183 protein-coding genes, 2 tRNA genes, 6 pseudogenes and 2 riboswitches are annotated in these 209071 nt (G+C 71.6%); of the genes and pseudogenes, 97 read left to right on the forward strand and 94 right to left on the reverse strand.

Features of this window, described 5'->3' with window-relative positions; genetic code table 11:
- The first annotated feature begins 178 nt into the window (after positions 1-178).
- The 3 genes from MTF69_RS27760 to MTF69_RS27770 all read left to right on the forward strand — a co-directional run bounded on the left by MTF69_RS27760 (position 179) and on the right by MTF69_RS27770 (position 3640).
- The gene (locus MTF69_RS27760; protein WP_243338896.1) at positions 179-628 is read left to right on the forward strand and encodes an SRPBCC family protein; all 450 of its coding nucleotides are present in this window, start codon (positions 179-181) and stop codon (positions 626-628) included.
- 121 nt (positions 629-749) lie between these two features.
- On the forward strand, positions 750-1811 hold the full coding sequence (locus MTF69_RS27765) for an ATP-binding protein (protein ID WP_243338897.1): 1062 nt from the start codon (positions 750-752) through the stop codon (positions 1809-1811).
- Complete coding sequence (locus MTF69_RS27770; protein WP_243338898.1) at positions 1808-3640, forward strand: hypothetical protein; 1833 nt, start codon at positions 1808-1810, stop codon at positions 3638-3640. The genes MTF69_RS27765 and MTF69_RS27770 overlap by 4 nt, the downstream gene beginning before the upstream one ends.
- Positions 3641-3644: 4 nt before the next feature.
- Here the strand turns inward: MTF69_RS27770 and MTF69_RS27775 are convergent, their stop codons facing one another.
- Positions 3645-5216: an RNA polymerase sigma factor gene (locus MTF69_RS27775; RefSeq protein WP_243338899.1), complete on the reverse strand. Its 1572-nt coding sequence runs from the start codon at positions 5214-5216 to the stop codon at positions 3645-3647.
- A gap of 213 nt (positions 5217-5429) precedes the next feature.
- A complete protein-coding gene (locus tag MTF69_RS27780) occupies positions 5430-6191 on the reverse strand; it encodes a methyltransferase domain-containing protein (RefSeq protein WP_243338900.1) in 762 nt (253 codons plus the stop codon).
- Between the two features lie 90 nt (positions 6192-6281).
- Positions 6282-6382: riboswitch (ZMP/ZTP riboswitch) on the forward strand.
- A gap of 136 nt (positions 6383-6518) precedes the next feature.
- Between MTF69_RS27780 and MTF69_RS27785 the strand changes: the two genes are divergently transcribed.
- A complete protein-coding gene (locus MTF69_RS27785; protein ID WP_243339051.1) occupies positions 6519-7364 on the forward strand; it encodes a bifunctional 5,10-methylenetetrahydrofolate dehydrogenase/5,10-methenyltetrahydrofolate cyclohydrolase in 846 nt (281 codons plus the stop codon).
- Positions 7365-7524: 160 nt separating this feature from the next.
- The gene (locus tag MTF69_RS27790) at positions 7525-9027 is read left to right on the forward strand and encodes a peptide MFS transporter (protein ID WP_243338901.1); all 1503 of its coding nucleotides are present in this window, start codon (positions 7525-7527) and stop codon (positions 9025-9027) included.
- A 67-nt stretch (positions 9028-9094) separates the two neighbouring features.
- Here MTF69_RS27790 and MTF69_RS27795 read toward each other — a convergent pair whose 3' ends face one another.
- The 4 genes from MTF69_RS27795 to MTF69_RS27810 all read right to left on the reverse strand — a co-directional run bounded on the left by MTF69_RS27795 (position 9095) and on the right by MTF69_RS27810 (position 13409).
- Positions 9095-10273 (reverse strand): MAB_1171c family putative transporter, encoded by a 1179-nt coding sequence (locus MTF69_RS27795; RefSeq protein WP_243338902.1) that lies wholly within the window; start codon positions 10271-10273, stop codon positions 9095-9097.
- A gap of 7 nt (positions 10274-10280) precedes the next feature.
- Complete coding sequence (locus tag MTF69_RS27800) at positions 10281-11702, reverse strand: NAD(P)/FAD-dependent oxidoreductase (RefSeq protein ID WP_243338903.1); 1422 nt, start codon at positions 11700-11702, stop codon at positions 10281-10283.
- Positions 11703-11805: 103 nt separating this feature from the next.
- Positions 11806-12366, reverse strand: coding sequence for a toxin-antitoxin system, toxin component (locus MTF69_RS27805; RefSeq protein WP_243338904.1), 561 nt, complete (start codon positions 12364-12366; stop codon positions 11806-11808).
- Positions 12363-13409: a hypothetical protein gene (locus MTF69_RS27810; protein ID WP_243338905.1), complete on the reverse strand. Its 1047-nt coding sequence runs from the start codon at positions 13407-13409 to the stop codon at positions 12363-12365. Before MTF69_RS27810 ends, MTF69_RS27805 begins: the two co-directional genes overlap by 4 nt.
- Before the next feature lie 319 nt (positions 13410-13728).
- Between MTF69_RS27810 and MTF69_RS27815 the strand changes: the two genes are divergently transcribed.
- Positions 13729-14151, forward strand: coding sequence for a hypothetical protein (locus MTF69_RS27815; RefSeq protein ID WP_243338906.1), 423 nt, complete (start codon positions 13729-13731; stop codon positions 14149-14151).
- Here MTF69_RS27815 and MTF69_RS27820 read toward each other — a convergent pair.
- Positions 14137-14961, reverse strand: coding sequence for a helix-turn-helix domain-containing protein (locus MTF69_RS27820; protein WP_243338907.1), 825 nt, complete (start codon positions 14959-14961; stop codon positions 14137-14139). The genes MTF69_RS27815 and MTF69_RS27820 overlap by 15 nt on opposite strands.
- A 37-nt stretch (positions 14962-14998) precedes the next feature.
- Positions 14999-16681, reverse strand: a complete 1683-nt coding sequence (locus MTF69_RS27825; protein ID WP_279346368.1) for an FAD-dependent oxidoreductase — start codon at positions 16679-16681, stop codon at positions 14999-15001.
- Between the two features lie 390 nt (positions 16682-17071).
- On the opposite strand from MTF69_RS27825, the gene MTF69_RS27830 reads away from it, so the two are divergent.
- The gene (locus tag MTF69_RS27830) at positions 17072-17377 is read left to right on the forward strand and encodes a 4a-hydroxytetrahydrobiopterin dehydratase (RefSeq protein ID WP_243338909.1); all 306 of its coding nucleotides are present in this window, start codon (positions 17072-17074) and stop codon (positions 17375-17377) included.
- 17 nt (positions 17378-17394) lie between these two features.
- Positions 17395-18159, forward strand: coding sequence for a class I SAM-dependent methyltransferase (locus MTF69_RS27835; protein ID WP_243338910.1), 765 nt, complete (start codon positions 17395-17397; stop codon positions 18157-18159).
- A gap of 63 nt (positions 18160-18222) precedes the next feature.
- On the opposite strand, the gene MTF69_RS27840 is transcribed toward MTF69_RS27835, so the two are convergent.
- From MTF69_RS27840 to MTF69_RS27870, 7 genes are all read right to left on the reverse strand, one after another.
- Positions 18223-18651: an RICIN domain-containing protein gene (locus MTF69_RS27840; protein WP_243338911.1), complete on the reverse strand. Its 429-nt coding sequence runs from the start codon at positions 18649-18651 to the stop codon at positions 18223-18225.
- A gap of 8 nt (positions 18652-18659) precedes the next feature.
- Positions 18660-19508: an aldo/keto reductase gene (locus MTF69_RS27845; protein ID WP_308401463.1), complete on the reverse strand. Its 849-nt coding sequence runs from the start codon at positions 19506-19508 to the stop codon at positions 18660-18662.
- A 182-nt stretch (positions 19509-19690) separates the two neighbouring features.
- Positions 19691-20464: an ABC transporter ATP-binding protein gene (locus MTF69_RS27850; RefSeq protein WP_243338912.1), complete on the reverse strand. Its 774-nt coding sequence runs from the start codon at positions 20462-20464 to the stop codon at positions 19691-19693.
- A complete protein-coding gene (locus MTF69_RS27855; RefSeq protein ID WP_243338913.1) occupies positions 20461-23457 on the reverse strand; it encodes an ATP-binding cassette domain-containing protein in 2997 nt (998 codons plus the stop codon). The genes MTF69_RS27850 and MTF69_RS27855 overlap by 4 nt, the downstream gene beginning before the upstream one ends.
- A 16-nt stretch (positions 23458-23473) precedes the next feature.
- Positions 23474-24739: an ABC transporter substrate-binding protein gene (locus MTF69_RS27860; RefSeq protein ID WP_243338914.1), complete on the reverse strand. Its 1266-nt coding sequence runs from the start codon at positions 24737-24739 to the stop codon at positions 23474-23476.
- Between the two features lie 131 nt (positions 24740-24870).
- Positions 24871-26697, reverse strand: a complete 1827-nt coding sequence (locus tag MTF69_RS27865; RefSeq protein WP_243338915.1) for a long-chain fatty acid--CoA ligase — start codon at positions 26695-26697, stop codon at positions 24871-24873.
- A 195-nt stretch (positions 26698-26892) separates the two neighbouring features.
- Positions 26893-27744, reverse strand: coding sequence for a LysR substrate-binding domain-containing protein (locus MTF69_RS27870; RefSeq protein WP_243338916.1), 852 nt, complete (start codon positions 27742-27744; stop codon positions 26893-26895).
- A gap of 200 nt (positions 27745-27944) precedes the next feature.
- Between MTF69_RS27870 and MTF69_RS27875 the strand changes: the two genes are divergently transcribed.
- From MTF69_RS27875 to MTF69_RS27885, 3 genes are all read left to right on the forward strand, one after another.
- Entirely contained in the window at positions 27945-29039 is a 1095-nt protein-coding gene (locus tag MTF69_RS27875; protein WP_243339053.1) for a bile acid:sodium symporter family protein, read from the forward strand.
- Positions 29040-29123: 84 nt separating this feature from the next.
- A complete protein-coding gene (locus tag MTF69_RS27880) occupies positions 29124-29555 on the forward strand; it encodes a (2Fe-2S) ferredoxin domain-containing protein (protein ID WP_243338917.1) in 432 nt (143 codons plus the stop codon).
- Between the two features lie 119 nt (positions 29556-29674).
- Positions 29675-29950: a hypothetical protein gene (locus tag MTF69_RS27885; protein WP_243338918.1), complete on the forward strand. Its 276-nt coding sequence runs from the start codon at positions 29675-29677 to the stop codon at positions 29948-29950.
- 88 nt (positions 29951-30038) lie between these two features.
- Here the strand turns inward: MTF69_RS27885 and fdhD are convergent, their stop codons facing one another.
- Positions 30039-30872: a formate dehydrogenase accessory sulfurtransferase FdhD gene (fdhD, locus tag MTF69_RS27890; protein WP_243338919.1), complete on the reverse strand. Its 834-nt coding sequence runs from the start codon at positions 30870-30872 to the stop codon at positions 30039-30041.
- Positions 30873-31076: 204 nt separating this feature from the next.
- On the opposite strand from fdhD, the gene MTF69_RS27895 reads away from it, so the two are divergent.
- Positions 31077-32018, forward strand: coding sequence for a beta-ketoacyl-ACP synthase III (locus MTF69_RS27895; protein ID WP_243338920.1), 942 nt, complete (start codon positions 31077-31079; stop codon positions 32016-32018).
- Here MTF69_RS27895 and MTF69_RS27900 read toward each other — a convergent pair.
- Both MTF69_RS27900 and MTF69_RS43050 read right to left on the reverse strand, forming a co-directional pair.
- A complete protein-coding gene (locus tag MTF69_RS27900) occupies positions 32005-32178 on the reverse strand; it encodes a hypothetical protein (RefSeq protein WP_243338921.1) in 174 nt (57 codons plus the stop codon). The two genes, MTF69_RS27895 and MTF69_RS27900, sit on opposite strands and share 14 nt — an antisense overlap.
- Positions 32151-32285 (reverse strand): hypothetical protein, encoded by a 135-nt coding sequence (locus MTF69_RS43050; RefSeq protein ID WP_279346358.1) that lies wholly within the window; start codon positions 32283-32285, stop codon positions 32151-32153. Before MTF69_RS43050 ends, MTF69_RS27900 begins: the two co-directional genes overlap by 28 nt.
- A 131-nt stretch (positions 32286-32416) precedes the next feature.
- Between MTF69_RS43050 and MTF69_RS27905 the strand changes: the two genes are divergently transcribed.
- Both MTF69_RS27905 and MTF69_RS27910 read left to right on the forward strand, forming a co-directional pair.
- Positions 32417-32878 (forward strand): hypothetical protein, encoded by a 462-nt coding sequence (locus tag MTF69_RS27905; RefSeq protein ID WP_243338922.1) that lies wholly within the window; start codon positions 32417-32419, stop codon positions 32876-32878.
- Positions 32879-33044: 166 nt separating this feature from the next.
- A tRNA-Leu gene (locus tag MTF69_RS27910) sits at positions 33045-33129 on the forward strand.
- Between the two features lie 184 nt (positions 33130-33313).
- On the opposite strand, the gene MTF69_RS27915 is transcribed toward MTF69_RS27910, so the two are convergent.
- A complete protein-coding gene (locus MTF69_RS27915; RefSeq protein ID WP_243339074.1) occupies positions 33314-33661 on the reverse strand; it encodes a hypothetical protein in 348 nt (115 codons plus the stop codon).
- A gap of 70 nt (positions 33662-33731) precedes the next feature.
- A pseudogene (locus tag MTF69_RS27920) lies at positions 33732-33947 on the reverse strand (transposase); the annotation flags it as partial.
- Positions 33948-34124: 177 nt separating this feature from the next.
- On the opposite strand from MTF69_RS27920, the gene MTF69_RS27925 reads away from it, so the two are divergent.
- On the forward strand, positions 34125-34565 hold the full coding sequence (locus tag MTF69_RS27925) for a hypothetical protein (protein WP_243338923.1): 441 nt from the start codon (positions 34125-34127) through the stop codon (positions 34563-34565).
- 233 nt (positions 34566-34798) lie between these two features.
- Here the strand turns inward: MTF69_RS27925 and MTF69_RS27930 are convergent.
- The 6 genes and pseudogenes from MTF69_RS27930 to MTF69_RS27955 all read right to left on the reverse strand — a co-directional run.
- A pseudogene (locus MTF69_RS27930) lies at positions 34799-35263 on the reverse strand (YbaK/EbsC family protein); the annotation flags it as partial.
- 67 nt (positions 35264-35330) lie between these two features.
- On the reverse strand, positions 35331-35531 hold the full coding sequence (locus tag MTF69_RS27935; RefSeq protein ID WP_243339054.1) for a type II toxin-antitoxin system VapB family antitoxin: 201 nt from the start codon (positions 35529-35531) through the stop codon (positions 35331-35333).
- Positions 35532-35665: 134 nt separating this feature from the next.
- Positions 35666-37312 (reverse strand): penicillin-binding transpeptidase domain-containing protein, encoded by a 1647-nt coding sequence (locus tag MTF69_RS27940; RefSeq protein ID WP_243338924.1) that lies wholly within the window; start codon positions 37310-37312, stop codon positions 35666-35668.
- Between the two features lie 166 nt (positions 37313-37478).
- Positions 37479-37718 (reverse strand): annotated as a pseudogene (locus MTF69_RS27945) (transcriptional regulator); the annotation flags it as partial.
- A 353-nt stretch (positions 37719-38071) separates the two neighbouring features.
- Positions 38072-38320 carry a hypothetical protein gene (locus MTF69_RS27950; RefSeq protein ID WP_243338925.1) on the reverse strand — a complete coding sequence of 83 codons (249 nt, stop codon included), beginning with the start codon at positions 38318-38320 and terminating at the stop codon, positions 38072-38074.
- A gap of 250 nt (positions 38321-38570) precedes the next feature.
- Positions 38571-39415 (reverse strand): IS5 family transposase gene (locus MTF69_RS27955; RefSeq protein WP_374324050.1). Its coding sequence is split into 2 segments (ribosomal slippage): positions 38571-39085 and positions 39085-39415, totalling 846 coding nucleotides; the frame shifts between segments, so codons are not numbered across the junction.
- Positions 39416-40407: 992 nt separating this feature from the next.
- Between MTF69_RS27955 and MTF69_RS27960 the strand changes: the two genes are divergently transcribed.
- Positions 40408-40785, forward strand: a complete 378-nt coding sequence (locus MTF69_RS27960; protein WP_279346371.1) for a DUF4440 domain-containing protein — start codon at positions 40408-40410, stop codon at positions 40783-40785.
- A 27-nt stretch (positions 40786-40812) separates the two neighbouring features.
- Here the strand turns inward: MTF69_RS27960 and MTF69_RS27965 are convergent, their stop codons facing one another.
- From MTF69_RS27965 to MTF69_RS27995, 7 genes are all read right to left on the reverse strand, one after another.
- Complete coding sequence (locus MTF69_RS27965) at positions 40813-41955, reverse strand: agmatine/peptidylarginine deiminase (protein ID WP_243338927.1); 1143 nt, start codon at positions 41953-41955, stop codon at positions 40813-40815.
- A 76-nt stretch (positions 41956-42031) separates the two neighbouring features.
- A complete protein-coding gene (locus tag MTF69_RS27970) occupies positions 42032-42880 on the reverse strand; it encodes an ABC transporter ATP-binding protein (RefSeq protein WP_243338928.1) in 849 nt (282 codons plus the stop codon).
- Entirely contained in the window at positions 42877-43914 is a 1038-nt protein-coding gene (locus tag MTF69_RS27975; protein WP_243338929.1) for an ABC transporter ATP-binding protein, read from the reverse strand. Before MTF69_RS27975 ends, MTF69_RS27970 begins: the two co-directional genes overlap by 4 nt.
- Positions 43911-44765 carry an ABC transporter permease gene (locus MTF69_RS27980; protein WP_243338930.1) on the reverse strand — a complete coding sequence of 285 codons (855 nt, stop codon included), beginning with the start codon at positions 44763-44765 and terminating at the stop codon, positions 43911-43913. The genes MTF69_RS27975 and MTF69_RS27980 overlap by 4 nt, the downstream gene beginning before the upstream one ends.
- The gene (locus MTF69_RS27985) at positions 44762-45721 is read right to left on the reverse strand and encodes an ABC transporter permease (RefSeq protein WP_243338931.1); all 960 of its coding nucleotides are present in this window, start codon (positions 45719-45721) and stop codon (positions 44762-44764) included. The genes MTF69_RS27980 and MTF69_RS27985 overlap by 4 nt, the downstream gene beginning before the upstream one ends.
- Positions 45718-47442 carry an ABC transporter substrate-binding protein gene (locus tag MTF69_RS27990; RefSeq protein ID WP_279346359.1) on the reverse strand — a complete coding sequence of 575 codons (1725 nt, stop codon included), beginning with the start codon at positions 47440-47442 and terminating at the stop codon, positions 45718-45720. Before MTF69_RS27990 ends, MTF69_RS27985 begins: the two co-directional genes overlap by 4 nt.
- Before the next feature lie 114 nt (positions 47443-47556).
- Positions 47557-48585: an agmatine/peptidylarginine deiminase gene (locus MTF69_RS27995; RefSeq protein WP_243338932.1), complete on the reverse strand. Its 1029-nt coding sequence runs from the start codon at positions 48583-48585 to the stop codon at positions 47557-47559.
- A 243-nt stretch (positions 48586-48828) separates the two neighbouring features.
- Between MTF69_RS27995 and MTF69_RS28000 the strand changes: the two genes are divergently transcribed.
- Positions 48829-49401 (forward strand): TetR/AcrR family transcriptional regulator, encoded by a 573-nt coding sequence (locus tag MTF69_RS28000; protein ID WP_243338933.1) that lies wholly within the window; start codon positions 48829-48831, stop codon positions 49399-49401.
- A gap of 73 nt (positions 49402-49474) precedes the next feature.
- Entirely contained in the window at positions 49475-50062 is a 588-nt protein-coding gene (locus tag MTF69_RS28005) for a GNAT family N-acetyltransferase (RefSeq protein ID WP_243338934.1), read from the forward strand.
- A 47-nt stretch (positions 50063-50109) separates the two neighbouring features.
- On the opposite strand, the gene MTF69_RS28010 is transcribed toward MTF69_RS28005, so the two are convergent.
- The 5 genes from MTF69_RS28010 to MTF69_RS28030 all read right to left on the reverse strand — a co-directional run bounded on the left by MTF69_RS28010 (position 50110) and on the right by MTF69_RS28030 (position 57881).
- Positions 50110-51873 carry an urease subunit alpha gene (locus tag MTF69_RS28010; RefSeq protein ID WP_279346360.1) on the reverse strand — a complete coding sequence of 588 codons (1764 nt, stop codon included), beginning with the start codon at positions 51871-51873 and terminating at the stop codon, positions 50110-50112.
- The gene (locus MTF69_RS28015) at positions 51870-52637 is read right to left on the reverse strand and encodes an urease subunit gamma (protein WP_243338935.1); all 768 of its coding nucleotides are present in this window, start codon (positions 52635-52637) and stop codon (positions 51870-51872) included. Before MTF69_RS28015 ends, MTF69_RS28010 begins: the two co-directional genes overlap by 4 nt.
- 51 nt (positions 52638-52688) lie before the next feature.
- Complete coding sequence (locus MTF69_RS28020) at positions 52689-53864, reverse strand: agmatine/peptidylarginine deiminase (RefSeq protein WP_243338936.1); 1176 nt, start codon at positions 53862-53864, stop codon at positions 52689-52691.
- A gap of 152 nt (positions 53865-54016) precedes the next feature.
- Positions 54017-54601, reverse strand: coding sequence for a TetR/AcrR family transcriptional regulator (locus MTF69_RS28025; protein ID WP_243338937.1), 585 nt, complete (start codon positions 54599-54601; stop codon positions 54017-54019).
- Positions 54602-54662: 61 nt separating this feature from the next.
- The gene (locus MTF69_RS28030; protein ID WP_243338938.1) at positions 54663-57881 is read right to left on the reverse strand and encodes an NACHT domain-containing NTPase; all 3219 of its coding nucleotides are present in this window, start codon (positions 57879-57881) and stop codon (positions 54663-54665) included.
- Between the two features lie 121 nt (positions 57882-58002).
- Here MTF69_RS28030 and MTF69_RS28035 point away from each other — a divergent pair, with 121 nt between their 5' ends.
- Positions 58003-59784, forward strand: a complete 1782-nt coding sequence (locus MTF69_RS28035) for a serine/threonine-protein kinase (protein WP_374324060.1) — start codon at positions 58003-58005, stop codon at positions 59782-59784.
- Between the two features lie 459 nt (positions 59785-60243).
- Here MTF69_RS28035 and MTF69_RS43815 read toward each other — a convergent pair.
- Both MTF69_RS43815 and MTF69_RS28045 read right to left on the reverse strand, forming a co-directional pair.
- Positions 60244-60963 (reverse strand): annotated as a pseudogene (locus MTF69_RS43815) (IclR family transcriptional regulator C-terminal domain-containing protein); the annotation flags it as partial.
- A gap of 848 nt (positions 60964-61811) precedes the next feature.
- Positions 61812-62339, reverse strand: coding sequence for an RNA polymerase sigma factor (locus tag MTF69_RS28045; RefSeq protein ID WP_243338939.1), 528 nt, complete (start codon positions 62337-62339; stop codon positions 61812-61814).
- Positions 62340-62641: 302 nt separating this feature from the next.
- Between MTF69_RS28045 and MTF69_RS28050 the strand changes: the two genes are divergently transcribed.
- The 3 genes from MTF69_RS28050 (at position 62642) to metG (ending at position 66190) form a co-directional block, all read left to right on the forward strand.
- Positions 62642-63535, forward strand: coding sequence for a hypothetical protein (locus MTF69_RS28050; RefSeq protein ID WP_243338940.1), 894 nt, complete (start codon positions 62642-62644; stop codon positions 63533-63535).
- A gap of 427 nt (positions 63536-63962) precedes the next feature.
- Entirely contained in the window at positions 63963-64172 is a 210-nt protein-coding gene (locus MTF69_RS43500; RefSeq protein WP_308401464.1) for a hypothetical protein, read from the forward strand.
- Positions 64173-64474: 302 nt separating this feature from the next.
- Positions 64475-66190, forward strand: a complete 1716-nt coding sequence (gene metG, locus MTF69_RS28060; RefSeq protein ID WP_243338941.1) for a methionine--tRNA ligase — start codon at positions 64475-64477, stop codon at positions 66188-66190.
- Between the two features lie 111 nt (positions 66191-66301).
- On the opposite strand, the gene MTF69_RS28065 is transcribed toward metG, so the two are convergent.
- Both MTF69_RS28065 and MTF69_RS28070 read right to left on the reverse strand, forming a co-directional pair.
- Positions 66302-67756 carry a YfcC family protein gene (locus MTF69_RS28065; RefSeq protein WP_243339058.1) on the reverse strand — a complete coding sequence of 485 codons (1455 nt, stop codon included), beginning with the start codon at positions 67754-67756 and terminating at the stop codon, positions 66302-66304.
- Positions 67757-67857: 101 nt separating this feature from the next.
- Positions 67858-69270 (reverse strand): M20/M25/M40 family metallo-hydrolase, encoded by a 1413-nt coding sequence (locus MTF69_RS28070; RefSeq protein ID WP_308401465.1) that lies wholly within the window; start codon positions 69268-69270, stop codon positions 67858-67860.
- Between the two features lie 436 nt (positions 69271-69706).
- Here MTF69_RS28070 and MTF69_RS28075 point away from each other — a divergent pair, with 436 nt between their 5' ends.
- Together MTF69_RS28075 and MTF69_RS28080 are read left to right on the forward strand one after the other, a co-directional pair.
- Entirely contained in the window at positions 69707-70291 is a 585-nt protein-coding gene (locus MTF69_RS28075) for a hypothetical protein (protein WP_243338942.1), read from the forward strand.
- 57 nt (positions 70292-70348) lie between these two features.
- Positions 70349-71125, forward strand: coding sequence for a DUF4239 domain-containing protein (locus MTF69_RS28080; RefSeq protein ID WP_243338943.1), 777 nt, complete (start codon positions 70349-70351; stop codon positions 71123-71125).
- Between the two features lie 28 nt (positions 71126-71153).
- On the opposite strand, the gene MTF69_RS28085 is transcribed toward MTF69_RS28080, so the two are convergent.
- The 3 genes from MTF69_RS28085 to MTF69_RS28095 all read right to left on the reverse strand — a co-directional run bounded on the left by MTF69_RS28085 (position 71154) and on the right by MTF69_RS28095 (position 73625).
- Positions 71154-72338, reverse strand: a complete 1185-nt coding sequence (locus MTF69_RS28085; RefSeq protein ID WP_243338944.1) for an MAB_1171c family putative transporter — start codon at positions 72336-72338, stop codon at positions 71154-71156.
- Positions 72335-72892: a toxin-antitoxin system, toxin component gene (locus MTF69_RS28090; RefSeq protein WP_243338945.1), complete on the reverse strand. Its 558-nt coding sequence runs from the start codon at positions 72890-72892 to the stop codon at positions 72335-72337. The genes MTF69_RS28085 and MTF69_RS28090 overlap by 4 nt, the downstream gene beginning before the upstream one ends.
- Positions 72893-72956: 64 nt before the next feature.
- Positions 72957-73625, reverse strand: coding sequence for a helix-turn-helix transcriptional regulator (locus MTF69_RS28095; protein WP_243338946.1), 669 nt, complete (start codon positions 73623-73625; stop codon positions 72957-72959).
- 226 nt (positions 73626-73851) lie between these two features.
- On the opposite strand from MTF69_RS28095, the gene MTF69_RS28100 reads away from it, so the two are divergent.
- The 4 genes from MTF69_RS28100 (at position 73852) to MTF69_RS28115 (ending at position 79168) form a co-directional block, all read left to right on the forward strand.
- Positions 73852-74841 (forward strand): helix-turn-helix domain-containing protein, encoded by a 990-nt coding sequence (locus MTF69_RS28100; RefSeq protein ID WP_243338947.1) that lies wholly within the window; start codon positions 73852-73854, stop codon positions 74839-74841.
- A 55-nt stretch (positions 74842-74896) separates the two neighbouring features.
- Complete coding sequence (locus MTF69_RS28105; protein WP_243338948.1) at positions 74897-76246, forward strand: 6-phospho-beta-glucosidase; 1350 nt, start codon at positions 74897-74899, stop codon at positions 76244-76246.
- A gap of 100 nt (positions 76247-76346) precedes the next feature.
- Positions 76347-78425 carry an MDR family MFS transporter gene (locus MTF69_RS28110; RefSeq protein WP_243338949.1) on the forward strand — a complete coding sequence of 693 codons (2079 nt, stop codon included), beginning with the start codon at positions 76347-76349 and terminating at the stop codon, positions 78423-78425.
- Positions 78426-78508: 83 nt separating this feature from the next.
- Positions 78509-79168 carry a GPP34 family phosphoprotein gene (locus tag MTF69_RS28115; protein ID WP_243338950.1) on the forward strand — a complete coding sequence of 220 codons (660 nt, stop codon included), beginning with the start codon at positions 78509-78511 and terminating at the stop codon, positions 79166-79168.
- 387 nt (positions 79169-79555) lie between these two features.
- Here the strand turns inward: MTF69_RS28115 and MTF69_RS43820 are convergent.
- Positions 79556-79645, reverse strand: a pseudogene (locus MTF69_RS43820) (NUDIX domain-containing protein); the annotation flags it as partial.
- A gap of 222 nt (positions 79646-79867) precedes the next feature.
- Here MTF69_RS43820 and MTF69_RS28125 point away from each other — a divergent pair.
- On the forward strand, positions 79868-80602 hold the full coding sequence (locus MTF69_RS28125) for a dienelactone hydrolase family protein (protein WP_243338951.1): 735 nt from the start codon (positions 79868-79870) through the stop codon (positions 80600-80602).
- Between the two features lie 130 nt (positions 80603-80732).
- Here MTF69_RS28125 and MTF69_RS28130 read toward each other — a convergent pair whose 3' ends face one another.
- Both MTF69_RS28130 and MTF69_RS28135 read right to left on the reverse strand, forming a co-directional pair.
- Entirely contained in the window at positions 80733-80999 is a 267-nt protein-coding gene (locus MTF69_RS28130) for a hypothetical protein (protein ID WP_243338952.1), read from the reverse strand.
- A 569-nt stretch (positions 81000-81568) separates the two neighbouring features.
- Positions 81569-82639 carry an ATP-dependent DNA ligase gene (locus MTF69_RS28135; RefSeq protein ID WP_243338953.1) on the reverse strand — a complete coding sequence of 357 codons (1071 nt, stop codon included), beginning with the start codon at positions 82637-82639 and terminating at the stop codon, positions 81569-81571.
- A gap of 75 nt (positions 82640-82714) precedes the next feature.
- Here MTF69_RS28135 and ligD point away from each other — a divergent pair, with 75 nt between their 5' ends.
- Both ligD and MTF69_RS28145 read left to right on the forward strand, forming a co-directional pair.
- A complete protein-coding gene (ligD, locus tag MTF69_RS28140) occupies positions 82715-83734 on the forward strand; it encodes a non-homologous end-joining DNA ligase (RefSeq protein ID WP_243338954.1) in 1020 nt (339 codons plus the stop codon).
- 106 nt (positions 83735-83840) lie between these two features.
- Entirely contained in the window at positions 83841-85547 is a 1707-nt protein-coding gene (locus tag MTF69_RS28145; protein WP_243338955.1) for a hypothetical protein, read from the forward strand.
- On the opposite strand, the gene MTF69_RS28150 is transcribed toward MTF69_RS28145, so the two are convergent.
- Both MTF69_RS28150 and MTF69_RS28155 read right to left on the reverse strand, forming a co-directional pair.
- Positions 85544-85897: a S41 family peptidase gene (locus MTF69_RS28150; protein ID WP_374324072.1), complete on the reverse strand. Its 354-nt coding sequence runs from the start codon at positions 85895-85897 to the stop codon at positions 85544-85546. The genes MTF69_RS28145 and MTF69_RS28150 overlap by 4 nt on opposite strands.
- Positions 85882-86109 carry a hypothetical protein gene (locus MTF69_RS28155; protein WP_243338956.1) on the reverse strand — a complete coding sequence of 76 codons (228 nt, stop codon included), beginning with the start codon at positions 86107-86109 and terminating at the stop codon, positions 85882-85884. The genes MTF69_RS28150 and MTF69_RS28155 overlap by 16 nt, the downstream gene beginning before the upstream one ends.
- Before the next feature lie 321 nt (positions 86110-86430).
- Here MTF69_RS28155 and MTF69_RS28160 point away from each other — a divergent pair, with 321 nt between their 5' ends.
- Positions 86431-87321, forward strand: coding sequence for an alpha/beta hydrolase (locus MTF69_RS28160; RefSeq protein WP_243338957.1), 891 nt, complete (start codon positions 86431-86433; stop codon positions 87319-87321).
- On the forward strand, positions 87318-88769 hold the full coding sequence (locus MTF69_RS28165) for a DHA2 family efflux MFS transporter permease subunit (RefSeq protein WP_243338958.1): 1452 nt from the start codon (positions 87318-87320) through the stop codon (positions 88767-88769). The genes MTF69_RS28160 and MTF69_RS28165 overlap by 4 nt, the downstream gene beginning before the upstream one ends.
- On the opposite strand, the gene MTF69_RS28170 is transcribed toward MTF69_RS28165, so the two are convergent.
- The gene (locus tag MTF69_RS28170) at positions 88732-89460 is read right to left on the reverse strand and encodes a TetR/AcrR family transcriptional regulator (RefSeq protein ID WP_243338959.1); all 729 of its coding nucleotides are present in this window, start codon (positions 89458-89460) and stop codon (positions 88732-88734) included. The genes MTF69_RS28165 and MTF69_RS28170 overlap by 38 nt on opposite strands.
- A 100-nt stretch (positions 89461-89560) precedes the next feature.
- Between MTF69_RS28170 and MTF69_RS28175 the strand changes: the two genes are divergently transcribed.
- Positions 89561-89827 carry a WhiB family transcriptional regulator gene (locus MTF69_RS28175; protein WP_243338960.1) on the forward strand — a complete coding sequence of 89 codons (267 nt, stop codon included), beginning with the start codon at positions 89561-89563 and terminating at the stop codon, positions 89825-89827.
- Positions 89828-89885: 58 nt separating this feature from the next.
- Here MTF69_RS28175 and MTF69_RS28180 read toward each other — a convergent pair whose 3' ends face one another.
- The 6 genes from MTF69_RS28180 to MTF69_RS28205 all read right to left on the reverse strand — a co-directional run bounded on the left by MTF69_RS28180 (position 89886) and on the right by MTF69_RS28205 (position 94446).
- Positions 89886-90608 carry a hypothetical protein gene (locus tag MTF69_RS28180; RefSeq protein ID WP_243338961.1) on the reverse strand — a complete coding sequence of 241 codons (723 nt, stop codon included), beginning with the start codon at positions 90606-90608 and terminating at the stop codon, positions 89886-89888.
- Entirely contained in the window at positions 90605-91750 is a 1146-nt protein-coding gene (locus MTF69_RS28185; RefSeq protein WP_243338962.1) for a hypothetical protein, read from the reverse strand. The genes MTF69_RS28180 and MTF69_RS28185 overlap by 4 nt, the downstream gene beginning before the upstream one ends.
- Positions 91743-92054, reverse strand: a complete 312-nt coding sequence (locus MTF69_RS28190; protein WP_243338963.1) for a hypothetical protein — start codon at positions 92052-92054, stop codon at positions 91743-91745. The genes MTF69_RS28185 and MTF69_RS28190 overlap by 8 nt, the downstream gene beginning before the upstream one ends.
- A gap of 95 nt (positions 92055-92149) precedes the next feature.
- A complete protein-coding gene (locus MTF69_RS28195) occupies positions 92150-93121 on the reverse strand; it encodes an acyl-ACP desaturase (RefSeq protein ID WP_243338964.1) in 972 nt (323 codons plus the stop codon).
- Between the two features lie 166 nt (positions 93122-93287).
- Entirely contained in the window at positions 93288-93527 is a 240-nt protein-coding gene (locus tag MTF69_RS28200; RefSeq protein WP_308401466.1) for a hypothetical protein, read from the reverse strand.
- A gap of 67 nt (positions 93528-93594) precedes the next feature.
- On the reverse strand, positions 93595-94446 hold the full coding sequence (locus MTF69_RS28205) for a helix-turn-helix transcriptional regulator (protein WP_243338965.1): 852 nt from the start codon (positions 94444-94446) through the stop codon (positions 93595-93597).
- Positions 94447-94659: 213 nt separating this feature from the next.
- On the opposite strand from MTF69_RS28205, the gene MTF69_RS28210 reads away from it, so the two are divergent.
- On the forward strand, positions 94660-95127 hold the full coding sequence (locus MTF69_RS28210) for an ATP-binding protein (protein ID WP_243338966.1): 468 nt from the start codon (positions 94660-94662) through the stop codon (positions 95125-95127).
- A gap of 130 nt (positions 95128-95257) precedes the next feature.
- Here MTF69_RS28210 and MTF69_RS28215 read toward each other — a convergent pair whose 3' ends face one another.
- The 3 genes from MTF69_RS28215 to MTF69_RS28225 all read right to left on the reverse strand — a co-directional run bounded on the left by MTF69_RS28215 (position 95258) and on the right by MTF69_RS28225 (position 98086).
- The gene (locus MTF69_RS28215) at positions 95258-96910 is read right to left on the reverse strand and encodes an ABC-F family ATP-binding cassette domain-containing protein (protein ID WP_243338967.1); all 1653 of its coding nucleotides are present in this window, start codon (positions 96908-96910) and stop codon (positions 95258-95260) included.
- A gap of 181 nt (positions 96911-97091) precedes the next feature.
- A complete protein-coding gene (locus MTF69_RS28220; RefSeq protein ID WP_243338968.1) occupies positions 97092-97508 on the reverse strand; it encodes an SsgA family sporulation/cell division regulator in 417 nt (138 codons plus the stop codon).
- Between the two features lie 278 nt (positions 97509-97786).
- Entirely contained in the window at positions 97787-98086 is a 300-nt protein-coding gene (locus tag MTF69_RS28225) for a YciI family protein (RefSeq protein WP_243338969.1), read from the reverse strand.
- 26 nt (positions 98087-98112) lie between these two features.
- Between MTF69_RS28225 and MTF69_RS28230 the strand changes: the two genes are divergently transcribed.
- Positions 98113-98793, forward strand: a complete 681-nt coding sequence (locus MTF69_RS28230) for an endonuclease V (RefSeq protein ID WP_243338970.1) — start codon at positions 98113-98115, stop codon at positions 98791-98793.
- A gap of 58 nt (positions 98794-98851) precedes the next feature.
- Here MTF69_RS28230 and MTF69_RS28235 read toward each other — a convergent pair whose 3' ends face one another.
- On the reverse strand, positions 98852-100057 hold the full coding sequence (locus tag MTF69_RS28235) for a trans-acting enoyl reductase family protein (protein ID WP_243338971.1): 1206 nt from the start codon (positions 100055-100057) through the stop codon (positions 98852-98854).
- A 191-nt stretch (positions 100058-100248) separates the two neighbouring features.
- On the opposite strand from MTF69_RS28235, the gene MTF69_RS28240 reads away from it, so the two are divergent.
- The 5 genes from MTF69_RS28240 to MTF69_RS28260 all read left to right on the forward strand — a co-directional run bounded on the left by MTF69_RS28240 (position 100249) and on the right by MTF69_RS28260 (position 106717).
- Positions 100249-100653 (forward strand): MmcQ/YjbR family DNA-binding protein, encoded by a 405-nt coding sequence (locus MTF69_RS28240; protein WP_243338972.1) that lies wholly within the window; start codon positions 100249-100251, stop codon positions 100651-100653.
- 104 nt (positions 100654-100757) lie between these two features.
- Entirely contained in the window at positions 100758-101924 is a 1167-nt protein-coding gene (locus MTF69_RS28245) for a CaiB/BaiF CoA-transferase family protein (RefSeq protein WP_243338973.1), read from the forward strand.
- Positions 101925-102063: 139 nt separating this feature from the next.
- Positions 102064-103206, forward strand: coding sequence for an acyl-CoA dehydrogenase family protein (locus MTF69_RS28250; protein ID WP_243338974.1), 1143 nt, complete (start codon positions 102064-102066; stop codon positions 103204-103206).
- A 47-nt stretch (positions 103207-103253) separates the two neighbouring features.
- Positions 103254-104468 carry an acetyl-CoA C-acetyltransferase gene (locus MTF69_RS28255; protein ID WP_243338975.1) on the forward strand — a complete coding sequence of 405 codons (1215 nt, stop codon included), beginning with the start codon at positions 103254-103256 and terminating at the stop codon, positions 104466-104468.
- A gap of 62 nt (positions 104469-104530) precedes the next feature.
- Positions 104531-106717 (forward strand): 3-hydroxyacyl-CoA dehydrogenase NAD-binding domain-containing protein, encoded by a 2187-nt coding sequence (locus MTF69_RS28260; protein WP_243338976.1) that lies wholly within the window; start codon positions 104531-104533, stop codon positions 106715-106717.
- Here MTF69_RS28260 and MTF69_RS28265 read toward each other — a convergent pair.
- From MTF69_RS28265 to MTF69_RS28285, 5 genes are all read right to left on the reverse strand, one after another.
- Entirely contained in the window at positions 106714-107433 is a 720-nt protein-coding gene (locus tag MTF69_RS28265) for a 1,4-alpha-glucan branching protein (RefSeq protein ID WP_243338977.1), read from the reverse strand. The genes MTF69_RS28260 and MTF69_RS28265 overlap by 4 nt on opposite strands.
- Before the next feature lie 19 nt (positions 107434-107452).
- The gene (locus MTF69_RS28270; protein ID WP_243338978.1) at positions 107453-108424 is read right to left on the reverse strand and encodes an antibiotic biosynthesis monooxygenase; all 972 of its coding nucleotides are present in this window, start codon (positions 108422-108424) and stop codon (positions 107453-107455) included.
- Positions 108421-111147, reverse strand: a complete 2727-nt coding sequence (locus MTF69_RS28275) for a molybdopterin-dependent oxidoreductase (RefSeq protein WP_243338979.1) — start codon at positions 111145-111147, stop codon at positions 108421-108423. Before MTF69_RS28275 ends, MTF69_RS28270 begins: the two co-directional genes overlap by 4 nt.
- Positions 111144-111971, reverse strand: a complete 828-nt coding sequence (locus MTF69_RS28280; protein ID WP_243338980.1) for an FAD binding domain-containing protein — start codon at positions 111969-111971, stop codon at positions 111144-111146. The genes MTF69_RS28275 and MTF69_RS28280 overlap by 4 nt, the downstream gene beginning before the upstream one ends.
- Before the next feature lie 193 nt (positions 111972-112164).
- Positions 112165-112920 (reverse strand): MerR family transcriptional regulator, encoded by a 756-nt coding sequence (locus MTF69_RS28285; protein ID WP_243338981.1) that lies wholly within the window; start codon positions 112918-112920, stop codon positions 112165-112167.
- Positions 112921-113039: 119 nt separating this feature from the next.
- On the opposite strand from MTF69_RS28285, the gene MTF69_RS28290 reads away from it, so the two are divergent.
- The 4 genes from MTF69_RS28290 to MTF69_RS28305 all read left to right on the forward strand — a co-directional run bounded on the left by MTF69_RS28290 (position 113040) and on the right by MTF69_RS28305 (position 120240).
- Positions 113040-114953, forward strand: a complete 1914-nt coding sequence (locus MTF69_RS28290; protein ID WP_243338982.1) for a long-chain fatty acid--CoA ligase — start codon at positions 113040-113042, stop codon at positions 114951-114953.
- A gap of 121 nt (positions 114954-115074) precedes the next feature.
- The gene (gene aspT / locus MTF69_RS28295) at positions 115075-116757 is read left to right on the forward strand and encodes an aspartate-alanine antiporter (protein ID WP_243338983.1); all 1683 of its coding nucleotides are present in this window, start codon (positions 115075-115077) and stop codon (positions 116755-116757) included.
- A 48-nt stretch (positions 116758-116805) separates the two neighbouring features.
- Positions 116806-118509 (forward strand): aspartate-alanine antiporter, encoded by a 1704-nt coding sequence (aspT, locus tag MTF69_RS28300; RefSeq protein WP_243338984.1) that lies wholly within the window; start codon positions 116806-116808, stop codon positions 118507-118509.
- A 72-nt stretch (positions 118510-118581) separates the two neighbouring features.
- Positions 118582-120240, forward strand: coding sequence for a bifunctional aspartate transaminase/aspartate 4-decarboxylase (locus MTF69_RS28305; RefSeq protein WP_243338985.1), 1659 nt, complete (start codon positions 118582-118584; stop codon positions 120238-120240).
- Between the two features lie 84 nt (positions 120241-120324).
- Here MTF69_RS28305 and sph read toward each other — a convergent pair whose 3' ends face one another.
- Positions 120325-121320 carry a sphingomyelin phosphodiesterase gene (gene sph, locus MTF69_RS28310; RefSeq protein WP_243338986.1) on the reverse strand — a complete coding sequence of 332 codons (996 nt, stop codon included), beginning with the start codon at positions 121318-121320 and terminating at the stop codon, positions 120325-120327.
- A 130-nt stretch (positions 121321-121450) separates the two neighbouring features.
- A complete protein-coding gene (locus MTF69_RS28315; RefSeq protein WP_243338987.1) occupies positions 121451-121699 on the reverse strand; it encodes a hypothetical protein in 249 nt (82 codons plus the stop codon).
- Between the two features lie 94 nt (positions 121700-121793).
- Between MTF69_RS28315 and MTF69_RS28320 the strand changes: the two genes are divergently transcribed.
- A complete protein-coding gene (locus MTF69_RS28320) occupies positions 121794-122732 on the forward strand; it encodes an oxygenase MpaB family protein (protein ID WP_243338988.1) in 939 nt (312 codons plus the stop codon).
- A 34-nt stretch (positions 122733-122766) separates the two neighbouring features.
- Here the strand turns inward: MTF69_RS28320 and MTF69_RS28325 are convergent, their stop codons facing one another.
- Positions 122767-124290, reverse strand: a complete 1524-nt coding sequence (locus MTF69_RS28325) for a M1 family metallopeptidase (RefSeq protein ID WP_243338989.1) — start codon at positions 124288-124290, stop codon at positions 122767-122769.
- A gap of 294 nt (positions 124291-124584) precedes the next feature.
- Between MTF69_RS28325 and MTF69_RS28330 the strand changes: the two genes are divergently transcribed.
- The 7 genes from MTF69_RS28330 (at position 124585) to MTF69_RS28360 (ending at position 131997) form a co-directional block, all read left to right on the forward strand.
- Positions 124585-125160 carry a cysteine hydrolase family protein gene (locus MTF69_RS28330; RefSeq protein ID WP_243338990.1) on the forward strand — a complete coding sequence of 192 codons (576 nt, stop codon included), beginning with the start codon at positions 124585-124587 and terminating at the stop codon, positions 125158-125160.
- Positions 125161-125265: 105 nt separating this feature from the next.
- Complete coding sequence (locus MTF69_RS28335) at positions 125266-125601, forward strand: hypothetical protein (protein WP_243338991.1); 336 nt, start codon at positions 125266-125268, stop codon at positions 125599-125601.
- A gap of 84 nt (positions 125602-125685) precedes the next feature.
- The gene (locus MTF69_RS28340) at positions 125686-126549 is read left to right on the forward strand and encodes a hypothetical protein (protein ID WP_243338992.1); all 864 of its coding nucleotides are present in this window, start codon (positions 125686-125688) and stop codon (positions 126547-126549) included.
- 151 nt (positions 126550-126700) lie between these two features.
- On the forward strand, positions 126701-129217 hold the full coding sequence (locus MTF69_RS28345; protein WP_308401467.1) for a Tex family protein: 2517 nt from the start codon (positions 126701-126703) through the stop codon (positions 129215-129217).
- Between the two features lie 241 nt (positions 129218-129458).
- Positions 129459-130007 carry a hypothetical protein gene (locus MTF69_RS28350; protein ID WP_243338993.1) on the forward strand — a complete coding sequence of 183 codons (549 nt, stop codon included), beginning with the start codon at positions 129459-129461 and terminating at the stop codon, positions 130005-130007.
- Positions 129997-131178 carry an MAB_1171c family putative transporter gene (locus MTF69_RS28355; protein ID WP_243338994.1) on the forward strand — a complete coding sequence of 394 codons (1182 nt, stop codon included), beginning with the start codon at positions 129997-129999 and terminating at the stop codon, positions 131176-131178. Before MTF69_RS28350 ends, MTF69_RS28355 begins: the two co-directional genes overlap by 11 nt.
- 39 nt (positions 131179-131217) lie before the next feature.
- A complete protein-coding gene (locus MTF69_RS28360; protein WP_243338995.1) occupies positions 131218-131997 on the forward strand; it encodes an SDR family oxidoreductase in 780 nt (259 codons plus the stop codon).
- 36 nt (positions 131998-132033) lie between these two features.
- On the opposite strand, the gene MTF69_RS28365 is transcribed toward MTF69_RS28360, so the two are convergent.
- Both MTF69_RS28365 and MTF69_RS28370 read right to left on the reverse strand, forming a co-directional pair.
- The gene (locus tag MTF69_RS28365) at positions 132034-133929 is read right to left on the reverse strand and encodes a hypothetical protein (RefSeq protein WP_243338996.1); all 1896 of its coding nucleotides are present in this window, start codon (positions 133927-133929) and stop codon (positions 132034-132036) included.
- Positions 133930-133962: 33 nt separating this feature from the next.
- Complete coding sequence (locus MTF69_RS28370; protein ID WP_243338997.1) at positions 133963-135600, reverse strand: ABC-F family ATP-binding cassette domain-containing protein; 1638 nt, start codon at positions 135598-135600, stop codon at positions 133963-133965.
- A gap of 192 nt (positions 135601-135792) precedes the next feature.
- Here MTF69_RS28370 and MTF69_RS28375 point away from each other — a divergent pair, with 192 nt between their 5' ends.
- Together MTF69_RS28375 and MTF69_RS28380 are read left to right on the forward strand one after the other, a co-directional pair.
- Positions 135793-136773 (forward strand): GlxA family transcriptional regulator, encoded by a 981-nt coding sequence (locus MTF69_RS28375; RefSeq protein ID WP_243338998.1) that lies wholly within the window; start codon positions 135793-135795, stop codon positions 136771-136773.
- Positions 136774-136886: 113 nt separating this feature from the next.
- Complete coding sequence (locus MTF69_RS28380; RefSeq protein WP_243338999.1) at positions 136887-137525, forward strand: DJ-1/PfpI family protein; 639 nt, start codon at positions 136887-136889, stop codon at positions 137523-137525.
- On the opposite strand, the gene MTF69_RS28385 is transcribed toward MTF69_RS28380, so the two are convergent.
- Entirely contained in the window at positions 137500-138249 is a 750-nt protein-coding gene (locus MTF69_RS28385) for an enoyl-CoA hydratase/isomerase family protein (protein ID WP_243339000.1), read from the reverse strand. The genes MTF69_RS28380 and MTF69_RS28385 overlap by 26 nt on opposite strands.
- A gap of 228 nt (positions 138250-138477) precedes the next feature.
- On the opposite strand from MTF69_RS28385, the gene MTF69_RS28390 reads away from it, so the two are divergent.
- Together MTF69_RS28390 and MTF69_RS28395 are read left to right on the forward strand one after the other, a co-directional pair.
- Positions 138478-139089 (forward strand): HdeD family acid-resistance protein, encoded by a 612-nt coding sequence (locus tag MTF69_RS28390; protein WP_243339062.1) that lies wholly within the window; start codon positions 138478-138480, stop codon positions 139087-139089.
- Between the two features lie 94 nt (positions 139090-139183).
- On the forward strand, positions 139184-139738 hold the full coding sequence (locus tag MTF69_RS28395) for an ATP-binding protein (RefSeq protein ID WP_374324099.1): 555 nt from the start codon (positions 139184-139186) through the stop codon (positions 139736-139738).
- An 82-nt stretch (positions 139739-139820) separates the two neighbouring features.
- Here the strand turns inward: MTF69_RS28395 and idi are convergent, their stop codons facing one another.
- Both idi and MTF69_RS28405 read right to left on the reverse strand, forming a co-directional pair.
- Positions 139821-140420: an isopentenyl-diphosphate Delta-isomerase gene (gene idi, locus MTF69_RS28400; RefSeq protein ID WP_243339001.1), complete on the reverse strand. Its 600-nt coding sequence runs from the start codon at positions 140418-140420 to the stop codon at positions 139821-139823.
- A gap of 161 nt (positions 140421-140581) precedes the next feature.
- Complete coding sequence (locus MTF69_RS28405) at positions 140582-141910, reverse strand: GNAT family N-acetyltransferase (RefSeq protein ID WP_374324102.1); 1329 nt, start codon at positions 141908-141910, stop codon at positions 140582-140584.
- 430 nt (positions 141911-142340) lie between these two features.
- Here MTF69_RS28405 and MTF69_RS28410 point away from each other — a divergent pair, with 430 nt between their 5' ends.
- From MTF69_RS28410 to MTF69_RS28480, 15 genes are all read left to right on the forward strand, one after another.
- Positions 142341-144128: a DUF5941 domain-containing protein gene (locus MTF69_RS28410; protein WP_243339065.1), complete on the forward strand. Its 1788-nt coding sequence runs from the start codon at positions 142341-142343 to the stop codon at positions 144126-144128.
- Complete coding sequence (locus MTF69_RS28415) at positions 144125-144877, forward strand: sugar phosphate nucleotidyltransferase (protein ID WP_243339002.1); 753 nt, start codon at positions 144125-144127, stop codon at positions 144875-144877. The genes MTF69_RS28410 and MTF69_RS28415 overlap by 4 nt, the downstream gene beginning before the upstream one ends.
- A complete protein-coding gene (locus MTF69_RS28420) occupies positions 144865-145926 on the forward strand; it encodes an iron-containing alcohol dehydrogenase family protein (RefSeq protein WP_243339003.1) in 1062 nt (353 codons plus the stop codon). Before MTF69_RS28415 ends, MTF69_RS28420 begins: the two co-directional genes overlap by 13 nt.
- Positions 145904-146683 carry a CDP-alcohol phosphatidyltransferase family protein gene (locus tag MTF69_RS28425; RefSeq protein ID WP_243339004.1) on the forward strand — a complete coding sequence of 260 codons (780 nt, stop codon included), beginning with the start codon at positions 145904-145906 and terminating at the stop codon, positions 146681-146683. The genes MTF69_RS28420 and MTF69_RS28425 overlap by 23 nt, the downstream gene beginning before the upstream one ends.
- Positions 146684-146718: 35 nt before the next feature.
- Positions 146719-147597, forward strand: coding sequence for a glycosyltransferase family 2 protein (locus tag MTF69_RS28430; protein WP_374324152.1), 879 nt, complete (start codon positions 146719-146721; stop codon positions 147595-147597).
- A 96-nt stretch (positions 147598-147693) separates the two neighbouring features.
- Positions 147694-148623 (forward strand): ABC transporter permease, encoded by a 930-nt coding sequence (locus MTF69_RS28435; RefSeq protein ID WP_243339006.1) that lies wholly within the window; start codon positions 147694-147696, stop codon positions 148621-148623.
- On the forward strand, positions 148616-149392 hold the full coding sequence (locus MTF69_RS28440; protein ID WP_243339007.1) for an ABC transporter ATP-binding protein: 777 nt from the start codon (positions 148616-148618) through the stop codon (positions 149390-149392). Before MTF69_RS28435 ends, MTF69_RS28440 begins: the two co-directional genes overlap by 8 nt.
- Positions 149393-149798: 406 nt before the next feature.
- On the forward strand, positions 149799-150719 hold the full coding sequence (hpnC, locus tag MTF69_RS28445; protein ID WP_243339066.1) for a squalene synthase HpnC: 921 nt from the start codon (positions 149799-149801) through the stop codon (positions 150717-150719).
- Positions 150716-151714 carry a presqualene diphosphate synthase HpnD gene (hpnD, locus tag MTF69_RS28450; protein WP_374324108.1) on the forward strand — a complete coding sequence of 333 codons (999 nt, stop codon included), beginning with the start codon at positions 150716-150718 and terminating at the stop codon, positions 151712-151714. The genes hpnC and hpnD overlap by 4 nt, the downstream gene beginning before the upstream one ends.
- Before the next feature lie 103 nt (positions 151715-151817).
- Positions 151818-153191 carry a hydroxysqualene dehydroxylase HpnE gene (gene hpnE / locus MTF69_RS28455; RefSeq protein ID WP_243339008.1) on the forward strand — a complete coding sequence of 458 codons (1374 nt, stop codon included), beginning with the start codon at positions 151818-151820 and terminating at the stop codon, positions 153189-153191.
- A gap of 80 nt (positions 153192-153271) precedes the next feature.
- Positions 153272-154366 (forward strand): polyprenyl synthetase family protein, encoded by a 1095-nt coding sequence (locus MTF69_RS28460; protein ID WP_243339009.1) that lies wholly within the window; start codon positions 153272-153274, stop codon positions 154364-154366.
- Positions 154367-154491: 125 nt separating this feature from the next.
- On the forward strand, positions 154492-156558 hold the full coding sequence (gene shc, locus MTF69_RS28465; RefSeq protein ID WP_243339010.1) for a squalene--hopene cyclase: 2067 nt from the start codon (positions 154492-154494) through the stop codon (positions 156556-156558).
- Positions 156558-157241, forward strand: coding sequence for a 1-hydroxy-2-methyl-2-butenyl 4-diphosphate reductase (locus tag MTF69_RS28470; RefSeq protein WP_243339011.1), 684 nt, complete (start codon positions 156558-156560; stop codon positions 157239-157241). The genes shc and MTF69_RS28470 overlap by 1 nt, the downstream gene beginning before the upstream one ends.
- Before the next feature lie 5 nt (positions 157242-157246).
- Positions 157247-158281 (forward strand): adenosyl-hopene transferase HpnH, encoded by a 1035-nt coding sequence (hpnH, locus tag MTF69_RS28475; protein WP_243339012.1) that lies wholly within the window; start codon positions 157247-157249, stop codon positions 158279-158281.
- Positions 158278-159660 (forward strand): aspartate aminotransferase family protein, encoded by a 1383-nt coding sequence (locus MTF69_RS28480; protein WP_243339013.1) that lies wholly within the window; start codon positions 158278-158280, stop codon positions 159658-159660. The genes hpnH and MTF69_RS28480 overlap by 4 nt, the downstream gene beginning before the upstream one ends.
- Before the next feature lie 51 nt (positions 159661-159711).
- On the opposite strand, the gene MTF69_RS28485 is transcribed toward MTF69_RS28480, so the two are convergent.
- Complete coding sequence (locus MTF69_RS28485) at positions 159712-160542, reverse strand: tyrosine-protein phosphatase (protein ID WP_374324115.1); 831 nt, start codon at positions 160540-160542, stop codon at positions 159712-159714.
- A 324-nt stretch (positions 160543-160866) separates the two neighbouring features.
- Positions 160867-161062, forward strand: a riboswitch (cyclic di-AMP (ydaO/yuaA leader).
- A gap of 4 nt (positions 161063-161066) precedes the next feature.
- On the opposite strand from MTF69_RS28485, the gene MTF69_RS28490 reads away from it, so the two are divergent.
- Both MTF69_RS28490 and MTF69_RS28495 read left to right on the forward strand, forming a co-directional pair.
- Positions 161067-162098: a LysM peptidoglycan-binding domain-containing M23 family metallopeptidase gene (locus MTF69_RS28490; RefSeq protein ID WP_243339014.1), complete on the forward strand. Its 1032-nt coding sequence runs from the start codon at positions 161067-161069 to the stop codon at positions 162096-162098.
- Positions 162099-162164: 66 nt separating this feature from the next.
- The gene (locus MTF69_RS28495) at positions 162165-163319 is read left to right on the forward strand and encodes a winged helix DNA-binding domain-containing protein (RefSeq protein ID WP_243339015.1); all 1155 of its coding nucleotides are present in this window, start codon (positions 162165-162167) and stop codon (positions 163317-163319) included.
- Positions 163320-163470: 151 nt separating this feature from the next.
- On the opposite strand, the gene MTF69_RS28500 is transcribed toward MTF69_RS28495, so the two are convergent.
- The 3 genes from MTF69_RS28500 to MTF69_RS28510 all read right to left on the reverse strand — a co-directional run bounded on the left by MTF69_RS28500 (position 163471) and on the right by MTF69_RS28510 (position 165616).
- Entirely contained in the window at positions 163471-163962 is a 492-nt protein-coding gene (locus tag MTF69_RS28500) for a hypothetical protein (protein WP_243339016.1), read from the reverse strand.
- Positions 163963-164096: 134 nt separating this feature from the next.
- Positions 164097-164234 carry a hypothetical protein gene (locus MTF69_RS28505; RefSeq protein WP_243339017.1) on the reverse strand — a complete coding sequence of 46 codons (138 nt, stop codon included), beginning with the start codon at positions 164232-164234 and terminating at the stop codon, positions 164097-164099.
- Between the two features lie 47 nt (positions 164235-164281).
- Entirely contained in the window at positions 164282-165616 is a 1335-nt protein-coding gene (locus MTF69_RS28510; protein ID WP_243339018.1) for a M20/M25/M40 family metallo-hydrolase, read from the reverse strand.
- A gap of 426 nt (positions 165617-166042) precedes the next feature.
- On the opposite strand from MTF69_RS28510, the gene MTF69_RS28515 reads away from it, so the two are divergent.
- Together MTF69_RS28515 and MTF69_RS28520 are read left to right on the forward strand one after the other, a co-directional pair.
- Positions 166043-166555: an MBL fold metallo-hydrolase gene (locus tag MTF69_RS28515; RefSeq protein ID WP_243339019.1), complete on the forward strand. Its 513-nt coding sequence runs from the start codon at positions 166043-166045 to the stop codon at positions 166553-166555.
- Between the two features lie 41 nt (positions 166556-166596).
- The gene (locus MTF69_RS28520) at positions 166597-167343 is read left to right on the forward strand and encodes a class I SAM-dependent methyltransferase (protein WP_243339020.1); all 747 of its coding nucleotides are present in this window, start codon (positions 166597-166599) and stop codon (positions 167341-167343) included.
- Positions 167344-167346: 3 nt separating this feature from the next.
- On the opposite strand, the gene MTF69_RS28525 is transcribed toward MTF69_RS28520, so the two are convergent.
- Complete coding sequence (locus tag MTF69_RS28525; RefSeq protein ID WP_243339021.1) at positions 167347-168471, reverse strand: PP2C family protein-serine/threonine phosphatase; 1125 nt, start codon at positions 168469-168471, stop codon at positions 167347-167349.
- Between the two features lie 247 nt (positions 168472-168718).
- On the opposite strand from MTF69_RS28525, the gene MTF69_RS28530 reads away from it, so the two are divergent.
- Both MTF69_RS28530 and MTF69_RS28535 read left to right on the forward strand, forming a co-directional pair.
- The gene (locus MTF69_RS28530) at positions 168719-169603 is read left to right on the forward strand and encodes an SGNH/GDSL hydrolase family protein (protein WP_243339022.1); all 885 of its coding nucleotides are present in this window, start codon (positions 168719-168721) and stop codon (positions 169601-169603) included.
- Positions 169604-169737: 134 nt separating this feature from the next.
- Positions 169738-170937 (forward strand): MBL fold metallo-hydrolase, encoded by a 1200-nt coding sequence (locus tag MTF69_RS28535; RefSeq protein ID WP_243339023.1) that lies wholly within the window; start codon positions 169738-169740, stop codon positions 170935-170937.
- A 79-nt stretch (positions 170938-171016) separates the two neighbouring features.
- On the opposite strand, the gene MTF69_RS28540 is transcribed toward MTF69_RS28535, so the two are convergent.
- Both MTF69_RS28540 and MTF69_RS28545 read right to left on the reverse strand, forming a co-directional pair.
- Entirely contained in the window at positions 171017-172156 is a 1140-nt protein-coding gene (locus MTF69_RS28540) for a hypothetical protein (RefSeq protein WP_243339024.1), read from the reverse strand.
- A 105-nt stretch (positions 172157-172261) separates the two neighbouring features.
- A complete protein-coding gene (locus MTF69_RS28545) occupies positions 172262-173335 on the reverse strand; it encodes a hypothetical protein (RefSeq protein WP_243339025.1) in 1074 nt (357 codons plus the stop codon).
- Positions 173336-173864: 529 nt separating this feature from the next.
- Between MTF69_RS28545 and MTF69_RS28550 the strand changes: the two genes are divergently transcribed.
- The 6 genes from MTF69_RS28550 (at position 173865) to MTF69_RS28575 (ending at position 178113) form a co-directional block, all read left to right on the forward strand.
- Complete coding sequence (locus tag MTF69_RS28550; protein ID WP_243339026.1) at positions 173865-175580, forward strand: ATP-binding protein; 1716 nt, start codon at positions 173865-173867, stop codon at positions 175578-175580.
- Positions 175581-175618: 38 nt separating this feature from the next.
- The gene (locus MTF69_RS28555) at positions 175619-176062 is read left to right on the forward strand and encodes a roadblock/LC7 domain-containing protein (RefSeq protein WP_243339027.1); all 444 of its coding nucleotides are present in this window, start codon (positions 175619-175621) and stop codon (positions 176060-176062) included.
- The gene (locus MTF69_RS28560; RefSeq protein ID WP_243339028.1) at positions 176059-176478 is read left to right on the forward strand and encodes a DUF742 domain-containing protein; all 420 of its coding nucleotides are present in this window, start codon (positions 176059-176061) and stop codon (positions 176476-176478) included. The genes MTF69_RS28555 and MTF69_RS28560 overlap by 4 nt, the downstream gene beginning before the upstream one ends.
- Complete coding sequence (locus MTF69_RS28565) at positions 176456-177157, forward strand: ATP/GTP-binding protein (RefSeq protein WP_243339029.1); 702 nt, start codon at positions 176456-176458, stop codon at positions 177155-177157. The genes MTF69_RS28560 and MTF69_RS28565 overlap by 23 nt, the downstream gene beginning before the upstream one ends.
- Positions 177075-177626, forward strand: coding sequence for a GAF domain-containing protein (locus MTF69_RS28570; RefSeq protein ID WP_243339030.1), 552 nt, complete (start codon positions 177075-177077; stop codon positions 177624-177626). Before MTF69_RS28565 ends, MTF69_RS28570 begins: the two co-directional genes overlap by 83 nt.
- A gap of 64 nt (positions 177627-177690) precedes the next feature.
- Positions 177691-178113 (forward strand): MmcQ/YjbR family DNA-binding protein, encoded by a 423-nt coding sequence (locus MTF69_RS28575; RefSeq protein WP_243339031.1) that lies wholly within the window; start codon positions 177691-177693, stop codon positions 178111-178113.
- Positions 178114-178122: 9 nt separating this feature from the next.
- Here the strand turns inward: MTF69_RS28575 and MTF69_RS28580 are convergent, their stop codons facing one another.
- Positions 178123-179022 (reverse strand): transketolase family protein, encoded by a 900-nt coding sequence (locus MTF69_RS28580; RefSeq protein ID WP_243339032.1) that lies wholly within the window; start codon positions 179020-179022, stop codon positions 178123-178125.
- A 19-nt stretch (positions 179023-179041) separates the two neighbouring features.
- On the reverse strand, positions 179042-179755 hold the full coding sequence (locus tag MTF69_RS28585; protein ID WP_374324128.1) for a transketolase: 714 nt from the start codon (positions 179753-179755) through the stop codon (positions 179042-179044).
- Positions 179756-179910: 155 nt separating this feature from the next.
- Between MTF69_RS28585 and MTF69_RS28590 the strand changes: the two genes are divergently transcribed.
- Positions 179911-179984: transfer RNA gene (locus tag MTF69_RS28590), tRNA-Pro, on the forward strand.
- Here MTF69_RS28590 and MTF69_RS28595 read toward each other — a convergent pair.
- Positions 179950-181416: a site-specific integrase gene (locus MTF69_RS28595; protein WP_243339033.1), complete on the reverse strand. Its 1467-nt coding sequence runs from the start codon at positions 181414-181416 to the stop codon at positions 179950-179952. The two genes, MTF69_RS28590 and MTF69_RS28595, sit on opposite strands and share 35 nt — an antisense overlap.
- A 556-nt stretch (positions 181417-181972) precedes the next feature.
- On the opposite strand from MTF69_RS28595, the gene MTF69_RS28600 reads away from it, so the two are divergent.
- The 5 genes from MTF69_RS28600 to MTF69_RS28620 all read left to right on the forward strand — a co-directional run bounded on the left by MTF69_RS28600 (position 181973) and on the right by MTF69_RS28620 (position 187326).
- Positions 181973-183064 carry a polyprenyl synthetase family protein gene (locus MTF69_RS28600; protein ID WP_243339034.1) on the forward strand — a complete coding sequence of 364 codons (1092 nt, stop codon included), beginning with the start codon at positions 181973-181975 and terminating at the stop codon, positions 183062-183064.
- A gap of 182 nt (positions 183065-183246) precedes the next feature.
- Positions 183247-184410, forward strand: a complete 1164-nt coding sequence (locus MTF69_RS28605; protein ID WP_243339035.1) for a hypothetical protein — start codon at positions 183247-183249, stop codon at positions 184408-184410.
- Between the two features lie 5 nt (positions 184411-184415).
- Positions 184416-185177 carry a hypothetical protein gene (locus MTF69_RS28610; RefSeq protein WP_243339036.1) on the forward strand — a complete coding sequence of 254 codons (762 nt, stop codon included), beginning with the start codon at positions 184416-184418 and terminating at the stop codon, positions 185175-185177.
- A complete protein-coding gene (locus MTF69_RS28615) occupies positions 185174-186493 on the forward strand; it encodes an NAD(P)/FAD-dependent oxidoreductase (protein ID WP_243339037.1) in 1320 nt (439 codons plus the stop codon). The genes MTF69_RS28610 and MTF69_RS28615 overlap by 4 nt, the downstream gene beginning before the upstream one ends.
- Entirely contained in the window at positions 186490-187326 is an 837-nt protein-coding gene (locus MTF69_RS28620) for an SDR family NAD(P)-dependent oxidoreductase (protein ID WP_374324135.1), read from the forward strand. The genes MTF69_RS28615 and MTF69_RS28620 overlap by 4 nt, the downstream gene beginning before the upstream one ends.
- 26 nt (positions 187327-187352) lie before the next feature.
- Here the strand turns inward: MTF69_RS28620 and MTF69_RS28625 are convergent, their stop codons facing one another.
- The 4 genes and pseudogenes from MTF69_RS28625 to MTF69_RS28640 form a co-directional block, all read right to left on the reverse strand.
- A complete protein-coding gene (locus MTF69_RS28625; RefSeq protein ID WP_243339038.1) occupies positions 187353-188681 on the reverse strand; it encodes a cytochrome P450 in 1329 nt (442 codons plus the stop codon).
- A gap of 420 nt (positions 188682-189101) precedes the next feature.
- Positions 189102-189662, reverse strand: coding sequence for a hypothetical protein (locus MTF69_RS28630; RefSeq protein WP_243339071.1), 561 nt, complete (start codon positions 189660-189662; stop codon positions 189102-189104).
- A 603-nt stretch (positions 189663-190265) separates the two neighbouring features.
- Positions 190266-190481 (reverse strand): annotated as a pseudogene (locus tag MTF69_RS28635) (site-specific integrase); the annotation flags it as partial.
- Positions 190445-190702 (reverse strand): hypothetical protein, encoded by a 258-nt coding sequence (locus MTF69_RS28640; protein ID WP_243339039.1) that lies wholly within the window; start codon positions 190700-190702, stop codon positions 190445-190447. The gene MTF69_RS28640 and the pseudogene MTF69_RS28635, both read right to left, overlap by 37 nt.
- 280 nt (positions 190703-190982) lie before the next feature.
- Here MTF69_RS28640 and MTF69_RS28645 point away from each other — a divergent pair, with 280 nt between their 5' ends.
- Positions 190983-192476, forward strand: coding sequence for a hypothetical protein (locus tag MTF69_RS28645; RefSeq protein WP_243339040.1), 1494 nt, complete (start codon positions 190983-190985; stop codon positions 192474-192476).
- A complete protein-coding gene (locus MTF69_RS28650; RefSeq protein WP_243339041.1) occupies positions 192469-195096 on the forward strand; it encodes a hypothetical protein in 2628 nt (875 codons plus the stop codon). The genes MTF69_RS28645 and MTF69_RS28650 overlap by 8 nt, the downstream gene beginning before the upstream one ends.
- 214 nt (positions 195097-195310) lie before the next feature.
- Here MTF69_RS28650 and MTF69_RS28655 read toward each other — a convergent pair whose 3' ends face one another.
- Entirely contained in the window at positions 195311-197023 is a 1713-nt protein-coding gene (locus MTF69_RS28655) for a serine/threonine-protein kinase (RefSeq protein WP_243339072.1), read from the reverse strand.
- Positions 197024-197198: 175 nt separating this feature from the next.
- Here MTF69_RS28655 and MTF69_RS28660 point away from each other — a divergent pair, with 175 nt between their 5' ends.
- Together MTF69_RS28660 and MTF69_RS28665 are read left to right on the forward strand one after the other, a co-directional pair.
- Complete coding sequence (locus MTF69_RS28660; RefSeq protein ID WP_243339042.1) at positions 197199-197411, forward strand: hypothetical protein; 213 nt, start codon at positions 197199-197201, stop codon at positions 197409-197411.
- A 142-nt stretch (positions 197412-197553) separates the two neighbouring features.
- Positions 197554-198027 (forward strand): EF-hand domain-containing protein, encoded by a 474-nt coding sequence (locus tag MTF69_RS28665; protein ID WP_243339043.1) that lies wholly within the window; start codon positions 197554-197556, stop codon positions 198025-198027.
- Between the two features lie 498 nt (positions 198028-198525).
- On the opposite strand, the gene MTF69_RS28670 is transcribed toward MTF69_RS28665, so the two are convergent.
- From MTF69_RS28670 to MTF69_RS28680, 3 genes are all read right to left on the reverse strand, one after another.
- On the reverse strand, positions 198526-198927 hold the full coding sequence (locus MTF69_RS28670) for a cupredoxin domain-containing protein (protein WP_243339044.1): 402 nt from the start codon (positions 198925-198927) through the stop codon (positions 198526-198528).
- Positions 198928-199437: 510 nt separating this feature from the next.
- Positions 199438-200568 (reverse strand): site-2 protease family protein, encoded by a 1131-nt coding sequence (locus MTF69_RS28675; protein WP_243339045.1) that lies wholly within the window; start codon positions 200566-200568, stop codon positions 199438-199440.
- A gap of 416 nt (positions 200569-200984) precedes the next feature.
- Positions 200985-201545 carry a nucleoside-triphosphatase gene (locus MTF69_RS28680; RefSeq protein ID WP_243339046.1) on the reverse strand — a complete coding sequence of 187 codons (561 nt, stop codon included), beginning with the start codon at positions 201543-201545 and terminating at the stop codon, positions 200985-200987.
- Between the two features lie 110 nt (positions 201546-201655).
- Between MTF69_RS28680 and MTF69_RS28685 the strand changes: the two genes are divergently transcribed.
- On the forward strand, positions 201656-202108 hold the full coding sequence (locus MTF69_RS28685; protein ID WP_243339047.1) for a YbhB/YbcL family Raf kinase inhibitor-like protein: 453 nt from the start codon (positions 201656-201658) through the stop codon (positions 202106-202108).
- Between the two features lie 439 nt (positions 202109-202547).
- Positions 202548-202916, forward strand: coding sequence for a VOC family protein (locus MTF69_RS28690; RefSeq protein ID WP_243339048.1), 369 nt, complete (start codon positions 202548-202550; stop codon positions 202914-202916).
- Between the two features lie 1612 nt (positions 202917-204528).
- Here the strand turns inward: MTF69_RS28690 and MTF69_RS28700 are convergent.
- Together MTF69_RS28700 and MTF69_RS28705 are read right to left on the reverse strand one after the other, a co-directional pair.
- Positions 204529-207075: an ABC transporter permease gene (locus MTF69_RS28700; RefSeq protein ID WP_243339049.1), complete on the reverse strand. Its 2547-nt coding sequence runs from the start codon at positions 207073-207075 to the stop codon at positions 204529-204531.
- 75 nt (positions 207076-207150) lie between these two features.
- A complete protein-coding gene (locus tag MTF69_RS28705) occupies positions 207151-207915 on the reverse strand; it encodes an ABC transporter ATP-binding protein (RefSeq protein ID WP_243339073.1) in 765 nt (254 codons plus the stop codon).
- Between the two features lie 365 nt (positions 207916-208280).
- On the opposite strand from MTF69_RS28705, the gene MTF69_RS28710 reads away from it, so the two are divergent.
- Positions 208281-208994: a hypothetical protein gene (locus MTF69_RS28710; RefSeq protein WP_243339050.1), complete on the forward strand. Its 714-nt coding sequence runs from the start codon at positions 208281-208283 to the stop codon at positions 208992-208994.
- Positions 208995-209071 lie beyond the last annotated feature (77 nt).

Here is a 209071-nt window from a genome sequence, read left to right on the forward strand (position 1 = left end):
CCGATCAACCAGTCAAGCGGTCACTAACCGCCTACGATCACTGACCGCAACGACACCCCTTGGACTCATTCATCTAGGACACCACGCGGATCCGCCCCCGTCCGGAGGCATCGCGCGGCCGCCTGCCCCGGGCGTACGTTGGAAGCAGAGTCCATCAGGGGGGCTCCAAGGGGTCGCCATGTCCGCGATCAGCAACAGCATCGACATAGACCGCAGTCCCGAGGACGTCTACTCGTACATCACGGACCCCACGCACCTGCCGGAGTGGCAGGACAGTGCCGTGTCGGCCGTGCCGATCGGCGATCTTCCCGTCCACGTCGGTTCGAAAGTTCTTGTCACCCGGCAGATCGGCCGTCGTGCGATCCCCACGACCATGGAGGTCGTGGAAATGGATCCGCCGAGGAGCTGGCACTTCCACGGCGTCGACGGGCCGGTCCGGCCGGACGTGCGGGGCCGCATCGAACCCCTCGACGGCGGCACCCGCTCGCGCGTGACCATCGCCGTGGACTTCGAGGGCCACGGCCTGGGCAGGGCGCTCGTCCCGCTCGCGGTCAAGCCCATGATCCGCAAGGAGATGCCGCGGAGCGAGGAGAAGCTCAAGCACCTGCTGGAGCACTCCGCGGCCTGAGTTCCGCGGGGACGCCCCGGGAAAAACCGGATGCTCCGGGACATGCGGTGCGCCCACACTGGGCGCACCGCGCACCGCGTATCCGTACCCGGACCCGTACTCCCTAAGGACATCCCCACCCGTGCAGGCTGCCGTCACCGTCACCCCCGCCCAGCTTCCCGAACTGCTCCTCGGGCTCGCCACCGTGCGGCCCGTGTTCCTCTGGGGGGCGCCCGGCATCGGCAAGTCCTCGCTCGTGCGGAAGTTCGCCGACTCGCTGGGACTGGAGTGCGTGAGCCTGCTCGGTACGCAGCTCGCGCCCGAGGACCTGATCGGGGTACCGCAGATCCGTGACGGGCGTTCCGTGTTCTGCCCGCCCGAGGCCATCGCCCGCGACGAGCCGTACTGCCTGTTCCTCGACGAGCTCAACGCCGCGAGCCCGGACGTGCAGAAGGCCTTCTACTCCCTGATCCTCGACCGGCGGATCGGCTCCTACGAGCTGCCCGCGGGCTCCATCGTCATCGGCGCGGGCAACCGGGCCACCGACAACGCCCTGGCCCGCCCCATCGCCTCCGCGCTCGTCAACCGGCTCACCCACGTCCACCTGAACGCCTCCGCCGGGGACTGGCTGGTCTGGGCCGGCGAGCACGGTGTCCACCCGTGGGTCACCGACTACCTCACCGACCGGCCCGACCACCTGTGGTCGCAGCCGCCCAAGACGGAGGAGCCCTTCTCCACGCCGCGCTCCTGGCACATGCTCTCGGACGCCCTGCACTCCTTCGGCGCCGGGCTGGACGAGACGACCCTCAAGGTGATCGCGCACGGCACCCTCACCCCGGCGCATGCCGTCTCCTTCTGCGGCTACGCGAAGATCGTCCGCCACTCCTTCGGCATCGAGGCGATCATGAAGGGCGACGCGAACTGGCCCACCCGCCTCGCCGACCGCGACCTGCTCTACTACCTGGCCGACGCCTTCCGGGGCCGACTGGTCAAGGAGCTGCCCGAACGGCGCGAACACGTCTCGCCCGCCGTCCGGCAGACCGCGTACCGGGCCAAGTCCCTCCTCGTCCAGCTCGCCGAGATCTCCGTCGAGGTCGCCCAGACCGTCATCGCCGACGACGCCGACGGCCTGCCCGTGCTGCCCGCCTGGTTCCTCGTCGAGGCGGCCCGCGACATGCCGCGCCTGGTCGAGGCCCGCCGGTGACCCGCACCGCCCGCACCACCCGCACCGCCCGCAAGAAGAGCGGCAACGCCAAGCCCGACCCGGCCGACCAGGCCTTCGCCGAGGGCCTCGCCCTGGTCAAGCGGAACCCCGCCCTCGCCGCCGTCTCCGCCGGCATCTGCCGCCAGGCCAAGTGCGCGGACACCCCCGCCGGGGGACTGGCCGCCGTGGACTCGAACGGCACCGTCCACGTCCACCCCACCCGGCGCGCCACGCCCGAGGCATGGGCCTGGACCCTCTCCCATGCCCTGCTCCACCTCGGCTTCGGACACGTCCCCGCGGCCAAGGACGAGCACCGGCCCCAGCCGGACCGCTTCGACCTGGCCGCCCGCTGCGCCGTCGTCAACCGCTTCCTGGCGAGCTTCGCGCCGGGCTGGATCCCGGACCACCTGCCCGCCGAACACCCCGGCGGCGACGAGGACCTGCTCGCCGCCCGCTGGCGCCGCGACGGCGTCCCCGCCACCCACGAGCACTGCGGCACCGCCGGGGAACACCCCGACCAGGTCCTGGTGCCCTGGCGGGCGTGGACCACCGCCGTCCCCGACTGGGAGACCGCCTTCGCGCACGCCCTGACCCGCAGCGTCTCGGCGGCCATGGACGTGGCCGGCGGTCGCCGCGACCGGGTCACCGGGGAGCACGTGCGGCTCCACCCGTGGGACCGGGCCCTGAACTGGTTCGTCTCCTCCTACCCGCTGCTCGGCGGCCTCGCCGCGGGCCTGAGGATCGTCGCCGACGCCGAACTGGCCCGTGCCCAGGGCATCGACATCGCCGCCGTCAGCGCGAGCGCCGGGGAGATCTACATCAACCCGCTGCGCAGCTTCGCCGACGGGGAATGGCGGTTCATCCTGGCCCACGAGATGCTGCACGCCGCCCTGCGCCACGGGGAGCGCCGCGGCGCCCGCGACCCGTACCTGCACAACGTGGCCGCCGACTACGTGGTCAACGGCTGGCTCGTGGAGATGGACGTCGGCGAGATGCCCGAGGGACTGCTCTACGACCCGGCGCTGGGTGACCTCTCCGTCGAGGAGGTCTACGACCGGATCACCACCGACCTGCGCCGCATGCGCCGCCTCGCCACCCTGCGCGGCAAGGGCCGCGGGGACATCCTGGGCGAGCCGCTGCCCCACCCGGCGAGCTGCCCGTACACGGACCTGGACGACTTCTACCGGCGCGGCCTCGTCCAGGGCTTCGACCTGCACGCGTACGGGGAACGCGGCCTGCTGCCCGCCGGGCTGATCCAGGAGATCCGGGCGCTGGCTCACCCTCCCGTGCCCTGGGACGCGGCGCTCGCCCGCTGGTTCGACGCGTACGTGCCGCGGCCCGTCGCCGTACGGTCCTACGCCCGCCCGGCCCGCCGCCAGGCCTCCACCCCGGACATCCCGCGCGCGGGCCGGCACTTCCCGCCCGAGGAGGTGGCCCGCTGCACCTTCGGGGTGGTGCTGGACACCTCGGGGTCGATGAACGCCGCCCTGCTCGGCAAGGCGCTCGGCGCCATCGCCTCGTACGCGGAAGCCCGCGACGTACCGGCGGCCCGCGTCGTGTTCTGCGACGCGGCGCCGCACGACGCGGGCTATCTGCCACCGACCGAGATCGCCGGGAGGGTGCGGGTGCGCGGCCGGGGCGGCACGGTCCTGCAACCGGGCATCGACCTGCTGCACCGGGCGGAGGACTTCCCGCCCGGCGCCCCGGTCCTCGTGATCACGGACGGCGGGTGCGACACCCTGCGGATCCGGCGCGAGCACGCCTATCTGATCCCGCAGGGTGCCTCCCTGCCGTTCACGCCCCGAGGGCCGGTCTTCCGACTGACCTGACGGTTTAGTCGAGGTAGTCGCGCAGCACCTGCGAGCGCGACGGGTGGCGGAGCTTCGACATGGTCTTCGACTCGATCTGGCGGATGCGCTCACGGGTGACCCCGTACACGCGGCCGATCTCGTCGAGGGTCTTCGGCTGGCCGTCGTTGAGGCCGTAGCGCATGGAGACCACGCCCGCCTCGCGCTCCGAGAGCGTGCCCAGGATGGACTGGAGCTGCTCCTGGAGGAAGGTGAAGGAGACCGCGTCGGCCGGCACGACCGCCTCGGAGTCCTCGATGAGGTCACCGAACTCGCTGTCGCCCTCCTCACCCAGCGGGGTGTGCAGGGAGATCGGCTCGCGGCCGTACTTCTGGACCTCGATGACCTTCTCGGGGGTCATGTCGAGTTCCTTGCCCAGCTCCTCCGGAGTGGGCTCCCGGCCGAGGTCCTGGAGCATCTGGCGCTGGACGCGGGCCAGCTTGTTGATGATCTCGACCATGTGGACGGGGATGCGGATGGTGCGCGACTGGTCGGCCATGGCACGCGTGATCGCCTGCCGGATCCACCAGGTCGCGTACGTGGAGAACTTGAAGCCCTTGGTGTAGTCGAACTTCTCCACGGCGCGGATCAGACCGACGTTGCCCTCCTGGATCAGGTCCAGGAAGAGCATGCCGCGGCCGGTGTAGCGCTTGGCGAGGGAGACCACGAGGCGGAGGTTGGCCTCCAGCAGGTGGTTCTTGGCCCGGCGGCCGTCCTCGACGAGGATCTCCAGCTCGCGCTTGAACGCGGGCTTGTGGTCCTCCTCCTCTTCGAGCTTGTACTCGGAGAAGAGGCCGGCCTCGATGCGCTTGGCGAGCTCCACCTCCTGCTCGGCGTTGAGCAGCGGCACCTTGCCGATGAGCTTGAGGTAGTCCTTGACGGGGTCGGCGGTGGCGCCGGCGACCATGACGGTCTGGGCCGGGGCGTCGTCCTCGTCGTCGTCGGACAGGACGAAGCCGGCGCTGCCGCCCGTCTTGGGCGTCTCCTTCTCGTCGCCCTCGTCCAGGTCCTCGGCCGCCCAGTCCTCGCCCTCGGCCACGGGGGCGTCGCCCTCGTCGCCGTCCTTGGCGGTCTTCTTCGTGGCGGCCGTCTTCTTCACGGCGGTCTTCTTCACGGCGGTCTTCTTGACCGTCCGCTTCTTCGGCGCGGCGGCGGCCTCGGCCGCCACCTCCTCCTCGGTGCCGGAGGCCGACGGGTCGGATATCGCCGCGGCGGGGGTGGTGGCAGCCGTCTTGCGCGCACCGATGAGGCGCGGCGGGGCGGCGGCCTTCTTGGCGACGCGCGCCGGGGCGGCGGCCGCCTTGCGCGGCTTCTTGGCGGCAGCCTTCGTGGCGGGTGCGGCGCTGACGTGCAGCGCGACACCCTCCTCGTCCAGGACCTGGTTCAGGCTGCGCAGGACCCGCTTCCACTGGTCCACCGGGATGCGGCCGGCCTCGAAGGCCTGGCGCACGTCATCACCGTTGATGTGACCCTGCTCGCGGCCACGCTCGACAAGCGCGACCAGGGCCTCGGATTCGGCGATCTCCGTGGGGAACGTACGGGACGGGCTGAGCGACACAAGGAGCCTCTCGTTGCGAACAGATAAGGGGTGGCGGGACATCATCGCGCGAACTCGGGAAACAGACCCGAGGGGGGTCTGTATTCCGGGCCGCACGAGGACACCTGTCGGTTCATCGCATGCCCGAGTAGATTCGTTACGCGCTGAATTGAGTGACCTGCGCCACGCTGTGACCGGGGAACCGGTCGCGGGTGGTCGCGTCCGCCCGTTTTGTCAGCCCGTTTTGCGGGCCTCGATGAGAAAACGGGCGGTGTGTGCGACGAACGGGCCTTCGTGCTCGATCTGTTCGTGCAGCTCGCGCAACCGGTCCCGATGCTGCCCGACCGTGAAGCCCGGCACCATCCAGATCACCTTCCGTAGAAAGTAGATCACGGCTCCGATGTCGTGGAACTCCGTCCGCAGTCGCTCGGAGCGCAGATCGACCACCTCCAGCCCCGCCTTCGTGGCCTCGGCGACCGCGTCGTCGGGGTGCCGGGCCCGCCGGACCTCCTGCGGCTGCGGTCCCAGGAAGTACTCCACGAGCTCGAAAACGCTCGCCGGGCCGACCTGCTGGGAGAGGTACGTGCCACCGGGCTTCAGCACCCGCGCGATCTCCTCCCACCAGATCGTGACCGGATGCCGGCTGGCGACGAACTCGAAGGACTCGTCGCCGAACGGCAGCGGCGGCTCGTCGGAGTCCACGACCACCACCGCGCCGAGCGGGTTCAGGAGCCTTGTCGCCCTGTCGACGTTCGGCGGCCACGACTCGGTGGCCACCGTCAGCCGGGGCAGGGGCCCGGCTCCGGCGAGCACCTCCCCGCCGCCGGTCTGGATGTCCAGGGCGGAGCCGGCCTGCGCCAGGCGTCGCGCCAGGAGGCCCTGGTAGCCCCAGGAGGGGCGTTGTTCGGTGGCGCGGCCGTCGAGCCAGGAGAAGTCCCAGCCGTCCACGGAGACGGACTCCGCTTCCGCGACGAGATGGTCGAAAGTGCGCGTCATGTCTCGATCGTCCCAGGTCCGGCCCCGGTCATCCACCGGATTGCGGGGCCGGGGCCCACGCCGGGCCTCCCCGGCGTTCGCCTACACTGGGCGGCGGGCCGTGACTGGCGTTCGGGTGGATCACCACCGGGGAGCGGCCCGGCGTACTCCCGTGTCCCGTACGCCGACTGCCGCGCGCCTGGGCGAACCGCGATCCCGCAGCGACGCTCAGGAGCCCCGATGACAACTCAGACGACTGCACCGACCGTTTCCGCCACCCCGGCCGTCCCCGCCGCCCAGGCCGCCCCCGGAGCCCCCGGCGACCAGCCGGAGCGGACCGCCGTGCTGATGGACGGCACCGCCCTCGCCCGCCGCATCTCGGAGCGGACCGCCGAGTACGCCGCGAAGATCACCGAGCGCACCGGCACCGCGCCCTGTCTGGCGACCGTGCTCGTCGGCGAGGACCCTGCTTCCGTCACCTACGTCCGCATGAAGCAGAACCGCTGCGCCAAGGCCGGGATCACCTCCCGCCACGTGGAGCTGCCGGCCAGGGCGACCACCGAGGAGCTCGTCGCCACCCTGACCGCGCTCTCCGAGGACCCGGAGATCAGCGGCATCCTGCTCCAGCACCCCGTCCCGCACCACATCGACGAGCGCGCCGCCTTTGAGGCGATCGCCCCGGGCAAGGACGTCGACGGGGTCACCATGCACTCCTTCGCCGCCATGGGCTTCGGACTGCCGGGCTTCGTCTCCTGCACCCCCGGCGGCATCATGCGCCTGCTGGAGGCCTACGACGTGGACCTGACCGGCAAGCACACCGTGGTCGTCGGCCGCAGCGCGATCCTGGGCAAGCCCGCCGGGATGCTGCTGCTGGAGCAGAACGCCACCGTCACCTACTGCCACTCCCGCACCGTGGACCTGCCGTCCATCGTCCGCCAGGCGGACGTCCTGGTCGCCGCCGTCGGCAAGGCCGAGTTCATCCGCGGCGAGGACATCAAGCCGGGCGCCGTGGTCCTGGACGCCGGCTACAACGAGGGCAACGTCGGCGACGTCCACTTCGAGTCGGCCGCCGCCCGCGCCTCGCTGATCACCCCGGTACCGGGCGGCGTCGGCCCGATGACCATCGCCGTGCTGCTGGAGCAGACCGTCCAGGCCGCCGCCGCGCAGGCCGGCCTGGCCCTCGCGGACCTCTGACCCGCGCCGGCACCGATCCCGTACGACGAACGCCCCGGGCCCTTCGGTCCGGGGCGTTCCGTTTCCCCCGGTAACGGGCCGAAAGGACGATCCGGGGCCGGCGCGGGAGGGCTCCACTGAATATGTGAAGCCTTCGATGGATATGCAGGAGCCCCCGGCGTTGGACGCAGCACCGGACGCGTCGGCGGCGGGCGGGAAGCGCCACCCGCGCGGGCTCGCCACCCTCGTCCTCGCCGAGCTGTGGGAGCGCTTCAGCCTCTACGGCATGGTCGCCATCCTCGTGCACTTCCTCGCCGCCTCCCGGGGCCAGGGGGGCATGGGCCTCCACGAGGGCACCGCGGAGGCCGTGGAAGGCGTTTACATGGCCATGATCTCGCTGCTGGCGCTGCCCGGCGGCTGGATCGCCGACCGGTTCCTCGGCGCCCGGCGGGCCGTCCTGTGGGGCGGTGTGGTCATCATGGCCGGCCACGTCCTGATGGCCGTCCCGAACCCGGTCTTCGTCTGGCCCGGCCTGGTCCTCATCGTCATCGGCACCGGCCTGCTCAAGCCGAACATCTCCGCGCTGGTCGGCCGGCTGTACGCCGCCGACGACGACCAGCGGCGCGACGCCGGGTACTCGATCTTCTACATGGGCATCAACCTCGGCGCCGTCATCGCCCCGCTCGTCGTCGGCTACCTCGGCGAGGAGGTCAACTGGCACCTCGGCTTCGGCGCCGCCGCCGTCGGCATGGCCCTCGGCCTGGTCCAGTACGTCCTCGGCGGCCGCCGCCTGTCGGAGCAGCTGCGCGCGGAGCCCGTGGTCCGGCTCACCCCCGCCGAGCGGGCCAAGGTGCGCAAGTCCTCCTCGTACGGCCTGGTCTTCACCGCCGTACTGATCACCCTGCTGGCCGCCTCGCACGCGCTGAGCATCGACAACATCACCTTCGTGCTGACGGTGGTCGCCGTGGTGGTCCCCGCGGGCGTGCTGCTCTCGATGTACCGCAGCCCCAAGATCGACCGCGTCGAGAAGACCCGGCTGCGGGCCTACGTCTGGCTCTTCCTGGCCGCCACGCTGTTCTGGCTGGTCTACGACCAGATGGGCAACGAGCTGAACCTGTTCGCCGCCCAGAAGACCGACCTGTCCCTGCTCGGCTGGCACATCCCGGCGAGCTGGACCCAGTCGCTGCCCTCGCTGTTCGTGATCATCCTGGCCCCCGTCTTCGCCGCCTTCTGGGTGCGCCGGGGCAAGCACATGAGCACCCCCTTCAAGTTCGGCCTGGCGCTGCTGCTGACCGGCGCCTCGTTCGTGGTCATGTCGGGCGCCGCGGCCATCGCCTCCAGCGGGGTCAAGGTCTCGCTGATGTGGCTGGTGGGCGTGTACGTGATCCAGGTGATGGGCGAGATGTGCCTGAGCCCGGTGGGCCTCTCGGTCACCACGAAGCTCGCCCCGCGGGCCTTCACCAACCAGATGATGGGCGTCTGGTTCCTCGCCGCCGCCACCGGAGACGCGATCGGCGCGCAGCTGCCCCGGCTCGACGCGGTCATCGGCCAGAGCTGGAACTTCCTGTGGCAGGGCGCCATGGTGATCGCGGCGGGTGCGGTGATGGTCTTCTTCACCAAGCGGCTCAAGGTCCTGACGGGCGAGGCGGCCGCCGCTCGCGAGACGGTGGCGGTGGCGGCCTGACGTGTCGGCCTGACGTGGCGGCCCGACCGTCTCCTCCCGCTCCTCCCGCTCGTCCCGGCGTCCGGTCTCAGACGAGGGCCGTGGCCCGGCGGCGGGCTTCCGCCACGATGGGCGAGGTGTGGAACTCCCGGGCCAGCTCCGTCAGCGGCTGGCCGCCGAGGCGGCAGGGCTCGGCGGGACCGGCCCCGGGGCCTGGTTCCACCCGGCCGGCGGCGGCCCGCCGCCGGCACGCGGCCGCGAGTACGGCCGCGTCCGCCACCAGGGCGGCGCCCCGCTCGCACCGGCCCTGGGCCAGCGCGGCCTCGTAGGCCTCGCTCCGCACGGCGGGGTCGAACCAGGAGGCGAGCGCCAGCAGCCCGTCATCGATCACCGATTCGCGGTGGATCAGCCGGATCCCGACGGGGGACCACCACGTCAGCGGCACCGTCGTCACACTGGATGCGGCGAATCCGTGCAGGGCCTTCCACAGCGGACGCAGCCGGCGGTACTGGCTGAGCTCCCGCCAGGCCGCCGATCCGCCGACCAGGGGCACGATGAACCCGGTTCCGACGAGCAACGCCGCCGCGGAGGCGAGCGGCGGCGCCAGGTGGGTGGACAGGCCGTCCCAGTTCCGGCCGGACCAGCAGGCGCCGACCGCCGCCCACTTCGCGACGAGATAGCCCACGTCCATCACCATGCCGGACATGAGCAGCGCCAGCCCGGTGCGCAGCGCTCGCAGCGCCGGGTCCACACGACGCAGCCACTTCCAGCACAGCAGGGTCAGCGCCGTGCTGCCGACGGTGTGCGCGGCCAGGTAGAGGGCGATCATCTCGCGCATCCACGGGGTGTTGGCGTAGTACGTGTCCAGGTCGCGCAGCCGCTCGACCGGGGCGTCCCCCTTCGCGAACAGGAAGACGATCGTCACGACGACGGCGCCGTACGCGATCACCGTGATCCGGGTGGCCCGGCGGACCCCCGGGGTCGGGCCGCCGCCCCAGTGCAGGATCAGCACGATGCACGACGCGGAGAACGCGGTGAGCGTGCTGTAGACCAGGGGGGCGGAGAAGTTGACGACGCCGGTGAGACGGTTGACCGCGGCGATCGTCGGCGGACCGGACAGGAACATGGCGAGGGAACCGACGACGAGCAGCGTGCACACGGCACGCATCAGCGGCTGGTCCCAGCCACGGCGCAGCGTCGGAGCCTTGATGACCAGTGCCAGGACGATCACGAACCCCGGAACGTAGAGGATGAGCCCGTCCGCCATCGGGCGCCTAGCGGGCTTCGACGGGGTCGGCCTCTTGGTCGAGCCCCGCGACGGCGCGCTCGGCGGCGGTCAGCGGCGGGGCCTGGAGCGCGCCCCGCTCCGAGGCGCGCAGGACCTGCCAGACCACCGACGGCTTGACCCAGTGGGTGGGCGGGCTGCTCATGGTGATGACCTCCAGGAAGGCGGCGGTCAGCTCCTCCTTGGTGGTGGCACCGGTCATCAGCCGGGAGACGTAGGAATTGAGCAGGCCGGCGCCGGCGCGCGGCTCCATACCGGTGGCGCCCGGGTACAGGATGTCCTGGGAGGTGGCGAGTTCCCAGGCGGTGGCCACCTGCGGCGCGAGGGCGCGCTGCGCCTCCATGCCGATGGGGGGGTGGGCCAGGCTCTTGGCGCGCAGCAGGGCGCGGACGGCCAGCAGGCCCTTGGCCGCGACCGTCATGCCCTGGCCGTAGAGCGGGTTGAAGGTGGCGACCGAGTCGCCGACGGCGAAGAAGCCGCCGGGGAGGTCGGCCTTCTCGAAGAAGATCCGGCGATTGGCGGTGCCCTGGGTGACCGCGACGTCGGTGAGCGGCTTCCTGCCCTCCAGGAGCTCGCCGACGATCGGGTCGCGGATGCCCTTGGCGAACGGGATGAACTCGTCGGGGTCGGCGGTGGGCTGGCCGCCCCGGGTCCCGGAGAGGGTGGCCTGCCACTGGCCGTTCTCGATGGGGACGATCGTCGCGGTCTGACCGGGGACCGCGACCCGGGGGTCGGACTGCACGTTGACGATGGGGAAGCCCAGCTCGTGGGCTCCGGCGGGGGCCTCGAAGATCCTGGTCGCGTAGACCAGGCCGGAGTCGACCTCCGCCTGCCGGATGCCGTCCACGCCGAGCGCCTGGAGCCAGGCGCGGGCCCGGGAGCCGCGGCCGCTCGCGTCGACCACCAGGTCGGCGGTGATCAGCCGGCCCTCCTCCTCAGGGGTGTCGACGCGGACGCCGGTGACCCGGGCGGCGGTGCCCTCCAGGGAGCGGACCCGGCTGCGCTGGAGGGTGGAGACCCCTTCCAGGGCGATCACCCGGGCGCGGACCACCGAGTCGAGGAGGTCGCGGCTGCAGGAGACGTTGAACTGCTTCTCCCCGTAGCGCGGGATCCAGCCCTGGGCGGTCTTGGTGACCAGGTCGCTGGGCAGGCTGCGGCGGATCGCGCCCGCTGCCGTCCAGTCCTCCATGATGCCCGGCAGGATGTCCTCGATGGCGCGGGCGCCACCCGACCACATGACGTGGACGTGGCGGGCCTGCGGCAGTCCGCGCCGGGGCTCCGGGAGCTCCGGCAGGGTGTCGGCGTCGATGATGGTGACCGTCGCGTGCTCGGCGAGGACGGCGGCCGCCAGGAGGCCGGCCATGCTGCCCCCGATGACGACGGCGTGGCGGGGCGGGGAAGACTGGGTCATCGTGTGGTGCTCTCTGTCAGGGCCGTGCGCGTGCGCATCGGCGGAGTAGGTGCGTCGGCGGGAAGGCGGTGGTCAGCCGCCGGGGGCGTGGGCCGGGGCCCGCTCAACGTCCACAGCCGAACGAGGTCTTGATGCGCTCGATCGCCTCGGGTACCTGCTCTTCCCGGGGCGGCGGCAGGAAGGTCTTGAGGATCTTTCCGAGGTGCAGGCCGAAGGTCTCCGCCCGGATCTCCGCGGGATCGCTGCGGTCGGCCCGGGCGGCCGCCTGCCGCAGCACGGTGCTCAGCCCGTCCTCGGAGTGCAGCAGCTCCGTCAGGCGGCCGCCCCGGCCGGTCAGCCGGGCGGCCACCGCCATGCCCTGGCCGTGCTGGTCGCAGGTTCCCTCGTCCAGGTGCCACAGCTCGTGGCAGGCGATGACGAGTTGGTGCTCGGGCCGGGTGCGCTCCTCGATGACGAGGAGGTCGCGGTCCTCCATCTCCAGCCACAGCCCGCTGGCCGTGTCGGGCGGGAAGACGGCGAACCGGAACTGCACCGGCCGGTCGCGGCCGCTCCCGTAGGCGGCGCACAGGCTCCCGATGATGCCGGGGGCGTCCGTGCTCGGAGTCAGGCGCGCCGCCGCCAACAGATCGTTTCCGAGCTTGCGCATGGCTCGTGTCGTCCTCATCGCGTTCCCCCTTCGGCACTGCGGTCGATGTCGTCGGCGGCGCCCGGCGGGCGGGGGACGGCCGGGTGGCCCCATTGCCCTTCCCGCGCCAGCAGATCGTCCAGGTGGTTCGCCAGCGACTTCCAGCCGGCCGGGGAGAGCCGGCCCGCCCGGGTCACGATGCTGCGCACGTCGTGCGCCCGCATCACGGCGAGCATCGGGTTCTCGGCGGGCCGCTCCGCGGATTCCAGCTCGCGCTCGATCCCGGCGAGGGCGCAGGCCAGCGCCTCGGTGTCGTCGGCCAGCAGGAAGCCGCTCTCGACCCCGTAGAAGCGCTGGATCCCGGCGGCCGCCGCGAGGTTGGGGAGCCCCTCGCCCTGGGTGAGGCGGGTCAGCGACTGGCCCGAGGCGTCGAAGGAGCCGGCGATGGCGGAGAGGGAGTGGGCCTGCCCGTCCTCCCGGGGCCGGGTGTGGCGCAGGTGCTCGAAGCGGCGGCGCACCTGTTCCTTCAGCGGGAGCCGGGGCGGTCTGCCGTCGAGCGTGAGCCGGATGTCCTGCGGAGTGATGCCGGTGAGGTACGAGAGGCGCTCGAGGTCGTCCGCGGCGCCTTCCGGCCGGCCCCCGGGCCCGGACCCGGCCGTGGCCAGGGCGCGTTCGACCGCGCTCTTGCTGTCGGCGAGCAGGAAGCCGGCGTACACCCCGAAGAACCGCTGCACGCCCGCCGCGTGGCCGAGCCGGGGCAGTCCGGTGCCCGCGTTGAGCGGGCCGAGGGAGGCGCCGGGGGCGTCGAAGTCCTCGGCTATGGCGGCGAGCGACCACTCCCGGCCGTGCTTGTCGCGGCGGGTGGCGCGCAGCCGCAGGAAACGCCGGTGCACCCGCTCGCACAGCGGCAGCTCGTCGGCGGTGCCGTCCAGGATCCGGGGCACTCGAGCCGGTTCGACCCCGGACAGCCGGCTGAGCCGCTCCACTGCGAGCACGTGCGCCGGGTCCTGGCCGCACCGCTCGGCGAGTGCCACGACACGGGCCCGGACCACACGGAGGTCGGGTCGGTCGGCGGCTCGCACCGGGTATTTCTCCGTCAGTAGAGAGAAGGTTCAAACTGGTTGCTCTGCGTGAAGCCTAACCCCCGGTTCCGTGGCAGGACAGGGCGGACCCCAACCTTTCTTTCCGTCCAGCTCAAAAAACGTGGGGACGGCGCCCCGCGGCGAACTCCCGTACGGCCGTGGCCGCGGCCGTACGCCCATGACCTCGGAGGTAATCGACCCGGCAGGGGCTCGGGCGGCACAGTGGAGGCATCGGGTTCCGGGGCCGCGCACTCGGCTCCGGGGCCCGGGCATCCGTACTCCACCAGCGCATTCGACCCTCGACGGAGGCTGATCCGCCATGTCCGCAACCCTGCTCACCGCCGTAGCCCGCACCGCCGTTCCCCAGACCGCGCTGCGCCGGTTCCTCGCCCTCGACTCCGTCGTCACCACCGGCAACGGGCTCGCCTACGTGGCCTTCTCCGCACCCCTCGGTCGGCTGCTCGGCGTCGGGCAGGGGCTGCTGCTGGGGCTCGGGGTGTTCCTGGTGCTCTACGGGGCGGGCGTCGGCCTGCTGGCCTCGCGCCGGCGGCCCCCGGTCTTCCCCGTCAGGCTCGTCATCGAAGGCAACTACGCCTGGGCCGCGCTCAGCCTCGTCGCCCTCGTCGTCTGGTTCACGCCCACCACCGCCGGGGCGGTGTGGATCCCGGCGCAGGCGCTCACCGTCGCCTCCTTCGCCGTCCTCCAGCAGCTCGCGCTGCGCGCGGGTTCAGGGCGACAGTGACCGCAGGTACTTCACCGTCGCCGGGTCGGCCGGCAGGAGGGTCTCGATGGCCAGCTCGGCGACCGTCACGTCCATGGGGGTGTTGAAGGTCGAGATGGAGGACACGAAGGAGAGCAGGTGCCCGTCGTGCTCGATCCGCAGGGGGAGCGCGAGGTACGCGACGATCCCGTCCGCCCCGCCCGCCCCGTCCGGCCCGTTTTCGCCGGGGCCCTCCGCCCCCGGGGGCACCGGATAGGCCGCTACCTCCTCGTAGAGCGCGCGCAGCGGCGCCGAACGGGCCAGTGCGATCTGCCGCTCCATCTGGGCCAGCAGGTGTCCGCGCCACTCGCGGAAGTTGTGGATCCGCGGAGCGAGGCCCTCCGGGTGCAGGGTCAGCCGCATCGCGTTGAGGGGGCCGGACAGCAGGTGCTCCGGCAGTCCCTCCATCAGCATCAGGATGCCCCGGTTGGCGGCCACCACGTCGTACGTGGCGTCCACCACCAGCGCCGGATACGGTTCGTAGCCGGTCAGCAGCCGCTCCAGCCCCTCGCGCAGCACGGCCATCGAGGGGTCGTCCAGCGGGGTGTGGGCGTACCTGGGTGCGTAACCCGCCGCCACCAGAAGGGCGTTGCGGTCCCGTACCGGGACGTCCAGGTGGTCGGCGAGGCGCAGCACCATCTCCTCGCTCGGCCGGGACCGGCCCGTCTCCACGAAGCTGATGTGCCGGGAGGAGGAGTCGGCGCGGCCCGCCAGTTCCAACTGGCTGAGCCCGCGCCGCTCCCGCCAGGTGCGCAGCAGGGCGCCTACCGTCAACGGCGCAGCAGTCGTCATACCGCGACGGTAGCCCAGCCGGGAGATCGCAGCCCGTTCACCCCACGTCGAAGACGTTCCGCAGACCGAGACGGTAGCGCCACAGGTCGTGCCGCTTGGCGGACTCCACCTCGGGGGCCCGGTACAGCGGCCGGACGGTGCACCGGGGGGCCTGTGAACCATCCTTGTCCAGCAGGGAGTTGACGGCCGCGCGGGCCGAGGCGTTGGCCCCCTCCATCGTCGCCAGGTCGATGTCGACGGACACGTAGTCCCCGCTGAGGAAGAAGTTCGGGATCCGGGTGCCCGCGCTCGGCCGGTTGTGGAGGGTCCCGGTCGGGTGGATCAGCAGCTGGTCCTCATTGGTCGGACGGGGGGTGCCGATCCCGTCCACCCCCGGGTCCAGGAACCACGAGTGCAGCTTGCCGTCCGACAGCAGGGTCTTCCCGGTGTCGTTGAGCGAGGCCTTCAGCTGCGCCCACACCTCGCGGGCGACCTCCTCGCGGGTGCACTGCTTGGCCGTCTTCCCGTAGAGGATCCCGGGCTTGTCCCACTCGGAGATGTCCACCGACAGGCAGTCCACGGCCGCGCCGTCCCCGTAGTCGGCGGGGAAGTCCCGCGACGGCCAGTGTTCGGCCTGCTGGATCGCCGTCAACGACCAGGGGGAGTCGATGCAGTTGAGGTGACCGTGTACGAGGGGTGCGCGCTCGGTGAGGTAGAACTGGATGCCGGTCATCCAGTCCGTCTGCAGCAGGTCGCACCGTCCGAGCATCGGGTCGGCCGCGCGCAGCGCCGGGCTCCAGGTGCGGCGGGCGTGTTCGACGGGCAGTGCGCTGACGTAGTGGTCGGCGGTGACGGTCCGCACGGCTCCGGCCGGGTCCTCGATGAGGACCCCGCTCACCCGGCCGTCTCCGTACCGGACCTCGCGCACCGTCCACCCGATCTTGAACTCCACGCCCAGCGTGCGCAGATGGGCCTCCCACGGGTCGATCCACGCCTCGTTGGTGGGCAGGTTCAGGATCCGGTCCGGCGGGCCGTCGGCGCCGCGGCCCAGCAGGTTGAAGACGAAGGCCTCGCCGAGCGTGCCGACGGTACGGGTCGATGCCTCCTCGGCCTTGGTGGCCACGATGTTGCGGGTGACGCCGATGGCGAGGATCCGCTGGTACTCGCTCGACATCCGCGCGGCCCGGGTGAACTCCCACCACGGGGTGCGCTCCCACTGCCCGTCGCGCCGCTCGTCGCAGCTGGTGAGGAAGACCAGGGCGCGGTCGACGAAGTACGCCGTCTCGTGGAGCGGGAGGCGGACCAGCGTCTGGAGGATGCCGGTCAGGGCACGGCGCAGCTCGTCGGGGGTCAGCTCGGCGGGGGAGTGCTCCGGCCAGGGGATGGGCGCCCGCAGGTCCTCGCGGCCGGCCGCCCGGGCGAACATCATCTCGCGCGGGGCGACCAGGTTGTCCCAGACGCCGTTCGCGTTGCCGGGGAAGGGGATGCGCCGCATGGTGTCCGGCAGGTTGTGGTAGATCCCGGGGATGAAGCGGAAGCCGTGCTCGGCGGGGAGCGGCCGGCGGCCGCCCCGGGCGCTGCCGGGCACGTCCATGCTGCGGGCCTTGCCGCCGAGCGCCCGCCGCTCGTACACGGTGACGGCGTAGCCGCGTTCGGCCAGTTCGTGCGCGGCGGTGAGGCCGGCGACCCCGCCGCCGAGGACGGCCACGCGGCGCGCGTCCGCTGCCGCGGTGGTGGACATGGCCGTGGCCGCTGCAGCGGGGGCGGCCAGGCCCCCGGCGGCGGATAAGGCGCCCGCGGTGGCGGCGGCCCCCGCGATGAAGGTGCGCCTGGATTTCCCTGTGCGCGTCACGATGATGCTCCCTCGGTACCCGGCGACACCCATCGGCATTACCGGCGGTAACAGTCACGTCCGGCGCAGGAGCTTAGGCGTGGCGCGGTGGTCACGGAAGGCACGGAAGCACCCGCACGCACTATGGCGCGAAACCTTCCCTACGGCCCGGGCTGTGGGAACCTTGACTCCACGTCAGGTCAATCGGGCAGTCGCGTACGTCGCGCACGTTGCGCACATCGCGTACGTCGCGCACATCGCGTACGTCACATACGTCGTGTACGGGGAAGGAGTCTGCGGATGTCGAGAGAGCCGCTTTCGCAGAAGGAGATCGAGGACCGGCTGCGGGAACTCCCCGGCTGGGCCTTCGAAGACGACCGGATCGTCCGCACCTACCGGCTGGCCAGCCACTTCGCGGCGAGCGCACTGGTCAGCCATATCGCCGCAGTACAGGAGGAGTTGAACCATCACTCCGACCTCACCCTCGGCTACAACACCGTCCGCCTCTCCGTGAACACGCACGATGCCGGAGACGCAGTCACCGACGCCGACTTCACCCTCGCCGAGCGTGTCGAATCCCTGGCCCCCTCCCACGGCGCCGCCTGATGCCGAAAGCTCCACCGATGCCCGTGCCCGCGCCGAGACCGCTCCTCGACTACGACGCCGAAGCGGAGGCCTACGACGCCACCCGCGGCGGGGCCCCGCGCGCCGAGGCCGCCGCCGCGGCGGTCCTCGGCCTGCTCCCGCCGGCCGCCGTGACCCTGCTCGACCTCGGCTGCGGCACGGGCATCGTCACCACCCGCATCGCCGCCGCCCGCCCGGGGCTGCGCCTCCTCGGCGCGGACGCCTCGTACGGGATGGCCGCCATGGCGCGCTCCCGGGGGGTCCCGGTGGTCCTCGCCTCCGGGGCGCGGCTCCCGTTCCGCTCGGGTTCGCTCGACGCGGTGAGCGCGGTCTGGCTGCTGCACCTGCTGCGCTCACCGGGCCTGGTGGCCGCCGTGATCGCCGAGGCCGGGCGGGTGCTGCGGCCCGGCGGGACGTTCGTCACCACCGTCGACAAGGACGCCGCCCACGACGTGGGCAGCGACATCGACGCGGTGCTCGCCGAGCACCTCACCGCGACCCCCGCCGACTCCGCCCGGGCCGTCACCGGCCACGCGGCCGCGGTGGGTCTGTACCCCGCCGGCGAAGCCCTCTTCACCGGCCACGGCCAGGGCCGCACCCCGCGCGGGGCCGCCGAAGCGCTGCTCGCCGGGCGGTACGCCTCCCGGGTCCACCCGCGCGGCATCACCCCGCGCGAGCTCGCCGGCCGGCTGGAACTCCTGCCCGGACCGGACACCCCGCGCGCGGAGCCGACGTACCGGCTGCGCGGCTTCGTACGGGCCTGACGGGCGGGGCAAGGGGCGGGGGCAAGGGGCGGCGGGCCGCTGCCCCTTGCCCCCGCCCCCGCCTCAGGCGGGCTCCAGGCGCCACCACTGCGCCGGGGAATCGGTGTCCTCGCACTGCCGGGCCCGGCCCTCCGCGTCCGCCTCCAGCGGCAGACCGCTGATGGCGGCGATCAGCGAGACCACGCCGGGGTCGTCGAGGTGCTCCTCCACGACCCACTCCTGCGCCCCGAAGGCGTTCGCCTTCCACACCTGGATCCGGGTGCCGCTCTCGGTCGACGCGTTCGCGACATCGAGCCGCTTGCCGTTGTGGACGCTGACCAGGTGGAAGATCCCGCCGCCGCTGTGCACCGGGGTGATCTCCCACCGCCGGGCCGCGGCCGGCTCGCCGTCCGGCCCGACGCAGACCCGGTTGCCGCTCTCGACCTGGAGCAGCAGCCCGCTCCCGGCATTGCGGATCAGGTACACGCCGTCGGGCGCCTTCGTCTCCGTCATCGGTGGGCTCAGTAGTCGAACTCGGCCGGGTCGGGACCGATCCGGCGGCCCGCCCCACCCGCGCCGAGCGCGTCCAGCGCGGCGATGTCCCCGGCGTCCAGCGCGAAGCCGAAGACGTCCAGGTTCTCCCTGATCCGCGCCGGGGTGACCGACTTCGGGATCACGACGTTGCCCAGCTGGAGGTGCCAGCGCAGGACCACCTGCGCGGCCGAGCGGCCGTGCTTGACGGCGATCGCGGTGACGGCGGGCAGGGTGAGCAGCTCCTTGCCCTGGCCGAGCGGGGACCAGGCCTCGGTGGCGATGCCCAGGCGCGCGTGCAGGGCGCGCAGCTCGGTCTGGGGGAGGAGCGGGTGCAGCTCGATCTGGTTCACGGCCGGGACCAGGGAGCTCTCGGCGCCGAGCCGCTCCAGGTCGGCGGGGCGGAAGTTGGACACGCCGACTGCCTTGGCGCGGCCGCTCTGCGCGATCTCCTCGAAGGTCTTCCAGATGGTCAGGAAGTCGTCGCGCATCGGGCGCGGCCAGTGGATCAGGTACAGGTCGATCTCGTCGAGGCCCAGCTTGGCGAGCGAGGCGTCGAACTCGCGCAGCACGTTGTCCCGGCCCCACGTCTCGGACTTCCCGTTCCACAGCTTGGTGGTGACGAAGAGCTCCTCGCGCGGCACCCCGGCGGAGGCGATGGCCTTGCCGGTGCCCTCCTCGTTGCCGTAGACGGCAGCGGTGTCGATGCTGCGGTAGCCCGCCTCCAGAGCCGTCCGGACGGCCTGCTCCGCCTCGGCGTCCGGAACCTGCCAGACGCCGTAGCCGAGCTGGGGCATGAGCGTGCCGTTGTTGAGCTTGATGCCGGGGACCTGATTCACGTCGGTCGTTCCCTCTGGTCGTCGCTGGTGCGGGTGCTGACTCGTGCTGATTCGTACTGACTCGCGCTGACTGCCGTACGGAGGCCGGCGCGCAGGCCCGTACGACCGGCGACAACCGGCCCCCGGCGTGGCCTATTCCCGCCGTACGGGTGAATCCGTACGGCGGGAACGGGCACCCGGCGCTACGCCCCCAGGTAGGCCTCCCGGACCAGCGCGTTGGCCCGTACCTCGGCGGCCGTGCCCTCGGCGAGCACGGTGCCCAGGTCCAGGACGACCACCCGGGTGCAGAGGTCCATCACGAAGGCCACGTTGTGCTCGACGAGCAGCACCGCGCAGCCCTCCTCCCCGGCGAGCCGGCGCACGACCGCCGCGAGCTGCTCGCGTTCGGGCGCGGACATGCCCGACGCGGGCTCGTCCAGGAGCAGCACCCGGGGCGGATCGGCCACGGCGCGGGCCAGCTCGACCATCCGGGCCCGCCCCACCGGAAGACCGCCGGCGTACGAGTCCCCGAGCGCGCCGATGCCGCAGTCGGCCAGCACCTGCGCGGCCCGCTCCCGCCGCTCCCGCTCCCGGCGGCGCCGGGCGGGCGAGGCGACCAGATCGGCGGCGAGACCGCCGCCCCCGCCCCGCCACTCCTGCGCGACGAGGACGTTGTCGGCCACGCTGAGCTGACCGAACAACTGCTGGCGCTGGAAGGTCCGGCGCATCCCGTGCCGGGCCCGCCAGACGGGGGAGCGCCGGGTGACGTCCACCCCGTCGAGCAGCATCCGGCCCTGGTCGGGCCGCCGGATCCCGGACAGCACGTCGAACAGGGTGGTCTTCCCGGCCCCGTTCGGCCCGATCAGCCCGCACACCTCGCCGGCCCGGATCCCCAGGTCCACACCGGTCAGCGCCTTGACCCCGCCGAAGCGGACACTGACGCCGCGGGCCTCCAGCACATAGGGGTCCGTCGTCATGTCGCCATCCCCAGGTAGGCCTCGGTCAGCCGGTCCGCCTCCACCTCGGAGCGCGGGCCGCACCAGGAGACCCGGCCCTGCGCGAGGTAGGCGACGGTGTCGGCGATCCCGAGGATCTCGGCCGCCTTCTCCTCCACCAGCAGCAGCGCGGTCCCCGCGGCGCGGAGCTCCATGAGCAGCCCGTACACCTCGTCCACCACGCGCGGGGCGAGCCCCAGGGAGGGCTCGTCCGCGATCAGCACCCCGGGCGGGCGCTGCAACAGCGGTGCGAGGGCCAGCATTTGCTGTTCACCGCCGGACAACGACCCGGCGGAGACGGTGCGCCGCTCGCGCAGCCGGGGGAACCGGTCGTAGACGGCGTCCCGTTCGTCGGCGTCCCTCAGGTAGAGGGCGAGGTTCTCCTCGATGCTGAGCGAGGGGAAGATGCCCCGGCCCTCGGGTGCGAGCAGCACCCCCGCCCGGGACCGGCCCACGGCGCCGTCGCGAGTGGCGTCGCGCCCGTCGACGAGTACGGCTCCGCGGGTCACCGGCAGCGCTCCGGCCGCGACCCGGCAGGCGGTGCTCTTCCCGGCCCCGTTGGGCCCGAGCACGGCAAGGATCTCGCCGCGCCGCACGACGAGGTCCACGCCGTGCAGCACGAGCCCCCCGTCGTACCCGGCGGTGACGCCGCGCAGCTCCAGCGCGGGCGGCTCCGCCGGTGGCGCCGGGGTGAGCCCGGCTGCGGGTGTTTGCCCTGCGGGCGGCTGTTCCCCCACCCCACCCCTTCCCGAAACTGGGGCGCTGCCCCAGCCCCCGGCGACCAGATCAGCCCCTCCGGCGTTTGAGGAGCGGGGGTCCGGGGGCGGAGCCCCCGAAGGGTCCGGGCGGAGCCCGGTTTCGGGAAGGGGCGGGGTGGGGGACAGCCCCGCAGGGCCCACCCCGGCTCCGCCACCAGCCCGGGCCGCGGGAACGGCTCCGGCTCCGGCCCCGGGCTCGGCCCCGGCCCCGGCCGCGGGAACGGCGATGGCCTCGGCCCCGGCCCCGGCCGCGGGAACGGCGATGGCCTCGGCCTTGCCGGTGCCCCGCGCTGCGGGCACGGCCGAGGCTCCGGCCCGGCGGCGGGCCAACCGCACCGGCACCGCCGCGCAATACCCGTCGGGATCGTTGGCCAAGGCCAACCCCGCGAGCCCGAACAGGATCACCGGCAGGTGCGCCGACTCCGTCACGTAGTCCGCCATGATCCGCGGAGCGACGGCGAAGACCAGCCCCGCCACCACCGCGTACTGCGGCCTGCGCACACCCGCCGCGACGACCACCGCCAGCCACACCAGCCCGGTCATCGCCGTGAAGTCCGTAGCGGTGATGCGGGTGTTGTACGAGGCGTACATGACGCCCCCGAAGCCGGCCAGCCCCGCCGACAGCGTGAACAGCAGCAGCTTCGTCCGCAGCACGGACACCCCGGAGGCCATCGCGGCCGCGGGAGCCGACCGTACAGCGAGGATCGCCCGGCCCGAGGGGGAGCCCCGCAGCGCGCTCAGCCCGGCGGCGACCGCTGCGACCAGGAGGACCAGCGCCACCCCCAGCGCCCGGTCGTCGGAGAGGTCCACCGGCCCGATGACCGGGCGCGGGATCGACCAGCCGGAGTCCCCGTTGCGCAGCCACCGGATCTGGAACAGCACCTGGTCCGCCAGGAAGGCCAGGGCCAGCGTAGCCAGCGCCAGGGAGCGCCCGCCGAGCCGTAGCGCGGGCAGGGCGACCAGGGCTCCCAGGACGGCGGCCACGCACGTGCCGACCGCCAGCGCCGCGATGAACGGCCACCCGCGGCTCATCAGCAGTCCCGCCACCAGCGCGGCCCCGGTCACGAAGGTGCCCTGGGCCAGGGACACCATCGCGCCGAGCCCGGTGACCACGGTGAAGGACATGAACACCAGGGCCAGCGCGAGCCCTTGGGCGAGGAGCCCGCTCCAGAAGGGGGTGGTCACGGTGTAGAAGGAGGCGCCCAGCAGGACACCGCCCACCGCCCACACCCCCCAGCGCCGTACCCACGGGGCCCCGGCCAGATGGTCCGGCGAGGCCACGTCCACAGCGGCGGTCCCGGCCGCCCGGGCCCGCCGGGTGAGCACCAGCAGCCCCCCGAAGAGGATCAGGAAGGGCACGGCCGTCCTGAAGCCGGTGATGGAGTCGGCGAAGGACGCGTAGCCGACGACCAGGTTCTGCAGGACCCCGAGCCCCAGCCCGCCCGCGAAGGCGAGCGGTACGGAGGCGAACCGCCCGATCACGGCCGCGGTGGCCGACACGAACAGGAACAGCGTGAAATCGTGCGCGGACAGCCCGAGCAGCGGCGTCGCCAGGACCCCCGCCAGCCCGGCCAGCCCCGACGCGATCATCCACGCCACCGAGGACAGCCGGTCGGCGTCGATCCCGCGCAGCTCGGTGAGCGAGCGGTTGTCGACGGCGGCCCGCAGCCGCAGCCCCAGCCGGGTGTGCCGCATCAGCACCCACAGGGCGACCGCCACCAGGGCCGTGGCCACCCAGGTGATCAGCTGGTCGGAGTCGATGCCCACGTCGGCGGTGAGCTGCCAGGACGTGGCGGGGCTCGGCCCCACGCCCGGCAGCCCGAACTGGTTCTCCGCCGGCTTGAGCGGCGCCCCCGCGTCGGTCAGGAGCTCCACCGTCCACAGCCCGGCCGCCGGCAGGGCCACCAGCAGACCGATGGTGGCCACGATCTGCGCCGTCTCGCCGACCTGCGCGAGCCGCCGGAACATCAGCCGGTCCAGCGCCCACCCGAGCCCGGGGGCCAGGACGAGGACCACCAGCAGCGCCGCCGGGACGGCCGGCCAGCCGAGCCCGGAGTGCAGTTCGTAGAAGGTGAGCGCAGACAGGTAGGCGGTGGCCCCGTGCGCGAAGTTGAACAGCCCGGACGCCGAGTACGACAGCACCAGCCCGGTGGCCAGCAGTGCGTACAGGGCGCCGGACACCAGACCGCTCAGTACGAAGGCGAGCAGATCTCCCATTCCGTTTCCCGTACCCCTACTTGAAGGGGATGGGCTCGTAGCACTTGAACGGTACGGAGACCTCGTACGCGCCGTTCTTCAGCTGTACGAGCGCCCCGCAGCCGAAGCTGTCCTTCTGGCCCTTGGGCTCCGCGCGGTTGCCGACGAGGGTGCCGGTGTCGGAGAAGCCCTGCGCGGCGGCCTGGAAGGACTCGACGGTCAGGCCCTTGCCCGCCTTCTGCGCGATGGACACGAACAGGTCGGCCGACATGTACCCGGTCATCATGTGCATGTTGAGCGGCACGTCCAGCCCGCCCGACGCGGCCTTGATGTCGGCCTTGAACTGGGCCATCTTCGGGCTCGTCGACTCGAACGGCTCGAACTGGAGCAGGACGTGCACGCCGTCGAGGGCCTGCTTGGTGGCGTCCTGGGCGAGCAGACCCGGGTCGTAGTCGGTCGGGTCGGAGAGCAGGCCCTTGTACCCGCTGCGCTTGAGCGAGGTGAACAGCCCGATGTTGTTGGGGGTCTGCATGACGGAGACGACCGCGTCCGGGGCCTTGCCGCCGTTGCTTTCGAGGATCTCCTTGACGTACGCCGACCAGTCGCTCGGCACGGCGGTGCCGGGCACCGAGGCCTTGGCGTAGGAGACCTTGAACCCGGCGCTGGTGAAGCCCTGCTGGAAGGTGCGCACGCCGAACTTTCCGGCGTCGCTGTCGTTGGCGATGATCGCGACCGACTTGCCCGCGGCGCCGCCGAGGATCTGGCCGATGCCCTCGGGCCAGGTCTGGTTGATGGTGCCGCCGGGGGTGGGGACGAGGCAGCCGTTGAACCCGTAGATGTACTTGGGCCCGCAGAAGGAGGGGAGCGTGCCCCAGCCGAAGGTGGGTACCTTCTCCTGCTCCAGGAAGTCGGCGCCGGTGAAGGTGACCGAGCTCATGGGGGAGACCGCGAAGACCTTGTCCTGCTGGACGAGTTTGCGGGCCGCGGCCAGGTTCTTGGCGGGGTCCTGCCCGTCGTCCTCGGCGCCGATGTAGTCGATCTTGAGGCCGTTGATCCCGCCCTCGGCGTTGGCCCTCATGTAGCGGGCCTTCGCCCCGAGGTCGGTGGCCTTCTTGCTGTAGCCGCTGGCGCTGGTCATCGACACGATGCCGCCGACTTTGATCGAGTCGGCGGTCACCCCGCGGGAGTTGCCGCCGGCTACTCCCGGCTTGTCGGTGGAGGCGCCGTTGGAGGCGGAGTTGCAGGCGGAGACGAGCGCGAGCGCTGCCGCCGCGGCGGCCAGGGTGCGGATCGGTCGCAACATGTGTGGATCCCCTCCGGTCGGAATCCCCGAATTCTGTGCGTGACCTGACGCATCGTCAATATCAACGACGAGTAAAGTGACGCCCCGTCAGGTAACGGTTCGGACGTTGGGGTGATCGCGCCGCGCGGCCGTCAGGACTGGTAGAGGGCCGCCACCTCCTTGGCATAGGCCTTCTCTATGGCCCGCCGCTTCAGCTTCAGCGAGGGCGTCAGCAGCCCCCGCTCCTCGGTGAACTGCTCGCCCAGGATGCGGAACGTGCGGATCGACTCGGCCTGGGAGACCAGGGTGTTCGCCGCCACCACCGACCGCCGGACCTCCGCCGCCAGATCGGGGTCGAGCACCAGCTCCGCCGCCGTCGGCACCCGGGGGCGGCCGCGCATCGCCATCCAGTGCGCGACCCCCTCCATGTCCAGGGTGAGCAGGGCCGCGATGTACGGCCGGTCGTTGCCCACCAGGACGCACTGGGAGACGAGCGGGTGCGAGCGGACCCGCTCCTCCAGGGCGGCCGGGGCGACGCTCTTGCCGTTGGAGGTCACCAGGATCTCCTTCTTGCGCCCCGTGATCGTGAGGTACCCGTCCGCGTCGAGACGCCCCAGGTCCCCCGTGGCCAGCCAGCCGTCCCGCAGGACGGCCTCCGTGGCCTGCGGGTCGTTCAGGTACCCGGAGAAGACGTGGGCGCCGTACAGCCAGATCTCCCCGTCCTCGGCGATGTGCACCGTACCGCCGGGGATCGGCCGCCCGACGGTGCCGTACTTGGTGGCCCCGGGCGGGTTCGCGGTGGCCGCCGCGCAGGACTCGGTGAGCCCGTAGCCCTCGAAGACCGTCACCCCGGCGCCGTCGAAGAACAGCCCCAGCCGGCGCGACATCGCGGAACCGCCCGACATGGCGTACCGCACCCGGCCGCCCAGCGCCTCGCGGACCTTCCCGTACACCAGCTTCTCGAAGAGCTGGTGCTCCATGCGCAGCTTCGCCGAGGGCCCGGGCCCGGCGCCGAAGGCCTTCTGCTCGCGCGCCTCCGCGTACCGTACGGCCGTCTCCACCGCCCGGTCGAAGGGCCCCGTCCGGCCCTCTGTCTCGGCCTTGCGGCGGGCGGCGGCGAAGACCTTCTCGAAGACGTACGGCACCCCGAGCACGAACGTCGGCCGGAACGCGGCGAGGTCCGGCAGCAGCTCGGCCGCCGCCAGCACCGGCTGGTGCCCGAGCTTCACCCGGGCGCGGACGGCCGCCACCTCCACCATCCGCCCGAAGACGTGGGCGAGCGGCAGGAACAGCAGGGTGGACGGCTGCTCGCCGGGCCCGGCCTGGAAGACGGACTCCCACCGGGTCACCATCGTGTCGGCCTCGAACATGAAATTGCCGTGGGTCAGCACACAGCCCTTGGGACGGCCCGTGGTCCCCGAGGTGTAGATGACGGTGGCCGTCGCGTCGGGCGTCACGGCGCTCCGGTGGCGGTGCACGACGTCCTCGGCGACCTGGAGCCCGTCCGCGACGAGCCCGTCCACGGCGCCCGCGTCCAGCTGCCACAGCCGGCGCAGCATCGGCAGCCGCTCGATCACCGACCCGACGGTCATGGCCTGGTCCTCGTCCTCCACCACACAGGCCGTGCACTCGGCGTCGTAGAGGATCCAGTGCACCTGCTCGGCGGAGGACGAGGGATAGACGGGCACCGGCTGGGCGCCGATCGCCCACAGGGCGAAGTCGAAGAGCGTCCACTCGTACCGGGTACGGGACATGATCGCGACCCGGTCCCCGAAGCGGATGCCCTGCGCCAGCAGCCCCTTGGCGAGCCCGAGCACCTCGGAGGCCAGCTCGCCCGAGGTCACGTCCCCCCAGACCCCGCCCGACTTGCGGCCGAGCACGACCCGGCCGGGGTCCTCGCGCGCGTGCAGGAAGACGGCATCGGCCAGACCGCCGACGGGTGAGCCCGTGACGACCGGCGGGACGGTGATCTCGTGCAAGGCCCGCTCCTCTCCGTACGGCGCGGCGACGCTATCCCACGCCTACCCGAGGGTGATCAGGGAAGGAAGACCTCCACAAGACCTCCCCAGCGGCGTGCCCGGGGCGTGCCCTGGGCGTGCCCCGGGCAGTGACCACGGAGAGGCCCCCCGGGGGCTCTGCTTCGGCTTCGGCTCCGGCTGTGCGGGCCCCGCCCCCTACGCGGCGCGCGTCAGCCGGTCCGCGCCCGACAGGATCGCCGCGGCCAGGGCCTCCGCCGCGGCGGAGCCGCGGGCACCCCGCAGCAGTGCGAACTCCACCGTCCCGAGGTCCGGCAGGCCGCCCACCCGGACCAGCCCCGGCGGGATCAGTCCGCGCGTATGGGCCATCACGCCCAGCCCCGCCCGCGCCGCCGCGATCAGGCCGCTCAGGCTGCCGCTCGTACAGGCGATCCGCCACGGCCGCCCGTCCGCCTGCAAGACGTCCAGCGCCCGCGCCCGCGTGATCCCCGGCGGCGGGAAGACGATCAGCGGCACCGGCCGGTCCGGGTCCACCCGCAGCCCCTCCGCCCCGATCCACACCATCCGGTCCCGCCACACCAGCCGGCCCCGCTCGTCGCCGTCCCCGCGCCGCTTGGCGAGTACGAGGTCCAGCCGCCCCGCGTCCAGCCGCTCGTGCAGGGTCCCCGACAGCTCCACGGACAGCTCCAGCTCCACCTCGGGGTGCTCGTGTCGGAAGGCCTCCAGGATCTCCGGCAGCCGGGTCAGCACGAAGTCCTCCGAGGCGCCGAAGCGCAGCCGGCCCCGGATCCGCGTCCCCGCGAAGAAGGCCGCCGCGCGCTCGTTCGTCTCCAGGATCGAGCGGGCGAAACCGAGCAGCGCCTCGCCGTCCTCGGTGAGTTCCACGCTGTGTGTGTCGCGCAGGAAGAGGGGCCGGCCCGTGGCCTCCTCCAGCCGGCGCACGTGCTGGCTGACGGTGGACTGGCGGACGCCGAGCCGGGCGGCGGCCTGCGTGAAGCTCAGGGTCTGGGCGACGGTGAGGAAGGTGCGCAGCTGAACGGAGTCGTACACGCCGCCCACCCTACTCCCGCTCATCACGTTCCGTGATGACAGTGAGAGCGGTGTACGGGTTTCCCGATCACCGTCGTACCCCGAAGATGAGATGAAAGGGGCTCTGACCCGCACCACGCCACACCGTCGCACCCGCCCCGCCCGGCCCCGCCGGCCCGCCCGCCCCGCCCTCCCGCCGACCTCAGCAAGTGAGCATCCGCATGCGCCGCCCGCACCTCCCCGCCCGGCTCCCCGTGGACCCGTTCATCACGGGTCTGCTCGCCACCGTCGGCCTCGCCGCCCTGCTGCCCGCCCGCGGCGCGGCCGCCTCCGTGGCCGAGGCCGCCTCCACCGCGGCGGTGGCCCTGCTCTTCTTCCTCTACGGCGCCCGGCTCTCCACCCGCGAAGCCCTCGACGGCATGCGCCACTGGCGGCTCCACCTCACCGTGCTCGCCTCCACCTTCCTCCTCTTCCCCCTCCTGGGCCTCGCCGCGCACGCCCTGGTCCCCACCGTCCTCACGCCGCCCCTCTACAGCGGCCTGCTCTTCCTCTGCCTGGTGCCCTCCACCATCCAGTCCTCCATCGCCTTCACCTCGATCGCCCGCGGCAACGTCCCCGCCGCGATCTGCGCGGGCTCCTTCTCCAGCCTCATCGGCATCTTCCTGACGCCCCTCCTCGCCGCCGGCCTGCTCGGCAACAGCGCGGGCGGCTTCTCTCCCGACTCGCTGCTGAAGATCGTCCTCCAGCTGCTCCTGCCCTTCCTCCTCGGCCAGGCCCTGCGCCCCTGGGTCGGCGGCTTCCTCGTCCGCAACAGATCAGTCCTCGGCCGCGTCGACCGCGGCTCGATCCTGCTCGTCGTCTACACCGCCTTCAGCGCGGGCATGGTTGCCGGGATCTGGCGCCAGGTCAGCCTGCCGCGACTCGGCGGGCTGATGGCCGTGGAGGCGGTCATCCTCGCCGTGATGCTGGCCGCCACCTGGTACGGGGCCAAGCGCCTCGGCTTCACCCGCGAGGACCGGATCGCCATCCAGTTCGCGGGGTCGAAGAAGAGCCTGGCCGCCGGACTCCCCATGGCCAGCGTGCTGTTCGGCGCCCAGGCGAGCCTCGCCGTGCTGCCGCTGATGCTCTTCCACCAGATGCAGCTGATGGTCTGCGCGATACTGGCCCGCCGCCGCGCGCGCGACCCCCGGGCTCCGCAGGAGCAGCAGGCTCCACAGAACCCGCAGGACCAGCAGGCTCCACAGGACCCGCACGCCACGCCGAACCCGCAGGACCCGCGCGCCACGCCGAACCCGCAGGCCACGCACGCCACGTAGCGGCCCGAACTCGCCGCCGGGCATGTGGCGGAGGTCTCGCACACCCCCCAACACCCGGTCCCGCAGGCCCGGTAACGTGCGGCGGTGACCTGGATACGCCCGCTCTCCGCCCACGCCCCGCGCCCCTGCACCCTGGTGGTCTGCCGGGGCTGCTGCTGCGGCGACCCCCGCAAGAACCCCGGCACCGACCACGCGGGACAGCTCGCCCGGCTGCTCGAGGCCGCGGCGGCCTCCGACGGGCGGCTGGCCGTCCGTACGAGCGACTGCCTCGGCCCCTGCGCGCAGGCCAACGTCATCGTGGTCCAGCCCACCACGGAGGCCCGCCGCCGGGGCGCCCGCGCGGTCTGGTTCGGCTGGGCCCTGGACGACACCGCCACCGACGAGGTCATCGCCTGGGCCGAAGCGGGCGGCCCCGGGGCCGCCCCGCTCCCCGCCACCCTCGATCTCCACCGCATCGACCCCCCGGATCCGAAGCCGGCCGAGCCCGCCTCCCGACGCGGCCGCCGCAAGCGCTGATCGGGTCGGCGTAAGGACGGCGGGGGTGCGGGGGCGGAAGACGTTAGAGCGAGGAAATGTCCGGTTCTTCTAGGTTCTGGGTGTCAGCCGAACAACCCCGAACCACAAGGAGCCCCCCCATGAAGCTCAACAAGCGCATCGCCGCCGTCTCCGCCGCCGCCCTGCTCGGCACGCTCGCCCTCGGCGGTGCCGCCCACGCCGCGGACAACGGAGGCGGCACCGCCGACGGCAGCGGAGACTCCTCGTACAGCCGGACGATCGAGGCCCCGCCGGGCACCCCGCACGTGGCCGCCGAGAAGGTCCGGCCCGCGTCGAAGGAGAACGCGTACAGCCAGACCATCGAGGCCCCGGCGGGCACCGAGCACACCGGTGCGGGGGTCATGGCCGGCAAGTGACCGGTGCGGGGCAGAGGCGGGGTCGCGAGTGACCGCCCCACCCCTGCCCCGCGGACCCCGCCCCGCGGGGCAGGCCCGCACCCGCGGCTCACGCCGTCAGGTCGATCCGTTCCTCGCCCGCGTAGATGTTCATGTCCCCGCCCCGCAGGAACCCGACCAGCGTCAGCCCCGACTCCAGCGCCAGGTCCACCGCGAGCGACGACGGAGCGGATACGGCCGCCAGCACGGGGATGCCCGCCATCACGGCCTTCTGCGCCAGCTCGAAGGAAGCCCGCCCCGACACCAGCAGCACCGCGCCCGCCAGCGGCAGCCGCCCGGCTTGCAGCGCCCGCCCGACGATCTTGTCCACCGCGTTGTGCCGGCCCACGTCCTCCCGTACGTCGATCAGCTCGCCCCCCGCCGAGAACAGCCCGGCGCCGTGCAGGGCGCCCGTGCGCTCGAAGACCTTCTGCTCCGCGCGCAGCCGGTCCGGCAGCTCCCCGAGGACCCGCGCGCTCACCCGTACGGGATCGTCCGCGAGCCCCGGGAACCGGGTCGCGGTCCGCACCGCGTCCAGGCTGGCCTTCCCGCACAGGCCGCACGAGGAGGTGGTGTAGACGTTCCGCTCCAGCGTGATGTCCGGCACCGGAACTCCGGCGGCGAGCTGGACGTTCACCACGTTGTAGGTGTTCGTTCCGTCCTCGGCGGCGCCCTCGCAGTAGGTCACGGCCCGGATGTCCGAGGCCGAGGCGAGCACTCCCTCGCTGGCCAGGAAGCCCACGGCCAGCGCGAAGTCGTCACCCGGGGTGCGCATCGTGATGGCCAGCGGCTTGCCGTTCAGCCGTATCTCCAGCGGCTCTTCGGTGACCAGCGTGTCCGCCCGGGCCCCCGCCACGCCGCCCCGGATCCGGACGACGCGACGGCGTTCGGTGACCCGTCCCATGTGATCAGCCCACCCGTTCTGTTCTTGCCGTACGCCTGGAACACCCATTCTCCAGGATCGGCTCCGGGCCCCTCCCCGGCTGGAGGACCCTCGGGAAGCTCCAAATTCCGGGCACTGAATCCTGTCGGGTCACGCGCCCTTGTACCCATCAGTAGCAGGCAAAGCTGGTAAATCCTGACTGCCTTACAAGGGGGGACCCCGCCCATGACCGGTTCACGCGTGGTGGCGCTAGGGCACTACCAACCCTCGAAGGTGATCACCAACGAGGACCTCGCCGCCATGGTGGACACCAACGACGAGTGGATCCGCTCCCGCGTCGGGATCAAGACCCGGCACATGGCCGGACCCGACGAGCCGGTCGACGAGCTGGCCTACCAGGCCGCGGGCAAGGCGCTCGCGAGCGCCGGTCTGACCCCGGACGACATCGACCTCGTCCTCGTCGCCACCTCCACCGCGATCGACCGTTCCCCCAACATGGCCGCCCGCGTCGCGGCCAAGCTCGGGATGGGCTCCAGCCCCGCCGTGATGGACATCAACGTCGTCTGCTCGGGCTTCACCCACGCCCTGGCCACCGCCGACCACGCGATCCGGGCCGGCGCCGCCACCCGGGCGCTGGTCATCGGGGCCGACAAGATGACCGAGATCACCGACTGGAGCGACCGCACCACCTGTGTCCTGACCGGTGACGGCGCCGGCGCGGCCGTGGTCGAGGCCTGCGAGGAGCCCGGCATCGGCCCGGTCCTGTGGGGTTCGGTCCCCTCGATGGGCAACGCGGTCCGCATCGAGGGATCGCCGCCGGTCTTCGCCCAGGAGGGCCAGTCCGTCTACCGCTGGACCACCAGCCAGCTCCCCCCGCTCGCCCGCAAGGTCTGCGAGAAGGCCGGGATCACCCCCGAGGACCTGGCCGCGGTCGTCCTCCACCAGGCGAACCTGCGGATCATCGAGCCGCTGGCCGCGAAGATCGGCGCCGTCAACGCCGTCGTCGCCCGCGATGTGGTCGACTCCGGCAACACCTCGGCCGCCTCCATCCCGATGGCCCTGTCCAAGCTGGTCGAGCGCGGCGAGATCCCCTCCGGGGCGCCCGTCCTCCTCTTCGGCTTCGGCGGCAACCTCTCCTACGCCGGCCAGGTCATCAGCTGCCCGTAACACCCGGGCCCGAGCCCGCGGCGGTCCCCGTCGTGGGTTCGGCCGTGGGCCCGGCCGCGGTCCGGCCCACGACGGGGACGGTGCCGCGGGCCTCCGCGGTCGGCGTGGCCACGAGCACCAGAACCAGCGCGGTCAGTTCCCAGGCCGCGCCGATCCGCATGCCCGCCGCCAGTACGGGCACCACCGCTGGTCGCCCAGGTGCCCGATGCCCTTCTTCACGCCCGCCGAGAAGGCGGCGATGCCCAGCAGGGCGGCACCCATCAGCATCCGGGAGTCCTCGGCGCTTCGCCGTGCGACCTGAGAGGTACGCCGATCCCGCCCGTCGGGCTGATGGATCGACGAGCGACGCGCCGGAGGATGGAACGACACAAACCGATGGCAAGAGGAGCACGCACCACATGAGGCGCAAAAGGGTCGTCCTGATCACTGCCGGGGTCGTCGCCGCCCTCGGGATCGCCGCGGCGGTCGCCGTGCCGGCCGCGAACGACTGGCTCGCGAACCGGCACCAGCAGACGAACTCCTACGCGACGGGCGCCGAGGCGAAGGCCGACCGCCCGTCCGTCCCGCGCTGGCTGGCGGACGACGCGAAGTCGGTCTCGTACTCGATGAAGACCACGGGCGGCGAGCGCCTGCTGAAGGCGACCCTCCCGGGCGGCAAGCCCCCGGCCCGCTGCGAGGCGGTACCGGCCTCGCAGGCCAAGGCGATACAGCTCCGGGCGGACTGGTTCCCGAAGGACGCCCAGGGCAAGGCGAGCCTGAGCTGCGGCACGTACTACGGCTACATGGACGGTGACACCTTCTACGCCTGGCAGCACAAGGACGACCTGGTGGCGGGCGAGCGCGCCAACGCCGCGCCCTAGGCCGCGAGACGCGACGTCTCGACCGGGCCCGCGCGCCCGGCCCGGACATGCCCGCAGGTCAGCGCGGCGCGTCGGACTCGGGCCGGGTGAAATACCTGGTCGGAACCCCGCCGAACCTTTGCTATTGTTGTCCATGTCGCCGCGGGAAACCGGGGCCGACCACCTAGTCCGGGTGGCGGAATGGCAGACGCGCTAGCTTGAGGTGCTAGTGCCCTTTATCGGGCGTGGGGGTTCAAGTCCCCCCTCGGACACAGAGGTCAACCGACCAAATAGGGCCGGTCAAAGCGACGGAATGTCGTTTTGACCGGCCCTATTGTTGTGCGTGAACGTGATCTGGCCCCCTGCGAGTCGCAGGGGGCCAGATCTATTTTTCCTGGTCAGGCGGGGTGTGGGGGGTGGGGTGGATCAGCTGTCGGGGAGGTATCCCTGAGGCGTTCAGTTCCGGGGGTTCCTGAGCGCGTGGCGGTTGGAGGGGCGGCGGCGGGCGGGTTGGCCGTCGAGTGGGAGGGTGGCGAGCCAGCTTTCGGTCTTGCGCTCGTTGGCGTGGGCGATCTGGAAGGCGAGGAGGAGGGACTGCGCGGCGATTTTGCGGATGCGGCGGGTGCGGCTGCGTTCGTCGCGTCCAAGGCTGCGGCGCTTGATGGGGCACGCGACGGTGGGGTGGGTGCCTGCGGCGGGGCAGAGCATCCGGCGTGCGCCGCGGTGATCGGGGGCGGCTTTGGGACGTAGGCGGAAGGCGGCGCGGGTGTTGACACGTGCGCGCCACGTGGTCTTGTCGATCATCGACCGCGACGACCCAGTCGAGGTCTCCTTCGGCGTCGGCCTGGGCGAGCAGGGCGGTGAAGACCTTCTCCCAGGTGCCGTCCGCGGCCCACATCCGCAGCCGGTTGTGGGCGCCCTTCCACGACCCGAAGCGCTCGGGCAGATCCATCCACGGCGTCCCGGTGCGGTACTTGAACGCAATCGCGTCGATCACCTGCCGGTGATCCTGCCACCGACCTCCACGCCGAGGCGTCCGGTCCGGAAGCAAGGGCTCGATGCGGGCCCACTGGGCGTCAGTCAGCGACACACATCACCCAACGATCCGATGATCGGAAGGAAACGGCCTAGTTGCCCACCTGACCGTCCCGCGCTGAGTTACCGGCGTCAAGAGCGCCGATCGCGGCCGCGATGGAGCCTGGTCCGTCCGGGTGACTAGAGGCCGCAACTCCGGTGCCGGCACGCACATTCCCCCTACCGTGCGGCCATGGACTCCACCCCGATGCCCGAGCCGCTGCGCCGGGCGATCCACCAGCTGGTTTCCGAGGGCGTGCAGAACTGCCAGGAGGTGCTGCGGTACACCGAGCCCGACCAGGCACACACCTGGAAGCGGATGACGCTGTGCCGGGCCACGGACGCGGCCGACACCATGAACATGGTGGCCCTGCTGATCGCCGCGTACTGCGAGCGCACCGGCATGGCCGCCGACACGCTGCAGAGCTACCTCCAGGTTGGGCAGCAGGAGCTCCGGTCCGCAGGCCCGCAGGAGGACCCGCAGAAGCTGTTCACCGAGGCGTGCCTGCACGGGCTGAGGGCGCGGCTGTGCGAGGACGTCGACTCGCTGGACAGCTATCTGCCGCCGCAGGTGGCCGCGATGGCCCGCAGGGTGGCCGAAGCTCTCGAAGTGCCGGAGCCGGCCGCAACGTAACGCCGGGGCCGCACGGTCGTTGGACAGCGCCAACCTGTACCGGGCCCCGGGGATCAGGACCGCCTGCGTCTCGTGGGTGCTGTCCTGTCGGACGATGTGGAAGCGGCCCCGGTGTGGGCTCGGCTTCGGGGCGGGGCGCCGCCAGGTGTCGGCCGTGAACCGTACGTGGGCGGCCGGGTCGGTGGGGGCATGGACACCGAGAATCTGATGGACAGACCCGCTCCAGGTCGGTGGAACACCGAGTGCGGGGTGCCGGCCGCGGCCCACACCACCGGGTGGGCGAGCAGCGCGTGGTCGGCCAGCACCCGGGTGCGCGTGCGGTGCCCGAAGGGCGAGACGCCGCCGATGGCGTACCCGGTGGCCTCCCGTACCAGCGCCGCGTCAGCTCTGGTCACGGCGGTGGCGCCGAGCTCTTGGCGCACCCGCTCGGTGTCCACCCGCGAGGAGCCGTCCATGAGGACCAGCACCGGCTCGCCGTCCACCGCGAACACCAGGGACTTGACGATCTCGGAGACGTCGCAGCCCACCGCCGCGGCCGCCTCCGCGGCGGTACGCGTGGAGTCCGGGAACCGGACCACCCCCACGTCCGCCAGCCCCAGCGCCCCCAGTGCCTCCGCGAACCGCGGATGCGCGGCGCCTGCGTCGTCGTCGGTTCGAGTCCGGGTTCCGTTTCCGTTCACGGGGTCGATGTCGCTCATATCCCGCACGCTGACGTCAGCCCTCCCGGCCACGCGAACCACGTCCCCACGGGCCGCCCGCCGGCGCTCAGCCCTGCGGCTCCGGCGGGGGCGCGTCCGCCGCGTGCGGGCTGCGCGCGGCCGAGTCGGCCCGCGCCTCGGTGCGATGGCCGCGGGCGATGTAGTCGCGGACGACCGCCTCGACAGCGTCCTGAGGAGACCCGATGCCGGCGAGCACCATCACCTCCACCACCAGCTCCGCGTCCAGGTTGACACTGACCTTGGTTATGGCTGTCCCCCTCGGTCGGCCCCGTGTGGACGTACTGGTACGAGACTGGCCACGGCGTCGACAGCCTCCGCCGCCGTATCGTGCGCCTCGGCCCGTCCGGCCGTCTCCGCGCTGCCGACCGGACCGTCTCCGCCCTACCGTGCGTTCAGCACGGACGCGACGACGTCGCCCGCCGGCCCGCTGCCGTAGCCGCCGGACTGGACGACCGAGCCGGCGGCCAGGTCGTCCGCGTAGCCGGTGAACCAGCTGTTGGAGTCGCTCTGCCCATCGACCTCGGCCGACCCGGTCTTGGCTCCCTTGTCGCCGCTGACCGCGGACATCGCCTTGGCGGCGGTGCCGTCGGTCGCGGCGGCGCCCATCACGCTGCGCAGGGTGGCGGCCATGTTCCCGGGCAGCGGCTGGGCGGTGGTCAGCTCGCCCTTGATCATCGCCCTGGGCACGATCACCGGCTGGCGGAACGCGCCGTTTTTCACGGTCGCCGAGAGGGAGGCGACGCTGAGGGCGTTCATGGTGACCTTGCCCTGGCCGATGTAGGAGGCGGCCGTCTCGGGGCCCTTCGAGACCGGGATGCCGGCGTCGGTGGAGACGATCCCGATGGACCACACCCCGCCCAGGCCGAAGTACTTGCGGGCCGTCTGGCTCAGGGCGGTGTCCTCCACGCCCTTGGCGTTCAGCGGGCCCAGCGCCTTCATGAAGAAGGTGTTGCAGGAGCGGCGGAAGCTGTCCCGGAAGGTGCCGTTCGCGATGGAGAAGTTCTTGTTGTTGTGGAAGGTCGTGCCCGACCAGGTCACCTCCTTCGGACACTCGACCGGGGAGGTCGGTCCGCCGACCAGGCCGTGCTCCAGCATCATCGCCGCGGTCACGACCTTCATCGTGGAGCCGGGGGCCTGCGCCCCCTCCATCGCCACGTTGAACCCGCCGGCCGGGCTGTTGGCGACCGCGCTGATCTCGCCGGTGCTGGGCCGGACGGCGACCACCGAGGCCCGGTCGTACTTCTTCACCGCCCGCTCGGCGGCGGCCTGTACGTCGGCGTCCAGCGTCGTCTGGACCTTCTTCGTCTTTCCCTTGGCGAGGGTGAGCAGCGTCCGGTTCGGCGCGTCGGCGTCGGCCGGCTCGATCCAGGTCTCGACGCCGGGCTCGCCTGCGGCCCCGTCCGCGTACCGGGTACGCAGGGTGTCCAGCACGGGGGCCAGCGACGGGTACTTCTCGGCGGTCAGCTCCCGGCCCTCGCGGTCCAGCGCCTGGATCGAGCCCCTCTTCGCCTCACCGGTCCGCAGGGTCGCGCCCTCGATCAGCTTCGGGTGCAGCACCGCCGGCCGCCAGTCCACCAGCGCCCGCCCACTGCTCTTGCCCCGCACCACGGTCAGCTCCGAGGCGTACGCCAGCTCCTTCTCGTGCCCCTCAAAACTGATGGTCGCCTTCACCGTGTACGGCACCGTGGCGCCGCTCGCCGCGCCCGGCGTGACCACGGCGTTCTCCACATGCCCGGTCTCCCGGAAGCCGCGCAGCGCCTCCGCGGCCGCCGCCGGGTCGTCGGTCAGCGTCCCCGCCGCGTCCGCGTCCCCGCGGGCCCACGCCGCCAGGAAGTCCCGCGATGTCCGCTCGACCTCCTCGGCCGTAACCTCCCCGGACCCGGACGCGTTCAGCGGCGCGGCGTCCGCGCCACCGAGGCCCGCACCGTCCGAGTCCCCGCCCAGCATCTCGTAGCCCGCGAACCCCACCCCGCCCGCCACCAGGACGAACACGCCGCCGACGAAGGCGGTCTTCACTCCCCTGCGCATGGTGCAGCCCCTCCCCAAGAGCCCCGTACGGACGACCCGGCGTACGAACGATGTTCGCTTGAACATGTTCAAGACATAGATACGTATGCACTCTACGGGGCCGTATGTCACCCCTGAACCGCCAGAACCGATCGTTACCCGACCGGAACGCACACCGATTCGTGCCTTACGCGGACTCAAGCTGCGAAGCGACCGTCCGCGCCCGCCCGTACAGCTCCCGGGCGGCGGCGTTCTTCCGGTGCGGACGCAGCAGACCGAACACGGCCCGGACCCGCTCGTCCGCACGCCCCGACTGCACCATGGGGAAGTCGTCCAGCGCCTGGTGCCAGGTGGCGCAGGCGGTCTCCAGATGGCAGATCTCCAACTGCCGCTCAGCCAGGGTGGCCCGGTGTCGTACTCGGGCCCGGTAGGACACACGCACCCCGAACACCGGCCCGGCAGGCCCCGAACCGGCCGCGGACAGCAGACGGGGCAACGAAACCGGGCGCCAGGGCGCACTACCCCGCGGCCCGGCTCCCACAACCAGCCCGGCCCTTCCTCAGGGACCGAAGGGACCGGCCGGGCCAACCACCGGTTCCATACCGACAATCACCCGAGCCGGGGTCCGCCTCCCACCAGAGAGGACCCAGCCGGACACCGACCACCCCACCCTCTGCGGCTGGCCACGTCGGGCCGGACACCGGTCCCGGAGGCCGGGCCGCGAGGCCGCTGAGCGGACGGGCCGGACTGGAGCTGCGGGGCCTGGCGGACGCGAGGGTGCTACCTGCTGGTCAAGGTCACCAAGACCGCGGGCCCGAAGGGGCCTTCGGGGGTGTAGACCTGGTGGCCGGTGAGGGTGCCCGCCCGGGTGCGGGCGAGGTCGATGCCGAGGTAGTCGGCCCAGGCCTGCGCGTCCTCCTCGCCGGCGACGACTCCGTACAGCTGTGCCTCTTCGTCCACAGTCCATTCGGCCCCGGGGAACTCCCGGGCGGTCGCGTTGTCCTCAGCCCAGAAGCGGACGAGGCCCACGGCGGCCTCCGCCCGCCTCTCGGCTGCTCTGTAACGGGCGCTCCGGCCGGGGCCGGGATTCAGTTCGGCCGGGGCCGGGGGTTCAGCTGTAGGGGGTGAGGCGGCCGAAGCGCTCCAGCAGGGTACGGGCCGCGCGCGGGCTCAGGCCGAGGCCTGCGGCGGCCTGTTCGTCGGTGGTGTCCTGGTCGGCGTCCCGGGCCGCCCAGTAGCCGACCTGGGCGGCGGTGACCTCTAGGCCGTTTCTTTCGGATCACCTCGCTGACCAGATGAAGATGGCGGCGAGGTGGAGGCCGGCGGGGTAGATGGTGGCGGTCTTGTCGTAGCGGGTGGCCGGGCCGCGCCACTGCTTGAGCTTGTTGATGCGGCGTTCGACGGTGTTGCGCTGCTTGTAGGCCTCGCGGTCGAAGGCCGGCGGACGTCCGCCGCGGCTTCCGAGCCGTTTGCGGTTGGCGGCCTGGTCGGCGGGCTGCGGGATCACCGCCCGGATCCCACGCCGCCGCAGATGACGGCGGATCGCCCGGGACGAATACGCCCTGTCCGCCAGGACCACGTCCGGTGTGACCCTGGGTCGGCCAGTCCGTCGGGGCACCCGTAACCGGGCCATGACCTGCTCGAATGCGGGCGCGTCACCGGCCTGTCCCGGCGTGAGAACGAAGGCGAGGGGCCGGCAGCGGCCGTCAGTCGCGAGGTGGATCTTCGTGGTCAGCCCGCCGCGGGAGCGCCCGAGGGCATGGTCGGCCGGCTCGCCGGCCGGGGCCCCTTTTCACGGGCCCCGGCGGCGTGCTGGTGGGCACGGACGATCGTGGAGTCGACCGCGACGACCCAGTCGAGGTCGCCCTCGGCGTCGGCCCGGGCGAGCAGGGCGGTGAACACCTTCTCCCACGTCCCGTCCGCGGCCCACATTCGCAGCCGGTTGTGGGCGCCCTTCCACGACCCGAAGTGCTCGGGCAGGTCCATCCACGGCGTCCCGGTGCGGTACTTGAACGCGATCGCGTCGATCACCTGCCGGTGGTCCCTCCACTGCCCGCCCCGCTTCGGCGTGCGGTCCGGCAGCAACGGCTCTATGCGCGCCGACTGGGCATCAGTCAACGACATACATCAACCAACGATCCGATGATCTGAAGGAAACGGCCTAGGGGCATGCCCGCCGGCCAACATCGGCCAGACGGGGATGTTGGACCTTTGAAGCCTCCGCACGATTCTCCCCGCAAGGCGCAGCCTGGGGAGGCGAGACCATTGTGGGCAGTGGTGAACGCGGGTCGGAGTCACCGATTCGAGGGACTGTGCAGCCGCTACCTTGGATGACCTGACTGATGGCGCCAGCGTCGGGCGCGTTGCGAGTTCAGATCAAGGACCGACCTCACCTCTTCTAGCCGACCTCGGATCTATGAAGGCGCAGTGGAGCCGTCGGCGTGACCGGGCCACTGCCACGGCACTTCGCTACGACACCCTCCTCGAAGCTGCTCGCGAGATTGAGCAGATCGCAGAGCTGTGGCAAGAGCTAGCGGCCGAGCCTTTCGGACACCCTGCCATCCGAGAGTCCCGGCAGGAGACCCTGTCGGACCCCGCGCCCAACGAATCCGCCGAGGAGCTGGACGCTGGGAACGTCCTGCTCCTGATGGCCCAGGAGCCGCACCGGCTCTGGCGCGCCAAGGAGGTCCAGGAGGCGTTTGCACTCCCGTCCCTGACCGGGGTGCGACGTTCCCTCAAGGCGATGGTTGCAGCAGGTCAGTTCGAGGCCGTTCGCCGCAAGGCACGGCATCTGCCTTTTCGCATGCCATCCGCCCCAGGCCCGGTATGGCGAGGCCCTGAGCAGCAGAGTGGGAAGCGATCTTGAACCATCTGGGAACTGGCGCCTCAGCTGAGCTGTGAGTCCGCTGGTCAGCGCATTCTGTGTCCGCGCCTGCCAGTAGGACGCGCCCTCGCGCCCGGGATCCGACCGCCACGCGGTCGGGGGAGCGGCGCCGGCCCGTGGTGCGACCGCCCGGGCCATTGCCCTGGTGCCGGGGGTAAGCGAAGATCGGCCGGGAATCTTCGCCCTCGGGAGGGTACGCGTGTCCGAAGTCAAGGCCGAGCTGGACCGGTTGATGAGCATCTTCCTCGGGGCGTTCACCAATGCCGGAGGCGGGCGGCCGGATCTGGGCGCCGTCCGCGAGGTGTTCATCCCCCAGGGGATGATCATCAAGAACGTCGGGGCCGAGCCCGTGATCTACGACCTCGACGGCTTCATCGAGCCCCGGGAGAAGATCCTCACCGACGGGACGCTCACGGAGTTCCGCGAATGGGAGGTCGCCGAGCGGACCGAGGTCTTCGGTTCGGTCGCGCACCGGTTCAGCGAGTACCGCAAGTCCGGATACCTCGACGGAGTGTGGTTCGAGGGCACCGGCCACAAGACCACCCAGTACGTCCGGACGCCCGGCGGCTGGCGGATGAGCGCGATGGCCTGGGACGACGTCGCCCCGTAGGACGATCCGGCCCCCCCGTCGACAGTGTTACGCGACCGGCTGCTGCTGGGTGACGCAGTGGATGCCGCCGCCCGCGCCGAGGCTGTCGGTGTTGAGCTGCTCGACGACCCGGCCCGGGAAGGCCCGCTGGAGGGTGAGCTTGGCCGCGGCGTCCGCGGTGGAGTGGCCGAACTGCGAGGAGATGACGGCGCCGTTGCACACGTAGTAGTTGACGTAGGAGGCGACGAAGTCGGGGCTGGTGGAGCGGATCCTGTTGTAGTCGGGGCCCTGGAGCTTGGTGACCGCGATCGGGCGGCCCAGGGCGTTCGTGCTGGTGGACAGGATCTGGTACTGCCGGCGCGCGTCGTTCGACCAGGCGTCGGTGTCGCTCGCGAGCGGCATCTGCACCATCCCCACCCCCTCCGCGAGGAACCGGGACGTGGCGTCGACGTGGTCGTCGGTGATGTCCCGGCCGAGGACACCCTTGAACCAGATGACCTTCGAGGCGCCGAAGGCGGCGCACATCGCGGCCTCCAGCTGGGCCTGGGTCCTGTTGGGATTGCGGTCCGGGTTGATGAGGGAGCTGCGGGTGGCCATGAGCGTGCCGGCGCCGTCCGCCTCCACCGCGCCGCCCTCGCCGGTGAACCCCGCGGTGCTGAACGGCACTCCGGCGTAGGCGGCGACACGGCCGGCGACCAGGGAGTCCCTGGCGTGCGTCTGCTGGTTGCCCCAGCCGTTGAAGTTCAGGCCGACCGCGTCCAGACCGCCCGCCCCGTTGGTACGGAACACCGGGCCGCTGTCGCGCATCCAGCAGTCGTCCACCGGGATCGAGCCGATCACCGTGACCGCCGTACCGCAGGCGCTCTTCGCCTTCGACACGCTCGCGGAGTTGGCGCACATGACCACCGGCTCGTACTTCGCGATGGTCTTCGCGATGAGCGCGATGTTCGCCTGCACACCCGCGAGCCCGCGGCCCCAGATGGCGGAGCTGTCGGGCCACGCCATCCACGTCCGGGTGTGGCGGACGGTGTCGATCGGAACGGCGAAGCCCGCGGCGGCGTTCGCCGCCGAGGGACGGACGGCCGCGGAGGCCTGCCCGCCGACGGCCGCCAGCGCGGCGCCGGCCGCGGTGGCGCCCGCTGCCGTCAGGAACCCTCGTCTGTCGAGTCTCCGTGCGACGTGCTCGTTCATCTCGGATCTCCGTTTCGTCGTACGCGGATGTGTGACGAACCGCCGGGCCGTGGGAGCCGCCGCTCCCACGGCCCCCCTACAGCGCGCGGCGCGCGGCGGCGATGCTCCGGGGATCCCACCCCGGGCGGGGTACGGATTCCAGGAGCAGGCGCGTATAGGGGTGTTGGGGGTCGGCGAGCACCTGCTGCGTCGGGCCCGACTCGACGATCCGGCCGCTCCGCATGACGATCACGTCATCGGTCACGCAGCGCACGACGCCGAGGTCATGGGTGATGAACAGGTAGCCGATGCCGGTCTGTTCGCGGATGTCGAAGAGCAGGTTCAGGATCTGCGCCTGCACCGAGACGTCCAGGGCGGCCACCGCCTCGTCGAGGACGAGGACGGCCGGCTCGACCGCCAGCGCGCGGGCGATCGCGACGCGCTGGCGCTGTCCTCCCGACAGCTGCCGGGGCAGCGCGTCCGCCTCGCGGGAGCCGAGGCCGACCTGCTCGAGCAGTTCGGTGATCCGGTGCGCGTGGTCCGTGCCGGGGAAGTGCAGGGCGAGGGTCTCCCGCAGGGCCGCGCCCACGGTGGTGCGCGGGTCTAGGGACAAGAAGGGGTCCTGGAAGACCATCTGGATCTCACGGGCCCGTGCGAGGCGGCGCGCCTTGCCGCGCGCGTGCTCGCCCCGGTCGCGGCCGTGGATCAGCACCCGGCCCTCGTCCGCGTGCTCCAGACCCACCACGATGCGGGCCGTGGTCGTCTTGCCGGAGCCGGACTCGCCGACGATGCCCAGGGAGCCGCCCTCGGCCAGCCGGAACGACACGTCGTCCACGGCCCGGACGCTCCCGTAGGTCCGGTGCAGGCCCAGGACCTCCAGGACGGTCTTCGCCGTGCCGGGCGCGCCCGTTGGGGTGTCGGCGCTCGTGCCAGTAGCGGTTGTCATGAGTGGAGTTCCTTCCGCTGCGTCCCCGCCCGTTCCTGCTCCTGCTCCCGTTCCCGCTCGGCCATCAGCTCGCCGTGGTGGCAGGAGGCGAGCCGGGCCGGCTCCCCGACGACGGGGAGCAGGGCCGGCGCCTCGCGCGTGCACACCTCGGTCGCGAGCACGCAGCGCGCGGCGAAGGGGCATCCGGTCAGCTCCTCCCGCAGGCTCGGCGGCCGGCCCTCGATCGCGGAGAGCCGCCCGCGGGGCGAGTCCAGGCGCGGGGTGGAGTTCAGCAGGGCGGCCGTGTACGGGTGCCGGGGCCGGGCGAACAGCTCGCCGGCCGGGCCCGTCTCCACGATCCGGCCCGCGTACATCACGTACACCCGGTCGCTGATCGCGGCGGCGAGGCCGAGGTCGTGGGTGACGAACAGCAGCCCCGTTCCGAAGCGTTCGCGCAGATCGCCGAGGAGCCCGATCACCTCGGCCTGCGTGGTGACGTCCAGTGCCGTGGTGGGTTCGTCGGCGAGGATCAGGGCGGGATCGCCCATCAGCGCGGACGCGATCACGACGCGTTGCAGCATGCCTCCGGACAGCTGTCCGGGGTACTTGCGCAGCGCGCCCGCCGTGAGGCCGACGGCCTCCAGCATCGCCACCGCCCGGTCCTCGGCGACCGCCTTGGTCGCCTTGGCGTTCAGCCGCAGGCTCTCGGTGAGGAAGTCGCCGACGCGGCGCATCGGATTGACCGCCGCCCGGGGGTCCTGGAAGATCATGGCCGCCGTGCTGGTGCGCAGCACCCGCAACTGGCCGGACGTCATGGTCAGTACGTCGTCCCCGGCCACCCGCACCTCGCCCTCCGTACGGGCCCCTTCGGGGAGCAGCCGCAGCACGCTGCGCGAGGTCAGGCTCTTGCCCGAGCCCGACTCGCCGACCAGGGCCACGGTCTCCCGGGGGCCGACGGTGAGCCCGACGCCGTCGAGGACGGGCCGGACGGCGCCCGGCAGGTGCAGCCGCAGGCCCTCGAGCTCAAGGGTGTTCAGCGTGCTCGGCGTTTTCATCGGGACCTCCTGGCTACCTTGTCGGCCCAGGCCTCGCCGACGACGTTGAAGGCGACCACGGTCAGCACGATGGCCGCGCACGGCACGATCGCGGAGAGTGGGTAGCCCGCCTGGATGGCGGCGTTGCCGTCGAAGACCATGCGGCCCCAGTCGGGGGTCAGGGCCGGTACGCCCAGCCCGAGGAAGGCGAGGCCGGCCAGGTCGATCAGGGCGTAGCCGAAGTTGATCGCGGACTGCGCGAGGACGACCGGCATGACGGAGGGGACCACGTGGCGCAGGCAGATCTGCGCCCCCGAGTGTCCTTGCACGCGGTACGCCTCCACGTACGGCCGGGCGCGCTCGGCGAGCACGAGGGAGCGGGTCAGCCGGCTGACGTAGGGCAGGTAGGCGATGGCCAGGGCGATGACGGGGGCGAGCAGGCCCTCGCCGTAGACCGAGACGATCAGGATGGCCAGCAGCATGCCGGGGAAGGCGAAGACCAGCTCGGTGCTGCGGGAGAGCACCGAGTCGAGCCAGCCGCCCCGCCAGGCGGCGGCGGTGCCGATCGCCACGCCGGCCACGGTGGAGAAGGTGACCACGCCGAGCGGGCCGAGGAGCGAGGTACGGGCGCCCAGCACCAGCCGGGAGAAGGTGTCGCGCCCGGAGGCGTCGACGCCGAGGAGGTGATCGGCGGAGGGTCCCGCGAGGGCGTTGGCCAGGTCGACCGCGTTGGGATCGTAGGGCGCGATCCAGGGGGCGAACAGCGCGACGAGGACGACGAGGGCGACGAAGCCCGTACAGAACAGGGACAGGGGGGCGCGGGAGGTCCGGAGCCGGGCGAGGCCCGGCCGGCGCACCAGGACGGAGCTCACGAGGCCTTCTTCGCGGGGCCGAGGGTGACCCGGGGATCGACCAGCGGATGGAGCAGGTCGACGACGAGGTTCACCGTCATGAACAGCGCGACCATGATGAGGGAGATGGCCTGCACGGTGGGGAAATCCTTGGTGGTGGTGGAGAGTTCGAGGAGCTGGCCGATGCCGCCCACGCTGAATGCGGACTCCACCAGGACGGTGCAGACCAGCAGGGTGGAGACGATGAGCCCGCCGGTGGTGAGCACGGTGCCCAGGGCGTTGCGGAAGACGTGCCGCCGGATGACCTGGCTCGCGCAGACGCCCCGGCTGCGGGCGACCGTGACGTGCTCCTGGCCGAGGACTTCGAGCATCGCGGCCCGGGTGACCCGGGCGAGCATGCCGATCAGGTAGAGCGCCAGGGCGACGGCGGGCAGGGTCAGGTGCCAGAGCATCCCCCCGAACCCGTCGCCGGCCCCGCCGGTGGGGAACCAGCCCAGCTTCACCGCGAACAGGCCCTGCAGCAGGACCGCCGCGACGAACGACGGGGTGCCGATGGCGACGGTGGTCGTCACCAGGATCGCGGAGTCCGCGGCCCCGCCGCGGACGGCGCCGATCCAGCCCAGGAGCAGCCCGAACACGAGGACCAGTACGAGCGCCATCGAGATCAGCATCAGGGTGTTGGGCAGCCGGTCCGCGAGGAGCCGCGACACGTCGGTGCGGTACGTGATCGAGCGGCCGAAGTCCCCTTGCAGCACCTGGCCGAGCCAGCTCAGGTACCGCACCGCGAAGGGGTCGTCCAGGTGGTAGTGCTCGTTGATCGCCTGCAGTGCCTCCGGGGAGGCCGAGCGGCCGCCCAGGAGGAAGCTCGCCGGATTGCCCGGAGCCAGGTACAGCGCGCCGAAGATCACGAAGGAGGCGCCGAGCAGGGTGGCGGCCATTTCGGTCAGCCGCCGTACGGCGAAGCGCAGGAAACTCATCGCGCGGCCGCCCCGACGCCGGCGGCCCACGGGGAGTAGAGGTAGGAGATGGTGGTCGGGGCGCCGGTGATCCGCTTGTTCAGGAAGACGGCGGTCGGCCACTCGGCGACCGGGATCCACAGGACCTGGTCGGAGGCCTTCTTCTGGAGTTCGGCGGCGGCCGAGAAGCGCTTGGCCGGGTCGTACGAGGACCGGGCCTTGTCGGTCAGCGCGTCGTAGGACTCGTCGCTGTAGCCGGCGTAGTTCTGGTAGGCCCCGGTCTGGAAGTTGCTCAGCATGTCCATCGGGTCGGTGATGGAGTCGTAGTACGTCTCCGGGAACATGTCGATGCCCTCGCGCGCGGCGGGGTCGGTGAACAGCGAGGTGAACGCGTTGGGGGCGATGGTCTTCAGCTGGATCTTCAGGCCGATCTTGGTGCCGGCGTCCTGGATCGCGGTGGCCAGCACCGAGACGTCCTGGCCGATCGAGCTGGTGGCCACGGTCAGCGTCTTGCCGGTGGCGCCGGCCTCCTCGATCATCCGCTTGGCCGCCTCGACGTTCTGGTCGGGGGAGGGCAGGGTGTCGAAGGCGGACGCGCGGATGGCGGCGGGGGCGCCGGCCCAGACCGCCTTGGTGGTGAGCGAGCTGGTGACGGTGCCCGCGCCTCCCAGGCCCGCCTTGACGAAGCCGCGGCGGTCCAGGGCCAGGGACAGGGCCCGGCGGACGCGGACGTCGCCGAGCGCGCCCTTCATGCTCGTCACGTTGACGTTGACGGTGCTCAGGCCCTCGCCGAAGTAGAGGGTGCCGGCGCCGCTCGCGCGCAGCCGGTCGTAGCTCTCGGTGGGGATCAGGTAACCGCCGTCGGCCCCGCCGGTCAGCAGGGCGTTCGTACGGGCGTTGGGGTCGGTGAGGAAGGTGAAGACGGCCTTCGCGGACTTGGCCTTGGTGCCCCAGTAGCCGTCGAAGCGCTGGAGCTCGATCGACTGGCCCTTGTTCCAGGTGCCCAGCTTGAAGGGGCCGGTGCAGTCCAGGCTGCCGGCGGTGCCGTAGTCCTCGCCCGCCTTCTCCACCCCGGCCTTGGAGGCCACGACGCCTGCGGCGGTCGCCATGTACTGGGGGAACTGCGAGTCGGGCTGCTTCAGCTTGACCGTCACCTGGAGCGGTCCGGTCTTGGTGATGGCCTCGACGTTGGAGAAGTTGCTGTTCCAGGCGGCCCCGTTCTCCGGGTCCATCTGACGGCCCAGGCTGTAGACCACGTCGTCGGCGGTCATCACGCCGCCGTCGTGGAAGCGCACGCCCGCGCGCAGGTCGTAGACCCAGGTCAGGTCATTGGGGTTGGTGGCCTTCTCGGCCAGCCCCGGAGCCATGGTGAGCTGCGGGGTCCACCGCATCAGGCTTTCGCAGACGTTCGACAGGATCGTGTTCGCCGGGTAGTCGAAGGCCGAGATGTAGTCCAGCGTCGGCGGTTCCGCGTACACGGCCCAGGTGAACGAGTCGAGCTCACCCGCGGCGGCGGGGGTGCCGGCGGACAGCTTGAAGGCCGCGTCCTTCCCGTCGCCCTTGGGCGGGCCGGAACAGGCGGTGACCAGGCTGAGGGCGGCCAGTGCGGCGACGGGCAGCGCGTACCGGCGGGAGGCGGAGGCGGAGGCGCGAGCGGGGGCGGGGGCGCCGGCGGCGGCGTGGCCGGTGGAGGCGCTGCCGGAGGACCTGGCGGCTCTGGACCAGGGAAGGGATCTGGGCATCGGTGCTCTCTCTTCCATGCGGGACGGGGAGGTACGGGCAGGCGGCGAGCGGGTCGAGGAGGGGGAGGCTCGGGGCGGGCCGCCGGCCCGGGCACGGCGAAGGGGGCGAGCCGGTCAGGCGGTGCGGCCGGCCGCGGGGATCCGGGCCGCGGGGATCTGCTGGGTGATGCAGTGCACGCCGCCACCGCCGTACGCGATCACGCGCGAGCGGACTCCGACGACCTTGCGGCCGGGCAGCGCGGACGCGATGACGGCGAGCGCGCCCTCGTCCTCGGAGGTGCCGGCGATCGGGACGACGACCCCGCCGTTGGCGATGTAGAAGTTCAGGTAGCCGACCTCGGTCTCCTTGCCGTCGACCTCGACGAGGTTGCTCTGCGGCAGGTCGATGATCGTGAAGGGGCGGCCGGCGGCGTCCGTGGACCCCTCCAGGACGGCGCGGTTGACGCGCATGCGCTCGTAGTCGGGGTGGGCCGGGTCGCTCGGGAGCTGGACGACGACGGTGGCGGGGGCGACGAAGGCGCAGACGCCGTCCACGTGCCCGTCGGTCTCGGTGTCCAGCAGACCGCCGTACGGGAGCCAGATCACCTTGGTGACACCGAGGCGGGCGATCAGCTCGGCCTCGATCTCCTCCTTGGTCATGTCCGGGTTGCGGTTCGGGTGCAGCAGGCACTGCTCGGTCGTGATCAGCGTGCCCTCGCCGTCGACCGTGATCGCGCCGCCTTCGAGGATCATCCGGGAGTCGACGCGGTCCACGTTCAGGTGCGCCAGCAGGGCCGCGGCGATCTTGTCGTCGGTGTCGTAAGGGAAGTGCTTGCCGCCCCAGGCGTTGAAGCGGAAGTCCACGCCCGCCCGGCTGCCGTCCTGCCCGAGCACGAAGATCGGCCCGGAATCCCGGAACCAGGAGTCGTCCAGCGGGAGCTCGATCACCTCGACGCCCTCACCGCACAGGCTGCGGGCCTCGTCGCCGCTGCCGGGCAGCGCGACCATGATGACCGGCTCGAAGGCGGAGATCGCGGCGGCGACATGGGCGTACTCGACCTTGACCTCGTCGAAGACGTCGCCCCACAGCTCCTGCCGGGTCGGCCACGCCATCAGGCAGCCCTCGTGGTCGGTCCACTCGGCCGGCATGCGGAAAGTCGTCATGATCCACTCCTGTTTGAAAATTCAGTCAGTGTTCGCAAGGGGTGTCCGCATCCTCCACCGAACTGAAAATTCAGTCAATGGTTCTGGCCAAGCTGATGCGGAATCGGTTACACCGCGTATCGGACGCGCTGTGGAAGGGGCCCTGAATCGGCATGATCACGGCTTTACCGCCGGAAACAGGTTCCTGATGTCACGGTCAGGAAAAGCCCCAGGTGACGGAGTCGACGGGTAGAGTGACCCTTCGTGTCAGACCGTCGAACGGAAATACTCAGAGCCGCCACGCGAGTGATCGCGCGACGCGGCGTGCGCGGGCTCCGCGTGGGGGAGCTAGCAGCCGAAGCGGGCGTGTCCACCTCGCTGATCTACTACCACTTCACCGACCGCGCCGGCATCCTGCGCCGCACGCTGGAGTTCATCAGCGACCGCGCCGATCGCTACACGGCCGAACGCGAGGACGGCTCGGACGAACCGGAGAGCCCCCGCGACGAGCTGAAGCGGACCCTGCTCCTCGAACTCCAGGAAACCCCGGAGGTGCGGGAGAACAGCACCGCCTGGGGTGAGCTGAGAGCCAGCGCCGTATTCGATCCCGACCTGCGCGAGGACGTGGCCAAGGCCACGCACAGCTGGGTCCACGAGATCTCCTACCTGCTCGCCCAGGCCCGCCCCACCGGCACGGCCCCCGAGCACGCGGCCGCCGCCGAACGCCTGACGGCCCTCCTCGAAGGCCTCAGCGTCCGGTGGCTGAGCGGCTCGCTGCCCCTGGATCACGCACGCCGGCTCCTCGCCGACGCGATCGACGGGGAACTGTCCGCCTGAGTCGTGGTGGGTCATGGACCGGTGGCCGTCCGGGCTTCCGGTCACGGACCGGCGGCCGTCTAGGCTTCCGATCATGGATCGGGAGACGGGCGGCGCGGCCGCCGGAGCGGTGATCGTGGACGCCCTGGAGCTGGTGTCCGACCCGGAACGGGCGGCCCGGTTCGCCGCGTCGGCGCACCGGATCCTGGCCGAGCTGGTGGCCGGGGGAGCCGCGCTGGGCTGGGTCGAACCGCCCGCGCCGCACGAGGTGGCGCAGCTGCTCGACGGCGTCGTGGACGCCGTACGGACCGGGGACGCGGCCCTGCGCGGCGCCTACGTCGGAGACCGGCTCGTCGGGCTCGGATACTGGCAGCGCTACGCCCGCCCGACCCACCGGCCGCACGCGGACCTGGAGAAGGTCGCGGTCGCCGCCGGGGCCCACGGGCTCGGGCTCGGCCGGGCGCTGACCGCCGCCCTCGTCGAGGACGCCCGCAGGGCCGGGATCGAGGTCCTCACGCTGGATGCGCGGGGCGACAACACCCGGGCCCTGCGGCTCTACGCCTCGCTGGGCTTCACCGAGTACGGGCGGCTGCCCGGCTTCGTCGCCGTCGGTGAACGCCGCTACGACAAGGTGTTCTGCATGCTGGACTTCCGTACGCCCGCCCCGGGGGACGCGGTCTAGAGAGGGAATCCGAGGGGCGGGCTCAGAGGGAATCCGAGGGGCCCGGCTCAGAGGAAGTAGAGCCGGCCCAGCGAGATGGAGTCGGCCGGCTCGGAGACCAGCGGCTCCCCGTCGAGGGACACCAGGCCCGTGCCGGGATGGACGTCCACGCTGCCGGTACGGCTGTTGCGGAGCATGTGCTTCGGCCCGATGCCCCGGGTCCCGCGGACCGCGACCCGGCGGCGCCGGGTGGGCATCATGTCGCCGTTCTGGACGGCCGCTTCCGCGACGAACGCCACGGAGATGTCGGCCGCGGTGGCCCCGTACGCGCCGAACTGCGGTCCCAGGACCAGCGGTTCGCAGCGGTCGGTCGACGCGTTGGGGTCACCGGTGACCCCGTACGCCGGGAAGCCGCCCTTCAGGACCAGCTGCGGCTTGGCGCCGAAGTACTCCGGCCACCACATCACCAGGTCCGCGAGCTTGCCGACCTCGATGGAGCCGACCTCGTGCGCGAGGCCGTGGGCGATGGCCGGGTTGATGGTCAGCTTCGCCATGTAGCGCAGCACGCGCTCGTTGTCGTCGCCGCTCTCCGCCGTGCCGTAGGAGCCCTCGCCGTCCAGAGGGCCGAGCTCGGCCTTCATCTTCCCGGCCATGGCGAAGGTGCGGCGTACGGTCTCGCCCGCGCGTCCCATGCCCTGCGCGTCGGAAGAGGTGATGCCGATGACCCCCAGGTCGTGCAGGAGGTCCTCGGCGCCCATCGTGCCGGCGCGGATCCGGTCGCGGGCCATGGCGGCGTCGCCGGGCAGGTCGACCTTCAGGTCGTGAGCCGAGACGATCATGCCGAAGTGTTCGCCCAGCGCGTCCCGGCCGAAGGGCAGGGTGGGGTTCGTCGAGGAGCCGATGACGTTCTCCACGCCGGCCATCTTCAGGACGTTGGGGACGTGACCGCCGCCGCAGCCCTCGATGTGGAAGGCGTGGATGGTCCGGCCGTCGAGCACCCGCAAGGTGTCCTCGACGGACAGGCACTCGTTCAACCCGTCCGTGTGCAGGGCGACTTGTACGTCGTGCTCCTCGGCGACCCGCAGGGCGGTGTCCAGGGCGCGGGTGTGCGCGCCCATGTCCTCGTGGACCTTGAAGCCCGAGGCGCCGCCCTCGGCGAGGGCCTCGATCAGGGGGGCCGGGTCCGAGGAGGAACCGCGGGCCAGGAAACCGATGTTGACGGGCCAGGCGTCGAAGGCGTTGAAGGCGTGCTTCAGCGCCCACGGGGAGTTGACCCCGACCGCCCAGACCGGGCCGAACTCCTGCCCGATGATCGTGGTGACCCCGGACGCCAGGGAAGCCTCCATGATCCGCGGGGAGAGCAGGTGGACATGGGTGTCGATGGCGCCGGCCGTGACGATCATGCCTTCGCCGGAGACGATGGTCGTCCCCGTGCCGACCACGACGTCGACACCGTCGAGGGTGTCGGGGTTGCCGGCCCGGCCTATGGCGTGGATGCGCCCTTCGCGGATGCCGATGCTGGTCTTGCGGATGCCGAGGACGGCGTCGATGACCAGGGCGTTGCTGATGACGATGTCGCAGGTGTCGCGGACGGCGGCGGCCTTCAGGTGCAGTCCGTCGCGGGCCGTCTTGCCGAAACCGGCCAGGAACTCGTCCCCGGGCTTCTGGGAGTCGGACTCCACCCGGACGATGAGCCCTGAGTCGCCGAGCCGGATCCGGTCACCCGCCCGGGGGCCGTGGACGGCCATGTAGTCGTGCGGGTCGATGCTGTCCGCCGGGGCGGCGCCCGGGCGGCCGTGGCAGCCCGCGGAGTCGAAGACGCTGCCGCTCATGCCTGCTCCTGTTCCTGCTGGTGGTCGTGGCCCTGCTGGTGGTCGTGGTCCTGCTCGGGTTGCGGGGCCTGTTCCTCGTACGCGGTGAGGTAGCCCGTGGCCCGGGCCTTGGCCAGGGCGGCCTCGCGCGCGCCGGGCGCGTCCAGCGGGCCGTCGACGAGACCGGCGAAACCGATGGCGACGCGCGCCCCGCCGATGGGGAGCAGCTCCACCACGACGGTGGCCCCGACGTCGAAGCGGACCGAGGAGCCCGCCGGAACGGCGAGCCGGGTGCCGTAGGCGGCGGCGCGGTCGAAGGCGAGGCGCGGGTTCGACTCGAAGAAGTGGAAGTGCGAGGTGACGCTGATGGGCACGCTCGACGTGTTCCGTACGGCAACCCGCACCGTCGGCGTGGTGGGCCCGTAGCCCTCGCCGTCCCCGGGCAGGCCGGCGCCCGGGGCGTCGGCCCCGAGCGAACCCTCCTGCCGGAAGGGGTCGTCGATGACGCAGAGCCTCGTACCGTCGTCGAAGACGGCCTCGACCTGGATCGAGGTGACCACGTCGGGGACGCCGGGCAGCACCTCTTCGGCACTGAGTACGTGGCGGCCCGCCGCGATCGCCTCGGCCAGCCGGCGGCCGTCCCGGGCCGCCTCGCACACCGTGTCGGTGATCAGCGCGGTGGCCTCGGGGACGTTGAGCTTCACGCCGCGCGCGCGGCGGGCGCGGGCCAGTTCCGCCGCCGTGAAGATCAGCAGCCGGTCCCGCTCGGTGGGTGTCAGTCGCATACGGCCTCATCTGTGAAGGGCGGGGCTGGGCCGCCCCGGTGTACTGGCGGTCTACGGGCGCGGTTCGGCCATCGTGGAGCAGTGGATGCCGCCGCCCCCGTCCATCAGCCGGTCGACGTTGAGCTGGACCACGGTGCGGCCGGGGAAGGCGGCCGCCAGGGCCCGCTTCGCCGCCGCGTCCTTCGCGGAGTCCCCGAACTGGGCAGTGATGACGGCCCCGTTGACCACGTGGAAGTTCATGTACGAGTCGACGAACTCGGGGTTCTTCGAGCGCACCTTGTCGGGACCGTCGACCTTGATGACGGTCAGCCGCCTGCCCCGGGCGTCCGTGGCCGCGGAGAGGATCGAGAACTGCTCGCGGGCGTCGCGCGCCCAGATGTCGTCGCGGCCCGCCGGCGGCACCTGGACCATGACCACACCGGGGCGGATGAAGCGCGAGGTCACGTCGATGTGGTCGTCGGTGATGTCCTTGCCCTTGATGCCGGGCACCCAGATCATCTTGTCGGCGCCGTACGCGTGCAGGACGGCGTCCTCGACCTCGGCCCGGCTCCAGCCCCGGTTGCGGTTCTTGTTGACGAGGCTGCTCTCCGTGGCCATCACGGTTCCGTCGCCATCGGTCTCGATCGACCCGCCCTCGCCGACGAAGTCCGTCTTGCTGAAGGGGAGATGGCGCTCGTAGGCGATGCTCTCCGCGACGTGGGCGTCGTAGGAGTGGGCCTGCTTGTTGCCCCAGCCGTTGAAGTTCAGACCGATCGCGTCGAGCCCGCCGCGGCCGTCCCGGCGGAAGACCGGTGCGATGTCGCGCATCCAGAGGTCGTCGGTGCCGATTGCGGTGGTCACGGTCACGCCCGGGCCGCACCAGGAGCGCGCGGTGGCGGCCGTGTACGCGTCCGGCGCGCACATGGTGACGGGCTCGTAGCGCGCGATCGTCTTCGCGATCAGCGCGATGTCCTCCTGGACCCCGGTCAGCGCGCGGCCGCCCCAGATGGACGAGCGCGAGGGCCAGGACATCCAGGTGCGGGCGTGGGGAACGTCGTCGAGGTCCACCCGCCAGCGCTGGACCCCCGCGCTCGGGGCCCGGACCGCCCCCGGGACCGCGACGGCCGCGGTGCCGAGCGCGACCCCGGCCGCTCCGAGTCCGGCCGCCCCGAGGACGATCCTGCGGGAGGGCGAGGAGCCGAAGAACCGGCCGAGGAGGGAGCGGCTGTCGTCGGGGGAGTCGGGCATCGAGGAGCCTCCGGATCAGGTGGGGGTGCGGGCCGGGAGCGGCCATGGCCAGAACTCTGTCACTGACTGAAAATTCAGTCAAGGCGCGAGACGTGCGTGATCCCCACTGAGGGACGGGGAGCCTGTAGGGGGAGCCCTACGAGGACTGCGCCTCAGGCGGTCCGGGCGAGGCGGTCCAGCTCGGCGGCGATGGAGGACACCATCAGCTCACGGGCGTGCGCCAGGGGCAGGCTGCCGCTGAGCCAGCGCGAGCTCAGCCCCTCCACCAGGGCGGTCAGCCGCTCGGCGGCACCGGAGAGGGCGGCGGCCGCGGCCATGGGGCGGACCTGCCCGAGCAGCTCGCTCACTTCCTGGATCCATACGCGGGTGGCGCCCGCGAGGTCTTCGCGCAGGTCGGGGTCGAACACCGCGCTGGCACGCAGCTCTCCCCAAGCCGTGCTGTTCTCCCGTACCGCGGGGTCGTCCTGGAACTCCAGCAGGAGCGTCTGCTCCAGCTCGCCCAGGGCATCGAGCGGCGGATCGGTGGGATCCCGATCCGTGGTGTACCGGCCGGCGCGGTCGTTGATGAACTCCAGGGTGGCGCGGAGGATCCCCGCGCGGTCCTTGAAGTGGTAGTAGATCAACGCCGTGGACACGCCCGCCTCGGCGGCGAGCTCCTCCACGCGCAGGCCGCGGACGCCGCGCCGGGCGATGACCCGCGCGGCGCCTTCCATGATTGCCGTTCGACGATCAGCCACGGTCCGACACCTTACCGGGAGGGCGATCGCTTGGGCGGATCGGGATTGACCGAAAGTCTGGTCAGTTCCCCTGCGTGTGGGAGATCTTGATTCGGGAGGGCAGGGCAGCGACGCCGTGGAGCTGGTCGGCGGGCATGTCGATGTGGAAAGTGTGCAAGGTGGACATGTCCGCGAGTGCGGAGATGTCGAGATCGCCCCCTGACGCGAGCGCACCCGAGTACTCGCAGGAAGCGAGGCCGGGAAACGCGTGCGGCAGCTGGTCGATCACCTGCTGTGCCGCGGATACGCCGTCGTCGTCGTAGAGATCAAGATCAGCGACCTGTGCCAGGACGATGTCACGGGGGAGGGCCTCCAGCGAGACGGCTTCCAGTGACAGGGTGTGGAGAGCGGGAAGGTCTGCCATCTCCTGCCAGTCTTCGACGGAGGCCCGGTCCGACAGGAAGGTGAGGGTGGTCAGCCCGGTGAAGCGGGAGAGTCCCTTGAGTCCCTGCCCCGAGACGGCCCCCTCCTCCAGGCTCAGGCGTAGAAGGGGTGCGTCTGGGTGCAGAGATTCCGGAGCCCAGTTCACTGGTACGCCACCGTAGATCCACAGGCGCGCAAGTGCCGACAGCCGATTCAGCGGGCTCAGGTCCATGCTTGGTGAGCTCTCGATGGCCAGGAGCCGGACCGGGAGGTCGCCGAGAGGGGAAAGGTCCATGAGTGCGTGGCAGCTGAGAGCCGAGAACGATACGAGCTCCGACTGGCCTCGCAGGAATCCCAGATCCGTCAGCGGGTGACCCGTCAGCTGGATCTTCGTGATCTTGCGCCGGGAAAGGTGTGCCGCGAGCGCCTCCACGGACACGCCGCTCCTGATGTCCAGCGAGTCCGCGCGGATCCCCAGGCGCTCCAGATGGCGCAGCTGTTCGTCGGAGGTGATGGTGTAGTCGAGTTCGTCCGGGTCGAGCCGTGCGATGACCTCGTCCGCGTACAGGGCGCTGTCGAAGCGTGACCAGGCCCACATGAGCTGACTGCGCACCTTGAGGGAGGGGTGTTCGCAGTAACCGGCCAGAAAGGGCAGGGCCGCATCGGACGCGACCCTGGAAGCCGCCACGACGCTGTAGTACCCGTCCACGTGGTCCACGCCGTCCGGGCCGGGCAAGAGGTCCAGGATCAGTGGACCGAGTTCCCCCAAGGCGCGGGCGTCGACCTCGTTGCGCGGCGGGATCAGCATGGCGGTGCGTTCCTCCACCGCCTCGCGGACGGCGGGATCCAGCGTCGTGGCGTGCTCCAGGCAGGCCGCGGCGAGGAGGTAGACGCGGAAGCGGACGCGCTGGTCCTCGGTGCCGTCGCCGAGGCTCAGCATGTCTTCGAAGAGGGCCACCCGCTCGCGCGGACGGGCCAGGGCGACCGCCATGCGGATGACGTCCTCCCACTGGTCGTCCGCGGCGTGCGCGGCGAGCAGGCCGAAGTCCCCCTCCTCCACCGCCGCCCGCGCGCCCAGGAAGTCCTGGAAGGTGCGGTGTATGAAGTCCACTGTTCCCGGGGCCGGTTCGCGGAGCAGGCCACTGCGCTGGAGGAAGTGCTCGAAGACGGCTGATGCCCCGCCCAGTGCCGCCGCCTCCGGGACGGCGGGGAGGGCCCGGCCGATGATGTCCTCGGCCTGGGAGCGGTCCATTTCCGTACGGCCGTTCTTGATCAGCCAGTACGCGAGCCGCTGGAGGAGTTCGAGCTGCGGCTCCTCCCGCAGGTCGGGGACGCTCATGTCCCGCTCGCGGTCGCGGCGGCTGATCAGCATCGACAGCGCGGCCTCGTACAAGTCCTTCCGGCCGTGCGGGAGATAACCCCGCCGGTCTCGGTGGAGTGCGCAGATCAGGCCGCACATCAGGGGGTTGGTGGCCAGCCTGCCGAGGTCGGCCTTCGTGCGGACCGCGGTGAGGAGCTGCGCCTCGTACGCGTCGAGTTCGGCTGCGGACTCGGATCCGTCGTGGGCGGCCGCGTGCCAGCGCTTGATGAAGGTCGCGGTGTCGGCGGGCCGCATGGAGGACAGTGCCAGCTCGCCGAACCCTTCTTCAGCGAGCCAGTCCTGGCCGACGGCCGACGGGCGCGAGGTGACCAGCCAGCGGTTGTTGTTGTCGCCGTACGTGTCGATGAGGTCCCGCAGCCAGCGGCGGGTCCGATCCCGCTCTGGTTCCGGGACCTCGTCGATGCCGTCCACGAGGATCAGTCCCCGCCCAGCGGTGAGCACGCGGTGCTCCCAACCGGTCGGCTGGGAGCCGGTGAGGGGGCAGCCGATCGCGGCTAGGAAGTCTTTGGGGGCGGGGAGGCGTTCGCCGTGGCGGGTGAGCGTGCGCAGGGGGAGTACGAAGGGGATCCGGTCGCGGAGGTACTCGGGCCGGTCCGGGCGGTCCTGCTGCGCGGCGGTGACCGCCAGCCACTGGACGAGCGTGGTCTTGCCCGAGCCGGCTTCGCCCCGCAGGAGGACGCGGGGGGTGCGGGCCAGTGCTTGATCCGCGGGCAGGGGTTCCAGGGTCCGGTGCACCGCGAGGAAATCGTCCGCGGTCTCGTAGGCGTCCCAGGAGATCTCCGTGCGTCCCAGCGGCGCCGCTTCCAGGCTCAGGTACGCCACGTCCAGCGGCCAGCGCGTCGGCGAGTTGCTCAGGTCGATGCCGTAGATGGTGAGCTTGGAGTGCTTCCTCGCCGCGTACGGGAGGTACGTCGCCTCGAACGCGGCGTCCGCTGCGTCGGGAAGCGGAGTGCGCCGGATCAACTCATTGGTTTTCAGCGTAAGTTCGTCGACCGCCCGGGTCTGACTGACCAGAGCATGGGCCGTGAAGGTCTTGCGCTGGGTGAAGAACTCCAGGATGTGCAGGGCGGCGACGCCGAGCAGGGCCTCGTAGAAGTGCGTGGCGTCGGCGGAGAGATGGCGCTCGGGGTGGTCGCCCGCGCGGCGTAGTTCGCGGGCGAAGGCTTCCGGGCCGAGGCGGACGGCGTCGACGTCCGTGATCGTGAGGTCGCCGAGGGCGTGCAGGGTCGCGGCGAGGGCGTCGGTGACGGCCTCGTGTTCGTCCGCCGGGATCCGGCGTTCGCCCGTGCTCAGGGCCTGCTGGACGAGAGTGGCGGCCAGGGTGCGTACGTCGGACTCGGTGAGGGTGCGCTTCTCGCCCTTGAACGAGACGTACCCGGAGAGCCGGACCGGCTTGTCGACCAGCCCCGCCCCGGGGGCGTCGGCGACGAAGAACTTCCTGACGAGCGGTCCGATCACGGCCGTCGCCAACTTGAGCCCGATGGCTGTGGGTTCCACGTGTGCCCCCCGTAGAGCTGTGCCGGTGCCGCCCGACGCGATTCTAGAGTGCGCGGCGCCCGGGCCGCCGGGAGAGCGGGCTACGGCATCATGGCTCGGGGAACGGGTGAGGGGGAGCGCGGTGGCGCAGGACGAGGTGCGCGGCAGTGTCGTGGTGGCCGGGCGGTACCGCCTGGAAAGCCGGCTGGGCCGGGGCGGGATGGGAACCGTCTGGCGGGCCACCGACGAACTCCTCGGGCGTCCGGTCGCCGTCAAGGAACTGCACGCGGGTGAGGGCGACGGCGACGGTGTGGCCGCGGGGGCGCTGCGCGAGGCGCGTGCCGTGGCACACGTGCGGCACCCCCATGTCGTCGTGGTTCACGATGTCGTCGAACACGACGGCCGCCCCTGCATCGTCATGGAACTGGTCGACGGCGGCTCGCTCGCCGAACTGATCTCCGCCGGGAAGACCCTCACCCCGGTCGAGACCGCCAGGACCGCACTCGCCCTGCTCGGCGCCCTGACCGCCGCGCACGGCCGGGGCGTGCTGCACCGGGACGTCAAACCGGCCAACGTCCTCATGGAGTCGGGGACCGGCCGGGTGGTGCTCACCGACTTCGGCATCGCCCGCTTCTCCGGGGCCACCACCATCAGCCAGACGGGCGCCTTCGTCGGCTCGCCCGAGTACACGGCTCCCGAGCGGATCCAGGGAGCCGCGGCCGGGCCGGCCGCCGACCTGTGGTCCCTCGGCACGCTCATGTGCACCGCGCTGACCGGGGAGTCCCCCTTCCGCCGCGATTCGCTCGGCGGCGTCCTGCACGCGGTCGTCTCCGCGGAGATCCGCCCGCCCGCGCAGGCCGGGCCGCTCCTGCCGGTCATCCGGGGCCTGCTGGAGCGCGACCCGGAGCGGAGGATGGCGGCGGCCGAGGCGAACCGGCTGCTGTCGGCGTATCTGGCCGGCCGGAGTCCCGTGCCGGGTGGCGGGAGTCCCGGGCCGGGCGATGGGAGTCCCGTGCCGGGCGACGGTAGCCCCGGGCCGGGCGATGGGAGTCCCGTGCCGGGCGGCGGCAGCCCCGTGCCGGGCGATGGGGGTCGCGCTCCGGGCGACGGCAGCCTCGTGCCGGCCGAGCGCCTGCCCGGGCCCGCCGACCGTGTGCCCCCGCCCCCCGACGGGACGCCGACCTCCGTGCCCGCCACCGCCCCCGCGTCCGAGGGGCTGACGGCCCCGGCCGCGGCTCCGCGCCCGACGGCCCGGCAGCGCGTCGCCGTCCGGCCGGGCCTGCGCCCCGGGCTGATCGCGGCCGCCGTCGCCGTGCTGGTGGCGGCCGGGGTGGTCGTGGGCGTCGACCCGCTGCGCTCGCTGCTCGGTGGGGAGGGCCAGGGGCACGGATCGCGCAGTGCGCCGGCGGCCCCCGGCGGCTCCGCGACCCGGTCCGCGACCCCGTCCTCGACCCCCAGCGGGCCGCCCTCCGGGTACCGGACCTTCGCCGACCCGCAGGGCTTCGCCATCGCCGTGCCCGAGGGGTACCAGCGGGCCACCGACGACCAACGGGTCTTCTACGTCTCCCCGGACGGGGCCTTCCGCATCGGGATCCGGGTGAAGATGCCGGTGCCCGGCGGCCCCCTCGGCGTGATGAGGCAAGCCCACGCCAAGGGCCCGGACACCAACCCCGGCTACCGCGCCGGCACGGTCGTCGCCACGACCCACCACGAACTTCCCGCCGCGCTGTGGGAGTTCACCTGGAACGGCTTCACCCCGGCCGAGGGAGCCCGGCACACCTACGACCTCTGCTGGGACCAGAACGGCCGGATGTACGACATCTGGGTCTCCGCCCCCGTGGGTGAACTCGCCGAAGCAAAGCGCCACTTCGACACCGCCGTGGCCACCTTCGTGCCCGGCGCGCCCGGCTCCGTCACCCCCTGACCCCGTTCCCCCTCCCGCCGGCTCCGGTCAGGTGCGCAGCACCACCAGCCCGTCGAGCCCGTCGGCCGTCCGCAGGCTGCCGGGCACCAGCGGGGCGAAGGTGCGCGGGAGCGCCAGGCCCGGAGCCCCGTCGCCCTCGGGGGCGTCGAAGAGGTACGCCGCCTCCGAGGAGCTGTCGCTGACCAGATGCGGCCCGTCCGCCCCTGCCGTGGCCCGCGTCAGCGGAGTCCGGAAGAGGCTGCGCAGCTGGCGCAGGGTCTCCGCCGTGACCGGTACGGGCAGTGGCAGCGGCTCCGGCTCCGCCGGGCCCCGCGAGGGCTCCGGCCCGGCTGCCCCGTCGGCCGGGCCGGCGGCCCCGCCCGGGCCGTCGGCTGCGAACGCGGCGTCGATGGCGTCCGTACCGTCCGTACCGTCCGCGCCGCCCGTCGCGGCGGCGCCGTCCGGCGGGATCGCCCCCGCCAGCAGCAGCGCCAGCAGCACCGGAACCGCCTTGAGCCGGAGCGCCTCGGTGGCCCGGGCCAGCCGGTGCGCGTGCCCGCCGGGCAGCGACAGCGCGAGGCTGCCCGCCGCGTCTCCGAGCGCGAGGGGCACCGCCGCGCACACCACGCCGGGGGCGTACTCGCGCAGGTCGAAGACGGGGGCTCCCGGAGCCACCGCGTCGAGCGCGCTGAACAGGGCCCGGCTGTCGGTGATGGTCCGCTCGGTGAGCCGGGCGGGCCGGTGCCGGGCCACGTGGTCGGCGCGGCCGTCGTGGTCGAGCTGGCTCAGCAGGCACTTGCCCACCGCGCTGGCGTGCGCCGCGTCCCGGAAGTCCACCCACTCCCGCACCGGCGGGGCGCCGGGCCCGTCCGCCATCTGGGTGATCCGGACCTCCCCCTCCGCGTACCGGCTCAGGTACACGGCCGCGCCCGCGCTGTCCCGCGCCAGGGCCAGCGTGCGCTGCAACTGGCCCGCCAGGCCCCGGCCGCCCGGGGCCGCGAGCCGGTCGAGGGCCGGCCCGGGGGCGTAAACCCCGACGCCGGACCGGTACGCGTACTCCTCCTCGCAGAGCATCGACAGCAGCGGCCCGAGCTCCGCGTCGGCCAGACCGGCCTCCCGCCCGAGCCGCCCGGACCGTACGCCGAGCGGCCGCCGCTGCAGGACCCGTACGACGGCCAGGGCGCGCCGCGCCGCCGCCAGGGCCTCGCCCCCGCCGGGCTGGACGACGGTCCCGCGGGCCGCCGCCGTCAGCGCGGGGTGGCGCAGCGGTCCCGAGCCCAGCCGGCCCGCCCCCGGCCGTGGCGGCCTCGGCGGCCGCGGCGGAGCGGCCGGCGGCCGGAAGGCGTCCAGCGCCCGGGACACCCCGGGCCTGGGCAGCGGCACCGGGCCCAGGTCGGGGTCGTCGAGCTGGTCGACGTAGCGCAGGACGGCCGCCTGCGCGCACAGCCGTACCTCGCGGAGGTCCCGGCGCCCGCTCGGCCGGAAGCGGCGCCGGCCCAGCTCACGGGCCCAGATCCGGGCGTCATGGTGCTCACCGCGCCGCGAGTGGTCGAGGAAGAGGCAGTACGCGGCGTGCGTGGTCCGGCTGCGTCCGGACCCGGCGGCGAACTGCCACCAGAACCGGGCCCCTTCGCGCAGTCCGGCCAGGTGCAGCAGGCAGCCGAAGACGACGGCGCCGGGCAGGTCGGCGTGGCCGCCGCTCTCGAAGGCGTCGAGCCGATCCCGGGCCCCCGCCCCGCACACGGAGGCCAGGCAGGCGGCCTTGAGGTCGCGGCCGGCCCGCTCGGCGTCCAGCGGGAGGTCCCGCAAGGGGTCGCTCCAGCCCAACGTGCGGCGCCGGGCGTGGGTTCCGCCGCGCCTGGGGGCCGGGGCGGAGGACGGCTTCGGCGCCGGGGCCGCGCTGTCGGCGCCCCGCAGCAGCCGGGCCTCCGCCGCGCCCAGGTCGTAGTGCGGATAGCGGTCGCGGACGCTCGCCCGGGCCAGGAACTGCTCCAGGGACCGCGGGAGTCCACCGTCCTCGCGACGGGTTCCCCGGCTCGCGTTGCGGCTCATGACTCGGCCGACGTGTCGAGCAGCCGGGCGAGGCGCCGCTGCGCCTGGCCGAGCTGCGAGCGGACCGTTGCCTCGTCCACACCCATGATCGCGGCGGCTTCGCCGGGGGTGCACTGGAGCCCGTACCGCAGCAGCACGGCGTCGCGCTGCCGTTCGGCGAGCCGGGAGACGGCGGAGTAGAAGCGGATGGTGTCGGTGAGCACCTCGTACTGGTCGGCTTCCGCGTGGGCCTCCTTGAGCGCCGCCTCGAAGGCACTGGTGTCCATCGGCTCCGGCCAGGGGCTGCGGCTGAACTGGCGGTCGATGAGCCGCTGTTTGAGGACGGTCCACGCGTAGGCGTCGAGCCGGTCCATGTGCAGCATCCGCAGCCATTCGCCCATGATCGAGTCGAAGGCGGCGTCGACCGCCTCCTCGGCCGCCGCGTCCGACCCCAGCTGCAGGTACGCGAACCGCATGTAGGCCGGGCGTCGGTCGGCGTGGAAGGCCCAGTACGACAGGCGCGCCGTCGAATCCCACTGACTCATGGGCGCCGGCCGCCGTCGCCGGCTCGGCAGACCCACGGCCCCGCCACCGGACTCCTCCGGACCGCTGCCATCGCTCACCGCTCCACCCCATCCCGTGTGCGGGGCAAGGAAATCAGCGCGGGCGCACTCGGAGGGCGCAGAGACGAAAGCTGGAAGGATTACGTTCGGTGATGATCATGTGGTGATCGATGTCGATCGCGCGCACGCTCAACCAGCGCAAACGCATATGCCGTTCTCCTGTGCGCCCGTTTCGTTCCCCGCCGGAGGCCACGGCGTGTGACCATCCCACGATTCACTCGTTTGTGGTCCTGCGCGCGAGCCTCGCTCCGACCGGCCGGGCGCGTCTCGCCGAGGCCGGGCTGGGATGGCCGCCGGCGCCGCCCTTCGTCTGGGGGCTGCGGCTGTGGCCCCCGGCGGGCGGGACCGACGAGCCCGCCCGGGCGCTGGGCGCGGCTCCGGGGCCGGTCCGGGCCGCCTTCGTCCTGCACGGCATGGACGGCCTGCCCGAGGAGGCGGTGGCCCGGCTGCTCGGGCAGGCCGGGGTGGCCGACCCGGCGGACGCCGTGCGGGAGGCGCTGGCCGCTTGGCGGGACTGGGAGGGCGGCGCCCCCGGTCGCCCGGAAGCGGGCCCGGGCGCCGGGCCGTGGGCGCGGGAGGCGCGGTCCGCGACGGAGCCGGGGGCGCTGCGCGGCGGTGCTCCGCCGCCGGGCCGCGGAGCGTGGGCCGGGCCCGGGCCCGTGGCGGGGGCGGCGGGCGGTGCCGGCTTCCGCGGCGCTGCCGGGAGCACCGGTGGGCAAGCAGGTGGGAACACCGCTGGGGAAACGCTCCTGCGGGGGCCGGACCGCGCCGAGTTCGATGCCGCCGTGGTCAGTGCCCGCCCCACCGGCCTGCTGCGCCGGCGCCGCCGTACCCGCGCAGGCTGGACCGCCGCGCGGCCGCGCTGGCCCTGGCCGCCGGGATCCTCGCGGCCGACGCGTCGCCGCCCCGCCCCGAGGCTTCGCCGCTCGCCGGACCGGCCGCCGCCGGGGCGCCAGGGCCTGTCGTCACATTCCCGTCTGCCCCGCGGCGCCTGGCACGCGCTCTCGCCGCACCGGGGGAAAGCCCACGTACGTCCAGTACGCGGACTTCCGCCCGGCACGCCGAGAGCACGCACCAGACGCCGCGGGGCCGCCCTTCGGGCGACGACGGGAATGTGACGACAGGCCCTGGACCCGGCCCGGCTGGTCCGCGTTCCCGCCGAGGCCTGGGCGGACACCGCCCGCGTCGACTTCACCGCCTGGCCCGCCCGCGGCGCCCGCACCGCCGACCGGGGTCTGCTCGCCCGCGCGCGGGCGGCCTGGGCCGCCCGGCCCCGGGAGGTGGCGGTGACGGCCGCACCGGGGACGGCGACCGACGCTCCGCTGCGCGCGCCGCAGCTCCTGTACGCGGGGAACGTCGCGGGGCGGGCGGTCGTGCTGCTGCTCGACGGGGACCGGGTGGTTCGCTACGGCGAGCCCGCTGACGGTCCTGGTCCAGCTGCGCCTGCCCGCCGGACCCCCGCAGGACGTGGCGCGGGCCCGCGGGACCGCCGTGTGCGGACGCTTCGGACAGCACCTCCTCGCGGGCACCCGGTGGAGGTCCCCGGTGGGCCGCTGGTACCTGCTGGCGGCCGGCAGCCGGGAGGTCGCGGGCATCACGGCGGCCGGCGCGGTCCGCGCGGAGGCCGCGGGCCGGACCCTGACCGTCCCCGTCCCCGTCGCCGGTCCGCAGGGCCCCGCGCCCGCCGTGACGGGCAGACTCGCGAGCGGCGTCCGGATCACCGCCGTCGACGGCGCCCGGGGCGGCCGCGACTGACAGCGCACCGCGGGCCCGCCCCGCGCCCGCGCCGCTCGGCGGAGCACCGTCCGCGGCCGCCACGGACGGTGTCCCCACCGGCGTGGACGGCGGTCCGGGGGCTGCCCGGCCCGCTGTACCATGGCCGCAGCGCGAGGGCCGTGACGGAGTGGTCACAGTCCTCGCTTTTGCTTTGCACCGCTCAGTTCCGCGTTGTACCCCCAGTCCACCCCGAAGAAATGCGGGGCGTGGCGTTTCGGCGGTTCGATACGATGAACCGCACGTCACGTCGTACCGGCATATATGAAATGGAGCATCCGAGGATGGCTCGACACCTGATCACCAGCGCGCTTCCCTACATCAACGGGATCAAGCACCTGGGCAACATGGTCGGGTCGATGCTTCCGGCGGATGTGTACTCCCGGTACCTCCGCCAGCGCGGCCACGACGTCCTCTACATCTGCGCCACCGACGAGCACGGCACCCCCGCCGAGCTCGCCGCGAAGGCGGCCGGTCTCTCGGTCGCCGAGTTCTGCGCGCAGGCCCACGACGCCCAGAAGGCGGTCTACGACGGCTTCGAGCTGTCCTTCGACTACTTCGGCCGCAGCTCCTCCGCGGAGAACCGCGAGATCACCCAGCACTTCGCGCGTCAGCTGGAGAAGAACGGCTTCATCGAGGAGCGGGCGATCCGGCAGGTCTACTCGCCGGTCGACGGCCGCTTCCTGCCGGACCGCTACGTAGAGGGCACCTGTCCGCACTGCGGCTACGACAAGGCCCGCGGCGACCAGTGCGAGAACTGCACCCGCGTCCTGGACCCCACGGACCTGATCGAGCCCCGCTCGGCCATCTCCGGCTCCACCGAGCTGGAGGTCCGCGAGACCAAGCACCTCTTCCTCCTCCAGTCCAAGCTGCAGGTCGAGGTCGAAGCCTGGGTCGCGGAGCACGAGGAGGAGTGGCCGCAGCTCGCGTCCTCCATCGCCCGCAAGTGGCTGACCGAGGGCCTGCACGACCGCGCCATCACGCGCGACCTCGACTGGGGCGTCCCGGTCCCGGCCGACACGTGGCCCGAGCTGGCCGCCGACGGCAAGGTGTTCTACGTCTGGTTCGACGCCCCGATCGAGTACATCGCCTCCACCAAGGAGTGGTCGGACGCCGACCCGGCGAACCGCGACTACAAGTCCTGGTGGTACGAGGCCGAAGACGTCCGCTACACCCAGTTCATGGCCAAGGACAACGTCCCGTTCCACACGGTGATGTTCCCCGCCACCGAGCTCGGCACCCGCGAGCCCTGGAAGAAGGTCGACTACGTCAAGGCCTTCAACTGGCTGACGTACTACGGCGGCAAGTTCTCCACCTCGCAGAAGCGCGGCGTCTTCACCGACCAGGCGCTGGAGATCCTCCCGGCCGACTTCTGGCGCTACTTCCTCATCGCCAACGCGCCCGAGTCCGACGACTCCTCCTTCACGTGGGAGCACTTCACCGCCACGGTGAACAAGGACCTCGGCGGCACGCTGGGCAACTTCGTGAACCGCGTACTGACCTTCTCCCGCAAGAAGTTCGGCGACGAGGTCCCCGCGGGCAGCGCCGCCGGCGCGGTCGAGGCCAAGCTGGGCGAGCAGATCGCCGAGCTGCTGGCCGAGTACGAGGGCCACATGGATGCCCTCCAGTACCGCAAGGCCGCGGCCGCGCTGCGCGCCCTGTGGTCGGCCGGAAACGCGTACCTCGACGAGAAGGCCCCCTGGACGGAGGTCAAGACCGACCTGGACGGCGCGGCGCTCACCCTGCGCACGGCGATGAACCTCATCCACCTCTACTCGGTGGTCTCCGAGCCGTTCATCCCGGCCTCGGCGCGCGCCATGCGCTCCGCGTTCGAGCTCGCCGACGACACGGCCACCTGGGTCACCCCGGAGCAGGCCGCGTCCCTCGACGCGGTGCCGGCGGGCACCCCGTTCACGGTTCCGCCGGTGCTCTTCCCGCGGATCACCGAAGAGGACCTGGAGTCGTACCGCGAGCGCTTCGGCGGCAACCCGGAGGCCTGAGCCGGTAGTTGTGATTCGGTGAGGGGCGCGACCCGTTGACGCGGGCCGCGCCCCTCACGCGTACCTCCGGCCAGGGGGCGCCGGGACCCTGACCGGGGGCCCGGTCCGCCCTCACATCGCGGCGCCCAGGGCCAGGAACCCGCAGATCAGTACGAAGAGGATGCCGAGCAACGGCCACACGAAGCGCAGGTACTTGTCATAGCCGACCTTGGCCAGTGCCACACCGCCGATGGTGACGGCGGTGGTGGGGACCCAGAGGTTCATCCAGCCGCTCGCCGACTGCCAGGCCGTCACCATCAGCGCGCGGGAGACGCCCGCGAAGTCGGCGAGCGGGGCCAGGATCGGCATGGTGAGCGTGGCGTGCCCGGAGGTGGAGGGGATCAGGAAGGCGAGCGGGAGGTTCACGAGGAAGACGATGATCGCGAAGATCCCGGACGAAGTCCCCTTCACCACGCCCTCGATGGAGTGCAGCACCGTGTCGGTGATCTTCGAGTTGTTCATGATGACCGTGACCCCGCGCGCCAGCATGATGACCAGGGCGGGCGAGATGAAGTCGGCGGCGCCCTGGATGATCGTGGAGCTGAGCTTGGCCTCGCCCATCCGGGCGACCAGGCCGATCAGCACGGCGGCGCAGATGAACAGCGCCGCCAACTGGGCGAAGGACCAGTCCAGTTCCCAGGCGTACGGGGTCGCGTCCGCGTCGCCGGTGAGCGCGCTCGACCAGGGCACCACCGAGAAGATCATGAAGGCGAAGACGAGGACCAGCAGGACCAGCACGGTCTTGTGCAGCCGGGTCAGCTCCGGTTCCTCCTCCTCGGCGCCGGTGGCCTTCTGCTCCCGGTCCCCGGGCAGGAACCCGCAGATCGACTTGGCGGGGTCCTTCTGGACCCGGCGCGCGTACCGGATCACGTAGAGGACGGTCACGGTGGTCAGCACGATCCACATGAGGAAGCGCAGCCCGATCCCGTCGCCGAGCGAGATGCCGGCCGCCGAGGAGGCCACACCGGTCGCGAACGGGTTCACCGTGGAGCAGAGCACGCCGATGCCCGCGCCGAGGATGCTGGCACCGACCGCGACCAGCCGGTCGTAGCCGAGGGCCAGCATCATCGGCACCAGCAGGCCGTAGAACCCGAGAGTCTCCTCGGCGAAGCCCTCCACGGTGCCCAGGATCGAGAAGACCACCATCACGGCGGCGATCAGCAGCGCTCCGCGGTCGCGCAACCGGTGGGCGAGGCGGGCGATGCCGCGGTCGAGGGCCCCGGTGGCGAACACGACGGTGATGAAGGCGCCGATGGCGAGCACGAAGAGGAACACGCCCGCGCTGCCGTACAAGTCACCGCTGAAGGTGGGCCCGACCTGGCCGGACTTGGGGTCCTGGAGCCCGTAGAGCCCGTTGACGGGGGAGAGGAACAGGTCGTTCAGGCGATCGGTGAAGCTCTGGGTGTCCTCGACCCGGTGGTAGGTGCCGGCGACGGGGGAGCCGCTGTCGTTGCGGTCGTACTCGCCGGCCGGGACGAGGAAGGCCAGCAGCCAGATCGCGACGGTGACGATGGCCAGGATGGTCAGCGCGCTGGGGAAGGAGAACTTCCGCGCGGGCGCCGGACCCTCGGGGGGAGCCGGCGCGGCCGGCGGAGGCGGCGGGGTGGCCGGCGGCGGGGTCGCGGTGGTCACCGGGCGTCTCCGGAAGGGTCCTGGGGGGCGTCGGGGGAGCGGGCCGCGCCGAAGTCCGCCGCGTACTCCCGGACGAAGGCGGCCATCGCCACCACCGTGTTGCGCACCTCCGACAGCAGCACCCGCTCGTTCGGCGCGTGCAGATTGCACATGCTGTCCTGAGCGCCGAACAGCAGCACCTCCGCCCCCGGAGCCGCCCGCGCGAGGCCGTTCACCAGCGGGATGGAGCCGCCCGTGGCCACGTACGAGGCCTGCGTGCCCCAGGCCTCCTTGAGCGCGGTCAGCGCCGCCCGGTACGCCGGCCCGCCCGTCCGCGCCTCGAAGCCGGGGCCGGTGTCGCCCGGGGTGACGGTGAGCGGGATCCCGAAGGGGCGCTGCGCGCGCAGGTGCTTCACGAGCGCGGTCCGGGCCTCCTTCGCGTCCTGGAGGGGGTGGAAGCGCAGGTTCAGCTTGGCCCGCGCGTACGGGACCACGGCGGAGGCGGCGCCCGCCACGTCCGGGGCGTCGAGCCCGATGACGGTGACGGCGGGCCCGCTCCACAGCCGCTCGCCGAGCGAGCCGGTGCCGATCAGCGGCAGCCCGTCCCGGACGGAGGCCAGCTTGCGGAACTCCTCCTCGGTGTAGGTCGTTCCCTCCCAGGGATCGCGGCGAAGCCCGGGCACCGCCACGTCTCCGTGCTCGTCGTGCAGGGTGGCCAGCGCCCGCAGCAGGACCAGCAGGGCGTCCGGGGCGGCTCCGCCGAACTCCCCGCTGTGCCGCGCCTGCGCGAGGGTGCGCACCTCCACCACGACCTCGCAGGCCCCGCGCAGCCCGGTGGTCAGGGTCGGGGTGCCGGGCCGCAGGTTGCCGAGGTCGGCGATGACCATCGCGTCGCAGGCGAACCGGTCCGGATCGGTGGGCGGGTAGTCGTCGAAGGGGCTGCCGTACTCCTCCTGCCCCTCGATCACCAGCTTGATCCCGACGGGCGGGCGGCCGCCGTAGACCCGGAGCATGCCCAGGTGTGCGATCACGTTCGACTTGTCGTCGGCGATCCCGCGCGCCCGCAGGGCGCCGGGGACCCCGGCTACGGGCGTCGGTTCGAAGGGCGGGGAGAGCCACAGGGTCGGGTTGCCGGCGGGCTGGACGTCGTAGTGCCCGTAGAGCAGGACGGTCGGGGCGTCCGGGTGCGGGGGCGGGATCTCGCCGTAGATGACCGGGGCGGTGTCGGGGAGGTCGATGCGCTCGATGGTGGGGACGCCCGCCTCGCGCAGCAGGGAGACGATCAGGTCGTGCGCCTCCAGGACCGGCTCCGGCGGGTATCCGGGGAAGGCGACCGAGGGGATCGACGCGAGCCGTTCCAGATCGGCCCGGAGGCCGTCCATCAGGGCGTCGACCTGCGCTTCGAGGGTCTGCGAGCCGTCCGCGTCCACCTGCCACCGTCCCTGTGGTCCCCGGGGCGACCCCGCTGAGCTGCGGGATCGGGTTCTCCGATCATCGGCGGGGGGAACGGGCCGCGCCGTGGCGGAGTGGGCCGGGCGGGTGAACGCCGCCCGCGGCGGTGTGGGGGTGGGGGCGTGCGGCGGCGCGCAGGGGGTGGCGCGCGCGGGTCCGCCCGTCGGCACGGGTCCGGGCCTGGTCCGGGTCGGGTGTGGGCCGGGTGCGGGCCTGGTCCGGGCCGGGTGTGGGCCGGGTCCGGGTCGGGTTCGAGTCGGGTTCGGGCCGGGCGGGCGTCCGGCCGGGACCCGGTGTGCCTCGAAGTCGGTGCCGAGGGCCGATCTTGACCTGTCTGGCGCGTATCGAACCACCGCCGTGATCGTTTCTTCAGGCATAGCCCTCATCCCTGCTGCGGAATCGGGAGAACGCGCGGTGACCGCTTGGCAGTACTTCGCCGGGGCCGGCCTGGTGGCGGCGCTCTGCCCGCTGCACGGTCACGTGGCGGTCGCCGGAGACGGCCACGGGCGCGGCGCCCGGGTCGACCTGTGCGTTCCGGCCGGGTCGCAGCCACGGCCCCCCGCGGCGCCGCCCTCGACGCCGGCTCCGGCTCCGGCCCCGGCCGTACGGCCGACCGCCCGGGTGCTGCTGCCCGGCCCGGCCGGGCCGACGGTGCGCCATCCGGGGGTGGGGCCGCTCGCGCCCGCGCCGCCCGGCGCGGCGGCGGAGCCGGTCCCCGGGCCGACGGCGCAGGCAAGGCCCGCGGTGGCGCAGCCGCGGGCGGCCGCGGCGCAGGCGCCCGGGGTCACGCAGGCGGCTCCGGGCGGAGCGGTGGCTCCGCACCGGGTCGCAGCGGGGGCCGGGGCGGCGGGGCGCTTCCACGTGCGCCCGTACCACTCCGCGGCCTTGGCGCGGCGCGGCCCGGACGGCATGTCCACCCTGATGCTCATGGTCGTCGTCACGACCCCGGCGGTGCTCGCGGCCGTCGCGCTGCGGCCCCGTTCCAGGAGCCGCGGCTAGCCACGCCCCCGCCTTCAGTCCGCTCAGTCCGCTCGTTTCGACCTACGGAGAACCCTCGTGTCCGAATGGCTGGTCCTGGCCATCGCCATGGCGCTCGTCTGCGCCCTCGTCCTCGCCTTCACCGCGATCCGGCACCGCCGGGTCGCTGACGACGAGGACACCAGCGAAACCCCCGACGTCCTCGAGTACATGGTGATGATGGTCGGCGTGGTCTACGCGATCGTGCTCGGCCTGGCCATCGCGGGCGTCTGGGAGGCGCGCGGCGCCGCCGAGGACAGTGTGCGCCGCGAGGCCCAGTCCCTGTACGAGGTCACCCAGCGGGCCGACGTCTACCCGGCCGCCGTCCGCGACCGGATCCGCGGCGAGGTCAACGCGTACGTGTCCCACACCGTCAGCGTGGACTGGCCGCGGCTGACCTCCGGGGAGCCGGTGTCGCCGGAGGGCGGCGAACTGCTGGGCAAACTGCGCAGCGACGTCACCCACCAGAGCCCGGGCAACGAACTGCAGGCCCAGGCCTACCAGCCGCTGCTGGACCACATCGCGGCCGCCGACGACGCCCGCCACGAGCGGACGCAGAGCGACGAGTCCACGCTGCCGGGGGTGGTCTGGCTCGGGCTGGTCGCGGGCGGGCTGGTCACCGTCGGGCTGATCTTCACCCTGCAGATCCGGCGTTCGGGGCGGGAGCTGCTGCTCGCGGGGCTGTTCAGCGCGCTGATCGTGTTCCTGCTCTTCATGGTGTGGAGCTTCGACGCGCCCTTCGGGCGGGACGGCATCGACTCGGCGGCGCCGTTCCAGGACCTGTTCCCGTCCCTGCCCCTGGCCGCCGGGCGCTGATCAGCGGCCCGGGCTCAGCTCCCCGGGCTCAGCTCCCCGACAGCGCCGCCTGCCGCCGGGATTCGGCCACCACCGGCGAGTTCCGCAGGGCGTGCGAGATCCGTACGAGGTCGCGCGGCCCGTCGGTGGCCGGCGGTGCCCCTTCCTCGCTGGCCCCGATGACCCGTCCCTCGGGGTCGGCCGCGCGGGCCCGCACGGCGGCGGCGACCATGGCCGCGTCGGCGACGGCCCGCGCGGTGTCCTCGTCGGCGCCGGCGGCGAAGGCCCGGGCCAGGGCCGTGTCCCGGTAGCCGCGGTCGAAGTACGGTCCGAGGTGCAGGAAGCCGTCGTGGATGTCCGACTCGCGCTGGATGACGCGGATGTCGGCGGCGGACCACCAGGACATCTGGACACCGGCCGGGGTCTCGGGCGCGGAGATCCGGACCTCGTGCCACAGAGGGCCGAGCCGCCGGTACGTGGACCAGTGCTGCCAGCTGTCCGAGAGGCGCTGGCAGAGCAGCGGCAGGACGAAGCCGACCGCGCTGACGAGCGCGCCGAGGGCGGCGAGCGGCGGGGCCACGAAGGTGCTCAGGTCGTCGAGTTCGGAGCCCAGCCCCACCCATCGGCCGATGACGGCGCTCATCTTGGCCGCGTCGTAGCTGAGGTTGAGGATGTAGCCGACGACGATGATCATCAGGCCGGTCCGGAGCCAGCCGCGCACCTGGAGGGACCAGCGCCAGCACATGGCGACCATGACGAAGGCGGCCACGTTGTGCGCGAGCAGGTAGAGGCCGATCATCTGCCCCGTGTACGGGGTGTTGGCGTAGAACGTGTCGAAGTCGCGCAGGCGCTCGACCGGTGCGTCTCCGAGGAGGAAGAGCACCATCAGGGTCACGGTGACCGTGCCGTAGCCCAGGATCCACCGGCGTGAGATCCGCCGGGTCTGCTCGGGCGGGCCGCCGCGCCAGTTGACGATCAGGACCAGGCAGGACGCACTGAAGGCACTCATGAGGCAGTAGACGAGCGGGGCCGAGAAGTTGGTGATGCCGGTCCATCGGTTGACCGCCACGATGGTGGGCGGGGCGGCGAAGGTGAAGACCGCACCGGCCAGGGTGAGCAGGGCGCAGACCGATCGCAGCAGCGGGTCACGCCAGTTGTGCCGTAGGGCCGGCAGCTTGAAGGCGAGTGCGATCGCCAGGGCCGCGGCCGGTATGTAGTAGTCCTCGCCGTTCAACGGTCGTTCCTGTGCCCCCGGTATCCGAGCGATGCCTCGATGCGGCCCGCCAGTTGATCTCGTTGTGCCGGTGCGCGGTGGCTCGCCGATCCGGCGAGCCAGTTCCTGCACCTGCTGCCCAGCAGTAAACCGAAGGTTTCCGCTTCGGTTTCCTCCTGGACGTCGGCGCGGGTGCGCGCGGCGACGCGACGCACGGTCTCGCCGATGTCGGCCTCGTCCGACAGCAGCCGCGCGGCGACGGCGGCGCCGTCGACGTGGTGGCTGCAGTGACCGGCCTTCATGTGCCACAACTCGTGCCCGAGGATCACCAGTTGGTGGTCGGGTGCGGTGCGTTCCTCGATGACCACCAGATCGCGGTCCGCCATGTCGAGCCACAGGCCGCTGGCCGTTCCCGGCGGGAACGAGGCCATCCGGAACTCCACCCGGCGGCCGCGGTGCTTGCTCATGCCCTCGCAGAGGGCGGCGTAGAGGTCCACGGGCTCCACGGGCGCGGTCAGGTTGATGCCTGCCACCAGCTCCCCGCACAACCGCCGCTGCTCTCTGCCTATGCTCACCGTTCTCCCCGTCGGCGCGGATCCGGATCAGGACTCAAGGATCAGACCCAGGCTTTCGACTGGGTCAGGATTCGTTCGGTTTGACGCTTTCGAGAAGCATGTCCAGCCATTCGGTCACCTTGTCCCGGTGCTTGTCGCTGGGCAGTTGGGCGGCTCTCCAGGCGATGCCCCGTACGCCGTGGTTCTGGAGAAGTCTTGCCAGCGGATCGCCCGCCGAAGCGGCCGGGGCGGGTGCGGTTTCCCGTGCGCGGCCCGCGAAGTCCTGAAGCAGCTGTTGCTCGGTGCGCTGGAGGGCGTCCGTGAGCGCGTCTGCGTCGTGGGCGGTGAGGAATCCGGCGTGCACCCCGAAGAAACGCTGGATCGCGTCACAGTGTTCCATGGTCGGCCGTCTGTCCCCGTTGATCAGGGCCCCGGCCTGCTGGCGCGACATGGCGGCGCCGTCGGCGATCTCCTGCTGCGTGTAGCGGCGGCCGTTGGGCTTGACGCGGGTGCGCCGCAGGAGGTCGAGGCGCTGGAGGAAGCGGGTCTGGAGATCGGGCTCACCGGCGGGCCGGCCGTCCAGCAGGCTCCGCACCACGTCGGCGGGTACGCCGGAGGCCTCGGAGAGGCGGCGCAGGTCGAAGACCTGGTTCAGGTCGCGGCCCAGCTTGCCCGCGAGTTCTGCGACCCGCGTGACGGTGGCTGCCAGGAGCGTGTTGGCCACCGCGACGGGAGCCGGGAAGCCGTCTGTCACCAGTGGTTCTCCTAGATCGCGCGAGGTCGGGGTACGGGCACGTGGTCGGCTCCAGGAATCTATCCGGTCTCTGTCCGTACGGCTAGAACGTGCCACATCTGTGGCGCGATCGAGCTGCCCAGAGGCTGGAATTGCCACAATAGTTGACACTCGAATGAAGTCGGTAGCAGGATCGCCACACGGAAATGAAGATCCAGACCGTAATAAGGATGGGGGGGAGCTCTCGGTGCCACATCTCGCAGCGGTGAGCCCGTCCGAAGGGCTCGCCCACATCGGTGGGGAGCGCCTCGCGGGCGAGGAGTCCGCACGCGGCGCCGTGCGGTCGGAGCGACGCAAGGAGATTTTGCGCCAGCGCCGGGAGGAACTGGGGCTGAGCCAGGAGGACCTGGCGGCGCGTCTGCGCATCAGCGTGCGCGCGTACGGGAACTGGGAGCGCGGCCTGGTCAAGGAGTGGACGGACCGCAAGCTGCTAGCCCTGGCCGAGGCCCTGGAGATGAGCGAGCGGCAGTGCTTCTGGCTCTTCCGGATCATGGTCGACCGGGACCCGCCGCCCACCTGGCGCGCGGCCGAGGACAACCGGCTGCCCGACGATCCGGCGCAGCGCGACTACCTGTGTGACTACGCGGCCCTCATGGAGGCCGTGCCCTACCCGAGTTTCCTCGTGGACCACCGCTGGGACGTGGCCCTGACCAACTCGGCGTTCGACCGGCTCTTCCAGTCGGTGCGCCCGCACCCGACCGCGCTGCCGGACGACAACTTCCTGCGCTTCGTGCTGTTCCACCCGGACGCCGCGGCCGTGCTGGAGGACCACGAACCGGCCTGGTGCGTACCGCTGCTGGCCCGGTTCGCGACCGCGCTGGCCGCCGCCCCCGACGACGAGGGGCTGCGCAGCATCCGCCAGGAGGTGGCCCGTGACCCGTTCATGGAGGCCGCCTACCGGTACGGAGTCCCGCACTGGCTGACGACCCACGGGGCCGAGGCCGCCGAGCAGGACGGTGCCGTGCGCACCGTGCGCCACCCGGACCCGGGCTGGGGCCTGGTGCGCTGCCGGATGGTGGCGGAATCCGGCCCGATGCTCGACGGCATGGGGCTGACCCGGATGACGCTGGTCCTCTCGACGCCGCAGGGCCGGCCGACGGGCCCGCTGCCGGGCGGTCCGGGCGCTCAGCCGCACCAGCTGCCGCGGCTGAGGGCCGTGCCGTCGCCGGTCGACTGATCCCGCGGGGGAGACTGGTGCCACGAAACGTGGCACTGCGAAAGGCGGTAAGGGCGTGCGGCTGACGATCCTCGGCGGGGGCGGATTCCGGGTACCGCTCGTCTACGGAGCCCTGCTCGGCGATCACGCCGAGGGCAGGGTGTCGCACGTGACCCTGTACGACGAGGACTCCGGCCGGCTGCGCGCCATGGCGCGGGTGCTCGCGGACCAGGCCGCCGGGATCGCGGACGCCCCCGCGGTGACGGCCACCACCGATCTCGACGAGGCCCTGCGCGGCGCCGACTTCGTGTTTTCGGCCATTCGCGTCGGAGGGCTCCAGGGGCGGGCCGCCGACGAGCGGATCGCCCTGGCCGAGGGAGTGCTGGGCCAGGAGACGGTGGGCGCGGGCGGGATCGCGTACGGCCTGCGGACGGTGCCGGTGGCCCGTGAGATCGCGCGCAGGGTGGCCCGTACCGCCCCCGATGCATGGGTGATCAACTTCACCAATCCCGCCGGGGTGGTCACGGAGGCCATGGCCGAGGAGCTCGGGGACCGGGTCATCGGCATCTGCGATTCGCCGGTGGGGCTCGGGCGGCGGATCGCCCGGCTGCTCGGCGCCCGGCCCGAGGACGCCTGGATCGACTACGTCGGCCTCAACCACCTGGGCTGGGTACGCGGGCTGCGGATCGGCGGGCGCGACGAACTGCCGCGCCTCCTGGCCGACGCGCAGGCGCTGGAATCCTTCGAGGAGGGCCGGCTGTTCGGGGCCGAGTGGCTGCGCTCGCTCGGGGCGATCCCGAACGAGTACCTCCACTACTACTACTTCAACCGCGACACGGTACGGGCCTACCAGGAGGCCGAGCAGACGCGCGGGGCGTTCCTGCGCGACCAGCAGCGGGGGTTCTACGCCGAGGCCGGGCGGCCGGATCAGGCGCCCGGGGCGGCGCTGGCCGCATGGGACCGCACCAGGGCCGAGCGCGAGGCGACGTACATGGCCGAGAACCGCGAGGTCGCGGGCGTCGGCGCCCGCGAGGAGAGCGACCTGGAGTCGGGCGGGTACGAGAAGGTGGCCCTCGCCCTGATGCGCGCCATCGCCCGGGACGAGCGCGCCACCCTGATCCTGAACGTCCGCAACCGCGGCACCCTGTCGGTGCTCGACGCCGGGGCCGTCATCGAGGTGCCCTGCCTGGTCGACGCCAACGGGGCCCACCCGGTCGCCGTCGACCCGCTCCCGCTGCACGCGGTGGGCCTGGTGACCTCGGTCAAGGCCGCCGAGCGCGAGGTCCTCGCCGCGGCGGCGAGCGGATCGCGGGCGGACGCCGTCAAGGCCTTCGCGCTGCATCCGCTGGTGGACTCGGTCGGGGTGGCCCGGCGGCTGGTGGCCGGGTACGCGGCGGAGCATCCGGGGCTGGCCTACCTGCGCTGAGGGCGGCCGGCCGGGCCACCTGCACCGAAGGCTCCCGCGCCCGGCCCGGATGGGCTAACGCCGCATGCGGCCGGGCGGGGGCGCTGTGAGAGTGCGAGGTGTGACCACAGCCGAAGGTGCAGCTCCCGCCATATCCGCCGCGGCGCCGCCCGTGCTCGACCGGCGATCGCGCAACATCGTGTTCGGCACGATCATGCTCGGCGTGCTGCTGGCGGCCCTGGACCAGACGATCGTGGGCACGGCGCTGCCCACGATCGTGGCGGACCTCGGCGGCGGGGACCACATGTCCTGGGTGGTGACCGCGTACCTGCTCACCGAGACGGTCGCGACCGTGCTCGTCGGCAAGTTCGGCGACCTCTTCGGCCGGAAACTGGTCTTCCAGGTCTCCGCCATCGTCTTCATCACCGGTTCGTTCCTGTGCGGCCTCGCGAGCAACATGACCCTGCTCATCGTGTGGCGGGGCATCCAGGGCATCGGCGCCGGCGGGCTGATGGTCACCGCGATGGCCCTCATCGCCGATGTGGTCCCGCTGCGCGAGCGCGGCAAGTACCAGGGCGCGATCGGCGCCGTCTTCGGCGTCGCGACGGTGATCGGCCCGCTGCTCGGCGGACTCTTCACCGACCACCTGACCTGGCGCTGGGCGTTCTACGTCAACGTGCCGATCGCCATCCTGGTCGTGGTGGCGGCCGCGAAGACGATCCCCTCCGTGCGCGCCGTCGGCAAGCCGGTCATCGACTACCTGGGCATTGCGATGGTCGCGACCGGCGCGAGCGCGCTGATCCTGGCCACGAGCCTCGGCGGGAACGAGTACGCCTGGAGCTCGCCCCTCATCGTCGGGCTCTTCGTGGGCGGCGTCGTGGCGCTGGCACTGTTCTGCCTGGTGGAGATGCGTGCCGCGCAGCCGATGCTGCCGATGCGGCTCTTCCGCAACCCCGTCTTCTCGGTCTGTTCCGTCCTCAGCTTCGTCGTCGGCTTCGCGATGCTCGGCGCGATGACCTTCCTGCCGACGTACCTGCAGTACGTGGACGGCGACTCGGCCACCGTCTCGGGAGTACGGACGCTGCCGCTGGTCATCGGCCTGCTGATCGCGTCGGTCTTCAGCGGCAACGTCACGAGCAAGACCGGGCACTACCGGATCTTCCCGATCGTCGGCTGCGCCGTGATGGGCCTCGGGCTCTACCTGCTGTCGCGGATGGGGCCGCAGTCCAACGCCTGGCTGGAATCCCTCTACATGTTCGTCCTCGGCGTCGGCATCGGCCTGTGCATGCAGGTGCTGACCATCGCCGTGCAGAACACCGTGGACTACGCCGACCTCGGCACCGCGACCTCGGGCGTCACCTTCTTCCGTACCCTCGGCAGCGCCTTCGGGACCGCCGTCTTCGGCACGATCTACGCCAACACCCTGAAGCCCGCGCTGGCGAAGGGGGTGGAGGAGGCCGCGCGCGCCACCGGAGAGGACCCGCAGCAGCTGGGCGTCGCGGCGCAGAGCCCGCAGGGTGTGCACGGCATGGATCCGGCGGCGGCCGGGCCGGTCATCAACGCGTACGCGGACACCCTGCACACGGTGTTCCTGTGGACCGTGCCGGTGGCGGTGGTCGGATTCGTCGTCGCGCTGTTCCTCAAGCAGGTCAAGCTGCGCGACAGCGCGCGGGCCGGCTCCACGGACATGGGCGACGGCTTCGGCTCGCCCGCCACGGCCTCCGGGGACTCGGCGAAGCTGCTGGAACTGGCGGTCGGCAAGCTGGTGCGGAGCATGGGGCCGGAGACGGCCCGCGGGATCGTGAACTCCTCGGACACCCGGCTGGACATGGCGGGTGCGTGGGCGGTGATGCAGGTGGACCTGATGACCCGCACGGTCGGCTACGCGAGCCTGGGACTCATCGCCTCGCGCCGGCACCTGCCCCCGGAGGTGCTGCTGCCGGTCTTCGAACGGATGGTGGAGGAGGGCTACATGACGCGGCAGAACGGCTTCTACACGCAGACCCCGGCGGGGGAGCGGGAGGCGGGCGTCATCTCGGCCGCGTGGGCCCAGTGGCTCGGCGACCAACTGGAGAAGGACCGGGGCCGTCCGCGCAGCGCGGAGCTGCGGGCCGCGGCGGACGCGATCGCGAAGCGGCTGCTGGCGGAGGACCTGGGCGACGGGAACTTCGCGCCGCGGGCGATGGCGGGGCGGCCGTAGCGCGGACGGGGAACTTTCCGGCGGGCGTGGACGTCTGGTGGTGAAAGAGGTTCTACGGGTTCTACGGGTGCGGGGGTGCCGGGATGCGGATCACACTGGCCGAAGAGGTCATGCTGCTGTCGCTGGACGACGAGTCCGGGTCGGTCAAGCAGCGGCAGTCGGTCAACTGGGCAGTGGCGGGCGCGCTCCTGCTCGAACTGGTCCTCGCGGAGCGGGTTCGGGTCTCGGGCAAGTACCTGGAGCTGGTGGACGCCCCGCCCACGGGGGAGGAACTGCTCGACGGCCGGATCGAGTCGATACGGGCCTGGATGCGCGGCCGGACCAGGCGCCGGGTGTCCGAATGGCTGACGAAGGACCAGGCCAAGGCCGTCGGCCCGGTCGTGGAGTGGCTGGTCGGGCGCGGGGTGGTCGTGGAGGAGCGGCGCAAGGCCCTCGGGGTGTTCCCGGTACGCCGCTATCCGGAGAGCGACGGGGCGGCCGAGCGCGAACTGCGCGAGCGGCTCGCCTCCGCGGTGTCCAAGGGCGCGGAGCCGGACGAGCGCACCGCGAGCCTCGTCGCGGTGATCCACGCGGCCGGCCTGCACGGCCTGGCCTTCCCGGGGATCCCGCGCAAAGAGATCACCGCGCGCACGGCGGCGATATCCGAGGGGCACTGGGAGGCCGAGAGCATCCGCGCCGCGATCCGCGACATGCAGCTGGCGATGGCCGCGGTCACCGCGGCGACGGTGGTGACCGTGACCTGAGTCCCGCCGCCGCGCACCGGGCCGGAGGGCCGGGACCCGCGTTCGGGGGCGATCGGCTGCTCCGCGCTGATCCCGGCGCGGCCCCGGTGGTCCATGAGGGACCGGGGAAGGCGCGTCCGGCATGCTCGTGGCCTCCCCAGCGCGCACCGACCGCCCCCTCCCATCGGGACAACCTGCCGCCGTCCCGATGATCCGTTCCACGGGTACGTGCCCGAGGGGGTACGGACGCCGGCGCGAGATAGTCGTACGACGGTACGTGGGGGAGGCGCGGCGCCAGGTCGGGCCGCCAGGCGCGCAGCACCGCCGCGGACGGGGCGTAGCGGCGAGCAGGACCGACACGATCCGGACCTCCTCGGGCGCGGCCCGCAGCGCGGTTTCCTCGGCCAGTTCGCGGGCGGCGGCCTGTTCGAAGCCCTCCCCGGGGTCGACCTTGCCGCCGGGGAAAGCAGGCGGGTTCGCGAATTTCTGGCCGCTCAGTCGCCGGAACCTGCGCGTTGGTGGACGGCAGGGCGCTCTGCACGGACGAGTTCAGGGACACCCGCCTGTCATGCGGGTGTGACCGAGATGCTCCCCAAAGGGGCAACGGGATGATTCCGACAGCGCTGCCGTGGGGACGTATTTCAGAGGGATACCCGCGCTGTTCTGCCAGCGGCAGAACACCGGCCGGACCGGGCTCGGCGATCACTACAGTCCAGTCTCATGACGACGATTACGACGCGTCCGGTCGAGTATCCGGCCGACGGTTTGACGATGATCGGGCACCTCGCGCTCCCGGCCGGTGTCGACCGCCGGCCCGCGGTGTTGCTCGGACCAGAAGGCATGGGGCTCAGCGACGTCGAGCGCCGCAGGGCCGACGCTCTCGCCGAGTTGGGTTACGTAGCGCTGGCCTTCGACCTTCACGGCGGGCGCTATTTGGGTGACCCCGAGGAGATGCTGGCCCGTTGCATGCCACTGCTCGCTGATCCCGACCGGATGCGGGGGATCGGCCATGCGGCGCTCGACGTGTTGCGCGCCGAACCGAGGACTGAACCCGACCGGATCGCCGCCGTCGGCTACGGCACCGGGGGCGCCGTCGGGCTGGAACTCGGGCGCGATGGCGTCGACCTGCGCGCGATCGGGACCGTCAACGCACTGACCACGGGCCGACCGGGTGAGGCGGCGCGCATTCGCTGCCCGGTGTGGGCCGGGGTCGGGTCGGAAGACCCGATCATGCCGCCCGCGCAACGAAGCGCGTTCACCGCTGAGATGCAGGCCGCGGGTGTCGACTGGCGCCTCGCGGTCTATGGCGGAGCCTTGCACGCCTTCCACCACCCGCCGGTCGACCACCCCACGGTCCCCGGCGTCGGCTACCACCCACAGCACGCGCAGCGAGCCTGGCGCGACGTCGTCGACCTGCTCGCCGAGTGCCTGCCCGTGACGGAGGACTTGGAGTGACCACGGAGGCGGGGGCGTACGAGGGAGACCTCGTCGTGGACGCGGGCGGCCGGCGCGGCGGCTCCGAACGGTGGCTGGCGGCGATCGGCTGCCGCCCGGGCGTCGTGGAGCGGCACCGCACGGGCCTCGCCTACTTCTGCCGCTGGTACCGGCTGCCCGAAGGCCGCGAGGAGGGGCCGCGGCGCCCCTGGGCGGTGACGGGCGGCAGCTTCGCCGGGTGCGCGGTCTTCCCGGCCGACAACCGGCTGTTCGCCGTGACCCTGTTCGTGCACACCGGGGACGCCACGCGTTCCGCGCTGCGCGATTCGGCGGTGCTCGAGGCCGCCGCGCGGACCTTCCCGCCCGGTGCGGCCTGGCTGGGACTGGGCGCCGAACCGCTGTCCGGGGTACTGGCCACGGCAGGCCTGGACAACCGCTGGAGCGCCCCGGCCGACGAGCGGGGGCCGGTGGCGAGCGGGTTCGTCCCGGTCGGAGACGCCCTCACCCACACCAACCCGACGTTCGGGCAGGGCACTTCGCTCACCCTGTGGGCCGCGCGCAGGGTGGCCCGTACGGCGCACCAGGACCCGGGATCGGTAGGGTTCGCCGCCGAGCACCACGCGTGGGCGGTGCGCACCCTCAAGCCGTGGTTCGACTTCCAGGTGGTCGCGGACGGGGCCATCGGGGAGCGGTTCCGGGCCCGCGCCGGGCACGCGGGGACCGCCCGCGAGGTGGCCGCGCTGTTCGACTGCGCGCTGGAGGACCCGGAGGCGATGCGGGCGCGCGCCAGGGTCCGGCACCTGGCCGACCCGCCGGAGCGGCCGTACACCGACCCGGACGTCCGGGCACGGGTGGCCCGCTGGCTGGCGGCACGGCCCGACTACGCGCCGAACACCGGCGGCCCGAGCCGGGCGGAGTGGGGAGCAACTGACCGCGCGCTGACGGCCGGGGCCGGGTGGATCCCCCAGCCCGGCCGTGCGGCGGACCTCAGGTCGCCTTCGTGCTCAGGACCTCGGCGAGGTCGTAGCCGACGACCTCCTCCAGCTGGGCGTACGTACAGCTCCGCGGTTCCCGGTCCGGCCGCATGCGGCGGAACTGCGCGGTGTGCCGGAACCGGTCGCCCTCCATGTGGTCGTAGGCCACCTCGCAGACCCACTCGGGGCGCAACGGTACCCAGGACAGGTCCTTCTTTCCGGTCCAGCGGCTCTGCGCCCCGGGCAGCCGGGCGCTCTCGTGGGCGGACTCCTCGGCCCAGGCGGCCCACGGGTGCCCCTCGGGGTCGGGCATCCGGAGCGGTGCCAGCTCGTCGATCAGCTCGGCGCGGCGCTTCATCGGGAAGGCGGCGCAGACGCCCACGTGCTGGAGCGTGCCGTGGGCGTCGTACAGCCCCAGGAGCAGCGATCCGACAATCGGACCGCTCTTGTGGAAACGGAATCCCGCGATGACGACGTCGGCCGTACGCTCGTGCTTGATCTTGAACATGAGGCGGGCATCGGGCCGGTAGGGGAGATCGAGGGGTTTGGCGACGACCCCGTCGAGCCCGGCGCCTTCGAATCGTTCGAACCACTCCCGTGCGAGCACGGGGTCGGTGGTCGCGGGCGCGAGGTGGACGGGGGGCCGAGCGGTGGAGAGCATGCGGGTCAGGGCGGCGCGGCGGTCTGCGAGCGGTGTGTTGAGGAGGGACTCGTCGCCCAGCGCGAGCAGATCGAAGGCCACGAACGAGGCCGGGGTCGTCTCGGCGAGCAGTTTCACCCGGGAGGCGGCGGGATGGATCCGCTCGCTGAGCCGGTCGAAATCGAGCCGCCCGCCCTGGATGACGACGATCTCCCCGTCGACCACGCAGCGGTCGGGCAGATTGGCCTTCAGTGCCTCCACCAGCTCGGGAAAATACCTGGTCAGGCTCTTGCCGGTGCGACTGCCGAGCTCGATCTCGTCCCCGTCGCGGTGGACGATCGCGCGGAAGCCGTCCCACTTGGCCTCGTACTGCATGCCCGGTGGGATCGTGGACACGGATTTGGCGAGCATCGGCTTCACGGGTGGCATGACCGGCAGATCCATGTCTCCGATTCTGGGGTGGTACGCCCGGGCGCGCTCGGTGTGCGGGGCCGCGCGGGTCCGCCTACCGTGGCGCACATGGGTGCAGCGGGCAAAGCGATCGAGCTGGAGGCGGGCGGCCGGGCCGTCCGGCTGTCCAGCCCGGACAAGGTGTACTTCCCCGAGCGCGGCCTCACCAAGGGGGACGTGGCCGCCTACTACCTCGCGGTCGCGGACGGGATCACCCGCGCCCTGCGCAACCGGCCCACGACCCTGGAGCGGTTCCCGGACGGGGTGGAGGGCGAGTCCTTCTTCCAGAAGCGGGCCCCGAAGAACCTGCCCGACTGGATCCCCACCGCCCACATCGCCTTCCCGAGCGGCCGCACCGCCGACGAGATGTGCCCGACCGAGCCGGCCGCCGTCCTGTGGGCCGCCAACCTGGGCTGTCTCACCTTCCACCCCTGGCCGGTCCGGCGGGAGGACACCGACCGTCCCGACGAGCTGCGCATCGACCTGGACCCGCAGCCGGGCACCGACTACCACCACGCGGTCGCGGTCGCCCACGAACTGCGCGGACTGCTGGAGGAGTTGGGTCTGCGCGGCTGGCCCAAGACCTCGGGCGGCCGGGGCCTGCACGTGTTCGTGCCGATCGCGCCGCGCTGGACCTTCACGGAGGTCCGCCGGTGCGCCATCGCGATCGGCCGGGACCTGGAGCGCCGGATGCCGGGTAAGGTCACCACCGCCTGGTGGAAGGAGGAGCGAGGCGAGCGGATCTTCGTCGACTACAACCAGACGGCGCGCGACCGCACCATCGCCTCGGCCTACTCCATCCGTCCGCGCCCGCACGCCCCGGTCTCCGCGCCGCTGCGCTGGGACGAGCTGGACCAAGCGGAGCCGCGCGACTTCGACATCGTGACGATGCCGGCCCGCTTCGCGGAACTGGGCGATCTGCACGCGGACATGGACGAGCACGCCTTCGCCCTGGACGCCGCGCTGGAACTGGCCGACCGTCACGAACACGACCACGGCCTCGGCGACATGCCGTACCCGCCGGACTATCCGAAGATGCCGGGCGAGCCCAAGCGGGTCCAGCCGAGCCGCGCGAAGCACGAGGACTGACGGCCCACGCGCCGTCCGGGGCCGCGTACAACCATCGGGCGGCCCGGTGAGTCATGGCATGCGGAATTCGTTGAACGAAACAACGAAGCATGTACATGGGGGATTTGTGCGCAGAATCAGCAGCCTGCTGATGGTGGTCGGTACGACGGTGGTCCTCACGGTGTCCGGCGCGGTGGGGGCCGTGGCCGCGCCGGCGCCCTCGGACGCGCCCGCTGCCGCGGTGGCCCCGGCTCCTGCTCCTGCTCCGGCGGGCAAGAAGCCGACCGTGAGGACCACGGGTGAGACGGTCGGGGTGCCCCTGCCCTTCGTCGAGGTGCTGGGCTTCGACCGGTACCAGGCGACGCTCGACGACACCAATATGGATCCGGTGCGGCTCGACGTCCGCCGGGCCGGCACCACGGAGGTCGTGCAGAGCATCACCACGTTCAAGAAGTTCACCGAGCACGACGATTACAGCTACTGGGACAGTGACCCGATCGTGCTGGACGCGGTGGGCTTCTACGAGGTGGACCTGCACGCGAAGGACCCGGCCACCGGTCAGGAAGGCAGCCGGTCCGGCAGCGGGAAGTTCTTCTACGGCCCGGACGCCGTCATCGACATCGCTTCCAGCAAGCAGGAGTTCACCCTCGACAGCCGGGGTGCGGTGGCCACCGGCCGGGTCACGGCCAAGGACCCGAAGACCGGCGCCCGGGTGCCGGTGGCCGGTACGCAGGTGAAGGTCTCCACCTACTCGACGAACTCCTTCTCCGGGAAGACCGACGCCGACGGCCGGTACTCCATCCCCTTCTCGGCCACGGGCACGGAGGGCATTCTGAAGCTGACCGCTGAGTTCGGCGACGACCTGAGCCACAGAGAGGGGCACGCGGCCCTCAAGATCAAGCCGCAGAAGGCCTTCGTGACGATGACCGGGCCGACCAAGGACCTGACCCTGGACTACGGCTACAACTGGTTCCCGGGCAAGATGACCCGCCTCGCCGACGACGGCACGGTCAAGCCGGTCGGCGCGGGGCACGACACCCACGGGAAGTGCGTCGCCCCCGCGAGCTGCACGAACTACCTCAGCGGGCGTGCCACCAGGGCCGACGGCAGCTTCAGGGTCCTGGCCAGGGTGGAGCAGCCCGGCACCTGGAACGTCTGGACCTACGGCCCGTGGCTGGAGACCTCCACCAGAGGGTCCCTCTCCATCGCCAAGGTCAACAACACCACGCGGATGACCGAGGAGAAGCTGACCACCACCTCCGACGGCAAGCTGCGGTTCACCGGCAAGGCGCTCCTGATCGACAGCACCATCAAGACCGATGCGACGATCGCCGTCCAGGCCCTGCAGCCGGACGGCACGTGGTGGACCGTGCGGACGGCGTCCAGGGCGTTCGGCACGGCCTTCTCCGTGACGGCCGACGTCCCGAGGTTCGCGGCCAACGCCTACCGGCTCAGCGTCGTGGGGTCGAAGACGCGCGCTCCGAGCGCCGGAACCAAGCTCTTGAAGCCGTCCAAGCTCCACACCTGGTTCGCCCCGAGCAAGCTCCCCCGGACCCTCCCCAAGGGCTCTCCGCTGACGATGAAGGGCACCCTGTACACGCTGACCCCGGAGGGCACCGCCAAGCCGCTGACGGGGCAGAAGGTGCACTACTTCTTCAAGCCGACGGGTTCCACCACCTGGAAGGAGGTCAGCTCGTCGACGACCAGCTCGACGGGCTACTACCGCAGGTCGGTCATCCCCACCGGCTCCGGTGACTGGCAGGTCCGTTTCACCGACGGCGGCACCACCCGCTTCAACAACACCACGGACTCCGTCAACGTCACGGTGCGCTAAACCCGGGGAAGGCGGCGCAGGGCGGCGGTGAAGGCGGAGTCGCGGTGCGCGTCGAACTCCTCCTGCGTGAAGACCGGGGTGGTGACGTAGGCCGGGATGCCCGGACCGTCGAAGGTCTTTCCGGTGCGGGTCAGGAACTGTTCGTTGGGCAGGCCGAGCTTCCAGCCGTTGGGGAGGGCGCGGCCGAGCACGTCGGAGAAGACCCCCTGGGTCGGTCGGCCGATGCGCATCGGCCGGCCGGGGCGCTCCATGAGGGCCAGGGTGAAGGTCTCGCCCGCGCTTTCGGTGTCTCGAGTTCGAAGGTGGCGACCGGGTCCGCGGCGGGACCGGGCTCCTAGGCCTCGCGGCACCGCTCGGGCAGGGCGGCGAGGGGGCAGGTCGCTCGGACGCCGACCGAGCCCTCGACGTGCACCGATCCGGGGCGCACGGTGAGGACCTCGCCGTCCTCGGTGGCGTAGCGGAAGGCGGTGGAGCTCCCGCTGTCCGGAACCCGCCGCGCGCTCGCGCCGGGCAGGCAGCTGATCCCGGTGACCTGGTACTCCTGGAGCCGTCCGGACTCCACGCGGAGCACGGTGCCGTAGCCGTCGAGCTGTCAGATACCGATCGCCCCGGTGGGCGGACGGCCCGCGGTGGAGGTTTGCCTGCGCCTGTACCGGTCATCGTGCTGTCCCCGTTCGTCGAAGTCCCTTGACCCGGACCAGGATCCGGGGCGGCCGGGGACATCCGGCGCCCCACCCGCCCCGGGTGGGGCTACCCCCGGGAGCCTGCCCGCGCGATCACTTCATAACAACACGAACGATCGTGCTAATATCCTGCCGTCACCCTGACCCGCCAGCACCGTCTGGCCACTCTGAGGAGATCCGGAGAACCGGGCATGCACCCCATGGCTTCACTCCTGAGCACGACCCTCAACATCACCGCCCGGGTCGCCCCGGGACCGGTCGGGCGGGTGGCGTTCGCGCTGTTCGTGCGGCCGCTCGGCCGGCCGAAGGTGAAGCCCGGCGAAGCGGAGGTCATGGCCCGGGCCGTGACGGGCCGGCTCGTCGTGGACGGGATACCCGTGACCACGTACCGCTGGGGCGACGGCGACCGGCCGGTGCTCATCGTGCACGGCTGGACCTCGCGCGCCTCGCGCTTCGCCGGGTTCGTCGAGGCGCTGCTGGCCGAGGGCCGGACCGTGGTCTCCTTCGACGCACCCGGTCACGGCGCGTCCGGCGGCCGGGCCACCACCATCCTCCGGCAGCGCGAGATCATCCGCCGACTGCACGCGCAGTACGGGGAGTTCTCGGACGTCCTGGCCCACTCCTTCGGGGTGGTGGCCACCTTCTTCGCGCTGCGGGACGGGATCCGGGCCGACCGGATCGTCGGCATCGGCGCCATCGCCGACTTCGACTTCCTCGCCGCGCGGTTCCGCGCGATGCTGGGCGTGAACCAGGCCGTCGAGGACGCCATGCGGCGCCACATCCAGCGCAGGCTCTTCCCGTCCGAGCCCGACATCTGGCCCCGCTTCGACGCGCGGCGCCACCCCGAGGAGATCCCCTCGCAGATCCTGCTCGTGCACGACGCGGACGATGACACCGCGGACCCCGGCCAGTCCCGCGCCCTCGCGGCGGCCTACGGGGAGCGGGCCCGCCTGATCGAGACGAGCGGACTGGGCCACCGCCGCATCCTCCTCGACCCACACGTCATCGCGACCACCGTCGAGTTCCTCAGCGCGACCGCGTCACAGACCCGTGCGGCGAGCCCGGCCGAGACCACTGAAGCCACCCGATGACGTCCACCCATCCCGAGCCGGTCATCGTGCCCGAGCCGAGCACCGCGCCCGATTCCGGGCGGCGAGGGGCCGAGGGCGGCCCCGGGGGCGGGCGGGTGCTCGCACTTGCCAGTGCCGTCACCTTCCTCGCCTTCCTCGACGCCACCGTCGTGAACGTCGCCTTCCCCGACCTGCGCCGGGCCTTCCCCGAGGTGTCGCTGGCCCGCCTGACCTGGGTCGTCAGCGCCTACGCCGTACTGTTCGCCGCCCTGCTCGCCGCGGCCGGCCGGCTCGCGGACACCCTCGGCCGCCGGACCCTGTTCCTCGGCTCGACCCTCGCCTTCACCCTGACCTCGCTCGCCGCCAGCGCTGCCCCCACCGCCGAGCTGCTCATCCTGGCCCGCGCCCTCCAGGGAGCGGCCGCCGCCGGGATGATCCCCGCCGCGCTGGGCCTCGTACTCGCCCACACCCCGCCCGCCCGCCGGGCCTCCGCCCTCGGCGCATGGTCGGCGGCGGGCGGACTGGCCGCCGCCGTCGGCCCGAGCATCGGCGGACTGCTCGTCGAGTGGTGGGACTGGCGTGCGATCTTCCTCATCAACGTCCCGCTCGGCCTGGCCGTCTGCTGGGCCGCCGCCCGCGTCATCCCCCGGGAGCCCCGCACCGGACGCCGGCTCCCCGACCCCGTCGGTACGACGGCCCTCGCCCTCGGCATCGCAGGAGTGGTGGCCGGGCTCTCCCAGGGCACGGAGTGGGGCTGGACCGACCCGAAGGTGCTCGCCCTGGTCATCGGCGGCGCCCTGGCGGGCACCCTCGCGCTGCGCCGCTCGCGCAGCCATCCCGCCCCGGCCGTCGACCGGGACCTGTGGCGCGACCCGCTGTTCGCCCGCGCCAACATCGGAGCCCTGCTCTTCGGCGCCGCCATGTACGCGTGGCTGCTGACCGGGCCGTCCTACCTCATCGAGCGCTGGAACTACTCGGTCCTGCAAGCGGGCTTCGGCGTCACACCGGGCGCCGTCCTCGCGATGGCCGGTGCCCTCTTCGTCGGCCGCCGGGTCCCCGCCCGCCTCCAAGGGGCCGCCGTCACCGTCGGATCGCTGCTCTTCGCCGCCAACGCCCTGCTGCTGTGGGGCTGGGTCGGGCAATCCACCTCGTACGCCCAGATCTTCCTGCCCGCAGGCCTCCTCGGCGGCCTCGGCATCGGGGTCGTGGTGACCGCGCTGTCCACGACGGCCTCGGCCGGCCTCCCGCCGCAGCGCTTCGCGGCCGGTACCGGCCTGCTGATGACGGCCCGCCAGCTCGGCGGCGCGCTCGGCGTCGCCGGCACGGCGGCCCTGCTCACCGGGTCCGGGCCGGGGGACCACTGGCGCGGAGTCTTCCTGCTGACCGCGGTCACCGCGCTGGGCGCGGCGGTCGCGGGCGGCTCGATGCGGCTCAGCGGTCGGGCGAAGCCGGCGCGGCCGGAAGGCTGACGGCCGGGGCGTCGTCGGCGGAGAAGCCGGCGGCCGGAAACGCGAGTACGGGCGGCCGCTCCGGGAGTTCCTCCGGGGCGGCCGTCGCCGCGCGCAGCCGGGCGAGGATGCCCCGCGCGGCCCGGTCGTAGGCCGTGGTGTCCTCGTGCAGCACGGAGTGCGCGTTGGCCAGCTCCATCATCGCCATGATCTCGAAGGCGAGCTGCTCCACGTCCTCGACGCCGGCCGGCTCGCGGAACCCGCCCGTCAGCCGGGCCTCGTCGAGCAGCCGCTCGATGTACCGCGTCCAGTCGCCGCGGATCCCGGCGATCTCGTCGTGGACGGGCCCCGGACGCGAATCGAACTCGGCGGAGGCGGAGTAGAAGAAGCAGCCGCCGGGGAAGACACGGCGGCCGGAGTAGTCGAGCCAGCTCTCGCACAGCCGCCACACCTTGGCGAGCCCGGCGGGCTCGTTCCGTACGGGCCGTACGACCTGCTCGACGAAGACGGACCGGGCGGCCTGCACGGTGGCGAGCTGCAGCTCCTCCTTGGAACCGAAGAGGGCGAACACGCCGCTCTTGCTCAGCCCCAGATCCGTGGCGATCTTTCCCAGGGACAGCCCTTCCAGGCCGTCCACCGAGGCGATGCTCATCGTCCGCTCCAGGACCGTCCGCCGCGTCTGGTTCCCGCGCTCCACGCGTCCGTCTGCCATGCCGCCATGGTACCGAAATCATCGCACGCACGGTCGTTCACTCCGGGCTGTTGATCAGGCGTTGATCGGACGTCCATCGCCCCCGGACAGGCTCTGCGGCATGTCGATGAACACCACCGATACCGATACCGATACCGATACCGTCACCGCCGTCCCGGCCTGGTACGAGCTCGCCCTCTGCGCCCAGACGGGCCCGGGCTTCTTCTTCCCGGAGCCCGGCTCCTCACTGCGCGACGCGAAGCGGCTGTGCGGGGCCTGCGAGGGCCGCAAGCCCTGCCTGGACTACGCCATGGCCAATGACGAACGCTTCGGCGTCTGGGGCGGCCTGTCCGAAGCCGAACGCCAGGCCCTGCGCCGGCGCCCCTGACTTGACCTGACCTGACCGCCCGGCGACCTTCCCGGGCGGTCAGGTCAGGGCGGCGACGTCACCCCAGCACCTCCAGGATCCGCGAGGTCCCGGTGCCATTCGGCGGCGGCCCGGGCGGCCGGGGCCGGGGATCGGTGAAGGCGATCGTGTGCGCGACCGCCTCCAGGATGGCGGTGTAGGCGTCGGCGTGCCCGGTGGCCGCGCTGGTGAGGTCGAGCAGCAGCAGGTGGCGTCCGTCGGGATGCGCCGTGACGGCCCTGGCCAGGAACAGCCCCGGTCCGGTGCCGGGGACGGGGACGGGGAGGAGCCCGGAGACCAGGGCGCACGGGAGGCCCGAGGCCAGGTCGAGGAACCGGCGCGTCGAGCCGCTCCCGAAGGCGGACCGGGCCAGCGCCAGGGCCATCCGCGCCACGCCGGCCCCGGCCCCGGCGTCCTCGGTGCGCCGGACGGCGAGGGAGAACAGCGAGGTGGACACGGTCTGCGGACCCTCGGGGTGGAGGCCGACCGAGGTGTGGACCAGGTGCAGTCCGGGCTGACCGGCGAGTTCGTCGAGGCAGTCCATCAGCCGGCCGAGCTGTGACCCCGCGCCGGCACCGGCTCCGGCTCCGGCGCCGGCCCCCCCACCCGCACCCGCACTGTCGCCCTCGCCGTCGCCGCTGCTGTCGCCCAGATCCCCCAGGGCTTCGGCGACCTCCTCCAGGGCGTCCCGGTCCTCGGGGCCGATGTCGTGGAACCCGGGCGGCAGCCGGAACCAGACCGGTGGGACGGGGTGGTTCGTCACGGCTGCACCAGCGTCCAGAGACGGGCCGACCTCGCGACCGTGGACGGACCGTCCTCCACCGCGACACGGGCGCCGTCCACCGCCGTGGAGCCGCGGTCCACGGCCTCGTCGTCGCCGGTGTAGTCGGCGGCGGCCGTGGCCGCTCCGGTGCCGGCCACCGCCACCCCCACCCGCTCCCTGACCTCGGGGGTCGACGACCGCAGGGCCCAGGAGGCGAGCGGGCTCTCCACCTTGCGCAGTTCGTCCGCCGTGTTCCATGTCGTGCGGGCGAACGCCCCCGCGCCCGGTGAGACGCCCGCCAGGGCGCCCGCCTCCGGGACCGCCATGGCCGCGCGGGCGGCGACCGTACCGGCCCTCGCGCCCGAGGCGACGGCGGCCACGCCCGGGACGGCGCCGAGGCCGTCGCCGAGCAGCGTCACGCCGTTCTTCCAGAACGCGGCGTCGAACTTGCCCCGGGTGAAACCGTCGGCCAGCGGCTTGCGGAAGCCGGGGTCCGCGAGGTGCGCGGTCAGGGCGGCCAGCGAGAGCCCGCCGGCGACCAGCATGACCGCCATCCCGGCCGGCGGGAAGAAGAGGGCGACGGCCGCACCGGCGGCTCCCAGAATGGCCGCCGCGTTCGAGAGGGCGTCCGCCGGATTGTCGACGATCTTGTTCCAGACCGACTCCAGCACCCCGGGCTCCTTCGGCGCCAGCCGCTCGGCCGTCGCGGTCAGCGTGTCCGCCACCCGGCGGGCCGCCGCAGAGTGCTCCGAGGCCAGCTCACCGGCCATCCGGCGGGCATCGGTGAGGGCCGCGTCGGTGGTGGCCGCGGCGGCCTGGGAGGCGTATCGGGAGGCCAGGGCGCGGTGGGCGGCCAGGGTGTCGTGCCAGCCGGCCAGTCGGCGCGCGGCCTCCGCCAGCGAGGTGTGGGCCGCGCGCAGGTGGCGGGGGAGCTCCCGCGACAGCGAGGCGCGGAAGGCGGTGGCGGCCTCGCCCTGCCAGGCGGAGCTGTGGGAGACCAGGGCGTCGACGACGCGGGAGGTCTCCGCGAGGCGGTCTGCCGAGGAGCGGAGCTTCTTGGCCAGGGCCAGGACCGCGAGCGGGCTCCCCGGGGCCGGGTCGAAGCCGAGCGCGGAGAAATCGGCGGCCGGGGAGTCAGCCACGGGCGGGCGCCGCCTGCCGGAAGGCCGCACGGATGGCCTCGTCGAGCTCCGCGTACCCGGCGGCGCTACGGCGCACGCCTTCGCGTACGGCCTTGATCCGCCCGGCGAGCTCCTTGGTGCCGTGGCCCCATCTTTCCTGGAAGCCGTCGCACGCCGCGTCGAGGTCCGCCGTGCCCAGCTGGTCGGCCCGTACGTGGTCCAGCTCCCGCCGGGCCTCGCGCAGGGCGGTCAGCGAGGTGTCCAGGGCGTTGGTGAGGCGGGTCAGCTGGTCGATCTCGACCTGGAGCGGCGTCATGGCGGTCATGACGCGAAACCCTGGCAGAGCGGGGCTCTGCCAGGGCAATCGTCGTCACCCGCCCGAGCGAGCGGAATCAGGTCAGGTCGTGGCGCAGGGCCGGATCAGGCCTTGCGGGCCGCGATGCGCGCCGCGCGGGCGGCCAGCCGCTCGTCGAACTTGCGGGCCTCGGAGTCCAGGCCGTTCATGAAGAGACCGAGCTCCTCCTGGGCCTTCTGCCCGTCCGGGCCGAGACCGTCGATGTCCATGATCTTCAGGAAGCGGATCACGGGGCTCAGCACGTCGTCGTGGTGGATCCGCAGGTTGTAGACCCCGCCGATCGCCATCTGCGCGGCCATGCGCTCGAAGCCGGGCATGCCGTGTCCCGGCATCCGGAAGTCGACCACGACGTCCCGTACGGCCTGCATCGTCAGGTCCGGGGCGATCTCGAAGGCCGCGCCCAGCAGGTTGCGGTAGAAGATCATGTGCAGGTTCTCGTCCTGCGCGATGCGGGCCAGCATGCGGTCGCAGACCGGGTCACCGGACTGGTGGCCGGTGTTGCGGTGCGAGATGCGGGTCGCGAGCTCCTGGAAGGCCACGTACGCCACGGAGTGCAGCATCGAGTGGCGGTTGTCGGATTCGAACCCCTCCGACATGTGCTGCATCCGGAATGCCTCGAGCTTGTCCGGGTCCACGGCGCGCGAGGCCAGCAGGTAGTCGCGCATCACGATGCCGTGGCGGCCCTCCTCGGCGGTCCAGCGGTGCACCCAGGTGCCCCAGGCGCCGTTGCGGCCGAAAAGGGAGGCGATCTCGTGGTGGTAGCTGGGGAGGTTGTCCTCCGTCAGCAGGTTCACGACGAGCGCGATCTTGCCGATCTCGGTGACCTTGGACTGCTCCGGGTCCCAGGCTTCGCCGTCCTCGAAGAAACCGGGGAAGTTCCGGCCGTCGCTCCACGGGACGTACTCGTGGGGCATCCAGTCCTTGGTGACCGTCAGATGGCGGTTGAGTTCCTTCTCGACCACCTCTTCCAGCGCGAACAGCAGCTTGGCGTCCGTCCACGCCTCCGAGCTGCCGAGGTGGGGAGAGGTGATCGTCACGGGTACTCCTGAGTGCAAAGCGAATTACCTACGGTTCCGTAGCCTACGGAGTCGTAGGTTAAGCGCGACATCAAGACCAGCCAAGCCCCAGGGATGGGTCTGTCCAGTTACATCCCGCTATCTGTGCAGTTTGAAGGGGGCGTGGCGTGGCTTGAAGGGACCAAAGTCACGCCAATAGGTGGTCCGCGGCTCCCGCCTTGACGGCCGAGATCAGCGCACGGAGCGCGTCGATCGAGTCGGTGACGTAGGCGGCGGACTCGGTGGTTCCGATGTACGCCTTCCCCTCGGCGTCCCGCCCGAAGCGGAAACAGTTCGCCCCCTCGCTGCAGAATGCCTCGTCCCAGGCGATGCCGGCCGTCGCCGACGGGGTCGCCGGTGTGGTCGCGGTCGTGGTCGTCGTGCCCATGTCGTTCTCTCGTCTCCTCGTCGGATCCGTCTCTGTGGTCAGTCAGCCGGTCGGCCGGTCGGCCCGGTCAGAGGGTCTGTGCGATGGCGCGGATGAAATCGCGGGAGTCGCGGGCCGGCAGCGCCAGGGAGCGCAGCCGCTCCAGCAGGCCCCGGTAGCGGAGCAGCTTCATCTGCGAATCCAGCAACATCGAGCCGTGCGAACTGTCCAGCTGCACGGTGTCCAGCTCGCTGATCGTGGCGGCCGCGTACGTGAAGGACTGGCCGGCGCCGGGGAACCCGCCGGCGGTGAACGGAATCACGCGCACGGTCGTGCGCGCCCGCTCCGACTGCTCCAATATGTGCTCGAGCTGCGCGCGTGCCACCTTCGGGCCGCCGAACTGCATGCGCAGCGCCGCCTCGTGCACGACCGCCTCGTACAACGGCGGTGCCTCGCGCGCGAACACCTGCTGGCGGTGCATCCGCAGGGCGAGCCGCGCCTGCAGGTCGGGTTCGGGCAGGGGCGGGTCGGCGGTGTCGAAGACGGCTCGCGCGTGGGCTTCGGTCTGCAGCAGCCCCGGTATGTGCGTGGTCACGGCGGTGTGCAACGCGACGGAGTGGTGCTCCAGTTCGCAGATGTCCAGGAGTGCGGGCGGCAGCATTCCCCGGTGCTGCTCCCACCACCCCTTGTCGCGCTCCTGGGCCATCGAGGCGAGCAGGTCGACCAGCCCCGTGTCGGGGCAGTCGTAGTTGAAGGCGAGGGTGCGGACACGCTCGGCGCCGATCGCGATCCGGCCGGATTCGATGTTGGGGATCCGGGTGCGGTCCACGCCCATGAGCGCCGCCGCCTGCTGCACCGACATGCCCGACTGCTCGCGGAGTTTGCGCAGCTCGGAGCCCAGGCGCTGCTGGCGCGCAGTCGGCGTACTCCTCGGTGGCACGGGTCCCCTCTCCTCCGGTCGGGGGCATGCGGGAGCGCCCTCGTGAGTCCGGAAATGCCATGAGAAAACATCAAGTGGTCGTACAAGTAGTAGCACTGTGCACCACGTTGCGCTACGGTCGGTAGCGCAAGTCTCACACGGGGCGACCTCCAGCTCTTGTATGACCACACGGCCGTCCACGCATTCAGTACCTCAGAACCTTGGAGCAGCACGATGACGGGCACTCTCCGTGGCCTGCGGTCGGTCCACGAGTTCCGGCAGGCCCCGCCAGGGGCGGAGAAACTGAGCTACTCCATAGGCCTGCCGGGCGGAGCCCACTGTGCGGGCAGCGCCCGTGGCGCCCTGCGGTCCCTGCTCGACCGGCACGGACTGGCCGACCTGTGCGACACCGCGGCGCTCGCCGCCTCCGAACTCGTGGCCTGTGCCTACCGGTTCACGCCCGACAAGGAGATGGTGCTCAAAGTCCGCTGGCAGTTCGACGCGCTGCGGATCGTCGTCTTCGACCAGCACCCGGCGCACTCCTCGCCCGAGGCGAGCGAGGAGTGCCGGCGCCGGCGCAGCCGCGGGATGTGGCTGCTCGCGTCGGTGGTGGAGTCCTGCGGCGGGGACTGGGGGCTCACCCCGGTACTCACCCCGATGGGGGGCACCAAGTCCTGGGCGTTAGTGCCCATGCCGCGTTAGCGCACGCCCCTCCGTTCGGGCTGCCCGTTCGGGCCGCCAGTTCGGGCCGCCCGTTCAGATCGCCCGTTCAGATCGCCCGTGCACGTCGCCCGTGCCCCTCACGCGTGACCGTGCCCCTCACCCGTGCGCGTCACCCGTGCCCGTCACCCGTCCACAGCGACCGGTGGACCTCCTCGGCCGTCGTCGGTCGCAGCCCGTCGTCGAGCAGCAGCCACCGCGTGACGCCGATCGATTCCAGGAACGGCACGTCATGGCTCGCCACCACGAGCGCCCCTTCGTAGGAATCCAGGGCGTCGGTCAACTGCCGTACGCTTCCCAGGTCCAGGTTGTTCGTCGGCTCGTCCAGCATGAGCAGCTGCGGGGCCGGCTCCGCGAGCAGCAGCGCCGCCAGCGTCGCCCGGAACCGCTCGCCGCCCGACAGCGTGCCGGCGGGCCGGTCCGCCCGCGCACCCCGGAACAGGAAGTGCGCGAGCCGCGCCCGGATCAGGTTGTTCGTCGCGTGCGGGGCGAACCGCGCCACGTTCTCCACGACCGAGCGCTCGTCGTCCAGCACGTCGAGCCGCTGCGGCAGGAACCGGGCCGGGACATGGGTCACCGACTCGCCCGACAGCGGGGCAAGTTCCCCCGCGATCGTGCGCAGCAGGGTGGTCTTGCCCGAGCCGTTGGCCCCCACCAGCGCGATCCGCTCCGGACCGCGCAGCTCCCACTCGCCCGGGATCGCGCCGCCGTGGACCGGGTGCAACCCGCTCAGGGTGAACACGCGGCGGCCCGGCGGGACCTGGGTGGCGGGCAGCTTGATCCGGATCTCGGCGTCGTCGCGTACCGCCAGCTCCGCCTGGTCGAGGCGTTCCTCGGCCTCCGCCAGCTTCTCGGTGTGCATGATGCGGTGCTTGCCCGCCGACTCCTGCGCCGCACGCTTGCGGGCGCCCATGACGATCTTCGGCTCGCGCTTGCTGTCGAACATCTTCTGGCCGTACCGCTTGCGCCGGGCCAGTTTGGCGTGCGCCTGCGCCAGCTCGCGCTTCTGGCGCTGTACGTCGCCCTCCGCGACCCGGACCATCCGCTCGGCCGCCTCCTGCTCGGCCGCCAGCATCTCCTCGTAGTCCGTGAAGTTGCCGCCGTACCAGCGGATTTCGCCTTCGCGCAGGTCGGCGATCTGATCGACCCGGTCCAGCAGCTCCCGGTCGTGGCTGACCAGGAGCATCACCCCGGACCAGGATTCGACGGCCGCGTACAGCCGGCGCCGGGCCCGCAGGTCGAGGTTGTTGGTGGGCTCGTCAAGCAGCAGGACGTCCGGGCGGCTCAGCAGCAGAGCCGCCAGCCGGAGCAACACGCACTCCCCGCCCGACAGTTCGCCGGTGGTGCGGTCCAGGCCGATCCGGCCAAGCCCGAGCTGGTCGAGCGTGGTGAGGGCCCGCTCCTCCACGTCCCAGTCGTCGCCGACCGCCGCGAAGTTCGCCTCGGTCGCCTCGCCCGCCTCGATGGCCTGCAGGGCGGCCCGGGCGGTGTGGACGCCGAGCGCCTCGTCGACCCGTAGGGCGGTGTCGAAGGTGACGGTCTGCGGAAGCTGGCCGACGGTGCCGGACACGGCCAACTGGCCGCCGCTCGGGTTCAGTTCCCCTGAGATGAGCTTCAGCAGGGTGGACTTCCCGCAGCCGTTGCGCCCGATCAGGCCGGTACGCCCGGGGCCGACGGTCAACTGGAACCCCTCGAAGACGGGCGTTCCGTCGGGCCAGTCGAAGGACAGGTCGGAGCAGGTGATGAAGGTGGGAGCAGGACTCATGGAGGCCTCCAGGTTGCGTGAGTGGTGAGTGCAACGCGGGGGAGACACAGGGGACCGCGGGTGAGGGCGGTGGTCGGTGTCTCGGACCTCAGAGGAACAACGTCCTGCTCCGTTTCGACGGCGATGGGGCGTCTACGAAGCTACGGGGCGGCCTGAGCCGCCGGCAAACGAATTACGCGGGTCAGCAGGAGCCGCGCATCAGGTCGGCGAGGCTCTGGTCCATGTCGAGGTACAGGTGCTCCAGGCCGGGCGGCACGATCGTGGAGGCCCGCTCCAGGAAGCGGTGCAGCTCCGCCGTCACCATCAGCACGATCGCGACCCCCTCGGGGGCGTGGAACTCCACGGTGGTCCGGTCGGCGTCGTACGGGCGCACGCGCACGTCCCCGCAGCCGGAGGGGCGGCGCAGCCCGGACTCCAGCAGCTCGCGGGAGAAGGTCCACGAGACCTCGACGCCCTCCAGCGTCGCGGGAGCGGGGAAGGCCATCCGGACGGCGAAGGGATCCGACCGGTCGTAGCAGAACGTGACCGGTACGGTGTCGACCTTCGGCGCGGTGGCGACCAGTCGGGCCTGCACGGCCTGCTCGATGACAGTGATCAAGGCTCGCTCCCTTGCGGCGGATCTCGTGCCGGACCGCGGGGTGGGGGCCCGGCAACGGGATAGACGCGCGATTCGGCGAATCCGTGCACGCGACCTGGAGTGAGCTGTGTCACCGAATGGCCTGAACACGCCTGTGTGATCGCACAGGGTGACGGGTGGCGCGGGCATCCGGGACCCGTCCGCAGGCCCCGGAGCGCTCGCAGTACGGCCGGTTCCCGCTCACTCCACAGGCCCAAAGCGCGCTGCAGACCACCCGCCGGCGACCCGTCCGCACCCCGCTACACCGCCGGGTTCTCCCGTACCGTCGCCAGGTCCGCGGACGTCTTCGTCGCGATGAACTCGGTGATCCGGTAGGCGCAGACGCCCGCCATCGTGAAGGGGTCCTCGGCCGCGATCTTCTCGATCTCCGCGCGGGAGATCCCGCCGGCCAGGATCACGCCCCCGTCGCGCGGGACCTTGCGGCCCGAGGCGAGGAAGATGCCGGCGGCGTAGTAGCCGTCCAGCCAGGCGATGTGCGCGTCCATCTCCTCTTCGACGGCTTCGACGGGCGCGGTGTAGGTGAGCTCCATGACGAACATGATCGCCAGGCTACTCTCGCACCACGATGACGAGTGCGAAGAGCCCCGCCGACGAGGCCGAGGCCAAGGCGATACAGGACGAACTGCGCGACCGGGTCGTCCTGGCCGAAACCGGACCCCCGCCCGGCGAAGGGCTGATCGCAGGTGTGGACGTGGCCTACGACGACGAGCGCGACCTCGTGGCCGCCGCGGCCGTCGTGCTCGACGCCGCCACCCTGAAGGTCGTCGAGGAGGCCACCTCCGTCGGCCGCGTCAGCTTCCCCTACGTACCCGGCCTGCTCGCCTTCCGTGAACTGCCGACCGTGCTCGCCGCGCTGGAGTCACTGACGGTCACGCCCGCTCTGGTCGTCTGCGACGGCTACGGGCTGGCCCACCCGCGCCGCTTCGGGCTCGCCTGCCACCTCGGGGTGGTCACCGGGCTGCCCGCCATCGGGGTCGCGAAGAACCCCTTCACCTTCACCTACGAGGAACCGGGCGCCCGGCGCGGGGACCTCTCCCCGCTCCGCGCACCCGACGGCGAGGTCGTCGGCCGGGCGCTGCGCACGCAGGACGGGATCAAGCCCGTGTACGTATCGGTGGGCCACCGGGTCTCCCTGGACAACGCCTGCGCGCACGCCCTGGCGTTGAGCCCCCGCTTCCGGATCCCGGAGACCACCCGGCACGCCGACTCCCTGTGCCGGCGGGCCCTGCGCGAAGCCACCGCGTAGGGCCGCCCCGGGCCGTCCGTGCGACGCCTCAGGCGCAGGCGGCCACCCGGGAGACGCCTCAGTCGGAGGCCGCCACCCGGAAGCGGATGCCCGCCTTCCGGAGCCGGTCCAGCAGGGCGTCGCCCATCGCCACGGCGGTGGTCAGCTGGCCGGAGAGCTCGGGCAGGGCGTCGTAGGCGAGGCAGAGCGCGGACTCCGCGAACATCTTCGCGGTCTCCCCGTACCCCGGGTCGCCGCCCGAGACCTCGGTGAAGACCCGGCGGCCGCCGCCCTCGCCCACGAACCGCACGCTGAACCAGCTGCGCGCCCGCCGCTCCGCGTCCGGGCCCCGGCCCGGCTCCCAGCGGTCCGCGAGCCACTGGCGCACCGGCGGGATCTGCGCGAGGGCGGCCACCCCGCCGACCGCCGCCGTACCGCCCACCGCGACGGGCAGGTGCCGTACGGAGGCGTAGTGGCGGTAGCGGAAGTCCGGGCCGTACCGCTCCAGCGCCGCCGCCGAACGGGCCACGACCTGGACGTCCAGGACGGGCAGCGGCAGGGCCCAGGTGCCGGTCTCCCGGCTGAAGCGCGGTGCGCCCACGGGGACCCGTACCCGCCGGCCCAGCAGCCGGGGCTCGTGCATCCGGCGCGCGCGGGCGGCGGCCAGGTTCTGCGGTCCGCGGCCCAGTGCGGTGAGCACCGTGGTGAAGGTGCCTCCCGAGAACAGGGCGTTGGAGCGCAGGAACGCGTCCACGGTCAGCGGGACCCCGGCCGGCAGCTGCTGGACCGTGAAGTACGCCCCGAGGTCGGCCGGGATGGAGTCGAAGCCGCAGGCGTGCACGATCCGGGCGCCGCTCTCGCGGGCCCGCGCGTCGTGCTCGACGTACATCCGGTCCACGAACTCCGGCTCGCCGGTCAGGTCCAGGTAGTCGGTGCCCGCCGCGGCGCAGGCCGCCACCAGCGGGGCCCCGTACCAGACGTACGGCCCCACGGTGGTGGCCAGCACCCGGGTGGAGGCGGCCAGTTCGCGCGTCGCCGCGGCGTCCTGGGCGTCCGCTTGCAGCAGCGGCAGGTCCGCGCAGCGCGGGTCGAGGGCGGTCAGCCGTTCGCGCAGCCGCTCCAGCTTCGCGAGGTCGCGTCCGGCCAGGGCCCAGCGGCAGTCCGCGGGGGCGTGCGCCGCGAGGTACTCGGCGGTCAGCGCCCCCACGAACCCGGTCGCGCCGAAGAGCACGAGGTCGTACTCCCGTTCCGCGGTGCGCGGTTCGTGCCGGACAGCTGCGTTCATCGGGAGCCTCCCAGACGGTGTCGGTGGTGGCTGAGGCTAGCGGGTGTCATCCCTTCGGCGAACGGCACCCCGGTCCCGGCCCTCCCCCCGGCACTCCCCCCGGCCCGCCACCGGCGCGGGCCGGGCGGGATCCGCAGGGGACGGCCTAGCGTGGGGAGGGACGGTCCGCGCGCGGGTGCGGCCCGCGACGAGTGGAGGTTCGCGTGAAGGCTGGGGTGCGCACGTGGGAGGCGGTCCGGGAGTTCGCCCTGGGGCTGCCGCAGGCGCGGGAGGAGTTTCCCTGGGGTCCTGAGGACTGTGTCGTGAAGGTCAACAAGAAGATCTTCGTCTTCCTCGGGAACACCGACGGCCCGTCGCCCGGGATCTCCGTGAAGCTCAAGGACGAGGCGCTGCACGGTCACGCCATGACCGCGCCCGGTGCGGAGCCGACCGGATACGGGCTGGGGAAGGCCGGCTGGGTCTCCGTGCCGCTGGGGGAGAAGGGGGCGCCCTCCGCCGAGGTGCTGTGCGAATGGGTGGAGGAGAGCTACCGGACCGTGGCGCTGAAGCGGGACCTCAAGGAGCTCGACGCACGGGGAAACGGGCCAACCGGCTAAGCGCTTGCTCTTGTGCTGAGTGGAACAGGTTCCTAGCATCACTGGTGTTACATCAGTTGTGTCACACAGTGGCGGCAGTGGTGCCACCGGATGCTGGGGGCTCGATGGCAGTGACAGGGAACGTGACGGGGAGCGTGCCCGGGAGGCGCGGGGGCCCGCTCGCGGGCGTGCGCGTCGTCGAGCTGGCGGGCATCGGGCCGGGCCCGTTCGCCGCCATGCTCCTCGCCGACCTGGGGGCCGACGTGGTGCGGGTGGACCGGCCCGGCGGCGGCGGGCTGGCCGTGAACCCGGCCTTCGACATCACCAACCGGAACAAGCGCTCCGTCCTCGTCGACCTGAAGTCCGCCGACGGCCCGGCCCGCGTGCTGGACCTGGTCGAGCGGGCCGACGTGCTCATCGAGGGCCTCCGTCCCGGGGTCGCCGAACGGCTCGGCGTGGGCCCCGCCGACTGCCACGCCCGCAATCCCCGGCTCGTCTACGGCCGGATGACCGGCTGGGGCCAGGACGGCCCGCTCGCCCACACCGCCGGGCACGACATCGCGTACATCGCCGTCACCGGCGCCCTCGGCATGATCGGCAACCCGGGCGAACCCCCGGCCGTCCCCGCCAACCTGGTCGGTGACTACGCGGGCGGCTCGCTCTACCTCGTCATCGGCGTGCTCGCCGCCCTCCAGCACGCCCGCACCCCCGGCGGCAGCGGCCAGGTCGTCGACGCGGCCATCGTCGACGGCACCGCCCACCTCACCGCCATGATCCACGGGATGATGGCGGCCGGCGGCTGGCAGGACCGGCGCGGGGCCAACCTGCTCGACGGCGGCTGCCCCTTCTACGGCAGCTACGAGACCTCCGACGGCGGGTACATGGCGGTCGGCGCGCTGGAGCAGCAGTTCTACGACACCTTCGTGGAGCTCCTCGGCATCAAGGACCAGGCCCCCGCCCGCAAGGACCTGGCCCGCTGGGGCGAGCTCCGCGAGGCCGTCGCCGCGCGCTTCAAGACCCGTACCCGCGAGGAGTGGACGGCCGTCTTCGAGGGGACCGACGCCTGCGTGGCGCCCGTGCTCTCGCTGCGCGAGGCCCCGCACCACCCGCACCTGGCCGCCCGCGGCACCTTCGTCGAGGCCGCCGGGATCACCCAGCCGGCCCCCGCGCCCCGCTTCTCCGCGACCCCGGCCACCGCCGTGAGCGGGCCCGCGCTGCCGGGCGCGCACACGGAGTCGGTGGCGGCGGACTGGGGCGTACCGGCGCTGCTCGGCAAGGAGTCCGACGCCTGATGGAACTCTCGATGATGCTCGACCACTCCGCGGCCCCGCGCCGCGCCGCCGACGCGGCGGCGGAGCTGGAGGCGGCCGGGCCGAGCCGCAGACCCGGCTCGTCGAAACCGTCAAGAACCGGCTCTAGGGGGCCCTTGAAATGAAACGCCAGCTCTTCGACGCCGACCACGAGGCATTCCGCGAGACCGTCCGCACCTTCCTCGCCAAGGAGGTGCTGCCGCACTACGAGCAGTGGGAGAAGGACGGGATCGTCAGCCGCGAGGCCTGGCGGGCCGCCGGCCGGCAGGGGCTGCTGGGCCTGGCCGTCCCGGAGGAGTACGGGGGCGGCGGCAACACCGACTTCCGCTACGCGGCCGTGATCGCCGAGGAGTTCACCCGGGCGGGCGCCGCCGGGCTCGCGATCGGCCTGCACAACGACATCATCGGGCCCTACCTGACCTCCCTGGCCACCGAGGAGCAGAAGCGCCGCTGGCTGCCCGGCTTCTGCTCCGGCGAGATCATCACCGCCATCGCGATGACCGAGCCGGGCGCGGGTTCCGACCTCCAGGGCATCCGGACCACCGCCGAGGACGCGGGCGACCACTGGGTGCTCAACGGCTCCAAGACCTTCATCTCCAACGGCATCCTCGCCGACCTGGTGATCGTGGTCGCCAAGACCACCCCCGAGGGCGGGGCGCACGGGATGTCGCTGCTGGTCGTGGAGCGCGGCACCGAGGGCTTCGAGCGCGGCCGCAACCTCGACAAGATCGGCCAGAAGGCGCAGGACACGGCCGAGCTCTTCTTCAACGACGTGCGCGTCCCCAAGGAGAACCTGCTCGGCGAGCTGAACGGCGCCTTCGTCCATCTGATGACCAATCTCGCGCAGGAGCGGATGGGCATCGCGATGGCCGGCATCGCCGCTGCCGAGTACCTGCTGGAGATCACCACGCAGTACGTGAAGGAGCGCGAGGCCTTCGGGCGGCCGCTCTCCAAGCTCCAGCACATCCGCTTCGAGATCGCGGAGATGGCCACCGAGTGCGCGGTCACCCGTACCTTCCTCGACCGCTGCATCACCGACCACTCCAACGGGGAACTGGACCACGTCCACGCCTCGATGGCGAAGTGGTGGGCCACCGAACTCCAGAAGCGGGTTGCCGACCGCTGCCTGCAACTGCACGGCGGATACGGATACATGACCGAGTACCGGGTCGCGCGGGCCTTCACCGACGGCCGCATCCAGACCATCTACGGCGGAACGACCGAGATCATGAAGGAGATCATCGGTCGTTCCCTGCTGGGCTGACCCCCGCAGACTTCCCCCTGCCTCCGCACCCCCGAAAGGCTTGACCAGTGAGCACCGAAGCGTACGTATACGACGCGATCCGCACGCCGCGCGGCCGCGGCAAGGCCAACGGTTCCCTGCACGGCACCAAGCCGATCGACCTGGTCGTCGGCCTCATCCACGCCCTGCGCGAGCGCAACCCCGGCCTGGACCCCGCCACCATCGACGACATCGTGCTCGGCGTCGTCGGTCCGGTCGGCGACCAGGGATCCGACATCGCCCGGATCGCGGCCATCGCGGCCGGACTCCCGGACACCGTGGCCGGCGTGCAGGAGAACCGCTTCTGCGCCTCCGGCCTGGAAGCCGTCAACATGGCCGCGGCCAAGGTCCGCTCCGGCTGGGAGGACCTGGTCCTCGCGGGCGGCGTCGAGTCGATGTCCCGCGTCCCGATGGCTTCGGACGGCGGCGCCTGGTTCAACGACCCGATGACCAACTGGGACGTCAACTTCGTCCCGCAGGGCATCGGCGCCGACCTGATCGCCACGATCGAGGGATTCTCCCGGCGCGACGTGGACGAGTACGCGGCCCTGTCGCAGGAGCGCGCCGCCGCCGCCATCAAGGACGGCCGCTTCGCCAAGTCGGTCGTCCCGGTCACCGACCGCAACGGCCTGGTCGTCCTGGACCACGACGAGTTCGTCCGCCCGGGCACCACCGCCGACACCCTCGCCCGGCTGAAGCCCTCCTTCGCGGACATCGGCGAACTCGGCGGCTTCGACGCCGTCGCGCTGCAGAAGTACCACTGGGTCGAGAAGATCGACCACGTCCACCACGCGGGCAACTCCTCCGGCATCGTCGACGGCGCCTCCCTCGTCGCGATCGGCTCCCGCGAGGCGGGAGAGCGAAACGGCCTCACGCCCCGCGCCCGGATCGTCTCGGCCGCCGTCTCCGGCTCCGAGCCCACCATCATGCTCACCGGCCCCGCCCCGGCCACCCGCAAGGCCCTCGCCAAGGCCGGCCTGACCATCGACGACATCGACCTGATCGAGATCAACGAGGCCTTCGCCGGCGTCGTGCTCCGCTTCGTCAAGGACATGGGCGTCTGTCTGGACAAGGTCAACGTCAACGGCGGCGCCATCGCGCTGGGCCACCCGCTCGGCGCCACCGGCGCGATGATCCTCGGCACCGTCGTCGACGAACTGGAGCGCCAGGACAAGCGCTACGGCCTCGTCACCCTCTGCGTCGGCGGCGGCATGGGCGTCGCCACCATCGTCGAGCGGCTCTGAAACCCGTCCTGATCCCCTGATCACTGATCCCTGATCCCACCCCTGACACGGAAGTTGCGAACATGAGCGAGTCCACCACGATCCGCTGGGAACAGGACGAGACCGGCGTCGTCACCCTGGTCCTCGACGACCCCGACCAGTCCGCCAACACGATGAACCAGGCCTTCAAGGACTCGATCGCGGCGATCGCGGAGCGCGCCGAGGCCGAGAAGGACTCCATCCGCGGCATCATCTTCACCTCCGCCAAGAAGACCTTCTTCGCGGGCGGTGACCTCAAGGACATGATCCGGCTCCGCCCCGAGCACGCGCAGCTGGCCTTCGACACGGGCACCGCCATCAAGGCCTCGCTGCGCCGCATCGAGACCCTCGGCAAGCCCGTGGTCGCCGCCATCAACGGCACGGCCCTCGGCGGCGGTTACGAGATCTGCCTGGCCTCCCACCACCGCGTGGCCCTCGATGCGCCCGGCTCCAAGATCGGTCTGCCCGAGGTCACCCTCGGCCTGCTCCCGGCCGGCGGCGGCGTCACCCGCACCGTCCGCCTCATGGGCATCGCCGACGCGCTGCTGAAGGTGCTGCTCCAGGGGACCCAGTACAGCCCCCGGCGCGCGCTGGACAACGGCCTGGTGCACGAACTGGCCGCCACCCCCGAGGAGATGCTCGCCAAGGCGCACGCCTTCATCGACGCGAACCCGGAGTCGAAGCAGCCCTGGGACGTCCCCGGCTACAAGATCCCGGGCGGTACCCCGTCGAACCCGCGGTTCGCCGCCAACCTCCCGGCCTTCCCGGCCAACGTGAAGAAGCAGCTGAACGGGGCCCCGTACCCGGCCCCGCGCAACATCCTGGCCTGCGCCGTCGAAGGCGCCCAGGTGGACTTCGAGACGGCCCTGACCATCGAGGCCCGCTACTTCACCGAGCTGGTCACCGGACAGACCGCCAAGAACATGATCCAGGCGTTCTTCTTCGACCTCCAGGCCGTCAACGCCGGCCGCAGCCGACCGCAGGACGTGGCGCCCCGCAAGGTGACCAAGGTGGCCGTCCTCGGCGCCGGCATGATGGGCGCGGGCATCGCCTACTCCTGCGCGCGCGCCGGCATCGAGGTGGTGCTGAAGGACGTCACCCCCGAGGCCGCCGCCAAGGGCAAGGCGTACTCCGAGAAGCTGCTCGACAAGGCCCTGGCCCGGGGCCGCACGACCGAGGCCAAGCGCGCCGAGCTGCTCGCCCGGATCACCCCGACCGCCGAGCCCGCCGACCTCGCGGGCTGCGACGCCGTCATCGAGGCCGTCTTCGAGGACACCGCCCTGAAGCACAAGGTGTTCCAGGAGATCCAGGACTTCCTCACCCCTGACGCGCTGCTCTGCTCCAACACCTCCACGCTGCCCATCACGGGCCTTGCGGAAGGGGTTTCGCGGCCCGCCGACTTCATCGGACTGCACTTCTTCTCGCCCGTGGACAAGATGCCGCTGGTCGAGATCATCAAGGGCGAGCGCACCGGCGACGAGGCCGTCGCCCGCGCCTTCGACCTCGTACGGCAGATCAACAAGACCCCGATCGTGGTCAACGACTCGCGCGGGTTCTTCACCTCGCGGGTCATCGGCCAGTTCATCAACGAGGGCGTCGCCATGGTCGGCGAGGGCATCGAGCCCGCCTCCATCGAGCAGGCCGCGGCCCAGGCCGGGTACCCGGCCAAGGTGCTGTCCCTGATGGACGAGCTGACCCTCACGCTGCCCCGCAAGATCCGCAACGAGACCCGCAAGGCCTTCGAGGCCGAGGGCCGGGACTGGCAGGAGCACCCGGCCGACACCGTCATCGACCGGATGGTCGACGAGTTCGGGCGCCCCGGGCGCAGCGGCGGCGGCGGGTTCTACGCGTACGACGAGAACGGCAAGCGCGCCGGGATCTGGCCGGGGCTGCGCGAGCACTTCGCACAGCCCGGCGGGGAGATCCCGTCCGCCACCGTGCCTTTTGAAGACATGAAGGAGCGGATGCTCTTCTCCGAGGCGCTGGACACCGTCCGCTGCTTCGACGAGGGGGTGCTGACCTCGTACGCCGACGCCAACATCGGTTCCATCATGGGCATCGGCTTCCCGGCCTGGACCGGTGGCGTGATCCAGTACATCAACGGCTACGAGGGCGGCCCGGCGGGCTTCGTGGCCCGCGCCCGGGAGCTGGCCGAGAAGTACGGCGAGCGCTTCACCCCGCCCGCCTCCCTGGTGGCGAAGGCCGAGCGGGGAGAGACGTACGCCGACTAGCGCGGAGTCCCGGGCCCGCCGACCTGCGGGTCCGGGGCGCCCTGCGGTCGGGGGCCGGCGTCGCTCAGGAACGCGAACGCTCCCCGCTCCCCGGCGCCGTCCGGGGCGGGCCAGCCGGCCAGCACCTGCCCGCGCAGGCCCTGCCCGGCGGCGGCCCCGGGGCGCAGCACCCGGGTCACGGTCAGGGTCAGCGCCGGGTCCTGCCCCGCCGGGCCCACCGCGACGACGGTGGCCTCGGTGGTGTCGGCCACCTCCCCGGGGCCCGTCAGACCGACCGGTACTCCGGCCCCCTCCGAGCGGACCTCGACGGTCGGGTCGGGAGTGGCGGTCGCGCTCTGGGCCTGGGCGACCGTCCGGCCCGCGAGGAGCGTCAGCAACTGCTCGACCAGGACCGGGTCGTGGGTGCCGTCGTAGACCCAGCGCTTGCCCAGCACCCCGTGTTCGAGGGTGCCGACCAGGCCGGCCTCGGCGCCCGCCAGCGGGCTGCCCCGGTAGGTGAGGGGGACCTGGTAGGAGACTGGCACGTGCCCGGAGCCGTCGGTGACCACCATGAACTCGATGCCGACCTCGCCCTCGGGGTCGTCGAGTCGGAAGCCGCCCGCCTTGGCGAGAGCGGCGGTGCCCGTCGCCCCCTGGTACCAGGGCCGGGAGGGGAGCCAGTCGGCCAGGAGCTCCAGTTTGGTCGGGCGCAGCGTGGTGTGGTGGATGACTGCCATGGCACGAACCTACCCCCGGTCAGGGCAGTGTCCAGAACACTTCCGTCACGAGGTAGAAGACGGCGACCCAGAACACGGTCAGCGCGGCGACGATGCCGCCGCCGGCGAGGTTGGTCCTGGCGGTCGATTCGTTCGGCGGCGGCCGCAGCCACCGTCTGAGCAGCCGGTTCACATAGTGGGGCATCGTGAAGAAGCTCATGATGAAGCTCGACAGCAGGTTCCCCACGAGCAGTCCGAACCAGAACGGCATGCCCAGCGGATGCAGGGCGAGGGACAGCAGCACGACGGTCGGGTAGAGCCCGACCCAGACCGCGATGGAGGTCTTGGTCTCCGAGGGCGGCGGCGCCTCCTTGCCGTTCTCCTCGAAGGCGAACCAACTGCCGAACGAGTTGTCGATCGTGCGCATTCTGAAGTCGTCGAACTTCTCCCCTTCGGCGAGCATCTCCCGCCGCTTCGCCGACGTCAGCCAGGCGTCCAGGTGCTCGGCGTTGTCATAGCGGTACAGGGTGGTCCACTCGTCCTGAACGCCTTCGACGGGGCGGAATATCTCCGTGCCGCGAAACCCTTCGAACTTGCCCTCCTCCTGGCTTATGCGCTCCTGCCACGCAAGGAAGTCGTCGACGTTGTCCGGGTGGACGCGGTGGCTCACCACCACGGTCACGAGCGGGTCCGTCGGCTGCGTGCCGCCGCTGATCACCTGCTGGGTGGCGGGACCGTCGAAGTAGTGCGCGCCGACGTCCAGGAGCCGCTGCCTGGTCGCGCCGTTCATCCAGGCCTGCAGATGGGCCACCGAGTCGAACCGGTAGACGATCACCCAGTCGGGCTGCAGGGCGGTCGGCTTGGTCACCTCGGCGCCGAGGTGACCGGCGTAGCGGGCGGCGGCGGCGTTGACCTCCTCCTGCCATTTCTCGTACGCCCGCTCCATGCCGGGGCGGACCTTCCGGCCGATGATGACCGTCGCCCCGGCGTCCGTCTGCCCTTTGGCCGTCATCGCCGCGTCCCCGTCCGCGCCGAGCGGCTCTCCACGAGGCGGCCGTAGATCCGTTCCGGGGTGAGGGGCAGGGCGCGGTAGCGGATGCCCGTGGCGTCGCGGAGCGCGTTCGCCAGGGCGGGGGCCACCGGGTTGATGCAGCACTCCGCCATCCCCTTCGACCGCATGGCCCCGACGGAGTCCGAGGAGCCCACCAGGAGCACGTCGGTGCGGGGCACGTCGGCGTAGGTGGGGATGCGGTAGTTGCGGAGGTTCGGGTTGGCCATGACCCCGTCGGCGTCGACCTGGAAGTTCTCGGTCAGCGCGAACCCGATGCCCTGGGCGACACCGCCTTCCACCTGTCCGCGTACCTGTTCCGGGTTGATGAGCACACCGGCGTCGGTCGCCTGGACGCTGTACAGGATTCGGATCTCACCCGTCACCGGGTGGACGGCGATGCGGAAGCCCTGCGTATTGGAGGTGACGCTGCGGGGCGAGCCGTACGCCTTTCGGGCGGCCGTGAACCGGATGCCGCGCGCCCGGGCCGTGGCGACGAGGGTGGCCAGCGAGACGCGCTCGTCCCCGCAGACGACGTCGTCGTCGTCCATCGAGCACATCACGACGTGCACGCCCGTGTGGGAGGCGGCGAAGTCCAGGATGCGGTCCCGCACCGCGTTGGCCGCCCGGAGGACCGCGTTGCCGGCCACGAAGAGTCCGGCGCTCGCGAAGGCGCCGGTGTCGAATCCGGTGCGGTCGGTGTCGGACTGCACCAGGCGGATCCGCGACGGCGTCGTACCCAGCTGGTTGGCCGCGATCTGGACGTGCGCGGTCGACGTGCCCTCCCCGAACTCGACGGTGCCGACGGCCAGCTCGTACACGAGGTCGTCGCCGAGCGTGAGCCAGGCCTCGGAGACGTGTTCGGTCGGGGGCGCGGTCTCGTGCATGGAACTGGCGAAGCCGACCCCGACGAGCCATCCGGGGCCGGGGGAAGGCTGGTCGGCCGTACGGGCCAGCTCGCCGGCCACGAGGTCGATGCACTTGCCGAGGCCGTCCTCGGTGAACACCACATCGTCGGGCCCGTCGTGGAGGGCTACGAGCGGCTCGCCCGGGCGCACGATGTTGCGGCGTCGCAGTTCGAGCGGATCCATGTGCAGCGCGAGGGCCAGTTCGTCCATCGCCGATTCCACGGCGAAGGCCGGCTGGGTCATTCCGTAACCGCGCAGGGCGCCGCTCGGAACGGTGTTCGTGTAGACGGAGAAGGCGTCGTACTTCTTGTTGGGGCAGCGGTAGATCATTACGGCGGCGCCGCCCGCGTACAGGGTCTCGCCGCCGTGGTTGCCGTAGGCGCCCGTGTTGGACATGTTGCGGACCTGGAAGGCGGTCAGCGTGCCGTCGGCCTTCGCGCCGAGCTTGACCGTCAGCTTCATGGGATGCCGGGGCGAAGCCGTGGTGAACTCCTCCTCGCGCGTGTACTCGAAGCAGACGGGCCGCCCGGTGTCGAGGGTGGCGAGCGCGGCCAGGTCCTCCGAGATGACCTCCTGCTTGCCGCCGAAACCGCCGCCGACACGTTTGCAGAACACGCGGAGCTGGTCCGGGCGCAGCGCGAACAGGTAGGCCAGCTTGACCTTCGCGATCGACGGAGACTGCGAACTGGTGCGGACGTTCAGCTGCCCGTCCTCCATCCAGGCGATCGAGCCGTGCGTCTCCAGATGCGCGTGTTGTACGCGCGGTGAGAAGTACGTGCCCTCGTGGATCACGTCGGCGGCGGCGAAGCCCGCGCCGACATCACCGATGTGCGAGTGGATCTCCAGCAGGAGGTTGTGGACGTAGTCGCGGGCGAACGGGTCCTCCGAGCCGTGCAGTTGCGGCGCCCCGTCCGTCATGGCCTCCTCGGGGTCGAAGACCGCCGGCAGCACCTCGTACTCCACGGCCACCTTCCGGCAGCCCTCCTCGGCCGCTCCGACCGTGTCGGCGAGCACCGCGACGACGCGCTGGCCGACGAAGCGGACCGTGCGGTCGAGGATGTAGGTGTCGTCCGGATCGACGAGGTGGTCGGTGTGGATCGCCGTGGTGAAGCGCTTGCGCGGCACGTCCTCCCAGGTGTAGACGCGGTGCACGCCGGGGACCGCGAGCGCGGCGGTCTTGTCGATCGAGAGGATGCGGGCGTGCGCGTGGGGCGAGCGCAGCACCTTGAGGTGCAGCATGCCCTCCATGCGGGTGTCCATCGTGAACTCGGCGCGACCGGTCACCACGTCGTCGGCCGCCGGCGCGCCGACGCTCGTTCCGACGGCCCGTCCCGGCGCGGCGCTCTGCACACTGGCGACGCCCTTCACCGCGTCCTCGATCGCCCGGTAGCCGGTGCAACGGCAGAGATTGCCCTTCAACGCCCGTGGCAGGTCCGCCTTCTGGGCCTCGGTGAACGTCGCCGAGGTCATGATCATCCCCGCGGTGCAGAAACCGCACTGGAATCCCGGGGCGTCCCGGAAACGCCGCTGCACGGGATGCAGGTCCTCGGGTGATCCGAGACCCTCGATCGTGGTCACCTCATGGCCTTCCGCGCGGAAGGCGGGTGTGATGCAGCTGTGGACCGCAGTGCCGTCCAGCCACACGGTGCACGCGCCGCAGTCGCCGGCGTCGCATCCCTTCTTGACGCCGAAGTGGCCGAGCGCGCGCAGGAACGTACGCAGACACTGGCCGGGGTCCGGTTCCTCGGAAAAGCTCCTGCCGTTCACGGTGTAGGTCATGCCGGGCCCCCAGCCATGAGGTCGTGGCGGATCTCTTCGGCGAAGTGCAGGGTCAGGTGGTGGCGGTGGTCCGGGGTTCCGTTGGGGTCGGCGAACCAGACGTCGGCAGGGAGGGCGTTGATGCTCTGCTGCAGGGCGCGGGCATCGGGCATGGTTTCGAAAGCGATGCGCACCGGGCGTGTGGTGCCGGCGGTCACGGTGAGCAGGAGGCCGCTCGTTCCCGGCGTTCGCGTGCCGACGAGAAAGACGGTCGAACGGCCGAGGTGGGTCAGCGTGAAGAGGCGGTGCGCGGTGAGCCCCCGCAGGGCGCGTGCCGGAACGCGGATGCGCCGCAGTATTTCCCCGGGAGCGAGGACGTTCCGGTTGTTCCCGGTCACGAAGTCGAGCGCATCCACGGCGCGCACCGAACCGTCGGGGGCCCACAGCTCGTACTCGGCTTCGAGCGCGACCGTCAGCGTGATCATGGGGCCGGCCGGCAGGGACATGCAGATGTTTCCGCCGACGGTCGCCGCGTTCCAGACCTTGAACGAGGACAGGAACGCTTCGCAGCTCCGCGCGATGAGGGGGCCGGCGATCCAGTCGGCCGGCGGTGTGAAGGCGTAGAGGTCCCGGATCGTGCACGTGGCGCCGATCTCGAGGCCCCGTTCGCTCGGCACGAGGGGATCCCAGCCCAGGGCTGTCAGGTCTACCAGGCGGCGCAGGTCCGGCTGCTCGGCGGAGAACAGCCACGTCCCGCCCGCGAGCCAGGCATCGCCCTCGCGCCAGTCTGCGCCCGGCCGGTCGGACGGTTGGCGGACGACTTCGCCGATGGTGTTGAGGTCCATGAAACACCTGCCCGTGACGTGCAGGGGTGGCCGCCACTTCGAGCGGCAGAATGCGCTGGGGCCGCTGGGGCCGCTGGGGCCGCTGGGGCCGCTGGGGCTCACCCGCTCAGATCGGGGGCCGGCGGGCGCAAAAACTCCCTCCCAGCGTACTGAGCACGGGCCCGCCCCGCCAAAGCAGGGCCCTGGACTGCGGCTATGGCCCGCCGGGCGTCTCGCCGGGTGTCTCGCCGGACACGAAGGCCGCCCGCAATTCCTCCTTCAGCGAGCGCTGGAACGCGGTCACCAGGGCCTGCACCACCATCGGCTGCATGTGCGCGGACAGCGCCTTCATCGACTCCACCCGCTCCGGATCGCTCTCGCCCTCCGTGAACGGCCCCCACACCTCGTCCCGGAACAGTGCGGTCAGCTGGTGCGCCGCCGTCCGGGCGTGCCCGAGCAGCACCTCGCGCGCGACCAGGATCGTCTCGTGGGCGATCGGTACGTCGAGCAGCGCGACCCCGAGCCGCAGCAGCCCCATGTCCACCCGGAAGCCCTCCGGGGTCGGCGTCAGCACGTTCATGGCCGTCAGCCGCCGGATGTCGGTCTCCGTCAGGCTCCGCCCGGCCCGCTTCTCCAGCTCCGCGCGCGAGGAGTCCAGCGCGGCGTCCGGGGCCCAGGTCGCCACCAGTGCGCGGTGGATGGCCAGGTCGTGCGCGCTCAGGTCGTCGGGCAGGGCGTCGAGGTAGCGCTCGATGGCGGAGAGGGTCATGCCCTGGTGCTGCAACTCCTCGATGAGCGCGAGGCGGGACAGGTGCTCCGGGCCGTAGCGGCCCACGCGACGGGGTCCGATCACGGGAGGGGGCAAAAGGCCGCGGGTGCTGTAGAACCGTACGGTGCGGACGGTCACACCCGCCCTGGCCGCCAGTTGGTCGACGGTCAGCGACGCCGGCTCCGGTGCTTGGGTGGTCATGGGCTCTCCGCCTCGTTCTCTGATCAGCACGTCTCTGGACGGCACAGTTCTCATCGCCACCGTTCGTGTTCAACAGTATTGCTGTCGCACCAACGATGTGAAACGGCCAGGAGCTGCCCATGCCCACGAAACTGCGACTTCCCGCACCTCCCGACGAGCTCACCCTGCCCGCCCTGCTGGCGCGCAACGCCGCCGAGCACGGCAGCCTCCCCGCCCTCTCGTGGCGCGAAGGCCCCGACGGCACGGCCTGGACCACCCTCAGTTGGTCGGACGTCCGCCGCAAGGTGGCCGTCCTCGCCGCCGGTTACGCCTCCCTGGGCGTCGAACGCGGCGAACACGTCCTGCTGATGATGGGCAACCGCCCCGAGCACTGGCTCAGCGACCTCGCCCTGGTCCACCTCGGCGCCGTCCCCGTCACCGTGTACGGGACCTCCGCGCCCGAGCAGATCGCCCACATAGCCCGCCACAGCCGGGCCCGGCTCGCCGTCGTCGAGGGGGCCCGGGAGCTGGCCCGGTGGGAGCCGCTGCTCGCTGACCCCGGGACCCCGCTGGAACGGCTCGTCGTGGCCGAGGCCCCCGAAGCGGGCCCGCACTCGACGTACGGGTCGGTGTACGCCGGCGGCGCCCGGCTGCACCGCTCCGAAGCCTTCGAGAAGGCCTGGCGGGAGTCCCGCTCCGAGGACCCGCTGACCGTCGTCTACACCTCGGGCACCACCGGCGACCCCAAGGGGGTGCGCCTGACCCACCGCAACATCGTGCTCCAGTCCGTCCGCCTCGACCGGCACATCGAGCTGCCCGAGCACGCCGAGCACCTGTGCTACCTGCCCTTCGCGCACATCGCCGAACGGATCCTCGGCATCTACCTCCCGCTCCTGCGGGCCGCGCACGTCCGGCTGTGCGCCGACCCGGCCGCCGTGTCGGCCGCGGTGCGCGAGCTGCACCCGGTGCAGTTCTTCGGCGTGCCCCGGGTCTGGGAGAAGCTGGCCGCCTCCGTACGGGCGGTGCTCGGGCGGCTGCCCGAGGAGCAGCGCCGCGCCATCGAAGCCGCCAACGAACTGGCGCGGGAGCGTGCGGGCCACCGGGAGCGCGGCGAGGAGGTCCCGGCCGGGCTCGAAGCCTCGTACGCCGGGGCCAAGGAGCGGGTGCTGGACCCGCTGCTGACGCTGGCCGGGATGGACCGCCTGGTCTGGACGGCCAGTGCCACCGCGCCGATGCCGATCGACGTGGTGCGCTTCTGGGCGGGCTGGGGGATCACGATCATGGACGCGTGGGGGCTCACCGAGACCTCCGGCGTGTGCACGGTCAACACCCCGGACGGCTTCCGGCTGGGCTCCGTAGGACGTCCGATCCAGGGGCTCGAGCTGCGGATCGCCGAAGACGGGGAGATCTTCACGCGCGGGGAGACGGTCTTCGGCGGGTACCTCCTCCCGGACGGCTCGGTGGAGAGCGCCTCCGACGAGGCGGGCTGGTTCCCGACGGGGGACATCGGGCGGCTCGACGAGGAGGGGTTCCTCTGGCTGACCGACCGCAAGAAGGAACTGATCATCACCTCGAACGGGAAGAACGTCTCGCCCGCCCTGGTGGAGAACACCGTCAAGGAACACCCGCTGATCGGGCAGGCACTGGTGCACGGAGACGGCCACTCCTACCTCGTCGCCCTCCTCGTCCTGGACCCCGAACTCGCCCCGGCGTGGGCCGAGGCCCACGGCATCGAGGCCGCCACGCCGGCGGAGCTCGCCGCGCACCCGGCCGTACGGGAGGAGATCGACCGGGCCGTCGAAGCGGCCAACGCCCGGCTGAACCGCACCGAGCAGATCAAGCGCTACCGGCTGCTGACCGAGGAGTGGGGTCCGGAGTCGGGGGAGCTGACCCCGTCCCTGAAGCTGCGCCGCCGGGTGATCCGGGAGAAATACGCGGACTTGATCGAGGGGCTGTACGCGCAGCCGCACGAGGAGGCGCACGAGGAGGCGCAGGCCGAGCCGCACGAGGGGACGCTCGAGGAGCCGCAGGCCGAGCCGCACGAAGCTTCGTAGGAAGGTCCGTCACACGAACGGCCCTGCCCGGTGAGCGTATGGACGCTCACCGGGCAAGGGTGAGGGAATGTGCATATGCCCTGAATTCGCCACGCCGCCCGGCAAGGGCGGCTGATCGCCCATGGGTGTGCTGCAAGACCACCCTGAACTCGCCCTGTTCCTCTGCCTCGCGGCCGGCTACCTCCTCGGCAAGGTACGCGTCGGCCCGATCACCCTCGGCGGCATCTGTGGCACGCTGATCGTGTCGCTGCTGCTCGGCGCCTGGGCGAAGATCGAGATCGACGCCGACGTGAAGACGATCTTCTTCGCGCTCTTCATCTTCGCCCTCGGCTACATGGCCGGACCGCAGTTCTTCGCCAACCTCAACCGCAAGAGCATGCGCTTCTTCGCGCTCTGCTTCATCGAGCTCGTCAGCGTGCTCGGCCTCGCCTACCTGCTGGCCAAGGCCTTCGACCTCGACGTCGGCACCGCATCGGGCATCCTCGCCGGCGCGGCCACCGAATCCGCCGTGGTCGGCACCGCCACCGAGGCGATCGGCAAGCTGCCCGACCTGACCGCGGAGCAGATCACCACGTACCAGGGCCACGTGGCCACCGCGTACACGGTCTGCTACCTCTTCGGCCTGGTCACCATCGTCATCTACACCAGCCAGATCATGCCGATGCTGCTCCGCGTCAACCTGGCGGACGCCTCGCGCGCGCTGTGGGAGAAGATGCGCGGCGGCGGCTCCGGCGGCCTGGAGAGCGACGAGCGGGAGGCCATGCCCGGCCTCGTCGGGCGCACGCACCTGGTCACCCTCGCCGACGGCCGCACCGTCGGGAACCTGGAAGCGGCCTTCGCCGGCGGCGTCACCGTGGAAGCCGTCCGGCGCGGCTCCAAGGACCTCATCCCCGCCCCGGACCTCGAACTCGTGCTCTCCGACCTCGTCCTCGTGGTCGGCCGGCGCTCCGAGGCCATCGCGGCGGGCCGGGCCATCGGCCCGGAGACCCCCGGCATCCCGGGGGTGGACACCCCGCTGGCCACCCGGCAGGTCGCCATGACCGACAAGTCGGTCGCCGGCAAATCACTGGACGAGATCCGGGCCACCCACCCGGAGTTCGGGCGCAGCGGCGTGTACGTGACCGACGTGCTCCGCGGCGAGCAGCACCTGCCCGCCAACCCGGACACCGTCGTCCAGCGCGGCGACGTCGTCACCCTCGTGGGCGCCCGCTCGGGCCTGAACCGGATCGTGGACAAGATCGGCACGGTGGCCAAGAACGACGCCACCGACTTCATCTACCTCGGTCTCGGCATCGCGCTCGGCTCGCTCATCGGCCAGCTCGTGGTCCGCCTCGGCGGGGTCCCGCTCTCGCTGGGCACCGGCGGCGGCTGCCTCATCTCGGGTCTGCTCTTCGGCTGGTTCCGCTCCCGCCGGCAGACCTTCGGCGCCTTCCCGCCGCAAGCCGCCACCACCATCAAGGACATGGGGCTCGCGGTCTTCATCGCCTGCACCGGTCTGACGTCGGGCCCGCAGGCCTGGCCGCTGCTCAAGGAGTACGGGGCCCTGCTGCCGTTCGCCGGGATCGCCATGGTCCTCGTACCGGCCACGATCTCGCTGGTCGTCGGGCGCAAGCTCCTGAAGATCGAGAAGCCGTTGCTGATCGGCGCCATCGCCGGCCAGCAGTGCTCCACCCCGGCCATCACCTCGGTCACGCAGGTGGCGCAGAGCTCGGTGCCGATGCTCGGCTACACGATCACCTACGCGCTGTCCAACTTCCTGCTCCCACTCACCGGGCCGATCCTCGTCGGGATCCTGGGCGCCTGACGGCACCGGCCCCCCTCACGCCCCCCACCTCACCCGGACGGCGCCCACATGATCGATTTCCTGAACAGGAACGTCTTCCAGCCACACCCCGAACTCCTGGTCTTCATCACCGTCGCGCTCGGCTTCCTGGTCGGGAAGCTGCGCTGGAAGGCCATCGGGCTGGGCGCCGTCACCGGCTGCCTCATCGTCGGACTCGTCTTCGGCGCCCAGTTCAAGATCACCATCGACGGGACCGTGAAGAACCTCTTCTTCACCATGTTCCTCTTCGCCCTCGGCTACAAGGTCGGCCCGCAGTTCTTCCGCGGCCTGAAGAAGGACGGCCTCCCGCAGGTCCTCAACGCGGTCATCGTCTGCGTCACGGGCCTGCTCGTCTCGTGGGGGTTCGCCGTCATGCTCGGCTACGGGCCGGGGCTGAGCGCCGGTCTGCTGGGCGGCGCGCTCACCCAGTCCGCCGTCATCGGCGTGGCCCAGGACGCGATCGGGAACCTGCCGGGCCTCTCGCCCGATCAGATCAAGGAGCAGGAGAACCTCGTCGCCGTCGGCTACGCGGTCACCTACCCGCTCGGCACCATCCTCTGCGCGATGCTCCTGGCCAACGTGCTGCCCCGGCTCTACCGGCGCAACCTGGCGGCCGAGAGCGCCCAGATCGCCAAGGAGATGGACGCGCCCAGCGACAACCCGGACCTGCACGAGGGCTACTACGAGATCGTCCTGCGGGCCTACACCATCCAGCGGCCCGACCTCGTCGGGCGGACCATCGACGACTTCGAGAACCAGCAGAAGGCGCTGGGCCACCGCATCTACCTCACCAGGGTCCGCCGGGACGGGCAGATCCTCGACCACACCCAGCAGACCACGCTGCTCGAAGGCGACGTCGTCGCCGTCAGCGCCCTGCGCGGATCCCTGGTCGACTTCGACGCCCGCACCCACATCGGCCCCGAGACCGACGACGTCGAACTCCTCGGCTACCAGACCGAGACGCTGCACGTGGTCGCCTCGGAGAAGGAGCAGCTCGGCAAGACCATCGCGGAACTGCGCGCCGAGCCCTTCATGGTCGGGGTCTACGTCGACAAGCTCTTCCGCTCGGGAACGGAGTTCCCCTACCGGCTCGCCACCCAGCTGGAGCGCGGCGACACCCTGATCCTGTCCGGCCCGAAGCGGCTGGTCGACCCGGCCGGCAAGGCCATCGGCAAGCCGGTGCCCACCAGCTTCGCCACCGACATGATCTGGGTGGGCCTGGGCATCTTCCTCGGCGGCTGCCTGGGCATCCCGGCGCTCACCGCGGGCGGGGTCCCGATCTCGCTGTCCACCTCGGGCGGCGCGCTCATCATGGGCCTGGTCTTCGGCTGGATCCGCGGCAAGTACCCGACGTACGGCAACGTCCCGCCCGGCGCGCAGTGGTTCATGGACACCCTCGGGCTCTGCCTCTTCGTCGCGGTCGTCGGCATCAACGCCGGGCCCAGCTTCACCAGCGGGCTGGCCACCGCCGGCTGGGGGCTGCTGCTCTTCGGTGCCATCGCCACGCTGATCCCACTGCTGGTCGGCTTCTTCGTCGGCCATCACATCCAGAAGATCCGCTTCCCGATCCTGATGGGCGTCCTGGCGGGCGGCCAGACCACGACGGCAGCGATCGGCGCCGTCAACGAACAGTCCAAATCGCAGGTGCCGACGCTCGGTTACACGATCCCCTACGCGATCAGCAACGTGCTGCTGACCATCTGGGGCGCCGTCATCGTCATCCTCAACCACTGAACGACCACTCCGAGCGACCCCTCGACGCAAAGCCCCTCGAACTAAAGCCCCCTCGAACTAAAGGAAGTCACCGTGCCGAAGACCACCTTCAGCCGCGAGGAGATCCAGTCCTTCGCGCAGCTCAGCCCGTTCGAGCTGAAGGACAAGTTCATCCAGCTCGCCACGGCCGCCCAGGCCGACAAGCCGGGCCAGAAGGACACCACCGCCCGCGCCATGCTCAACGCGGGCCGCGGCAACCCGAACTGGATCGCCACCGGGCCGCGCGAGGCCTTCTACGCGCTGGGCTACTTCGCGCTGGAGGAGTCCCGGCGGGTGTGGACCGCCGACAACCTCGGCGGGATGCCGGAGAAGAAGGGCATCGGGGACCGGTTCGAGTCCTGGGCCCGGCGCCACCCGGACCTGCCGGGCGTGGAGATGCTGTCGACTTGCGTCCAGTACGCCCTGGAGCGCTGGCCGTTCGACAAGGACGCCTTCGTCCACGAGCTGACCGACTCCATCACCGGCGACAACTACCCGGTTCCGGACCGGATGCTGACCCACGCGGAGCAGATCGTGCGCGGCTACGTCGCCGACGAGATGTTCGGTAAGAAGCCGCCCGAGGGCAACAACCTGTCGCTGTTCGCGACCGAGGGCGGCACCGCCGCCATGTGCTACATCTTCGACTCCCTGATGAAGAACGGGATCCTGAAGAAGGGCGACAAGATCGCCCTGATGACCCCGGTCTTCACCCCGTACATCGAGATCCCCGAGCTCGACACCTTCGAGTTCGAGGTGGTCAACGTCTCCGCGAGCCTCTTCGCCGAGACCGGCGTGCGCCAGTGGCGCTACCCCGAGGAGGAGGTCGCCAAGCTGGCCGACCCCTCCGTGAAGCTCGTCTGCCTGGTCAACCCGTCGAACCCGCCCTCGCTCGCGCTGAGCGACCGGGTGGCGAACCAGATCAAGGACATCGTCGCCACCACCAACCCGAACCTGCTGATCGTCACGGACGACGTGTACGGCACCTTCGTGCCCGGCTTCCGCTCGATCGCCGCCGACCTGCCCCGCAACACCCTGCTCGTGTACTCGTACTCCAAGCACTACGGCTGCACCGGCTGGCGGCTCGGCGTCATCGGGCTGCACGACGACAACGTCATCGACGAGATGGTCGCGGGCTTCCCCCAGGACCAGAAGGACCGCCTGGCCAAGCGGTACGGCACCCTCAGCCTGGAGCCGGAGAAGATCCGCTTCATCGACCGGCTCGTCGCGGACTCCCGGTCGGTGGCCCTCAACCACACGGCCGGCCTCTCGCTGCCGCAGCAGACGATGATGGTGCTCTTCTCGCTCTTCGACATGCTGGACGAGGGGCAGGCGTACAAGGAGCGCATCCGGCAGATCGTCCACCGCAGGCTCGACCTGCTGCTGGAGGGCGCCCAGATGAAGATCTCCGAGGACGACAAGCGGGCCGGGTACTACATCGAACTCGACCTGCTGGCCGAGGCGGAACGGGTCCACGGCAAGGACTTCGCAGACTTCCTGGAGAAGAACTACGAGCCGGTCGACCCGCTGTTCCGGCTCGCCGAGCAGACCTCGGTGGTCCTCCTCAACGGCGGCGGCTTCGACGGCCCCCAGTGGTCGGTGCGCGTCTCCCTGGCCAACCTGGACGACCTGGACTACCTGAAGGTCGGCCACCACCTGCGGGCGATCTTCAACGACTACGCGAGCGAGTGGGAGCGGTCGAAGGCGACCGGCTGACGGCTGAGGCCCGGGGAAGGGGGGGTACCCGCCGGATCGCGGCGGGTACCCCCCCTTTCGGCGTGGCGGATCAGCGGCGGCGGGTCAGCGGCCGATCACGGGGTAGTGGTCGGAGAGGTTGTCGTAGGTGTAGGAGGTGCCCCAGCTGGAGACCGTCCAGGGCGCCGACTGCTCCAGGACCACGTTGTTCTCCCAGTTCGCCGGGCGGGCGTTGCCCTTGCGGTAGAGCACGTAGTCCAGGTCCTCGCGCGGGTCGGTCGGGTAGCGGTACTTCGCTATCGAGTTCAGCGCGGTGTCGAAGGAGTACGTGTGGCCCGTGCGGGTGTCGGAGTCGGCCAGGTCGGCATTGGCCAGCATGGTGGCGAGCTCCGGGGTGTGCGAGTCGACGTTCATGTCGCCCGCCACGATGACCTGCTCGCTCGCCGGGATGTTCTTGCCGTCCAGGAACGCGTCGATGTTCCGGAACTGGCGGGCCCGCATCTCCGCCGCCTCGCCCGCGCCGCAGCCCGGGTCGGTGGACTGGGCGTGCGTGCCGACCACGTGGACCTTGGCGCCGTTCACGTTCAGCACGACGTAGGCGAAGCCCTTGTTGGACCACCAGTCCGCGCCGCAGGCGTCCTTGAAGACCACCTGCTCCTTGCGCACGATCGGCCACTTGCTGACGATCGTGACGCCGCCGTCCTCCGGGGTGGTGGAGGAGTAGGCGCCGCCCGTCGCGTCCCAGCCGGTCTTGCTGCGGCCGACGACGGGGGTCTGGTACGGGTACTGCGCGGCCGAGTTGGCCTTCAGCGCGTCGGAGGCGGCGTTGTCGAAGGCCTCCTGGAGCACGACCACGTCGTGGCCCCGGTACCAGGAGGCCTTGGGGATCTCGGCCGCCCGGTGGTCCTGGCCCCAGTTCGGGTAGAGGCTCTTGCTGAACAGGAACGCGTTGTACGACAGGACGCTGAGCCGCGGTGCGGCGGCGCTCTCGGCGGCGGTGGCGGCCGGAAGCGTCGTCAGGGCGAGCGATCCGACGGCGATCGCGGCGACGGCCGCTGCGGCGGTACGGGCCCTGCGGGGCTGGGGCTGGGTCTGGGGCATGGAGGTTCCCTCGTTCCTGTGGGGGAAGATCGACTCCGCCATCCAAGCAGCCAGGGTTACTTCGCGGTAACACCTTTGACACGGTTTTCTGGACGCAGGGGGTACATCTTCGGCGCTCCGGGCCGGTCCCTCAGCCGGCCCGCCGGTCCTCGTCCGGCGCCGAGGTCCAGGTGAAGCCGCCGAGACCGCCTGCTTCCGAGGCACTGGAGGTGTCGCGGGCGCCGGAGGCGTTCTCCCGGTGCCGCCGGAACCGCAGGAGGAAGTACGCCGCCGCGAACAGCGCGAAGAGCACCGCGAAGACCAGGGCCAGGGTCACGGCGGTCCCGGCCAGCATCCAGGGGGCCAGGTCCTGCAGCCAGGCCGAGGGGGACAGGTTCATGGCCGCAGGATGCACCGTCCACAGGCTCCGGCGGAAGCCACCGGACCCCCTGCATACTGGGAGAACGGCAATTCCGGCACCCTGGGGGCCACGCATGAGTACGACGGAGCCGCCCTGTGGGGGGACGGAACGGGCGGAGGGGACGGACGGGGCGCAGAGCACGCCGCGCCGCACCTCCGGCGGCCGGATCGACCCCGAGCCCCCGCCACCCGGGGGAGTGCTCTGGACCATCGCCGGAGACGTCCGCGCGCTGCTCATGCTGCCCGCCGCCTTCACCATGCAGGTCGCCCACCCCGCCATCGGCGCCGGGGTCGACGAGCACTCCGTCTTCCGCACCGACCCCTGGGGCCGCGGCGAGCGCTCCCTGCGCTCCGTCCAGCTGTGGGTGTACGGCGGGGCGGACGCCGCGGCCGAGGGGCGCCGGGTGCGCCGCCTGCACAAGGAGATCCAGGGCACCGACACCCGGGGGCGCCGCTACCACTCCCTCGACCCGGCCTGCTACGCCTGGGTGCACGCCACCGGCTTCCCGGTCTACCTGTACGCCGGGAGCTACCTGCTGCGCCCCTTCACCCCGGCCCAGGAGCGTCAGCTGTACCGCGAGTGGCTCCAGGTGGGCCGCATCCTCGGTCTGCACGACCGGGACATGCCGCAGAGCATCGAGGAGTACTGGCCGTACTACCACCGGATGCTGGCCGAGGAGATCGAGCCCACCAAGGTCGCCCGGGAACTCCTCGCCACCGACGCGCCCCTGCCCCGCCCCGCCGGAGGCCCGCTGCCGGTCCGGCTCCTGCTGCGCCTGACCTGGCCCGTCCTGCGGACCGCCTTCCTGCGCTTCCGGGCCTTCGTCACCGCCGGCTACATGCCGCCCGAGGCACGCGCCGCGATCGGCCTGGAGTGGACCCCCGCCCAGGAGCGCCGCCTGCGCCGCTTCAGCACGGCCGTACGCCTCCTCGTACCCCTCCTGCCGGAGCGCCTGCGCTACCTCCCGATCGCCCGGGCCGCCCGGGCGCGCGTACGCGCCGCCGCCCGCTGAGGGGCGCCGGCGCGCAGCCGCGTAGGGCGCCGGGTCAGTGCGCGTCGTGCACGGAGTCGGTTGCCGCGATCTTCTTCCAGGACTTCGGCTCGGCCGCCGGCTTCGCGGCCGGAGAGCGGAGGGTGCGGGCGCCCGGAAGGGTGGCCGCCGACACCGGGTTCAGGGCCGGGGCGGACGGCTTGCCCGGGGTGTACAGCCAGGTCTCGAAGAGCTGCGCGAGCGGCTGGGCCGAGACCTTCTCCGCGTAGCGGACGAAGTCGCCGACCTTGGCGTTGCCGTAGGCCCGCTCGGTCGGCCAGCCCTTCAGGATCCGGAAGAACTTCTCGTCGCCGATCTGGTTGCGCAGCGCCTGGAGGGCGATCGCCCCACGGTCGTAGACGGCTCCGTGGAACTGGTTCTCCGGACCCGGGTCACCCGGCTTGACCTGCCAGAACGGGTCCTCGGCCGGCCGCAGCCCGTACGCCCAGTCGGCGAGCTCCTGCGCGGTGCCCTCGCCCTCCTTCTCCGACCACAGCCACTGGCTGTAACGGGCGAAGCCCTCGTTGACCCAGATGTCCTTCCAGCCGTCGACCGACACGCTGTCCCCGTACCACTGGTGGGCCAGCTCGTGCACGACCACGGACACGTTCGCGCCGTTCGCGAACTGCCGGGGGCTGTAGAACGGCCGGGTCTGCGTCTCCAGCGCGAACCCGCTGGGCACGTTGGGCACGTACCCGCCGAGCGCGTTGAAGGGGTACGGACCGAAGACCCCCTCCAGCCACTCCGCGACCTCACCAGTCCGCTCCACGCTGGCGCGCGCCGCGCCCGCGTTGTCGCCGAGGTCCCGGCTGTAGGCGTTCAGGACGGGCAGCCCGCTCGCCGTCTTGTCGGTGGTGATGTCGAACTTGCCGATGGCCAGCGTGGCGAGGTACGTGGCCTGCGGCTTGTTCGAGCGCCAGTTGTACCGGGTCCAGCCCAGGCGCGAACTCTGTGACTGCAGCACGCCGTTGCTGATGGCCTGGGTGCCGTCGGGCACGTTCACCGACACGTCGAAGGTGGCCTTGTCGAGCGGGTGGTCGTTGCTCGGGAACCACCAGGCCGCCACGTGGGGCTCCTGCGCGGCGACGCCGCCGTCCGGGGTGCGCTGCCAGGCGGTGAAGCCGTCGACCTTGAACTCCGAGGGCTTGCCCGCGTACTTGACGACCACGCTCGACTGCCGGCCCCGCTGGAGCGGGGAGGCCGGGGTGACCTCCAGCTCCGAGGTGCCGGACTTGGCGAACTTCGCCGTGACGCCGTTGACCCGGATCTCGCTGACGTCCAGACCGAAGTCGAGGTTGAAGCGGGACAGGTCCTGCTTCGCGGTGGTGAGCAGGGTGGCGGTGCCCTCCAGCAGGTCGGTCTTCGGCTGGTACCGGAGGCGCAGGTCGTAGTGGGAGACCTCGTACCCGCCGTTTCCGCTGGCCGGGTAGTAGGGATCGCCGATACCCGGTGCGCCCGGAACGGAACTCGCCGCCGACGCCGGGATCACCAGCAGAAGGGAGGCGGCGAGCACGCTCGGGGCGATGACTTTGCGGTGCACCTTGAACTCCAAGGGGTAGGGGAGTGGCTTCCGTTCGACCGTATTCACGGCCGGTACCCCGCGTCATGTCCATGGCCCCTGCTGTCACACGATCGCCACGCGTCTGAAAAACGCCCGTGCGGAACGCGCCGGTCCGGGCGGCCGCAACACCTGGCGCACCGCTCCTGGCCTGCGCCGATCGATGTCCGGATCTGCGGGTCGGCCGTCATTGCCCGCGCGTTCGCAGCGTCCTAGCGTTGCCGTTGTGGCCCCAAAGCCGGCCGCACACCCCACCCTCGTGAGAACGGCACTCCCATGGCTACCACCACCCTGCGTCAGCTCAACGGCTTCGACGAGACCCCCGCGACCTTCGAGGACGCGGTCCTGGTCCTGGTCGACTACCAGAACACCTACACCGGCGGCGTCATGGAACTCGACGGCTGGGAACCCGCGCTGGCCTCCGCCTCCCGGCTCCTGGCCCGGGCCCGCGAGGCCGGCACCCCCGTCGTCCACATCCGGGACGGCGGCTACGGCGTCGACACCGAGCCGGGCACCCTCCACGCCTCGGTCGCCCCCCGGGACGGCGAGGCCGTCGTCACCAAGTCCGTCCCGAACGGCTTCCACCGGACCGATCTCCACGAGATCATCGAGGCCACCGGCCGCAAGAACCTGATCATCGCCGGGTTCATGACCAACATGTGCACCCTCTTCACCACCGAGGGCGCCTTCCTGCACGGCTACGCCCCGACCGTCGTCGCCGACGCCTCGGCAACCCGGGCGCTGGAAAGCCCGGCCGGCGCCCTGGCGGCGCAGCAGATCCACCAGGCGGCCCTCGCCACGGTCACCGAGCTCTACGGGGTGGTCGTCGCGACCGGAGCCGAACTGAAGTAGCGCCGGAACGCCCCCTCTCCGACAAGGCCTTGCCGGAGAGGGGGCTTCCGCGCCTCAGGCCGGGTAGCCTTCCGGCCCCTGCCCACCGAGGAGCGGATCCACGCCATGCGGAACAGAGCCGAGACCGTACCGACCGTCCTCGCCCTCCTCGCCGGCCTGGGCGCGGTGACCGGCGGGATCATCTGGGCGTCGAGGTCGGCCTACGCCCTCGACGGCGGGTTCGAGAGCGAGGACCAGGACCTCTCCGTCCTGTTCGTCGACCTGCCGCTGATCCTCATCGGCGGCGTGCTGATCCCGGCGGCCGCGTACGCGGTGGCCCGGCAGCGCCGCGGCGCGGGCATCGTCCTCGCCCTGGTGGCGACCGGTCTGGCGGCGTGGGGGCTGATGAGCTGGTGGACGCCCCAGCAGGGGCCCGACGGCTACTACGAGCCGGGCATGTAGCGGTGTTCCCTCTCGCCAGCGGTTCACCGGCGGTGCGGCGCCCCGCTCTTCTCTCCATACCAAGCAGTCGTTAACCTGCACGCCATGACACTTCCGGCGCACGCCGCCCGCCGCTGCTGGCACGGGGCGATCAATCCGCTGCACTCCACCGTCTACTTCTCGCCCGACCTCGGCAAGGAGTTCGCCGCCCTCGGGATCACCGACCCCAACGCCGTCAACCTCGCCTCCCGCTCCGCCGCCATGGGCGCGGTCGGCGCGGGCACGGTGACGGCCACCTTCTACAACTACCGCCACGACCTCGTCGCCCGGCACCTGCCCGCCGTCTGGGACACCGCCACCCCCGAGCAGGTCCTCGCCGCCCGGCTGCGGGCCGTGGACACCACGCTGCGCCGGCTCCTCGGCGAGGAGACCATCGCCTCTCCCCAGATGGCCGAGGCCGCCGGGCTGGCGATGCGTGCGACCGAGGCCTGCACCCGGCACGCCCGTACGCTCTACTCGGCCCACGCGGACCTCCCCGTACCCGAGGAGCCGCACCTCAAGCTGTGGCACGCCACCACCCTGCTGCGCGAGCACCGCGGCGACGGGCACCTCGTCGCCCTGCTCACCCTCGGCCTGGACCCGCTCGAGGCCCTGGTCAGCCACACGGCCAGCGGCCACGGCATGACCCCGAAGTACGTCAAGTACATCCGCGGCTGGGACCAGTCCGACCTCGACGCGGCCGCGGACCGCCTGCGCGAGCGGGGCCTGCTCGACGCCGCGGGCGAGCTCACGCCCGAGGGCGCGGCGCTGCGCGAGGCGCTGGAGACGGAGACCGACCGCCTGGACGAGGCCCCGTACGAGCACCTCGGCGCGGCCTCAGTCGCCCGGCTCGCGGAGATAGGCGGCGGTTTCACCGTCCAGGCCTTCGTCGCCGGAGCCTTCCCCGCGGACCTCATGGGCAAGGCCTGAGACCGGACCGGGCCCGGCTCCCGACGTCCGCCGCCGCCACCTGCCACAATTGGCAGCCTTCCGACGCAGCACGCAGCACGCAGCACGCAGCACGCAGCACGCAGCACGCACCAGCATCACGCATACGTACGAAGGCAGGCGGGACCGCACAGTGACGATGTCCATCGAAGGCAGGATCGCCGAGGAGCTCGGCGTACGGGAGCGGCAGGTCAAGTCCGCCGTCGAGCTGCTCGACGGCGGCTCGACCGTGCCGTTCATCGCGCGCTACCGCAAGGAAGCGACCGAGATGCTCGACGACGCCCAGCTGCGCACCCTGGAGGAGCGCCTGCGCTACCTGCGCGAGCTGGAGGACCGGCGCGCGGCGATCCTCGACTCCGTACGGGAGCAGGGCAAGCTCGACGCCGAGCTGGAGGCCCGCATCAACGCGGCCGACACCAAGGCCCGGCTGGAGGACATCTACCTCCCCTTCAAGACCAAGCGCCGCACCAAGGCGCAGATCGCCCGCGAGGCCGGTCTCGCGCCGCTCGCCGAGGGGCTGCTGGCCGATCCCTCGCAGGAACCGGCCGTGGCCGCCGCCGCGTTCGTAGACGCGGACAAGGGCGTGGCCGACGCGGCCGCCGCCCTGGAGGGCGCCCGCGCCGTCCTCACCGAGAAGTTCGGCGAGGACGCCGACCTCATCGGCGAACTGCGCGAGCGCATGTGGGGCCGCGGCCGGCTCGCCGCGAAGGTCCGCGAGGGCAAGGAGGAGGCGGGCGCCAAGTTCGCCGACTACTTCGACTTCACCGAGCCGTTCACCGCCCTCCCCTCGCACCGCGTGCTCGCCATGCTCCGCGGGGAGAAGGAGGACGTCCTCGACCTCACCCTGGAGCCGGAAGAGCCGAGCGAGACGCCCGGCCCGTCCACGTACGAGGGCATGGTCGCCCGCCGCTTCGGGATCAACGACCGCGGCCGCCCCGGCGACAAGTGGCTCGCCGACACGGTCCGCTGGGCCTGGCGCACGAAGATCCAGGTGCACCTCGGGATCGACCTGCGCTCCCGGCTGCGCGCCGCCGCCGAGGACGAGGCGGTACGGGTCTTCGCGTCCAACCTGCGCGACCTGCTGCTCGCCGCACCCGCCGGCACCCGCGCGACCCTCGGGCTGGACCCGGGCTTCCGCACCGGCGTCAAGGTGGCCGTCGTGGACGCCACCGGCAAGGTGGTCGCCACCGAGGTGATCTACCCGCACGTGCCCGCGAACAAGTGGGACGACGCGCTGGCCAAGCTGGCCCGCCTCGCCAAGGAGCACGCGGTCGAGCTCGTCGCCATCGGCAACGGCACGGCCTCCCGGGAGACCGACAAGCTCGCCGCGGACCTCATCACCCGCCACCCCGAGCTGAAGCTCACCAAGGTGATGGTCTCGGAGGCCGGCGCCTCCGTGTACTCGGCGTCCGCCTTCGCCTCGCAGGAACTCCCCGACATGGACGTGTCGTTGCGCGGCGCGGTCTCCATCGCCCGGCGCCTGCAGGACCCGCTCGCCGAACTGGTGAAGATCGACCCGAAGTCGATCGGCGTCGGCCAGTACCAGCACGACCTGTCCGAGGTGAAGCTCTCGCGCTCGCTCGACGCCGTGGTCGAGGACTGCGTGAACGGCGTCGGTGTCGACGTCAACACCGCCTCCGCGCCGCTGCTTTCGCGCGTGTCGGGGATCAGCGGCGGACTCGCCGAGAACATCGTGGCGCACCGCGACGCCAACGGCCCCTTCCGCAACCGCAAGGGGCTCAAGGACGTGGCCCGGCTCGGCCCGAAGGCGTACGAGCAGTGCGCGGGCTTCCTGCGGATCCGCGGCGGGGACGACCCGCTGGACTCCTCCAGCGTGCACCCCGAGGCCTACCCGGTGGTCCGCACCATGGGCAAGACGGCGGGCAGCGAAGTGGCCGCCCTGATCGGCAACACCGGTGTGCTGCGCTCGCTGAGGCCGGAGCAGTTCGTCACCGAGGCCTTCGGCCTGCCGACCGTCACGGACATCCTGCGCGAGCTGGAGAAGCCGGGCCGGGACCCGCGGCCCGCGTTCAAGACGGCGACCTTCAAGGAGGGCGTCGAGAAGATCGGCGACCTGGCCCCCGGGATGATCCTGGAGGGAGCGGTCACCAATGTGGCCGCCTTCGGCGCCTTCATCGACATCGGCGTCCACCAGGACGGGCTGGCGCACGTCTCGGCCCTGTCGAAGAACTTCGTCAAGGACCCGCGGGACGTGGTGAAGCCGGGCGACATCGTCCGGGTCAAGGTCATGGACGTGGACATCCCGCGCAAGCGGATCTCGCTGACGCTGCGGCTGGACGACGAGGCGGAGCGGGGCGGCGCCGACGGCGGCGCCCCGAGGCAGCGCGAGGAGCGGGGCGAACGGCGCGGCGGCGGCCGGCCCCCGCAGCAGCGCGGCCCGGAGGGCAGCCAGGGCGGCCAGGGCAGCCAGGGCGGTCAGGGTGGCGGCGAGCGCGGCCAGGGCGGCCAGGGCGGCTCCCGCGACGGCGGCAAGGGCCGCCGCCAAGGCGGTCAGGGCGGTCAGGGCGGCGGCCAGCGCCAGGGCGGTCAGGGCGGCGGCGCGCCGGCCCCCGCCAACAGCGCGATGGCCGACGCCCTGCGCCGCGCGGGGCTCAGCGGCCCCGACGAGCGGGGCGGCCGCAAGCGCTAGCCGCTCGTGACAGCGCGTACCGGATTGGCTGAATATCCACCCGACATGGGGACATACCTTGCCAAGTCATCCGGATGATCTGTAGGGATGACGGAACGCCCGTTCGTCTTCAGGCGAGCGGGCTTCCGTGTTTCCCCCTCAGGACCGCACTCCCGAGGTCGCCTTGAAGGCTAAGGACGTCATGCCCCAGCCCCCGCACGCCTATCATCGTTGCCCGAGAAAGGGTCCGAAGAGGGAACATATGCGCCACCCTCAATCCAGTCTGCGCAAACGGTGCGAGGCGATTCTCGGCCGTCTTGAGCTGACGCACCCCTTCTCGCTCGAGGGACTGTGCGAGCGGATAGCCGCGCAGCGGGGCCGCCCCATCCGGCTCCACCCGCTGCCCAGGGAGGCCGCGGAGTCCGGAGTGTGCGGACTGTGGGTCGGCACCGCCGACGTGGACTACGTCTTCTACGAGGCCCAGACCACCCCGCTGCACCGGGAGCACATCGTGCTCCACGAGATCGGCCACATCCTCTTCGGGCACCACTCGCTGGAAGCCCCCGTCGAGGACTCCCCGGGCGCCGACGGGGCGGACGGATCCGTGCCCACCGTGCTCGGGCGCACCAACTACACCACCCGTCAGGAGCGTGAGGCGGAGATGCTCGCCAGCATGATCCGCATCCGTACGGGGAGCCGCGGCCCGCACCTCGGCCACGGCGCCGGCGGAGGCCGGGACACGCTCGCCCGGCTGGAGTCCGCGATGGGCTACGAGCGGCGCGGACGGGGGCCGGTCCACCGTGGCCTCTGATCTGATCGCCTTCGGCGACGCGCTCGCCGTCCCCAGCGTCGTCTGCCTCTGGATCGCCGTCCTGCTCCGCGCGCCGGGCGCCCTGCGCGCCCCGCACCAGCGGGGCCTGTGGCTTGCCGTCGCCACCGCCGCGGCCGCGATGACCCTGAACCTCCCCGACGTCGTCGCCTACGCCATGGGCCGCGACCCGGGCTACGCGCACACCATCGGGCTGGTGCGCAACCTCATCGGCGTCCTCTCGGCCGGCGCCGTTCTCTACTTCGTGGCCGCCGCCACCCGGGGCCGCCGGCTCCAGATCGCCTCCGGCGCCGGCACGGTCCTCTGGCTGACCGTCCTCGTCGCCCTGGACGCGGCCGCGCCCGACCACGGCACGCACACCATCCCGCCCGCCGGCGACCCGGTGCCCTCCCTCGCGTACTGGCTGGTGCTGATCTCCGCCCACCTGCTCGCCAACACCATCTGCGTGTCGGTCTGCTGGCGCTACAGCCGTCGCGCCGAGAGCCGGGGCCTCGCCGCCGGACTGCTGCTGTTCGGCCTGGGCACCGCGCTCGCCGGGGTGTTCTGGTTCGTGTACCTGCTCAAGGCGCTGTTCGGTTTCACCTGGGCGATGCCCGCGAACCCGCTGCTGATGAACGCGCACGGGCTGCTCCGCGCCGCCGCGATCCTCGTCCCGACGCTGTTCGGCTTCCGCCGCACGGCCTCCGACATCGCCACGGCCTGGCGGCTGTGGCCGCTCTGGCGCGACCTGGTCCACGCCGTCCCGCACGTCGCCCTCAACAAGCCGCGCGCCGGCCGGGTGCTGGAACTGCTGTGGCCGCCGGTCCCGCGCAACCTGCTCGTCTACCGCAAGGTCATCGAGACCCGCGACGCCATCCTGATCCTGGGGGAGTACGTCGCCCCGGGCGTGCCGGAGCTCGCGCGCAGCCACGTGGCCGGCAGCGGAGTACCCGAACAGCGGGCCAGTGCGGCCGCGCTGGCCTGCGTACTGAAGGAGGCGCGGCAGGCGAAGCTGGCCGGGATCCCGCAACAGCGGTCCGACGAGAACGCCTTGGAGCTGCCCGCGGCCCTCCAGACCTCGGCCGAGGGGGGAGACCTGGAAGGCGAGGCCCGCTTCCTCGTGGACGTGGCCCAGGCCTACGCCTCACCGGCCACGGCGGGCTTCACCCCGTGACCTCCCCACCACGCTCGACTGCCAGGAAGTGAACGTCTCTTGACCACCACCGTACTGATCACAGGGGCCAGCGCCGGACTCGGCGCGGCCTTCGCCCGCGGGTTCGCCGCCAAGGGCTGCGACCTCGTCCTCGTCGCGCGGGACAAGGGCCGCCTCGAAGCCGTCGCCGCGGACCTCGCCCGGGAATTCGGCACCGTCTGCGAGGTGTTGCCCGCCGACCTGCTCGACGCGGGCGGGCTCGGAGCCGTCGCCGAGCGGCTCGCCGACCGGGCCCGGCCCGTCGACATCCTGGTCAACAACGCCGGCTTCGGACTCCCCGCGCCGTTCCCGTACAGCCCGGTCGAGGACGAGGAGCGGATGCTCGACCTGCTGGTGAAGGTGCCGCTCCGGCTCACCCACGCGGTGCTGCCGGGCCTGCGCGAGCGCCGCCGCGGCGCGGTGCTCAACGTCTCCTCGGTGGCCGGACTGCTCCCGACCGGGACCTACGGCGCGGCGAAGGCCTGGATCACGGCCTTCAGCGAGTCGCTGCGCGTGGACATGGAGCCGTACGGGGTCCGCGTGCTGGCGGTGGTGCCGGGATTCACCCGCACCGAGTTCCAGGAGCGCGCCGGGATGGACGTCTCCGCCCTGCGCGACGCGGTGTGGCTGGAGCCGCACGACGTGGTGGCCCGGGCGCTGAAGGACCTGGCCCGGCGCCGGCCGGTGAGCATCACGGGCCGGCGCTACCGGGCGTACGCGCTGGCCGCCCGCCACCTCCCGCGCGGCTTCGTGGCCCGGAAGATGGCCCGCACGCGGCGCCCTCCGGCGGACGCGGGGTAGTCCCCTCCCGCGCGGGACGGAGCCGGGCCCGGCAGGTCAGCGGCCGCCGATCCGGTCCACCGCCTCCCGCGCGTCCCGGAGCAGTTCCTCGTCCATGAGCAAGCTCGCGCCGTACCGGCGCGGCGGCCCGGCCGCCACCGCCCGCAGTGCGGGCAGGGCGGCCGCCGCGGGCGGGCCGATCGCTCCCAGCGCGCGCACGGTCCGCAACGTCAGCTCCGTGACGCGGTGTTCGGCCAGCGGCGCCAGCTCCGGCAGCAGCGCTGCGACGGCGGGGGCCGGATCACCGGTGATCCGCCACCAGGCTTCGGCGGCGCCGACCCTGATCCACTCGCCGGGGCAGTCGAGCAGGGCCCGCACGGAGTCGGCGTACGGGGCTGCGAGCGGACCCAGGTCGGCGAGGTAGCGCAGCACCGGGCGGCCGAGTCCCGCCCGGGCCGCCGCTCCGCCGACCCACAGCGCCAGTTCCGGGTCGCCGGTCACCCGCCAGTGCGCCCAGGCCGCGGTCTGGGCGCCCTGCCACGGCTTCGGCGAGCGTTCGGTGCCGACGCCGAACCGCCACGGGCTGGTCTCCCCCCGGGCGAGCGCGGCCAGCGCCCCGGCGGCGGCCGAGGCGGCCGGGCCGATCCGCCCCAGGGCTTCGGCGGCCGGCCGGGCGGACCTGGTGTCCAGGAGGTCGGCCAGCTCCGGCACGGCGGGAGCCGCGGCCGGGCCCCATGGGGCGAGGATCCGCAGGACCTCGTCGGTGCCGCGGGCACCGGGCCCCATGGCGAGCCGCTCCCGGAAGACCGGCAACAGCTCCGGTGCCCAGCGCACGGGCAGTGGCCCGACGTCCTGGGAGTCCCCGAACCGCCGGAGGTACAGGGGCAACGCGCGCGGATCCTCGAAGCGGACCAGTGCCCCCAGCGCGGCGTGCGAACCCCGCCAACCGGGGCCGACGGGCCGCTCGACCGCGCGGACGATCCGGTCCGCGTACGGGGCGGCCGCACTCCCGCACCCGGCGAGTGCCACCAGCGCTTCGTCCGCGACCTCGGGCTCGTCCTCCAGTCCGGCGGCCACCGTCTCCCACAGGTGCGCCGCCGGACGGCGCCAGGAGCGGAGCTGGAGGCCGGCCGCCCGGACGGCTTGGGCCCGCAGGGCCGGGTCCCGGTGCCGGGCCAGGCCCTCGACCAGCGCTTCCCCCTCGCGCGGATGCGCCGCGACCTGAACCGCGTACCGGTCCACCGACTTGTACCCCTCGGACCAGGGCACTTCCGGCAGCCGGCCGGTACCGATCTCGGCGAAGACCCCGGCGACGCGGCGGCCCGCGCCCTGCGCACCTCCGGGCGCGGCGGTCAGCACCACCCGCGCGGAGGCCAGCCGTACGAGGGGGTCCCGCTGGTCCAGCCAGGCCCGGGCCCACTCCGCGGCCGCCGGCCGGTCGCCCGGTCCCGACAGCACTCCCACCGCGAGCAGTTGGGAGACCAGCGCCGTCGAGTCGCGCTCCACGGCGGCCTGCCGCCGCAGAGCATCCAGCGCCGCGGGATCCTCCTGCCGGAGCCCGCGCAGCACCCAGGCCGCGCCGGTCCGGACCTCGGCCGACCGGTCCGAAACCAGCGGCACGACGAGGTGAGCACGGGCCGCGAAGGCGAGGAAGGTGTGGCGGTGCACGCCGACGCGGCGCTCGCCGATGCCTTCGGCGCGCCGGGCCAGCAGGCCGAGGACCAGGGCCCGCCGGTGCCGGTCGAGTTGCGGAAGCAGCTCGAAGAGCCGCCCGGCGATTTCCACGAACAGCGGCTCGTCGCTGCGCCAGCCGAACAGCTCCTCCAACTGCGCCCAGGAGGAGCCCCGCAGCCCCGGTATCAGCAGTCCGCGCAGCAGGCCGGGAACTCGCTCCTGCCCCGCCGTCACCCCTTCGAGCTCGTGCCAGGGCGTCCCGGCCCCCCGTTCGTCCATACCGGAGAGCCTAGGCGATGACGCGCCGGAGCCTCAGAGCTCGGTGACCTTGCCGTCCGCGACGTGCAGCCGGCGGGTCACCTCGACCGCGTCGAGCATCCGGCGGTCGTGGGTGACCAGCAGCAGGGTGCCCTCGTAGGCCTCCAGGGCGGACTCCAGCTGCTCGATCGCCGGCAGGTCGAGGTGGTTCGTCGGCTCGTCCAGCACCAGCAGGTTCACCCCGCGCCCCTGGAGCAGCGCCAGGGCCGCCCGGGTGCGCTCGCCGGGGGAGAGGGTGGCCGCCGGGCGGGTCACGTGGACCGCCTTCAGGCCGAACTTGGCGAGCAGGGTGCGGACTTCGGCCGGTTCGGTGTCGGGAACGGCGGCGCAGAAGGCCTCGAGGAGCGACTCGTCGCCGAGGAACAGACCACGGGCCTGGTCCACTTCGCCGACCAGGACGCCCGAACCCAGGGTGGCGGAGCCGGAGTCCGGTGCGAGCCGGCCCAGGAGGACCGCCAGCAGGGTGGACTTGCCGGCCCCGTTGGCGCCGGTGATGGCGACCCGGTCCGCCCAGTCGATCTGCAGGCTCGCCGGTCCGAAGGAGAAGTCCCCCCGCCGGACCGTCGCTTCGCGCAGGGTGGCCACCACCGAGCCGGAGCGCGGGGCCGCCGCGATCTCCATGCGCAGCTCCCACTCCTTGCGCGGTTCGTCGACCACGTCGAGCCGCTCGATCGCGCGCTGCGTCTGGCGGGCCTTGGCGGCCTGCTTCTCGCTCGACTCGCCGCGCAGGTTCTTGCCGATCTTGTCGTTGTCGCTCGCCTTGCGGCGGGCGTTGCGCACGCCCTTGTCCATCCAGTTGCGCTGCATCTGCGCCCGGCCTTCGAGGGCGGACTTCTTGCCCGCGTACTCCTCGAACTCCTCGCGGGCGTGGTTGCGGGCCCGGTCGCGCTCCTCCAGGTAGGCGTCGTAGCCGCCGCCGTAGAGGTTGATCTGCTGCTGGGCCAGGTCGAGTTCGAGGACCTTGGTGACGGTGCGCGTGAGGAACTCGCGGTCGTGACTGATCACGACGGTGCCGGCGCGCAGCCCCTTCACGAACTGCTCCAGACGCTCCAGACCGTCGAGGTCGAGGTCGTTGGTCGGCTCGTCGAGCAGGAAGACGTCGTAGCGGGACAGCAGGAGCGAGGCCAGTCCCGCGCGGGCGGCCTGCCCGCCGGACAGCGCGGTCATCGGCAGGTCGAGGCCGACGGACAGCCCGAGGTCGTCGGCGACCTCCTGGGCCCGCTCGTCGAGGTCGGCGCCGCCGAGGTTCAGCCACCGGTCGAGGGCGTCCCCGTACGCGTCGTCGGAGCCCGGGGCTCCGTCGACCAGGCCCTGCGTCGCCGCGTCCAGCTCCGCCTGCGCGGCGGCCACCCCGGTACGCCGGGCCAGGAACTCGCGGATGGACTCGCCGGGGCGCCGCTCGGGCTCCTGGGGGAGGTGCCCGACGGCGGCCGTGGGCGGGGAGAGGCGCAGCTCCCCGGTCTCGGGGGCGTCCAGCCCGGCGAGCATCCGCAGCAGGGTGGACTTCCCGGCGCCGTTGACGCCGACGAGGCCGATGACGTCGCCGGGCGCGACGACGAGGTCGAGATCGGCGAAGAGCGTGCGCTCACCGTGCGCGGCGGTGAGCTTCTTGGCGACGAGGGTTGCAGTCATGATGCCCCGATCCTATCCGCGCCCCACCCGTCCGGGTCCCGGGGCCGGGGCGGAGCGGCGGCCGGCCCGCGGGGTCACGCACCGACGAGTCGCAGGGCCGCCCACAGGGCCGTCACGCACCGGGACCCGCATGGCCGGATAGGTGGGGTACACGTCATTGCGGTCATCGCGCGGGTGTCACACGATGAGGCCATGTCGTCGCGAAACGTAATCGTCGTCCTCTACGACGGCGTACAGAGCCTGGATGTCACCGGGCCGATGGAGGTGTTCTCCGGCGCGCACCGTCACCCCGGACCCGCGCGGTACGCGCTCCGCACCGTCTCACCTGGCGGCGCCCCGGTCCGTACGAGCAGCGGGCTGCGGCTGGTCCCGGACGGGGACCTGGAGAGCGAGCGTCCGGGCGCCGGGACCACCCTGCTGGTGCCGGGAGGCCGGTACACGGGGGACTTCGCGCCGGAGATCACGGACTGGCTCCGCGCGCACGGCGGGTCCGTGGAGCGGCTGGTCTCGGTGTGCACCGGCAGCCTGCTGCTGGCCGAGGCCGGGCTGCTGGACGGACGGCGGGCGACGACCCACTGGTACGTGTGCGAGCGGATGGCCCGGGACTACCCGGCCGTCACCGTGGAACCCGACCCGGTCTACGTCCGCGACGGGCCGGTGTCCACTTCGGCCGGGGTCACGGCGGGCATCGACCTCGCGCTGGCGCTGGTGGAGGAGGACCACGGGCGGGAGCTGGCGCTGTCCGTCGCGCGGCACCTGGTGGTCTTCCTCCGCCGGCCCGGGAACCAGGCGCAGTTCAGCGCGCAACTCGCGGCGCAGACGGCGCGGCGGGAGCCGCTGCGGGAGGTGCAGCACTGGATCACGGAGCACCCGGAGGAGGACCTGAGCGTGGAGGCGCTCGCCACGCGGGCGGCACTGTCGCCCCGGCACTTCGCGCGGTCCTTCCAGGCGGAGACGGGGGTCACGCCGGGGCGGTACGTGGAACGGGTCCGGGTCGAGCACGCGCGGCGGCTGCTGGAGGAGGGCGGCGAGGGCATCGCCCAGATCTCCCGGGCCTGCGGCTACGGCAACCCGGAAGCCCTGCGCCGCGCATTCGTGAAGGCCCTGGGCCAGCCCCCGGCCGAATACCGCCGCCGCTTCGGCACCCCGCCGCGGCCGACCCCTGACCCCTGACCCCTGACCCCTGACCTGACCCCTGACCTCTTGACCTCGCCCCCAGGAACCGCGCCCCCGACCGTGCCCCGGCCGCACGACCGCCGGACCCCGACCACCGCTCCGGAGGAGCCATGCAGATCGCCGTACTGCTTTTCGACGGATTCACCGCCCTCGACGCGATTGGGCCCTTCGACACCCTGGGCCGCCTCCAGGGCGCCGAGACCGTGTTCGTGGCCGAGCGGCCGGGGCCCGTACGGACCGACCAGAGCTCGCTCGCGCTCGTCGCCGACAAAGGGCTCGACGAGGTGACGAGGCCGGACATCGTCCTCGTGCCCGGTGGGCGGGTCACGGACCGGGAGATGAAGAACCCCGTGGTACTGGACTGGCTGCGGACCGTCGACGCCACCAGCACGTGGACCACGTCCGTCTGCAGCGGCTCGACCCTGCTCGCCGCCGCGGGCCTGCTCGAGGGGCGCCGGGCCACCAGCCACTGGCTGTACCTGGACCGGTTGCCTTCGTTCGGGGTGGAGCCCGCCTCGGAGCGGGTGGTCTTCGACGGGAAGTACGTGACGGCCGCCGGAGTGTCCGCGGGCATCGACATGGGGCTCACGCTCCTCGGCCGCATCGCGGGAGACGCGTACGCGCAGACGGTGCAGCTGATGACCGAGTACGACCCGCAGCCGCCCTACGACGCGGGCTCCCCCGACAAGGCGCCTGCCGAGATCGTCGCCCTGCTCCGCTCGCTCACTCCGCCGGCGGAGTCCAGCTGAAGGCGGGCGCGCGGCGTCCCAGGAACGCGGCGACCCCCTCCGCGATGTCGCCGCTCGCGGCGGCCTGCGCGGCCCAGTAGGCGTCCCGGTCCGTGCGGCCGTCCGCGAATTCCTTCGCCGAACTCTGCGTGAGCTGTGAGCGTGTGGCCAGGATCCGCGTGAACTCCGCGACCCGCTTGGCTAGTTGCCCCGCGGGCAGCAGCTCGTCCAGCAGTCCGGTGCGCAGCGCCCGCTCCGCGTCGATCAACTCGGCGGAGAAGAGCAGGTACTTGGCTGCGGCCGGGCCCACCAGGGAGGCGAGGCGCCGGGTGGACGAGGCCGGGTACACGATGCCCAGCTTCGCCGGCGTCACCCCGAAGGAGGCGCCTTCCTCGGCGAACCGCAGATCGCAGGCGGCGGCCAGCTGGCTGCCCCCGCCCACGCAGAACCCGCGGATCGCGGCGAGCGTGGGCTTGGGGAAGGCGGCGAGCGCCTCCTCCGCCGCCACGGCCAGGGCCTGCGGGTCCTGGTCCCCGGTCAGCGAGGAGATGTCGGCCCCCGCGCAGAAGGTCTCGCCGGCCCCCGTCAGGACCAGCACCCGTACGGCGGGATCCGCCGCGTGCCCGGCCAGCAGTTCCGGCAGCCCGCGCCACATCGCGGCCGTCATGGCGTTGCGCTTGGCGGGGTGCGAGATCACGACGGTGGCGACCCCGTCGGCGACGGAGGAGAGGAGGGCTGCGTCCATGCGCCGGATGCTATCCCGGGCGGTCAAACCTATGATCAAGAGACCGGTACCCGGCAGCTCGGTGGACCGGCAGGCAGTCGAGGAGTGGTCCGAGGAGTCCGTCGGGGGCATCGAGGAGGTGGCGCGTCCATGGGCGCAGACCGTGCCGAGCGTGCGGACCGCAAGGACCGTACGGGTCCACAGGACACGAAGGACGACAAGAAGAAGGTCAGCCGCAGCTTCGCGCTGATGGCCCTGCTCGGGGCGCTCCTGGTGGTGGCCGGGCTGGTGGGCCTCGTCTACACCGGCGTCGCCACCCTGACCACGATGTTCCTCTTCGGCTGGCTGCTGCTGTTCGGCGGCGTGGTGGGCCTGCTCCAGGCGATCCAGTCCCGCAAGAGCAACTACTTCTGGCTCGCGGTCATCGTCGCCGCGATCAACATCGCGGCCGGTTTCGTGATGCTGCGCCGCCCGGAGGCGAGCGCGGAGGCGCTCACCATGTTCGCCGCGCTGCTGTTCCTCACCGGCGGGGTGTTCCGGCTGGCAGGCGCCGTCGTGGTGCGCGGCGCGCACCTCGGGCTGACCCTGGTCCAGGGTGCCTTCGGCATCCTGCTGGGCCTCCTGATCCTCGCCAACTGGCCCGGCAGCAGCCTGTACGTGATCGGGGCGTTCTTCTCCCTCGCGCTGCTGTTCGACGGCCTGAGCCTGATCGCCGTGGGCATGGGAGCCCGCCGCATCCTGGGCTTGGTCAGGGACGACGAGGTCCCGGTGACGCCGGCAGGGGCGGGAGCCGCCGCGCCCGGGACGCGTGAGGCGGCCGAGAGCCGTCCCCCAGAAGATCAGGAACGGTCGAACAACTGACTCTGTCATACGCCAGCGGTCAGAAAGTGTCCGATTGATGCTGACTTCTGGTCAGTGGTCGGGCCCGGAGCGGTCCGGTCTCCACTCTTGACGTGTGCAGACGATCGAGCGTGAAGACGGGGGCCGGGAGATGGATGTCAGCGGGAGCGTCCCGCCAGTCAAGGGGGAGGAGCCGGAGGTCGCGGCCGCCCCCCTCGCGTACGAGGGAGTGTGGCGATTCACGGCGCCCGCGGTAGAAGAATCCGTTCCGCAGGCCCGCCGTGCGGTCCGTGACCTGCTCGGCCGGCAGGAGGTGCCGGCCGACCGGGACCTGGTCTACTCCCTGCTGCTGATCGTCTCCGAACTGGTGACGAACTCGGTCCGGCACGCGGCCCTGCTCTCGCCGGAGGTCGCGGTGGAGGTCGCCATCGGCCGGGAGTGGGTACGGGTGGCCGTCGAGGACAACCACCCGTACCGCCCCAAGGCGCTGGAGGCCGATTTCGGCCAGACCGGCGGCCGGGGTCTGCTCCTCGTCCGGGAGATCACGCTGGAGGCCGGCGGGGTCTGCGACGTGGAGCACACCTCCACGGGCGGCAAGGTGATCTGGGCGGCCCTGCCGCTCACCGCGACCCTCGCGTCACCCGCCGCCACCCCGACCTCGGCGGTCTGAGCCCGCGCGGGGCCACTGCCGACCGGGGCCGCTACCGACCGCGGGGCTACTGCCGACCGGGGCCGCCGGAGACTGCCGGCTGCTACCAGCCCGCCGCGTCGCCCGTCAGCTCGCGGATCGCGGGCCGGGCCGCGTCCAGCACGGTCATGAACCAGGCCGAGAACGGGACCTCGGCGTGCCGCTTCGCGAGTTCCTCCGCGGTCACGAAGGCGGTGTCCGCGATCTCCTCCGGATCCGGCCGCACCGACCGCTGCGCGAGTCCCACGAACAGGTGGTTGTACTCCTGCTCCACCAGCCCCGACGCCGGGTCCGGATGGTTGTAGCGCACCGTCCCCGCCTCCGCGAGCAGGGAGGGCGACAGCCCCAGCTCCTCGTGGGTCCGCCGGGCCGCCGCCGCGAACGGCGACTCCCCGGGGTAGGGGTGACCGCAGCAGGTGTTCGACCAGACGCCGGGGGAGTGGTACTTCCCGAGGGCGCGCTGCTGGAGCAGCATCCGGCCCTGCTCGTCGAAGAGGAACACCGAGAACGCCCGGTGCAACTGACCCGGCGCCTGATGGGCGGAGAGCTTCTCCGCCGTACCGATGGTGTTGCCGGACTCGTCGACCAGTTCGAGCATGATCGGTTCTTGAGAGCCGGCGCCGGTGGTCGCACTGTTCGCGGCGGTGGCTGGTGTGGTCGGCATACCCATCCTTCGCTTCGGACTTCGGCTTTCAGTCTGCCGTACAAATGGGGATTGCCCCCACTTCGGTGATCTGCGCATGTCCGCCCCCCGCCGCGTGATATGCGACGGGGGGCGGAGCGTGCCGATCGGTCAGTTCATCCGGCCGCGGGCCGGATCCCGCATCAAACCCCGAAGGGGGACGGGTACTTGATCGTGCCCGCGGGAACCGGCACCGAATCGTCGAGCACCAGCGCCATCATGGCCTCGTCGGGCACCTCGAAGGGCGCCTTGATCCCGAAGCGCGAAGCCGGCACGAACCCGAAGCGCGGGTAGTACTCGGGATGCCCGAGGACGAGGACGAGGTTCTCCCCGCGCTCCGCGGCCGCCGCGAGCAGGGCCCGTACGACCGCGCTGCCGGCGCCCGAGCGCTGGAGCGCGGGAGCGGCGGCCACCGGGGCGAGCGCGAGCGCCCGCGCCCCGTCCACCTCGCACCGGGTCAACAGGGCGTGCGCCGCGACCGACCCGTCCGGGTCCTCGGCCACGTAGGAGAGGCCGGGCAGCCAGGCGGCGTCCGCGCGCAGCGCGTCCACGAGGTCGGCCTCGGCCGGGGTCCCGAAGGCGGCCGAGTTCAGCGCGTGCACGGCGGCCGCGTCCCCGGCCGCCTCGGGGCGGACGGTCCAGGCGCCGCCGTCCCCGGCCGTGACCGGCCGCAGGACGTAGGCGGTGTACCCGTACTCGTGTCCGTACCGCTCCCGTACGTCGATCTCCTCGCGTACGAAGCCCAGCGCGGCCGCGGCCTCGGGCCCGGCGGGCTCCGGCGCCCCGGCCACCCGCTCGCCGAGCGGACCGTAGTAGGCGGCCCAGTCGGAGTCGGGCTGGAGGTGGACGCCGAGCACCTGGTAGCCGGCGGCCTGCACGGATGCCAGGTTCTGGGCGGTGGTGTGCAGCGGGTAGTGCACGTCCCAGAAGGCGCGGGCCCCGGCGGAGGGTTCGTCGACGGTCCATTCGCACTCGCTCAGCACCAGGGTGCCGCCGGGGGCGAGCAGTCGCTTCCACCGTGCGAGCGCGGTGGCGAAGCCGATGTTGTAGGCGGAGCCCTCGGCCCAGACGAGGTCGAAGGAACCGTCCGGCCAGGGGAGGTCGCCCATGTCCGCCTTGACGGCGCGGATGCGGTCGGCGAGCCCGCGGGCCGCGGCGGCCGCACGGAGCTCGTCGAGGAAGCCGTCATTGAGGTCGACGGCGATGACGTCGGCCCCGCGGCCGCCCGCTTCCGCGGCGAGCAGCAGGGCGCTGGGGCCGGGGCCGCAGCCCAGGTCCAGGGCGCGCGGCCGCTCGGGCAGCGGTCCGCACAGGGACAGCAGGTGGCGGGTGGTCGCCTCGGAACCGGGGGACTGCCGGGGCAGGCCGCGGTGCAGCGCGAAGAACGCCTCGAAGAAGAGGCTGCTCTGCGTGCCGAAATCGGTGGTGTGGGAGTTGCTGGTGTCAGCGGTGTTGTCGGTGTGGTCGGTCAACGTGAACCCTTGAAAGGGGGCTCCGGCCGACGGGGGTGATCGGTGTGATCAGACCCGGCCGGACGCCCGGAAGGAGAGGGGGATGAACCGGAGTGCGCTGCGCTGGGCGGCGACGCCTGCGACGGTCATCAACCCCACCTCTTTCTTTCTTTCGTCACATCTCATGTGACATTCGGGCGATTAGGACGCTTTGGCGGAACTCGTACACGTCTGCGGCCAGCTTAACAGCAGCGGTGCCGACAGCGGTTTGTGATCGCTCCTCCCGATCGTCAATGATGATCGGCACAGGGTCGACAGGCCCGTGATTTTCGGCTTATCGGGGCGTAAACAGGCGGTGAACCCCTGCTTCCGTTCATCCGATAGCCTCTGCCGACGTGCTGCCGGCCCACCCGGCGATCGTTACCCGTGTGCGTGCAAGGAGTGAGTTCGTCTGCCGACCGTCATCCTTACCGGCCTGCCGGTGCCCGGATCAGCGCTCGCCGACGAGCTGCGCTCCCTCGGCTTCGAGGTCCGCCCCGCGGCCACCCCGTCGGACACCGCCGCCGCGCTGGCGCTCGTACCCGCGGACCAGCGGGTGGCCGTCGTGGACGGGGAGTTCGTCGGGCACGTGCACGCGCTGCGGCTCGCGCTGACCGACCCGCGGTTCGACGCCTGCGCCGTCACCGGGGCCCTCGCCGTACAGTCCGGCGCCCGCGCGGCCCTGGACCGGGCCGCCGCGCTCGACGCGTCCGCCCCCGCGGGCGACGGCCCGTCCCCCGACCGGCTCGCCGCCGTCGTCGAGGCCGCCGGCACCCCCGTGCACCGCCCCGAGCTGGGCACCCTCGTCGCCGCCGTGCCCGCCACGACCGCCGAGCGCCGGGAGGCCGCCGCCGCCGTCGCGTCCGTCGACGACGAGGCCGTCCGGCTGCGCACCGCCGTGAAGTCCCGCGACGGGTTCTTCACCACCTTCTTCATCAGCCCGTACTCGCGCTACATCGCCCGCTGGTGCGCGCGCCGCGGACTGACCCCCAACCAGGTCACCACCGCCTCGCTGGTCACCGCGCTGATCGCGGCCGGCTGCGCCGCCACGGGCGACCGCTGGGGCTACGTGGCCTCCGGCGTGCTCCTCCTCGTCTCCTTCGTCCTGGACTGCACGGACGGGCAGCTCGCCCGCTACTCGCTCCAGTACTCGACGATGGGCGCCTGGCTCGACGCCACCTTCGACCGCGCGAAGGAGTACTCCTTCTACGCGGGCCTCGCGCTCGGCGCGGCCCGCAACGGCGACGACGTCTGGGCCCTGGCCCTAGGCGCCATGATCTTGATGACCTGCCGGCACGTGGTGGACTTCTCCTTCAACGAGGCCAACCACGACGCCACGGCAAACACGAGTCCCACGGCGGCCCTGTCCGACAAACTCGACAGCCGGGGCTGGACGGTCTGGGTCCGGCGCATGATCATCCTGCCGATCGGCGAGCGCTGGGCCATGATCGCGGTGCTGACCGCCGTGACGACCCCCCGGATCGTCTTCTACGCCCTGCTCGTCGGCTGCGCCTTCGGCGCGCTGTACACCACCGCCGGCCGGGTCCTGCGCTCGCTGACCCGCAAGGCGACCCGTACCGACCGGGCCGCGCAGGCGCTGGCCGACCTCGCCGACTCGGGCCCGCTCGCCGAGCTGATCATCCGCCTGACGCCCCGCCCACAGCGGCTTCCCCTGCTGTTCGCAGCCGCGGGTGCGGCCCTGATCGTGGCTGCCGCCTGGATCGAGCCCTTCGGCTCCTGGACAGTTGTCTTCGCCGGGTTCCTCTACGCCGTCGTGAGCGGCAGCGCGGTCGCGCGGCCCCTCAAGGGCGCCCTCGACTGGCTGCTTCCGCCGTTGTTCCGCGCCGCCGAGTACGTGACGGTCCTCGCCCTCGCCGTCAAGGCCGACGTCCCCGGGGCCCTCCCGGCGGCATTCGGACTGGTCGCGGCGGTCGCCTACCATCACTACGACACGGTCTACCGCATCCGCGGTGGCACCGGCGCGCCCCCGCACTGGCTGGTGCGGACGATCGGCGGGCACGAAGGCCGGATCTTGTTGATCACGGTCATGGCCGCCGTCCTGGCGTCGCGCGCCGTGGACTTCCCCGTCGCGGTCACGGCCCTCGCCGTGTTCGTGGCACTCGTGGTGCTCGTGGAGAGCATCCGCTTCTGGGTGTCCTCCGGGGCACCCGCCGTACATGACGAAGGAGAACCAGCATGATCGGCCTCGTCCTCGCTGCCGGAGCCGGACGCCGCCTGCGTCCCTACACCGACACCCTGCCCAAGGCCCTCGTGCCCGTCGGACCCGAAGGGGACGAGGAGAGCATCACGGTCCTCGACCTGACGCTCGGCAACTTCGCCGAGGTCGGCCTGACCGAGGTCGCCATCGTCGTCGGCTACCGCAAGGAAGCCGTGTACGAGCGCCGCGAGGCGCTGGAGGCCAAGTACGGCGTCAAGATCACGCTGATCGACAACGACAAGGCCGAGGAGTGGAACAACGCCTACTCCCTGTGGTGCGCCCGTGACGTCCTGGGGCAGGGTGTGATCCTCGCCAACGGCGACACCGTCCACCCCGTCTCCGTCGAGAAGACGCTGCTCGCCGCCCGCGGCAACGGGCAGAAGATCATCCTCGCCCTCGACACGGTCAAGAACCTGGCCGACGAGGAGATGAAGGTCATCACCGACGGCGAGAAGGGTGTCCGGCGCATCACCAAGCTGATGGACCCGGCCACCGCGACCGGCGAGTACATCGGCGTCACCCTCATCGAGCCGGAGGCCGCCGAGGCGCTGGCCGAGGCTCTGAAGACCACCTTCGAGCGCGACCCCGACCTCTACTACGAGGACGGCTACCAGCAGCTCGTCAACGACGGTTTCACCATCGACGTGGCCCCCATCGGTGATGTCAAGTGGGTCGAGATCGACAACCACGACGACCTCGCCAAGGGCCGGACGATCGCATGCCAGTACTGACGAGGCTCATCCCCTCGCCCGTCGTCGTCGACATCAGCCGCGGCGCGATGGACGATCTGGCCGGCCTCCTGGCCGACCAGCGCGTCTCCGCGTCCGGCAAGCTCGCGATCGCCATCAGCGGCGGCTCCGGCGCGGTGCTCCGCGCCAAGCTGGAGCCCGTGCTGCCGCACGCCGACTGGTACCCCGTCGTCGACGGGACCATCGACTCCGCGGTCAAGCTCGCCGACGACATAAAGGGACGCCGCTACGACGCCGTCGTGGGCCTGGGCGGCGGAAAGATCATCGACGTGGCGAAGTACGCCGCGGCGCGGGTCGGGCTCGCCATGGTGGCCGTCGCCACCAACCTCTCGCACGACGGCATCTGCTCGCCGGTGTCCATCCTGGACAACGACAACGGCCGCGGCTCCTACGGCGTGCCCATGCCGATCGCGATGGTCGTCGACCTCGACGTCATCCGCGAGGCCCCGGCGCGGTTCGTCCGCGCGGGCATCGGCGACGCGATCTCCAACATCTCGGCCATCGCCGACTGGGAGCTCTCGCACCGCCTCAACGGCGAGCCCGTCGACGGTCTGGCCGCCGCCATGGCCCGTACCGCGGGCGAGTCCGTACTGCGCCACCCCGGCGGGGTCGGCGACGACGAGTTCCTCACCGTGCTGGCCGAGGCGCTCGTCCTCTCCGGCATCGCCATGGCGATCAGCGGGGACACCCGCCCCTCGTCCGGCGCCTGCCACGAGATCAGCCACGCCTTCGACCTGCTCTACCCGGGACGCTCCGCGCTCCACGGGGAGCAGGTCGGCATCGGCGCGGCCTTCGCCATGCACCTGCGGGGGGACACGGACAAGTCCGAGCTCTTCGTCCAGGTGCTGCGCGGTCACGGGCTGCCCGTGCTGCCCGAGGAGATCGGGTTCAGCGTGGACGAGTTCGTCGCGGCGGTCGAGTACGCCCCCCAGACCCGTCCGGGACGCTTCACGATCCTGGAGCACCTCAACCTGTCCGCCGCCGAGATCAGGGACGCTTACGCCGACTATGCCAAGACCATCCGTAGCTGAACTCCGGCCCGTCGTTCACCCGGCGGGCGTCAAGGACCGGGTCAGCGGCGAGCACTGGGGCGGGCGCCTCTACATGCGCGAGATCTCCCTGCGCATCACCCGCCTCCTGGTCACCACCAAGGTCACGCCGAACCAGCTGACCTACGTGATGACCCTCGCCGGAGTCCTCGCCGCCCCGGCCCTGCTGGTGCCGGGCGTCTGGGGCGCCGTCCTCGGCGTGGTCGCGGTCCAGATGTACCTGCTGCTCGACTGCGTCGACGGCGAGGTCGCCCGCTGGAAGAAGCAGTTCTCGCTGTCCGGGGTCTACCTGGACAGGGTCGGTGCGTACCTGTGCGACGCGGCGGTGCTCGTCGGCTTCGGCCTGCGCGCCTCCGACCTGTGGGGCAGCGGGCGCATCGACTGGCTGTGGGCCTTCCTGGGCACCCTCGCGGCGCTCGGCGCGATCCTGATCAAGGCCGAGACCGACCTGGTGGGCGTCGCCCGCCACCAGGCCGGCAAGCCCGTGGTCCAGGACGCGGCGGCCACCCCCCGCTCGTCCGGCATGGCGCTCGCCCGCCGGGCCGCCGCCGCGCTCAAGTTCCACCGCCTGGTCCTCGGCATCGAGGCCTCGCTGCTCATCCTGGTGCTGGCCGTCCTGGACCAGGTCCGCGGCGACCTGTACTTCTCCCGCCTCGGCGTCGCGGTGCTCGCGGGCATCGCCCTGCTGCAGACGGTGCTGCACCTGGTGTCGGTCCTGGCCTCCAGCAGGCTCAAGTGACGGCGCCGCTGCGGCTGGGCGCCGTCATCATCACCATGGGCAACCGCCCGGACGAGCTCAAGGCGCTCCTCGACTCGGTGGCCCGGCAGGACGGGGCCCCGGTCGAGGTGGTCGTCGTGGGCCAGGGCGTACGGCTCACCGGCCTGGCGGATCCGGCGGCGGGCGTGCGCACCGTCGAGCTGCCCGAGAACCTGGGCATCCCGGGCGGGCGCAACGTCGGCATCGAGGCCTTCCGCACCGCGGGCGCGGGCGCCGGCGGCTCGGACGGCTTCGACGCGGACGTCCTGCTCTTCCTGGACGACGACGGCCTGCTGGAGCGCACCGACACCGCCGAGCTGTGCCGGCAGGCGTTCACCGAGGACCCCGAGCTGGGCATCGTCAGCTTCCGGATCGCCGATCCGCAGACCGGCGAGACCCAGCGCAGGCACGTCCCGAGGCTGCGGGCCGCCGACCCGATGCGCTCCTCGCGCGTGACCACCTTCCTGGGCGGCGCCAACGCCGTCCGCACGAAGGTGTTCGAACAGGTCGGAGACCTTCCCGGGCAGTTCTTCTACGCGCACGAGGAGACCGATCTCGCCTGGCGGGCGCTCGACGCCGGGTGGCTGATCGACTACCGGGCGGACATGGTGCTCCTGCACCCGGCCACGGCCCCCTCCCGGCACGCGGTCTACCACCGTATGGTGGCCCGCAACCGGGTGTGGCTGGCCCGCCGCAACCTGCCCGCCCCGCTGGTCCCGGTCTACGTGGGCGTGTGGCTTCTGCTGACGCTCCTGCGCAAGCCCTCGGGGCCCGCGCTCAAGGCCTGGTTCGGCGGCTTCAAGGAGGGCTGGACCACCTCGTGCGGCCCCCGGCGCCCCATGAAATGGCGTACGGTCTGGCGGCTGACCCGGCTGGGCAGACCGCCTGTCATCTGACACGTCCGGGTCTGAGACCATGGCGCGATCACGAACCGATCGACTCAGGCCCGATGCCACCTTCTCCCGCATCATGAAGACGGAAAGTTTCATCTTGTGAGTGACACAACCCAGGACGGAACCCTTGCCACGAGCAAGCGGCCGTCCGAAGACGCCGGGCTGAGCCCCGCGGAGCTCGCCGGGAAGTACGGCCTGTCCGTCAGCGGGGCCCGGCCGGGCCTGGTCCCGTACGTGCGCCAGCTCTGGGAGCGGCGCCACTTCATCCTCGCGTTCTCCCGGGCCAAGCTGATGGCCCAGTACAGCCAGGCGAAGCTCGGCCAGATCTGGCAGGTGGCGACCCCCCTGCTGAACGCGCTGGTCTACTACCTGATCTTCGGGCTGATCCTGGACGCCGGCAAGGGCATCGCCAAGGAGGACTACATCCCCTTCCTGGTGATCGGCGTCTTCGTCTTCACCTTCACGCAGTCCTCGCTGATGGCGGGCGTCAGGGCGATCCCGGCCAACATCGGCCTGGTCCGCGCCCTGCACTTCCCGCGCGCCTCGCTGCCGATCTCCTTCTCGCTGCAGCAGCTCCAGCAGCTGATGTTCTCGATGATCGTCGTGTTCGTGGTCGCGATCGGATTCGGCAACTACCCGAGCCTGTCGTGGCTGCTCGTGCTCCCGGCGCTGGTCCTCCAGTTCGCCTTCAACACCGGCCTCGCCCTGATCTTCGCCCGGATGGGTTCCAAGACCCCCGACCTCGCGCAGCTCATGCCGTTCGTCACGCGGACGTGGATGTACGCCTCCGGCGTCATGTTCTCGATCAAGGCGATGCTCGAGGACAAGCCCGCGTGGATCGCGGACGTGCTGCAGTGGAACCCGGCCGCGATCTACATGGACCTGATCCGCTTCGCGCTCATCGACGGGTACGGCCGGGAGAACCTGCCGCCCCACGTCTGGGCCTTCGCCGTCGGCTGGGCGGTCCTGATCGGACTCGGCGGATTCGTGTACTTCTGGAAGGCTGAGGAGCGTTACGGCCGTGGCTGAGAACAACCAGGGGCACATCCCCACCGTCATCGCCGACGACGTGCACATCGTCTACCGGGTCAACACCGGCAGCTCCGGCAAAGGCAGCGCCACGGCGGCGCTCAGCAAGATAATGCGCCGGGGCGGCGACGGACCGGGCGTCCGCCGGGTCCACGCCGTACGCGGGGTCACCTTCACCGCGTACCGCGGCGAGGCCATCGGTGTCATCGGCTCCAACGGCTCGGGCAAGTCCACCCTGCTGCGCGCCATCGCGGGTCTGCTGCCCTGCGAGTCCGGCAAGGTCTACACCGACGGCCAGCCCTCGCTGCTGGGCGTCAACGCGGCGCTGATGAACGACCTCACCGGCGAGCGGAACGTGGTGCTCGGCGGTCTCGCGATGGGCATGACCCGCGCGCAGATCCAGGAGCGCTACCAGGACATCGTCGACTTCTCGGGAATCAACGAGAAGGGGGACTTCATCTCCCTGCCGATGCGGACCTACTCCTCCGGCATGGCGGCGCGCCTGCGCTTCTCCATCGCCGCGGCGAAGGATCACGACGTCCTGATGATCGACGAGGCGCTGGCCACCGGTGACCGGAAGTTCCAGGTGCGTTCCGAGGCGCGCATCCGCGAACTGCGCAAGACGGCCGGAACCGTTTTCCTCGTGAGTCACAACAACAAGTCCATCCGCGACACCTGTGACCGGGTGCTGTGGCTGGAGCGGGGCGAACTCCTGATGGACGGCCCCACCGAGGAAGTCGTCTCGGCATACGAGAAGGCGACCAGCTGACGGTTTTCCACCGACGGCCCCCACCGCGTCCGGCGGCGGGGGCCGTCGCATGCCGTACGGGCGCCCGCCGCACCCGGCGGCCCCCCTTTTCCCGCGGTGGCGTGCGGGCGACATTGTGTGGTGGACCGAATACCCGTCGAGCCCCGGCGGCGTTGTACAGCGTAAGCTGGGCCAGGCCTCAATCGCGGGCAAGAGGGGGCGATTCCCCCGAGGTGAATAGCCCAGGACGCCCCGGGGAATGCGCGGCGGCGTGTCCGAAATAGGATGTATTGGGTTGGCAGTGTAGAACGGGAGATGTGACGGCAATGGCTACGGGAATTCTCCGGCCCCCAGGCACGACGGCCGTCCCCGCCGCGGGCGGCGGGCGGTGACCCCGGGGCACGGCACCAGCCCCCGGCCGCACGAGCTGCCCGACGCTTCCGGCTCCTTCCCCGCCCACCCGGGCGCCGCCACCCTCGGCAAGGCGCGCTCCGAGAACTTCCCCGTCGCCCCCGCCTTCCTGCCCCGCGCCTGGCGCGAGGGCCTGATGGCGGTCTACGGATATGCCCGCCTGGTCGACGACATCGGCGACGGCGACCTCGCCCCGGGCGGCCACGACGCCGTGCTGCTCGGTCTCGACCCCGCCGCCGCGGACGACCGGCCCGCGATGCTCGACGCCCTCGAAGCCGACCTCGGGCGCGTCTTCGGCGGCACCGACGGGCCCCCGCGCCATCCGCTGATGCTGGCCCTGCAGCCCGTCGTGCGCGCCCACGGGCTCACCCCCGAATCGTTTCTCGGGCTCGTCGAGGCCAACCGCCAGGACCAGCGGGTCGCGCGCTACGCGACGTACGGCGACCTGCTCGGCTACTGCGAGCTCTCCGCCAACCCCGTGGGCCGGCTCGTGCTCGACCTCACCGGCACCAGCACCCCCGAGCGGATCCGCCGCTCGGACGCCGTCTGCACCGCCCTGCAGATCGCCGAACACCTCCAGGACGTCGCCGAAGACCTCGCCCGGGACCGGATCTACCTCCCGGGCGAGGACATGCGCCGCTTCCACGTCACCGAGACCGACCTGAAGGCCCCGTCCGCGGGGGCGTCCGTACGCGCCCTCGTCGCCTTCGAAACCGAACGGGCGCGGGAACTCCTCGACGAAGGCACGCCGCTCGTGGGCAGCGTCCACGGAAGGCTCCGGCTGCTGCTCGCGGGCTTCGTGGGAGGGGGACGCGCCGCCCTGCGAGCCGTCACCGCCGCCGGCTTCGACGTCCTTCCCGGCCCGCCCAAGGCCACCAAGAGCGGCCTGCTCCGCGAGGTGGCCGCCGTCCTGCGCACAGCGCCGAGAAAGGGGTGAGCCCGACCGTGGAGGGCCCCACACACGCGTCCGCACCGGACGCGCCGACAGCGATGTCCGCACCGGCCGCAACGTCTTCACTGATTGCGGCGGCCTACGGCTACTGCGAGGCCGTGACCGGCTCGCAGGCGCGCAACTTCGCCTACGGCATCCGGCTGCTGCCCGCAGACAAGCGGCAGGCGATGTCCGCGCTGTACGCCTTCTCCCGGCGGGTCGACGACATCGGCGACGGCACGCTGCCGCACGAGGTCAAACTGACCCGGCTGGAGGAGACCCGCACCCTCCTCGGCCGGATCCGCGCCGAGGAGATCGACGAGGACGACACCGACCCCGTCGCGGTCGCCCTCGCGCACGCCTCGCGCCGCTTCCCGATCCCGCTCGAAGGGCTCGACGAACTCATCGACGGCGTCCTCATGGACGTCCGCGGCGAGACGTACGAGACCTGGGACGACCTCAAGGTCTACTGCCGCTGCGTGGCCGGCGCCATCGGCCGGCTCTCGCTCGGCGTGTTCGGCACCGCCGGGTCCGGCGCGCACGACGCGGCACGGGCCGGCGAGTACGCCGACACCCTCGGTCTCGCCCTGCAACTCACCAACATCCTGCGGGACGTCCGCGAGGACGCGGGCAACGGCCGCACCTACCTGCCCGCCGAGGACCTCGCCAAGTTCGGCTGCTCGGAGGGCTTCCGCAGCGAGCGGATGCCCCACGGCTCCGACTTCACCGGACTCGTCCACCACGAAGTGCGGCGCGCCCGCGCCCTGTTCGTGGAGGGCTACCGGCTGCTGCCCCTGCTCGACCGGCGCAGCGGCGCCTGCGTCGCGGCCATGGCCGGCATCTACCGGCGCCTGCTCGACCGCATCGAGCGCGAGCCGCAGGCGGTGCTCCGCGGCCGGGTCTCGCTGCCGCCGCACGAGAAGGCGTACGTGGCCGTCCGCGGCCTCTCCGGCCTGGACGCGCGGACCATCGCGCGCCAGAGCACCAAGAGGCGGCTCTGATGGCGGCGGGCCGGCGAGCCGCGGCGAAGGGGCGCACGGGAGCAACCCCGCGGCGCCCGGCGGCGTCTGTGGGAGGGCCCCCGTACGCGACAGAGGAGGACGCATGACCGCGCACCACGCCGTGGTCGTCGGCGGCGGGCTCGCCGGCGTCACCACCGCGCTGGAACTCGCCGACGCGGGCCTGCGGGTGACCCTGCTGGAGGGCCGCCCCCGCCTCGGCGGCCTGGCGTTCTCCTTCAAGCGCGGCGAGCTGACCGTCGACAACGGCCAGCACGTCTACCTGCGCTGCTGCACCGCCTACCGGTGGTTCCTCGACCGCGTCGGGGGCGCTGACCTGGCACCCCTGCAGGACCGGCTCGACGTACCCGTGCTCGACGTCGCCCACCCCGGCGGCCCGCGGCTCGGCCGGCTGCGCCGCAGCGCCCTGCCCGTACCGCTGCACCTGGCCGCCTCGCTGGCCCGCTACCCGCACCTCTCGCTCGCCGAGCGGGCGTCCGTCGGGCGCGCCGCCCTCGCGCTGCGCCGCCTCGACCCCGCCGACCCGGCGCTCGACGGCGTGGACTTCGCGACCTGGCTCGGCCGGTACGGCCAGTCCCCGCGCACCATCGAGGCGCTGTGGGACCTCGTCGGCATCGCCACCCTCAACGCCACCGCGGGGCAGTCCTCGCTGGGCCTGGCCGCCATGGTCTTCAAGACCGGCCTGCTCTCCGAGAACGGCGCGGCCGACATCGGCTGGGCCCGCGTACCCCTCGGCGACCTGCACGACACCCTCGCCCGCAAGGCCCTGGACGCCGCCGGGGTGCGCACCGAACTGCGCACCCGGGTCACGGACATCTCCCGTACCCCGGAGGGCGGTTGGCGGGTGGCCACCGAGGGCGGCTCGTTCGACGCCGGCACCGTCGTCCTCGCCGTCCCGCAGCGCGAGGCGCACGGGCTGCTGCCCGCCGGAGCGCTCGCCGACCCCGACAAGCTGCTCGACATCGGCACCGCGCCGATCCTCAACGTGCACGTCGTGTACGACCGCAAGGTACTCAAGCAGCCCTTCTTCGCGGCCCTCGGATCCCCGGTCCAGTGGGTCTTCGACCGCACCGACTCCTCCGGACTCCCCGACGGCGGCCAGTACCTGGCGCTGTCCCAGTCGGTCGCCCACGAGGACATCGACGAACCCGTCTCCGTCCTGCGCGACAAGTACCTTCCCGAGCTCGAACGGCTGCTGCCCGCCGCGCGCGGAGCCAAGGTGCGCGACTTCTTCGTCACCAGGGAGCGCACCGCGACCTTCGCCCCCACCCCGGGCGTCGGCCGGCTGCGGCCCGGAACCCGGACCGACACGCCGGGGCTGTACCTCGCCGGTGCGTGGACCGCGACGGGTTGGCCCGCGACCATGGAGAGCGCCGTCCGCAGCGGACTGAGCGCGGCCCATGCCGCGCTCGTCCCGCTGGGCCGCCACCGCGAACACCCCTTGCAGGAGGCGGTATGACCACCACCGGCACCGTCGGCGCCATCGGTACCACCGCAGGACCAAGCACCGCAGTACGTACAGGAACCAGAGGAGAGCCAGTGAACCCGGGGAATCCGGCCGTCGAGAACACGGACGCCAGTGCGGGCCCGGCCGGCGGGGAGAAGGCGGACACGCTCGCCCTCCTCGAACGAGGCCGTACGCTCTCGACGCCCGTGCTCCGCGCCGCCGTGGACCGGCTCGCCGCGCCCATGGACACCGTCGCCGCCTACCACTTCGGCTGGATCGACGCCAACGGCAACCCGGCGGACGGCGACGGCGGCAAGGCCGTGCGCCCCGCCCTCGCCCTGCTCTCGGCGGAGGCCGCCGGCGCCGCCGCCGAGGTCGGCATTCCCGGCGCCGTCGCGGTCGAGCTCGTCCACAACTTCTCGCTGCTCCACGACGACCTGATGGACGGCGACGAACAGCGCCGCCACCGCGACACGGTGTGGAAGGTCCACGGACCCGCCCTCGCGATCCTGGTCGGCGACGCGCTGTTCGCCCTGGCCAACGAGGTGCTCCTGGAGCTCGGCACGGTCGAGGCCGGCCGCGCGGCGCGCCGCCTGACCACCGCGAGCCGCAAGCTCATCGACGGCCAGGCCCAGGACATCTCCTACGAGCACCGCGAGAGCGTCACCGTCGAGGAATGCCTGGAGATGGAGGGCAACAAGACCGGCGCCCTGCTCGCCTGCGCGGTCTCCATCGGCGCCGTGCTTGGCGGCGCGGACGACCGTACGGCCGACAAGCTGGAGGAGTACGGCTACCACCTCGGCCTCGCCTTCCAGGCCGTCGACGACCTCCTCGGCATCTGGGGCGACCCGGAGTCCACCGGCAAGCAGACCTGGAGCGACCTGCGCCAGCGCAAGAAGTCGCTGCCCGTCGTCGCCGCCCTCGCCGCCGGCGGACCGGCCTGCGAGGAACTCGCCGAACTGCTCGCCGCCGACGCCAAGAGCAACGACTTCGAGAACTTCTCCGAGGAGGAGTTCGCGGCCCGCGCCGCACTCATCGAGGCGGCCGGCGGCCGCCGGTGGACCGCCGACGAGGCGCGCCGCCAGTACGAGATCGCCATCAAGGCCCTCGACGACGTGGACATGGACCAGCGCGTGCGCGACCAGCTCGTGGCGCTCGCCGACTTCGTCGTCGTGCGCAAGAGGTGATCGCCACCCGTACGCGCATATGAATCGCGAGTCGCCGGCCGGTACTGCCTGCCAGTAGTACCGGCCGACGGCGGCCCCCAGTACAGCGGATGACAGCAGAGGACACTGCACGCAAAGGGGAAGCCATGACTGCGACGACCAACGGCGGCGCCCATGCCTGCGGCGCCGACCCGAACGAACCCGGTCCCGGGCCCGGCGCCGGGCCGCCGGGCCCGGCCCCGGGAGCCGGCCCGGACCCCGGCCCCGCCGGGCTGCGCGGGGTCCGCGAGGCCACCGAGCGGGCGGTCCGGGACCTGCTGGAGCGGCAGGACGAGGCCGGCTGGTGGAAGGGTGACCTGGAGACCAACGTCACCATGGACGCCGAGGACCTGCTGCTGCGCCAGTTCCTCGGGATCCGCGACGAGGCCACCACCCGGGCCGCGGCCCTGTTCATCCGAGGAGAGCAGCAGGACGACGGCACCTGGGCCACCTTCCACGGCGGTCCCTGCGACCTGTCCGCCACCATCGAGGCCTACGTGGCCCTGCGCCTCGCCGGAGACGCACCCGACGCCCCGCACATGGCCCGCGCCTCGGCGTGGATCCGGGCCCACGGGGGAGTCGCGGGCGCCCGCGTCTTCACCCGCATCTGGCTGGCGCTGTTCGGCTGGTGGAGCTGGGACCACCTGCCCGAACTCCCGCCCGAACTGCTCTTCCTGCCGTCCTGGGTGCCGCTGAACATCTACGACTTCGGCTGCTGGGCCCGGCAGACGATCGTCCCCCTCACCGTGGTCTCCGCACTGCGCCCGGTCCGCCCGGCCCCCTTCGCCCTGGACGAGCTGCACACCGACGCACGGACTCCGTACCCCGTCAAGAAGCTCGCACCGCTGGCCAGTTGGGACGGCGCCTTCCAGCGGATGGACAAGGCCCTGCACGTCTACCGCCGGTTCGCCCCGCGCCGGCTGCGCGCGGCGGCCATGGCCAGCGCCGGACGCTGGATCGTGGAACGGCAGGAGAACGACGGCTGCTGGGGCGGCATCCAGCCGCCCGCCGTGTACTCCGTCATCGCCCTGCACCTGCTCGGCTACGACCTGCGGCACCCCGTGATGCGCGCGGGACTGGAGTCACTGGACCGCTTCGCCGTCTGGCGCTCGGACGGCGCCCGCATGATCGAAGCCTGCCAGTCCCCGGTCTGGGACACCTGCCTGGCGGCCATCGCGCTGGCCGACGCGGGACTGCGTCCCGACCACCCCGCCCTGATCAAGGCCGCCGACTGGATGCTCGGCGAGGAGATCGTGCGCAGCGGGGACTGGGCCGTGCGCCGCCCCGGACTGGCCCCGGGCGGCTGGGCGTTCGAGTTCCACAACGACAACTACCCCGACATCGACGACACCGCCGAGGTCGTCCTCGCCCTGCGCCGCGTCAGGCATCCCGACCCGGCGCGGGTGGAAGGCGCCATCGCGCGGGGGGTGTCCTGGAACCTCGGCATGCAGTCGAAGAACGGCGCCTGGGGAGCCTTCGACGCCGACAACACCAGCCCCTTCCCCAACAAGCTGCCCTTCTGCGACTTCGGCGAGGTCATCGACCCGCCCTCGGCCGACGTCACCGCCCACGTGGTGGAAATGCTCGCAGTCGAGGGCCGGGCGGGCGACGCGCGCACCCGGCGCGGCATCGCCTGGCTCCTCGCCGAACAGGACCCGAACGGCGGCTGGTTCGGCCGCTGGGGCACCAACTACGTCTACGGAACCGGCTCCGTGGTCCCGGCCCTGACCGCGGCCGGCTACGCCCCCTCGCACCCCGCCATCCGGCGGGCCGTGCACTGGCTGGAATCCGTACAGAACGAAGACGGGGGATGGGGCGAGGACCAGCGCTCCTACCAGGACCCGTCCTGGGCGGGGAAGGGCGCCTCGACCGCCTCGCAGACGGCGTGGGCGCTGATGGCGCTGCTGTCGGCCGGGGAGCGCGACGCGCCGTCCGTGGAGCGGGGGATCGGCTACCTCGTCTCCACCCAGCGCTCCGACGGCACCTGGGACGAGCCGTACTTCACCGGTACCGGCTTCCCCTGGGACTTCTCCATCAACTACCACCTGTACCGCCAGGTCTTCCCGCTCACCGCGCTCGGCCGCTACCTGTACGGAGAACCGTTCGGCCCGGGCGGGCGGTACGCGGATCCCGCCGCCCTCCCGCACGCCGCCCCGCTCCCCGGGGAGGCCTGATGGCCGGCGGCCCCACCGCGGCCGCCCCGCCGCCGCTGCTGATCGCCTGCGCCCTGCGCATCGAACGCACCGCCCTGCGCAGCACCTCGTACCGCGGCGGGCGGGAGCAGGGCGCGCCCGAGCGGTACGAGGTGCTGCGCACCGGCATGGGCCCGCGCGCGGCTGAGCGCGCCGTCGGCCGGAAGCTGGCCGCACCGGAGCTGCACGGCGCCGCCGTGCTCGCCACCGGATTCTGCGCCGGGCTGCTGCCCGGCATGAGCCCCGGCGACCTGATCGTCGCCGAGGAGACCCGGGACCCGCGCGGCACGGTCGCCTGCGCCGGTACCGCCCTGCTCGCCGAGGCGCTGGCCCGGGCCGTACCCGGCCGGACCGTACACCTCGGTGCACTGACCGGATCCGACCACGTCGTCCGGGGCCAGGAGCGCGCCAGGCTGCGCGCCACCGGGGCCATCGGGGTCGACATGGAATCGGCCGCCACCCTCTGGACCGCGACCCGGGACGGGAGCGCCCCGGGGGCCAGGGACCGTCCGGTTGCGGCCGTCCGGGTGATCGTGGACGCTCCGGAGCATGAGCTCGTCCGCATCGGCACCGTTCGCGGGGGAATATCGGCCTTTCGCGTACTGCGTGCCGTACTGCCCGCGTTTTATGAATGGCACCGTTCTTTGCTGCTCCCCAGGAGGTGAGCCAGATGGCCATGCCACTGCGACAGACCATCAGGGTCGGGACGTACCTGCTCGAACAGAAGCTCCGCAAGCGTGAGAAGTTCCCGCTGATCGTCGAGCTGGAACCGCTCTACGCCTGCAACCTGGCCTGCGAGGGGTGCGGGAAGATCCAGCACCCGGCCGGGGTGCTCAAGCAGCGCATGCCCGTGGCCCAGGCGGTGGGCGCCGTGCTGGAATCGGGCGCGCCGATGGTGTCCATCGCGGGCGGCGAGCCCTTGATGCACCCGCAGATCGACGAGATCGTGCGCCAGTTGGTGGCGAAGCGGAAGTACGTCTTCCTCTGCACCAACGCCATGCTGCTCCGCAAGAAGATCGAGAAGTTCACGCCCTCCCCGTACTTCGCCTTCGCCGTGCACATCGACGGTCTGCGCGAGCGCCACGACGAGTCGGTGGCGAAGGAAGGCGTCTTCGACGAAGCGGTCGCGGCCATCAAGGAGGCGAAGAAGCGCGGATTCCGGGTGACGACCAACTCCACCTTCTTCAACACCGACACCCCGCAGACCATCATCGAGGTCCTCAACTACCTCAATGACGATCTCCAGGTGGACGAGATGATGATCTCGCCGGCCTACGCCTACGAAAAGGCCCCCGACCAGGAGCACTTCCTCGGCGTCGAACAGACCCGCGAACTCTTCAAGAAGGCCTTCGCGGGCGGCAACCGGCGGCGCTGGCGGCTCAACCACTCCCCGCTCTTCCTGGACTTCCTGGAAGGCAAAGTCGATTTCCCCTGCACCGCCTGGGCCATTCCGAATTACTCGCTCTTCGGCTGGCAGCGCCCCTGCTATCTGATGAGCGACGGGTACGTGCCCTCGTACCGGGAACTGATCGAGGAGACCGACTGGAGCAAGTACGGCCGCGGGAAGGACCCGCGCTGCGCGAACTGCATGGCGCACTGCGGGTACGAGCCCACGGCCGTCCTGGCCACCATGGGATCGCTGAAGGAGTCGCTGCGGGCGGCCCGCGAGACCGTGGGCGGGAACCGGCCGGACAAGTCGGCATGACCGGCTTCGACCTCGCCACCCTGCTCGCCGAGCGGGGTGGCGAGCGGTACGAACTGCACGCCCGCCACCTCAACCACCAGCTGCCCCGGATGCTGCACACCATCGGCTTCGACAAGGTCTACGAGCGGGCCGAGGGAGCCCACTTCTGGGATGCCGAGGGCAACGACTACCTCGACATGCTGGCCGGCTTCGGGGTGATGGGCCTGGGCCGCCACCACCCGGTGGTCAGACAGGCCCTGCACGACGTGCTGGACGCCCAGCTCGCCGACCTCACCCGTTTCGACTGCCAGCCGCTGCCCGGGCTGCTGGCCGAGAAGCTGCTCTCGCACAGTCCGCACCTGGACCGGGTCTTCTTCGGCAACAGCGGCACCGAGGCCGTGGAGACCGCCCTGAAGTTCGCCCGGTACGCCACCGGGCGGCCCAGGGTCCTCTACTGCGACCACGCCTTCCACGGGCTCACCACGGGCTCGCTCTCGGTCAACGGCGAGGCCGGCTTCCGCGACGGCTTCGCGCCGCTGCTGCCGGACACCAAGGTCGCCCTCGGGGACCTGGCCGCGCTGGAGCGGGAACTGAAGAAGGGGGACGTGGCGGCCTTCGTCGTGGAGCCGATCCAGGGCAAGGGGGTGCTCGCCGCCCCGCCCGGGTTCCTGCTCGCCGCACAGGAGCTGCTCCACCGGCGGGGGGCGCTGCTGATCGCGGACGAGGTGCAGACCGGCCTCGGACGGACCGGCGACTTCTACGCCTACCAGCACGAGGCCGGAGTCGAACCGGACCTGGTCTGCGTGGCCAAGGCGCTCTCCGGCGGCTACGTGCCCGTCGGAGCGACCCTGGGCAAGGACTGGATCTTCAAGAAGGTCTTCTCCTCCATGGACCGGGTGCTCGTCCACTCCGCCAGCTTCGGCTCCAACGCGCAGGCGATGGCGGCCGGGCTCGCGGTCCTGTCCGTCATGGAGGACGAGCAGGTGGTGGCCCATGCCCGCGCGATGGGCGACCTGCTGCGCGGGCGGCTCGGCGCGCTCGTGGACGAGTACGAACTGCTCCACGAGGTACGGGGACGCGGGCTGATGATCGGCATCGAGTTCGGCCGGCCGTCGTCGCTGGGTCTGCGGAGCCGCTGGAGCATGCTGCAGGCGGCGCGCAAGGGGCTGTTCGCGCAGATGGTCGTGGTGCCGCTGCTGCAGAAGCACCGGATCCTCACGCAGGTCTCCGGCGACCACCTGGAAGTGATCAAGCTGATCCCGCCGCTGATCGTGGACGAGGCGGACGTCGACCGGTTCGTCGGCGCCTTCCGCGCGGTCATGGACGAGGCCCACGGCGGCGGCGCGCTGATGTGGGACTTCGGCCGGACGCTGGTGAAGCAGGCCGTCGCCAACCGCTGAGTCAACCGCTGGGCCGGCGGCTCGGCGGGCGACGGCCCACCTCGTGGGGCGTCAGTCCAGCAGCCGGTCGCGGAGCCTGTCGAGGGTCTCGGGCGTCAGCCCGAGGCCCTCGGCGAGGTAACGCTCCACGCCGCCCCACTCCTCGTCGATGGCGTCGAAGGCCGTGGTCAGATACGGGGCGCGGGCGTCGAAGAGCGGGGCGAGCAGCTCCATCACCTCGGGGGCGCGGGCCTCGGGAGAGTCGCTGCCACGGCGGACCCGGTAGCGGTTGTGGGGGGCGTTCGACTCCAGGTAGTCCGCGAGGATCGCCTCCCGCCCGACGCCCAGCGCGAGCAGGGTGACGGCGATCGACAGGCCGGCCCGGTCCTTCCCGGCGGCGCAGTGCATGAGCGCCGGGACGCTGTCCTCGGCGAGCGCGTGCACCACCCGGCTGTGCTCGGCGGTTCGGGTCCGGATCATCGTCCGGTACGAACGGGACATCCGCGCGGCGGCCTTGCCCTCGCCCAGGATCTCGCGGAGCTGTGCCAGGTCCCCTTCGCGGACCATCTTCCAGAACTCCCGGCCGTCGGCCGGATCCGACAGCGGAATGTTGACGTTGAGCACCCCGGGCAGCTCCACGTCCGCACCCTCCAGCGCGTGGTCGGCGCCGTTGCGGAAGTCGAAGACGGTGTGCAGACCGAGCGAGGCGAGGAACTCCGCGTCGGTTTCGGTGGCATGCGCCAGATGTCCGCTTCGGAACAGTCGTCCCGACTTGACCCTTCGGCCGTCCGCGGTCGGCAAGCCGCCCACGTCGCGGAAGTTGCGCACTCCGGTCAGGGTCGGCGCCGGCGCCACCGGCGCCGCCGGATCGGTGTGCGGGCTCTGGGGTATCTGCTGGGTCACAGGGCTCCTCCGTGTCGTCCGTGCGGTCGTCGTCGCGCGTGTCCGAATTACGCCACTTGCGGGCAACTTGCCATAGCGAGAGGCGAGATCGGACATGCCCCCGTGAGCCAGATCATACGGTGACGGTGAGTGGCTGATCGCGAATGGCGAATTGCCTTGCTGGGGCGGTTGTTGAAGGTGGGGAATGGACGGAGGGTGACCGGAATTCCGGCAGCCCGTCATCTTCAAGATTCTGTTGGGGAATTTATGACTTGTTCCGTACGGCCGGGCTCGATTACGTTCGCGATCGATCCGGACGGACCGCCTAATCCTGCCGCCGACCGGAAACCGCACCCGACTATTCACGCGCGTGGCAGGAGCGGGGGAACCAGGTAAGCCGCTGTTCCGGATCTCCGGTTGAGATCTTTACAACGGGACAGCTCGGGGTGAAGCCGTACATGTGCTGTTCACCGGCACAGGAGCGGCCGGACATCTCCAGTCCGAACCCGACAGCTCACCTCGCAGGCGTCGGAGAGGAATTCGACATGTCCGGAACGGGTAAGCACCGCCGTCCCAAGTCCCGCTCGATATCCCGCGGGTTCGCCGTCGCGGGCACCGGTGGCGCGGCCCTCGCGCTTCCGCTGCTCGGCGCCACCGGCGCCCATGCCGCGGGCGTCCCGGCCGCCGCTCCGGCCGCCGCTCCGGTCCAGGCTCCGCAGGCCATGGCTCCGCAGGCCGTGGCTTTGCAGGCCGGGGCCGCGCTCCAGGCCGCGCCCGCCGCCGCGCAGGCCGCTCCCACCGTCTACACCGTGGTGCCGGGCGACTACCTCTCCAAGATCGCCGAGAGCCGGCACCTCGCCGGTGGCTGGGAGCAGCTCTACGCGGACAACCTCGAGGCCGTCGGCACCGACCCGTCGCTGATCCACCCGGGGCTCAAGCTCACGCTCGGCGCGAAGGGCTCGGCTCCGGCCGCGTCGGCCGAGTCCGCGCCGACCGAAACGCGGAAGCCGGCCAAGAAGTCCGCTTCTTCTGCTTCTTCTGCTTCTTCCGCTTCTTCTGGTTCTTCCACTTATGGCGGTTCATCGGATTCCTCCGACGAGGCCGCCGCGCCCGCCGCGAAGGCGCCCGCCGCCAAGGCGCCCGCCAAGCAGCAGCAGGGCGGCTCCACGTCGACCGGCTTCTTCGCCCCGGTCGGTGGCGGCACCTCCACCGCGTACAAGACCGCCGGCTCCATGTGGTCCAGCGGCTACCACACCGGTGTCGACTTCGCCGCGAGCACCGGCACCACCGTCAAGGCGGTCGGCGCCGGAACCGTGGTCTCCGCCGGCTGGAGCGGCGCGTACGGCAACGAGGTCGTCATCCAGCACGCCGACGGCAGGTACAGCCAGTACGCGCACCTCTCCCAGCTGTCCGTCTCCTCCGGCCAGAGCGTCACCGGCGGACAGACCATCGGCCTCTCCGGTTCCACGGGCAACTCGACCGGCCCGCACCTGCACTTCGAGATCCGCACCGGGCCCTCGTACGGCTCGGACATCGACCCGCTGGCCTACCTCCGGTCGAAGGGCGTCAGCATCTGAATCCGAGGCGCTGTCGCAGGTGCCGGTTAGGCTGCCCGTTTCGACAGGGGACGGGACGGTCGTGGCATGAAGGTCAGCTCAGGGGAGCTCAACCGCTCCACGCTCGCACGGCAGTTGCTGCTGCGGCGCGAGGTGATGGGCGTCGGTGACGCGGTGCGCCGGGTGGTCGCCCTGCAGGCGCAGCACGCGGCCTCGCCGTACCTCGCGCTGTGGAACCGGCTCTCCGGCTTCGACCCGGCGGACCTCGACGCCGCCTTCACGGGGCGCGAGGTCGTCAAGTCGACCTTGATGCGGCTGACCCTGCACGCCGTTCACGCGCAGGACTACCCGCCCTTCCGGGAGGCCGTGCAGCCGTCCGTACGGGCCGCAAGGCTCGGGACCCGCTTCACGGACTCCGGGCTGACGGCCGAGGACGCCGACGTCCTGGTGCCGGAGCTGCTGGACTTCGCCGACCGGCCCCGTACGACGGCGGAGTGCGAGGCCTGGCTCGGACACCGGCTGGGCGCGGCGCCGCAGCCCGGAGCGTGGTGGGGGCTGAGGCAGTACGCGCCGCTGCTGCACGCGCCCACCGCCGCGCCGTGGTCGTTCGGGGAGCGTCCGTCGTACGTATCGCCCCCGCGCCCGCCGCGCACGGTACCGGCGGACCCGGAGGCGGCGGAGGAATCCCTGCGGACGCTGGTCCTGCGCTACCTGGAGGGGTTCGGGCCGGCGTCGGCGGCGGACGTGGCGCAGTTCTCCCTGGTCCAGCGGGCCAGGGTCCGCCGGGCGCTGCGGGCGCTGGAGCTCGCCGGGAGGCTCGACCGGCTGGTGGGGCCGGACGGCGAGGAGCTGTTCGACGTCCAGGGCGCACCGCGTCCGCAGGAGGACACGCCGGCGCCGCCCCGTCTGATGGCCATGTGGGACAGCGTGCTGCTCGCGTACGCCGACCGGAGCCGCGTCGTTCCGCCGCAGTACCGAAAGCTCGTCGCGCGGATGAACGGCGACACCCTGGCGACCCTGCTGGTCGACGGCCACGTCGCGGGGGTGTGGCGCCCGGCCGGCGCCGGCGGCGGGATCGAGGCGACCGCCTTCCATCCCCTCCGGGAGGAGGTCTGGGAGGCGCTCGCCGACGAGGCCCGGGCGCTGACGGCCTTCCTGGCCGACCGCGAACCGGAGGTCTACCGGCGGTACGGCCACTGGTGGAGCAAACTGCCGACCGCCGAGACCCGGCTGCTCGTCTGAGCCGTGGGGCCGGGACCGGAGGGGGGTCCCGGTCCCACCCGCCCCACCCGCGCAGGTCAGAAGAAAGGCTCTGACCTGTGGAAAACGACGGTCACGGACTGCGGGCGGGTGTAGACCAGCCGGCCCCGTTCCAGGACGGGTCCGGATCAGCTCACCGTGCGGTCTTCGAACCGAGTTCGCCGGGCTTCTTCGGGACCCACGGGTGCACGGCGGTGGCCTCCTCGGCGGCAGGCTCATCCATGGTCACGCGCCAGACGTCCTTGCCGTCCACACTGGTGGCCCGGACCTGGATCTGCTTGATCTGGCCGGTCTCGTGCAGATAGAGCACGACCTCCTGTCGCAGCGAGCCCTCGTCGTAGAACTCCGCGGTCACCTTGCCCCGGGCTCCCTTGCCGAATGCCGCGATCCAGTTCTCGGCAGTCTTCTCGGGGACGCCCTTGTCCTCCTTGTCGGCCACCAGCGACGCCAGCTCGCCGACCTTGCCGTCGGCGATGCGCCACACCACCTGCTGGGTGATGCCCAAGGATCCCGTGGACGGGTATCCGACCACGGCGAGCGGCACGTGGCTGCCGTAGTCACCGGCATACGCCACGTCTTCGGCATCGTAGGCCGAGGAGCAGGCGGTCAGCATGCCGACTGCCATCGCGGAGAAGGCCACGGCCCGCAAGGCCGGTCCCGGCCTCAACGAGACCTCGGCCGAAGCGCGCCGACCTCGACGATCGGATGATTGTTGCCGGTCACGACCGCCGCGTGGTTGTACACACCGTTGTCCTTCTTTCAGCTGAAGAACAGGACGTCTCCAGGACGAAGATTGTACGACCGGTTGACGTAGCCGGACCGGCGGTAGTTGAGCATGTGCACGAACAGGTTCTGGGCCGCTGACCAGGTGTGGCTGTTCTTCTTCCACACTCCCACGGCGGCGTGCCGCGGAGATCGGAAGGGTCTCCTCCTGCGCCGCATGCTCAGGTGGCGAGTCTGACGACGGCGTCGAGCAGGCATTTCCCGCCGAACACCACGTCGCTCACCCGGGCATGCTCGTCGACTCCATGGATCAACCGCATGATGTCGGTGTCGCTCGCCGACGGGAAGAATCCGATGACCTTCGTTTCAGGGAACGCACGGGCGTCCGTGGAAGCGGAGTTGATGTACGGAAGGACGCGCGCGCCGGCCTCCTGGCCCGCCACCACAAGGTCCAGCACGCCCAGGAGTTCTGGATCGTCATGCACCCCAGCACTCACGCGCCCCTGGAGCAGGCTGACTTCGACTCCGCCGCCTACCGCCTCCTGCACCTGGGCTGCCCATTCCTCGGGGCGTTCGCCGGGCAGCAGACGCCCGTCGAGGACGACGGATGCCTCGGTCGGTACGACGTTCAGGCGCCGCCCGCCGGACAGCAGGGTCGGGGTCGCCGTGTTGTGCAGCCCGGCGACGACGAACTCACGCAGGAGGGGGTCGATGGGCAGGCTGCGGGCGCCTTCCCAGGTCGGCTCCTCCGCCAGGCGTCGGATTCCCTCTCCCACGTCGCCCGGGTGAAGTTCCGCCAGTGTGTGGAGCATCCGGCGTGAGGTGGGCTGCAGAATCGACGGGGCCGCGAAGTCCCGGAGCCGCACCAGGGCTTCGGCCAGGCTGAAGACCGCCGCATCAGGACGGGGGAGGGAAGCGTGGCCGCCTTCGCCAGTCGCGGTGATCCGCATCCTGGCGCTGCCCTTCTCCGCGACCTGCACCGTGTAGACGGGGCCACCGGGTGTGAGGAAGCGCTGTCCGCCGCCCTCGTTGAACGCCACCTCCGCCTCCACGAGCGACCGGTGGTGCTCCCACAGCCAGTAGGCCCCCAGTCTGCTCCCCGCTTCCTCGTCGGCCGTGACGATCATCAGTACGTCACGGCGCAGCGGCACCCGGTGCGCTGCCAGCAGTTGCATGATGAGCAGGCTCGCTGCGATCTGCCCCTTCATGTCCAGCGAGCCCCGGCCCCAGACGCGGCCGTCCGCCACTTCACCCGAGAAGGGGGGCCGGCTCCAGTTCTCGGCCTGGGCGCCCACCACGTCCGCGTGCCCGAGCAGCATCAGCGGCGGCTCGTCGCCCGAGCCCGGCAGCCGGGCGACCACGTTGGCCCGCCCCGGCTCGGACTCCAGCACGGTGTGCCGGATCCCGCAGCGGTGCAGTTCCCGGGAGAGGTACCGGGCGACCGCAATCTCGTTCCCGGGAGGGTTGGAGGTGTCCAGGCGTACGAGGTTCGAGAGGTGGCCGACCAGATGCTCCTCCTCATCGGCCCACTCGAAGGGCAGCTCGAAGGGCGCCATCACTCCTCTTCCCCGCCGGGCACGCCACTGCCCTGTACGCCACCCTCCGAGGGTTCCGTCGCGGGGGCCTGTGGATCACGGTCCGCGGCCTGTTCGAAGTGGGCATGGGGAAGGCTCGGGGTCTCACTTGTCACAGCACGCCTAACTGCTCGCACGACGTGCTCACGCCGTGGAGGGACGGGGGTAAGGACGGGAAGAGGGGGGCGCCAACGGGGTGACGGCGGCGCGCAAGCGTCGAGGGCTCTCTATCTATTGCGTAATTCTTGCGAGCGTCAATATAGTTCGATCAGCGATCGAACCGGAGGCTCGAATGGCGCTGTGGCGCATCGGTACGACGACGATTCGCAAGGTGCTGGAGGCGGAAGTGACCGTTTCCCCCACGGTGGCCTTGCGGACGGACGACACCGCGCTCCTGAAGAGGTATCCGTGGCCCGGTCCCGATTACAGCAGGGCGGACGGCTCCTTCGTGATCTCGGTGCGTCCGGCGAAACCGGCGTCGGTCTCGAGGACACGATGTGGCCGCTCATCGGCGAGGGTCTCGTCGACCTCGTCGCAACCGACCATCAGGTGTGCGACGGCGTGCGCCTGGAAGCCGCTCCCGGGCACACCCCCGGTCAGGTCGCCGGCGTGGTGGAATCCGGGGAGGAACGCGCGGTGATCACCGGCGACCTGGTACACCACCCCGTGCAGTTCATCGAACCCGACGTACCCAGCCTCGCCGACGCCGACGCCACGGTGGCCGCGGCGACCCGACGGGCATTCGTCACACGGTACGCGGACACCGGAACGCTCGTCATCGGCACGCACTTCCCCGCCCCCACGGCCGGCCTCCTCCGGCGCGGCGGCGACGGGGCCGTGCGGTTCGTCGCGGACCACCGGCGCCGAGGCGTGGACTTCCGGCAGCCGTTCCTCCTGGACCCGGCAGAAAGGCAACCGTGAGCCGAGAATCCGTACGCGCCCCCGGTGGGCGTGGAGCCGGCGTGCCCAACGACTTCGAGACGCGCGTCAAGGAAGCCCGGCAGGCCAGCATGACGGGCTGGGACTTCAGTTGGCTGAAGGGTCGGGCGGACGGTGAGGGCCCTTCCTGGGATTACGGGCAGCACGCCCGTGCCCTGCTCCCGCGTGCTCGAAGCCTCCTGGACATCGACACCGGCGGTGGTGAACTCCTGTCCTCGCTCGCTCCGTTGCCGCCGCGTACCGTGGCCACCGAAAACTGGGCGCCCAACCTCCCACTGGCCCGGCAGCGCCTCTCCCCGCTGGGAGTGGAGGTCCACCGGGCGGCGGGCTCGAACCTGCCCCCCGGACACTTCGACCTGATCTTCAACCGGCACGGATTGCTGGATGCGGCAGGCATCCGCGCCGCACTCGCGCCGGGCGGTCGGCTCCTCACTCAGCAGGTGGGCAGCCGCAACCAGCTGGAGCTGAACGAAACCCTCGGGATCTCCTCACCGGTCGATTCCGACAGCTGGACCCTGGCCGTCGCCGTACAGGCGCTGGAAGGCGCCGGTCTTCACGTGACCACGGCGCGAGAGGAGATGAGCCCCTACACCTTCCGGGACATCGGAGCAGTGATCTTCCAACTGCGGGCCATCCCCTGGCAGTTCCCCGGATTCGAGGCGTCCGAGCACGAACGCGCTCTGCGTCAACTCGATCAGCACATCAGGATCACGGGCGGATTCACCGCGCACGATCACCGGTTCTTGATCGAAGCACAAGCGCGAAGTTGAAGGTCAGGTGATCGACGATGGACGTCGTCGATCGATGAGGATCATCGCCACGTCGTCCGTCAAGAGGCCCTCGGTATGGCGGATCAGTGCCTCGTGCAGCTCGTCCAGGAACTCCTGTGGGGAAGTGTCCGCGGGTATCTGCTCCATGGCCTGCGCCAGAGGGAAGAAGTCGTTGGCGCGGTTGCGGGCTTCGATGACGCCGTCGGTGTAGAGCAGCAGCCGGTCGCCGGGCAGGAACGGGTAGCTCTCGGGTGTGGCGGGAGGGCCGTTGACGAGGTCTTCGAGACCGAGCGGCGGCATGGGCGAGGCGGGCAGCAGGGCCTGAACTTTGCCCTGGTGCAGGGCCAGAGGAGGCGGATGGCCGCGGTTGACCAGGTCCACCACCTGTTCGTCCGGCACCTGGGCGATGAGCGCGGTGGTGAATCCCTCCAGGAGGACTTCGGGAAGTTCTGCCTGCGAGTAGGTGCCCGGTACGGCGGCTTCTCGCCGCAGCGCGGCCGCGCAATGGTTCATGACCTCCTGCAGTTCGTCCTCGTAGTGCACAGCCTCCCGGAACGCGCCCAATGCCACCGCGACCGCGCGTATGGCGGACAGCCCTTTCCCCCGGACGTCCCCCACGATCAGCCGGACGCCGTAGCGCGTCTGTACGGCCTCGTACAGATCTCCGCCCACCAGTGCGCCTGTCCCGGCCGCGAGGCACATGCTGGCTGCCCGCACCGGGCCCAGGAGCTCGGGGACGGGTCGCAGGACGACCTCCTGAGCCGCCACTGCGATCCGGCGGACCTGGTCGAGTTCGCTCTGCCGGCGCGCGCGGACGGCCTTACTCAGGGTGACACTGGCCACGGACACCACGATGATCCCCAAGAAGTTGCCGATGATCAGCTGGGTCTGGGTTCCCCACGACTGGTTGTAGGTCGCGGAGGTCGCGTTCACACTCGCGGCGAGGGCTGCCGCGGACAGCGTGCCCACGGGGCCCATCGTCAGCGCGGCCAGCGCCGGCGTCGTGGTCAGGACGGGACCGGTGACCAGATCGTGTGCGGGCGAGAGCTCGATGCCCAGCACGCCCAGCGCGATCGCGAAGGGCGCACACTGGGCCAGTGTGAACAGGAGCGCGCCGTGACCGCCCACTCCCGTTCGATGGAACGGTCCTGGCCGAGCGGGCGGGCGAGGATGTGACCCCATGGGACCAGCCTGCCTCGCGGAAGCCGTTACGGCCTCCCGACTGCTTTCTCCCTGTGCATGCCGCCCTGTGCATGCCGCGCAAATCGTCGGTGTGACGGGTCATGTGAAGAGCTCCCGCCCCTCCTGTCCTATTCCCCCCGGGAGGGTGGTGAAGATCACGGTCCGTAAGGCCCTGGCTACGGTCGCGTAGGTCATGATCCGCGGTGAAGTATGGGCTCCCGTGGCAGCGACGACGACATCCAAGACCAAGACCATTGGCTCGTACGCGGCGCTCGGGGACAGCTTCACCGAGGGCGTGGGGGACCCGGGACCGGGGGACACCTTCCTCGGCTGGGCGGACCGGCTGGCCGTCCTCCTGGCCGACCGGCGCGAGGAGGGGCACGAGGAATCCGGCGACTCCGGCGACTCCGGCGACTCCAGTGACTCCGGCGAGTACGCCGGTTCCGGCGGCTTCCGCTACGCGAACCTGGCCGTACGGGGCCGGCTGCTGGACCAGATCGTGGCCGAGCAGGTCCCCCGGGCCAAGGAGCTCGCACCGGACCTGGTGACCTTCTGTGCGGGCGGCAACGACATCATCCGGCCCGGCAGCGATCCGGACGACGTGGCGCAGCGGTACGAGGCGGCCGTGCGCGACCTCGCCGGATCCGTCGGCCTGGTCGTGATCACCACCGGCTTCGACACGCGCGACGTGCCGGTCCTGAAGCACATGCGGGGCAAGATCGCGACGTTCAGCGCGCACGTCCGGTCGATCGCCGACCGGTACGAGTGCCCCGTACTCGACCTCTGGTCGCTGAAGTCCGTACAGGACCGGCGGGCCTGGGACGACGACCGGCTGCACCTCTCGCCCGAGGGGCACACCCGGGTCGCCCTGCGCGCCGCCCAGGTGCTCGGCCTCGACACGCCGGCCGACCCGGACCAGCCCTGGCCGCCGATGCGCCCGCGCGGATCGGTGGACACCACCCGCGACAACATCCACTGGGCGCGCGAGCACCTGGTGCCGTGGATCGGCCGGCGGCTGCGCGGGGAGTCGTCCGGGGACCACGTGGAGGCGAAGCGGCCGGATCTGCTGCCGCTGTAGGGACAGTGTGGGGGAGGGCGGGGAGGGAGCCGGGCGCGTTCGCAGGTGCGTAGCGGAATCCTTGGGGAGTGTCACGCGTTGGGATGGTGGTAATCATGAGAACGCCCTGCCCGCACCCCCACACTGGAGGCGCCTTGACCGGCTCCCGTCCCTTGCGTCCACGGCTGCGTGCACTGCGGCCCGAAGCCTTCGGCGCGGACCCGTCCGGTGCCCGGCTGGAGCGGATCCGGCGTTCGCCGAACTTCGCCGACGGAGTGTTCCAGAACCCGGCCGGGACCCGTACCAGACCCTCCGGGTCCATGGCGGAGTTCGCCAAGATCTACTTCCACAAGGAGCAGCGACTCCGGCGTAGCCCCGGCGCGCCCATCCCGGTCTACCCGACGACCCTCGCGGAGCTGTCGAAGCCGCCGGTCAGCGGCCTGCGGCTGACCTGGATGGGCCACTCCAGCGTGCTCGCCGAGATCGACGGGCGCCGGGTCCTCTTCGACCCGGTCTGGGGCGAGCGGTGCTCCCCCTTCCCCTTCGCCGGGCCCAAGCGCCTGCACCCGGTGCCCGTACCGCTGGCCTCGCTCGGCGAGGTGGACGTGGTGGTGATCTCGCACGACCACTACGACCACCTCGACCTGCCGACCATCAAGGCCCTGGCCGGTACGGACACGGTCTTCGCCGTCCCGCTGGGCGTGGGCGCGCACCTGGAGCGCTGGGGAGTCCCGGCCGACCGGCTGCGCGAGCTCGACTGGAACGAGACCACCAAGGTCGCCGGACTCTCGCTCACCGCCACCCCGGCCCAGCACTTCTGCGGCCGCGGCCTGCGCAACCAGCAGTTCACCCTGTGGGCGTCCTGGGTCGTCGAGGGCGACGAGCACCGGATCTACCACAGCGGGGACACCGGCTACTTCCCCGGCTTCAAGGAGATCGGCGCGGCGCACGGGCCCTTCGACGCCACGATGATCCAGATCGGGGCGTACTCGGAGTTCTGGCAGGACATCCACATGACGCCCGAGGAGGGCGTACGCGCCCACCTCGACCTCCAGGGCGGCGTCCCGCACGGGACGATGCTGCCGATCCACTGGGGCACCTTCAACCTGGCCCCGCACCCGTGGGACGAGCCCGGGGAAGGCACGGTGACCGCCGCGGCGGGGGCCGGGGCGGCGATCGCCCTGCCGGTCCCGGGGCAGCCCTTCGAGCCGGGTGCGCCCGACGCGCCGAGCGCGCCGTGGTGGCGGCCCTTCGTGGCCGCGGGCTCGCCCCCGCCGGTCACGGCAGTCCGCCCCGTCGCGGCCGTGCGGCCGGCGGCCGTGACCCGCGAGGAGCCGGAGGCGGTGGGCTCGTAGGCCCGGAACGTGAGGGAGCGGGACCGCCTGGGTGAGGAGGTCCCGCTCCGTGCTGGTGCCGGGGGCGTCGCCGTGGGAGCTACCGCTTGTGGCCGCGCACGTCCAGGCACAGCGCCCAGACGTCGGTGTAGGTGTCCGGAGAGGGCGATCCCCCGGCGTGGATGTTGGCCGTCCAGGACGCGGCCGTGGTGGATCCGTTGCCGACCGGGTTGCCGTCGGAGTCGCTGGGGAAGCTTCCGTTCAAGTGGGTTCCGCCCGAGCCGGCCTTGGTGAAGCCCTTCGTCGTCACGTTGCCTCCGCTGGCGGCGGCACCGCCGCTGATCAGGAGGCTCTTGTCACCCTGTTCTCCGTGACGGCCGCGCCCGCGCCGGTCCTGTCCGTTGTCGTCGGCGCAGCCGACGGTCGCCGTCTGGCCGGTACCGGGTCCCGTCGGGCCGGTCACCTCGCGGAAGCGGACCTTGGTGGTCATGCCGCTGACGTTGACGCGGTCACCGGTGCAGATCGCGTAGGCGAACGTCGTGTTGTTGTTGTTGCCGTGTCCGCCGCCGATCCCCCCGACCGCGGTCCAGGAGTCGGGGTTGACCTCACCTTCGGCAGCGGGCTTCCGGCCGAAGTCGTGCGCGGCGTCGTTGAAGGTGGGGAAGCTGCCGATCGGCTTGAGGCTGCCGACGCTGGCGGGAGTGTTCCGCACACCGCCGCCGAGCAGCATCGTGCCGGCAGGACAGCTCGCCACGACTACCTCGGACGATTGCGGGGCGGTGGGCCCGGCCTTCTGGTTCATGACGACCTGGGTGTGCCTGATCCGCGGGGTGGAGAGGCAGACCGCGTACGCAGTGGTGGAGAAGGCGGGGCTGGCGTTCCCCCCGCTGCCGCCGAACGCGAGCCAGTGCCTGACATCGGTGCCGACCACCCCGGGCGACTCGGTGTACTCGGTGAGGCCGTCGGGGCTGGGAGCCATGCCCAGCACGTGGTTGCCGTTGCGCGTGCTTTCGGTGCCGATCGTCTGGTTGACCCCGCCGCCGGAGACGAGTCCGTCGGCGCATTCGGCGCGGGACGAGACACCGGTGAAGGTGGTCGCGGGGCCCATGGTGGCTTCGGGGACCGTCACGGTGACGCCCGCGACGTCGGCGTAGGCGATTTCCGGGACCGCCAGGGCGATCAGGGCGCCGGGGATCAGCGCCTTCGCCAGGGTGGAACGGCGCAGGGACTTCTTGTTCATCGGTTGTCTGTCTTTCTGGTGTCAACGCGCGGCGGACGTGGCATGAGAGCGGTCGTCGTTCGGATGCGGCGTTGTGCGGGTGGAACGGGTGGTGGCGCCGGTGACTCAGACGCCGTCGTCGGCACAGAGCGCCCAGACGTCGGTCTTGGTGTTCGGTGAGGACGCTCCACCGGTGTGGGTGAAGGCCGTCCAGGACGCCGCCGTGGTGGCCCCGTCACTCACGGGATTGGCGCTGGAGTCGCTGGGGTAGCTGCCGTTGAGGTGGTCGCCGCCCGAGGCCGGTCCGGTGAAGTTGGTGGTGGTGACGTTGCCCCCGCTGATGGCGGCGCCCCCGCTGACCAGCTTCCCGTCCCCGCCACCGCAGGTGACCGTGGCCTTCAGGCCCGTGCTGCCGGTGGTCGGGCCGCTCACCTCGCTGAAGCGGACCTTCACGTTGACACCGCTGACGTTGATGCCGTTCCCGCTGCAGATCGCGTAGGCGAAGGTCTGGTTGGCGGCGTTGTTGTTGTTGTCCCACCCGACGGCGGACCAGGAGTCGGGGTTGGTCTCCCCGTCGGCCGCGGCCTTCGCGCCGTAGCTGTGGGCGGAGTTGTTGAAGGTGGGGAAGCTGGCGATCGGCTTGAAGGAGCCGGTGTTGCCGGGGGTGGTGCGCGCCCCGCCGCCGAGCAGGCGGGTGTTGGCCGGGCAGGTCGCCGTGACGAGGCCCACCGTCGAGCCGGTGGTGGGCGCGCTGACCTTGTTCATAACGACCTGGGTGTGGTTGATCAGGTTGCTGGTGAAGCACATCGCGTAGGGGGTGCTGGAGAAGCCGGCGTTCACCTGGCCCCCGCTTCCGCCGATGCCGAGCCAGTGCGTCACGTCGGTTCCGACGACCCCGGTGGAGCCGAGGTACTCGGTGCTGCCGTCGGAGCTGGGCGAGGTGCCGTTGACGTGGTTGCCGTTCACCGCCCCGGTGCCGAGGGCCTGGTTGATCCCGCCGCCGGAGATCAGGCCGCTCGAACAGTCCGCGTGGGTGGATATCTCGGAGCTGGAGGCGGAGGGCCCGCTGGTGGCCCCGGGCGTCTTCACGGTCACGCCCACCGTGTTGGCGTAGGAGGTTCCCGGTACGGCCAGGGCCAGTACGGCGCCCAGGAGCAGCGCCCTGCCCGTGGCGAAGCGGCGCAGACGTCCTGCGGTCATGTGGATGTCCCCATCTGATAGGCGATTGGCTAAGCCGGTGCGCACGGGCGTCGTCGGTGCGGAGCTGTCACGGCATCACAACGGCTGCCTGCCTCGCGGATGTACGCCGCTCAGGGGCAGGCCAGGGGTACGAACCGGCCATTCCGCCGCTCTTTCGTGAGCGGCGCATGCGGACTCTAGCAGTCCTCTGGCATCGCATCTACACAGGTAATTCGTTGATTTAGGCTGCATCTGCCGCGACTGAGTAAGTGACTCTCCGGTAGTCGGGCCACACTCGGTGGGGCAGGAGAGGGATGAGGGGCGGGCGAGGGCTCCGGGAGACGGCGCGTGCCCGCGGGGCGCCGGGGAGTGCGCGCTCCCGGCGCATTCGGGCTGTCGTGCGAGCGCTCCATCGGGAGCGGGAAGCACCGGGGCGAAGTTCCCCAACTGGCCGTCCTGGGGCCGAGCGTGCGGTCTAGCGTGGGTATCCGGTGATCAACACCGGATCCCGGGAAGCCCGGGGGCCGGGCCCCACATACCGAGGACGACGATGTCCGGACTCCGCGCCGCCCGCCACTCCCCGTCGAGACATGCCGTCACCGGTCCCGGCCGGCAGATACGGCCCCAGCTGATCCGCGCCGCCCTGCTGCCCACGCTCGCCGCCGGGCTCAGCGGCGCCGCCGCGGTGATCTTCGCGCTCCAGCTCGGCGGGGGCGCGGGCGCCCGCGACCCCCGGCTGTGGCCGGTCCTCAGCGGTTGCGCCCTCCTCTTCGCCGGCGCGCTCGCAGCCGCCCTGCTCGGGGCCCAGCGCGCGGCCAAGACCGTGCGCGACCGCTGCGAGGCGCTGCGCCGCTCCAGCGTCCGGGGCCGCCAGGAGCTGCACACCACCGCCGACCGGCTGGAGCGCGGCGAGCTGCCCGCGCGCCCGGTGCGCGGCGGGCCAGCCGCGCCGTCCTTCGGCGCCGAGACCGCGGGAATCGACGAGTTCTGGCTGCTCTCCCAGGAACTGCGCGGCGCCCGCGAACAGGCCCACGCGACCCTGGTGCGCCTCGGCGGCCCCGTCGCGCCCTCCGACAGCGACCGCAAGGTCGAGGTCTTCGTCAACCTCGCGCGCCGCCTCCAGTCCCTCGTGCACCGCGAGATCTCGCTGCTGGACGACCTGGAGGACACGGTCGAGGACCCGGACCTGCTCAAGGAGCTCTTCCACGTCGACCACCTCGCCACCCGGATCCGGCGCCACGCGGAGAACCTCGCGGTGCTCGGCGGAGCCGCCTCGCGCCGTCAGTGGACCCGGCCCGTCGACCTGAGCGAGGTACTGCGCTCCTCGGTCGCGGAGGTCGAGCAGTACACCCGGGTCAAGGTGGTGCCCCCCGCGGGCGGTTCCGTACGCGGCCACGCCGTCGCCGACGTCGTGCACCTGCTGGCCGAACTCGTCGAGAACGCCACCGTGTTCTCCGCCCCCGACACCGACGTCGTGGTGCGCGCGGAGCGGGTCACGGCCGGGATCGCGGTCGAGGTGGAGGACCGGGGCCTCGGCATGCCGCCCGAGGAAGCGCACCGGATGAACGCCCTGCTCGGCGACCCCGACCAGATCAGCGTCCGGCAGCTGCTGGCCGACGGGCGGATCGGCCTGTTCGTCGTCTCGGCACTGGCCCGCAGGCACGGGATCGCCGTCGAGCTCAAGTCGAACATCTACGGTGGCGTGCTCGCCGTACTGGTCCTGCCCCAGGAGCTGCTGGGGGCCGAGGCGCCGAGCGCCGCCGACGCCCTGGGCGGCTCCCGGGCCACATCCTGGGGGACCGGCGAGGGGACGGGCGCGGCACGGCTGGAGCCGGTACGGGTGCCCCTGCCCGCGCCGGAGCCCTCCGGCGCCCCACCGGTGGTGCCGGGCCGGGACGCCGCCGCACCGGGCAGGGTGCCTCGTACGGGCCCCGCGGGTGCGGAACCGGCGGGTGCGGAACCGGCGGGTGCGGATCCGGCGGTGACGGCGGCGGCCACGCTGATGGCCTCCACGGGCGCGGCGCCGCCGGCGGCCGTGCAGGCGCCGCCCGCGCCACCGCTGCCCGTGCCCGCCGCCCGGGACGGCGGAGAACGCCCCCCGCTGCCCCGCAGGCGGGCCCAGGAACACCTCGTGCCCCAGCTGCGCGAGGCCCCCGTACCCCGGCCGGGCGGCTCCGAGGGCGCGGAGCGGCCCGTGCACGATCCCGGCCTGATGGCCGCCTTCCAACGGGGCTTCGGCCTCGCCCAGTCGGAGCACCAGACGTGACCCCGGCCTTTCACCCGACAGCGAAGGAGCGCACCCCCATGGGCGGCGAAGTGGCGACCACGATCAGTACGACGACCACGCGGCTCTCGGACCTCGACTGGCTGCTCAGCGGCCTGGTCCAGCGGGTGCCGTACACGCGCAGCGCGGTCCTGCTGACCGCCGACGGGCTCGTCACCTGCGTGCACGGACTCGACGCCGACAGCGCCGACCACCTGGCGGCCCTCGCCTCCGGGCTGTACGCGCTGGGCCGCAGCGCCGGGTCCCGGTTCGCGGAGGGCGCCGAGGTCCGGCAGGTGGTGGTCGAGCTCGACACCGCCCTCGTCTTCGTCTCGGCGGCCGGATCCGGCACCTGCCTGGCCGTACTGGCCGACCGGGAGGCCGACGCGGGCGTGCTCGGCTACGAGATGGCCATGCTGGTCAAGAGCGTCCGCCCGTACCTGGCGGCCCCGCCGAGGCGGCCCGCCGCCGACGCGGAGCGATGAGGGCCCGTGCGAGGGGGGCAACTGCACCGGGGGGACCGCGCGATGCGCCGTGGCTGGACGATTCGGCGGGCCGGGTCATCCGGCCGTACACCGCGAGCGGCGGGCGGACGCGACCGTCCGTCGCCCTCGACCTGCTGTCGCTGGTGACGGCGACCGGAGTGCGCCCGCGTGCGCCGCTCGGCGCCGAGCACGCCCTCGCGCTCCGGCTGTGCGCGGGCTCGGCCGCGGTCACCGTCGCCGAGGTGGCGGGACACCTGAGGCTGCCCGCGGTGGTGGTCAAGGTCGTCCTCGGCGACCTGATGGAACACGGGGCCGTGACGGTACGGGCGCCCTGCTTCCCGACCGGCGGCTCCTTCGCCGACGACGATCAGTCCCTGCTCCGGGCGGTGCTCGATGGCCTGCGCAAACGACTCTGACCAGACCTCCCGCGGATCCTCCGCGACCTTGAAGATCCTGGTCGCGGGCGGGTTCGGGGCGGGCAAGACCACCTTCGTGGGCGCGGTCAGCGAGATCGAGCCGCTGAGCACCGAGGAACTGCTGAGCGGGCTGAGCGAAGCCGCCGACCCGCTGGACGGGGTCGAGGCGAAGACGACCACGACCGTGGCGCTGGACTTCGGCCGGATCACCCTGGACGAGCGGCACGTGCTCTACCTCTTCGGCACCCCCGGCCAGCAGCGCTTCTGGTTCCTCTGGGAGGAGCTGTGCGCGGGCGCGCTGGGGGCGGTGGTGCTCGCCGACACGCGCCGCCTCGCCGACTGCTTCCCCGCCGTGGACTTCTTCGAGCGGCGGGGGATCGGCTTCGTCGTCGCCGTCAACGAGTTCGACGGCGGGCACGGCTACACCGCCGGCGAGGTGCGCGACGCCATGGGGCTCGGCCCGGACGTGCCCGTCGTGCGCTGCGACGCACGCCTGCCGAGCTCCGCGACGGGGGTGCTGGCAGCCCTGGTCCACCACTTGCTCGACGCGTCGCACCGGACGCGTACGACGTACCCGACGACGTGGGGGAGACAGCATGACCTACTACGAATCGACCGGACACCTGCTGCTCACACCGGTGGACCGGGAGGCACCCGCGCGCGTGCTGAGACTGCGTGAACTGGGGCTGGGGGAGCGGGCGGACGGTGAGCTGGACGCGTTCGCGCGGCGGGTCGCCGACGAGCTCGCGGCGCCGTACACGGGCATCAACTTCATCAGCGAGGAACGCCAGTTCTTCGCCGGCCTGCACCACGCGGCCGAGGCCCCGGCCAGCGGCTATCCGGCGCGGGCGCTGCCCCGGGACCACGGGTACTGCCCGCACGTGGTGGTACGGCGGCGCGCGCTGGTGCTGGAGGACGTACGGGACTTCGCGCGCTTCGCGGGCAACGCCGTCGTGGACGAGAGCGGGGTGCGCTCCTACGCGGGCGCGCCGCTGACCGACCGGCGCGGGATCGTGCTGGGGACGGTGTGCGCGGTGGACGTGGTGCCGAGGCGGTGGGGCCTGGCGGGGCTCGGGAAGGTGAAGGCGCTGGCGGCGGAGCTGGTCGAGCTGCTGCACGAACGGGAGGACCGCGCGGCCCGCGGGTGAATGTCAGTGCCCGGGGCTACGGTCGGAGACGAGGCACCATCCGTGTCCGGAGAGGAGTCGGGGGATGGCCACGACGGCGGAGGACGTCCGGAAGATCGCGCTGTCGCTCCCGGACAGCAGCGAGAAGCTGGCCTGGGGCATGCCGACCTTCAGGGTGGGCGGCGGAGCGAACGGCAAGAGCGGCAAGAGCGGCAAGAGCGGGAAGATCTTCGCGGCGCTCGCCGACGACGACACCTCGATAGGGGTGAAGTGCCCCCAGGAGGACCGGGCCGAGCTGATCGCGGCGGAGCCGGAGAAGTTCTTCATACGGCCCGGCCACGACGACAACTACGCGTGGCTACGGGTCCGGCTCGGGGCGGTTCAGGACGCGGCGGAGCTGCGCTCGATCCTGACCGACTCGTGGCGCCAGGTGGCCCCCAAGCGCCTGGTGGCGGCCCATCCGGAACTGGACCGTCCCGGGCCGAAGGGGCCGGTCACCGCGGAGTGACGGGGTCGCTCACCGCGAAATGAAGGCGGCGATCCGTGCGCGCAGTGCGGCCGGGTCGAGTCCGTGCGCCGCCGTGTGCTCGTCGATCGTGCCGTAGCGGCGCAGCTCGGCGCGGCCGACCCCGAGGCCGAGCACCCGGTGCGGGACCGCTTCGAGTGCCTGGTTCGCGGCAGCCGTGGAGGTACCGGCGAGGTACGGCTCGACCAGCACCACGTCGGCCGGGCCCTGGCCGACGGCTGCGCGCAGTGCCGCGTCGTCGAAGGGCCGTACGGTCGGTGCGTACAGCACGCTCACATCCATGCCCCCGGTCGCGGCGAGGACGTTGTCGAGCAGGGGCCCGACGGCGACGACGACGCCCGCACGCCCCTCCCGTACGGTCTGGAAGCCCGGTCCGGTGACGGGGCGGGCCGCCCTGTTCGACTGCGCGGAGAGCCGTACGTAGACCTTGTCGTCCCCGGCGGCGTAGGCGTGGCGCAGCAGCGCCTCGGCCTCGTCCGGGTGGCCAGGGACGTGCACGGTCCAGCCGTCCAGGGTGTCCAGCAGGGCCACGTCGCCCGGCGCCATGTGGGTGAACCCGCCGGCCGGCCAGTCGTAGCTCGCGCTCGCGCTGACGAGCACCCCGCCCGTGCCCTGGTGCCCGAAGTCGAGCTTGACCTGCTCGAAGGGCCGCTCCACGAGGAAGCTGGCGAAGGTGTGCACCACCGGGCGCAGGCCGGTGAGGGCCAGGCCGCCGCCCACGCCGACCAGCAGCTGCTCGCGGATGCCGACGTTGATCACCCGGTCCGGATGGCGGCCCTGGGCGGGCCGGAAGCCGTCCATGGTGATCTCGGCCAGCACGAGGGCCAGCCGGGGATCCTCGTCGAGCGCACGCGATGTGACCGAAATGAACCGTTCGCGCATGGTGTCCATGTCTCCCCCTCGGAGCTCGCTAGTGCTTCTTCTCGACCCGTGCGACCACGACGTGCGGTCGGCCCGGATGAGGTGTGGTGTACGCCGTGTGCAGCGCCGCGTGGTCCCGCCCGTCCACGGTGACCGCCGACCAGCCGGCCGCCTCGAAACGGGAGGCGATGCCGCCCCGCCAGCCGTGGGTCGCGGAGTCGTTGTCGATCACGATCGTGTGCAAACGCTCCAGACCGGCCGGGCCGGCGTACGCGATCGCCTCGTGGTTGCTTCCCTCGTCCAGCTCGGCGTCCCCGATCAGTACCCACACGGCCGGGTCGGTGAGCCCCTGGGCCCGCAGTCCGAGCGCGCTCCCGACGGCGAGCGGCAGCCCGTGCCCGAGGGAGCCGCTGCCGATCTCCACGCCGGGGATCAGGGTGCGGTCCGGGTGGTGCCCGAGGGGCGAGTCGTACGCGCCGAACCCGCCGAGCCAGTCGACGGGGAAGAACCCCTTGGCCGCGAGGACGGCGTAGTAGGCCATCGGCCCGTGCCCCTTGGACAGCAGGAACCGGTCCCGCCCCGGATCCCCGGCGCTGCCGGGCCCGACCCGAAGGACCCGGTCGTAGAGCACCCACAGCGCGTCGAGCGTGGAGGTGGCGGCGGGGCCGTGCTTCTCGGCCCCGGTCATGAGGGCCATGAGGGCCATGAGGGCCCCCAGGCCTTCGTAGCGGAAGCGGGCATCCACGGGTGCTGTCGGCGTCATGCACCGATCGTGCAACCTCAAGCGCACTTGAGGTCAACACCCCTCACTCCGCCCTCACTCCGCCGCGGAGAGGAAAGGTGCGCGCGACCACTGCCGGAAGTGCGGTATCGTTCTCCTGCGCGTTCAACCAGGGGAAACCCCAGGTCAACGGGCATCGGGACGTGGCGCAGCTTGGTAGCGCACTTGACTGGGGGTCAAGGGGTCGCAGGTTCAAATCCTGTCGTCCCGACTTTGCTTTGTGCAGGTCGGAGGCCGTTCTCTCGTATTTGAGAGGACGGCCTTTTCCATGCCCGGAGTCCTGGTGGTCGCGGTGTGGTCGCACGTCCGCTTTGGGGTTGGTTGGCGGTGGGGTGGAAGCCGGTCGGGGCGGAGGCGCGGAGCCAGTTGAGGGCTTCGCGGAGGAGCTGGATGTGGTCGCGTGGTGGTCGCAGCCGTTCCAGCCAGGCCCGTCGGGCGTCTCGCTTCTGGGCCCGGGTGAGGGTGTGGTCGATGGTGTCGACGGCTTCGCGGGCGGCCTGTTGGGTGAGGTGGCTGTAGATGTTCGCGGTGGTCGAGAGGGTGGAGTGCCGCAGCGTCTTGGAGACCACCGTGAGGGGGACGCCGGCGGTGATGGTGATCGTGGCGGCCAGGTGCCTCAGGTCGTGAACGGTCACCCGCCGTACACCAGCCTCTTTGGAGAGTTGCCGGAGCCGGTCGAGGACGGTGTGTGGGCGCAGCGGCCGGCCGTCGGGTCTGCAGAAGACGAGTCCGGAGAACGGGTCGCCTGGATCGGTGCGGGAGTAGGCCCTTGATTGGGATCGGTGTTGGAGTGCGGTGGCGACGCGGGGCGAGATGGCGACCCAGTTCCTGCTGGTACGGGTCTTCGGGCTGGTGATGACGAGGTGGTTGTTGTCGATTGCGGAGAGGGTGCAGCGTACGTACAGAACCCGTTCGCGCAGGTGCACGTCGTCCCAGTGCAGCCCCAAGGCCTCTCCCTTGCGCAGGCCGGTGCCGATGAGGAACTCGAACAGGTCGGCCATCTCCGGGTCTACCCGATGGCAGTGCTGGAGGAAGCGGACGGCCTCGTCCGCGCTCCAGATCCGCCGCTCCGGCGACGGCGGACGGTGAAGGACGGGTGGGCTGGCGGGGTTGCGGGGGAGGCGGTGTTGGCGGAAGGCGTCGCCCAGGGCGCTGGAGAGGGTGGCAAGGCATCGGTAGAGGGTGGTCTGGCCGCGGCCGGCCGCGAGCTCGCCGGTGACGAAGGCCGCGATGTGGCGGTGCCCGAGCTCGTCCAGCTTCAGGGTGCCGAAGGCCGGGACGAGATCGTTGTGAACGTAGTCCCGATAACGCGCCATGGTGGTCGGCTTGAGCACGAGCGCCTTGGCGGCCAGCCACGTACTCAGGTAGGCGTCGACGCTCTGGTTCGGGTCGGCGTTGAACCCGCCGGCCTCGCCCTCCAGGAACCTCCGCAGCGCCTCTTCGGCCGCGTCGTGGCTGCCGAAGCCGCCACGGCGGACCGTCGTCCGGCGGTGGCGTGGTGCCGGGACGTCGACCGCGAAGGTCCACGTCCCGTGGTCACCGTCAGCGAGCAGGTGGGGGCAGTGCGCTCCGAGTTGGTGACGCAATGTGTCCCGGCAGCCACACCTGCGGTAGATGCGGCCGCGGTCGCCGGTGGTACGCATGGGGATCGCCTCCAGGAGGCGGAGGAAAGGTCGACACCTCCAGTCTCGTGCGACCACCCGCGATCACCACGGCCCATGCGCCCCTGTGACCTGCGCTTTCCCCTTGTCTGCGCGCCAAGGGTGGCGTCTTGATCCAGCTTCGCAGACGTACCAGCAGCTCTTCGTCTCTTGCTGATACACGCGCTACACCCCTGCTGCCCAGCAGTGATGTTTGGCTGAGCCCTGCGGCGCCGGGGTGGGTGGTCCGGGAATGGTTCGGATCTTGATTACGCGGACCTCGTCGTTGCGTTGATGGCGTTGCGGCGGCTCCCTCAGCCGGGATGCCCCAAGGTCGGCGGTGGGCTTTGCGCCGTGCCCTGCGATTCACCTGGCCGAGATGCGTGTATCGCTGATCGGTGTGGTCTGGCTACCTTCCGTTATGCGCACTGCTCCCGGCTTGGTTGCAGGGCGTATGCCTACTGCCCGGGGCCGGAGGCCGAGCTCCGGACAGGACATGCTGAATCGTTTCTGCGCTGGACGGTCTCCGACCTCACGGCACGGCTACACAGGGGGCGTGGTGAGCGTAGAAGTGCTGGACGGGCCGGGGTTGGAGATCAGGGGGCTCCGGCAGGCGGTCGACGATCGCCTGGCCGGTTTCTTCTACGACAAGCGTGGCGACCTGGACGGAGCTGCCGTGCTCCCTGAGGAGGCCACGGAAGTGCTGGGACGCTTTGTCCTCTCCGGCGGGAAGCGCGTGCGGCCGTTGTTCTGTCTGCTGGGCTGGTACGCCGCAGGCAGGTCTGGACCTGCGCCCGGGCCTGTGCTGGGAGTGGCGGCGTCGTTGGAGATGTTCCACGCGTTCGCGCTGATCCACGACGACGTCATGGATGCCTCGGCGACCCGCCGGGGGGCGCCGGCCCTCCACCGTGTCCTGGCTGCCCGGCACGCCGAAGGTCTGCGCGAGGGCAGGGCTGAGCAGATGGGCGTGGGGGCGGCGGTCCTCATCGGCGACCTCGCTCTGGCGTGGTCGGACGAGCTGGTGCACACCGCGGGGCTTACTCCCCAGCGGCTGGCAGCCGTGCTGGCGCTGGTGGACACGATGCGTACGGAGGTGATGGCCGGTCAGTACCTCGACGTCACTGGAACGGGACGATTGTCCGGCGATCTGGAGCGTGCGCTCACGATCGCCCGTTACAAGACGGCGAAGTACACCTGCGAGCGCCCCCTGCACATTGGCGCGACGCTGGCGGATGCGGACGAAGGGCTCCTCCGGGCATGCACGGCCTTTTCCGTGCCGCTGGGCGAGGCGTTCCAGCTCCGCGACGACGTGCTCGGCGTGTTCGGCGACCCGGCCAGGACGGGGAAGCCGGTGATCGACGATCTGAGGGACGGCAAGAACACCAGCCTGATGGCTCTCGCCGTGCAGCGTGCGGAACCCCGCCAGTTGGCCGATCTCCGAGTCCTGGTCGGTGACCCCGGGCTCGACGAGGAGGGGGCCGGCCGAATACGGAAGATAATCGTCGCCACCGGAGCCCTTGAATCGGTCGAGGAAATGATCAGCGTCCGGAGCGGGCAGGCGGCGCGCGCTCTGGATGCGGCGCCGTTCTCGTTGCCGGCGGCGGACATGCTGCGGCAGCTCGCCGAATCGGTTACGGCGAGAGCCGAATGAACGCCGCCCAGGGTGAGACCGATCGGAGCGCCCTCCGCTTCCGGGGCACCGTCCGGGCATACAGGGACAGTCTGGCCCTGCTGCCGGAAGGCCCCTATCGTCGCTACTGCGGATGGCTGCTGGATCACCCCTCGCTGTCGCGTCGTTGGCTCCGGCTGATCGCTCTGGAGGAACTGGTGAGCATGACCGGCGCCCTCCTGGACCGCATGCCCCTCGACCAGGACGAGGCGGACGCGCTGAGCGTGCACGGCACGTTCATGAGCGTGCACCAGATCTACGAGGTCGTCTCGGACAACCTGGCCATCGGACTGGCTGCCCCAGGAGTGACCGCAGCCGTGCCGGCCGGGCAGGAGCGCGAGGAGGTGCTGCGGTTGTTCAATCCGGCTGCTGCCGAGAGCCTTCGCGCGATGGACTCCCGGCCCGCACGGGCCGCGTTCGCCGGGTGGGAGAACCCGGCCCGCCGGATTTCCGCATTCCGCAGCAGTAACAACGAGGCCGAGCACCGAGCCCTCGCCGCGGCCTTCGGGCGGGAGCATCCCGGCGAGGACCCGGCTGGACTGGAGTTCTCGGTGGCCCCGTGTCTGCTGGCGAACATCACCTCCGGGCTCGCCATGGCGGACGTCGTACGCTCCCTGGCGACCTGGGACCTTTTCATCACCGGGCTCGCGCGCCGGTACACGGCCGTGCAGCGACTGCTCATCGAGCGCCCCACGGATCTGGAGGCCCTGCTCGGAATCGGGACCGACAGCATCATGGTCGTCTCCACGATCGCCTACTACACCGGGCTGATCAATGAAGTCGTGCGCCCCCTGCCCGCCTACGCCCACGTGCTCGACGACGGAAGCGTTCAGCGGCTCCTGACCGATGCGGCCCTGCTCGTACGACTGGTCAACGACGTGGGGACGCGGCTGCTGGAGCAGGCCCCGCAGGACCGGCGCCAGCTGGTCGCCCGGCTGCGCGCCGCAGCGGTCGCCTCGCCTGCGGGCGACTTGGCGCAGGTCCTGTGGCAGGCGCAGGCCGCTGAGGGTGCGCTGCTGACACGGTTGAAGAAAGACGTCGGCTTCGGCGAGTTCAACGTATGCCTCGACGGAATCCGCCACCTCCCGGGGCAGGAGGGTCTCGCTCACTTCGAAGACCGCCTCGACCGTGTCACCACCCTCTACCGCCGCACTGTCGACTCCTTGACGAGGGGCGCCGCCGAACTACGGGCCCGGACCGGTTCTCCCCTCGTCGGCGCCCCGGCCCTGTGCTTCGTCCGCTTTCACCAAGAGCTCTACCGCAAGACGTTCGACGATCAGATGGGCGACTACGCGGTCGCCCTCAGCAGGCCGGACCGACGGGAGTGAGCCCGATGAGCACCCACTGGAACGACGAGGCGACCGAGATCCTGGGCAAGGCGTTCTCCGGTGCGGCCGCCGCCCTCACGGCGCAGGGTGTGCCCGCCCGGCACTACGTGGTCCCCGACTGCGATGGCTACGCCCCCGTCACCGGAGGCGCGGCCGACGTCTGGTGCCTGGAGGCGGAGTTCGGGGCGGCCCTGCGGAACCCTGGTGAATCGGTCTTCGCAGTGTTCCAGGCGTTCGACCCGGCACACCCCCATCTGGGATTCGCGTTTCTCGGGCAGCGCCGCGTTGCCGACGGAACGCCCGTCAGCGACCACCGGCTGCCGCGCTGGCGCTACCGGTACGACAACCTCTTCTGCTACACGTTCATGCCTGCGGTCAACGACCTGCTCGCCCCGCTCGACCCCACGGGCAAGGGCAGCAGCCAGGTCGTGGGCGTCCATCACGGAAGCATCACCGCACCGGACTACCTGTCCGTCCCCAGGAAGGTGGCGACCCTGCGCAACGACGCCCGTCGCCAGGGGCAGCACGCCGTCATCTGGGCCGACTTCAAGGCCCCCTTCTCGGAGGCCGCCGTGCGACTCGTCCGGCGCTCGATCCAGGGCAGCTGGCCCATGCACTTGATCCCCCGTGCAGCCCAGGCATCGCATGTTCGGGTCCCCACGAGGCTGCCCGACGGAACGATCGGCTACTTCGAGGATTTCTCTGCCTCACTGGACGAGGGCATCATCCTGGCCAGGGACTACCTCGCCGGCCGGAAGGCCGCATGACGGGCCGCACTCACGCCGTTGTCGTGGGCGGGGGGATGGCCGGACTGTGCACCGCCGCCGTACTGGCCGGCCACTTCCCGCGGGTGACGGTGGTCGAACGCGATCGGATCAGCGAGCTCCGCCCTGGCGTGGCCCGCCGCGGCGTCCCGCAGGGACCGCACGTGAGCCTGCTGGCTCTCAGAGGCATACAGCAGCTCGACGCGCTCTTTCCCGGGCTGCTGAGCCAATGCCTGGCCGACGGGGCCGTGGCCGCCGAGGCGGGCAGCCAGGTCCGGGTGACCTTCCACGGCCATCGGTTACGACAGAACGACGCCGGGCTCGACATCCTGCTGGCCTCGCGCCCGTTCCTGGAGGAGCGGATCCGAGCACGTGTCCTGCACGATCCGGCAGTCACGCTGCTGGAGGGCACCCATGCCTCGGCCTTGCTGGCTGACCGCAACCACTCGGGGCGGAGCGGGGTGCGCGGGGTGCGGGTGCACTCCGGACAGGCTGACGCAGCCGGCCGGGAGCTGGCGGCCGACTTGGTGGTGGACGCGACCGGCCGGGGAGCCAGGAGTGGCGCCTGGCTGGCACAGCTCGGCTACGAGCAGGCCCCGGAGCAGGGCATACCGGCAGACGTCAGCTACGCCAGCCGGCACTTCTCCCTGCCCCCGGACGTCCTCGGTACCGACCGGGCCGTGGTGATCGGAGCCACCCAACAGCAGCCGCTGGGCATGACCTTCGTCGCCCAGGAGGCGGGTACCTGGGTGCTCTCACTGCAGAGCTACTCCGGTCGGCGGCCGCCCCGGGACGCGGATGAACTCCTGGCGGCGGCCGCCGAGATCGCCCCCGCCGACGTGATGCGCCACCTGCGCGGAGCGGAAGCCATCGACCCCGTCTCCGTGCACCGCTTCCCGAGCGGTATCCGCCGCCACTACCAGCGACTGCGCCGCTTTCCCACTGGCCTTCTGGTAATCGGCGACGCGATCTGCTCGATCAACCCGGTCTACGGCAGCGGGATGGCGATGGCGGTGGCTCAGGCCATCGAGCTCGATGACTGCCTCGGCCGGGGCGGCCCGCTCGCCCCCCGATTCTTCCAGGCGGCCCACCGTACGACTCGCCAGTCATGGCGGGTGGCAGCCTGCGGGGATTACAGCATCAACCAGGGAAACAGAGCGTCACACGTACTCGGCGCCTGCTTCCGCAGGACCATGGCCGCAGCTGCCCGGGACCCGGCCGTCGCGACCGCGGTGGTCCAGCTGATCGGCCTGACAGCCTCACCCCGCCAACTGGCCCGCCCCGGCATCCTCCGCCGGATCCTCGTCCCAGGGAGATGAACGCGGTGAACCCAGCACATGAAAGCCACCGCGCGGACCGAGCCGTGCCAGGACGGGCCCCGCGCGTCGGGCCGTCCACCGCCCTGGTGACCGGCGCGGCCAGCGGCATCGGTCGCTACGTTGCACAGACCCTCGCAGCCCGGGGAACGAGCGTCGTGGCGCTGGACATCGACGAAGCGGGGCTCCGCGAGACAGCAACGGCTTCACCGCGCATCACCACAATCCCTTGCGACGTCACCGACCTCGGTGCCGTCACCTCCGCGGCCGGGCAGGCACAGCAGCACCTCGGCCCGCTGGACCGTGTGGTGCACTGCGCAGGCATCGAGGTCGCCGGCCGCCTCCTCGACCAGCCGCTCGGCGACATCCACCGGGTGATGGACGTCAACTACTTCGGCACGGTCAACGTGGCACGGGCCACCGTCCCGGCGATGGTTGAACGCGGGCGGGGCGAGATCGCCCTGATCGCCTCGATCGGGGGATGGGTCTTCGTCAACGAGTCGGGTGCCTACAGTGCATCCAAGGCCGCCATCATCGCCTTCAGCGAGGTCCTCGCTTCCGAAACCCGGGGATCGGGCGTCCGTGTGGTCTGCGTTTGCCCCGCCGTGGTGGAAACTCCCATGGTCGAGCGTATGCGGAATGAGAACCCGCACCTGGTCGGCAGCGCTCGGGGCAGTCACCCCAGAGTCGTTCTGGACGACCTCGAACGCGCGCTGGCCCGAGGGCGCCACTACGCGTTCCCCGGACGCGGCGCCACCACACTGTGGCGGGCCCGCCGCCACACGCCCCGGCTCGTGGACGCCATCATCCAACGGACCATCCGAAAATCCACCTGATCGCGGCGGCACGCCTCGGCCGCCCCTCAGCCTCCGGTGCGGGATTCAGCGGTCATGGGCAGCTGACTCGGATGAACCGTGGCCCTGGCCACCGGACGTACCTCGGCGCCGGGCAGGGGGCGAAGCCGCCAGCGCTGACAGATCACCGCCAGCGCCGCTGTCATCTCGGCCAGCGCGAACGTATTGCCAATGCACTGGTGCCCACCCGATCCGAACGGAAGGTACGCGCCTCTCGGTATCTGCGCGGCCCGCTCGGGAAGCCAGCGGTCTGGGTCGAACCGTTCCGGGTCGGGGAACCAGCGCGGATCGCGGTGCAACGCGTAGGGGCTGAAGAGAACCTCCGCGCCGGCGGGCACCCGGGTTCCTCCGAGTTCGACCGGGCCTTGGGTGCGCCGAGTTATGTAGCACGCCGCGTACAGCCGCAGCGCCTCAAGGATCACTCTGCCCGTCAACTCCAGTGTCGTCAGGTCCTCATGGCCCGGTGCTCGTCCGGCCAGAGCGCCGTCGACCTCGGCATGTAGACGCTGCTCCACTTCGGGGTTGCGCCCCAGCTCGTGGAACACCCACGCGAGCGTGGCTCCGGTCGTCTCCACCCCGGCCACCGCGAAGTTCATGACCTGGTCCTGGATCTCGCGGTCCGTCAGCCCGCGCCCTTCCGCGTCCTGAACCGCCAGCAGCATCGAGAGGAGGTCGCCCTGGTCCCGGCCGGTGCTCCTGCATTCGGCGATGGCCTCGGCGACAGCGGCATCCAGTCCAGCAAGCGCTGTTTCCAAGCGACGGTTCCCCCGGGTGGGCAGCTTGGCCCAGGCGGCCGGAAGCACGGCGCGTACCACTGCCGCACGGGTGATCAGGGGCACCGCGTGCTGCAGCTCGGCCGCAGCACGCACACCGAACTCGGAGGGGAACAGAGTGCTCGCCAGCATGGCCAGTGACAGGTCGTTCATCACATGGTCGACCGCCACTACCTGGCCCGGATGCCAGGACTCGCTGATGCGGACTGCGGCATCCGACATGGCCTTCGTGTACGCGTCGATGCGTGCCCGGTGAAAGGCCGGCTGCACAGTTCGGCGTCTGCTCACGTGCACCGTGCCGGAAGTTGCCAACAGCCCCTGGCCGAACACCCTCGTGGCCCGCTCGTGAAAGCGCCCACGCTTGAAGTTCGGGGCCTCGCTGACCAGGACGCGGTGTACCAGCGCCGGATCGGTCACGGCGTACACGGGCAGTGGCCCGAGCCGTATGCGCACAACGTCGCCGGATCGGGCCAATGCTGTCACGAACGACAGAGGCCGCCGGACCAGCGGCAATGCGTGACCCAGCAGTGGCCACGCTCCCGGAACCTCTCGGGCGACTCCCATGGGCCAACTCTCCCATCAGCGCACGACGTCAACGCGAACGCAAGCGCGGCAAGGTCATGCCGCAACGGATGATGCACAGGGGGCGAGCTCGGCTACCAGGGCGCACACCAGCGCAAGGGTGCAATCGTCGACCGTCTCCTGCGCCGTGCCTCCGAGCCGGCATGCTGGCTGACGCCCCAGCGCGTCGCCGTGAGCGGCGTGCTGCCGTTCCGTGCTGGCGACGATCACGATCAAGCCGCCGACCCGGTCCGCAGGCTGCCGGTCTCCGGCGTGGTACCCGCGGCGGGGGACGCCCATGCTGGACACCAGCCGACCCGGCCCACAAGATCGCCATCTCGTACGGATGATCGGCACTGGCCGGATCCGGGCGCTCACCCGCGGCGAGGCCGTGGCCTGGGGTGGCCTTCGGATGGCTGGTTGTCACACGGGGCAGGGGTGGTATTCGAGGCTGAGTTCGCGGTCGACGGCGTAGCTGGTACGCATCGAGGCGTCGGTGACCTTCTCCCAGGATCCGTACTTGGCGTAGAGCTGGTCCGCGGTGGGCCCGAGAGGGTTGCCGTACTTGGCCGTGTTCCGCTCCTCCAGGATGCGGACCTCCTCCGGGGTCATGCCGGCTCGGGTGATCTCCTTGGCCTGGTTGCGCATGTCGACCAGCTCCCTGGCGATCTCCTCCTCGGAGGCTCCCGACTCGCGCATGTTCGCCTCGGTCCGGTGCATGTCCTCCAGGAGGCCGTGGTAGCGGATCCGGGTCCGCTGAGCCTCCACCTTCTCGTCCATCGGCAGGACGCGGATGCGGCACACGACCGGGTCGGTGCTGGGGCAGGGATCGTCGGCGGGGACCGGCGGTGCGAGCGGGGCGGTGATGACCGAACCGCACGACTCCAGCGCGGCGGATGAAGCGGCGGCGGTCGTGGTCAGCAGTGCGACGGAGGCGACGAAGGGGACGAGGGCACGGCTCAGGAGGGAAGATGTAAGGCGCATGCGCGCATCCTTGGTGACGACGGCCCATGCCTCCACGTAAACACACCGATGATCACTCGTACGGGGCGCACTGGTCCGCTCCGCTGTCTCCGACCCTGATGGCAGGACAGAGCGGTTCGCTGGGGACCACACGGTGTGCGCGATGGCACACGATCGAGCCTCTTGCGCACAACTTGCGCCCCAATTAAGTCTGTTATATCCAGAAAATACCCCCGGCTGGGGGTCAAGGGGTCGCAGGTTCAAATCCTGTCGTCCCGACCAGCGCTTACGCAGGTCGGAGGCCGTCTTCTCAGAAATGGGAAGGCGGCCTTTCGTGCGTCTGGAGCCATGGTGATCGCAGTGTGGTCGCACGTCCAGTTTGTGGCCGGTCGGCCGTAGCGCTGAAGGCCGGCGGCGCGGGGGAGCGGAGTCGGCGGCCAGCCTCGTGGAGCCGGTGGATGTGGTCGCGTGGTGGTCGCAGCCATGCGGCACGACCCGTGTGGTGGCTGGCCTTCTCGGCCCCGGTGAGGGTGTGGTCGATGGTGCGGCTTCGCGGGCTGCTTGCTGGGTGAGGTGGCTGTAGATGTTGGCGGTCGTCGACAGGGTGGAGTGCCGCAGCGTCTTGGAGACGACGGTCAGAGGCACGCTCGCGGTGATGGTGGCGGCCAGGTGTCGCAGGTCGTGGACCGTGATCCTGGGAACGCCGGCTTCGGCGGAGAGTCGGCGAAGCCGGTCGAGGAACCTGGTGTGGTCCGAGCGGGCGGCCGCCGGGTCGGCAGAAGACGAGTCCGGCGAATGGGTCGTCAGGGTCGCCGCGCGTGCAGGGCGTTGTTCGTGCACGGTGCCGGCGGGCGGTGGCAGACGCGGGGTGAGATGGCGATCCAGCCGCGGCTGGATCGGGTCTTCGGTGTGGTGATGACGAGGCGGTTGTTGTCGATGGCTGAGAGGGTGCAGCGGACGTAGAAGACGCCTTCCTTCGGGTGGACGTCGTCCCAGTGGAGGCCCAGAGCCTCCCCCTTGCGCAGGCTGGTGCCGATGAGGAACTCGAACAGGTCGGCCATCTCGGGGTCGGCCCGGTGGCGACGGTGGTCGCCTTAGGGCTGGGGGTGGCGGCGTTGCGTGGGAGGCGGTGTTGTCGGACCGCGTCGCCGAGGGGGATCCGATGGAAGGCCGCGTGCGTGCTCAACGAGCCTGTGGGTGAGAAGCCCTCTGGGAATTCCCCAGCCCCAGTTGTCGCACCCTGGTTGGCGCCCCGGCGTGCCATACGGGCACGGGGCCGTGATATCTCTACAGTTTGTGGAATCCGTCATAGGAGTGGGTGCGGGTACGGGACCGTCCAGCGTGCTGGAGGGGCCTCAGTGGTCGGTACCGGGGATCGAAGTGTCGCGGCGTGGCCGCTTTCCGCTGGCCGTGGAGCGGTACGCGAGCGGCCTCGTGGGGCGGCTCGTTCCGGCGGTCACCACGGCGACACCCCACGCCAGGTACTACGCCCTGCACGCCCTGCTCGCCGATGAGTTCGCGCAACGCCAGGTCCCGGTCCGGGAGGCGCAAGAGCTGGTACGCCGTAGCGAAGTGGTTCTGGCAGCCGTCTCCCACTGGCACCGGCACGACATCCCCGGGTTCGGTCACGCACACGGGGAGCAGGCTCTCGCACCCCGGCTGCAGGGCGGGACCTTCTCCGTGGCCGGAGCCGCGCAGGCCGGTGTACATGCGCAGAGCGCGTGGGGATTCTGGGGTCCGTACTCCGGCCCGGAGCGTGAGCTCGGGATCATGGGGGCGAGTTCGCGGTTCCCGACGGTCGGCGCGAACTGTGATATGGCCGCGATCAGGGCAGGCCTCGAACCGGTCCTGGAACTCGCTCGCGAGGAGGAACTCACACGCGAGCAGCTGGAGGCGCACGCAGACCAGCTGTGTCTCTGCCGCGGCGGCCACCAGCCGGACGGCCGGTGGCTGGCACGACTGATGTGTGCCACCGAAGCCGACGACGGGCCGGATGGGCCCGATACCACGCGCCGGGAGACGATCCAGTTGCTTTGTCGCGTGGTGCGGGACTGCGAGATCCGCTCCGTGGAGCGGGACCTGTCGGCGGTGTTCGCCTTCGGACCTTACCTCGAACAGCGTTCGCAACTGGCGGAGTTGGGCGTTACCTTCGCTTGGCGTGGCCTGGTGCTGCGCACCTACTCCGTCGGAGCGTGGCGTCGGCTGTGGTCCTGGCTGGTCGGCGAGGTGTGCGGGCTGATGTCGGAGGAGCAACTGCGTGACCGTGTGGCTGCGGCGACCGAGGGCATGGGGCACCTGACGGTGCGACAGTTCAGGGCAGAGCTTCCGCGGACGCTGGACCGGTCCGGTTTCCCGGACGCGGCGGAGCCGGCCTGGCGGGAGCGGGCGTCAACGGTTCCGCTGCGCGAGCTCGGCGTACTCGCCCTCGGTGCGCGCCGGGCCGAGGAACTCACCGGTCTGGTAGCCCGGGCCTTCCACGGGCCGGAGCGGGAAAGCCGTCGCGAACTCTATCCGCTGTGGTTCGCCCGGTACTTGGACGACCGGGCCGGTCAGCGGCTGGACAAGTTCGCCGGGGACCTCGTGTCGCTGCTGCTCCGGCGGGCCAGGCGCGTCTCTTTGGCCAAGGCAACGCCCCGAGGCGATGGGACGCTCTGGGTTCCCTCGAAGCTCCAGGAACGCGAGGGACTTCTGTACAAGATCGGCGACGAGGGAAACGGCGATGTGGCACTGCGGCTCCACCGGCTCGCAAGCGTGCTCGCCGGGTGTGGGGTCCTGACGACGGACGACACAGGCCGCTGGCACGTCATAGCCGAGGGGATGGCGTTCTGTGAGTGACACGGGCGAGTACAGCCAGGGGACGACTCGATCCTTCACCTCCCCGCTCCAGCTCATCCTGGACGAACTCCGGCAGCAGGGGCAGCAGGCGGAGGAGGCGCTGTTTCTCAGCTATACCGCCGATCTGGGGTTCCTGGAACGCTTCGCGCTGGGCCCGGTCCAGGCGGCGGGCGCGCGGCTCACCGTGATCGGCGATGCCCACATGGCGAACCCGGACCCGCGGGCTGTGCTCGGCGCGGGTATCAAGTACACGTCCGGGCTGGCCTCCTGCGACGGCGCCTTCCACCCCAAGCTGGTCGTCCTGGCAGGTCCGGAGCGCGCGACGGTGGCCATCGGCTCCGGGAACGCTACGCTCGCCGGCTGGCAGTCCAACTCCGAGCTGTGGACGGTGGTGCGCGCCGACGGGGCCCACACCCCCCTCCTGTTCCGGGACCTTTCCACTTGGCTGCGCCGGCTGCCCGATGTCGTGGACATCGCACACGGTTCGGGCGAAGCGCTCCTGTGCACAGCCGAGTTGCTCGACCATCACACGGCCAAGGGCGCACCCGCGGCCAAGGAGGCCAGGTTCGTCTCCAACGGGGACGCGCCGATCCTCGACCAGCTTCCGGTGGGCCCGGTGGACGAGCTTGTCGTCTCGGCGCCGTTTCACGACGGCGGGGCCCGCGCACTCGACCTGCTGGTGCGACGTCTTCGCCCCGCCCGCTTCGTGGTGTGCTACCAGCCGGGGCACACGGAACTGGACGGCTCCGGGGTGGAGCAACTCCTGCGCAGGACGGGCGGTCTGCTGCGCGCCGACGACGAACGTGACCGGTATCGCCACGGCAAACTCATCGAATGGGTGGCCGACGGCCGGCGCTGGGCCCTCACCGGCAGCCCGAACCTTTCGTGCGCCGCGCTGGTGCATATGGCCGGCTCAGGTGGCAACTGCGAGATCGGGGTCATCGCACCGGTCATCGATTCGCTCGCTCCGGCCGGCGCTCCCGCCGATGCGAGCGCCTTGCACGACGTTCGGCCGCCGCAGCCCGACAGTGATCACCGTCGGACAACCGCGGTGCTTCTCGGGGCCGTCCGTACGCCGCAGGGGATCTCCGTACAGCTGAGCCGCAAGGCCGACGAGGCTGTGGCGCTCCAGCTTTCGCGCCGTGACAGTGATCCCGACGAACTGGGCGCGTGGCAGCCCCTGGGGGAAGTGCCCGCTGGGGAGTCGGAGACGGTGTTCTCCGGAGGCGGGGCCGACGCGGAGGGTGGGAGCCGCATCAGGACGATGGGGCCCGATGGTCCCGGTGGGATCGTCTTCGTCACGGACCCGGTACGGACGCGTCGGAAGCCCGGCGGGGCGACCAGACCGACACCCGCGACCGCGCCGGACGATCTCTTCCAGGACCCCGCGCTGGCCGAGCAGTTCGCCCGGTCGCTCGCCGAACTACGACTGGATGCACTGGCGGCTGTCGGCGCGGCATCCGGGAGCGGAAGCGGGGGGAGCGCCGTTCACGAGTCCGTCGGCGATCACACCGGATGGCAGGCATACCTGGATGGCGCCCGCCGGGGCCTCGGCCAGCCGTTGGTCCACTTCGCGCTAGGTCTGCCGGCCACGGCGACCGGAACGCCCGCTCCGGAACCGGAGCCGGTATCGCTGCCCGCCTGGTACGAAGACCTCTCGGACGCAGACGAGGTTGGGCTGGACGACGGCGGCAACGGCGATGACGAGGCGCCCACACCGGGTGCGGTCGTGCCCGACCTGTGGGAACGGCGCGACCGAGACCGGCGGCGCTATCAGCTCTGGGCGGCTCGGCTGGCCGAGGGTGCGGCTGGACTGGACGACCCGGTGAGGCGCCTCGCCTCGCTCCATCTGGTGATCTGCACCGTCGCCCGCGGGGCTTGGCCGATGCGTGACCGGTCGTGGTTCTCCGTCCTGGCCCGCGCTATTACCGCCACCGTGGCACGGGACTTCCCGGACCCGGCACTCGCTTCGGCCGGGAGCCTCACGGCCGTAGCGCTGGCGGTACTGCGGGCCGAGGTCGTCGGAGGGGAGAACGACGAGGAGAGACTCGAATACGAGCGAACCTGCAGCGCGGCGAGCCATCTGCTCGTCGAAGCGCAAGCCGCGCACATAGAGGAGTACGCCAGGCCCCTCGCCCGGGCCTTCGCCGGAGCTGTCCACCCGGAATCCGTGTTGGACCTCTGCGACCGTGTGGTTCAGGGAGACGTGGTGGCCGACGCGGTCGACCGCCTGACCGAGCGGGGGCGACAGGCACGCCGCCGGGCGGCGAACCTGCTGGAGGTGACCGGAGGTTTCGGCACCCCGTCCCTTGCCGCGCTCGAAGCGGTCAGCCTGGTTGACGGGGGCGACCTCGTGGGGGCTTGGGCGGTCGGCCCGCAGGGCAAGTGGTCGTTCGTCATCTGGAGCGCACCGGACCTGGTCGAGATCTCTGGCGGCAGCCACGGCGCCCCGATGCTGTGGCGTCACTACCGCCTGACCGGGATCACGACCCCTGGGTCGCTCTGGGCAGGGGGAGGCCTGTCGGGGCGACAGCGTGTCAACCACGGTCCGCAGAACCAGCCCTTCCCCCTCGCGGAGGAACTGCTGGCCCACCTCGGTCTGGAGGGGCCGGAGCCGTAGCATCGCTGCAGGCGAAGGGGTCGCAGGCTGGTCCACGGTGGGGAGTGACCCGGGCGGGGCAAGGCCGGGCCGATCCGGTGGGCGCCCGACCACGAGTGCGGGCGCTGTGTGCGTCTGATTTGCTACGTGGTCTGCCGGCTGGATCAGCGGAGGTCTCGTTCGGTTGCTAGCGTCATGGCCCTTTGGACTGTCGTCAGGGGTGGCGGTGGTGCCACTACTGGTAGGCGTCCTTGATGGCGGTGCTGACGGTGGTGTTTGCCTGGTCTGCCCGGTAGGCGGCAGTCCAGAGGGGACGGGCTTGGTCTAGATCTCCGTACACGCTTCCACCGCCGTCGCAGAGGTAGTTGAGGCGCTCGCCGGCGAGTGAGTCGGTGGCGCCGCTGGCGAACGTGCACGTCTTGCCGTTGGCGAGCTCGATGATCAAGGGCGTCGGGATGGGCCCGCCGGGGATGTGGAAGTTGTTGCCAGGGAGAGTTTCGGTGAGCGTCAGGCGCCGCATGCGGCTCGGGTCGGCTCCCATACAGAGAAGCACGGGGTGTTCCGGGCCGACGTCCGGAGCGAAGCAGGGGTCGAGGATGCTGCTGTCGGCGGTGCAGCGCCAGGCGTCCGTGCGTTGCGTCTTGGTCGAGCTGCTCCAGCACGATCCGACGGCATCTCCCGTGACCACGATTCCCTTGGCGGGGGCGTTGCCGCCGACGGCCCACGGAGCGATGGTGTGGACTTGGGTCTGGGTCAGCTGCTGGACGGCGACGGTCGGCGTCGTGCTCGGCTTGGCCGGAGACATGGTGGGTGCCGTGGCGGTGTTCGATGGCTGCGGGGCAGGCGGCCGTGCGTCGTCCCGAGTCTGAGGCGGTGATGCAGTGGAGCCGGCTACCGGCTGTCTCGGAGAGTCGTCTGGGGGGAGGAGGCTGAGGAGCGCAGCACCGAGAGCGCCGACGGCCGCCGCGCCCGCGACAAGCGCCCCGCGCCGCAACAAGGCTCCGCGCCTTGCCTCCGGATGCTGGGCAGCCGTGCTCCAGGCGGGGTCTTCGAAGGTGGGTATGCGCCACTGGGTGGCGATCAGGTCATGGACCGCTATCGACTGCCTCGGGGTGACGGGGAGCAGCTGAGTCGCCGCGCTGCCGAGCAGGTCGGACGTGACCTCCTCGAGGTCGCTGGCGGCTGGGCGCTGGGCGGGTTCCTTGGCCAGACAGGACGCGATCACTCCCAGGAGCTCGTGCGGTACGCCTTCGAGATCGGGTTCCTCGCGCAGCACCCGGTACGCGACCACGTCGGGGGCTCCCTTTCCGAACACGGGGCGGCTGGTGGCGGCGTAGGCGACGAGCGCACCCCAGGCGAACACGTCTCCCAGGCTGTCCACAATGCCACCCCGGTACTGCTCGGGGCTGATCCAGCCCGGAGTGCCTGTCATGACACCCGTTCGGGTGACCGCGGTTCCATCCGTCACATGGGCAATGCCGAAGTCGAGTACGCGCGGTCCGTGTGGGGAAAGGATCACGTTGGCCGGCTTGAGGTCACGGTGCACGACCTTGGCGGCGTGCACAGCGGCCAGCGCGGCCGCTGTGCCGGACGCGAACAGATGGAGCTGGACGCCAGACAGCGGACCGTGCACGGTCAGGTGCTCGTTCAGGGTGGGACCCGGTACGTAGCCCGTGACGAGCCAAGGGACGTCGGCTGTCGGGTCGGCGTCGACGAAGGGCACCAGGCAGGGTCCGGAGACACGCCGGACTACGCCTACCTCGCGGTGGAACCGGGCGCGGAACTGCGGATCAGTGGCGAACTGAGGGTGCACCACCTTGAGTGCAACCCTGCGGGCCTGAGCATCGAGTGCCGCGTACACCGTGCCCATGCCACCGGAGCCAAGACGGCCGATGAGCCTGTACGAGGCGATCTGCAGCGGGTCGCCAGGTAGCAGCGGGCTGATCACAGAGCTCAAAGCGGATCCTCAACGGTCGAACATGGCGGCAGGTCGTGGCCAAACGTATCGCGCCGGTCAATCCGGCTCTGAGGCCTGCTGCCGGTTCCGCTGGTCGGCGACGCCTGGACACCAGGGCCCGGCCTTCACCGCCGACGGCCTGGACCTGACGCGCACCTCACCGCCCGTGCCGGAGATCCTCGACGCTATCCGCCGGTCCCGGAACGGCCTGTCCTGCTACGTCGCGATTAAGACGAACGACCAGACCGCCCACGACTCCCTCGGCCGGTCCTTCGCCGGGTGGCTCCACCTCCAGAGCATCACGCCCGCCCCCGCTCTGCCCCACGGCGCCAACATGGACTTCCACCTTTACCACCTCGGTCCCGGCGCCGACGGATAACACCCGACCCGCGGCGATCCTCCCGGTGCCCGTCACAGGGCACCACACGGAGGCGGTCGCACCCCGCCCCGTCCCCCGGACCACCCGGGGGACGGTGTGAGAACACCCTGTCCAACCCCACTCGATCAAGGGAAAACGCTCAGTGAACAGCAACGTGATCATCCGCCGCTACGACCGCACCTTCGACCTCCTCGACAACGACGCGAACGGCGTCCTGGAGGAGAAGGACTTCACCGGCCTCGTCGAGAAGATCGCCCGCGCCACCGGCGTCCAGCAGGGCTCGGCCAAGGCGGAGGCCCTGACGAAGGAGTGGGGCAACTGCTGGCACACCCTGCGCGAGTTCGCCGACGCCAATGGTGACGGCCAGATCAGCCGCGGGGAGTTCCAGCAGGCCATGGCGGCTGCCTACGGCGACCACGCCAAGCTCAAGGAGCGCCTCGTTCCCGGTCTGGAAGCGTCTTTCGCCGCCATCGATGCCGATGACGACGGCGTCGCCACGGTGGCGCAGTGCGAGGTGTACCTCACCCCCTGGGGGCTGAGCCGGCGCAGGCGCGAGCAGCCCGAGGGCTCCTCGACTCGGACGGCGACGGCGGCTTCAGCTGCCAGGAGTTCGTGAACGGCTGGACGGACTTCCTCCTCCGGGACGACGCCGAATGCGGTGGCCTGCTCGGCCCACTGAACTGAGACCGTCAGGGCGCCACAAGCCTGCGAATGAGGGTTGGCCGCGCTCCTGGGCGCGGTCAGCCTGGCGTGCACCGCGGCGAACAGCGAGCCAGGTACGACGCCCGCCGCAACAGCCAGGCCGCGTGAACGACGCGTTCCGACGGTGGCTGGTCTCCGAGGGCGGACTCCAGTCATCCCCTCCGACCGCTGGAAGGTAGGCCTTGGCGTACTGCGAGGTGACCATGACCAGCGCAGGCTTTGGAGTAGTTGTAGTCCAGCAGTGCCACGTGGAACTCGATGTGCCTCGGGTGTGAGTGGCCAGTTGCGATTCCCCGTCGGCGGCCAGTTGCTGGGGAGCTGACCGGCCGCGATCCCAGACCGCTGCCGACATTGACGACGACTGCGGCGCAGCCTCGGCGGGCCGGGCCGGTCTTGGTGACGACGTGCAGCGTCAGCTGACGATGAGTGTCCCCTTCATCTGCGGGTGGATGGAGCAGAAGAAGGGGTAACTGCCGGGCTTGGACGGTGCGGTGAAGGTGCCGGACGCGCCGCCTTCGATCGTGCCGGTGTCGAAGGCATAGCCCTCGGTGGCGGTCAAGGTGTGCGGAGCCGAGTCCTCGTTGATCACGGTGACCGTTGCGCCAGCACGTACCTTGACGTCCGCAGGGATGAATTTGAAGCCCTGGATGCGAACCTCTGTACCCTCGATCGTCACGGTCGACGTGCTGGCGGGTGGGGACAGGGGCGCGGCGCTGGTGCTTGTGGCGCCGACGATGGCGAGCAGGGCGCAGGCGGCGCCGACCGCTGCTCCCCGAGTACGGTTACGAGTGCGACGGGAACGGGTGAGCGACATGGCAACCCCTCTCACGGATCTGTCATGGTCTTGACCGGCCCTGACGGTCTCTCCTTCGTGACCTCGCCCGGCCGGTTCACGTCCGCATGCCGTGGGCGAGGCGGCTCAGGCCGACGCACCACTGTTCGGTGGCTTCCAGAGCCGGGCCCCGTCCGGCAGCCGCGCCAGGGGAGGGAAGCGGCTTTCGGCGGCCGTGATCAGCCGCGCGATGTCGTCAGCATGGTGACGAGAATCCGCCGATGAGTGCTGCCAGCAGAGCTGCCATGGTGATCACCGCAGTCGGTGCTGGGCCGGGAGCGGAAGGCTCCGTTCGGATCTGAGTCTCTTCCGCCATTGTCCCAGGCCGCCACTGCCGGGGCACTTCGTGGCTATGGGGTGGGCGGACCGTCGAGTGTGGCCAGTACGGGGCCCGCCTGCCAGGCCGATCCCGAGGGAGAGCGCGGCGGCCGTGTATGCGGATGCCCTCAGGGCTGCCCAGAACTCGTTGGCCGGGACTGCGGATACGACGGCTCAGTTGGACCCTTGGCAACCCAGAGCGTGTCGCTGCATCAGCCGGGATAGGTCCTTCGCGGTGACGATCCCCACCAGATGGCCAGCGTCCACCACGAGGATGGGCATGCCGGTCCCTGGGCCGAGCCTGTCGAGAACCTCGCTCAGAAGCTCGTTCGGAGCGGCAGTCGCACACTGCGCGAGCGCCGTCGCCACCTCGCGTACGCGTAGCGCCTCCCGGGTCGCTCCCGGGATCGACGCCAGCCTGCGCATATGCACGACTCCGCTGGGACGGCCTTCGAAGTCGAGCAGGGGCAGGGCGGAATGCCGGGATTTCACTGCCACCTCGTCGATGAAACGCCGGACGGTCAGCCAGTCGGGGCCGGTGGCCACCGGGCTGGACATGGCATCGGCCACGCCCACACCCTCTACGGCCGTGTGGAGAACGGCGTGTTGCCGTTCCGCGCCGGCGACGACCGTGATGAAGACGCCGACGAGGACGAGCCACAGCCCGTCCGGCGCCCCGCGCAGGAAGGAAATCCATCCGACGGCCGCCAGCAGCACTCCTATGACCTGACCGCTGCGGGATGCGGCCCGGTCCGCACGCTGCCGGTCTCCGGTGCGCCACCACAGCAGCGCCTGCAGCACTCTTCCGCCGTCGAGCGGAGCAGCGGGCAGCAGGTTGAACACGCCCAGGAACAGGTTCGCCCAGCCGAGCCACACCAGGACGGCCGCGGGCACCGGCCAGCCGAGCAGCGCATTCAGCCCGATTCCGGCTCCGAGTGTTACGCCTCCGATGGCCAGGCTGGTGAGGGGCCCGCTGATCGCCACCGCGAAGGCCGCCGCGGCGGTCTGCGGGCGCCCCATCCTGGTCATTCCGCCCAGCGCCCACAGCGTCACGTCCTGTACCGGGATCTCCCTCCTGCGGGCCGTCGCGGCGTGTGCCGTCTCGTGGAGCAGCAGGCTGGCCATGAGCAGCGCGGCTCCTACGACACTGGCGAAGGCGTACACGGCATCCGAGCGCCCCGGAGCCAACGCGGGGAGGGCCTGGCGGCCGAGACCGTACGCGAGCAGCACCGCCAGCAGCGGAACGCTCCAGTGGATCCGCAGCGGTACCCCGACAACACGTCCGACACGGACTGAGCCGTTCATCGTCGTCTCCTGCCGGCTCGGCAGCCGGTCCATCCGAGCAGAACCTGCGACCTGCGCTCCGTGAACCGACCGGCACGGCACTCACCCACAATTGTCACTCTCAAACCGCCGCATGATGCACAGGTGGTAACCGGCGGGCGCTCCGGCTCTGAGCTTGCGACGGTGGGTGTCCCGGCAGCCACACCGGCGGTAGATGCGGCCGCGCTCGGCGGTGACTCGCATGGGATCGCCTCCAAGAGGCGGAGGAAGGGCCGACTCCTCCAGTCTTGTGCGGACAACCTGCGACCAGCTCCTTCCCCTCTGTGCGCCAAGGGCTCGCGCGTCACGCCTGCGAACGGCCGTGCCGTCCGGCGGTAGGTCCTGTCTGCCGGTGACTTGCGCGCCGATGACGTCCAGCGGGGTGACCCGCCGTGTTCTCAGAAATGAGAAGGCGGCCGTTCGGGTCTCCGGGGCCCCTGCAGCCGGGCCGCGAGCTCCTCGGGCAGGCCGTCTCGGTTGGCCGGGGTGAGGTGGACGACTTCGATGTCGGCGCGCCGCTTGAGGGCGTCGGTGAACGGATCGCGGTGCGCGTGGACCGTGGCGACGATGTCGACGTCCGCGGTGAACAGTGTGATGACCGCGTCCCGAAACGCCATGCACGCCAGTTCCATCCGACCCAGTTCGTCGATGGGTACCAGACTCCCTGTCGCCTCCTCGGCTGCAGTCGGCCGTAGCGACGGCAGCGCCAGTCGTTCCATGACGCCCAGGTCTACGCCGTATTTCCCTACCTGCGGCGGACCGGGGAGGTCGACATGGGCGAGCACCTCCCGCCGGCCTGCCAGGGTCTCCAGGGCAAAACCGACCCGGCTGCCGGATTGCCGGATCTCCTCCGTAGTGAAGCCGGTGGCCGCGTGGGCGGGCAGCAGCGCAGCCAGCCGGCGGAGGGCGGTCGTCTTCCCCGCGCCAGGGCGGCCCTCCAGCAAGATCCTCGTCGGCACACTGCCATGTTCACCCCTGCTCCCGGAGGCGGGCCGGGTGAGATCGGCCGAACGGGGGATTTGGCGTGCGGACGGTGCCGGCGCCGCCGCCTGCGGGTATGGCGGCGGGCATGAGCGGAATTGAACTCAGCAGCACCGCGTTCGACGACAAAACGGTGATCCCCCGCCGGTACAGCGGGGAGGGGGAGAACATCTCACCACCCCTGACCTGGTCGGGGGTGCCCCAGGAGGCCAGGGAGCTGGTGCTCCTGTGCGAGGACCCGGACGCGCCGGGGACGACCTTCCTGCACTGGTTGGTGACCGGCATCGATCCGGGGATGACCGGGGTGGCGGAGGGCCAGAAGCCCCAGGGCGGCCTGCCGTGGCCCAACGGCTTCGGGCGCGTTGGCTGGGGCGGGCCGATGCCTCCACCGGGGCACGGGCCGCACCGCTACTTCTTCCACCTGTACGCCCTGTCCGAGCCGCTGCCGCTGCACGACCGCCCGGGCATCGAGGACGTGCACCGCGCCTTGAAGGGTAGGGAGCTGGCCTCCGGCACCCTGGTCGGGACCTATCAGCGCTGAGCGCGTCACGGCTGGTCGTAGCCGTGGGCGCCGTACAGCTGGACGAACCGGGCCGCGCCGACCGTCCTGCGGTGTACCAGGCCGCGGGCCCGGCGCTCGTACCGCTCGACGCACTTCTGTCCGGCATCCCGAGGGTTCCGTCGTCGAGTACGACCTCGGCATTTGCCGAGCCGTGCCCGGCCGCATGCGGACCTCGTCGACCAGGTTGGGCCAGCGCTCGACGTCGGGCTGCCGCAACGACTGGCGGCAGCCCGACATTGAAGCTCCGCCATCTTGAAGTGCTGGTCAGCGGGGTGGCGTGACCTCGTTTCGGGGTGCTCGTGCTGGTCGTGGGCGGCAGTGTGCGGTGCAGATCGTCCGGCGGGGTGGTTTTTTGCCGATGAGTTCACCGTCCTCGAACGGTCTACCCAGCGACACGACCGTTCTCGACAGGAGTGCCATGTCCACCATCCAGCCAGTGATCATTACCGCCGACCAAGACGTTCTGCTCGGCTTCTATACGAAACTGTTCGGCGCTGAGGAGATCTTCCGGGTACCGGCGGAAGGCCCGGCCTTCTACGTCGGCTTGCGCATCGGCGACACCGACCTCGGGCTGGTGGCCAAGGCGAACCCGGGGACTGGGGCGGCGCCGCGGATCCTGCTCAGCATCGGTGTCGACGACGTCGACGAGACACTCGGCCGGGTGGAGGCGCTGGGCGGCTCGGTCCGCAGCGGCCCCAACGACATGCCGTGGGGACAGCGCGTCGCCCACATCCAGGACCCCGACGGCAACCCGGTGAACCTCACTCAGCCGATCCCGGCCCGGTGACGCTGTTCCGGGGCATGTGCTGATCGTGGGCTACCTGCGGTAGAGATCAATTGTCGGTAGTGGCCTCGATGTTCGTCAGGACGAGCAGCGCGCGAAACAGGTGGGTGGCGCGGGCGGGGTCGGTGCGGAGCTTGGTGAGGATCCGCCAGTTCTTCAGGTGGGCAAAGCCGCGTTCGACGGGGACGCGTCCCGCGGCGGTGATTGATCCGGTAGGGGCCGACCCGTGTGGGGTCGCCGGGGCGGGCGGGCTGTAGCCGCCCGCCGGTGAGCGCCATGCTCACAGGCGGGCGTTCCTCTTCTGCGATGGACCTCGATGAGGCCGGGCGGCAGATCGGCAAGGACCGCCCGAACCCGGCGGTTGATCGTATCCGCGGGCCACCGCGACCCGTGGCGGCGGTGCGTGGGTGGTCCATGCCGCCTCACCTTGCGAGGTCCTGATGGCAGAGCAGAGTCCGTGCGTTGGGGACCAGTTGGGTACCACACGGTGTGCGCGATGGCGCACGATCGAGCCTCCTGTGCACAACTTGCACCCCAATTAGGTCTGTTATATCCAGAAAATATCCCCGGACCTCACTCCTGGGGGTCAAGGGGTCGCAGGTTCAAATCCTGTCGTCCCGACTCGAAAGAGTCGCAGGTCAGAGGTCGTATCGGAGATAACCGATACGGCCTTTTGATCATTTCTGGGGACCAGATGGGGACCAGCGCACTTGACTGGGTGCGAAGCGCACCTCGACCTGGTCAAGGTGCGCTTCCAGCAGCGGGGACGTGGTGGTCAGCGGCCTGGCCCAGCCGCCTTCATTTGCGCACGGCGGGACAGATCTGTCCCATGTCGACAGGTGCCGAGCCACCGCCCGGGGGCTCATGACGTGTCGTTGGCCATTGAATCCCACGCTCGCTGGCTGGGGATCACGGGTCCGTGTGAAGCCGCCGTCGGTGGACACAGTCATCACCGGAGATCACGACCGCGAAGCCCGCGATGCGCGTGTAGAGGGTGGGGCCGAGCGGTTGGTGCACGATCGCTCCGTTGATGAGTCCGCCACCGGCGAAACAGGGACGGAGTGTTCCCGCTCGTCGCGCTGGCCGAAGGAAGGAACGCGAACCGCCTTGCGCTGGTGTGTAGCGGATCCGGCGGCGCCCGTCCCCGAAGGCCCGTCCGAAACGAACTCGACGGCGTGAACGGCAAGCGGTTCGACATGGACAAGCCCGCAGCGAACCGGATCCTGATCCAGGAGGGCCCGGGTACGACTCGACTTCGTCAACGACACCGACATGTGGCACGCGCTGCCCCCGCACGACCACACGTATCAACTCGGCGACTGCGGACCGCGCAAGGACACACCTGCGCTCTCCCCTTGTCTCTGCGTCAAGGGTGGCGTTGCCTTGACCTGGCTCCGCAGACGTCCAGCAGATTCTTCGAGTCGGGTGGTACACCCGCCACACCGCTCCTGACCAGGCAAAATAGCGGGATGCGTCGTCGATCGTGCGGTGCTTGCCCGTAACTGGCCAGGATCTTGGCACCTCATGTTGGCCCCCACGACCGTCACTGGGTGGCACGGGCCGTCAGTTTCGACGGAGCCCCGCGTCTGGTCGCAGTGAGCGCCTCGACTCGCCGCTATTCCGTCTTGATGGCGGTCAGCATGTTCAGGCGGGCGGTGGTCCGTGCCGGCCACATGGCGGCCAGGACGCCGACTACAGCGGCGAGCAGAAGAAAGATGCTGATCCGGTCGTAGGGCAGGACCAGTTGGTAGCCGGGGACCTCCTTGGAGAAGGTGGTGCCGATCGCCCAGGCGAGGAAGACACCGATCGCGATACCCAGGACTGCGCCGAAGAGGGAGATGACGACTGCCTCAAGGCGGATCATGTTCTTGACCAGGCCGCGGTCGAGGCCGATCGCTCTCAGCATGCCGATCTCCTGGGTCCGTTCGAAGACGGACATCGCCAGGGTGTTCACCACGCCGAGTACCGAGATGATCAGTGCCATGCCGAGCAGGCCGTACATGATGTTCAGCGCCATGTTGATGGTGCCGCCCATCTCGTTGCGCATGTCCTGTCGGGTGGCGACGGTCATTGCCGGGTTGTTGCCGAGCGCGTCGATGACGGCTTTCTCGCTCGCCTTTGATTCGCCGCCATTGGTGTTGACATACACCTCGCGGATGTACTGATCCTCGCTGTGCTCGCTGAGGATCTTGCTGTCAATGATGTAGGGGGACAGCAGGCTCTCCATGTCCTGGTAGACCGCGCCGACCTTCAGCGTGGCCTTCTGGCCGTCGTCGAACTGTGCCTGGAGAGTGGACCCGACCTCGAGGTTCTGCTCCTTCGCCGTCTTCTCCGCGACCGCGATCTCACCCTTGCCGAGGCTGTCCAGCGAACCGTGGAGGACCTCGATGTTGAGCAGGTTGCCGATTGCAGCCGGGTTGACGCCCGAGGCCAGGCGGGTCGTGCCGGCGGCCGAGAAGTAGCCGTCAGCGTTCGGGGAGACCTCTTTGATGCCGCGGGCCTTGGCCAGGGTCTCGACCACCAACGCGTCGAGTCTGCCGCTGCCGTCGGACATGGAGACCTTGTAGTCCGCCATGAGCTTGTCCGTGCTCATCCGGTCCACGGCCTTGCCCATGGTGATGGCGAGCACCGACATGGTGGTGACCAGGGTCAGGCCGATGGCGAGCGAGGCGGCGGTGACGGCGGTGCGGCGCGGGTTGCGGACCGCGTTCTGCGCGGCCAGCTTGCCGGGGACGCCGAAGATCTTTTCCAGGGCGGGGCGCCCGGCCGCGATGACCGGCCGGGATAGCAGCGGCAGCAGCACGATCAGGCCGATGATCATGAAGAAGGCGCCGATGCCGATGACCGTGCGGCCGTCGAATCCTATGGACACGCCGAGCAGGACCAGGCCGGTACCCAGGATGCTGATCACCGAGCCGATGATGTTGCGCCTCACGAGGGACTTGGCCGTGGCCGGCAGGTTGGCGCTGCCCATGGCGGCGACCGGGGGGATCCGGCCGGTGCGCCAGGCCGGGAACACGGCGGCGACCAGCGTGACGAGTACGCCGATGACGAGGGCGGTGACGACGGTCGACGGGGCGATGACCAGGGTGCCGGACGGGACATTGGCGCCGAGGGTGTCCATCAGGGAGCGCATCGCGAGGGCGAGGCCCACACCGCAGGCCAGGCCGATGGCGGAGGCAACCGCGCCGACGACCAGGGACTCGGACATCACCGACCGGATCACCTGGCCGCGCTTGGCGCCGACGGCGCGCAGCAGGGCCAGTTCCCTGGTGCGCTGGGCGACCAGCATGCTGAAGGTGTTGTAGATGAGGAAGACGCCGACGAACAGTGCGATGCCGGCGAAGGCGAGCAGCATGCTGCTCACGTCGCTCATCTCCTTCGCGATGCTCTCGGCCTGTTCCTTGGCGAGCACCGCGCCGGTCTGGGCCTTGGTGTTCTTGCCGTCGAGCAGCGGATCGATCTCGGCGAGCAGCTGGTCGGCGGAGGCGCCACTCGCGGCGGCGACCGACAGCTCGTCGTAGAAGCCAGGTTCGAGGTACTGCTCCTGGGCGACTGCGGTGTCGAAGAGAACGAGGCTGCCGCCCGCGTTGACCTGGCCGTCCTGGGTGGTGAAGACGCCGGAGAGGGTGTACTCCTTCACCGGGCTGTTGGTGGCGACGCGGACCTTGTCGCCGACACTGTATTTGCCGGTATCGGCGGTCGCCTTGTCCAGGGCGATCTGGCCGGCCCCGGCCGGGCCCTTGCCGACGGTGAAGGTATAACGGGGGTCCTTGCCGTCCTTGCCGGGGGCGTAGTTGGAGCCCTTGTTGGCCCAGCCGGAGCCGATGAGTTTGCCGTTCTCGTCACCGACGCCGGCGAAGCCGGAGACCCGGCCGGACACGGACTCGACACCCTTGAGCACCTTGACTTGCGCCAGGGTCTTCTGGCTGATGCCGGGCTCGGTCTTCTGGCCGTTCTCCTCGCGGATGCTGCCGTTCGAGGTGACTGAGACGGCGATGCCGTCGTAGCTCTTGGCCGACTGGCCGGAGAGGGCCTTGCCGAGCGTGTCGGTGAAGGTGAGGGTGCCGGCGACGAAGGCGACGCCGAGGGTGACGGCGAGTACCGTCATCAGCAGTCTGGCCTTGTGCGCGAGCACGTTGCGCAGGGCGGTACGGAACATGGGGTCTCAGTCCTGGTGGCTGGAAGTTTCGGAGGCGGCTTCGGAGGGTCGCCCTGCGGGCGGCGTGCGGTCGGATCAGCTGGTGCGGCCCTTGGCGTCGAAGGCCTTCATGCGGTCGAGCACGCCGTCCGCGGTGGGCTGGATCATCTCGTCGACGATGCGGCCGTCGGCGAGGAAGATGACGCGGTCCGCGTAGGAGGCGGCGACCGGGTCGTGCGTGACCATGACGACGGTCTGGCCGAGTTCGCGCACAGAGTCGCGCAGGAAGCCGAGGACCTCCGCGCCGGAGCGTGAGTCGAGGTTTCCGGTGGGCTCGTCACCGAAGATGATCTCGGGCTTGGAGGCCAGGGCGCGGGCGACCGCGACGCGCTGCTGCTGGCCGCCGGAGAGTTGGGTGGGGCGGTGGGAGAGGCGGCCGGAGAGGCCGACCATCTCGATCACCGTGTTCAGCCACCGCCGGTCCGGCTTGCGGCCGGCTATGTCCATCGGGAGGGTGATGTTCTCCAGAGCGGTCAGCGTCGGGAGCAGGTTGAAGGCCTGGAAGATGAAGCCGATCTTGTCCCGGCGGAGCTGGGTGAGCTGCTTGTCCTTCAGGGTGCCGAGCTCGGTGTCGCCGATGCGGACCGAGCCGGAGGAGAAGGTGTCCAGGCCGGCCACGCAATGCATGAGGGTGGATTTGCCGGAGCCTGAGGGACCCATGATCGCGGTGAACCTGCCTTGGCCGAAGTCCACGGACAGGTTGTCGAGGGCGACCACCTGGGTTTCGCCCTGGCCGTACACCTTGGAGAGGCACACAGCCCGGGCCGCTGCGGCCCGGGCGGTGTGAGGGACGTGGTTCATGGCGGTCACGGGACGGCTCCTCGGTTTGCGGTGCGGGATGTTGCATCCTCGCCGCGGTGGTTCGGATGGATGTGCGCTCGCGGCGGGCACGGGGTCTGCCGCATCGGGGTGACGAACCAGCGATGCGGCTGCGCCTCTCATCGGTGACGGCGCGGAACGAGCGGCTCCTGGTCGGCAGCCGCAGGCCGAGCGTGCATCTCGGTCTGCGCAGTATCCGGCCCCCGATGTGACCCCCGTGTGAGTGATCGCCTCACTGCTACCTCACGGTCCGGCGGCTGGACTGTGCCCAGCGCTCCGCCGCCGGTGGGGTACGCGACAGCCGTCGGGCGGACGCCGTTCCTTCAAGCTCGGGACAGGAGCCTTCTGTGGACTTCTTGCCTTTCCTCCTCGCGGACCGGGACTTCTACCGGCCGATCGATGAGATCACTGATATCGGTGTCGAGCACGCGGTCGACGCGCTGCCGCAGGACGGGTCACAGGTGGCGTCCGGGGTGTGGACCGTGTGCGTGCCTGCGGAGGGCTTCGGCGCCGCGTCCGGGTGGAAGGTCCATGTGTCCGCCGCGCTCGACCGCGCTCAGCAGGTGCTCGACACGACCTCCGCGATCTGTGTCGAGCAGGGTGTGCCCTTCAAGTACCTGAGCAACTCCGTGTTCTACACGTGGCAGCACCACAAGCAGGGCTCCCGTGCGCAGAGCGGCAAGTTCATCGCCGCGTACCCCGCCGACGTCGAGGCCGCACGCCGGCTCATGGAAGTCCTGGCCTCGGCGCTGGAGGGTGAGCGGGGGCCGCACATCCTGGGTGACCGCCGCTACCGGGAGGGATCGGTCGTCGCGTACCGCTACGGCGCGTTCGCCGAGATCCCGCGGCTGCGTCCCGACGGCACCACCGAGCTGCTGGTGCCCGACCGCGAGGGCCGACTGGTGAAGGACGAGCGCGGGATCGTCTTCACGCTGCCCGAAGGAATCGAAGACCCCTTCGCCATCGTGGAGGCCCCACCGGCCGCCACAGCCGGGCGGACGCCGAGCGAGACGTCCGGGAAGGAGTCCGCCGGAACAGGGCGAAGTGACCTTGGGGCTTGACCCAAGGCCGGGTAGTTAGCGTTTTCGCAGGTCACGCAAGGGGTGTTGGCGTCCATGCTGTAGCGGCGTAGAGGCCG

It is taken from the genome of Streptomyces sp. AP-93, assembly GCF_022808175.1.
Classification (GTDB): Bacteria; Actinomycetota; Actinomycetes; order Streptomycetales; family Streptomycetaceae; genus Streptomyces.

Bases quoted from the DNA above. Each gene is read 5' to 3' on its own strand.
- MTF69_RS27760 (WP_243338896.1), top strand. From the start codon at position 179: ATGTCCGCGATCAGCAACAGCATCGACATAGACCGCAGTCCCGAGGAC.
- MTF69_RS27780 (WP_243338900.1), bottom strand. From the start codon at position 6,191: ATGACGCGCACTTTCGACCATCTCGTCGCGGAAGCGGAGTCCGTCTCC.
- MTF69_RS27785 (WP_243339051.1), top strand. From the start codon at position 6,519: ATGGACGGCACCGCCCTCGCCCGCCGCATCTCGGAGCGGACCGCCGAG.
- MTF69_RS27795 (WP_243338902.1), bottom strand. From the start codon at position 10,273: ATGGCGGACGGGCTCATCCTCTACGTTCCGGGGTTCGTGATCGTCCTG.
- MTF69_RS27800 (WP_243338903.1), bottom strand. From the start codon at position 11,702: ATGACCCAGTCTTCCCCGCCCCGCCACGCCGTCGTCATCGGGGGCAGC.
- MTF69_RS27805 (WP_243338904.1), bottom strand. From the start codon at position 12,366: ATGAGGACGACACGAGCCATGCGCAAGCTCGGAAACGATCTGTTGGCG.
- MTF69_RS27815 (WP_243338906.1), top strand. From the start codon at position 13,729: ATGTCCGCAACCCTGCTCACCGCCGTAGCCCGCACCGCCGTTCCCCAG.
- MTF69_RS27820 (WP_243338907.1), bottom strand. From the start codon at position 14,961: ATGACGACTGCTGCGCCGTTGACGGTAGGCGCCCTGCTGCGCACCTGG.
- MTF69_RS27825 (WP_279346368.1), bottom strand. From the start codon at position 16,681: ATGTCCACCACCGCGGCAGCGGACGCGCGCCGCGTGGCCGTCCTCGGC.
- MTF69_RS27830 (WP_243338909.1), top strand. From the start codon at position 17,072: ATGTCGAGAGAGCCGCTTTCGCAGAAGGAGATCGAGGACCGGCTGCGG.
- MTF69_RS27835 (WP_243338910.1), top strand. From the start codon at position 17,395: ATGCCCGTGCCCGCGCCGAGACCGCTCCTCGACTACGACGCCGAAGCG.
- MTF69_RS27840 (WP_243338911.1), bottom strand. From the start codon at position 18,651: ATGACGGAGACGAAGGCGCCCGACGGCGTGTACCTGATCCGCAATGCC.
- MTF69_RS27850 (WP_243338912.1), bottom strand. From the start codon at position 20,464: ATGACGACGGACCCCTATGTGCTGGAGGCCCGCGGCGTCAGTGTCCGC.
- MTF69_RS27855 (WP_243338913.1), bottom strand. From the start codon at position 23,457: ATGGGAGATCTGCTCGCCTTCGTACTGAGCGGTCTGGTGTCCGGCGCC.
- MTF69_RS27860 (WP_243338914.1), bottom strand. From the start codon at position 24,739: ATGTTGCGACCGATCCGCACCCTGGCCGCCGCGGCGGCAGCGCTCGCG.
- MTF69_RS27875 (WP_243339053.1), top strand. From the start codon at position 27,945: ATGCGCCGCCCGCACCTCCCCGCCCGGCTCCCCGTGGACCCGTTCATC.
- MTF69_RS27885 (WP_243338918.1), top strand. From the start codon at position 29,675: ATGAAGCTCAACAAGCGCATCGCCGCCGTCTCCGCCGCCGCCCTGCTC.
- fdhD (WP_243338919.1), bottom strand. From the start codon at position 30,872: ATGGGACGGGTCACCGAACGCCGTCGCGTCGTCCGGATCCGGGGCGGC.
- MTF69_RS27895 (WP_243338920.1), top strand. From the start codon at position 31,077: ATGACCGGTTCACGCGTGGTGGCGCTAGGGCACTACCAACCCTCGAAG.
- MTF69_RS27900 (WP_243338921.1), bottom strand. From the start codon at position 32,178: ATGCGGATCGGCGCGGCCTGGGAACTGACCGCGCTGGTTCTGGTGCTC.
- MTF69_RS43050 (WP_279346358.1), bottom strand. From the start codon at position 32,285: ATGCTGATGGGTGCCGCCCTGCTGGGCATCGCCGCCTTCTCGGCGGGC.
- MTF69_RS27905 (WP_243338922.1), top strand. From the start codon at position 32,417: ATGAGGCGCAAAAGGGTCGTCCTGATCACTGCCGGGGTCGTCGCCGCC.
- MTF69_RS27915 (WP_243339074.1), bottom strand. From the start codon at position 33,661: ATGATCGACAAGACCACGTGGCGCGCACGTGTCAACACCCGCGCCGCC.
- MTF69_RS27925 (WP_243338923.1), top strand. From the start codon at position 34,125: ATGGACTCCACCCCGATGCCCGAGCCGCTGCGCCGGGCGATCCACCAG.
- MTF69_RS27940 (WP_243338924.1), bottom strand. From the start codon at position 37,312: ATGCGCAGGGGAGTGAAGACCGCCTTCGTCGGCGGCGTGTTCGTCCTG.
- MTF69_RS27960 (WP_279346371.1), top strand. From the start codon at position 40,408: ATGAGCATCTTCCTCGGGGCGTTCACCAATGCCGGAGGCGGGCGGCCG.
- MTF69_RS27965 (WP_243338927.1), bottom strand. From the start codon at position 41,955: ATGAACGAGCACGTCGCACGGAGACTCGACAGACGAGGGTTCCTGACG.
- MTF69_RS27970 (WP_243338928.1), bottom strand. From the start codon at position 42,880: ATGACAACCGCTACTGGCACGAGCGCCGACACCCCAACGGGCGCGCCC.
- MTF69_RS27975 (WP_243338929.1), bottom strand. From the start codon at position 43,914: ATGAAAACGCCGAGCACGCTGAACACCCTTGAGCTCGAGGGCCTGCGG.
- MTF69_RS27985 (WP_243338931.1), bottom strand. From the start codon at position 45,721: ATGAGTTTCCTGCGCTTCGCCGTACGGCGGCTGACCGAAATGGCCGCC.
- MTF69_RS27990 (WP_279346359.1), bottom strand. From the start codon at position 47,442: ATGCCCAGATCCCTTCCCTGGTCCAGAGCCGCCAGGTCCTCCGGCAGC.
- MTF69_RS27995 (WP_243338932.1), bottom strand. From the start codon at position 48,585: ATGACGACTTTCCGCATGCCGGCCGAGTGGACCGACCACGAGGGCTGC.
- MTF69_RS28005 (WP_243338934.1), top strand. From the start codon at position 49,475: ATGGATCGGGAGACGGGCGGCGCGGCCGCCGGAGCGGTGATCGTGGAC.
- MTF69_RS28010 (WP_279346360.1), bottom strand. From the start codon at position 51,873: ATGAGCGGCAGCGTCTTCGACTCCGCGGGCTGCCACGGCCGCCCGGGC.
- MTF69_RS28015 (WP_243338935.1), bottom strand. From the start codon at position 52,637: ATGCGACTGACACCCACCGAGCGGGACCGGCTGCTGATCTTCACGGCG.
- MTF69_RS28020 (WP_243338936.1), bottom strand. From the start codon at position 53,864: ATGCCCGACTCCCCCGACGACAGCCGCTCCCTCCTCGGCCGGTTCTTC.
- MTF69_RS28045 (WP_243338939.1), bottom strand. From the start codon at position 62,339: ATGAGTCAGTGGGATTCGACGGCGCGCCTGTCGTACTGGGCCTTCCAC.
- metG (WP_243338941.1), top strand. From the start codon at position 64,475: ATGGCTCGACACCTGATCACCAGCGCGCTTCCCTACATCAACGGGATC.
- MTF69_RS28115 (WP_243338950.1), top strand. From the start codon at position 78,509: ATGCGGATCACACTGGCCGAAGAGGTCATGCTGCTGTCGCTGGACGAC.
- MTF69_RS28125 (WP_243338951.1), top strand. From the start codon at position 79,868: ATGACGACGATTACGACGCGTCCGGTCGAGTATCCGGCCGACGGTTTG.
- MTF69_RS28135 (WP_243338953.1), bottom strand. From the start codon at position 82,639: ATGGATCTGCCGGTCATGCCACCCGTGAAGCCGATGCTCGCCAAATCC.
- ligD (WP_243338954.1), top strand. From the start codon at position 82,715: ATGGGTGCAGCGGGCAAAGCGATCGAGCTGGAGGCGGGCGGCCGGGCC.
- MTF69_RS28160 (WP_243338957.1), top strand. From the start codon at position 86,431: ATGGCTTCACTCCTGAGCACGACCCTCAACATCACCGCCCGGGTCGCC.
- MTF69_RS28165 (WP_243338958.1), top strand. From the start codon at position 87,318: ATGACGTCCACCCATCCCGAGCCGGTCATCGTGCCCGAGCCGAGCACC.
- MTF69_RS28170 (WP_243338959.1), bottom strand. From the start codon at position 89,460: ATGGCAGACGGACGCGTGGAGCGCGGGAACCAGACGCGGCGGACGGTC.
- MTF69_RS28175 (WP_243338960.1), top strand. From the start codon at position 89,561: ATGTCGATGAACACCACCGATACCGATACCGATACCGATACCGTCACC.
- MTF69_RS28190 (WP_243338963.1), bottom strand. From the start codon at position 92,054: ATGACCGCCATGACGCCGCTCCAGGTCGAGATCGACCAGCTGACCCGC.
- MTF69_RS28200 (WP_308401466.1), bottom strand. From the start codon at position 93,527: ATGGGCACGACGACCACGACCGCGACCACACCGGCGACCCCGTCGGCG.
- MTF69_RS28210 (WP_243338966.1), top strand. From the start codon at position 94,660: ATGACGGGCACTCTCCGTGGCCTGCGGTCGGTCCACGAGTTCCGGCAG.
- MTF69_RS28215 (WP_243338967.1), bottom strand. From the start codon at position 96,910: ATGAGTCCTGCTCCCACCTTCATCACCTGCTCCGACCTGTCCTTCGAC.
- MTF69_RS28225 (WP_243338969.1), bottom strand. From the start codon at position 98,086: ATGTTCGTCATGGAGCTCACCTACACCGCGCCCGTCGAAGCCGTCGAA.
- MTF69_RS28230 (WP_243338970.1), top strand. From the start codon at position 98,113: ATGACGAGTGCGAAGAGCCCCGCCGACGAGGCCGAGGCCAAGGCGATA.
- MTF69_RS28235 (WP_243338971.1), bottom strand. From the start codon at position 100,057: ATGAACGCAGCTGTCCGGCACGAACCGCGCACCGCGGAACGGGAGTAC.
- MTF69_RS28245 (WP_243338973.1), top strand. From the start codon at position 100,758: ATGGCAGTGACAGGGAACGTGACGGGGAGCGTGCCCGGGAGGCGCGGG.
- MTF69_RS28250 (WP_243338974.1), top strand. From the start codon at position 102,064: ATGAAACGCCAGCTCTTCGACGCCGACCACGAGGCATTCCGCGAGACC.
- MTF69_RS28260 (WP_243338976.1), top strand. From the start codon at position 104,531: ATGAGCGAGTCCACCACGATCCGCTGGGAACAGGACGAGACCGGCGTC.
- MTF69_RS28265 (WP_243338977.1), bottom strand. From the start codon at position 107,433: ATGGCAGTCATCCACCACACCACGCTGCGCCCGACCAAACTGGAGCTC.
- MTF69_RS28270 (WP_243338978.1), bottom strand. From the start codon at position 108,424: ATGACGGCCAAAGGGCAGACGGACGCCGGGGCGACGGTCATCATCGGC.
- MTF69_RS28275 (WP_243338979.1), bottom strand. From the start codon at position 111,147: ATGACCTACACCGTGAACGGCAGGAGCTTTTCCGAGGAACCGGACCCC.
- MTF69_RS28280 (WP_243338980.1), bottom strand. From the start codon at position 111,971: ATGGACCTCAACACCATCGGCGAAGTCGTCCGCCAACCGTCCGACCGG.
- MTF69_RS28285 (WP_243338981.1), bottom strand. From the start codon at position 112,920: ATGACCACCCAAGCACCGGAGCCGGCGTCGCTGACCGTCGACCAACTG.
- MTF69_RS28290 (WP_243338982.1), top strand. From the start codon at position 113,040: ATGCCCACGAAACTGCGACTTCCCGCACCTCCCGACGAGCTCACCCTG.
- aspT (WP_243338983.1), top strand. From the start codon at position 115,075: ATGGGTGTGCTGCAAGACCACCCTGAACTCGCCCTGTTCCTCTGCCTC.
- aspT (WP_243338984.1), top strand. From the start codon at position 116,806: ATGATCGATTTCCTGAACAGGAACGTCTTCCAGCCACACCCCGAACTC.
- sph (WP_243338986.1), bottom strand. From the start codon at position 121,320: ATGCCCCAGACCCAGCCCCAGCCCCGCAGGGCCCGTACCGCCGCAGCG.
- MTF69_RS28315 (WP_243338987.1), bottom strand. From the start codon at position 121,699: ATGAACCTGTCCCCCTCGGCCTGGCTGCAGGACCTGGCCCCCTGGATG.
- MTF69_RS28320 (WP_243338988.1), top strand. From the start codon at position 121,794: ATGAGTACGACGGAGCCGCCCTGTGGGGGGACGGAACGGGCGGAGGGG.
- MTF69_RS28330 (WP_243338990.1), top strand. From the start codon at position 124,585: ATGGCTACCACCACCCTGCGTCAGCTCAACGGCTTCGACGAGACCCCC.
- MTF69_RS28335 (WP_243338991.1), top strand. From the start codon at position 125,266: ATGCGGAACAGAGCCGAGACCGTACCGACCGTCCTCGCCCTCCTCGCC.
- MTF69_RS28340 (WP_243338992.1), top strand. From the start codon at position 125,686: ATGACACTTCCGGCGCACGCCGCCCGCCGCTGCTGGCACGGGGCGATC.
- MTF69_RS28350 (WP_243338993.1), top strand. From the start codon at position 129,459: ATGCGCCACCCTCAATCCAGTCTGCGCAAACGGTGCGAGGCGATTCTC.
- MTF69_RS28365 (WP_243338996.1), bottom strand. From the start codon at position 133,929: ATGGACGAACGGGGGGCCGGGACGCCCTGGCACGAGCTCGAAGGGGTG.
- MTF69_RS28370 (WP_243338997.1), bottom strand. From the start codon at position 135,600: ATGACTGCAACCCTCGTCGCCAAGAAGCTCACCGCCGCGCACGGTGAG.
- MTF69_RS28375 (WP_243338998.1), top strand. From the start codon at position 135,793: ATGTCGTCGCGAAACGTAATCGTCGTCCTCTACGACGGCGTACAGAGC.
- MTF69_RS28380 (WP_243338999.1), top strand. From the start codon at position 136,887: ATGCAGATCGCCGTACTGCTTTTCGACGGATTCACCGCCCTCGACGCG.
- MTF69_RS28385 (WP_243339000.1), bottom strand. From the start codon at position 138,249: ATGGACGCAGCCCTCCTCTCCTCCGTCGCCGACGGGGTCGCCACCGTC.
- MTF69_RS28390 (WP_243339062.1), top strand. From the start codon at position 138,478: ATGGCCCTGCTCGGGGCGCTCCTGGTGGTGGCCGGGCTGGTGGGCCTC.
- idi (WP_243339001.1), bottom strand. From the start codon at position 140,420: ATGCCGACCACACCAGCCACCGCCGCGAACAGTGCGACCACCGGCGCC.
- MTF69_RS28415 (WP_243339002.1), top strand. From the start codon at position 144,125: ATGATCGGCCTCGTCCTCGCTGCCGGAGCCGGACGCCGCCTGCGTCCC.
- MTF69_RS28420 (WP_243339003.1), top strand. From the start codon at position 144,865: ATGCCAGTACTGACGAGGCTCATCCCCTCGCCCGTCGTCGTCGACATC.
- MTF69_RS28425 (WP_243339004.1), top strand. From the start codon at position 145,904: ATGCCAAGACCATCCGTAGCTGAACTCCGGCCCGTCGTTCACCCGGCG.
- MTF69_RS28430 (WP_374324152.1), top strand. From the start codon at position 146,719: ATGGGCAACCGCCCGGACGAGCTCAAGGCGCTCCTCGACTCGGTGGCC.
- hpnE (WP_243339008.1), top strand. From the start codon at position 151,818: ATGACCGCGCACCACGCCGTGGTCGTCGGCGGCGGGCTCGCCGGCGTC.
- shc (WP_243339010.1), top strand. From the start codon at position 154,492: ATGACTGCGACGACCAACGGCGGCGCCCATGCCTGCGGCGCCGACCCG.
- MTF69_RS28470 (WP_243339011.1), top strand. From the start codon at position 156,558: ATGGCCGGCGGCCCCACCGCGGCCGCCCCGCCGCCGCTGCTGATCGCC.
- hpnH (WP_243339012.1), top strand. From the start codon at position 157,247: ATGGCCATGCCACTGCGACAGACCATCAGGGTCGGGACGTACCTGCTC.
- MTF69_RS28480 (WP_243339013.1), top strand. From the start codon at position 158,278: ATGACCGGCTTCGACCTCGCCACCCTGCTCGCCGAGCGGGGTGGCGAG.
- MTF69_RS28490 (WP_243339014.1), top strand. From the start codon at position 161,067: ATGTCCGGAACGGGTAAGCACCGCCGTCCCAAGTCCCGCTCGATATCC.
- MTF69_RS28495 (WP_243339015.1), top strand. From the start codon at position 162,165: ATGAAGGTCAGCTCAGGGGAGCTCAACCGCTCCACGCTCGCACGGCAG.
- MTF69_RS28500 (WP_243339016.1), bottom strand. From the start codon at position 163,962: ATGGCAGTCGGCATGCTGACCGCCTGCTCCTCGGCCTACGATGCCGAA.
- MTF69_RS28510 (WP_243339018.1), bottom strand. From the start codon at position 165,616: ATGGCGCCCTTCGAGCTGCCCTTCGAGTGGGCCGATGAGGAGGAGCAT.
- MTF69_RS28530 (WP_243339022.1), top strand. From the start codon at position 168,719: ATGATCCGCGGTGAAGTATGGGCTCCCGTGGCAGCGACGACGACATCC.
- MTF69_RS28540 (WP_243339024.1), bottom strand. From the start codon at position 172,156: ATGAACAAGAAGTCCCTGCGCCGTTCCACCCTGGCGAAGGCGCTGATC.
- MTF69_RS28545 (WP_243339025.1), bottom strand. From the start codon at position 173,335: ATGACCGCAGGACGTCTGCGCCGCTTCGCCACGGGCAGGGCGCTGCTC.
- MTF69_RS28550 (WP_243339026.1), top strand. From the start codon at position 173,865: ATGTCCGGACTCCGCGCCGCCCGCCACTCCCCGTCGAGACATGCCGTC.
- MTF69_RS28555 (WP_243339027.1), top strand. From the start codon at position 175,619: ATGGGCGGCGAAGTGGCGACCACGATCAGTACGACGACCACGCGGCTC.
- MTF69_RS28560 (WP_243339028.1), top strand. From the start codon at position 176,059: ATGAGGGCCCGTGCGAGGGGGGCAACTGCACCGGGGGGACCGCGCGAT.
- MTF69_RS28565 (WP_243339029.1), top strand. From the start codon at position 176,456: ATGGCCTGCGCAAACGACTCTGACCAGACCTCCCGCGGATCCTCCGCG.
- MTF69_RS28570 (WP_243339030.1), top strand. From the start codon at position 177,075: ATGACCTACTACGAATCGACCGGACACCTGCTGCTCACACCGGTGGAC.
- MTF69_RS28575 (WP_243339031.1), top strand. From the start codon at position 177,691: ATGGCCACGACGGCGGAGGACGTCCGGAAGATCGCGCTGTCGCTCCCG.
- MTF69_RS28580 (WP_243339032.1), bottom strand. From the start codon at position 179,022: ATGGACACCATGCGCGAACGGTTCATTTCGGTCACATCGCGTGCGCTC.
- MTF69_RS28585 (WP_374324128.1), bottom strand. From the start codon at position 179,755: ATGACGCCGACAGCACCCGTGGATGCCCGCTTCCGCTACGAAGGCCTG.
- MTF69_RS28595 (WP_243339033.1), bottom strand. From the start codon at position 181,416: ATGCGTACCACCGGCGACCGCGGCCGCATCTACCGCAGGTGTGGCTGC.
- MTF69_RS28605 (WP_243339035.1), top strand. From the start codon at position 183,247: ATGACCGGCGCCCTCCTGGACCGCATGCCCCTCGACCAGGACGAGGCG.
- MTF69_RS28610 (WP_243339036.1), top strand. From the start codon at position 184,416: ATGAGCACCCACTGGAACGACGAGGCGACCGAGATCCTGGGCAAGGCG.
- MTF69_RS28615 (WP_243339037.1), top strand. From the start codon at position 185,174: ATGACGGGCCGCACTCACGCCGTTGTCGTGGGCGGGGGGATGGCCGGA.
- MTF69_RS28620 (WP_374324135.1), top strand. From the start codon at position 186,490: ATGAACGCGGTGAACCCAGCACATGAAAGCCACCGCGCGGACCGAGCC.
- MTF69_RS28625 (WP_243339038.1), bottom strand. From the start codon at position 188,681: ATGGGAGTCGCCCGAGAGGTTCCGGGAGCGTGGCCACTGCTGGGTCAC.
- MTF69_RS28630 (WP_243339071.1), bottom strand. From the start codon at position 189,662: ATGCGCCTTACATCTTCCCTCCTGAGCCGTGCCCTCGTCCCCTTCGTC.
- MTF69_RS28640 (WP_243339039.1), bottom strand. From the start codon at position 190,702: ATGGCCGACCTGTTCGAGTTCCTCATCGGCACCAGCCTGCGCAAGGGG.
- MTF69_RS28670 (WP_243339044.1), bottom strand. From the start codon at position 198,927: ATGTCGCTCACCCGTTCCCGTCGCACTCGTAACCGTACTCGGGGAGCA.
- MTF69_RS28675 (WP_243339045.1), bottom strand. From the start codon at position 200,568: ATGAACGGCTCAGTCCGTGTCGGACGTGTTGTCGGGGTACCGCTGCGG.
- MTF69_RS28685 (WP_243339047.1), top strand. From the start codon at position 201,656: ATGAGCGGAATTGAACTCAGCAGCACCGCGTTCGACGACAAAACGGTG.
- MTF69_RS28690 (WP_243339048.1), top strand. From the start codon at position 202,548: ATGTCCACCATCCAGCCAGTGATCATTACCGCCGACCAAGACGTTCTG.
- MTF69_RS28700 (WP_243339049.1), bottom strand. From the start codon at position 207,075: ATGTTCCGTACCGCCCTGCGCAACGTGCTCGCGCACAAGGCCAGACTG.
- MTF69_RS28705 (WP_243339073.1), bottom strand. From the start codon at position 207,915: ATGAACCACGTCCCTCACACCGCCCGGGCCGCAGCGGCCCGGGCTGTG.